The sequence below is a fragment of the Streptomyces sp. NPDC046122 genome, assembly GCF_056429965.1.
In genome coordinates this window covers 941951-1129199 of sequence record NZ_JBWKLQ010000001.1, presented here as the reverse complement: position 1 = coordinate 1129199, position 187249 = coordinate 941951, and the positions used below count along the sequence as shown (strand labels likewise).

The 187249-nt window shown below is 71.9% G+C and carries 150 protein-coding genes, 1 tRNA gene, 1 rRNA gene and 1 riboswitch (1 of these 153 only partly in view); of the genes, 106 read left to right on the top strand and 46 right to left on the bottom strand.

Annotation, left to right across the window (positions count from 1 at the left end; translation table 11 throughout):
• From rrf to AC07FK_RS04820, 3 genes are all read left to right on the top strand, one after another.
• A 5S ribosomal RNA gene (gene rrf / locus AC07FK_RS04830) occupies positions 1 to 88 on the top strand; the annotation flags it as partial.
• Positions 89 to 186: 98 nt separating this feature from the next.
• Positions 187 to 867 (top strand): DegT/DnrJ/EryC1/StrS family aminotransferase, encoded by a 681-nt coding sequence (locus AC07FK_RS04825; protein ID WP_479102511.1) that lies wholly within the window; start codon positions 187 to 189, stop codon positions 865 to 867.
• A gap of 121 nt (positions 868 to 988) precedes the next feature.
• Positions 989 to 1061, top strand: a tRNA-Thr gene (locus tag AC07FK_RS04820).
• Between the two features lie 57 nt (positions 1062 to 1118).
• Here AC07FK_RS04820 and AC07FK_RS04815 read toward each other — a convergent pair.
• Positions 1119 to 3785, bottom strand: a complete 2667-nt coding sequence (locus tag AC07FK_RS04815; protein WP_479102509.1) for a SpoIIE family protein phosphatase — start codon at positions 3783 to 3785, stop codon at positions 1119 to 1121.
• A gap of 265 nt (positions 3786 to 4050) precedes the next feature.
• On the opposite strand from AC07FK_RS04815, the gene AC07FK_RS04810 reads away from it, so the two are divergent.
• The 10 genes from AC07FK_RS04810 (at position 4051) to AC07FK_RS04765 (ending at position 19233) form a co-directional block, all read left to right on the top strand.
• Positions 4051 to 9603, top strand: coding sequence for a HAMP domain-containing protein (locus AC07FK_RS04810; RefSeq protein WP_479102508.1), 5553 nt, complete (start codon positions 4051 to 4053; stop codon positions 9601 to 9603).
• Between the two features lie 243 nt (positions 9604 to 9846).
• A complete protein-coding gene (locus AC07FK_RS04805) occupies positions 9847 to 10533 on the top strand; it encodes a response regulator (RefSeq protein ID WP_479102506.1) in 687 nt (228 codons plus the stop codon).
• A 235-nt stretch (positions 10534 to 10768) separates the two neighbouring features.
• Entirely contained in the window at positions 10769 to 13612 is a 2844-nt protein-coding gene (locus AC07FK_RS04800) for a DNA translocase FtsK (RefSeq protein WP_479102504.1), read from the top strand.
• 189 nt (positions 13613 to 13801) lie between these two features.
• On the top strand, positions 13802 to 14623 hold the full coding sequence (locus AC07FK_RS04795) for a helix-turn-helix domain-containing protein (protein ID WP_479102502.1): 822 nt from the start codon (positions 13802 to 13804) through the stop codon (positions 14621 to 14623).
• Positions 14624 to 14746: 123 nt separating this feature from the next.
• Positions 14747 to 16240, top strand: a complete 1494-nt coding sequence (gene rimO / locus AC07FK_RS04790) for a 30S ribosomal protein S12 methylthiotransferase RimO (RefSeq protein ID WP_479102500.1) — start codon at positions 14747 to 14749, stop codon at positions 16238 to 16240.
• Complete coding sequence (gene pgsA / locus AC07FK_RS04785) at positions 16237 to 16890, top strand: CDP-diacylglycerol--glycerol-3-phosphate 3-phosphatidyltransferase (RefSeq protein ID WP_479102499.1); 654 nt, start codon at positions 16237 to 16239, stop codon at positions 16888 to 16890. Before rimO ends, pgsA begins: the two co-directional genes overlap by 4 nt.
• Before the next feature lie 131 nt (positions 16891 to 17021).
• A complete protein-coding gene (locus AC07FK_RS04780; protein WP_479102497.1) occupies positions 17022 to 17531 on the top strand; it encodes a CinA family protein in 510 nt (169 codons plus the stop codon).
• 109 nt (positions 17532 to 17640) lie between these two features.
• The gene (locus AC07FK_RS04775; RefSeq protein ID WP_028814221.1) at positions 17641 to 18021 is read left to right on the top strand and encodes a helix-turn-helix domain-containing protein; all 381 of its coding nucleotides are present in this window, start codon (positions 17641 to 17643) and stop codon (positions 18019 to 18021) included.
• Between the two features lie 227 nt (positions 18022 to 18248).
• A complete protein-coding gene (locus AC07FK_RS04770; RefSeq protein WP_479102495.1) occupies positions 18249 to 18719 on the top strand; it encodes a Dps family protein in 471 nt (156 codons plus the stop codon).
• Between the two features lie 133 nt (positions 18720 to 18852).
• Positions 18853 to 19233: a hypothetical protein gene (locus AC07FK_RS04765; protein WP_479102493.1), complete on the top strand. Its 381-nt coding sequence runs from the start codon at positions 18853 to 18855 to the stop codon at positions 19231 to 19233.
• A gap of 197 nt (positions 19234 to 19430) precedes the next feature.
• Here the strand turns inward: AC07FK_RS04765 and AC07FK_RS04760 are convergent, their stop codons facing one another.
• The 3 genes from AC07FK_RS04760 to AC07FK_RS04750 form a co-directional block, all read right to left on the bottom strand.
• Positions 19431 to 20195, bottom strand: coding sequence for an SDR family NAD(P)-dependent oxidoreductase (locus tag AC07FK_RS04760; RefSeq protein ID WP_479102491.1), 765 nt, complete (start codon positions 20193 to 20195; stop codon positions 19431 to 19433).
• Between the two features lie 57 nt (positions 20196 to 20252).
• Entirely contained in the window at positions 20253 to 21050 is a 798-nt protein-coding gene (locus tag AC07FK_RS04755) for an Fpg/Nei family DNA glycosylase (protein ID WP_479102490.1), read from the bottom strand.
• Positions 21051 to 21127: 77 nt separating this feature from the next.
• The gene (locus AC07FK_RS04750) at positions 21128 to 25762 is read right to left on the bottom strand and encodes an ATP-dependent helicase (protein WP_479102488.1); all 4635 of its coding nucleotides are present in this window, start codon (positions 25760 to 25762) and stop codon (positions 21128 to 21130) included.
• 90 nt (positions 25763 to 25852) lie between these two features.
• On the opposite strand from AC07FK_RS04750, the gene AC07FK_RS04745 reads away from it, so the two are divergent.
• Genes AC07FK_RS04745 through AC07FK_RS04735 form a run of 3 tightly spaced genes read left to right on the top strand, consistent with a single transcriptional unit; the run spans position 25853 to position 27786 of the window.
• Positions 25853 to 26722, top strand: a complete 870-nt coding sequence (locus tag AC07FK_RS04745; protein WP_479102486.1) for an AraC family transcriptional regulator — start codon at positions 25853 to 25855, stop codon at positions 26720 to 26722.
• 9 nt (positions 26723 to 26731) lie between these two features.
• Positions 26732 to 27481, top strand: coding sequence for an AzlC family ABC transporter permease (locus tag AC07FK_RS04740; RefSeq protein WP_479102484.1), 750 nt, complete (start codon positions 26732 to 26734; stop codon positions 27479 to 27481).
• On the top strand, positions 27478 to 27786 hold the full coding sequence (locus tag AC07FK_RS04735; protein ID WP_479102482.1) for an AzlD domain-containing protein: 309 nt from the start codon (positions 27478 to 27480) through the stop codon (positions 27784 to 27786). Before AC07FK_RS04740 ends, AC07FK_RS04735 begins: the two co-directional genes overlap by 4 nt.
• Before the next feature lie 52 nt (positions 27787 to 27838).
• Here AC07FK_RS04735 and AC07FK_RS04730 read toward each other — a convergent pair whose 3' ends face one another.
• Positions 27839 to 28753, bottom strand: coding sequence for a hypothetical protein (locus AC07FK_RS04730; RefSeq protein ID WP_479102481.1), 915 nt, complete (start codon positions 28751 to 28753; stop codon positions 27839 to 27841).
• A 79-nt stretch (positions 28754 to 28832) separates the two neighbouring features.
• Between AC07FK_RS04730 and AC07FK_RS04725 the strand changes: the two genes are divergently transcribed.
• The 4 genes from AC07FK_RS04725 to recX all read left to right on the top strand — a co-directional run bounded on the left by AC07FK_RS04725 (position 28833) and on the right by recX (position 32303).
• Positions 28833 to 29027, top strand: a complete 195-nt coding sequence (locus AC07FK_RS04725; RefSeq protein ID WP_479102480.1) for a DUF3046 domain-containing protein — start codon at positions 28833 to 28835, stop codon at positions 29025 to 29027.
• Positions 29028 to 29085: 58 nt separating this feature from the next.
• Positions 29086 to 30378, top strand: coding sequence for an AI-2E family transporter (locus AC07FK_RS04720; protein WP_479102479.1), 1293 nt, complete (start codon positions 29086 to 29088; stop codon positions 30376 to 30378).
• A 182-nt stretch (positions 30379 to 30560) separates the two neighbouring features.
• The gene (gene recA, locus AC07FK_RS04715) at positions 30561 to 31697 is read left to right on the top strand and encodes a recombinase RecA (RefSeq protein ID WP_479102596.1); all 1137 of its coding nucleotides are present in this window, start codon (positions 30561 to 30563) and stop codon (positions 31695 to 31697) included.
• A 3-nt stretch (positions 31698 to 31700) separates the two neighbouring features.
• Positions 31701 to 32303 carry a recombination regulator RecX gene (gene recX / locus AC07FK_RS04710; protein ID WP_479102477.1) on the top strand — a complete coding sequence of 201 codons (603 nt, stop codon included), beginning with the start codon at positions 31701 to 31703 and terminating at the stop codon, positions 32301 to 32303.
• Between the two features lie 161 nt (positions 32304 to 32464).
• Here recX and AC07FK_RS04705 read toward each other — a convergent pair whose 3' ends face one another.
• The 8 genes from AC07FK_RS04705 to AC07FK_RS04670 all read right to left on the bottom strand — a co-directional run bounded on the left by AC07FK_RS04705 (position 32465) and on the right by AC07FK_RS04670 (position 38760).
• Entirely contained in the window at positions 32465 to 32854 is a 390-nt protein-coding gene (locus AC07FK_RS04705) for a rhodanese-like domain-containing protein (RefSeq protein WP_479102476.1), read from the bottom strand.
• Entirely contained in the window at positions 32851 to 33396 is a 546-nt protein-coding gene (locus AC07FK_RS04700) for a cupin domain-containing protein (protein WP_479102474.1), read from the bottom strand. Before AC07FK_RS04700 ends, AC07FK_RS04705 begins: the two co-directional genes overlap by 4 nt.
• A 79-nt stretch (positions 33397 to 33475) precedes the next feature.
• Positions 33476 to 33547, bottom strand: a complete 72-nt coding sequence (locus tag AC07FK_RS04695; RefSeq protein ID WP_309544753.1) for a putative leader peptide — start codon at positions 33545 to 33547, stop codon at positions 33476 to 33478.
• A 47-nt stretch (positions 33548 to 33594) separates the two neighbouring features.
• The gene (locus AC07FK_RS04690; protein ID WP_479102472.1) at positions 33595 to 35292 is read right to left on the bottom strand and encodes an FAD-dependent monooxygenase; all 1698 of its coding nucleotides are present in this window, start codon (positions 35290 to 35292) and stop codon (positions 33595 to 33597) included.
• Between the two features lie 143 nt (positions 35293 to 35435).
• A complete protein-coding gene (locus tag AC07FK_RS04685; RefSeq protein WP_479102470.1) occupies positions 35436 to 36344 on the bottom strand; it encodes an amino acid ABC transporter permease in 909 nt (302 codons plus the stop codon).
• On the bottom strand, positions 36341 to 37006 hold the full coding sequence (locus AC07FK_RS04680) for an amino acid ABC transporter permease (RefSeq protein WP_479102469.1): 666 nt from the start codon (positions 37004 to 37006) through the stop codon (positions 36341 to 36343). Before AC07FK_RS04680 ends, AC07FK_RS04685 begins: the two co-directional genes overlap by 4 nt.
• Before the next feature lie 75 nt (positions 37007 to 37081).
• Positions 37082 to 37918: a glutamate ABC transporter substrate-binding protein gene (locus tag AC07FK_RS04675; protein ID WP_479102467.1), complete on the bottom strand. Its 837-nt coding sequence runs from the start codon at positions 37916 to 37918 to the stop codon at positions 37082 to 37084.
• A 56-nt stretch (positions 37919 to 37974) separates the two neighbouring features.
• Complete coding sequence (locus AC07FK_RS04670) at positions 37975 to 38760, bottom strand: amino acid ABC transporter ATP-binding protein (protein WP_479102466.1); 786 nt, start codon at positions 38758 to 38760, stop codon at positions 37975 to 37977.
• 270 nt (positions 38761 to 39030) lie between these two features.
• Between AC07FK_RS04670 and AC07FK_RS04665 the strand changes: the two genes are divergently transcribed.
• Both AC07FK_RS04665 and AC07FK_RS04660 read left to right on the top strand, forming a co-directional pair.
• Positions 39031 to 39741, top strand: coding sequence for a response regulator transcription factor (locus AC07FK_RS04665; RefSeq protein ID WP_479102465.1), 711 nt, complete (start codon positions 39031 to 39033; stop codon positions 39739 to 39741).
• Between the two features lie 6 nt (positions 39742 to 39747).
• Complete coding sequence (locus AC07FK_RS04660) at positions 39748 to 41151, top strand: sensor histidine kinase (protein WP_479102463.1); 1404 nt, start codon at positions 39748 to 39750, stop codon at positions 41149 to 41151.
• On the opposite strand, the gene AC07FK_RS04655 is transcribed toward AC07FK_RS04660, so the two are convergent.
• Positions 41141 to 42136 carry a TAXI family TRAP transporter solute-binding subunit gene (locus AC07FK_RS04655; protein WP_479102461.1) on the bottom strand — a complete coding sequence of 332 codons (996 nt, stop codon included), beginning with the start codon at positions 42134 to 42136 and terminating at the stop codon, positions 41141 to 41143. The two genes, AC07FK_RS04660 and AC07FK_RS04655, sit on opposite strands and share 11 nt — an antisense overlap.
• A gap of 70 nt (positions 42137 to 42206) precedes the next feature.
• On the opposite strand from AC07FK_RS04655, the gene miaB reads away from it, so the two are divergent.
• Together miaB and AC07FK_RS04645 are read left to right on the top strand one after the other, a co-directional pair.
• Positions 42207 to 43691 carry a tRNA (N6-isopentenyl adenosine(37)-C2)-methylthiotransferase MiaB gene (gene miaB / locus AC07FK_RS04650; RefSeq protein WP_479102459.1) on the top strand — a complete coding sequence of 495 codons (1485 nt, stop codon included), beginning with the start codon at positions 42207 to 42209 and terminating at the stop codon, positions 43689 to 43691.
• A gap of 75 nt (positions 43692 to 43766) precedes the next feature.
• Positions 43767 to 44501 carry a class III extradiol dioxygenase subunit B-like domain-containing protein gene (locus AC07FK_RS04645; protein WP_479102458.1) on the top strand — a complete coding sequence of 245 codons (735 nt, stop codon included), beginning with the start codon at positions 43767 to 43769 and terminating at the stop codon, positions 44499 to 44501.
• A gap of 191 nt (positions 44502 to 44692) precedes the next feature.
• Here the strand turns inward: AC07FK_RS04645 and AC07FK_RS04640 are convergent, their stop codons facing one another.
• Together AC07FK_RS04640 and AC07FK_RS04635 are read right to left on the bottom strand one after the other, a co-directional pair.
• Positions 44693 to 44965 (bottom strand): antitoxin, encoded by a 273-nt coding sequence (locus AC07FK_RS04640; RefSeq protein ID WP_479102457.1) that lies wholly within the window; start codon positions 44963 to 44965, stop codon positions 44693 to 44695.
• A 27-nt stretch (positions 44966 to 44992) separates the two neighbouring features.
• Positions 44993 to 45238: a hypothetical protein gene (locus AC07FK_RS04635; protein ID WP_479102456.1), complete on the bottom strand. Its 246-nt coding sequence runs from the start codon at positions 45236 to 45238 to the stop codon at positions 44993 to 44995.
• A 183-nt stretch (positions 45239 to 45421) separates the two neighbouring features.
• Between AC07FK_RS04635 and miaA the strand changes: the two genes are divergently transcribed.
• The 6 genes from miaA to hflX all read left to right on the top strand — a co-directional run bounded on the left by miaA (position 45422) and on the right by hflX (position 53505).
• Positions 45422 to 46360, top strand: a complete 939-nt coding sequence (gene miaA, locus AC07FK_RS04630) for a tRNA (adenosine(37)-N6)-dimethylallyltransferase MiaA (protein WP_479102454.1) — start codon at positions 45422 to 45424, stop codon at positions 46358 to 46360.
• A gap of 106 nt (positions 46361 to 46466) precedes the next feature.
• Positions 46467 to 46904: a hypothetical protein gene (locus AC07FK_RS04625; protein WP_479102594.1), complete on the top strand. Its 438-nt coding sequence runs from the start codon at positions 46467 to 46469 to the stop codon at positions 46902 to 46904.
• A 34-nt stretch (positions 46905 to 46938) separates the two neighbouring features.
• Positions 46939 to 47826 carry a diaminopimelate epimerase gene (gene dapF / locus AC07FK_RS04620; RefSeq protein WP_479102452.1) on the top strand — a complete coding sequence of 296 codons (888 nt, stop codon included), beginning with the start codon at positions 46939 to 46941 and terminating at the stop codon, positions 47824 to 47826.
• A gap of 184 nt (positions 47827 to 48010) precedes the next feature.
• Positions 48011 to 50128 (top strand): RelA/SpoT family protein, encoded by a 2118-nt coding sequence (locus AC07FK_RS04615; protein ID WP_479102451.1) that lies wholly within the window; start codon positions 48011 to 48013, stop codon positions 50126 to 50128.
• A 154-nt stretch (positions 50129 to 50282) separates the two neighbouring features.
• On the top strand, positions 50283 to 51806 hold the full coding sequence (locus AC07FK_RS04610; RefSeq protein ID WP_479102450.1) for a M1 family metallopeptidase: 1524 nt from the start codon (positions 50283 to 50285) through the stop codon (positions 51804 to 51806).
• 199 nt (positions 51807 to 52005) lie between these two features.
• A complete protein-coding gene (hflX, locus tag AC07FK_RS04605; RefSeq protein ID WP_479102448.1) occupies positions 52006 to 53505 on the top strand; it encodes a GTPase HflX in 1500 nt (499 codons plus the stop codon).
• A 161-nt stretch (positions 53506 to 53666) separates the two neighbouring features.
• Here hflX and AC07FK_RS04600 read toward each other — a convergent pair whose 3' ends face one another.
• A complete protein-coding gene (locus AC07FK_RS04600) occupies positions 53667 to 54893 on the bottom strand; it encodes a trypsin-like serine peptidase (protein ID WP_479102447.1) in 1227 nt (408 codons plus the stop codon).
• A 313-nt stretch (positions 54894 to 55206) separates the two neighbouring features.
• On the opposite strand from AC07FK_RS04600, the gene AC07FK_RS04595 reads away from it, so the two are divergent.
• Genes AC07FK_RS04595 through AC07FK_RS04575 form a run of 5 tightly spaced genes read left to right on the top strand, consistent with a single transcriptional unit; the run spans position 55207 to position 63278 of the window.
• Entirely contained in the window at positions 55207 to 56622 is a 1416-nt protein-coding gene (locus tag AC07FK_RS04595) for a diaminobutyrate--2-oxoglutarate transaminase family protein (protein WP_479102445.1), read from the top strand.
• Between the two features lie 30 nt (positions 56623 to 56652).
• Positions 56653 to 58572, top strand: coding sequence for an IucA/IucC family protein (locus AC07FK_RS04590; RefSeq protein WP_479102443.1), 1920 nt, complete (start codon positions 56653 to 56655; stop codon positions 58570 to 58572).
• A 40-nt stretch (positions 58573 to 58612) separates the two neighbouring features.
• The gene (locus AC07FK_RS04585) at positions 58613 to 59338 is read left to right on the top strand and encodes a GNAT family N-acetyltransferase (protein WP_479102441.1); all 726 of its coding nucleotides are present in this window, start codon (positions 58613 to 58615) and stop codon (positions 59336 to 59338) included.
• A 60-nt stretch (positions 59339 to 59398) separates the two neighbouring features.
• Positions 59399 to 61252 carry an IucA/IucC family protein gene (locus AC07FK_RS04580; protein ID WP_479102439.1) on the top strand — a complete coding sequence of 618 codons (1854 nt, stop codon included), beginning with the start codon at positions 59399 to 59401 and terminating at the stop codon, positions 61250 to 61252.
• A gap of 55 nt (positions 61253 to 61307) precedes the next feature.
• Positions 61308 to 63278 (top strand): ATP-dependent DNA helicase, encoded by a 1971-nt coding sequence (locus tag AC07FK_RS04575; protein ID WP_479102438.1) that lies wholly within the window; start codon positions 61308 to 61310, stop codon positions 63276 to 63278.
• A 127-nt stretch (positions 63279 to 63405) separates the two neighbouring features.
• On the opposite strand, the gene lexA is transcribed toward AC07FK_RS04575, so the two are convergent.
• Positions 63406 to 64191: a transcriptional repressor LexA gene (gene lexA / locus AC07FK_RS04570; RefSeq protein WP_479102436.1), complete on the bottom strand. Its 786-nt coding sequence runs from the start codon at positions 64189 to 64191 to the stop codon at positions 63406 to 63408.
• Positions 64192 to 64648: 457 nt separating this feature from the next.
• Here lexA and nrdR point away from each other — a divergent pair, with 457 nt between their 5' ends.
• Both nrdR and AC07FK_RS04560 read left to right on the top strand, forming a co-directional pair.
• Complete coding sequence (nrdR, locus tag AC07FK_RS04565) at positions 64649 to 65167, top strand: transcriptional regulator NrdR (RefSeq protein WP_479102435.1); 519 nt, start codon at positions 64649 to 64651, stop codon at positions 65165 to 65167.
• Positions 65168 to 65291: 124 nt separating this feature from the next.
• Positions 65292 to 68195: a vitamin B12-dependent ribonucleotide reductase gene (locus tag AC07FK_RS04560; protein ID WP_479102433.1), complete on the top strand. Its 2904-nt coding sequence runs from the start codon at positions 65292 to 65294 to the stop codon at positions 68193 to 68195.
• Between the two features lie 129 nt (positions 68196 to 68324).
• Here the strand turns inward: AC07FK_RS04560 and AC07FK_RS04555 are convergent, their stop codons facing one another.
• The gene (locus AC07FK_RS04555) at positions 68325 to 68849 is read right to left on the bottom strand and encodes a TerD family protein (RefSeq protein WP_479102431.1); all 525 of its coding nucleotides are present in this window, start codon (positions 68847 to 68849) and stop codon (positions 68325 to 68327) included.
• A 188-nt stretch (positions 68850 to 69037) separates the two neighbouring features.
• Here AC07FK_RS04555 and AC07FK_RS04550 point away from each other — a divergent pair, with 188 nt between their 5' ends.
• From AC07FK_RS04550 to AC07FK_RS04540, 3 genes are all read left to right on the top strand, one after another.
• Entirely contained in the window at positions 69038 to 69643 is a 606-nt protein-coding gene (locus AC07FK_RS04550; protein WP_479102429.1) for a YdbC family protein, read from the top strand.
• A gap of 137 nt (positions 69644 to 69780) precedes the next feature.
• Positions 69781 to 70455, top strand: coding sequence for a histidine phosphatase family protein (locus tag AC07FK_RS04545; RefSeq protein ID WP_479102427.1), 675 nt, complete (start codon positions 69781 to 69783; stop codon positions 70453 to 70455).
• The gene (locus tag AC07FK_RS04540) at positions 70452 to 71360 is read left to right on the top strand and encodes an ADP-ribosylglycohydrolase family protein (RefSeq protein WP_479102425.1); all 909 of its coding nucleotides are present in this window, start codon (positions 70452 to 70454) and stop codon (positions 71358 to 71360) included. The genes AC07FK_RS04545 and AC07FK_RS04540 overlap by 4 nt, the downstream gene beginning before the upstream one ends.
• Before the next feature lie 209 nt (positions 71361 to 71569).
• On the opposite strand, the gene AC07FK_RS04535 is transcribed toward AC07FK_RS04540, so the two are convergent.
• Positions 71570 to 72043 carry a hypothetical protein gene (locus AC07FK_RS04535; protein ID WP_479102423.1) on the bottom strand — a complete coding sequence of 158 codons (474 nt, stop codon included), beginning with the start codon at positions 72041 to 72043 and terminating at the stop codon, positions 71570 to 71572.
• On the opposite strand from AC07FK_RS04535, the gene AC07FK_RS04530 reads away from it, so the two are divergent.
• Positions 71985 to 73460 carry a DUF4153 domain-containing protein gene (locus AC07FK_RS04530; protein WP_479102422.1) on the top strand — a complete coding sequence of 492 codons (1476 nt, stop codon included), beginning with the start codon at positions 71985 to 71987 and terminating at the stop codon, positions 73458 to 73460. The two genes, AC07FK_RS04535 and AC07FK_RS04530, sit on opposite strands and share 59 nt — an antisense overlap.
• Before the next feature lie 140 nt (positions 73461 to 73600).
• On the opposite strand, the gene AC07FK_RS04525 is transcribed toward AC07FK_RS04530, so the two are convergent.
• Positions 73601 to 75148: an MFS transporter gene (locus AC07FK_RS04525; RefSeq protein WP_479102420.1), complete on the bottom strand. Its 1548-nt coding sequence runs from the start codon at positions 75146 to 75148 to the stop codon at positions 73601 to 73603.
• A gap of 119 nt (positions 75149 to 75267) precedes the next feature.
• Here AC07FK_RS04525 and AC07FK_RS04520 point away from each other — a divergent pair, with 119 nt between their 5' ends.
• From AC07FK_RS04520 to AC07FK_RS04510, 3 genes are all read left to right on the top strand, one after another.
• Positions 75268 to 75897, top strand: a complete 630-nt coding sequence (locus tag AC07FK_RS04520) for a TetR/AcrR family transcriptional regulator (RefSeq protein ID WP_479102418.1) — start codon at positions 75268 to 75270, stop codon at positions 75895 to 75897.
• A gap of 61 nt (positions 75898 to 75958) precedes the next feature.
• On the top strand, positions 75959 to 76669 hold the full coding sequence (locus AC07FK_RS04515) for a ribonuclease HII (RefSeq protein WP_386716747.1): 711 nt from the start codon (positions 75959 to 75961) through the stop codon (positions 76667 to 76669).
• Positions 76670 to 76729: 60 nt separating this feature from the next.
• Entirely contained in the window at positions 76730 to 77359 is a 630-nt protein-coding gene (locus AC07FK_RS04510) for a hypothetical protein (RefSeq protein ID WP_479102417.1), read from the top strand.
• A gap of 124 nt (positions 77360 to 77483) precedes the next feature.
• Here AC07FK_RS04510 and AC07FK_RS04505 read toward each other — a convergent pair whose 3' ends face one another.
• Complete coding sequence (locus AC07FK_RS04505; protein ID WP_479102416.1) at positions 77484 to 78113, bottom strand: hypothetical protein; 630 nt, start codon at positions 78111 to 78113, stop codon at positions 77484 to 77486.
• Positions 78114 to 78438: 325 nt separating this feature from the next.
• On the bottom strand, positions 78439 to 80601 hold the full coding sequence (locus tag AC07FK_RS04500) for a RecQ family ATP-dependent DNA helicase (protein WP_479102414.1): 2163 nt from the start codon (positions 80599 to 80601) through the stop codon (positions 78439 to 78441).
• Positions 80602 to 80712: 111 nt separating this feature from the next.
• Between AC07FK_RS04500 and AC07FK_RS04495 the strand changes: the two genes are divergently transcribed.
• The 7 genes from AC07FK_RS04495 to AC07FK_RS04465 all read left to right on the top strand — a co-directional run bounded on the left by AC07FK_RS04495 (position 80713) and on the right by AC07FK_RS04465 (position 90858).
• Entirely contained in the window at positions 80713 to 82017 is a 1305-nt protein-coding gene (locus tag AC07FK_RS04495) for a DUF4192 domain-containing protein (RefSeq protein WP_479102412.1), read from the top strand.
• Between the two features lie 105 nt (positions 82018 to 82122).
• The gene (locus AC07FK_RS04490; RefSeq protein ID WP_479102411.1) at positions 82123 to 84129 is read left to right on the top strand and encodes a glycogen debranching N-terminal domain-containing protein; all 2007 of its coding nucleotides are present in this window, start codon (positions 82123 to 82125) and stop codon (positions 84127 to 84129) included.
• A gap of 94 nt (positions 84130 to 84223) precedes the next feature.
• Positions 84224 to 84988 carry an NUDIX hydrolase gene (locus AC07FK_RS04485; RefSeq protein ID WP_479102409.1) on the top strand — a complete coding sequence of 255 codons (765 nt, stop codon included), beginning with the start codon at positions 84224 to 84226 and terminating at the stop codon, positions 84986 to 84988.
• Between the two features lie 163 nt (positions 84989 to 85151).
• Positions 85152 to 86906, top strand: a complete 1755-nt coding sequence (locus AC07FK_RS04480; RefSeq protein WP_479102407.1) for an ATP-binding cassette domain-containing protein — start codon at positions 85152 to 85154, stop codon at positions 86904 to 86906.
• Between the two features lie 160 nt (positions 86907 to 87066).
• Positions 87067 to 87954, top strand: coding sequence for a FadR/GntR family transcriptional regulator (locus AC07FK_RS04475; protein WP_479102405.1), 888 nt, complete (start codon positions 87067 to 87069; stop codon positions 87952 to 87954).
• Between the two features lie 353 nt (positions 87955 to 88307).
• A complete protein-coding gene (locus AC07FK_RS04470; RefSeq protein WP_479102404.1) occupies positions 88308 to 89870 on the top strand; it encodes an RNA polymerase sigma factor in 1563 nt (520 codons plus the stop codon).
• Between the two features lie 157 nt (positions 89871 to 90027).
• Entirely contained in the window at positions 90028 to 90858 is an 831-nt protein-coding gene (locus AC07FK_RS04465) for a serine protease (RefSeq protein WP_479102402.1), read from the top strand.
• 116 nt (positions 90859 to 90974) lie between these two features.
• On the opposite strand, the gene AC07FK_RS04460 is transcribed toward AC07FK_RS04465, so the two are convergent.
• Positions 90975 to 91205, bottom strand: a complete 231-nt coding sequence (locus AC07FK_RS04460) for a DUF7455 domain-containing protein (RefSeq protein WP_028814168.1) — start codon at positions 91203 to 91205, stop codon at positions 90975 to 90977.
• A 432-nt stretch (positions 91206 to 91637) separates the two neighbouring features.
• Between AC07FK_RS04460 and AC07FK_RS04455 the strand changes: the two genes are divergently transcribed.
• From AC07FK_RS04455 to AC07FK_RS04445, 3 genes are all read left to right on the top strand, one after another.
• Entirely contained in the window at positions 91638 to 93758 is a 2121-nt protein-coding gene (locus AC07FK_RS04455) for a DNA gyrase/topoisomerase IV subunit B (protein ID WP_479102400.1), read from the top strand.
• 199 nt (positions 93759 to 93957) lie between these two features.
• Entirely contained in the window at positions 93958 to 94443 is a 486-nt protein-coding gene (locus tag AC07FK_RS04450; RefSeq protein ID WP_479102398.1) for a DUF485 domain-containing protein, read from the top strand.
• Positions 94440 to 96032, top strand: coding sequence for a solute symporter family protein (locus tag AC07FK_RS04445; RefSeq protein ID WP_479102397.1), 1593 nt, complete (start codon positions 94440 to 94442; stop codon positions 96030 to 96032). Before AC07FK_RS04450 ends, AC07FK_RS04445 begins: the two co-directional genes overlap by 4 nt.
• Before the next feature lie 79 nt (positions 96033 to 96111).
• On the opposite strand, the gene AC07FK_RS04440 is transcribed toward AC07FK_RS04445, so the two are convergent.
• Together AC07FK_RS04440 and AC07FK_RS04435 are read right to left on the bottom strand one after the other, a co-directional pair.
• Positions 96112 to 96792: a response regulator gene (locus tag AC07FK_RS04440; protein WP_479102395.1), complete on the bottom strand. Its 681-nt coding sequence runs from the start codon at positions 96790 to 96792 to the stop codon at positions 96112 to 96114.
• Entirely contained in the window at positions 96789 to 98516 is a 1728-nt protein-coding gene (locus AC07FK_RS04435; protein ID WP_479102393.1) for a sensor histidine kinase, read from the bottom strand. The genes AC07FK_RS04440 and AC07FK_RS04435 overlap by 4 nt, the downstream gene beginning before the upstream one ends.
• 119 nt (positions 98517 to 98635) lie before the next feature.
• On the opposite strand from AC07FK_RS04435, the gene AC07FK_RS04430 reads away from it, so the two are divergent.
• Entirely contained in the window at positions 98636 to 99757 is a 1122-nt protein-coding gene (locus AC07FK_RS04430; protein ID WP_479102392.1) for a CobW family GTP-binding protein, read from the top strand.
• Here the strand turns inward: AC07FK_RS04430 and AC07FK_RS04425 are convergent.
• A complete protein-coding gene (locus tag AC07FK_RS04425) occupies positions 99754 to 102207 on the bottom strand; it encodes a DNA gyrase/topoisomerase IV subunit A (RefSeq protein WP_479102390.1) in 2454 nt (817 codons plus the stop codon). The two genes, AC07FK_RS04430 and AC07FK_RS04425, sit on opposite strands and share 4 nt — an antisense overlap.
• Before the next feature lie 214 nt (positions 102208 to 102421).
• On the opposite strand from AC07FK_RS04425, the gene AC07FK_RS04420 reads away from it, so the two are divergent.
• From AC07FK_RS04420 to AC07FK_RS04405, 4 genes are all read left to right on the top strand, one after another.
• Positions 102422 to 103807: a M16 family metallopeptidase gene (locus AC07FK_RS04420; RefSeq protein WP_479102592.1), complete on the top strand. Its 1386-nt coding sequence runs from the start codon at positions 102422 to 102424 to the stop codon at positions 103805 to 103807.
• A gap of 20 nt (positions 103808 to 103827) precedes the next feature.
• Positions 103828 to 105195 carry a M16 family metallopeptidase gene (locus AC07FK_RS04415; protein WP_479102591.1) on the top strand — a complete coding sequence of 456 codons (1368 nt, stop codon included), beginning with the start codon at positions 103828 to 103830 and terminating at the stop codon, positions 105193 to 105195.
• 220 nt (positions 105196 to 105415) lie between these two features.
• A riboswitch (cyclic di-AMP (ydaO/yuaA leader) is annotated at positions 105416 to 105578 on the top strand.
• Positions 105579 to 105591: 13 nt separating this feature from the next.
• Positions 105592 to 106413, top strand: coding sequence for a M23 family metallopeptidase (locus AC07FK_RS04410; protein ID WP_479102388.1), 822 nt, complete (start codon positions 105592 to 105594; stop codon positions 106411 to 106413).
• Between the two features lie 178 nt (positions 106414 to 106591).
• Positions 106592 to 107287: a GntR family transcriptional regulator gene (locus tag AC07FK_RS04405; RefSeq protein WP_479102387.1), complete on the top strand. Its 696-nt coding sequence runs from the start codon at positions 106592 to 106594 to the stop codon at positions 107285 to 107287.
• 178 nt (positions 107288 to 107465) lie between these two features.
• Here the strand turns inward: AC07FK_RS04405 and AC07FK_RS04400 are convergent, their stop codons facing one another.
• Entirely contained in the window at positions 107466 to 107747 is a 282-nt protein-coding gene (locus AC07FK_RS04400; protein ID WP_069930388.1) for an HPr family phosphocarrier protein, read from the bottom strand.
• Positions 107748 to 107890: 143 nt separating this feature from the next.
• Between AC07FK_RS04400 and AC07FK_RS04395 the strand changes: the two genes are divergently transcribed.
• The 4 genes from AC07FK_RS04395 to AC07FK_RS04380 are packed head-to-tail and all read left to right on the top strand — an operon-like array spanning position 107891 to position 113449.
• On the top strand, positions 107891 to 110896 hold the full coding sequence (locus AC07FK_RS04395; protein ID WP_479102385.1) for a bifunctional acetate--CoA ligase family protein/GNAT family N-acetyltransferase: 3006 nt from the start codon (positions 107891 to 107893) through the stop codon (positions 110894 to 110896).
• A gap of 41 nt (positions 110897 to 110937) precedes the next feature.
• Entirely contained in the window at positions 110938 to 111525 is a 588-nt protein-coding gene (locus AC07FK_RS04390) for a DUF5998 family protein (RefSeq protein WP_069930387.1), read from the top strand.
• On the top strand, positions 111525 to 112712 hold the full coding sequence (locus AC07FK_RS04385) for an alkaline phosphatase family protein (RefSeq protein ID WP_479102383.1): 1188 nt from the start codon (positions 111525 to 111527) through the stop codon (positions 112710 to 112712). The genes AC07FK_RS04390 and AC07FK_RS04385 overlap by 1 nt, the downstream gene beginning before the upstream one ends.
• Before the next feature lie 44 nt (positions 112713 to 112756).
• The gene (locus tag AC07FK_RS04380; protein WP_479102381.1) at positions 112757 to 113449 is read left to right on the top strand and encodes a thymidine kinase; all 693 of its coding nucleotides are present in this window, start codon (positions 112757 to 112759) and stop codon (positions 113447 to 113449) included.
• On the opposite strand, the gene AC07FK_RS04375 is transcribed toward AC07FK_RS04380, so the two are convergent.
• Positions 113421 to 114200: a VOC family protein gene (locus AC07FK_RS04375; RefSeq protein WP_479102380.1), complete on the bottom strand. Its 780-nt coding sequence runs from the start codon at positions 114198 to 114200 to the stop codon at positions 113421 to 113423. The two genes, AC07FK_RS04380 and AC07FK_RS04375, sit on opposite strands and share 29 nt — an antisense overlap.
• 235 nt (positions 114201 to 114435) lie before the next feature.
• Between AC07FK_RS04375 and AC07FK_RS04370 the strand changes: the two genes are divergently transcribed.
• Positions 114436 to 115263: a sulfurtransferase gene (locus AC07FK_RS04370; RefSeq protein ID WP_479102379.1), complete on the top strand. Its 828-nt coding sequence runs from the start codon at positions 114436 to 114438 to the stop codon at positions 115261 to 115263.
• 92 nt (positions 115264 to 115355) lie between these two features.
• On the opposite strand, the gene sepH is transcribed toward AC07FK_RS04370, so the two are convergent.
• Positions 115356 to 116417: a septation protein SepH gene (gene sepH / locus AC07FK_RS04365; protein WP_479102378.1), complete on the bottom strand. Its 1062-nt coding sequence runs from the start codon at positions 116415 to 116417 to the stop codon at positions 115356 to 115358.
• Positions 116418 to 116914: 497 nt separating this feature from the next.
• Between sepH and AC07FK_RS04360 the strand changes: the two genes are divergently transcribed.
• Positions 116915 to 117466 carry a hypothetical protein gene (locus tag AC07FK_RS04360; protein WP_479102377.1) on the top strand — a complete coding sequence of 184 codons (552 nt, stop codon included), beginning with the start codon at positions 116915 to 116917 and terminating at the stop codon, positions 117464 to 117466.
• 13 nt (positions 117467 to 117479) lie between these two features.
• Here the strand turns inward: AC07FK_RS04360 and AC07FK_RS04355 are convergent, their stop codons facing one another.
• Both AC07FK_RS04355 and AC07FK_RS04350 read right to left on the bottom strand, forming a co-directional pair.
• Positions 117480 to 118817, bottom strand: coding sequence for a D-arabinono-1,4-lactone oxidase (locus AC07FK_RS04355; RefSeq protein ID WP_479102375.1), 1338 nt, complete (start codon positions 118815 to 118817; stop codon positions 117480 to 117482).
• Entirely contained in the window at positions 118768 to 120024 is a 1257-nt protein-coding gene (locus AC07FK_RS04350) for an MFS transporter (RefSeq protein ID WP_479102374.1), read from the bottom strand. Before AC07FK_RS04350 ends, AC07FK_RS04355 begins: the two co-directional genes overlap by 50 nt.
• A 108-nt stretch (positions 120025 to 120132) precedes the next feature.
• On the opposite strand from AC07FK_RS04350, the gene AC07FK_RS04345 reads away from it, so the two are divergent.
• Positions 120133 to 121263: a ferrochelatase gene (locus AC07FK_RS04345; protein ID WP_479102372.1), complete on the top strand. Its 1131-nt coding sequence runs from the start codon at positions 120133 to 120135 to the stop codon at positions 121261 to 121263.
• Between the two features lie 13 nt (positions 121264 to 121276).
• Positions 121277 to 122077 carry an inositol monophosphatase family protein gene (locus AC07FK_RS04340; RefSeq protein WP_479102371.1) on the top strand — a complete coding sequence of 267 codons (801 nt, stop codon included), beginning with the start codon at positions 121277 to 121279 and terminating at the stop codon, positions 122075 to 122077.
• A 97-nt stretch (positions 122078 to 122174) separates the two neighbouring features.
• Here the strand turns inward: AC07FK_RS04340 and AC07FK_RS04335 are convergent, their stop codons facing one another.
• Positions 122175 to 122348: a hypothetical protein gene (locus tag AC07FK_RS04335; protein ID WP_167518296.1), complete on the bottom strand. Its 174-nt coding sequence runs from the start codon at positions 122346 to 122348 to the stop codon at positions 122175 to 122177.
• Positions 122349 to 122650: 302 nt separating this feature from the next.
• Between AC07FK_RS04335 and AC07FK_RS04330 the strand changes: the two genes are divergently transcribed.
• The 4 genes from AC07FK_RS04330 (at position 122651) to AC07FK_RS04315 (ending at position 126119) form a co-directional block, all read left to right on the top strand.
• Positions 122651 to 123304: a response regulator transcription factor gene (locus tag AC07FK_RS04330; protein WP_479102368.1), complete on the top strand. Its 654-nt coding sequence runs from the start codon at positions 122651 to 122653 to the stop codon at positions 123302 to 123304.
• A gap of 6 nt (positions 123305 to 123310) precedes the next feature.
• Positions 123311 to 124552 carry a sensor histidine kinase gene (locus AC07FK_RS04325; RefSeq protein ID WP_479102366.1) on the top strand — a complete coding sequence of 414 codons (1242 nt, stop codon included), beginning with the start codon at positions 123311 to 123313 and terminating at the stop codon, positions 124550 to 124552.
• A 394-nt stretch (positions 124553 to 124946) separates the two neighbouring features.
• A complete protein-coding gene (locus tag AC07FK_RS04320; protein WP_028814145.1) occupies positions 124947 to 125243 on the top strand; it encodes a DUF4193 domain-containing protein in 297 nt (98 codons plus the stop codon).
• 12 nt (positions 125244 to 125255) lie between these two features.
• The gene (locus AC07FK_RS04315; protein ID WP_479102364.1) at positions 125256 to 126119 is read left to right on the top strand and encodes a hypothetical protein; all 864 of its coding nucleotides are present in this window, start codon (positions 125256 to 125258) and stop codon (positions 126117 to 126119) included.
• Here AC07FK_RS04315 and AC07FK_RS04310 read toward each other — a convergent pair.
• Positions 126116 to 126574, bottom strand: a complete 459-nt coding sequence (locus AC07FK_RS04310) for a DUF3093 domain-containing protein (RefSeq protein ID WP_479102362.1) — start codon at positions 126572 to 126574, stop codon at positions 126116 to 126118. The genes AC07FK_RS04315 and AC07FK_RS04310 overlap by 4 nt on opposite strands.
• A 124-nt stretch (positions 126575 to 126698) precedes the next feature.
• Here AC07FK_RS04310 and AC07FK_RS04305 point away from each other — a divergent pair, with 124 nt between their 5' ends.
• The 7 genes from AC07FK_RS04305 to AC07FK_RS04275 all read left to right on the top strand — a co-directional run bounded on the left by AC07FK_RS04305 (position 126699) and on the right by AC07FK_RS04275 (position 133493).
• Positions 126699 to 127241, top strand: a complete 543-nt coding sequence (locus AC07FK_RS04305) for a PaaI family thioesterase (RefSeq protein ID WP_479102589.1) — start codon at positions 126699 to 126701, stop codon at positions 127239 to 127241.
• The gene (dut, locus tag AC07FK_RS04300) at positions 127238 to 127753 is read left to right on the top strand and encodes a dUTP diphosphatase (protein ID WP_479102360.1); all 516 of its coding nucleotides are present in this window, start codon (positions 127238 to 127240) and stop codon (positions 127751 to 127753) included. The genes AC07FK_RS04305 and dut overlap by 4 nt, the downstream gene beginning before the upstream one ends.
• A 1-nt stretch (position 127754) precedes the next feature.
• Positions 127755 to 128531, top strand: a complete 777-nt coding sequence (locus AC07FK_RS04295; protein ID WP_479102359.1) for a DUF3710 domain-containing protein — start codon at positions 127755 to 127757, stop codon at positions 128529 to 128531.
• 429 nt (positions 128532 to 128960) lie between these two features.
• A complete protein-coding gene (locus AC07FK_RS04290; protein ID WP_479102357.1) occupies positions 128961 to 131504 on the top strand; it encodes an ATP-binding protein in 2544 nt (847 codons plus the stop codon).
• Between the two features lie 49 nt (positions 131505 to 131553).
• Entirely contained in the window at positions 131554 to 132240 is a 687-nt protein-coding gene (locus AC07FK_RS04285; protein ID WP_479102356.1) for a response regulator, read from the top strand.
• 71 nt (positions 132241 to 132311) lie between these two features.
• Positions 132312 to 132710: an OB-fold nucleic acid binding domain-containing protein gene (locus AC07FK_RS04280; protein WP_214972983.1), complete on the top strand. Its 399-nt coding sequence runs from the start codon at positions 132312 to 132314 to the stop codon at positions 132708 to 132710.
• A 3-nt stretch (positions 132711 to 132713) separates the two neighbouring features.
• Entirely contained in the window at positions 132714 to 133493 is a 780-nt protein-coding gene (locus tag AC07FK_RS04275; RefSeq protein ID WP_479102354.1) for a DUF3159 domain-containing protein, read from the top strand.
• A gap of 85 nt (positions 133494 to 133578) precedes the next feature.
• Here the strand turns inward: AC07FK_RS04275 and AC07FK_RS04270 are convergent, their stop codons facing one another.
• Positions 133579 to 134256 carry a potassium channel family protein gene (locus AC07FK_RS04270; protein ID WP_454373362.1) on the bottom strand — a complete coding sequence of 226 codons (678 nt, stop codon included), beginning with the start codon at positions 134254 to 134256 and terminating at the stop codon, positions 133579 to 133581.
• Positions 134253 to 134924, bottom strand: coding sequence for a potassium channel family protein (locus AC07FK_RS04265; protein WP_479102353.1), 672 nt, complete (start codon positions 134922 to 134924; stop codon positions 134253 to 134255). The genes AC07FK_RS04270 and AC07FK_RS04265 overlap by 4 nt, the downstream gene beginning before the upstream one ends.
• 308 nt (positions 134925 to 135232) lie before the next feature.
• On the opposite strand from AC07FK_RS04265, the gene AC07FK_RS04260 reads away from it, so the two are divergent.
• Positions 135233 to 137284 (top strand): APC family permease, encoded by a 2052-nt coding sequence (locus tag AC07FK_RS04260; RefSeq protein ID WP_479102352.1) that lies wholly within the window; start codon positions 135233 to 135235, stop codon positions 137282 to 137284.
• A 118-nt stretch (positions 137285 to 137402) separates the two neighbouring features.
• A complete protein-coding gene (locus AC07FK_RS04255) occupies positions 137403 to 138767 on the top strand; it encodes a class I SAM-dependent RNA methyltransferase (protein ID WP_479102350.1) in 1365 nt (454 codons plus the stop codon).
• A gap of 129 nt (positions 138768 to 138896) precedes the next feature.
• Here the strand turns inward: AC07FK_RS04255 and AC07FK_RS04250 are convergent, their stop codons facing one another.
• Entirely contained in the window at positions 138897 to 139865 is a 969-nt protein-coding gene (locus AC07FK_RS04250) for a hypothetical protein (RefSeq protein ID WP_479102348.1), read from the bottom strand.
• A 346-nt stretch (positions 139866 to 140211) separates the two neighbouring features.
• Entirely contained in the window at positions 140212 to 141558 is a 1347-nt protein-coding gene (locus tag AC07FK_RS04245; RefSeq protein ID WP_479102347.1) for a pyridoxal phosphate-dependent decarboxylase family protein, read from the bottom strand.
• Between the two features lie 274 nt (positions 141559 to 141832).
• Between AC07FK_RS04245 and cuyB the strand changes: the two genes are divergently transcribed.
• Together cuyB and AC07FK_RS04235 are read left to right on the top strand one after the other, a co-directional pair.
• Positions 141833 to 142576: a cysteate racemase gene (cuyB, locus tag AC07FK_RS04240; protein WP_479102346.1), complete on the top strand. Its 744-nt coding sequence runs from the start codon at positions 141833 to 141835 to the stop codon at positions 142574 to 142576.
• A 69-nt stretch (positions 142577 to 142645) separates the two neighbouring features.
• Complete coding sequence (locus AC07FK_RS04235; protein ID WP_479102345.1) at positions 142646 to 144328, top strand: PucR family transcriptional regulator; 1683 nt, start codon at positions 142646 to 142648, stop codon at positions 144326 to 144328.
• Between the two features lie 18 nt (positions 144329 to 144346).
• Here AC07FK_RS04235 and AC07FK_RS04230 read toward each other — a convergent pair whose 3' ends face one another.
• The gene (locus tag AC07FK_RS04230; protein ID WP_479102344.1) at positions 144347 to 144934 is read right to left on the bottom strand and encodes an isochorismatase family protein; all 588 of its coding nucleotides are present in this window, start codon (positions 144932 to 144934) and stop codon (positions 144347 to 144349) included.
• Between the two features lie 186 nt (positions 144935 to 145120).
• On the opposite strand from AC07FK_RS04230, the gene AC07FK_RS04225 reads away from it, so the two are divergent.
• The 11 genes from AC07FK_RS04225 (at position 145121) to menC (ending at position 158029) form a co-directional block, all read left to right on the top strand.
• Entirely contained in the window at positions 145121 to 146446 is a 1326-nt protein-coding gene (locus tag AC07FK_RS04225) for a serine hydrolase domain-containing protein (protein WP_479102342.1), read from the top strand.
• A gap of 27 nt (positions 146447 to 146473) precedes the next feature.
• Positions 146474 to 147421, top strand: coding sequence for a serine hydrolase (locus tag AC07FK_RS04220; RefSeq protein ID WP_479102340.1), 948 nt, complete (start codon positions 146474 to 146476; stop codon positions 147419 to 147421).
• Entirely contained in the window at positions 147418 to 148335 is a 918-nt protein-coding gene (locus AC07FK_RS04215) for a serine hydrolase (protein WP_479102338.1), read from the top strand. Before AC07FK_RS04220 ends, AC07FK_RS04215 begins: the two co-directional genes overlap by 4 nt.
• Before the next feature lie 211 nt (positions 148336 to 148546).
• The gene (locus tag AC07FK_RS04210) at positions 148547 to 150148 is read left to right on the top strand and encodes an ABC transporter substrate-binding protein (RefSeq protein WP_479102336.1); all 1602 of its coding nucleotides are present in this window, start codon (positions 148547 to 148549) and stop codon (positions 150146 to 150148) included.
• Entirely contained in the window at positions 150145 to 151188 is a 1044-nt protein-coding gene (locus tag AC07FK_RS04205) for an ABC transporter permease (protein ID WP_479102334.1), read from the top strand. The genes AC07FK_RS04210 and AC07FK_RS04205 overlap by 4 nt, the downstream gene beginning before the upstream one ends.
• Positions 151188 to 153005 carry a dipeptide/oligopeptide/nickel ABC transporter permease/ATP-binding protein gene (locus tag AC07FK_RS04200; RefSeq protein WP_479102332.1) on the top strand — a complete coding sequence of 606 codons (1818 nt, stop codon included), beginning with the start codon at positions 151188 to 151190 and terminating at the stop codon, positions 153003 to 153005. Before AC07FK_RS04205 ends, AC07FK_RS04200 begins: the two co-directional genes overlap by 1 nt.
• Entirely contained in the window at positions 153002 to 153694 is a 693-nt protein-coding gene (locus tag AC07FK_RS04195) for an ABC transporter ATP-binding protein (RefSeq protein ID WP_479102330.1), read from the top strand. Before AC07FK_RS04200 ends, AC07FK_RS04195 begins: the two co-directional genes overlap by 4 nt.
• Before the next feature lie 87 nt (positions 153695 to 153781).
• The gene (locus AC07FK_RS04190) at positions 153782 to 154804 is read left to right on the top strand and encodes a dipeptidase (protein WP_479102328.1); all 1023 of its coding nucleotides are present in this window, start codon (positions 153782 to 153784) and stop codon (positions 154802 to 154804) included.
• A gap of 237 nt (positions 154805 to 155041) precedes the next feature.
• Entirely contained in the window at positions 155042 to 156124 is a 1083-nt protein-coding gene (locus tag AC07FK_RS04185; protein WP_479102587.1) for a M20 family metallopeptidase, read from the top strand.
• Positions 156121 to 156891 (top strand): GNAT family N-acetyltransferase, encoded by a 771-nt coding sequence (locus AC07FK_RS04180; protein ID WP_479102326.1) that lies wholly within the window; start codon positions 156121 to 156123, stop codon positions 156889 to 156891. Before AC07FK_RS04185 ends, AC07FK_RS04180 begins: the two co-directional genes overlap by 4 nt.
• Positions 156892 to 156916: 25 nt before the next feature.
• Positions 156917 to 158029 carry an o-succinylbenzoate synthase gene (gene menC / locus AC07FK_RS04175; RefSeq protein ID WP_479102324.1) on the top strand — a complete coding sequence of 371 codons (1113 nt, stop codon included), beginning with the start codon at positions 156917 to 156919 and terminating at the stop codon, positions 158027 to 158029.
• A 579-nt stretch (positions 158030 to 158608) separates the two neighbouring features.
• On the opposite strand, the gene AC07FK_RS04170 is transcribed toward menC, so the two are convergent.
• The gene (locus AC07FK_RS04170; protein ID WP_479102322.1) at positions 158609 to 159007 is read right to left on the bottom strand and encodes a PIN domain-containing protein; all 399 of its coding nucleotides are present in this window, start codon (positions 159005 to 159007) and stop codon (positions 158609 to 158611) included.
• The gene (locus AC07FK_RS04165; RefSeq protein ID WP_479102320.1) at positions 159004 to 159288 is read right to left on the bottom strand and encodes a hypothetical protein; all 285 of its coding nucleotides are present in this window, start codon (positions 159286 to 159288) and stop codon (positions 159004 to 159006) included. Before AC07FK_RS04165 ends, AC07FK_RS04170 begins: the two co-directional genes overlap by 4 nt.
• Before the next feature lie 717 nt (positions 159289 to 160005).
• On the opposite strand from AC07FK_RS04165, the gene AC07FK_RS04160 reads away from it, so the two are divergent.
• A complete protein-coding gene (locus AC07FK_RS04160; protein WP_479102318.1) occupies positions 160006 to 161049 on the top strand; it encodes a beta family protein in 1044 nt (347 codons plus the stop codon).
• A gap of 35 nt (positions 161050 to 161084) precedes the next feature.
• On the opposite strand, the gene AC07FK_RS04155 is transcribed toward AC07FK_RS04160, so the two are convergent.
• The 4 genes from AC07FK_RS04155 to AC07FK_RS04140 form a co-directional block, all read right to left on the bottom strand.
• Positions 161085 to 162611: a DEAD/DEAH box helicase gene (locus tag AC07FK_RS04155; RefSeq protein WP_479102316.1), complete on the bottom strand. Its 1527-nt coding sequence runs from the start codon at positions 162609 to 162611 to the stop codon at positions 161085 to 161087.
• Positions 162612 to 162809: 198 nt separating this feature from the next.
• Positions 162810 to 164978 carry a caspase, EACC1-associated type gene (locus AC07FK_RS04150; protein WP_479102314.1) on the bottom strand — a complete coding sequence of 723 codons (2169 nt, stop codon included), beginning with the start codon at positions 164976 to 164978 and terminating at the stop codon, positions 162810 to 162812.
• Positions 164975 to 165400, bottom strand: coding sequence for an effector-associated constant component EACC1 (locus tag AC07FK_RS04145; protein ID WP_479102312.1), 426 nt, complete (start codon positions 165398 to 165400; stop codon positions 164975 to 164977). Before AC07FK_RS04145 ends, AC07FK_RS04150 begins: the two co-directional genes overlap by 4 nt.
• Before the next feature lie 189 nt (positions 165401 to 165589).
• The gene (locus AC07FK_RS04140) at positions 165590 to 167071 is read right to left on the bottom strand and encodes a UvrD-helicase domain-containing protein (protein WP_479102310.1); all 1482 of its coding nucleotides are present in this window, start codon (positions 167069 to 167071) and stop codon (positions 165590 to 165592) included.
• A 112-nt stretch (positions 167072 to 167183) separates the two neighbouring features.
• On the opposite strand from AC07FK_RS04140, the gene AC07FK_RS04135 reads away from it, so the two are divergent.
• The 3 genes from AC07FK_RS04135 (at position 167184) to AC07FK_RS04125 (ending at position 173760) form a co-directional block, all read left to right on the top strand.
• The gene (locus AC07FK_RS04135; RefSeq protein WP_479102308.1) at positions 167184 to 167546 is read left to right on the top strand and encodes a phospholipase D-like domain-containing protein; all 363 of its coding nucleotides are present in this window, start codon (positions 167184 to 167186) and stop codon (positions 167544 to 167546) included.
• A gap of 969 nt (positions 167547 to 168515) precedes the next feature.
• Positions 168516 to 169070: a DUF2087 domain-containing protein gene (locus AC07FK_RS04130; RefSeq protein ID WP_479102306.1), complete on the top strand. Its 555-nt coding sequence runs from the start codon at positions 168516 to 168518 to the stop codon at positions 169068 to 169070.
• Positions 169071 to 169353: 283 nt separating this feature from the next.
• On the top strand, positions 169354 to 173760 hold the full coding sequence (locus AC07FK_RS04125) for a non-ribosomal peptide synthetase (RefSeq protein ID WP_479102304.1): 4407 nt from the start codon (positions 169354 to 169356) through the stop codon (positions 173758 to 173760).
• A 99-nt stretch (positions 173761 to 173859) separates the two neighbouring features.
• Here AC07FK_RS04125 and AC07FK_RS04120 read toward each other — a convergent pair whose 3' ends face one another.
• Positions 173860 to 174795: a LuxR C-terminal-related transcriptional regulator gene (locus AC07FK_RS04120; protein WP_479102585.1), complete on the bottom strand. Its 936-nt coding sequence runs from the start codon at positions 174793 to 174795 to the stop codon at positions 173860 to 173862.
• A gap of 196 nt (positions 174796 to 174991) precedes the next feature.
• Between AC07FK_RS04120 and AC07FK_RS04115 the strand changes: the two genes are divergently transcribed.
• The 9 genes from AC07FK_RS04115 to AC07FK_RS04075 all read left to right on the top strand — a co-directional run.
• Positions 174992 to 175171, top strand: coding sequence for a hypothetical protein (locus AC07FK_RS04115; RefSeq protein ID WP_479102302.1), 180 nt, complete (start codon positions 174992 to 174994; stop codon positions 175169 to 175171).
• Between the two features lie 35 nt (positions 175172 to 175206).
• Positions 175207 to 176520: a zinc-binding metallopeptidase family protein gene (locus tag AC07FK_RS04110; RefSeq protein WP_479102301.1), complete on the top strand. Its 1314-nt coding sequence runs from the start codon at positions 175207 to 175209 to the stop codon at positions 176518 to 176520.
• A gap of 122 nt (positions 176521 to 176642) precedes the next feature.
• Positions 176643 to 178121 carry a helix-turn-helix domain-containing protein gene (locus AC07FK_RS04105; protein WP_479102299.1) on the top strand — a complete coding sequence of 493 codons (1479 nt, stop codon included), beginning with the start codon at positions 176643 to 176645 and terminating at the stop codon, positions 178119 to 178121.
• Complete coding sequence (locus AC07FK_RS04100; protein WP_479102298.1) at positions 178066 to 178854, top strand: thioesterase II family protein; 789 nt, start codon at positions 178066 to 178068, stop codon at positions 178852 to 178854. The genes AC07FK_RS04105 and AC07FK_RS04100 overlap by 56 nt, the downstream gene beginning before the upstream one ends.
• A gap of 114 nt (positions 178855 to 178968) precedes the next feature.
• Positions 178969 to 180609 carry an amino acid adenylation domain-containing protein gene (locus tag AC07FK_RS04095; protein WP_479102297.1) on the top strand — a complete coding sequence of 547 codons (1641 nt, stop codon included), beginning with the start codon at positions 178969 to 178971 and terminating at the stop codon, positions 180607 to 180609.
• A gap of 144 nt (positions 180610 to 180753) precedes the next feature.
• On the top strand, positions 180754 to 181743 hold the full coding sequence (gene sbnA, locus AC07FK_RS04090; RefSeq protein ID WP_479102296.1) for a 2,3-diaminopropionate biosynthesis protein SbnA: 990 nt from the start codon (positions 180754 to 180756) through the stop codon (positions 181741 to 181743).
• Positions 181744 to 181754: 11 nt separating this feature from the next.
• Complete coding sequence (gene sbnB / locus AC07FK_RS04085) at positions 181755 to 182756, top strand: 2,3-diaminopropionate biosynthesis protein SbnB (protein WP_479102295.1); 1002 nt, start codon at positions 181755 to 181757, stop codon at positions 182754 to 182756.
• A 106-nt stretch (positions 182757 to 182862) separates the two neighbouring features.
• Positions 182863 to 185325 (top strand): amino acid adenylation domain-containing protein, encoded by a 2463-nt coding sequence (locus AC07FK_RS04080; RefSeq protein ID WP_479102293.1) that lies wholly within the window; start codon positions 182863 to 182865, stop codon positions 185323 to 185325.
• Between the two features lie 178 nt (positions 185326 to 185503).
• Positions 185504 to 187249, top strand: partial view of a non-ribosomal peptide synthetase gene (locus tag AC07FK_RS04075; protein ID WP_479102292.1) — the 5' portion only. It continues 1479 nt past the right edge of the window; only the first 1746 of its 3225 coding nucleotides appear in the window; its start codon is at positions 185504 to 185506; its stop codon lies beyond the right edge, outside the window.

Genomic DNA, 187249 nt, shown 5'->3' with positions numbered 1-187249 from the left:
CGGTTACATTCCGAACCCGGAAGCTAAGCCTTTCAGCGCCGATGGTACTGCAGGGGGGACCCTGTGGGAGAGTAGGACGCCGCCGAACAATCATTCAACGCTGGTCCCCGAACTTCGGTTCGGGGACCAGCGTTTTTTTGTGCCGCGACACGTGGTGTTCACGTTGAAGGACCAGCATCCCGAGGCATGGGGACGATCGGAATACTGAAGTCCGTAGGGGTCGGCGTCGGTGACGAAGTCGTCGTGTCGGCCTACGGGAACGCCGAAGTGGCCGAGGCCGTACTGGCCGTGGGGGCTGTGCCCGTGTTCGCCGACATCGACGGAGCCACGTACTGCCTCGACGCGGCGGCCGTGGACGCGGCCGTCACGAGGCGCACGGCGGCCGTCGTCGTCGTGCCGCGCTTCGGGTACCTCGCCGGCGTGGGGCCGGTGCGGGAGCTCGGGCGGCGGCGGGGTCTCCTGGTGGTGGAACACCGGGAGGGCGAGGTGCCCGAGCCGAGTGTGCTTGCTCAACGGCAGGTGCACGCCGCGTATTTGGACAGGCGGCTCACCGGGGTGCGGGCCCCGGCGGCGTGCGCGGGGCACTCGTACGCGCAGTACGTCGTGCGGGTGCCCGGTAACGGGCGGCCCGATCGGGACGCGTTCGCGCGTGAAGTGCGGCGCAGGGGAGTGGACTGCCGGGTGCCGGTGAAGACGCCCGTGCACCGGCTGCCGGCGTTCCAGCGGGCGGTCTGCCTGCCGGAGACCGAGCGCGCCGCCGACGAGACCCTCGCGCTGCCCGTCGGTGGCCCGCTGTCCCGTCGTGACCTGCACCGTGTGGTGGCGGCCTGCAACGTGCTCGGCGGATTGCTGCAACCGGCCTTCTAGGACGTCCGTTTGAGGTGTGGTGCGGCGGAGGCGGTGTGTGCGGGCTGGTCGGGGAACAGCGGGTTCGGAGCACGGCTGATGTTCGGGTAGGATTCTGTCTCGTTGCCGCAGCGCAGCGCAGGCCCCAATAGCTCAGTCGGTAGAGCGTCTCCATGGTAAGGAGAAGGTCTACGGTTCGATTCCGTATTGGGGCTCAACACACGAAAGGCCCCCGCCGGTTGGCGGGGGCCTTTCGCGTACCCCTGTACGGGTCACATGGGGGCGTGCGGCATGGGCACGCGCATGGCGAGGATGGCCATGTCGTCGGAGGCCGGTTCGGCGGCGAAGCGTTCCACGGCGCGCAGGATGCGGGCGGCGACCGCGCCGGCCGTCAGGCCCGTGCAGGTGGCCAGGACGTCGGCCAGGCCGTCGTCGCCGAGCATGCGGGTGCCCTCGCGGCGTTCGGTGACGCCGTCGGTGACGCACAGCAGTACGTCGCCGGGGTCGAGGGTGACGGTCTGCTCGTACAGTTCCAGGTCCTCCATGACGCCGAGTAGCGGCTGCGGTTCGGCGGCCGGTTCGACGGTGCCGTCGGGGCGCAGGCGCAGCGGGAGCGGGTGGCCGGCGCAGACCACCTTCAGGATGGCGCTGCCGTCCTCCTGAGGCCACAGCTCGCCGTACAGCAGGGTCAGGAAGCGGCTGCGGGCGCCCTCGTCGAGGATCGCCGCGTTGAGGCGCTCCAGGACGGCGGGGCCGCCGAAGCCCTCGCGGGCGAGGAGGCGCAGGGCGTGGCGGGCGAGGCCGGTGACGGCGGCCGCTTCGGGGCCCGTGCCGCAGACGTCGCCGATCGCGAAGCCGTACGCGCCGTCGCGGATGGGGAACAGGTCGTAGAAGTCGCCGCCGACCTCGTTGCCCTCGCCCGCGGCCCGGTAGATGACCTCCACCTCGACGTTGGGCACGTGGGGGAGCTCCGGGGGGAGCAGGCTGCGCTGGAGGGACTGGCTGATGGCCATGCGCTCGGAGTACAGGCGCGAGTTGTCCAGGGCCAGCGCGGCGCGGCGGGAGAGGTCCTCGGCGAGTTCGAGGATCTCCTGGCGGAAGTGGTCGTCGGTGGGCTTGCCGAGGGTCAGCATGCCGATGACGCGGTTGCGGGCGACCAGCGGGAGGACGACGGTCTCGCCGCCGACGGCCGCGGCCGTGGCGAGGGTGGTGCCGATGCCCGATCCGATGTGCGGCGCGGAGCCGAGGCCGAGGCTGCGCATGGAGGTGCGGAGCGCCGCCTGGTGGGCGGCTTCGGTGGGGGCGTTCCAGACGCGTGCGCCGGGAGCCGGGACGGGCTCCGGGGGGTCGATCTTCGAGAGGAGGGCCTTGAGGCCGTCGATGCGCTCCTCGTCCTCGTGGAGGACGAAGGAGAGGTACGGCTCCGAGGACTGGTCGGCGATGGTGTAGACGGCGCACCAGGTGGCAAGCGTGGGGACCGTCATCTGTGCCATGAGGGCCAGGGTCTGGTCGCGGTCGAGCGTACCGGCGAGGAGGTCGGAGGCCTCGACGAGGAAGGACAGCGAGCCCCGGCGCAGGCGCTCCAGCTCGCCGAGGCGGGCGGACTCCACGGCGAGCGCGATGCGGTCGGCGGCGAACTGCAGGCGCAGGGCCTCTTCGTTCGAGTAGCGCCCGGGGGCTTCGGCGGCCACGCCGAGGGAGCCGGTCAGGCGGCCCTCGACCTTGAGGGGGACGGTGACGACGGAGCGCATGCCGGTGCCGTTGAGGAGCGGTACGGCTCCCGGGACGGCGGTGAGGTCTTCGTGGACGGCGGGCATGCGGGCGGAGCCGTAGCGGCCGGTGCCGGCCTCCACGGGGACGCGGGCGAAGCGCTGGCGGGCGGAGGGGAGGCCGGTGGTGGCCCGTACCTCCAGCTCGGTCTCGTCGTCGGTGGCGAGCAGGAGGAACGCCGAGTCGGCGTCCAGCATGTCGCGGGAGCGCTCGACGGTGCGCTGGAGGAGCCCGTCGAGGTCGTCGGGGGCGGGGGAGCCGATGAAGACCTCGAAGGGGTCCGTGGTCCGGCCCTCGGAGAGCGAGCCCTTGGCGGTGTCGCTGGGGGTGCGCTGGGGGGACTGGAGGACCGCGCGCTCGAAGTCGCGCACGAGGAGGCAGACGGTCGAGGGCTCGCCGGAGGTGTCCCGTACGCGCAGGTGGGAGGCGTACACGGGGACGGTGCGGCCGTCCGCGGCGCGGACGCCGTAGCTGCCCTCCCAGCGGGAGAGCTGGAGGGCGTCAGCGATGCCGGTGGCGATGCCGGGGGTGTGCGGCCAGGCGGCGAAGTCCGTGAGCTGCTTGCCGGTGACCTGGTCGGCGGCGTATCCGAAGAGTTCCTCCGCGTCCTCGTTCCAGGCGTTGATGGCGCCGGAGCGGTCGATCTGGACGACGGCGACGCGGATGCGGCCGTCGGCGACCGGGAGGTGCTCGACGGGCAGGACGGGGCCGGCCGAGCGGATGCCGACGGGGCGCTCGGGGAGGTCGAGCTGGAACCAGACGTGCTTGTGGGTGGGGGCGTAGTCGACGCCCCAGCGGGAGGCGAGGGCGGCGCACAGCAGCAGGCCGCGTCCGCCTTCGCGTTCCGGGCTGCCGAAGGACTGGGCCGTGCCCTGGAGCGGGACGTCCCGTTCGGGGTAGCGGTCGCCGACCTCGACGCGGACGCCCTCGTCCGTACGGAGGCAGAGCACGTCGGCGGTGGTGCCGGCGTGCACGACCGCGTTGGTGACGAGCTCGCTGGTGAGGACGACGGCGTCGTCCACGATGTCGGTGTAGCCCCAGCCCTGGAGTGTGTCCCTGACAAAGGCGCGGGCGGTCGCGACGGACCGTCCCACGGGGTCGAAGCTGGCAGCCGCCCGCGCGGTGATCACAGAACTCCTCGTACGCGTCTCGACGCCCGGCTCTGCCATGATCGGCCCGCCCCTCCGGTGCCCGGTGGTGGATCTCGCGTCACCGCCCCCGCCGGGCGGACCGGGGCGGCTGGACAGCCGGAAGCCAGGTTACTTACCTTCCATGTCCGAGCGGATGCCGGTCACCAGTGTTTCCGCCCCCGGAGTCCGGGGAGGGGTGTGCGAAGCTGCCGAACTGTTATGGCCTGGTTCGGCCATGGTGAAACACTGGGAAGGCTTCGGGCGAAGCCCGATGAGTACGGTCGACCCCTGCGGGAGGGACACGGTGGAGTCTGGCGCAGCCGCGCGGAGCACCAGCACGCGCGCAAAAGGCGGACGGTCCCGGAGCAATGGGACAACCGAAGTGGATACAGCGGCCCTGAACAGGCTGCTGCAGGCCCTTGTGACGATGCGGGACGGCAATTTCCGTAAACGCCTGACGGTGTCGGGCGACGGGGTGATGGCCGAGATCGCTGCTGTCTTCAACGAGGTGGCCGACCGGAATCTGCATCTGACCGGTGAGATCGCCCGGGTGCGGCGCATGGTCGGACGCGAGGGGAAACTGGCCGAGAGGCTGGAGACGGGGGCCTGCGAGGGCTCCTGGGCCACCGCGATCGACGCGTCGAACGCCCTGGTCGACGACCTGGTGCGGCCCGTCTCCGAGGTCGGGCGGGTGCTGTCCGCGGTGGCGGACGGTGACCTGGACCAGCGGATGGAGCTGCGGTCGCAGAGCGTCGAGGGCGCGGAGGCCGGGCATCCGCTGCGGGGTGAGTTCCTGAAGGTCGGGCGTACGGTCAACAACCTGGTCGACCAGTTGTCCGCGTTCACGGACGAGGTGACGCGGGTCGCCCTCGAAGTGGGTACCGAGGGAAAGCTGGGTGGTCAGGCCCAGGTCCGCGGTATGTCCGGTTCATGGAAGGACCTGACGGACTCGGTCAACACCATGGCGTACCGGCTCACCGCCCAGGTCCGTGACATTGCTCTCGTCACGACGGCGGTCGCCAAGGGCGACCTGTCACGCAAGGTCACCGTGCATGTCGCCGGTGAGATGCTCCAGCTGAAGAACACCGTCAACACGATGGTCGACCAGCTGTCGTCCTTCTCCTCCGAGGTGACCCGCGTCGCGCGCGAGGTCGGCACGGAGGGCGAGCTGGGCGGGCAGGCGCAGGTGCCGGGGGTGGCCGGCGTATGGAAGGACCTGACGGACTCCGTCAACCTGATGGCGGGGAACCTGACCGCCCAGGTGCGCGGCATCGCGGAGGTCACCACGGCGGTGGCCAACGGCGATCTCTCACGGAAGGTCACGGTGAGCGCGCGCGGCGAGGTGGCGCAGCTCGCCGAGACGATCAATCAGATGACCGAGACGCTGCGTACGTTCGCCGACGAGGTGACCCGCGTGGCGAGCGAGGTCGGCGGTGAGGGTCTGCTGGGCGGGCAGGCGCAGGTGCCGGGCGCGGCGGGCACGTGGAAGGACCTGACGGACTCCGTCAACACGGTCTTCCGCAATCTCACGACGCAGGTGCGCGACATCGCGCAGGTCACGACGGCGGTGGCCAACGGTGACATGACGCAGAAGGTCACCGTCGACGTCGCCGGCGAGATGCTGGAGCTGAAGAACACCGTCAACACGATGGTGGACCAGCTTCAGTCCTTCGGTTCCGAAGTGACGCGAGTGGCGCGAGAGGTCGGCGTCGAGGGTCTGCTGGGCGGGCAGGCGCAAGTGCCGGGCGCGGCGGGCACATGGAAGGACCTGACGGACTCCGTCAACACGGCGTTCCGGAACCTCACCGGCCAGGTGCGCAACATCGCGCAGGTCACCACGGCGGTCGCCAACGGCGATCTGTCGCAGAAGGTCACGGTGGACGTCTCCGGCGAGATGCTGGAGCTGAAGAACACCGTGAACACGATGGTGGACCAGCTGTCGTCGTTCGCCGACCAGGTCACGCGGATGGCGCGTGACGTGGGTACGGAGGGCCGCCTCGGCGGTCAGGCGCGCGTGGACGGCGTCAGCGGCACGTGGAAGGAACTCACCGACTCCGTCAACTTCATGGCGGGCAACCTCACCTCGCAGGTGCGCCAGATCGCCCAGGTGACGACGGCGGTGGCGCGCGGTGACCTGTCGCAGAAGATCGACGTGGACGCGCGCGGCGAGATCCTGGAGCTGAAGAACACCATCAACACGATGGTCGACCAGCTCTCCTCCTTCGCCGACCAGGTCACGCGGGTCGCCCGCGAGGTGGGTACGGACGGCCGGCTCGGCGGCCAGGCGCAGGTCCCCGGCGTGGCCGGCGTGTGGCGCGACCTGACCGACTCGGTGAACGGCATGGCCGGCAACCTCACCGCGCAGGTGCGCAACATCGCCCAGGTCGCGACGGCGGTGGCGCGCGGCGACCTGTCGCAGAAGATCGACGTGGACGCGCGCGGCGAGATCCTGGAGCTGAAGAACACCCTCAACACGATGGTCGACCAGCTGTCGAACTTCGCCGAGCAGGTGACCCGGGTGGCCCGCGAGGTGGGCACCGAGGGCATGCTGGGCGGCCAGGCCGAGGTGCAGGGCGTCAGCGGTACGTGGAAGGACCTCACCCAGTCCGTCAACTCCATGGCCAACAACCTGACGTCGCAGGTGCGCAACATCGCCGAAGTCACGACGGCGGTCGCCGAGGGCGACCTGTCGAAGAAGATCACGGTCGATGCCAAGGGCGAGATCCTGGCGCTGGTGACCACCGTGAACACGATGGTCGACCAGCTGTCGTCCTTCGCCGACGAGGTGACCAGGGTCGCCCGTGAGGTGGGTACGGAGGGCATCCTCGGCGGCCAGGCGCGCGTGCGCGGTGTCACCGGGATCTGGAAGGACCTCAGCGACAACGTCAACCTGATGGCCAACAACCTGACGTCGCAGGTGCGGAACATCTCGCAGGTCTCGGCGGCGGTAGCCAACGGCGACCTGACGAAGAAGGTGACGGTCGAGGCGCGCGGAGAGGTCGCGCAGCTCGCCGACACCGTCAACACCATGGTGACGACGCTGTCGTCGTTCGCCGACGAGGTCACACGCGTGGCCCGCGAGGTGGGTACCGAAGGCGAACTGGGCGGCCAGGCGCGCGTCCCCGGGGTCTCCGGCACGTGGAAGGACCTCACCGAGTCGGTGAACTCGATGGCGTCCAACCTGACCGGCCAGGTCCGTCAGATCGCGATGGTCACCACGGCCATCGCCAAGGGCGACCTGACCAAGAAGATCGACATCGACGCGCGCGGCGAGATCCTGGAGCTGAAGACCACCATCAACACGATGGTCGACCAGCTGTCGTCGTTCGCCGACCAGGTGACCCGCGTGGCCCGCGAGGTGGGCACCGAGGGCATCCTGGGCGGCCAGGCGCGCGTACGCGATGTGGACGGCACGTGGCGCGACCTCACGGAGTCCGTGAACGAGATGGCCGGGAACCTGACCCGGCAGGTGCGCGCGATCGCGGCCGTGGCCACCGCGGTGACCCGCGGAGACCTCAATCTCAAGATCGATGTCGATGCCGCGGGCGAGATCCAGGATCTGCAGGACAACATCAACACGATGATCGCGAACCTGCGCGACACCACCCTGGCCAACAAGGAGCAGGACTGGCTCAAGGGCAACCTGGCCCGTATCTCGGGTCTGATGCAGGGCCGCCGCGATCTCGACGACGTGGCCTCCCTGATCATGAGCGAGCTGACGCCGGTCGTCTCGGCGCAGCACGGCGCCTTCTTCCTGGCCCTGACGACGCGCGGCACCGCCGAGGTCGGCGCGGACGAGGACAGCCCGTACGAGCTGCGCATGCGCGGGAGCTACGGCTACTCGGCCGGATCCATGCCGACGTCGTTCAAGCCCGGTGAGACGCTCATCGGCACCGCGGCCGAGGAGAAGCGCACGATCCTGGTGGACAACGTGCCGCCGGGCTATCTCAAGATCTCCTCCGGTCTCGGCGAGGCTCCGCCCGCGCACGTGATCGTGCTGCCGGTGCTCTTCGAGGGGAAGGTCCTCGGGGTGATCGAGCTGGCGTCCTTCCAGCCCTTCACCCAGATCCAGAAGGACTTCCTCAACCAGATCGCCGAGATGATCGCGACGAGCGTCAACACCATCAGCGTCAACACCAAGACCGAGGTGCTGCTGGAGCAGTCGCAGGAACTGACCGAGCAGCTGCGGGTGCGGTCCGCGGAGCTGGAGAACCGGCAGAAGGCCCTCCAGGAGTCGAACGCCGAACTGGAGGAGAAGGCCGAGCTGCTGGCCCAGCAGAACCGCGACATCGAGGTGAAGAACACCGAGATCGAGGAGGCCCGGCAGGTCCTGGAGGAGCGCGCCGAGCAGCTCGCGGTCTCGATGCGCTACAAGTCGGAGTTCCTGGCGAACATGTCGCACGAGCTGCGTACGCCGCTCAACTCGCTGCTGATCCTGGCGAAACTGCTCGCCGACAACGCGGAGGGGAACCTCTCCCCGAAGCAGGTGGAGTTCGCGGAGACGATCCACGGGGCGGGTTCCGACCTGCTCCAGCTCATCAACGACATCCTCGACCTGTCCAAGGTCGAGGCGGGCAAGATGGACGTCAGCCCGACGCGGATCGCGCTGGTGCAGCTCGTCGACTACGTGGAGGCGACCTTCAGGCCGCTCACCGCGGAGAAGGGGCTGGACTTCTCCGTACGGGTCTCCCCGGAGCTGCCCGCGACGCTGCACACGGACGAGCAGCGGCTGCTCCAGGTCCTGCGCAACCTGCTGTCGAACGCGGTCAAGTTCACCGACAGCGGGGCGGTCGAGCTGGTCATCCGGCCGGCCAAGGCCGACGTACCGAACGCGATCCGTGAGCAGCTGCTCGAGGCCGGTTCACTGCGTGACGTGGACGCCGACCTGATCGCCTTCTCGGTGACCGACACCGGCATCGGGATCGCGGCCAGCAAGATGCGGGTGATCTTCGAGGCGTTCAAGCAGGCCGACGGTACGACCAGCAGGAAGTACGGAGGCACCGGCCTCGGCCTGTCCATCAGCCGGGAGATCGCCAGGCTGCTGGGCGGTGAGATCCACGCGGCGAGCGAGCCGGGCCGCGGGTCGACGTTCACGCTCTACCTGCCGCTGCACCCGAGCGAACTGCCGCCGCAGGGCTACCCGCAGCTCACACCGGGCGCCATGGATCCGCTGCGCGGGGGCGGGGGCGCTTCGGACGGCGACCGGGCGGCGGAGAACGCGCCGCAGGCCGACCACGGGCCGGCCCAGCTGCCGTCGGACCCGCAGAGCGGTCCGGCCGGGCTGTTCCGGCGGCGTCGCAGGGCGGTGAGCGGCGGTGATCAGCGGACGGCGCTGCCGGGGCAGGCGGCCGGTCAGCCGGCCGCGTCCGACCAGGCCGGCCAGTCCTCGGTCGTGCCGCCGGAGTCGCAGGGGGCCGCCGCCCCGTCGTGGGTCTCCGACGGACAGGAGGCGGCGCCGCAGTCGCGTCGCGGGATCATGTTCTCCCAGGAGAAGGTGCTGATCGTCGACGACGACATCCGCAACGTCTTCGCCCTCACCAGTGTGCTGGAGCAGCACGGCCTGTCCGTGCTGTACGCGGAGAACGGCCGGGAGGGGATCGAAGTGCTGGAGCAGCACGACGATGTGACGGTCGTACTGATGGACATCATGATGCCGGAGATGGACGGCTACGCGACGACGACGGCGATCCGCAGGATGCCGCAGTTCGCGGGGCTGCCGATCATCGCCCTGACGGCGAAGGCGATGAAGGGCGACCGGGAGAAGGCCATCGAGTCCGGGGCTTCCGACTACGTCACGAAGCCGGTCGATCCCGACCACCTGCTCTCCGTCATGGATCAGTGGATGCGGGGAGAGTGATCGTAGGCTGTACGAAACCGACGGGTCGCTGACTGACTGTGGCCGAAGGCGTGTGAGCGCGCGGCATGCGGGGAACCTTCTGGTCTCCCACCGCGTTTCTGCTACGTGCACAGTGACATCGCGGTGACAGGGTGTGGCGACAGGCGGGGTGCGGCTACCATGACCGGCACAAGGACGGGCGACGCAAGAGAGTCGTCCCCTGGGGCGGCGCCCGGTGCACTGCCGGGGCGAGGAGGGCGGGCCATGGTGCAGAAGGCCAAGATCCTCCTGGTCGATGACCGGCCGGAGAATCTGTTGGCGCTGGAGGCCATCCTCTCTGCGCTGGATCAGACACTGGTACGGGCATCGTCAGGGGAGGAAGCGCTCAAAGCGCTGCTGACGGACGATTTCGCAGTCATCCTGCTGGACGTCCAAATGCCGGGCATGGACGGTTTCGAGACCGCCGCGCACATCAAGCGGCGGGAGCGAACCCGGGACATTCCGATCATCTTTCTCACCGCGATCAACCACGGTCCGCACCACACCTTCCGGGGTTACGCGGCCGGCGCGGTGGACTACATCTCGAAGCCGTTCGACCCGTGGGTGCTGCGGGCGAAGGTCTCGGTCTTCGTCGAGCTGTACATGAAGAACTGCCAACTGCGGGAGCAGGCGGCGCTGCTGCGCCTCCAGCTGGAGGGCGGCGGCCAGGCGGGCGGTGTGGGCGAGACGAAGGAGCCCGCCGGACTGCTCGCCGAACTCTCCGCGCGGCTCGCCGCCGTGGAGGAGCAGGCCGAGGCGCTCTCCAAGCAGCTGGACGACGAGTCCGCGGACGCCGCGGCCGTGGCTACGGCCGCTCACCTGGAGCGCAAGCTCACCGGGCTGCGCCGGGCACTCGACGCGCTCGAACCGGGGACCAGTGGCGCGGCGCCCCCCTTCCCGTCGCAGCACTGAGCGACGTACCGCTGAACGGCACGGCACCGAACGACTCGGCGCTGGGCGTCGCGGCGTCCGGGCGTCGCGGTGACCGAGCGCGCGACGCGGAACGCGGACACCCGTCGGGCGCACCGGCCGGACTCCGGTGGCCCGGTGAGGCGGCGTCAGTTTCCCGCCGGGCGGGGCACGACACGAACGGGTGAAGCGGTGGGCACGCGTGTCCGTCGCGTCCCGCACCGGTAACCTCACCACCATGGCCTCACGTACGTCCGGCAAGGGTTCCCAGGGCACGGCGGGCGCCGCGAAGCCGCGCGCCGGGCGTACCACCGGCGCCTCGAAGAGAGCGGCGCCCGTCAAGAAGTCCGCCGTCGCGGCGAAGAAGGCCGCGTCGGCGAAACGGGCGCCGGTGAAGAAGGCGCCCGCCAAGAAGGCCGCGGCCAGGGCCGCCAAGGCGGCGCCGTCGCCCACCGGTGGTGTGTACCGGCTCGTGTGCGCCCTCTGGCTGGGCCTCGCGCACGGCGTGGGCGCGATGTTCCGCGGCATAGGGCGCGGCGCGAAGGGGCTCGACCCGGCCCACCGCAAGGACGGGGTCGCGCTGCTCCTGCTCGGTCTCGCGCTGATCGTCGCCGCCGGCACGTGGGCCCAGCTGCGCGGGCCGGTCGGCGACCTCGTCAAAATGCTGGTGACCGGCGCCTTCGGGCGGCTCGACCTGCTGGTGCCGATACTGCTGGGCGTCGTCGCCGTACGGCTCATCCTGCACCCGGAGAAGCCCGAGGCCAACGGCCGGATCGTCATCGGGCTCTCCGCGCTCGTCGTCGGCATCCTCGGGCAAGTCCACGTCGCCTGCGGAGCGCCCGCCCGCGGCGACGGCATCGAGGGCCTGCAGGACGCCGGCGGACTGATCGGGTGGGCAGCCGCCACGCCGCTGACCTTCACCATGGGCACCGTTCTCGCCGTCCCGCTCCTGCTGCTGCTCACCGTCTTCGGCCTGCTCGTCGTCACCGCCACGCCGGTCAACGCCGTCCCGGAGCGGCTGCGGCAGCTCGGCATCATGCTGGGCATCCTCGCCGCGCCGCCCGGGTACTACGACGAGTCCGAGGACGACGAGCGGTACGACGAGCAGTGGCGCGAGGCGCTGCCCGCCGGCGCGCGCCGCTCGCCCGCGCGCCGGGCGCCTGCGCCCGCCGAGTACGACGCGGAGCTCGCGGAGGAAGAGGCGCTCACGCGGCGCCGCCGTCCCCGCAGGGCCGCGCCCCAGTCCGCGTCCGCGCCGCGCGCCATGGACGCCGTCGACGTCGCCGCGGCGGCCGCCGCCGCGCTGGACGGCGCCGTACTGAACGGACTGCCGCCGTCGGCGCTCGTCGCCGATCTGACGCAGGGGGTCTCGACCGAGCGCCCGGCGGGTGTGCCGTCGGCACGCGAGGGCGTCGGGAAGGTGGAACGCACGCCCGTGCCCGCGCCGGCGTCCGGGTCGGGCTCCGGGTCCGGGCCGGGTCCCGCGGCCGGGTCGGGGCCGCGGTCCGGCTCCGCGTCCGGGTCGAAGGTGGCGGATCTGACCAAGGCGCAGCCCGAGGTCTCCCAGCCGCTGCCGCCCCGCGCCGAGCAGCTCCAGCTCGCCGGCGACATCACCTACGCCCTGCCGTCGCTCGACCTGCTGGAGCGCGGCGGTCCGGGCAAGACGCGCAGCGCCGCCAACGACGCCGTGGTCGCCTCGCTGACCACCGTGTTCACGGAGTTCAAGGTCGACGCGGCCGTCACCGGCTTCACCCGCGGGCCGACGGTCACGCGCTACGAGGTGGAGCTGGGACCGGCCGTCAAGGTCGAGCGGATCACGGCGCTCGCCAAGAACATCGCGTACGCCGTCGCCAGCCCCGACGTGCGCATCATCAGTCCGATCCCCGGCAAGTCCGCCGTCGGCATCGAGATCCCCAACACCGACCGCGAGATGGTCAACCTCGGCGATGTGCTGCGCCTCGCGGACGCGGCCGAGGACGACCATCCGATGCTCGTCGCGCTCGGCAAGGACGTCGAGGGCGGCTATGTGATGGCCAACCTCGCGAAGATGCCGCACGTCCTGGTCGCGGGCGCCACGGGGTCGGGCAAGTCGTCCTGCATCAACTGCCTCATCACCTCGGTCATGGTGCGGGCGACCCCCGAGGACGTACGGATGGTGCTGGTCGACCCGAAGCGCGTCGAGCTCACGGCGTACGAGGGCATCCCGCACCTGATCACGCCGATCATCACCAACCCCAAGCGGGCCGCCGAGGCGCTCCAGTGGGTCGTGCGCGAGATGGACCTGCGGTACGACGACCTCGCGGCGTACGGCTACCGGCACATCGACGACTTCAACCAGGCGGTGCGCACCGGCAAGGTGAAGTCGCCGGAGGGCAGCGAGCGCGAGCTCTCGCCATACCCGTACCTGCTGGTCATCGTCGACGAGCTGGCGGACCTCATGATGGTCGCGCCGCGGGACGTGGAGGACTCCATCGTCCGCATCACCCAGTTGGCCCGCGCCGCCGGCATTCATCTGGTGCTCGCCACCCAGCGGCCCTCCGTGGACGTCGTCACCGGTCTGATCAAGGCGAACGTGCCCTCGAGGCTCGCCTTCGCGACCTCCTCGCTCGCGGACAGCCGGGTCATCCTCGACCAGCCGGGCGCGGAGAAGCTGATCGGCAAGGGCGACGGCCTGTTCCTGCCGATGGGGGCGAACAAGCCGACCCGTATGCAGGGCGCGTTCGTCACCGAGGACGAGGTCACGGCGATCGTCCAGCACTGCAAGGACCAGATGGCGCCGGTCTTCCGCGACGACGTCGTGGCCGGGACGGCGAAGAAGAAGGAAATCGACGAGGATATCGGTGACGACCTGGACCTGCTGTGCCAGGCGGCCGAGCTCGTCGTGTCCACCCAGTTCGGCTCGACCTCGATGCTCCAGCGGAAACTGCGTGTCGGCTTCGCGAAGGCGGGCAGGCTGATGGATCTGATGGAGTCGCGGAACATCGTGGGGCCGAGTGAGGGATCGAAGGCGCGCGATGTACTCGTCAAACCGGACGAATTGGATGAAATGCTCGCTATGATCCGGGGAGATTCTCACCCGTAAGAGGTGGGTGGGCAACCGTTTCCCCGGTTCGTACGTCCAGTTGAGGGGAGGGGGAGGCAGATGGTGTCACCATCGGGCTGTCAGGAGATTCTGATGGCGTACAAACTCCGCCCTCCCAGTTGCCCGACGCTTTCGTACCCCCCCTAGACTGAACATCCAGCAGGTGGCTCACGCTCGAAAGGCGCCCCCGTGTCCATCGGCAACTCTCCCGAAGACGACCGGCCTTCCTTCGAAGACGACCGGCCCTCGATCGGACGCGCTCTCCAGCAGGCCCGTGTGGACGCGGGTCTGACGGTCGACGAGGTCAGCGGCTCGACCCGGGTGCGCATCCCCATCGTGCACGCGATCGAGCAGGACGACTACAGCCGCTGCGGCGGCGACGTGTACGCGCGCGGCCACATCCGTACGCTCGCCCGCGCCGTAGGCCTCGATCCGGACGTCCTCGTCGCGCAGTACGACGACGAGCACGGCGGACGTCCCGCGCCCACACCCGCGGCGCCGCTCTTCGAGGCGGAACGCATCCGTCCGGAGGCCCGCCGCCCCAACTGGACCGCGGCCATGGTCGCCGCGATCGTCGCCGTCGTCGGCTTCGTCGGCTTCACGCTGTTCAACGGCAACGACGGCAGCGGCGGCTCCCGGGACGTCGCGGGCTCGACGCCCGCCGCGACCAAGCCCGCCAAGCCCGCCCCGACCAAGCCCGCCGACCCCAAGCCCGACCCGTCGGACAGCGCCATCGCGGCCGTCCCGCAGGACCAGGTGACGGTCGCCCTCACCGCCAAGGACCGCAAGAGCTGGATCTCGGCGAAGGACCACAACGGCCGGCTGCTCTTCGACGGCCTGCTGCTCAAGGGCGAGTCCAAGACCTTCACCGACAAGGAGAAGATCGACCTCGTGCTCGGTGACGCCGGCGCGATGCAGCTGTTCGTGAACGGCAAGGAGGTCGGCGACGAGTTCCAGGCCGGACAGGTCCAGCGGCTGACGTACACCAAGGGCGACCCCGAGGCCGGCTGACCTCGTGCCTTCCGGCCCCGGGGCAGGGCCGGAAGGCGGCCGGGGCGGCCCGGACCCGGGGCGTCAGGCTCCGGGCAACCCTCGCGGCGGGGGCGCGCGCCGGGACAAAGTAGTCTTGAGTCCATGCCCGAACGCCGCACCGTCGCCCTTGTCACTCTTGGCTGCGCCCGTAATGAGGTGGACTCGGAGGAGCTGGCAGGCCGCTTGGCAGCGGACGGCTGGCAGCTCGTCGAGGACGCCTCGGACGCGGACGTCGCCGTCGTCAACACCTGCGGATTCGTCGAAGCCGCCAAGAAGGACTCCGTCGACGCCCTGCTCGAAGCCAACGATCTGAAGGATCACGGCAAGACCCAGGCCGTCGTCGCCGTGGGCTGCATGGCCGAGCGGTACGGCAAGGAACTCCAGGAAGCGCTGCCCGAGGCCGACGGCGTACTCGGATTCGACGACTACGCCGACATCTCCGACCGCCTCCAGACGATCCTCAACGGCGGCATCCACGCCTCCCACACCCCGCGCGACCGGCGCAAGCTGCTGCCCATCAGCCCTGCCGAGCGGCAGGACACCCCCGACGTGGCGCTCCCCGGACACGCTCAGGACACGCCCCCCGAGGACCTGCCCGAGGGCCTCGCGCCCGCGTCGGGCCCGCGTGCGCCGCTGCGCCAGCGCCTGGGAACCAGCCCCGTCGCCTCAGTGAAGCTCGCGTCCGGATGCGACCGCAGGTGCTCCTTCTGCGCCATCCCGTCGTTCCGCGGATCGTTCATCTCGCGGCGTCCGTCCGACGTACTGGGCGAGACGCGCTGGCTGGCCGAGCAGGGCGTGAAGGAGATCATGCTGGTCTCCGAGAACAACACGTCGTACGGCAAGGACCTCGGCGACATCCGGCTCCTCGAGACGCTGCTGCCCGAGCTGGCCGAGGTGGACGGCATCGAGCGCGTACGAGTCAGCTACCTGCAGCCCGCGGAGATGCGGCCGGGACTGATCGACGTGCTGACGTCCACGCCGAAGATCGCCCCGTACTTCGACCTGTCCTTCCAGCACTCGGCGGCCGGCGTGCTGCGCTCCATGCGGCGCTTCGGGGACACCGATCGCTTCCTGGAGCTGCTGGAGACGATCCGCGGGAAGGCGCCGCAGGCCGGTGTGCGGTCCAACTTCATCGTCGGCTTCCCCGGTGAGAGCGAGGCGGACCTCGGCGAGCTGGAGCGTTTCCTCACGAGTGCGAGACTGGATGCGATCGGCGTTTTCGGATACTCCGACGAGGAGGGAACCGAGGCCGTCACGTACGACAACAAGCTGGACGCCGAGGTCATCGCCGAGCGGCTGGAGCACATCTCGCGGCTCGCGGACGAACTGACCGCCCAGCGGGCCGAGGAGCGTCTCGGCGAGACGGTCGAGGTGCTGGTCGAGTCGGTGGACGGTGACGACGGCGCGGTGGGCCGTGCGGCGCACCAGGCGCCCGAGACGGACGGCCAGGTGCTGTTCACGTCGGCCGAGGGGCTGACCGTGGGCCGTATGGTCTCCGCGAAGGTGGTCGGGACCGAGGGTGTGGATCTGGTGGCCGAGCACAGCGAACTGCTGGGAGGCGACCCCCAGACCCCCGACGAGGAGGCAGGCAGATGACCGGAGTCCCGGCATCCGCTGCCGGTGGAACCGGCGCGAAGCCGGCGCCCGGCGGCAAGCTGGGCGCTGCGGCCGTCAATCAGGCCAGCCTGTGGAACATCGCCAACATCCTGACCATGATGCGGCTGGTCCTGGTGCCCGGCTTCGTGATGCTGATGCTCCAGGACGGCGGGTACGACCCCGCCTGGCGCGCCTGGGCGTGGGCCGCGTTCGCCGTCGCGATGATCACCGACATCTTCGACGGGCACCTGGCGCGTACGTACAACCTGGTCACCGACTTCGGGAAGATCGCCGACCCGATCGCCGACAAGGCGATCATGGGCGCCGCGCTGATCTGCCTCTCGGCGCTCGGGGACCTGCCGTGGTGGGTGACGGGCGTCATCCTCTTCCGGGAGCTCGGCATCACGGTGCTGCGCTTCTGGGTGATCAGGCACGGGGTCATTCCGGCCAGCCGAGGCGGCAAGATGAAGACGCTCATGCAGGGCGTGGCGGTCGGGATGTACGTGCTCGCACTGACCGGGCCTCTCGCGACGCTGCGGTTCTGGGTCATGGCGGCGGCGGTCGTGCTGACGGTCGCGACGGGGCTCGACTACGTGCGGCAGGCGGTCGTGCTGCGTCGGGCCGGGATCGCGGCGGAGGCGTCACGGTGACGGGCTGGGCTGTGGAGGCCGCGAGGGGCGCCGCTGAGGGGCTGGGCCCGGAACGGGGCGTGCGTGGTGCGGATGGGGTGCTGGAGGCGTCGGGGGGCGTGCGTGGGGCCGTCGAGGAGCCGTCGCGGGGTGTGAGTGGTGCGGCCGAGGTGCTGGAGCTGCTGGCCGGGCGGGGGGAGACGCTCGCCGTCGCCGAATCGCTCACCGGTGGTCTGGTGGCCGCGGAGCTGACCTCCGTACCCGGGGCGTCGAGGGTCTTCCGCGGGGGCGTCACTGCGTACGCGACGGAGATCAAGCGGGACGTCCTGGGGGTCGACGCGGCACTGCTGGAGCAGCGCGGGGCCGTGGATCCCGAGGTCGCGCGGCAGATGGCGGCAGGAGTGCGACGGGCGCTCGGAGCGGGCTGGGGCATCGCGACCACCGGTGTCGCGGGGCCGGACGCCCAGGACGGGCAGCCCGTCGGGACGGTCTTCGTGGCCGTCGCCGGGCCGGAGGGATCCGGGAAAGTGGCCCGGTTGAGGTTGAACGGGGGCCGGGCGGAAATCCGTATGGAGAGTGTGCGGAGCGTACTGACCCTGCTCTCCGGCGAACTGGACGAAAATGCGCGGGCACAGGATACGGAACAGAACGGGGGGAATTGATGTTTGCAGCCCTGAGTGAACACGACATCGCTCCCCGCACGGCCGCAGCGCGAGGCGGTACGGTGGGGCGTGAAGGATGCGGCTACGCGGTCCGAGGAGGGAGCCACCGATGATTCTGCTCCGTCGCCTGCTTGGTGACGTGCTGCGTCGGCAGCGCCAGCGCCAGGGCCGTACTCTGCGCGAAGTCTCCTCGTCCGCCCGAGTTTCACTCGGCTATCTTTCCGAGGTGGAGCGGGGGCAGAAGGAGGCTTCCTCCGAACTGCTCTCCGCTATCTGCGACGCGCTCGATGTACGGATGTCCGAGCTCATGCGCGAAGTGAGTGATGAGTTGTCGCTGGCTGAGCTGGCGGAGTCGGCTGCGAGCGAGCCGGTGCGTCCACCGGTACGCCCGATGCTCAATTCCGTTTCGGTGACGTCGGTGGCAGGTGTGCCACCGGAGCGGGTGACGATCAAGGCACCCGCGGAAGCGGTGGACGTGGTCGCCGCCTGACCGTGGTGACCTCTGTGGCCGCGGTGCACGCGGTCTGAGGCTTGTGCGAGAGCCCCGGTGGGTCCTGAGGGACCCCCGGGGCTCTTCCACGTTCTCGTGTGACCGTTTTGGGGCGTTTGTGCCATGGTGGTGAGACTGCGCCGGGTCCCTGAGACCGGATCGGGTCGCTCTCGCGCGCCGGTCTCGTGCTCGTACCGGTCGCCCCGGTTCTCTGAGGAGGAAAACGGATGTCTGTCGTGAAGAGCACCCTGCCCGAGGCGGATCTCAAGGTGGTGGGCGAGGCCCTGCAGGGCGCACTCGTGGACCTCGTGGACCTGTCGCTGGTGGCCAAGCAGGTCCACTGGAACGTGGTGGGGCCGCGCTTCCGGTCCGTACACCTGCAGCTCGACGAGGTGGTCGGCACGGCGAGGCTGCACTCCGACGCGGTCGCGGAGCGGGCCTCCGCGCTCGGCGTCAATCCGGACGGGCGATCGGCGAGCGTGGCGCGTGCGACGGCGATCCGGGAGGTGCCGTCGGGGTGGATCAAGGACGTGGACGCAGTACGGATCCTGGTCGACGCGCTCGGGGTCGTCGTCGGGCGGATGCGGGAACGGATCGAGGCCACGGCCGATCCGGATCCGGTGAGCCAGGACATCATCATCGGGCTGACGGCGGACCTCGAGAAGCATGCGTGGATGTTCAGGGCCGAGAGCGAGTAGGCGCGGAGAGCGGGGGCGTGGGGCGCGGGCGCGTGCGGTGTCCGGTGCGGGCGGGTGCGCCGGGGCGCGTGCTTCCGGTGCGCCCTCCCGTCGTGTGTGGGGGCCCGTCTAGCGTCGGTCGGAGGAGGCAGCCATGGCGTGGCGTGACTTCCGGGGACGCCGGGCGGTCCTGGTGCCCGCGCTGGTGCTCGGCGCGGTGTGGTGGTGCGCCGTGCTGCGACTGGTGCTGGCGCCGGAGCGGACGGGGGTGGTGGAGGGCGCGGTGGCGGCGGGCGGCTGGGGGCTGAGCCTGCTGCCGGTTCACGCGGTGTCGGCGGCCGCGGCGGGGGTGGACGCGAGGCGCCGGCGTGGGAACCGGCGTACGCCGGGGGTGGGGGCGCACACCGCCTCCCGGCTCGCGCGGGCGCTGGGACGTGGGGGCGTCCGGGCGCTGCGGCGGGGGGCCGCGGGGGCGGGGCGGGGGGGCGCCGGGGTGTGGCGGCGTGGTGGCCGGGGGAGGGGGCGCGACGGGTAGGGGTGCCGGTCGCGCTTCCCGGGGCGGGTGCGTTGGGGGCGGGCTCCGTCGGGGTGTGTGGGGGTGGCGCGGGGGGTGTGGGGGTGGCGTGCGGGGTTTCGAGGGCATTGCCGCGTCGCCGTGGGGGTGCGGCGCAGGGTTCCGGAAGCCGCCCGCCGCCGGCCGTTCGTGTGCCGTGGTCCCGGCGGCGGACCGGGCTACCAGGGCATCAGTACGCCGCCGTTCGGGCGGAGGATCTGGCCCGTCGTGAAGGCGGAGGCGTCGGATGCCAGGTGGAGTACGGCGTGTGCGATGTCCTCGGGCTCGCCCACGCGGCCCAGTGGAGACGCGCCGGCCATGGCGGCCTCGGCGCGGTGCTGGAGCGCGGCGTCGTGGCGGTCGGTCATGGGAGTCCGGATCCAGCCGGGCGCCACGGCGTTCACGCGGATGGAGTGCGGTCCCAGTTCGGTGGCGAGCGTCCTCGTGAGCTGCACGACGGCGGCCTTGGCGGCGCTGTAGCAGAGCAGGCCGGCGTGGGCCGCGTCCACCGCACCCGACGCCATGGTGACGATGCTGCCGGGGCGCCTGGCGGCGATCATGGCACGGGCCGCCTCCTGGCAGGCGTACAGCACACCCTTGAAGTTGATCGCCAGGACGCGGTCGAGGTCCTCGTCCAGGGTCTCCAGGACGGTGCTGTGGTGCATGACGCCGGCGACGGCCGCGAGGATGTCGACGCGGCCGGCTGTCGCGACCGCCTCCGCGAGGCGGGCCCTGTCGGTGACGTCCAGCCCGTGCGGGTGGGCCGCGCCGCCCGCCTCGGCGATCAGGGTGGTGGTCTCGTGAAGGCCGTTCTCGTCGCGGTCCGCGCAGTGCACGGTGGCGCCGGCTTCGGCCAGCAGGAGCGCGCTCGCCCGCCCGATGCCGCTCGCGGCTCCGGTGACGAGTGCGGTGCGGCCGGTGAGGTCGTACGCCGTAAGGGGCATGCGGGGACCGTACGACCGAAACTGACGGACCGTCAACTGCTCTGGGGGCGACCGCGGTCAGGGCGTCGGGCCCGACTGGCAGCGGGGGCACCAGTAGGTGGGGCGCAGGCGGCCGGCTTCGCCCTGCTCGGCGTGTCGGATGGTGGCGCCGCAGCGCAGGCAGGGGCGGCCGGCGCGGCCGTACACGTACACGAGGGGAGTGGGGGCGCGTTCGCGGAGTGTGGTGCGGCGGCGGGGGCGGTCGCGGTTGGCCTCCAGGATGCGTTTGGCGGCAGCGACCAGGCGCTCGGGGGCGGGAAGTTCACCGAGGGGCAGCCAGGGGGTGACGCGGGCGAAGAAGCACAGCTCGGACTTGTAGACGTTTCCGATGCCGGCGAGATTGCGCTGGTCGAGGAGGGCTTCGCCGAGGGGGCGGTCGGGGGCGGCCAGGAGCCGGCGGAGCGCTTCGTCGAGGTCCCAGTCCGGGCCGAGGAGGTCGGGGCCGAGGTGGCCGACGGCCTCGGCCTCGTCCTGGGTGCGCAGGAGTTCGAGCACGGGGAGGCGGTAGCCCACCGCGGTGCGCTCTTCGGTGCCGAGGACGGCGCGGATCTGGTGGTCGGGGCCGCCGCGCCATCGTTCCCCGGGGGCGTAGATCTTCCAGGCGCCGTCCATGCCGAGGTGGGAGTGGAGCGTGAGGCCGCCCTCGACGCGGGCGAGGAGGTGTTTGCCGCGGGGGGTGACCTCCAAAACGGTGCGGTCGGTCAGGTCGGACGTGGCGAAACGGGGCACGCGGAGGTCGGCGCGGGTGAGGCGGTGCCCGGCCAGGGCGGTGTGCAGGCGCTGGGCGGCCTGCCAGACGGTGTCTCCTTCGGGCATGGGTCCATGATGCGGTGGGTGGGGCGGGGCGCGGTACTTCGGCCGCCTCCCGCGTCGCGGGAGTGGGCGGGCCGGCGTCAGGGGCGGAGGCGGAGTCCTCGGGGCGTGGGGTGGAAGCCTGCCGCTTCCAGGGTCTTGCCCAGGGGTGACGTCAGGGCGGGAACGCCGTTGGTGCGCTCCACCGTGACCGTGCCCAGGGAGCCCTGCCGGGCGGCCGCGGCCAGGGCTTCGGCCGCCGCGGTGAGGCGGGGGTCGGACGCCGACGGGTCGTCCGGGCCGGTGGGCCAGCCCAGCAGCGTCTTGCCGCCACGCTCCATGTAGAGCGCCAGTTCGCCGTCGACGAGGACGACCAGGGCTCCGGCCTTGCGGCCGGGTTTGTGGCCCGCGCCGGACGGCGGATCCGGCCAGGGCAGAGCCGCGCCGTACGCGTTGGCCGGGTCGGCGGCCGCGAGGACCACCGCCCGGTGCGGGGAATCGCCCTCCGCGCGCTCGCGTGCGGTGGCCGCCGCGCGCAGGCGGTCGACCGCGCCGTCCATCGCGAACTGGGCGGCGCCCAGGCCCTCCACGACGTAACCCCGCCGCGCCTGGCCGCTGTCCTCGAACGCGGCGAGGATGCGGTACGTCGCCGAGAAACCGCCCTCGACCCCTTCGGCGGCGACCGCGCCGCGTGTCACCACGCCGTGCCGGTCGAGCAGGGTGCGGGCGAGCGCGTGGGCGCGGTGGGTGGGATCCGGTTCCTGGGCGGGAAGCAGGGACCAGCGGCCGGAGACCGTGGGCGGGCCGGTGCGGGAGGCGGTGCGGGCGGCCGCGCTGAGCGTGCCGTAACGGCCGCGCGGGACCGTGCGTTTCGCGCGGTGGGCGGTGGAGCCCGCCGTACGGCCCGAGCCCAGGAGGGAGCGCAGGGGAGCGAGGGTGTCGTTTGTCAGACGGCCGGACCAGGCCAGGTCCCACAGGGCGTCGGCCAGTTGGGGGTCGGTGCAGTCGGGGTGGGTCGTGGCGCGGACCTGGTCGGCGATCTGACGGAAGAAGAGGCCGTACCCGCCGGAGAGGGTGGTGAGGACCGACTCGTGCAGCGCGGTGAGTTCGAGCGGGTGCGGCGGCGGGAGCAGCAGGGGCGCCGCGTCGGCGAGGTACAGGGACACCCAGCCGTCCTTGCCCGGCAGGGCGCCCGACCCCGCCCAGAGGATCTCGCCCGTGGTGGTCAGCTCGTCGAGCATGGCGGGGGAGTACCCCGCGACGCGGGACGGGAGGACCAGCTTCTCCAGCGCGGACGCGGGGACGGACGCGCCCTGCAACTGCTCGACGGCGCGGACCAGTCCGTCGATGCCGCGCAGGCTGCTGCTGCCCAGGTGCTGCCACTGGGGGAGGAACGTGGCGAGCGCGGCGGGCGGGACAGGTTCCAGCTCCTGGCGCAGGGCCGCGAGGGACCGGCGACGCAGGCGGCGCAGCACCGTCGCGTCGCACCATTCCTGGCCGATGCCCGCGGGGTGGAACTCGCCCTGGACGACGCGGCCGCTCGCCGTGAGGCGTTGCAGCGCGCCGTCCGTGACCGCGGCCCCCAGACCGAACCGGGCGGCGGCCGCGGCCGACGTGAACGGCCCGTGCGTACGGGCGAAACGGGCCAGGATGTCCCCGAGCGGGTCCTTGACGGGCTCCGTGAACGCTTCCGGCACGCCCACCGGAAGCGCGGTGCCCAGTGCGTCGCGCAGCCGGCCCGCGTCCTCGACCGCCGCCCAGTGGTCGGCGCCCCCGATGCGGACCCGGATGGCCCGGCGGGCAGTCGACAGTGTCTCGGCCCACCCCGGCTCGGCGCCCCGCGCCGCCAGTTCGGCGTCGGTGAGCGGGCCCAGGACCCGCAGGAGATCGGCGACGCCCTCGCTGTCCTTGACCCGGCGGTCCTCGGTCAGCCACTGCAGTTCCTGCTCCAGCTCGGTCAGGACCTCGGCGTCGAGCAGCTCGCGCAGCTCCGCCTGACCGAGCAGCTCGGCCAGCAGTCGGGAGTCCAGGGAGAGCGCGGCGGCGCGCCGTTCGGCGAGGGGCGAGTCGCCCTCGTACAGGAACTGGGCGACGTAGCCGAAGAGGAGCGAGCGGGCGAACGGGGACGGCTCGGGCGTGGTCACCTCGACGAGCCGGACGCGCCGGGATTCGATGTCGCCCATGAGCTCGGTGAGGCCCGGTACGTCGAAGACGTCCTGGAGGCACTCCCGCACGGCTTCCAGCACGATGGGGAACGAGCCGAACTCGGAGGCGACCTGGAGCAGCTGGGACGCGCGCTGGCGCTGCTGCCACAACGGGGTGCGCTTGCCCGGGCTGCGGCGCGGCAGCAGGAGCGCACGGGCGGCGCACTCGCGGAACCGGGCGGCGAACAGCGCCGAGCCGCCGACCTGGTCGGTGACGATCTGATGGATCTCGCCCTTGTCGAACGCCACGTCGGCGGCGCCCAGCGGGGCCTGGTCGCTGTCGAACTCCGTGCTCTGCCGGACCGGCTCTTCGTCGAGGAGGTCCAGGCCCATGAGGTCGGCGTCGGGCAGACGCAGCACGATGCCGTCGTCGGCGTGCATGACCTGGGCGTCCATGCCGTACCGCTCCGTCAGGCGGGTGCCGAGCGCCAGCGCCCAGGGGGCGTGCACCTGGGCGCCGAACGGGGAATGGACGACGACCCGCCAGTCGCCCAGCTCGTCGCGGAACCGCTCCACGACGATGGTGCGGTCGTCCGGCACGTGACCGGCGGCGCGGCGCTGCTCGTCGAGGTACGACAGGACGTTCTCGGCGGCCCAGGCGTCCAGGCCGGCCGCGGTCAGCCGCAGCCGGGCGTCGTCGGGGGCGAGGGAGCCGACCTCGCGGACGAACGCTCCCAGGGCGCGGCCCAGTTCGAGGGGACGGCCGAGCTGGTCGCCCTTCCAGAAGGGCAGCCGTCCCGGCACGCCGGGGGCGGGAGAGACCAGCACCCGGTCGCGCGTGATGTCCTCGATGCGCCACGAGGTGGTGCCGAGGGTGAAGACGTCGCCCACCCGGGACTCGTAGACCATCTCCTCGTCGAGCTCGCCCACACGGCCGCCGCCCCGCTTCGGGTCGGCTCCGGCCAGGAAGACCCCGAAGAGCCCGCGGTCGGGGATGGTGCCGCCGGAGGTGACGGCGAGGCGCTGCGCCCCCGGCCGGCCCGTGACCGTACCGGCGATGCGGTCCCAGACGACGCGGGGACGCAGCTCGGCGAAGGCGTCGGACGGATAGCGGCCTGCCAGCATGTCGAGCACGGCGGTGAAGGCGGATTCGGGGAGCGAGGCGAAGGGGGCCGCCCGGCGGACCACGGCCAGCAGGTCGTCCGCCTGCCAGGTGTCGAGCGCGACCATGGCGACGAGCTGCTGCGCCAGTACGTCGAGCGGGTTCGCGGGAACGCGCAGGGCCTCGATGGAACCGCTGCGCATGCGCTCGGTGACGACGGCCGACTGGACCAGGTCGCCCCGGTACTTCGGGAAGACCACACCGGTCGAGACCGCGCCGACCTGGTGGCCCGCGCGCCCGACGCGCTGGAGGCCGGAGGCGACGGACGGCGGTGACTCGACCTGGACGACGAGATCCACCGCTCCCATGTCGATGCCGAGCTCCAGACTGGAGGTGGCGACGACGGCAGGCAGCCGGCCCGCCTTGAGGTCCTCCTCGACCTGCGCGCGCTGCTCCTTGGACACCGAACCGTGGTGCGCCCGGGCGAGCAGCGGCGGGGCTCCCCTGGCCGCACCCGCCTCCGCCATGATCTCGGCGGGGGAGTGGTCGTCCGGGAGGGGCTCGCCGGTGGCCCGTTCGTACGCGATCTCGTTGAGCCGGTTGCACAGGCGCTCGGCGAGACGGCGGGAGTTGACGAAGACGATCGTCGAGCGGTGGGCCTGCACGAGGTCGGCGATGCGCTCCTCCACGTGCGGCCAGATGGACGGCTTGTCGCCCGCGTCGTCTCCCTTGGCGGGGGCGCCGCCCAGTTCACCGAGATCCTCCACGGGGACGACCACCGACAGGTCGAACTCCTTGCCCGAGGGCGGCTGGACGATCACCGCCTGCCGCTGCGGCGACAGGAAGCGGGCGACCTCGTCCACCGGCCGGACCGTCGCCGAGAGACCGATCCGGCGGGCAGGCCGCGGCAGCAGCTCGTCGAGCCTCTCCAACGACACGGCGAGGTGAGCGCCGCGCTTGGTCCCGGCGACGGCGTGCACCTCGTCCAGGATCACCGTCTCGATCCCGGCCAGGGCGTCCCGGGCGGCGGACGTGAGCATCAGGAACAGCGACTCGGGCGTGGTGATGAGGATGTCCGGCGGCTTCGTCGCCAGAGACCGCCGCTCGGCGGCGGGAGTGTCGCCGGAACGGATGCCGACGCGCACGTCCGGCTCGGGAAGGCCCAGGCGTACGGCCTCCTGACGGATGCCGGTGAGCGGGCTGCGGAGGTTGCGCTCGACGTCGACCGCGAGGGCTTTGAGCGGCGACACGTACAGCACCCGGCACCGCTTCCTCGGGTCCGCGGGCGGCGGCTCGGACGCCAGGCCGTCGAGCGCGGCGAGAAAAGCGGCCAGAGTCTTGCCGGACCCGGTCGGGGCCACGACCAGCACGTCCGAACCCTCGGAGATGGCCTGCCAGGCGCCTTCCTGCGCGGCGGTGGGCGCGCTGAAGGCCCCGGCGAACCAGCCCCGGGTCGCGGGCGAGAACGAGTCGAGCGCAGTCCTGGACATGTCCCCCATCGTGCACCCGACCACTGACAACGGGTGTCCAGGACATGGACGCGCAGGTCAGCGGCGCGCGGACGGGCGCAGAATGGCTGTATGGCGACGACGGAGCCACGCGACGCGGACGAGTGGGCGCGCCACTGGCAGTACCCGGGAGTCCCCGGCCTCGACCTGCTGCGGGCCCGCTACGTGCGCCACTCCTTCGCCCGGCACAGCCACGAGGGATTCGTCCTCGGCGCGGTCTTCCGGGGCATCGAGGACGTGGTGATGCCGGAAGGAACGATCAGGGCCCGCCCCGGCACCGTCGTCATGATCAACCCGGAGGTGCCGCACTCCGCGCACGCCGGCGTGCCCGAGGGATGGTCGTACGCCACCCTCTACCCCTCGGCGGAGGTGGTCGCCGGCATCGCCGACGAGACGACGAGCCTGCGCGGCACGGCCGGCTTCGCCGAGACCATCGTCGAGGACGCCCACACCGCGCGGATCATCCGCGCCGTGCACAGAGCGGCCGAGGAGGGCAACGCCCTCGCCGCCGACAGCCTGCTGCGCATCGCCGTCGCCGGGCTGCTGCGCCGGCACGGCCGGACGCTTCCTGCGCGCACGCCGACCGCGGCCGGCGCCCGCACGGCGGCCCTGGCCAGGAACCTCCTGGAGGAGCGCATGGCACAGCCGCCCTCCCTGGAACAGCTCGCGAACGAACTCGGGACCGGACCGTTCGCCCTCCTGCGCGCGTTCAAGGCGGCGTACGGCATGCCGCCCCACACCTGGCTCACCAACGCGCGCGTGCGCAGCGCCCGGCGGCTCCTGGAGGACGGCACCGCCCCCGCCGACGCGGCCGCAGCCGTCGGCTTCAGCGACCAGCCGCATCTGAACCGGCACTTCACCCGCATCGTCGGGGTGCCGCCCGGCGCCTACCAGCGGGAACGCGCAAGAACGTACAAGACCGGCCGCCGCGGCCCGTCGTAGTGTCCCGGCGTGGCAGAACAGACATCACCCCCAGCGACACGCACACCGCCCCACACACCACCCGAGGGGAAGCCGGACAGCGCCGTCGTCCGTGACGCGCTCGGGGTGGGCGTCGCCGTCGGGCTGTCCGGTTTCGCCTTCGGCGTGACCTCGGCGGGATCGGGCCTCAGCCTGCTCCAGACCTGCGCGCTCAGCCTCCTCGTGTTCACCGGCGCCTCGCAGTTCGCCCTCGTGGGAGCACTCGCGGCGGGCGGCAATCCGTTCACCGCCGCCGCGGGCGCCTTCTTCCTCGGCGTACGCAACGCGTTCTACGGGCTGCGGCTGTCCCAGCTGCTCGCCCTGCCCCGCTTCGCACGTCCCTTCGCCGCGCACTGGGTGATCGACGAAACCACGGCCGTGACGCTCGCGCAGTCCTCGCGCCACAGCGCCCGGCTCGGCTTCACCGTCACGGGGCTGTCCCTGTACGTGCTGTGGAACCTCACCACCCTCGCCGGCGCACTGGGCGCCGAGGCCATCGGCGACACGGACGCGTGGGGCCTCGACGCGGCGAGCCCCGCCGTCTTCCTCGCGCTGCTCGCCCCCATGCTCCGTACCCGGACGGAACGCGCCGTCGCGGGCCTCGCGATGCTCCTGGCCCTCGGCTTCCTGCCCCTGCTCCCGGCGGGCGTACCGGTGCTCGTCGCCGCACTCGCCGCCCCGGCGCTGCTCTGCGTACAGGGCCACAGGGCCCGCCGCACCGCGAAGGAGAACGCCCGATGAGCGTCTGGATCGCGATCGCCGCCACCGCAGCCGGCTGCTACCTCGTCAAGCTGCTCGGGCTGCTGGTCCCCGCCGGCGCCCTGGAACGCCCGCTCGTGAAGCGCCTGGCCGCCCTGCTGCCGGTGGCCCTGCTGGCCGCGCTCACCGCCCAGCAGACCTTCAGCACCGGTCAGGAACTGGTACTCGACGCGCGGGGCGCGGGAGTCGCGGCGGCGGCGCTCGCGCTCGTCCTGCGCGCCCCCTTCCTCGTCGTGGTGGGCGCCGCCGTGGCCGTCACGGCGGGCGTACGGGCGATCGGCGGCTGAGGGCACGGCGCGCCCCCCGGCGCACTGGCGGGCGCCGACGCCCCGCCGGAGGTCAGCCGATGGCGCGCCCGTACGCCCGCAGCGTCAGGAGCGCGTCGATCGTCACGCCGGGACGCGCCTCCAGGGCCGTCCCCGGCGCCCACTCCCGCCAGCGGATCGGCCAGCCCCCGTCCTCCCGCTGCCCGGCGGCGAGGAAGTCCAGCGAGCGGCTCATCTCCTCGTCGGTGAACCAGCCACGGGCGAGCGACCCCGGCGTACGGGCGTAGTCGTACGCGAAGTGGTGCTCGCCCGGCGCGTACCCGTCGGCGACCGGCTGCTCCCCGGCCCGTTCCGGATCCAGGACCACGAGCCGCTGCTCGCGCACCAGCCGGCCGAGCCGGTCCGCGGCCGCCCGCGCACGCGTCCGGTCGGGCACGCCGTCCAGGAAGGCGAGCGCCGCCCGGATCTCGTACGGATGCGACTTCTCCAGCGCCTCGACCGCCGCCCAGCAGAAGTCGGTGGCTCTGAAGAGCCACGCGTGCCACACCTCGTTGCGGTGCAGGACCCCCACCACCGGGCCCGTCGCCAGGAGATCACTCGGAGGGTCGTCGACGACCGGGACGAACGGCGCGGCCGGATAACCGCGCAGCGAGGGGTGCACCGCGGGCAGCGCGCCCTCCTTCGTCGACACCTCGGACAGATAGCGGCACAGCCGCTCCACGCGCGGACCCTCGCAGCGACCGATCGAATCGAGGACGTGCAGCGCGTGAGCGACGTGCAGCGGCTGGCTCACGGGACCGCGCAGATCGGGCTCCAGGGCATAGCCGTAACCACCGTCCTCTCCCTGATAGGGGGCGAGGGCCGCTTCGACCGCGGCCGCCTCGCCGTCCATGAAGTGGTAGGCGAACCGCCGCTGTTCGAGGACACGGGCGGTCAGCCAGACGAAGTGCTCGGCGCGTGCGAGGGGGGATGCCCCAATTCCAGCCATGGAACGACCGTAGGGCGGAAAGCGCTGTCGGCAAGCTCCGCGGGCCGGGCTGCACTCTCAGGGGCGCGATACTGGAGTCATGCGGTTGACGATTTTCTGGGAGCGGATGGCGGAGCACTTCGGTGAGGCGTACGCCGACTCCTTCGCCCGCGACCATGTGATGGCCGAACTCGGCGGCCGTACGGTGCACCAGGCGCTGGACGCCGGCTGGGAGGCGAAGGCCGTGTGGCGGGCCGTCTGCGCCGCGATGGACGTCCCCGCGGACAAGCGCTGACGTGCGGGGCACACAGGGCGAGCGGCCGGATGTCCCGGGCATGGGACACACTGGCTCCGTGGCACCCACTGACCAGCCCGCCGGGCACGAAGACCCGCCGACCGCACCGCCGCCGGCGCCCCCTGGGCCGGCGGGGCCGAACAACGGCGGCCCGGCCCGCATGCCCCGGTGGCTGCCGCGTGCCATGGTGCTCGCGCTCGCGCTCTACGCGTGCTTCCAGCTGGGCAATTGGGCGTTCCACCAGCTCGTCGGCCTGCTGCTCAACATCCTGATCGCGTTCTTCCTCGCCCTCGCCATCGAACCGGCCGTCGGCCGGATGGCGGCCCGCGGCATGCGGCGCGGTCTCGCCACCTTCATCGTCTTCATCGGCGTCCTGGCCTTCGGCGTCGGCTTCGTCGTCCTGCTCGGGTCGATGCTGGCCGGCCAGATCATCGAGATGGTCGAGGACTTCCCCCAGTACCTCGACCAAGTGATCAACTGGATCAACCAGACGTTCCACACGGAACTCTCCCGCGTCGAGGTCCAGGACAGCGTCCTCAACTCCGACTGGCTGCGCAGGTACGTGCAGAACAGCGCGACCGGCGTGCTGGACGTCTCGGCGACCGTCCTCGGCGGGCTGTTCAAGCTCCTGACGATCTTCCTGTTCTCCTTCTACTTCGCTGCCGACGGGCCCCGGCTGCGGCGCGCCCTGTGCTCCGTACTGCCCCCTGCCCGCCAGGCGGAGGTGCTGCGCGCCTGGGAGATCGCGGTCGACAAGACCGGCGGCTACATCTACTCACGCGGCCTGATGGCGCTCATCTCCGGCGTCGCGCACTACATCCTGCTGCTGATCCTGGACGTGCCGTACGCGCCCGCCCTGGCGGTCTGGGTAGGGGTCATCTCGCAGTTCATCCCGACGATCGGCACCTACCTGGCCGGGGCGCTGCCGATGCTGATCGCCTTCACGGTCAACCCCTGGTACGCCCTGTGGGTACTCGGGTTCGTGGTGTTCTACCAGCAGTTCGAGAACTACGTGCTGCAACCCAAACTCACCTCGAAGACCGTCGACATCCACCCGGCGGTCGCCTTCGGCTCGGTCGTCGCGGGCACCGCGCTGATGGGAGCCGTCGGCGCGCTGATCGCGATCCCGGCCATCGCGACCCTGCAGGCCTTCCTCGGCGCGTACGTGAAGCGGTACGCCGTGACGGACGACCCGCGCGTCCACGGCAGGGGCCCGCGACGCCGGGGCACCCCGGCTCTGGTGCGCCTGCGCCGCGCGCTGCGGGAGGATCGCCGGCAGGGGGCGGACCCGGACCGGGCGTCGGGCCGGGCACCGGGCCGGGCGCCGTCCTCGGACGACGACGACGCCTGACCGGCGCAGCCCCCGTCGTCACGGGCGTGGCGCGCTTGACAGCAAAATCGAACATCCATTCTGATGGGGTTCTGGCCGTGGTGCTGCGGAGGGTTATCCACAGGTCAGAACGACGCCGGGGCGCGTTGTCAGTGGCAGGAGATAGCGTCTTTGACGTGAAGCGATCGACTCAAGCAAATCGGGTGGAACCCATGGCAGCAGGCACCGACCGCGAGAAGGCGCTCGACGCCGCGCTCGCGCAGATTGAACGGCAATTCGGCAAGGGCGCGGTCATGCGCCTCGGCGACCGGCCGAACGACCCCATCGAAGTCATCTCCACCGGGTCGACCGCCCTGGACATCGCCCTCGGCGTCGGCGGGCTGCCGCGTGGCCGCGTGGTGGAGGTGTACGGACCGGAGTCCTCCGGTAAGACGACGCTGACGCTGCACGCCGTGGCCAACGCGCAGAAGGCCGGCGGCACCGTCGCGTTCGTGGACGCGGAGCACGCGCTCGACCCCGAGTACGCCAAGGCGCTCGGCGTGGACACGGACAACCTGATCCTCTCCCAGCCGGACACCGGCGAGCAGGCGCTCGAGATCGTGGACATGCTGGTCCGCTCCGGCGCCATCGACCTCATCGTCATCGACTCCGTCGCGGCCCTCGTGCCGCGCGCGGAGATCGAGGGTGAGATGGGCGACTCGCACGTCGGTCTCCAGGCCCGGCTGATGAGCCAGGCGCTGCGCAAGATCACTGGTGCGCTGCACCAGTCCGGCACCACGGCGATCTTCATCAACCAGCTCCGCGAGAAGATCGGTGTGATGTTCGGCTCGCCGGAGACCACGACCGGTGGCCGCGCGCTGAAGTTCTACGCCTCGGTGCGGCTCGACATCCGGCGCATCGAGACGCTCAAGGACGGCACCGACGCGGTCGGCAACCGCACCCGCGTGAAGATCGTCAAGAACAAGGTCGCGCCCCCCTTCAAGCAGGCCGAGTTCGACATTCTTTACGGCCAGGGCATCAGCCGCGAGGGCGGTCTGATCGACATGGGCGTGGAGCACGGCTTCGTGCGCAAGGCAGGCGCCTGGTACACGTACGAGGGCGACCAGCTCGGCCAGGGCAAGGAGAACGCCCGCAACTTCCTGAAGGACAACCCCGATCTCGCCGACGAGATCGAGAAGAAGATCAAGGTGAAGCTGGGCGTCGGCGTCAGGCCGGCGGCTCCGGGCGCCGAGCCCGGCGCGGACGCGGCGGGCGGCGCTGCGGCTGCCGCCGACGCGAAGGCGGTCCCGGCTCCGGCGACCAAGGCCAAGACGGCCAAGCCCGCGGCAGCCAAGAGCTAGACCGTGACCCGGAGGACGGACTGGCCGGGAGACGCGAGCGAAGGCATGGACGCCGAGGACCGTGGCAGCCCCGTCCCGTCGAGGGCCGGGAAGGGGCTGCCGCCTCAGGACCCGGGTGAGCAGGCACGGGCGATCTGCCTGCGCCTGCTCACCGGGACCGCCCGCACCCGCAAGCAGCTGGCGGACGCCCTCCAGAAGCGGGGCATCCCCGATGACGTGTCGGACCAGGTGCTGTCCCGCTTCGAGGAGGTCGGGCTCATCGACGACGCGGCCTTCGCTGATGCCTGGGTGGAGTCCCGCCATCACGGGCGGGGCCTCGCCCGGCGGGCACTCGCCCGTGAGCTGCGCAACAAGGGCGTCGCACCCACTCTCATCGACGACGCCATGGGGCAGCTCGACTCCGACCAGGAGGAGGAGCGGGCCCGCGAGCTGGTGGACCGCAAGCTCCGCTCCACCCGCGGCCTGGAACGAGACCGCCGGCTGCGCCGCCTCGCCGGCATGCTGGCCCGCAAGGGGTACCCGGAGGGCATGGCCCTGCGGGTGGTCAGACGCGCCATCGAAGAAGAGGGCGAGAACACCGACGGCCTGGACTACGACCCGCTCTGAGCCGCGACGGCGCATCCCGTCCCGCGACAACGACGTGCATGCGGCAGCGAGGTGACTACTCCGCGGCATACGCGCGGGCGTGTGGGCGTGGGGGCATGGCGGCATGGGGCTCAGGACCCAGCAGCCGGGGCGCGCCGGACGCGCCCCGCACCGCGTGATCCTTACGGCTCCACCGGCAGCCCCGCCGCGCGCCACCCCTGGAAACCGCCGTCCAGGTCCGTCGCCCGGTGCAGCCCCAACTGCCGCAGCGAAGCGGCGGCGAGACTCGACGCGTACCCCTCGTTGCAGATCACCACGACCCGCAGGTCATGACTGGTGGCCTCGGCGGCCCGGTGGCTCCCCTGCGGATCGAGCCGCCACTCCAGCTCGTTGCGCTCCACCACGAGCGCCCCCGGAATCAGCCCGTCCCGCTCCCGCAGCGCGGCGTACCGGATGTCCACCAGCAGCGCCCCCGAGGCGGCGGCGTCGTACGCCTCCTGCGGCCCGACCCGGTCGAGCCCTTCGCGCACCCGCTCCAGCAGTTCGTCGATACCGATGCGTTCGCTGCTCACACCCACTCCCCGGGACGCTCGACGTGCTCCAGACGCAGCACCGCGCCCGTGCGGCTGTAGCGCCGCATCATCGGCAGCGGAGGGTAGTACGCGTGCACCGAGACGGCGTGCTCGTGCCGCGACTCGTTCAGCACCTGGTGCACATGGTGCGCGCCGAAGGCACGGCCCAGGCCGGCCGTCAGCTGCCGCTGCCGGTCGACCCCGTCGGCGAGTTCGAGGGTCTTCCAGCCCTCGGTGGGGATGCGCGCCGCGAGTGACTCCTCGCGCAGGGTGCCCGCCGCGGCGGCGAAGGCGCCGTGCGAGCCGCCGTGGTCGTGCCAGCCGGTGCCGGTGCCGGGCGGCCAGCCGATCAGCCACGCCTCGCTGCCGCCGGGCCCGTCCAGTCGTACCCAGGTACGGCCTTCCGGATCGAGCGGGAGGGAGGCCACCAGGGAGGCGTCGGCGGCGGTGCGGCGTACGAACGCGAGCAACTCCGCCGAAGAGGGGGCGGCGTCCCGGGGAGCGCTTTCGGGCGCGCCGGGGGAACGTACGGAAAGAGGCACAGGGACCGTCCTGAGGAAGTTCGCGAAAACGCGCGGCCGGAAGCACGGCACGGCACAGCGCGTGAGAAAGGAAGGCGAATCAGCAGGACGGGCGACACACGCAGCCCGCATAGCGGACGAGATCCATATGGACCCTCCGCCACAGGCGCACATCGGTGTCGGTCACGCTCCGGAGTACACCACGCACGCCCGCAGCGGTCAATTGATGTCCGCTGTACGGTCGCTGAGGCCGGCCCGAGCGGCCCCGTCGGGCTCGTCCGGTCCTTCGTCGGCGGCGGACTCCACCGGATCCTCCGCTTCCCCGGAGCGCTGCGGACCCGGCCCCGCCTGCGCCGACGCCGGCGGGCCTCCGCGCGCGGCATCGGCCGCCGCGTACAGCTCGGCCGGCCGCACGCCCTGGAACGCCGCGACCAGGTGCCCGTCGGGCCGCACCAGTAGCACGGTGTGCGCCGACGCCCCCGGGTAGCCCTCCGTGACCAGCAGCTCGGCCCGCACCGGCAGCGCCGTCACCGCCGCGGCCAGTCGCGGCATCACTCCCGCCGTCATCCAGTGCCGCCGGTCCCACACACCGGTCCCCGGCGCGACCAGCACCACCAGTTGCCGCCCCCGCCCCAGCCGCTCCCGCAGCCGCACCGCCGAACCGTCGGGCGCCGTCACCCGTACGTCGGCGACCGGCCCGCCCAGGGGCGTGCCGACCAGCGTCTGCGCCTCGCTCTCCGGGGGCGCGAGCGGAGAGTGCGCGTACGCGGGGCGCGCGCCCAGAGCTCCGCGCCCCAGGTGCGCGTCCGCGAGCAGGGTGTCGTGCCCCCGCGTCGTACCGGGCAGGTACGTCCGCAGCCCGTTGCCGCGCAGGATCGGCAGGGCCTGGTCGGCGGCGCGCAGACGTGCGGCCACGGCCGTGCGCCGCTCGGCCTGGTAACTGTCGAGCAACGTCTGCGACGCCCCCAGATGCCACGCCTGTGCCAGCTTCCAGGCCAGGTTGTCGACGTCCCGCAGCCCCTCGTCCAGACCCTGCGTCCCGAGGGCCCCGAGCAGGTGGGCGGCGTCCCCGGCGAGGAACGCCCGTCCCACCCGCCACTTGCGGGCCAGCCGGTGGTGCAGCGTGTAGACGCCGGTGTCGATCAGTTCGTACGGAGGCGTGTCGCCGCACCACCCGGCCAGCGTGTCCCGCACGCGCCCGACCAGTGCCTCCGGCGTGACGAGCTCACCGCGCGGCGGCAGCAGCCAGTCGAGCCGCCACACTCCGTCCCGCAGCGGGCGGGCGGTCACCTCCTGCCCGCCCGTGCGCCACGGCGGCATGCGGTGCAGCAGCGCCTCTCCGTCCCAGGGCAGTTCCGTGCGCAGCGCGGCGACGGCGTGCCTCTCGACCGCCGTACGTCCGGGGAAGCGGATGTCGAGGAGCTTGCGCACGGTCGACCTCGCCCCGTCGCACCCCACCAGGAAACTGCCCCGCCACCAGGTGGCGCCGGGCTCCCGGGTGTGCGCGGTGACGCCGCTGTCGTCCATCTCGACGGTGTCGAGGCGCCCGTGCGGCACGACGCGCACCAGCTCGTGCGCGGTGACGGCGTCCCGCAGACCGCGGGTCAGATCGTGCTGCGGCAGGTGCACGGGGGACGGCAGTTCGCCGTCGTCCCCGAAACGAATCTCCCTGACGTCCTGATTGCGCCGCATCGACCGCCAGCCGGTCCAGCGCGTGCCCTCGTCACGGACTGTCGTGCATCCGAGCCGCTCGACGAGTTCCGCCGTGTCCGCCCGCAGGAGCGCCGTCCGCGCCGTCCGCGGCTCGTCCTTGCCCGGCCCCTCGTCCAGTACGACGGCGGGCACACCGTGGCCGGCGAGCGCCAGCGAGAGGGCCAGCCCGACCGGACCCGCCCCAACGACGATCACCGGGTCCACGGCGCGTCCCCTCCAGCCCGTACGGACATGTGGGAAGTGGCAGATGGAACCCGGTGCACGATCACAGAACGTATGCAACCCACTGCGGGTGCTTGCGTCAAGTGACAGAGGCAGCGGCGCGGTGGCCGCTGCCTCACAATTCGTCAGTTCTGCTTGCCGCCTGGGCCGTCCGGCCCTGCGGACTCCCCGGGAGTGGAGAGTGCGGCACCCGCGTCCGCTGCGACCACGGCGCCGGTGGACTTCTTGCCACGCCGCAGGCGGGCTTCCAGCCGGCTGGCGAAAGTGGTCAGTGCGTAGTTGATGGCGATGTAGATCAGCGCGACGACGATGAAGGACGCGAAGATGTTCCCGTTGAAGCCACTCATCGTGCTGATGGTCGACATCAGTTCGGCGTAGGTCAGCACCGCGCCGCCCAGAGCGGTGTCCTTCACGATCACGACGAGCTGACTGACGATCGCCGGCAGCATCACGGTGACCGACTGCGGCAGCAGCACGGACCGCATGGTCTGGCCCTTGCGCAGACCGATGGCCATGGCGGCCTCGGACTGTCCCTTGGGGAGCGACAGGATGCCGGCCCGGACGATCTCGGCGAGCACCGAGGCGTTGTAGAGGACCAGGCCCGTGACCACGGCGTAGAGGGGCCGGTTGTCGGAGCTGATACCACTGAATCCGGCATACACCGCGTTGGCGAACAGCATCAGGATCAGCACGGGAATGGCGCGGAAGAACTCCACGATCGTGCCTGCCACGCCCCGGACCAGCTTGTGGTCGGAGAGCCGTGCGATGCCCAGGATCGCGCCGAGGGGCAGCGCGATGACCATGGCCAGCGCCGCGGCGAGGAGCGTGTTCTTGAGACCCGGCCAGATGTACGTCGTCCACGTACGCCCGTCGGTGAAGGGCTGCCACTTCTCCCAGTCGAGCTGGTCCTTCTCGGCCAGGCCGCCGATCATCCACCACAGCACCAGAGCGGTGACAGCGAGGAACAGTGCCGAGTACAGGAGGTTCCGTCGCTTGGCGCGCGGTCCCTGGGCGTCGTACAGAAGGGAGCTCATCGCTTCACCGCCACCTTCTTGCTCACCCAGCCGAGGAGCAGGCCGGTCGGGAGGGTGAGGCAGACGAATCCGAACGCGAAGACGGCGCCGATCAGAAGGGTCTGTGCCTCGTTCTCGATCATTTCCTTCATCAGGAAGGCCGCCTCCGCGACACCGATGGCCGCGGCCACGGTCGTGTTCTTCGTCAACGCGATCAATACGTTGGCGAGCGGCGCCACGACCGCGCGGAAGGCCTGCGGCAGGATGATCAGCGTCAGTACCTGCGTGAAGCGCAGGCCGAGCGCGCGCGCTGCCTCCGCCTGACCGACGGGCACCGTGTTGATACCGGACCGCAGCGCCTCACAGACGAAGGCGGACGTGTAGGCGACCAGTCCGAGAACGGCGAGGCGGAAGTTGATGCTGACGAACTCGTCGGCGCCGAGGGTGACGCCCATCGTCTGGTTGAGGCCCAGCGAGGTGAAGACGATGATGATGGTCAGGGGGATGTTCCGCACGAAGTTCACGTACGCGGAGCCGAAACCACGCATCAGGGGGATCGGGCCGACTCGCATTCCTGCGAGCACGGTTCCCCATATGAGGGAGCCGAGGGCCGAGAGGACGGTGAGTTGCACCGTCACCCAGAAGGCCCCCAAGAGGTCATAACCTTCAAGAAAGTCGAACACGATCTCCCGCGCTTCCGCGTGTGTGGAGGGCGCGGCGCGCCGCCCCGGAGGGCGGCGCGCCGATCAGTCCCTGCTTCACTTGACGATGTTGCCGATCTTCGGGGCGGGCTCGTTCTTGTAGCCGGCCGGGCCGAAGTTCTTCTCGACCGCCTTGTCCCAGGACTTGTCCTCGACCATCTTGGTCAGGGCGTCGTTGATCTTCTTCTTGAGGTCGGCGTCGCCCTTCTTGAGGCCGATGCCGTAGTTCTCGTTGGTCATCTTCAGACCGGCGAGCTTGAACTTGCCCTGGAAGTTCTTCTGCGCGGCGTAACCGGCGAGGATCGAGTCGTCGGTCGTCAGCGCGTCGATCGCCTTGCTCTGGAGGCCGTTGAGGCACTGCGAGTACGTGGTGTACTGCTGAAGCTGGGCCTTGGGAGCGAGCTTGTCCTTGACGTTCTGCGCCGACGTGGAGCCGGTCACCGAACACAGCTTCTTCTTGTTCAGGTCATCGGCGGACTTGATGGAGCTGTCGTCGGACCGGACAAGGATGTCCTGGTGCGCGAGCAGGTACGGACCGGCGAAGTCGACCTTCTTGGCACGCTCGTCGTTGATCGAGTAGGAGGCAGCGATGAACTTCACGTCACCGCGGGAGAGCATGAGCTCGCGGTCGGCGCTCTTCGCTTCCTTCCACTCGATGTCGCTCTCCTTGTAGCCGAGCTCCTTCGCGATGTACGTGGCGACGTCGACGTCGAAGCCGACGTACTTGCCGTCCGGCGTCTTCTGACCGATGCCCGGCTGGTCGAACTTGATGCCGATGGTGATCTTCTTGCCGCCGGCGCCCTTGTCGTCCTTGTCGCCGGAGCCACAGGCGGTCGCGGTGAGGGAGAGCGCGAGTACGACGGCGGCCGCCGCAGTGACCTTACGAACCTGCATGGTGAACATCCTTTGTGTCAGCAGAAGAGAGAACGACGCGTGGGAAGTACCGCGCGTCAGTGGTGAAGGATCTTCGACAGGAAGTCCTTGGCCCGGTCGCTGCGCGGGTTGCTGAAGAACTGGTCGGGCGTGGCCTCTTCGACGATCTTGCCGTCCGCCATGAAGACGACGCGGTTGGCGGCCGAGCGGGCGAAGCCCATCTCGTGGGTGACGACCACCATCGTCATCCCGTCGCGCGCCAGCTGCTGCATGGCCTCCAGCACCTCGTTGATCATCTCCGGGTCGAGCGCCGAAGTGGGCTCGTCGAACAGCATGACCTTGGGGTCCATCGCCAGCGCCCGTGCGATCGCGACGCGTTGCTGCTGACCGCCGGAGAGCTGCGCCGGGTACTTGTCCGCCTGCGAGCCGACGCCCACCCGGTCGAGCAGCTCCCGTGCCTTCTTCTCGGCCGCGGCCTTGTCGGCCTTGCGGACCTTGATTTGGCCCAGCGTGACGTTCTCCAGCACCGTCTTGTGTGCGAAGAGGTTGAACGACTGGAAGACCATGCCGACGTCGGCACGCAGCCGTGCGAGCTCCTTGCCCTCCTGGGGCAGCGGCTTGCCGTCGATCGTGATCGCACCGGAGTCGATCGTCTCCAGGCGGTTGATGGTGCGGCACAGCGTGGACTTTCCGGACCCGGAGGGTCCGATGACGACCACGACCTCGCCACGGGCGATGGTCAGGTCGATGTCCTGGAGCACATGCAGCGCGCCGAAGTGCTTGTTGACGTTGCTCAGCACGACCAGGTCGTCGGCTGCGGGGGCAGCGTCATCGGCGGCCTTGGTCACTGAAACTCCGCTCATCGGCTTCTTGCTCCGTCCTCCTCGGTTGGGGAGGACCCTAGTCAGCCGTTACGACCAGCGTCATCACATCTGAGCGGAAATTGAGCATAACGATCCGGCTTCAACCGGACACTCCGCGTGAACAGGACTCCGGGCGGGGATACCGGCTCCATAACGGAACAAGCCCGGAACGGGAAGACCCTTGACTGGACCGTGACCCATCGGCGTTTATGCCCTGAGGCGCATTGCGCGAGACCTGTTCACAGAGCGTTCACCGGAGGGGGAGGTGCCATGAGACTGCTGCTCGTCGAGGACGACGACCACGTCGCGGCTGCCCTCTCCGCCGTCCTCGTCCGCCACGGCTTCCAGGTCGTCCACGCCCGCAACGGCGAAGAGGCGATCCAGGCGCTCCTGCCGGCCGAGAAGGAGCCCTTCGGCGTCGTGCTGCTCGACCTCGGGCTGCCCGACCAAGACGGCTACGAGGTGTGCGGCAAGATCCGCAAGCGGAGTGACACCCCGGTCATCATGGTGACCGCCCGCGCCGACGTGCGCTCGCGCATCCACGGCCTGAACCTCGGCGCCGACGACTACGTCGTGAAGCCGTACGACACCGGTGAATTGCTCGCCCGTATCCACGCGGTGGCCCGGCGCAAGGCCACGGGCGACCCGTCGCCGGCGCCCGGCGACGACGCCGCCCTGCGGCTCGGCGGCGTACGCATCGAACTGCCCACCCGCCGCGTGAGCGTCGGCGGCAGCGAAGTCCAGCTCACCCGCAAGGAGTTCGACCTGCTCGCGCTCCTCGCGCAGCGGCCCGGCGTGGTCTTCCGCCGGGAGCAGATCATCAGCGAGGTCTGGCGTACGAGCTGGGAGGGTACCGGCCGCACCCTGGAGGTGCACGTCGCCTCCCTGCGCTCCAAGCTGCGGATGCCCGCTCTCATCGAGACCGTGCGCGGAGTCGGCTACCGGCTCGTCGCGCCGGCCGCGTCCGTACAGGGCCCGTAACCCCACGTGCGCACCCGTCTCCTCCCGCTGCTCATCGTCCTGCTCGCGGGCATCCTGCTCGCGCTGGGCTTCCCCCTCGCGGTGAGCTTCGCCGCGGCGGAGCAGCAGCGGGTCGTCGTCGACCGCATCGACGACACGGCGCGCTTCGCGGCGCTCGCCCAGTTCGTCACCGAACGCACCGAGAGCGGGCAGGACGAACGCCGCAGGACCCTGGAGACCGAACTCGCCAGCTACCACGCCGTGTACGGGATCAAGGCCGGCGTCTTCTACCGCGACAAGTGGGCGATGGCGAGCGCGCCCGAGGGCTGGGCCGTTCCCCGGAGCGGCGCGGGCCTTGACGCCTTCGAGGAAGCGCTCGGCAAGCGCCGCAGCCATGACCCGCCTCAGGTCTGGCCCTGGCAGGAGGGCCGGATCGTCGTCGCCTCGCCGGTCGTACGGGACGGCGACGTGGTCGCGGTCGTGGTGACCGATTCGCCGACCGGACAGATGCGTTCGCGGATCCTGCGGGGCTGGCTGCTGATCGCGGCGGGCGAGTCCGCGGCGATGCTGGTGGCGGTGGGCGCCGCGTTCCGCCTGACCGGCTGGGTGCTCCGGCCCGTACGCGTCCTGGACGCGGCCACCCACGACATCGCGACGGGGCTGATGAACTCGCGCGTCGCGGTGGCCGGGGGCCCGCCCGAACTCAGGCGTCTGGCGCGCTCGTTCAACGAGATGGCGGACAACGTCGAGGAAGTGCTCGAACAGCAGCGCGCCTTCGTCGCGGACGCCTCGCACCAGCTGCGCAACCCCCTCGCCGCCCTCCTCCTGCGCATCGAGCTCCTCGCCCTCGAACTCCCCGAGGGCAACGAGGAGATCGCCTCCGTACGGACCGAGGGCAAGCGCCTCGCCCAGGTCCTCGACAGCCTGCTGGGACTGGCGCTGGCCGAGCAGGCCAGCACGCACCCCCAGCTCATCGACATCGGAGAGCTGGTCACCGAGCGCGTCGCCGCCTGGCGCCCCCTGGCGGACGACAGGGGCGTACACCTCACCCGGGAGGGACCGGAGGCCGTCACCGCCTGGGGCGACGCCGTGGCGATCTCCAGCGCCCTGGACGCGGTGATCGACAACGCCCTGAAGTTCACCCCGGGCGGTGAGGACGTCACCGTCACGGTCGTGCCGAACGGCGAGTCCTGCACGATCACGGTCGCCGACGGCGGCCCCGGCCTGACCGACGACGAGCTGGAGCGCGTCGGGGACCGCTTCTGGCGGAGCACCCGCCACCAGAACGTCACCGGATCGGGCCTCGGCCTGTCGATCTCGCGGGCCCTGCTCCTCGCCGGCGGCGGCACCCTGTCGTACGCGCGCAACGAGCCCCACGGGCTGCGCGTGACCCTCGGGGTCCCGCGCACCGGGCCTACGACTAGGGCTTGACCGACTGGTAGTAGCGCCGCGCGCCCTCGTGCAGCTCCAGCGGAGCCGTGTAGATGGCGGTCCGCAAGTCCACGAGCTGCGCCGCGTGCACCGTCTTGCCGATGCTGTCCCGGCTCCCTATGACCGTACGGGTGAGCCCTTCGGTCAGCCGCGTGTCGGCGGCGTCGGTGGTCACCAGCAGGTTGGCGACCGCCACCGTCGGCACGGCCTCCCCGTCCTGGGCGTCCTCGTACGCGTCGGCGGGCATCACGGCGGACCGGTAGTGGCGGGACGGGCCCGGCTCCGCGTGCAGCTCGTCCACCAGGTCGCCCAGGGGCACGAGGCGGATGTCGAAACGCTTCGAGAGGTTCCTGACCGCGGCCGTCGGCAGGCCGCCGGACCAGAAGAAGGCGTCGATCGTGCCCTTCTCCAGACGTTCGGGCATGGTGTCGATGCCGATGGACACCGGAGTGATGTCCCGCTCGGGATCGAGGCCCGCCGCCTCCAGCAGCTGGTTCGACACCAGCCGTACGCCCGAGCCCTCCTGGCCGACCGCCACCCGCTTGTTCCGCAGACCGGCCGCGGAGCGCACCGGGGAACGCTTCGGCACGACGAGCTGCACGTAGTCGTCGTACAGCCGCGCGCAGCCGCGCAGCCGGTACCCGCCGGGCAGACCGTCCCGGTAGTACTGCGCCACGGCGTCGGCGGTGGCGATGGCGAAGTCGGCCTCACCGTTCACCAGCCGCGCGAGGTTCTGCCGCGATCCCTCACTGGCCCGCAGGTCCATGGCGACGCCGGGCAGGTCGCGGGCGACCTCCTCGTCCAGGAGCTCGCCGTAGCGCTGGTAGACGCCGGTGGTCACACCCGTGCTGAACGTGATCCGCCCGCGCGGCGAGGAATCGCCGATCGGCAGGAGCCACCACAGCAGCAGTCCGGTCACCACGAGCGCGGCGAGGGACCCCTGGACGGCGCGGCGGCGGCTGAAGCGGGGGAGGGCCTGGAGCATGCGGGCGATCCTGCCAGTTCACTCCCCTCGGAGACCAGGGGGTGCCCGGGCCCGTACCCTGGTGTACGAGATGAGCGAGAAGACATACGAGGTGCGCACTTACGGGTGCCAGATGAACGTCCACGACTCCGAGCGGCTCTCGGGCCTCCTGGAGGGCGCGGGATACGTGCGTGCGCCGGAGGGCGCCGACGGTGACGCCGACGTCGTCGTGTTCAACACCTGCGCGGTGCGGGAGAACGCCGACAACAAGCTGTACGGCAACCTCGGCAGGCTCGCCCCGATGAAGACCAAGCGGCCGGGGATGCAGATCGCCGTGGGCGGCTGCCTCGCGCAGAAGGACCGCGACACGATCGTCAAGAGGGCCCCCTGGGTCGACGTGGTCTTCGGCACGCACAACATCGGCAAGCTGCCCGTGCTGCTGGAGCGCGCCCGCGTCCAGGAAGAGGCGCAGGTCGAGATCGCGGAGTCGCTGGAGGCGTTCCCCTCCACGCTGCCGACGCGTCGCGAGAGCGCGTACGCCGCGTGGGTGTCCATCTCCGTCGGGTGCAACAACACCTGCACCTTCTGCATCGTCCCGGCGCTGCGCGGCAAGGAGAAGGACCGCAGGACGGGCGACATCCTGGCCGAGATCGAGGCCCTGGTCGCCGAGGGCGTCTCCGAGATCACCCTGCTCGGTCAGAACGTCAACGCGTACGGCTCCGACATCGGCGACCGCGAGGCGTTCTCCAAGCTGCTGCGGGCCTGCGGGAAGATCGAGGGCCTGGAGCGCGTGCGCTTCACCTCGCCGCACCCGCGCGACTTCACGGACGACGTGATCGCCGCCATGGCCGAGACGCCGAACGTCATGCCGCAGCTGCACATGCCGCTGCAGTCCGGCTCGGACACGGTGCTCAAGGCGATGCGCCGCTCGTACCGCCAGGAGCGCTTCCTCGGCATCATCGAGAAGGTGCGTGCCGCGATGCCGCACGCCGCCATCTCCACCGACATCATCGTGGGCTTCCCCGGCGAGACCGAGGAGGACTTCGAGCAGACCATGCACACCGTCCGCGAGGCGCGCTTCGCGCAGGCCTTCACCTTCCAGTACTCCAAGCGCCCCGGTACGCCGGCCGCCACCATGGAGGACCAGATCCCCAAGGAGGTCGTCCAGGAGCGCTACATGCGCCTGGTCGCCCTCCAGGAGGAGATCTCGTGGGAGGAGAACAAGAAGCAGGTCGGCCGCACCGTGGACGTCATGGTCGCCGAGGGCGAGGGTCGCAAGGACGGCGCCACGCACCGCCTCTCCGGACGCGCCCCCGACAACCGTCTCGTCCACTTCACGAAGCCGGACGAGGACGTTCGTCCCGGTGACGTGGTGACGGTCGAGATCACCTACGCCGCGCCGCACCACCTGCTGGCCGAGGGCCCCTCCAAGGCGGTACGCCGCACCCGCGCGGGCGACGCCTGGGAGAAGCGCAACGCGGAGCCGAAGCAGGGCGCCGGCGTCCTCCTGGGGCTGCCGAAGATCGGCGTACCGGAGCCGCTGCCGGCGGCCACGGGCGGCTGCTCCGTCCAGTGACGGGCGGGCCGCCGCCGGGCGACGACCCGGCAGCGGCCCAGCACTGCGATCGGGCCGGGTACTAGGCTTCCGCGCATGCTTGTCGCCGCCGCAGTGTGCCCCTGTCCGCCGCTCCTGGTCCCCGAGGTCGCCTCGGGGGCCGCACCGGAACTCGACGCCGCCCGGGACGCGTGCGCGGACGCCGTGGGCGTGCTCGCGGCCTCCCGCCCCGACCTGCTCGTCGTGGTCGGCGCCGCCGGACAGGACGGCACGGGAACGCACCCCCAGGGCGCCGCGGGCAGCTTCCGGGGGTTCGGCGTGGATTTCGAGACGTTCCTCGGAACAGCCGCCCCGCCGCGACCGGGCGGCTCCGCGAGCGCAGCGGACGGCGGACTTCCCCCGTCGCTCGCGGTGGGGGCCTGGCTGCTCTCGCGTGCGCGCTGGGCGGACGCCCGCGTGGAGGGCCTGCACGTCGGGGAAGAGCTGGCCGGTGAGCTCTGCGCGCGAGAGGGCAGGAAACTCGCCGCGCGGGCGGAGCGCGTCGCCCTTCTGGTGCTCGGCGACGGCAGCGCCTGCCGGACGCTCAAGGCGCCCGGCTACCTGGACGAAAGGGCCGAAGGCTTCGACGCGGCGGCGGCCCGCGCGCTGGGCGCGGCCGACACGGCCGGGCTGACGGCCCTGGACGCCCGTCTGGCGTACGAGGTCAAGGCGGCCGGGCGAGCGCCCTGGCAGGTCCTCGCGGGCGCGGCCGAAGGCGCCGGCCTCGGCGGGCAGCTGCTGTACGAGGGCGCCCCCTACGGCGTCGGATATTTCGTCGCCGTCTGGTCCTGACGGCGACGGACGAGCGCCGGCACGACGGGCACGGGCGAGGTCCGGGAACCTTCAGGACCCCGGGCGCGGGCAAGGTCCCCGCAAGCATGGGGACCCCGGCGAGGGCGAGGACCGGCCGCACGGGGACGGCCGTGGAGCGAGGAGCGCTCCACGGCCGTCCACTCTTGCTGCTGCCGATCAGAAGGCCGGCCTCAGACCGCCGGAGGGGGAGGCGGCGGCGCTGTGCCGGTGCCGCCGGTTCCGCCGGGCCCGTCGTCCTTGTGCGCGAGGCGGTCCAGAGCGTGCTTCGCCTTGCCCGTGCCCGACTCGATCCGACTGCTGTACTTGCCCTTGGTCTTGCTGTCGACCGCCCTGGCGGCCTTGCTCAGACCCTGCTCGATCTTGCCCTCGTGCTGCTGCGCGAGGTCCGAGACCTTGTCCTTCGCAGGAGCAAGCTTGGCCTTCAACGAATCCAGGAAGCCCATGGATCACCTTCGCTCTTCGGGGGACTACTACGAGCGGGCGCTCTCTCCGGCCCCGTTGTCCGCCGCTTCGTCCGCGGACTGCTGCTTCGGGATGTCCACGTTGTCCGCAGCGGCGGCGTCGGAAGCCTCGGCGGCCTTCTCGGCCCCGCCTTCCGGCTCCGCTGCCGCGGTCTCCTCCGGAGCGTCGGCCGTGGGAGTGGCGGCCTTCGCCTCCTCGGTTGACGCCTCAGCGGCCCCCTTGGACTTGCGGCTAAACCGTGCAAAAACGCCCATATCTGCTCCATACCTTACTCGTGTGGGCGAAATCCCGCGCCCGCCCGGAGCGCCTCATCGCACCGCCCGGGGGCGCCGGTCCGTAAACCGGCGGCCGGAACCTCGCAACAGGCAACGACCCCGGGCGCGTGCCGTCACGTAACTCGTTCGGGGAGAGGGTGCGGGGTTTGCGAGACTGTGCGAGTGAGAACAGCAGCTCCCGCACCGCGGGTCATCGCCGTTGTCGGCCCCACGGCAGCCGGAAAATCCGATCTGGGCGTCGCCCTCGCCCGGCATTTCGGCGGGGAGGTCGTCAACGCCGACTCCATGCAGCTCTACCGGGGGATGGACATCGGCACCGCCAAGCTGACGCCCGAGGAGCGCGGCGGCGTACCGCACCACCTCCTCGACATCTGGGACGTGACCGAGGCGGCGAGCGTCGCCGAGTACCAGAGGCTCGCCCGGGCCGAGATCGACCGGCTGCTCGCCGAGGGCCGTACGCCCGTCCTCGTCGGCGGCTCCGGCCTGTATGTACGGGGTGCCGTCGACGCCCTGGAGTTCCCCGGCACGGACCCGGCCGTACGGGCCCGCCTCGAGGAGGAACTGGAGCTGCGGGGCCCCGGCGCCCTGCACGCGCGGCTCGCCGCCGCCGACCCCGACGCGGGGCGCGCGATCCTGCCGAGCAACGGCCGGCGCATCGTCCGCGCCCTCGAGGTGATCGAAATCACCGGCAAGCCCTTCACGGCCAACCTGCCGGGCCCCGACTCCGTGTACGACACCGTTCAGATCGGGGTGGACGTGGCCCGCCCAGAGCTCGACGAGCGCATCGCCGTGCGGGTCGACCGGATGTGGGAGGCGGGCCTCGTGGACGAGGTGCGCGGCCTGGAGGCGCGAGGGCTCAGGGAGGGCCGTACGGCGGCCCGCGCCCTGGGCTACCAGCAGGTGCTGGCCGCGCTGGCGGGGGAGTGCACCGAGGAGGAGGCGCGCGCCGAGACCGTGCGCGCCACCAAACGCTTCGCGCGCCGCCAGGACTCGTGGTTCCGCCGCGACCCCCGGGTGCACTGGCTGAGCGGCGCGGCCGAGGACCGCGCGGAACTCCCGCATCGGGCTCTGGCGTTGGTCGAACGAGCGGTCACAGCCTGATCACGTGATGGCATCGGGACGCTCCGCCCGTCATTCCCCTGCCCGTGCCCGTGCCATCATCAAGCTTCGATCGACCAGTGAGTCCAAGTTGGGAGGGCGCGTGGCGATGGAAGCCGGCCCTCGTGACACGACGCAGGACGAACCGGAACGGTTGAGCCCCGACGGGCCCGACCAGCAGGACGGGACCTCCGAGGCCGCGACGGGCCCCGAGGTCGAGGTCGAGCTGCGCCCGCAGCGACGCCTGCGCATCTGGCAGCTCGCGCCGATCGTGGGACTCGCCGCGATGGGCTCGCTGATGTTCGCCTTCCCGCTGGCCTTCGAGTTCGGCGACGGCGGAGCGGTCGTCGCCATGCTGGGACTGCTGATCAGCTGCTGCGCCGCCGGCTGGGGCATGATGGCCGCCCGCCGTGTGGGCCACACCTGGCCGGGACTCCCCTCCAGGGAGTCCGGCAGGCGGCCCGACTGGCGGATGATCGCGTTGTACGTCGTCGTGGGCGCCGGACTCGTCGCCCTGGCCGTCTGGCGCGTGGCCCGCCTCCGCTGACCGGCTGTCGTACCCGGCCCGTACGATGGACGCCGTGAGCACTTCGCAGATCGCCTTCCTCAAGGGCCACGGCACCGAGAACGACTTCGTGATCGTCCCGGACCCGGACAACGCCGTCGACCTGCCCCCTTCGCTCGTCGCGCGGCTCTGCGACCGCAGGGCCGGCATCGGCGGCGACGGCGTTCTGCACGTCGTACGGTCCGCCGAGCACCCCGAGGCGCGGCCGATGGCCGACGAGGCCGAGTGGTTCATGGACTACCGCAACGGGGACGGCTCGATCGCGGAGATGTGCGGCAACGGCGTCCGCGTCTTCGCCCGCTACCTCCAGTACGCGGGCCTCGTGGGCGAGGGCGACCTGGCCGTCGCCACCCGCGGCGGCGTCAAGCAGGTGCACATCGCCAAGACGGGGCCCGGCGGCGACCTCGGCGACATCACCGTCTCCATGGGCCGGGCCGTTCTGCCCGAGGGCGACGTGACCGTCTCGGTGGGCGCCCGCGCGTGGCCCGCCCGCAACGTGAACATGGGCAACCCGCACGCCGTCGCCTTCGTCGACGACCTGGACCACGCCGGCCGTCTGTACGACGCCCCGCCGTTCAGCCCCGCCGCCGCGTACCCCGACGGCGTCAACGTCGAGTTCGTCGTCGACCGCGGTCCGCGCCACGTCGCGATGCGCGTCCACGAGCGCGGCTCGGGCGAGACCCGTTCCTGCGGCACGGGCGCGTGCGCCGTGGCCGTCGCCACCGCCCGCAGGGACGGCGCCGACCCCGCCGTGACCGGTGAGCCCGTGTCGTACGCCGTGGACCTCCCCGGGGGGCGCCTGGTGATCACCGAGCGCCCCGACGGGGCCGTCGAGATGACCGGCCCCGCCGTGATCGTCGCCGAGGGCGTCGTCGACCCGCACTGGCTCGCCGCGGCCCGGTAGCGCTGCGCGCACGTCCGTGCGAGCGACAGGAAACGGGCATCGTGCTCAGCTTCGCTCGAATGGGTGATCCGGTTCACGCTGAGCGAGAGCGGGACTGCGGGGCGTGGTGGGCTCGGTAGCATCAAGCACCGGCCCGGACGCGGGTCCACCCGTCCACCGCCGGTCGAAGCTGCCGGAGGTGCCCATGAGTGCAGAGGCCGCCAACCCAGGCGCCACCAGTCGCAGGCGTGGCCGCACCAGGCTCGATCTCCGCAGGATCGGCAGGGTCGCCCTCCTCGGTCCCACGTCGCGCGACCGGCTGCCCGACGCGATCGGCCACGTCGCGGACGCCCACCGGGCCCACCATCCCGACGCGGACCTGAGCATCCTGCACCGGGCGTACGTACGGGCCGAGTCGTCGCACCGCGGGCAGATGCGCAAGAGCGGCGAGCCCTACATCACGCACCCCCTCGCCGTGACGCTCATCCTCGCCGAACTCGGCGCCGAGACCACGACGTTGACCGCCGCGCTCCTGCACGACACCGTGGAGGACACGGACGTGACGCTCGAACAGGTGCGGGCGGAATTCGGCGACGAGGTGTGCTTCCTCGTCGACGGCGTGACGAAACTGGAGAAGGTCGACTACGGCGCGGCCGCCGAACCCGAGACGTTCCGCAAGATGCTCGTCGCCACCGGCAACGACGTGCGGGTCATGTCGATCAAACTCGCCGACCGGCTGCACAACATGCGCACCCTCACCGTGATGCGCCCCGAGAAGCAGGCCCGGATCGCCCGCGTCACCCGCGACGTGCTGATCCCGCTCGCCGAACGGCTCGGCGTACAGGCCCTCAAGACGGAACTGGAGGACCTGGTCTTCGCGATCCTCCACCCGGACGAGTACGAGCGCACCCGGGCCCTCATCGCGGCGGACGCCGGCGCGGGCGATCCCCTGAACGTCATCGCGGAGGACGTCCGGAAGGTGCTGCGCGAAGCGGGCCTGACCGCCGAAGTCCTCGTCCGGCCGCGCCACTTCGTCTCCGTCCACCGGGTCAGGCTGAAACGCGGAGAGCTGCGCGGGACGGACTTCGGACGGCTCCTGGTGCTCGTCGCGGAGGACGCCGACTGCTACGGAGTGCTGGGCGAACTGCACACCTGTTTCACGCCGGTGGTCTCGGAGTTCAAGGACTTCATCGCGGCGCCCAAGTTCAACCTCTACCAGTCGCTGCACACGGCCGTCGCGGGACCGGACGGCGAGGTGGCCGAAATCCTCATCCGCACACACCAGATGCACAAGGTGGCGGAGGCGGGCGTGGTGGCGCTGGGCAACCCGTACGCGCCGACCGACGACGCCGAGACGGCGGACGACGGAGAGCGCGCCGACCCCACCAGGCCCGGATGGCTCTCCCGGCTGCTGGCATGGCAGGAGTCCACGCCGGACCCCGACACCTTCTGGACGTCGCTGCGCGCGGACCTCGCCGAGGACCGCGAGATCACGGTGTTCCGCGCGGACGGCGGCACGCTGGGCCTGCCGGCCGGGGCGAGCTGTGTGGACGCCGCGTACGCGCAGCACGGCGAGGCGGCGCACCGCTGCATCGGCGCGCGCGTGAACGGCCGCCTGGCGACCCTCAGCACGGTGCTGAACGACGGCGACACCGTGCAGCCGCTCCTCGCCCACGACATCGGCTCCGGCCCCCTGCCCGAGTGGCTCGACCACACCCGCACACCCGCCGCGCGCATCGCCATCACCGGCTGGCTCTCCGCCCACCCGCAGACCGAGGCGCCCGCCCCGCCGGGGGCCGCCGGCAGGCCGCCGGAGCCCCGGACCGCAGGGGGCGCGGGGGGCCCTGACCACGGAGCCCCCGCGGGCCGCGTCGCCGGAAACGCCGTTGTGGACCTCCCGGACGCCCTCGTACGGCTCGCCGGCTGCTGTACGCCCGTACCGCCCGACGCCGTCACCGGCTTCGCCGTGCGCGGTGGCGTCGTCACCGTGCACCGCGAGGTCTGTCCCGCGGTGGGACGGATGCGGGCGCACGGGAGGGAGCCGGTGGGCGTGCGCTGGCTGGCGACGGGCGGCTGCCGGGTCACCCTGGTCGCCGAGTCGTTCGGCCGCCCGAGGCTCCTCGCCGACCTCACGGAGGTCATCGCCACCGCTGGCGCGGCGGTCGTCTCGGCCACCGTGGAACCCCCGAGCGAGCAGCGCGTGCGCCATACGTACACGCTCGAGCTCCCCGACGCCGCCGGGCTGCCCGCGCTGATGCGCGCGATGCGCCAGGTGCCCGGCGTGTACGACGTGAGCCGCGCCCAGCGCCCCGCGACGGCCTGAGGGGCCCACCGCCCCACGGACCGCGCCGGGGCCGGCCACCTGCGTCGCGGCCACCGGCTCCCTCGGCCCGCGCCTGATCGAACGCGCCGCTCTTTCGAGTGGGAACGTCGCGTGCCGTCACGGCGGCCGCGTCCGGCGCTGATAGCGGTAGGCCATGCTGATCACCTCCCGGCGCCTGCGTGCCGCCCTGCTGGCCGCCGCCTCGGCCACCCTCGTCGCCGCGACCGTGCCCGCCCCCGCACCACCGGTGGCGCTCGGCATCGGCGATCCGCTCTTCCCGCACCTGGGAAACCCCGGCTACGACGTGCGCGCGTACGACATCTCCTTCACGTACTCGGGCAGCAACAGCAAGCCCCTGGACGCCGTCACGAAGATCGACGCCGTGGCCACGGAGCGGCTCGACCGCGTCAACCTCGACTTCTCGCGCGGCACGGTCGCGTCGGTCGAGGTGAACGGAGAGCGCGCGGCGTACGAGACGGCGGGCGAGGACCTGATCGTCACGCCGGACACTCCGGTGCACCAGGGGTGGCCGCTGCGCGTCACCGTGAGGCACACCAGTGACCCTCATCCCAAGGAGGGCCCGGACGGCGGCTGGGTGCGCACGCGCGACGGTCTCGCCATGGCGAACCAGGCCGACGCCGCCCACCGGGTGTTCCCGTGCAACGACCACCCCGCCGACAAGGCGCTCTTCACGTTCCGCGTCACCGCGCCCGAGGGTCTGACGGCGGTCGCCAACGGGCTGCCGGTGGGACGGGCCGAGAAGGCGGCGGCCGGCACCACCTGGACGTACCGGACCAGGCATCCCATGGCGACCGAACTCGCCCAGGTCTCGGTCGGCCGGTCGGCCGTCGTGCACAGGAAGGGGCCGAACGGCCTTCCCGTGCGCGACGTCGTGCCCACCGCCGACCGGGCGCGGCTCGAACCGTGGCTGAAGAAGACGCCGGGGCAGCTCGAGTGGATGGAGCGGCAGATCGGCCGTTACCCGCTGGAGGCGTACGGGCTGCTGATCGCCGACGTGGAGACGGGCTTCGAGCTGGAGACCCAGACGCTGTCGCTGTTCGAGCGGTCGCTGTTCACCCGGTCCGACCTGCCCGCCTGGTACGTCGACTCGATCATGGTCCACGAGCTGGCCCACCAGTGGTTCGGCAACAGCGTCTCCCCGCGCTCCTGGTCCGACCTGTGGCTCAACGAGGGCCACGCCACCTGGTACGAGGCCCGGTACGCGGAGGATCACGCGAAGCGTCCGCTGGAGGCTCGGATGCGCGCGGCGTACGTGCAGTCCGACGCGATGCGGGCCCAGGGCGGGCCGCCCGCCGCTCCGCTCCGTCCCGCGCCGGGGAAGAAGATCAGCCTCTTCCGGCCGGTCGTCTACGACGGCAGCGCCCTGGTGCTGTACGCGCTGCGGCAGGAGATCGGCAAGGAGGCCTTCGGGGAGCTGCAGCGCCGCTGGGTCGCCGACCACCGCGACACCAGCGCGACGACCGGCGACTTCACGAACCTCGCTTCGGAGATCGCGGGCCGGGACCTGACCGGGTTCTTCAAGGAGTGGCTGTACGGGAAGAAGACACCGGCGATGCCGGGGCACCCGGACTGGCGCACCGAGGCGGCCACGACGCCGGCCAAGGCGGCGGGCCGGGCCGCCGGGGCGCCTGCCGGTGGCGGTCCCGCGCGGGGCTAGCGCGGAGACGGCCCCCGTGGAGGGTGAGAGGGTGCCGAAAGCGGGCACAAAACCGGAGTGACGGCCCGGCGCGCGGCGTGCCACTATCAACGGGCCGGCCGCGCTGCCGGGCCGGGGAGCTCCGCGCACATCGGGAATCTTCCGGCCACGTCACGCGTTGTGATCGGCGTACCCTGTTTTCTTTCGACGTAAGGATCCAATGACCTCCTCTTCTTCCGCTTCCAAGGACGCACAGAGCTTCACGGAGAACGTGACCGAGAGCCTTCGGGCCGATGCCCTGATGGAAGAGGACGTCGCCTGGAGCTACGAAGTCGACGGGGAGCGGGACGGCGACCAGTTCGAGCGCTCCGACCGCGCCGCGCTGCGACGCGTGGCCGGCCTCTCCACCGAGCTCGAAGACGTAACCGAGGTCGAGTACCGGCAGCTGCGCCTGGAGCGCGTGGTGCTGGTCGGTGTGTGGACCTCCGGCACCGTGCGCGACGCCGAGAACTCGCTGGCGGAGCTGGCGGCTCTCGCGGAGACCGCCGGCGCGCTGGTGCTCGACGGCGTCGTGCAGCGCCGCGACAAGCCCGACCCGGCCACGTACATCGGCTCGGGCAAGGCGATCGAGCTGCGCGACATCGTGATCGAGACCGGGGCCGACACCGTTGTCTGCGACGGTGAGCTCAGCCCGGGCCAGCTCATCCACCTCGAGGACGTCGTCAAGGTCAAGGTGGTCGACCGGACCGCGCTGATCCTCGACATCTTCGCCCAGCACGCCAAGTCCCGCGAGGGCAAGGCGCAGGTCGCGCTCGCGCAGATGCAGTACATGCTGCCCCGGCTGCGCGGCTGGGGTCAGTCCCTGTCCCGCCAGATGGGCGGCGCCGGCGCCGGCGGTGGCGGCGGTATGGCCACCCGTGGTCCCGGTGAGACCAAGATCGAGACCGACCGGCGACGGATCCGCGAGAAGATGGCGAAGATGCGCCGGGAGATCGCGGAGATGAAGACCGGCCGCGACATCAAGCGCCAGGAGCGCAAGCGCAACAAGGTGCCCTCGGTCGCCATCGCCGGGTACACGAACGCCGGAAAGTCCTCGCTGCTCAACCGCCTCACGGGCGCGGGCGTGCTGGTGGAGAACGCGCTGTTCGCCACCCTCGACCCGACCGTGCGCCGGGCCGAGACGCCGACCGGCCGGGTCTACACGCTCGCCGACACCGTCGGGTTCGTACGGCACCTGCCGCACCACCTGGTCGAGGCGTTCCGGTCCACGATGGAGGAGGTCGGCGACTCCGACCTGATCCTGCACGTGGTGGACGGTTCGCACCCGGCGCCGGAGGAGCAGCTGGCGGCAGTCCGCGAAGTGATCCGCGACGTCGGCGCGGTGGACGTGCCCGAGATCGTGGTGATCAACAAGGCGGACGCCGCCGACCCGGTCGTGCTGCAGCGGCTCCTGCGCATCGAGCGTCACGCGATCGCGGTGTCGGCCCGTACGGGCGCGGGCATGGCGGAGCTGCTGGCGCTGATCGACTCCGAGCTGCCCCGGCCCGAGGTCGAGATCGAGGCCCTCGTGCCGTACACGCACGGCGGTCTGATCTCCCGGGCGCACGCCGAGGGCGAGGTCATCTCCGAAGAGCACACCGGGGACGGCACGCTGATCAAGGTACGGGTGCACGAGGAGCTGGCGTCCGACCTGGCGCCGTACGTGCCGGCGACCCGCTGACCCGCGACCGCCGAGCCGCAGCGAGAACAGTGCGGGCCCGAAGGCCGCCCCCTCACGACGGGGGGCGGCCTTCGGGCTTTCCGCGGGCGGGCGGCGGCACAGCAGGGGCCCCCGGCGCGTACGCCGGGGGCCCCTGACCGGCAGTCACCTGCCGCGCTCCGCTACTTGTCGGCGAACTTCCCGCTGACCGTGTCGAAGATGTCCTTGGCTTCCTTGCCCAGGCGCGGACCGGCCAGCCAGCCGGCCGTCACCGGACCGATCGACGTGTTGGAGACCAGCGCGGGCTTGCCGTCCCGGCCGGTGGCCGCCCAGCCGCCGCCGGAGGAACCACCGGTCATGGTGCAGCCGATGCGGTACATCGTCGGGTCACCGGACTTGATGGACAGGCGTCCCGGCTTGTCCGCGCACTGGAACTGCTTCTGGCCGTCGAACGGCGGAGCGGCCGGGTAGCCGGTCGCCGTCATGCTCGCGATGCCGGGCGTGGCGGGTGCGTCGAACTCCACCGGAAGCGCCGAACCGACCGTCTCCTCCAGCGACTTGCCGTTGCCCTTCTCCGGAGTGACGTGCAGGACCGCGAAGTCGTACGGAGCGCCCTCGCCGCCGGTCGGGCCGCCCTCGGCGATCCACTGCGTCGACGTCTGCGCCCAGTCGCCCCACCACACGCCGTGCGGAGTGACCTCGTTCTTGGGCGCGCTGCCCAGTTCCGCCGTCGACCTGGCGGTGTCGTTGTACGACGGGACGAAGGCGATGTTGCGGTACCAGCCGCCCTTCTTGCCGGCGTGCACGCAGTGGCCGGCCGTCCACACCATGTTGGACTTGCCGGGGTGCGCCGGATCCTTGACGACGGTCGCGGAGCACACCATCGAACCCTCGGGCCCGTCGAAGAAGAGCTTGCCCGCCTCGGGCGTGCTCGCGGAGTACGGGGTCTTCACAGGCTGCGCCTGGACGGGCGCGGGCGTCGGGTCGGTGACGCCCTCGTCGCCGGAGATGTCGTTGTCCACCGGCCGGTCGGGCTCCTCGGCGTCCCGCATGCGGTCCGCGTCCCAGAGGTCCTCGATGATCGGGTTGATGTAGTCCTCGGCCTCGCGGAGCCAGTCGTCCCTGCTCCAGTCCTTCCAGGCGCCGCCCTTCCACTTGTCCAGGTCGACGCCGTGCTCCTTGAGACGGTCCTTCAGGTCCTCGGGAATGACGATCTTGCCGTCGCTGCCGCCGGTGACCTGGCCGGCGGGGGCGCTCGGCTCACCGCCCGCGTTGTCCTCGGTCGGCCCGCAGGCGGTGACGGTCAGGGCGAGGGCGGCGGTGAGGCCGACAGCCGCGAGCACGGGGGAGGTTCGGCGACGCGCGCTCCTCCCGCCACGTGCTGCGATGGTCGGGCGAATGGGTCGCATGTATGGATCCCCCTGGGACTTCGACATCTTCTTCAGCGAACTCTGTGAACTCTGCGAACTCTGCACGCATCGCGCATCCCGGCGGCGGAGTGCCGGGCCGGAGCGCGGTCCCCACTATGCCGGTGCCGATGGGGACGGCGCGCGGCAGGGGCACGGTTCCCCCGACGTAAGGATCTTCTTATTGCCCGTGATCCCCGGGCGCCACCGTCGTTGGTACGTACGGGGGACGCAGGGTCGGTGTTCCGCCCGGACGGGCACGGACATACAGACCAGTGCGCGCGACGCAGGCTTCACCGCGGGAGGACCAACAGACGTGGCCGTGACCGAACCAGCCGCTGCGGTGCTGACCGCTGCTCAGGACGGGATCCTGCGGCGCCAGTCGCTGCGCGAGTCCTCCGCCCGTACGTACGCGCGCTCGCTGCCGATCGTGCCCGTACGCGCGCGAGGACTCACGATCGAGGGGGCGGACGGGCGGCGCTATCTCGACTGCCTCTCGGGCGCCGGGACGCTGGCACTGGGTCACAACCACCCCGTGGTCCTGGAAGCGGTCAGGAAAGTGCTCGACTCGGGTGCGCCGCTCCACGTCCTGGACCTCGCGACCCCCGTCAAGGACGCGTTCATCACCGAGCTGTTCGAGACGCTGCCGCGCGGGCTCGCCGACAACGCGCGGGTGCAGTTCTGCGGCCCGGCGGGCACGGACGCGGTCGAGGCCGCGCTCAAGCTGGTGCGCACCGCCACCGGCCGCAGCGGACTGCTGTCCTTCACCGGCGCGTACCACGGCATGACGTCGGGAGCCCTCGAGGCATCCGGCGGCGCCCAGGACGTACGGGTGACGCGGCTGCCCTACCCGTACGACTACCGGTGCCCCTTCGGCGTGGGCGGCGAACGCGGCGCCGAACTCTCCGCCCGCTGGACCGAGAACCTCCTCGACGACCCCAAGAGCGGCGTGACCTCCCCGGCCGGGATGATCCTGGAACCGGTGCAGGGGGAGGGGGGCGTCATCCCCGCGCCGGACGAGTGGATGCGCCGGATGCGCCGCATCACGGCGGACCGCTCCATTCCGCTGATCGCCGACGAGGTGCAGACCGGCGTCGGCAGGACCGGCGCCTTCTGGGCGGTCGAGCACAGCGGCATCGTGCCCGACGTGATGGTCATGTCCAAGGCGATCGGCGGCAGTCTCCCGCTGGCCGTGGTGGTCTACCGGGCGGACCTCGACGCCTGGGAGCCGGGTGCGCACGCCGGTACGTTCCGCGGCAACCAGCTCGCCATGGCGGCGGGCGCCGCCACCCTGGCGTACGTACGGGAGAACGGCCTCGCGGAGCGGGCCGCCGTGCTCGGCGCCCGCATGACGGGCCGGCTGCAGGGGCTGGCCGCCGACCATCCCTGCATCGGGAACGTACGGGGCCGGGGACTGATGATCGGCGTCGAGCTCGTGGACCCCGAGGCCGGCCCCGACGCGGATCGTGCCGGGGACCCGTACGCCGGGGGCCGCACCTCCTCGGCCGTCCCCCCGGCGGCGCCCGCGCTGGCCGCCGCCGTCCAGCAGGAGTGCCTGGAGCGCGGACTCATCGTCGAGCTCGGCGGACGTCACTCCTCGGTCGTCCGTCTGCTGCCTCCCCTCACGCTCACCGACGAACAGGCCACGGCGGTCCTCGACCGCCTCGCCGACGCCCTGTCGGCCGCCGAACGCTCTCCGTACCACCGGCAACAGACCGGGCTTTCGAACTGACCCCGGACCTCGTCCCAAGGAAGACCCCCCGTGAACCCCACTCCCGCATCCGATGCGTCCGAGGCCGACGACCGTCCCACCGCGCACGACCGGACAGAGGGCGCCGCGCACGGCCGCCTCGTGGCCGACGAGGCCAAGGTGCCCCGGCAGAAGGGCAGCCCCCACGGGGAGCAGCTCGGGCCGGGACCGGGCGGACGCCCGCAGACAGCGGCCCCGGCCCCGGCCGTCGACGGGGACCTGCTCGACCACCCCGACCCGCACACGGCCGCTGAGGCGGCGGCCGTGGAGAACCTGCTGCGGTGCTGGATCAGGGAGAACGACCTCGACCGGCCCCTCGGACCGACCCTGCGCGTCCCGCTCGACGCCAGCGCCACCGCCCTGCTCGTCCCCGTCCGCTACTGGTCGGCCACCGGCTGGCACCGCTTCGGCATGCCGGTCCTGGAGGGCGGCCCGCAGGGTGCGCCGCCCGCCGACGCCGTCACGGTCGCGGCGCTCCTCGGCCGCGAGGCGGGGCAGCGCGAAGGAGCGGACCTGGTCGGCCGGGTCGCCGACTCCGTACGGCGCACCGCCCGGTTCATCACCGAGCGGCGCGCACACCCGGGCCCGGCCCCGGAGGCGGACCTGTTCCTCAGCGCGGAACAGTCGCTCCTCCTCGGGCACCCGCTGCACCCCACGCCCAAGAGCCGCGAGGGGCTCTCCGACGCGGAAGCCCAGCAGTACTCCCCGGAGCTGCACGGCTCCTTCCCGCTGCACTGGATGGCGGTCGACCGGTCCGTACTGGCCGGAGACTCCGCGTGGACCGAGCGCGGCCGCGCCGTACCCGCCGAGCAGCTCGTCGCCCGCCTCGCCGAAGGGCTCCGCCTCCCCGGCCGGACGGTCCCGCTGCCGCTCCACCCGTGGCAGGCCCGCGAGCTCCGGCACCGGCCCGCCGTCGCGGCGCTCCTGGAGCAGGGGCTGCTGCACGACCTCGGCCCGCACGGCGACCCGTGGCACCCCACCTCCTCCGTGCGTACCGTGCACCGCCCCGGTGCGCCCGTGATGCTCAAGCTCTCGCTCGGCGTACGCATCACCAACTCCCGCCGTGAGAACCTCCGCAAGGAACTCCACCGCGGCGTCGAGGTCCACCGGCTCCTGCGCGCCGGGCTCGCCGAGGAATGGCAGGCCGCCCACCCCGGCTTCGACATCGTGCGCGACCCGGCGTGGCTCGCCGTGGACACGGTGGACGGCGAACCGGTGCCCGGCCTCGACGCCCTCCTGCGGCACAACCCGTTCGGCCCCGGCGACGACGCGGTCTGCCTGGCCGGTCTCACCGCCCCGCGTCCCTGGCCCGGCCGCAGCGACATGCACTCCCGCCTCGCGGACGTCGTCGCCCGCCTCGCCGCCCGGACCGGCCGGCCCACCGGAGCCGTCGCCGCCGAGTGGTTCCTGCGCTACCTCGACCACGTCGTACGCCCGGTCCTCTGGCTCGACGGCACGGCAGGGGTCGCGCTGGAAGCCCACCAGCAGAACACCCTGGTCCTTCTCGACCCCGACGGCTGGCCCGCCGGCGGCCGCTACCGTGACAACCAGGGCTACTACTTCCGCGAGTCCCGGCGCGCCGGACTCGAACGCCGCCTCCCCGGCATCGGCGCCACCAGTGACACCTTCGTCCCCGACGCCGTCACGGACGAACGCTTCGCGTACTACCTCGGCATCAACAACGTCTTCGGCCTCATCGGAGCGTTCGGCGCCCAGCGGCTCGCCGACGAACGCGTCCTGATCGCCGCCTTCCGCCAGTTCCTGGGCAAGAGCGCCGCGCTCGGCTCGCCGCTGCCCGCACAGCTCCTGGAGAGCCCCGGCCTCCGCTGCAAGGCCAATCTGCTCACCCGTCTGCACGGCCTCGACGAGCTCGAAGGACCGGTCGACACCCAGTCCGTCTACGTGACCATCGCCAACCCCCTTCGCACCTGAAGGAACATGACCCACCCGAACTGCTGAGAGGAGCGTCGCCGTGCCTCCCACCGATGCGAGCACCGACGCAGGAACCCACCCCGGGCCCCGCGCCGGATCCAGCACCGAGGACACCCTCGACCTGCGGCTGACCGAAGAGCTGGTCGCGCTGTTCGGTGACGACGTGCCGGCGGCCGCACCCGGGCCCGCCGCCGGCGGCCTCCTCGACGCCCCCGCCGCATGGGGACCCGTCACCACCGACGCCGGTCCGTTCCAGCTCGTTCCCGTACGCCTGGAACGGGACGTGCCGCTCATCAGCCGGTGGATGAACGATCCAGCCGTCGCCGCCTTCTGGGAGCTGGCGGGGCCGGAAGAACTCACCGCCGCCCACCTGCGCCCCCAGCTCGAAGGCGACGGCCGCAGCGCACCCTGCCTCGGCGTACTGGCGGGTGTCCCCATGAGCTACTGGGAGATCTACCGCGCCGACCTCGACCCGCTGGCCCGCCACTATCCGGCGCGTCCGCACGACACCGGCGTCCATCTCCTCGTCGGCGGCGTGGCCGACCGTGGCCGCGGCCTCGGCACGACGCTCCTGAGGGCCGTCGCCGACCTCGTGTTCGACCACCGTCCCGCCTGCGCCCGTGTCGTCGCCGAACCCGATCTGCGCAACACCCCCTCCGTCTCCGCCTTCCTCGCGGCCGGGTTCCGCTTCTCCGCGGAACTCGACCTCCCCGACAAGCGAGCCGCGCTCATGGTCCGTGACCGCGCCCTGCGCAACCTGCTGTGAACCACCCGCTCCTTCTCATACACCGCTCGCCCCGAATGGGTTCCACCCCGAGGAGTCCCCGTGCCGAAGCCCGCCGTCGCCCATGACTTCGAGGGCTCGCGCCCGCTGCTCGCTCCGCCCGAACTGAAGCCGGGCGCCTGGGAGACGGCAGCCCGTCGCCTGCTCGCGAAGATGCTCGGCGAGTTCGCGTACGAGGAGATCGTCGAGCCGGTCCCGCACCCCGCCGGTGACCGTCACGCCCTCCTGCTCGACGACGGCGCGACTCTCACCTTCCGGGCGGCGCGCGGCGCCTACGACAGCTGGCGGGTCGACCCCGACTCCATCGAGATCCACGAGTCCGACCCCGAGGCCGCCGCGGACACCGGCGGGGCCGGCGCGGGCCGCCCCTTCGGCGACCCCCTGGCCTTCCTGCTCCGCGCCCGTCGCCTCCTCGGGCTCGACGGCGCCACCCTCGGCCACCTCATCCGCGAGCTGACCGCCACCCTCGCCGCCGACGCGCGCCTCGGCCACACCGCCGTGCCGGCCGCGCGCCTCGCCGACCTCGGGTACGCGGAGCTCGAAGGGCACCAGACCGGCCACCCCTGGCTCGTCCTCAACAAGGGCCGCCTCGGCTTCTCCGCCTCGGACGCCGCCTGCTGGGCCCCCGAAGCCCGCACACCGGCAGCGCTGCCCTGGATCGCCGTCAGCACGGAGCTGGCCGCATACCGCGGAGTCTCGTTACTCGGCACGCCCGAGCGGCTCTACGCCCGCGAACTCGACGCCGCCACCCGGGAGGCGTTCGCCACCGCCCTCCGTGCCCGTGGACTCGACCCCGCGCGGTACCTCTACCTGCCCGTCCACCCGTGGCAGTGGGACGAAGTGGTCCTGCCGCTCTTCGCGCCCGCCGTCGCCCAGGGCGCCATCGTGCCGCTGCCGACCGACGGCGACGTACGGCTGCCCCAGCAGTCCATCCGCACGTTCCTCAACGTGAGCCGGCCCGACCGGCACACGGTCAAGCTGCCCCTCGCCGTCCTGAACACGCTCGTCTGGCGCGGACTGCCCACCGAGCGCACGCTGGCGGCGCCGGCCGTCACCGCATGGGTGCACGGGCTGCAGGCCGGCGACCCCTTCCTGCGGGACGAGTGCGGAGTCATCCTCCTCGGCGAGGTCGCCTCCGTCACCGTCGAACACCCGCTGTACGACGGCCTTCCCGAAGTCCCGTACCAGTACAGGGAACTGCTCGGCGCGATCTGGCGCGAGCCGCTCACCGGCCGGCTGGCCCCCGGAGAGCGCGCCCGTACGCTGGCGTCCCTGCTCCACACGGACCCCGAGGGGCGCGCCTTCACCGCGGAGCTCGTCGCCCGCTCGGGACTCCCGCCGGCGGTCTGGCTCAAACGTCTCTTCAGCGCGATGCTGCCCCCGCTGCTGCACTTCCTGTACCGCTACGGCACGGTCTTCTCCCCGCACGGCGAGAACGCCATCGTGGTGTTCGACGACCTCGACGTCCCGGTGCGCCTCGCGATCAAGGACTTCGTCGACGACGTGAACGTGAGCGCGCAGCCGCTGCCCGAGCACGACTCCATGCCCGACGACGTGCGCGAGGTGCTGCTGACCGAGCCGCCCGCGTTCCTCACGCAGTTCATCCATTCCGGTCTGTTCATCGGTGTGTTCCGCTACCTGGCGCCCCTGTGCGAAGAACAACTGGGCGTTACGGAGAACGACTTCTGGTCACTCGTACGAGCTGAAATCCTGCGGCACCAGGTCCGCTTCCCCGAGCTCAAGGAGCGCTTCGAGATCTTCGACCTGCTCACCCCGCGGATCGAGCGGCTGTGCCTCAACCGCAATCGGCTGCACCTCGACGGCTACCGCGACCGCTCCGACCGCCCGCACGCCGCCGTGCACGGGACGGTCCCGAACCCTCTCCACCCGGCCTGACGCGGTGGCCGGTGCGACCGGGGTTGTCAGTGGTGCCCCGTAGGCTGGACGGGCTATGACGAAGCCCTCACTCCCCGAGCTCCTCCACGCCGCCGTCACCGCCGTCGGCGGCACGGAGCGGCCCGGCCAGGTCGCCATGACCGAAGCCGTGGCCGGAGCCATCGACGACAATGCCCACCTGCTCGTCCAGGCCGGCACCGGCACCGGAAAGTCCCTGGGCTACCTGGTGCCGGCCCTGGCCCACGGCGAGCGCGTCGTCGTGGCGACGGCGACCCTGGCCCTGCAGCGCCAGCTCGTGGAGCGTGATCTTCCGCGTACGGTCGAGGCGCTGCATCCGCTGCTGCGCCGGCGCCCTGAGTTCGCCATGCTCAAGGGGCGGTCGAACTACCTCTGCCTGCACCGGCTCCACGAGGGCGTGCCGCAGGAGGAGGAGGACGGCCTCTTCGACCAGTTCGAGGCCGCCGCGCCGACCAGCAAGCTCGGCCAGGACCTCCTGCGCATGCGGGACTGGGCCGACGAGACCGAGACGGGCGACCGCGACGACCTCACCCCCGGGGTGTCCGACCGCGCGTGGGGCCAGGTCTCCGTCTCGTCCCGCGAGTGCCTCGGCGCCTCGAAGTGCGCGTACGGAGCGGAATGCTTCGCCGAGGCGGCCCGCGAGCGCGCCAAGCTGGCCGATGTCGTGGTGACCAACCACGCCCTGCTCGCCATCGACGCCATCGAGGGAGCGCCGGTGCTCCCGCAGCACGAGGTGCTGATCGTCGACGAGGCGCACGAGCTGGTGTCCCGGGTGACCGGGGTGGCCACCGGCGAGCTCAGCCCCGGCCAGGTCAACCGGGCGGTCCGACGCGCGGCCAAGCTGGTGAACGAGAAGACAGCCGACGCCCTGCAGACGGCCGCGGAGTCCTTCGAGCGGCTCATGGAGCTCGCCCTGCCCGGGCGCCTGGAGGAGATCCCGGAGGATCTCGGGTACGCCCTCATGGTGCTGCGGGACGCCGCCCGCAACGTCATCTCCGCCATCGGGTCGACCCGCGACAAGTCCGTCCAGGACGAGGACGCGGTGCGCAAGCAGGCGCTCGCGGCCGTCGAGAGCGTCCACGGCGTCGCGGAGCGGATCGCGAACGGTTCCGAGTACGACGTCGTCTGGTTCGAGCGGCACGACCGCTACGGCGCCTCCCTGCGCGTCGCCCCGCTCTCGGTGTCGGGGCTGCTGCGCGAGAAGCTCTTCAGCGAGAGGTCGGTCGTCCTGACCTCCGCCACGCTCAAGCTCGGCGGCGACTTCAACGGGGTGGGGGCCTCGCTCGGTCTGTCGCCCGAGGGGACCGAGGGAGAGGACGTCCCGGTCTGGAAGGGTCTGGACGTCGGCTCGCCCTTCGACTACCCGAAGCAGGGCATCCTGTACGTCGCCCGCCACCTGGCCACTCCCGGCCGCGAGGGTTCGCGGGGCGACATGATGGACGAGCTGGCCGAGCTGGTCGAGGCGGCGGGCGGCCGGACGCTCGGGCTCTTCTCGTCCATGCGGGCGGCGAAGGCGGCGGCCGAGGAACTGCGCGGCAGGATCGACATGCCCATCCTGCTCCAGGGCGAGGAGACGCTCGGTGAGCTGATCAAGTCCTTCGCCGCGGACCCGAAGACGTGTCTGTTCGGCACGCTGTCGCTGTGGCAGGGAGTGGACGTGCCGGGGCCGAGCTGCCAGCTCGTCGTCATGGACCGGATTCCGTTTCCCCGGCCCGACGACCCGCTGATGAGCGCCCGGCAGAAGGCCGTCGAGGAGGCCGGCGGCAACGGCTTCATGGCCGTCGCGGCCACGCATGCGGCGCTGCTGATGGCCCAGGGCGCGGGACGGCTCGTACGGGCCTCGGGGGACCGCGGCGTCGTCGCCGTTCTGGACCCGAGGCTGGCGAACGCCCGGTACGGGAGCTACCTGCGGGCGTCGCTGCCGGACTTCTGGTACACCACGGACCGTAATCAGGTGCGCCGCTCACTGTCCGCGATCGACGCGGCGGCCGGGGCCGACGGGAAGTAGTCGGCGTACGGCGGGCTCCTTTGCGGGTCCGCCGTACGCCGGCCCGTCCGGCTGCACCGACCGAACAAAAGGGCCCCCGGAACCGGCGCAGTGGGTTCCAGGGGCCCGGTCCTTGACCGGCGGGGTGTCACACCCGTCGCAGCACTGCCACGACCTTGCCGAGGATCGTCGCCTCGTCGCCGGGGATCGGCTGGTAGGCGGCGTTGTGCGGGAGCAGCCACACATGCCCGTCCTCGCGCTTGAACCGCTTCACCGTGGCCTCGCCGTCCAGCATGGCGGCCACGATGTCGCCGTTCTCGGCGACCGGCTGGCGGCGTACCGTCACCCAGTCGCCGTCGCAGATCGCCGCTTCGATCATCGAGTCGCCGACGACCTTGAGGACGAAGAGCTCACCGTCGCCCACGAGCTGCCGGGGGAGCGGGAAGACGTCCTCCACCGACTCCTCGGCGAGGATCGGGCCACCGGCCGCGATCCGGCCGACGAGGGGGACGTACGACGCGGCGGGCTTGCCGGCCGTGTCGGTGGGCTGGGTGCTCGGCTGGTCCGAACCCCGCACCTCGTACGCCCGGGGGCGGTGCGGGTCGCGGCGCAGGAAGCCCTTGCGTTCGAGGGCCATCAGCTGATGGGCCACGGAAGAGGTGCTGGAGAGGCCCACCGCCTGACCGATCTCGCGCATGGACGGCGGGTATCCTCGCCGTTGCACCGAGTCCCTGATGACCTCGATGACCCGCCGTTGCCGATCAGTGAGGCCGGAACTGTCCGCCCGGATTCCTGGAGGTCGGCCGGGCAGCGAGCGTGAGGGCTTGGGGCCCTCCGGATGTGTGGCTGCTTCGTTCATGGCATGCACCGGCTCGAGTCGGCTCTGGGATCGGTCCTGGGCAGTGATGGTGGCACTGTCAGCGGTGGTGGTCACGTCGGCCCCTCTCGCGATGTTCTCTCTCCCTGGTTGGACAACGGTAGTTGCTTTCGAAAGGTTGCGCCAAACACACGTTCGAGTGAAAAAGCGCGGAATGCCTTTCTCGAACGCGCGACGGGGTGTATGAGGGGCCCATTCGGCCGAATGGCAATTCGGGCCATTACGGTAACCGTCGCGGCTGGGTCGAAGGCGGGTGGGGGGCCGTCAGCGTGTCGTCCGCGCGGCGGACGCCCGGCGCGAGCGGCCCTGGGCCTGGCGACACGCGCGAAGTGCGAAAAAAGGACCAGACCCTAGATCTAGTAGTCGCATGGCTACAGCTACCCACAAGTTGTGGTCCAAGTGGGTCCCCCGTGCTTCGGGAGCCCTCCCATCACCTATGCTGGTGACCGCTTCGAAGGGCCCCTGGTGGGGCCGGCGAGGCTATTCAGTCGTGCTGTGAGGGAGGGTTGGGATCATGCACTGCCCCTTCTGCAGGCACCCCGACAGTCGCGTCGTCGACAGTCGCACCACCGACGACGGAACGTCGATCCGCAGGCGCCGTCAGTGCCCCGACTGCTCCCGTCGTTTCACGACGGTCGAGACCGCCTCGCTGATGGTGATCAAGCGCAGCGGTGTCACCGAACCCTTCAGTCGCACCAAGGTCATCTCCGGCGTGCGCAAGGCGTGCCAGGGGCGGCCGGTCACCGAGGACGCGCTCGCCCAGCTCGGCCAGCGGGTCGAGGAAGCGGTGCGTGCCACCGGAAGCGCCGAGCTGACCACTCATGACGTGGGACTGGCCATACTCGGCCCACTGCGGGAACTCGATCTTGTCGCGTACCTGCGCTTCGCGTCCGTGTACCGGGCGTTCGACTCACTCGAGGACTTCGAGGCCGCCATCGCGGAACTCCGCGAAGAGCGGCCGCCTGTGAACGATTGCGATTGCGGGCCCGGCGCGACCCCCGAGGTCCCCGTGCCCGCCGCTGCCGCCGACTGACCGACCGGCGGCAGACCAGACCTGTTCCGGCGCTTCTTCGCCGCGTCCGGAACTTCAGACACAAGCGTGCCCCTGGGAAGAACTGGGCACGTCAGAGCGTTTTTGTACGTATATGGGAGGCGGCATGACAGAGACGGCGAGCGGCCCGGCGCGAGGTTCCCGTACGAAGGGATCCTCGAAAGTGACTGTGGCTCGACAGGGCTTGCGCATCGAGCGCATCCACACCACGCCCGGCGTGCATCCGTACGACGAGGTGGTCTGGGAGCGCCGTGACGTCGTCATGACCAATTGGCGCGACGGCTCGGTCAATTTCGAGCAGCGTGGCGTCGAGTTCCCCGACTTCTGGTCGGTGAACGCGGTCAACATCGTCACCAGCAAGTATTTCCGCGGGGCTGTCGGTACGCCTCAGCGCGAGACCGGTCTGCGGCAGCTGATCGACCGGATCGTGAAGACGTACCGGAAGGCCGGCGAGGACTACAACTACTTCGCCTCTCCCGCCGACGCCGAGATCTTCGAGCACGAGCTGGCGTACGCCCTCCTGCACCAGATCTTCAGCTTCAACTCGCCGGTCTGGTTCAACGTCGGCACGCCCCAGCCGCAGCAGGTCTCGGCCTGCTTCATCCTGGCCGTCGACGACTCCATGGAGTCGATCCTCGACTGGTACAAGGAAGAGGGGATGATCTTCAAGGGCGGCTCCGGCGCCGGCCTGAACCTCTCCCGCATCCGCTCCTCCAAGGAGCTGCTCTCCTCCGGCGGCAACGCCTCCGGTCCGGTCTCCTTCATGCGGGGCGCCGACGCGTCCGCCGGAACGATCAAGTCGGGCGGCGCCACCCGCCGGGCGGCCAAGATGGTCGTGCTCGACGTCGACCACCCCGACATCGAGGACTTCATCGAGACCAAGGTCAAGGAGGAGGAGAAGATCCGCGCCCTGCGTGACGCGGGCTTCGACATGGACCTGGGCGGCGACGACATCACGTCCGTCCAGTACCAGAACGCCAACAACTCGGTCCGCGTGAACGACGAGTTCATGAACGCGGTCGAGACCGGCGGCACGTTCGGCCTCCGCGCCCGCATGACGGGCGAGGTCATCGAGGAGGTCGACGCCAAGTCGCTCTTCCGCAAGATGGCCGAGGCCGCCTGGGCCTGCGCCGACCCCGGCATCCAGTACGACGACACCATCAACAACTGGCACACCTGCCCCGAGTCCGGCCGGATCACCGCGTCGAACCCGTGCAGCGAGTACATGCACCTGGACAACACCTCGTGCAACCTGGCCTCGCTGAACCTGATGAAGTTCCTCAAGGACGACGGCAAGGGCAACCAGTCCTTCGAGTCGGAGCGCTTCGCCAAGGTCGTCGAGCTGGTCATCACCGCGATGGACATCTCCATCTGCTTCGCGGACTTCCCGACGCAGAAGATCGGTGAGAACACCCGCGCCTTCCGTCAGCTGGGCATCGGTTACGCCAACCTCGGCGCCCTGCTCATGGCGACCGGCCACGCGTACGACAGCGACGGCGGCCGTTCGCTCGCCGGCGCCATCACCTCGCTGATGACGGGCACGTCGTACCGGCGCTCCGCCGAGCTGGCCGCGGTCGTCGGCCCGTACGACGGCTACGCCCGCAACGCCGAGCCCCACAAGCGCGTCATGAAGCAGCACTCCGACGCCAACGCCACCGCCCCGCGCGTGGACGACCTGGACTCGCCGATCTGGGCCGCCGCCACGGAGGCCTGGCAGGACGTGCTCCGCCTCGGTGAGAAGAACGGCTTCCGCAACGCGCAGGCCTCGGTCATCGCGCCCACCGGCACCATCGGTCTCGCGATGTCCTGCGACACCACCGGTCTTGAGCCCGACCTCGCGCTGGTCAAGTTCAAGAAGCTGGTCGGCGGCGGCTCGATGCAGATCGTCAACGGCACCGTGCCGCAGGCGCTGCGTCGCATGGGCTACCAGGAGGAGCAGATCGAGGCGATCGTCGCCCACATCGCCGAGCACGGCAATGTGATCGACGCGCCCGGCCTGAAGACCGAGCACTACGAGGTCTTCGACTGCGCGATGGGCGAGCGTTCCATCTCCGCGATGGGCCACGTCCGCATGATGGCGGCCATCCAGCCGTGGATCTCCGGCGCGCTGTCCAAGACGGTGAACCTGCCGGAGACGGCCACCGTCGAGGACGTCGAAGAGGTCTACTTCGAGGCGTGGAAGATGGGCGTCAAGGCGCTCGCGATCTACCGCGACAACTGCAAGGTCGGCCAGCCCCTCTCCGCCAAGACCAAGGACGTCAAGGCCGAGGTCACGGAGAAGGCCGAGGAGACGATCCGCGCCGCGGTCGAGAAGGTCGTCGAGTACCGCCCGGTGCGCAAGCGCCTGCCCAAGGGCCGCCCGGGGATCACCACCTCCTTCACCGTGGGTGGGGCCGAGGGGTACATGACCGCCAACTCCTACCCGGACGACGGTCTCGGTGAGGTCTTCCTCAAGATGTCCAAGCAGGGTTCGACCCTCGCGGGCATGATGGACGCCTTCTCGATCGCCGTCTCGGTCGGTCTGCAGTACGGCGTCCCGCTGGAGACGTACGTCTCGAAGTTCACGAACATGCGCTTCGAGCCGGCCGGCATGACGGACGACCCGGACGTGCGGATGGCGCAGTCGATCGTCGACTACATCTTCCGCCGCCTGGCGCTGGACTTCCTGCCCTTCGAGACCCGCTCGGCGCTCGGCATCCACTCCGCCGAAGAGCGTCAGCGTCACCTGGAGACCGGTTCGTACGAGCCGTCCATGGACGACGACGTCGACGTCGAGGGTCTGGCCCAGTCCGCCCCGCGCCAGACGGAGACGCTGAAGCCGGTCGCCGCCGCCCCCAAGCCGGAGGCCGTGCCCGAGCAGAAGCAGGCGCACACCTCGGCGGAACTCGTCGAGATGCAGCTCGGCATCAGCGCGGACGCGCCGCTGTGCTTCTCCTGCGGTACGAAGATGCAGCGTGCGGGCAGTTGCTACATCTGCGAGGGCTGCGGCTCGACCAGCGGTTGCAGCTGATCCGAGGCCGGTAGGCACAGCGTGTGGAGGAACTGAGGGGCGGCGGTCCTGCGGGCTCGCCGCCCCCCGGCGTTTCCCGGGGCGCTCGACCGGCCGTCGGGTCAGGCCGCCCCCATGGTGGCGACGAAGTCAGACTGCCCCCATGGTGGCGACGAAGGAATCCGGATCGGTGTCGAATCCGCGCACGCCGGAACGGAATTCCCAGCCCCCCGAGGTGTTCCGCGTGAATTCCGCGATGGTCGCGGAGGTCGATGCGGACACGTCGGCGAAGCCGTCCTCCGCGAGCACGGTGTACCCCTCGCGAATGCGAAAGCCCGCATTCCCTATGGCTCCGAAAGCCGTCCTGCCGCCGCCCTGTTGGATCGCGACGCCCACCACCACCCGGGCGTACGCGGGTGCCAGCCGGCCGAGCTCCAGCGTCATGGCCTCGTCGAAGCCGAAGCCCTGGCCGTCCCGGCTGTCCCTGGTGAGGGTGATGGTGCCGTCCGGCGAACGGCTGTCGAAGTGCACGGTGTACGCGGGGCTGCCGTACGGGTCCTCGACGGTGTACGTCGCGGCGATGAGGTCGAGGTCGTGCGCCGGTTCCCCCATGGGACTGGGGTCCCACCTCAGCGTCACTTCGACCTTGCCGACCCCTTTGTTGAGACTGCCCACCGGTCTTCCCTCCCTCGGAGCCCCGCCGGCTCCCCCGGCGACGGCCGCGCGACTGCGCACCTGGCACCAGGCTAGCCCCGGGCACCGACAACTCGCCTCGCGCCGAGGCCCGTTCGACGCGGATCGGCCGGGGGTGCAGTGCCGCGCGGACGTGACGGAGCGCGCGTTCCTGGCCGTACGATGGCGCGGTGCTGGTCAAGTGGATTCGCTGCACAGTGATCGACCGTCGGGGCTTTGAGCGGGGGCAGCGGAAGTGGGCGGGGCTGCTGGGGGAACCGGGATTCCGGGGGCAGGGCGGCGGCTGGAGCCGTGAGCGGCCGGGGGTGGCGCACATCTTCTCGTTCTGGGAGAGCCGTGCGTTCTACGACTCGTTCATGGCGCGCTCGCACGACCGGCTCGCCGCCGCCCAGTCGGGTACGTACAAGAACATCCAGGTCGGACTCTTCGACTACCGGTTCGACATCAAGACGGGTTTCGAACCGAGGTTCACGGACGCCGACGTGGTGCGGGTCGCGCACTGCACGGTGCGCGAGGGCCGGGTGGAGCACTTCTCGCTGATGCAGGAGAAGGTCTGGAACCCCGCGATGGCGGGGTCGCCCGGGATGCTGCGGGGCCTGTTCGGCGAGGCGCCCGGCAACGAGTTCCTGGTGCTGTCCATGTGGCAGTCCGCCGCCGAGCACGGGAAGTACCGCGCCGAGCGGGTGGAGCGGCTGTCGCTGCGGGCGCAGACCGACGCCGACGTGGCGGGGCTCTCGGGCGCCGTCGTACAGCTGGAGCCGGCCTGGACGGTGTGAGCAGGGGTGCGCGCAGGGCGCAGCAAGCGAGCGTCGCCCGCTTGCTGCGCCGACGTCCCGACGGGCGGATACGCTGGAGGAAGGCGGGGCGGCCGCCCGGCTGAGCCGCATCCGATCGCACGCTCTAGGGTTTCGGCATGGCACGACCGCGGCGCATCGTCCTCGTCCGGCACGGGGAGTCGGAGGGCAATGCCGACGACTCGGTGTACGAGCGTGAGCCCGACCACGCGCTGAGGCTCACCGCGACCGGCCTGCGCCAGGCGCGGGAGACCGGCGATCGGCTGCGCGAGCTCTTCGGCGAGGAGCGGATCAGCGCCTACGTCTCGCCGTACCGCCGCACGCACGAGACCTTCGCCGCCTTCGGACTCGACCCGGACCGGGTGCGGGTGCGGGAGGAGCCGCGGCTGCGCGAGCAGGACTGGGGAAACTGGCAGGACCGGGACGACGTACGGCTGCAGAAGGCGTACCGGGACGCGTACGGGCACTTCTTCTACCGCTTCGCCCAGGGCGAGTCCGGCGCCGACGTGTACGACCGCGTCGGGGCGTTCCTGGAGAGCCTGTTCCGCAGCTTCGAGGCGCCCGACCACCCGCCGAACGTGCTGATCGTCACCCATGGCCTGACCATGCGGCTGTTCTGCATGCGGTGGTTCCACTGGACGGTGGCGGATTTCGAGTCGCTGCGCAATCCGCGCAACGGCGAAACCCGGTCACTGGTGCTGGGAGAGGACGGTCGTTACGCCCTTGACCGGCCGTTCGAGCGCTGGAGGGCTCCCGAGCCGTGCGGCTGTCCGGATAGAGTGGCGGAGCGATGACCGCTGACTCCTCCACCGTCCGGCGCTTCGAACGCGCCGTGGCCAGCCTGCGTGGGCTGTGCCTGGGAGACGCCCTGGGCTCCCAGTTCTTCGTTCCCGTGAACTACCCGCTGCTCAAGAGCCGCGAGCTGCCGCCCGCTCCGTGGCAGTGGACCGACGACACCGAGATGGCGTGCTCGGTCCTGGCCGTGCTCGCCGAACACGGCCGTATCGACCAGGACGCGCTCGCCCGCTCCTTCGCCGAGCACCACGACTTCGACCGCGGCTACGGCCCCGCCGTCAACCGGATGCTCCGGCTGATCAGGGAGGGCGGCGACTGGCGCGAACTCGCGGCCGCGCTCTTCAAGGGGCAGGGCTCCTGGGGCAACGGCGCGGCGATGCGCATCGCGCCGCTCGGTGCCTGGTACGCGGACGATCCCGAGCAGGCCACTCATCAGGCCGAGATCTCGGCGTACGTCACGCATCAGCACCGTGAGGCGGTCGTGGGCGCCATGGCCGTCGCCGCCGCCGCCGCGCTGGCGGCTGCTCCCGGCGGGCCGCCGACGCCTGCCGACCTGCTGGACGGCGTGATCGCTCTGGTGCCCCGCAGCGCCGTGGGCGCCGGCCTCCGCCGCGCCCGGGACATGCTCGACTACGGCGACGCGGGGACCGTGGCCGCGGTGCTGGGTTGCGGACGGCGTACGACCGCGCACGACACCGTGCCGTTCGCGCTCTGGTCCGCCGCCCGGTCGCTGGGCGACTACGAGCAGGGCTTCTGGGTCACCGCGCAGGTGGGCGGCGACGTGGACACGACCTGCGCCATCTTCGGCGGTGTCGTCGCTGCGGGGAAGGCCGGAGCGCCGCCGGCGGCCTGGCTGGAGCGGACCGAGGAGCTGCCGGGATGGGTTCCGGCGCAGGCGCTCTGACTCCGGTGCGCGGGCGGCGCGCGTGACGGTGGGTGCTGCTGGGTGACGTGGTGGGCGCCGGATGCGCCCGTGGCACCGGGCATTCGCCGGATTCGCCGGTTCCGTGACTGTCACGGTCCTGCCACAGCCCAGTCCTCGCAGCGCCGGAACCGGACTCCGGGGCTAGTCTGACGGGCCACGCCGCCCTGTTGATCATGTCGGGCGTGCGCTCACACGACACCGGGCTCCGGCCGCGGCACCCTGCCGTCCCCTGCCCGGTCGGGAGGGGGTCCCGTGTCCGATACGCCGTCCGATACGCCGTCCGCGCCGTCCGCCTCGTCGTCGCCGCCGGCGTCGCCCGAGCCGTCCGACCCGTCGACGTTGTCCGAGCCGTCCGAGTCGTCGATGTCGTCCCAGCCGCCTGCGTCGCCCGAGCCGTCGTATCCCCCACCGCCCGCGCCGTCCCAGCAGGCCGGTGCGGGCAGCGCCCCGGAACCCGCGCCGAAAGGGCCGGCTCCGGCGCCGCCCGCCATGTCGTACCGGGAGCAGCACAGCAGGGCGACGCAGCCCCAGCGGTACCAGCCCTGGCCGCCGCCCCCGCCCGCGCCGCGACAGCCGCCCGCTCCGCCGAAGTGGGTGACCGACGTGCGGCCCGAGTCTCCGGCCCCGATCCGCCCGGCCGCGTTCGCGGCCGCCCTGGCCACCGCCCTGCTGAGCGCCCTGCTGCTCGGCGAGGGCCTGGGGCCGAACCTGCTGGTCGTGGCCGTCCCGGCCGCGACCGCCGCGTACTTCGCCGCCCGGGCGGCGGGCCGCCGCCTCCGGCCCTGGACGCTCGTATGGGCGCTCGGGGGTCTGGCCCTGCTGGTCGTTCCGGCGCTGCGCGACGCGGGCTGGCCGACGTTCCTCGCGGTCAGTTCCGCCCTGGCACTCGGATCACTCGCCCTGCACGGCAGCCGCACCTGGGCCGGTGTCCTCGCCGGCTCGCTGGGGATCTTCGGATCTGTCGGCTCCGGTCCGGCGTGGGCCTGGCGCGGGCTGCGGGAGCGGGCGGAGGTGTCCCGCGGCCGCTGGGCGCCCGTGGTGCGTACGTCCCTCGTCGCCGTCGTACTCCTGATCGTCTTCGGCGCGCTCTTCGCCTCCGCGGACGCCGCGTTCGCCGATCTGCTCGGCGGCCTGACGCCCGACGTCTCCGTGGCCGACGGACCCTGGCGCGTGTTCCTCTTCGCGCTCGGCCTCGTGGGGGCCCTCGCCGCCGCCCGTACCGCCGCCGCGCCGATGCGCTGGGACCGGCTCGAGATACGTCCGGGACGTGCGCGTGGCCGGACGGAGTGGGCGCTTCCGCTGGTCGTGCTCAATCTCCTGTTCGCCGCCTTCATCGCGGTCCAGCTCGCCGTCCTGTTCGGCGGCTACGACAAGGTGCTCAGCGCGACCGGACTGACGTATGCCGAGTACGCGCGGCAGGGCTTCTGGCAGTTGCTCTGGGCCACCCTGCTGGTCCTCCTGGTCATCGCCCTCGCTCTGCGCTGGGCTCCGCGCGGTCAGGCCCGCGACCGCACCCTGGTGCGGTCGGTGCTCGGCACGCTGTGCGTCCTGACGCTGGTCGTCGTCGCCTCCGCACTGCGCCGGATGGACCTGTACGTCGACGCGTACGGCCTGACCCGGCTGCGCGTCTCCGTGGCGGCGGTCGAGCTGTGGCTGGGCCTGGTGATCGTACTGATCATGGCGGCCGGGGTGCTGGGGTCCCGCTGGCTGCCGCGCGCGGTCGCGGCGAGCGCGGCGGCGGCCGTGCTGGCGTTCGGCCTGCTGTCGCCGGACGGGCTGGTCGCGGAGCGCAACGTGGCGCGCTACGGCACCAGCGAGAAGCTCGACGTGCACTACTTCCAGGATTTGTCGGCGGACGCGGTCCCGGCCCTGGACACGTTGCCGGAGCCGCAGCGCTCCTGTGCGCTGGTGGGCATCGCGGAGCGCCTGGACGGGGAGAACGAGCCCTGGTACGCGACGAGCCTCGGTGTGGCGCGGGCGCGCGAGATTCTCGCGGCGCGCCCCCTGGAGGTCGACGAGGCCGAGTGCCGCAGGCTCGGCACGTACGGCAGCGAGCGCGGCCTGTACGACGAGTACTGACCGGCCGGGGCCGGCCGGCGGGCACGTGTCCGCCGACCGGTGGGGCGGGCCGACGGACAAGGGGGCGGAGCCGGACTGCGGCTCCGCCCCCTGCCGTTCCGTACGCGCCCTTCCTCGGTTTCCGTACGCGCCGGCTGTTCTCAGACCGCCCCGGGTCCCGCCGTCCCGCTCAGGGCCTCCAGGTCGCTCTTGCGCACCCGGATGACGAACAGCGCGACGACCACGGCGAGCGCCACCAGGCCGACGCCCGCCCAGAAGGCCGTCGATATGCCCTCGGCCAGGACATGGTGGCCCCACGGGGCCGGCAGTTCGTGCGTCCTGGCGAAAGCTTCATGCTGGGCCGGTGTCGCCTCCTTCAGGAACGACGGCATCTGCCGCTCGGCCTCGTCGCGGCCGGCGGTGCCGAAGACCGTCATGAGAATCGACAGTCCGAGGGAACCACCCACCATCTGTGTGGCGTTGAGCAGACTGGAGGCGGCTCCCGACTCCTGCTGCGCCACACCCGACACCGCTGTGAGGGTCGCCGTGACGAAGACCAGCCCCATGCCGAAACCGAAGAGCAGCATCGGCCCGAGCACGCCGCCCAGGTACGAACTATCCGGATCGATGGCGGTCAGCCAGGCCATGCCCGATCCGGTGAACACCGCGCCCGCGACCAGGAACGGCTTCGGCCCGAGCACCGGGAGCAGCTTGGAGGAGAGACCGGCCGCGGTCACGATCATGACCGTCACCGGCAGGAACGCCAGACCTGCGGAGATCGGGCTGTACCCCAGTACGTTCTGCACGAACAGCACGATGAAGAAGAACATGCCGAACATCGCCGCGGCGAGGCTCATCATGATCGCGTACGTGCCCGAGCGGTTGCGGTCGGCGAACATCCGCAGCGGCGTGATCGGTTCGGGCGCCCGCCGTTCGTTGAACACGAAGGCGATCAGCAGGACGACGGCCACGCCGAACGAGCCCAGCGTGACCCCGTCCCGCCATCCGTCGTCGGCGGCACGGATGAACCCGTACACCAACGACGCCATGCCCACGGTCGAGGTGAGCGCGCCCGTGATGTCGAAGCGGCCGGAGTGCCGCTCCGACTCGTTGATGAACACCGGGGACAGGACCGCGATGAGCACGCCGATCGGCAGGTTGACGTAGAAGACCCAGCGCCAGTCGAGCCACTCGGTGAGCATGCCGCCCGCCAGCAGCCCGATCGCGGCGCCGCTGGCCGAGACGGCGGCGAAGATGCCGAACGCCCGGTTGCGCTCGGGCCCTTCGCGGAACGTCGTGGTGATCAGGGCGAGCGCGGTCGGCGAGGCGATGGCGCCGCCGACGCCCTGGAGCGCCCGCGCGGCGAGCATCTGCCACGGCTCCTGTGCGATGCCGCACAACAGCGAGGCGAAGGTGAAGAGCAGGACGCCGAAGACGAAGACGCGCCTGCGGCCGAGGATGTCGCCCGCCCGTCCGCCCAGCAGCAGCAGTCCGCCGAACGTCAGGGTGTAGGCGTTGACCACCCAGGACAGGTCGGTCGTGCTGAACGAGAGAGCGGTCTGGATGTCCGGCAGCGCGATGTTCACAATCGTGCTGTCGAGTACCACCATGAGCTGGAGAGCCGCTATGACGGTGAGGGCGATCCCCGGACGCCCTTGACGGCGGGCGGCGCCCGGCCGGTGTGGTGCAGCCAACTGAGAGGTGGTCACTGTGTCCCCCCACAAGTGAATTAGTGAACGGGTGCGTTCACTGTCATGCCACGGTAGGGATTCCCCCTCAGTGAACGCAAGCGTTCACTGAGCCCTTTGTCCTCAACGGAGAGAAAAACATGGCCACTTCGCGCTGGACCGCCGCCGCTGCCAAGGTGCAGCCGGTCGCACTGCGCCGCCGCGGACCCGTGCTGGAGCGGGCGATCCTGGACTCCGCCCTGGAGCAGTTGAGCACGGTCGGCTGGAACGCGCTCACCATGGAAGGCGTCGCGGCGGGCGCGCAGACCGGCAAGGCCGCGATCTACCGGCGCTGGCCATCGAAGGAGGACCTCGTCGCGGACGCCCTGCGGGCCGCGCTGCCGGTCCTCGACGAGGCTCCGGACCGGGGCAGCATCCGCGACGATCTCTACCAGCTCTGTCGGCAGGTGCGCGGGGCGATGTTCTCCAAGCCGGGCTCCGCGCTGCGCTCGGTGATTCACGAATGCGACAGCGAGCTCGCGGAGCGGTTCCACGGAGTGATCGTCCGGCAAGTGATCGAACCGTCGAACAGGCTCTTCCGCGAGGCCGTACGTCGGGGTGTGCAGCGGGGGGACGTCCGCCCCGACGCCACGAGCGACCTGCTCTTCGATGTCGTCCCGGGGCTGATGATGTACCGCTCGAAGGTGTGCGGGAGCGAATGGCCGGACGAGGAGATCGCCGAGATGATCGACCGGATCATGGTGCCGCTGCTGCGCCCGACGGGCGGCTGAGCACCGGGGGCGGGCCCGGGGTGTCGCGGGCGGGCCCCGGCGGCGTAACCTGGCAGGCGCCATGCCGTACGAACCACCCACTCACACCGTCGAGCGCTCACTGCGCGCCACCACCGGGGCCAAGATCATCGCTGGTGTCGACGAAGTCGGGCGCGGAGCATGGGCCGGACCCGTCACCGTGTGCGCGGCCGTCACCGGCCTGCGCCGCCCGCCCGACGGGCTCACCGACTCCAAATTGATCAGCCCGAAGCGCCGTACCGAGCTGGCCGCGGTCCTGGAGAAGTGGGTCACCGCGCACGCGGTCGGGCATTCCTCGCCCGAGGAGATCGACGCGCTCGGCATGACCGCCGCGCTGCGGCTCGCCGCCGTACGCGCGCTCGAGGCGCTGCCGGTGCGGCCGGACGCGGTGATCCTCGACGGGAAGCACGACTATCTCGGGCAGCCCTGGAAGGTCCGCACGGTGATCAAGGGCGACCAGTCCTGCATCGCGGTGGCCGCCGCCTCCGTGATCGCCAAGGTGCGGCGGGACGCGATGATGGCCGAACTGGAGCACGGGTCCGAGGAGTTGGCCGCCTATGCCTTCTCGGCCAACGCGGGCTATCCCTCGCCCGTGCACAAGGCGGCGCTGGCGGAGCGGGGGCCCTCCCCGTACCACCGGCTTTCCTGGATCTACCTCGACGCGCTGCCCCAGTGGGCGCACCTCAAGAAGACCCGGATCTCGGCGGAGGCCGCCGCTCTGGAAAGCGGGGGCCAACTCGGCTTCGATTTCTGATCGCACGCATGTACCCACCCGCTGCTGCGTTCAGCGGTGACATTTGATAGACATCCACTCATGCCTCTCTCCCCCGAGGAGCCTCAGATTCACGAGAGCGCCCAGGGTCCCCGCGTCACTCCGGCCACCGGCCGTCCCGCGACGACCCCTCGTCCCGTACCCGGTCCGCGCACCGCTGCCATGCCGCGTCCCGGACGTCCCGTACCCGGTCCCGGCCCGGTCAGGCCCGCGCCCGCGGCGCAGCGGTCGCACACGCCCGGTGGCCGGTCCCCGTCCCCGCGGCAGGAGAACCGTCCCGCGCCGCAGGTCCAGCTGATCCCCGCTCCGGCGGGCGGTGCGCTCGACGCCGCCGACGAGGCGGTCGACGTACTGCTCGACGCGGGCCGTGCGCCGGGCGACATCCTGGTGCTCACCACGGGTGTGCAGCACCCGTGGGCCGCCCACGAGCTGTCCTTCGGTGAAGCGTCCTACTGGGCGCAGCACGATGCCCGTGACGACGTCTTCTACGCGAACGCCGCCGCTGTGGACCGGGCTGCCGCCCGGCCCGTGGTCGTCGTCGCGGTGAACGGCGAGGCCGGCGACGACGCCGTGAACCGCGCGCTGCCGCTGGCCAAGGCGCGCGCGGGCGCGCTGCTGATCGTGTGCGGCGACCCGCAGCGGGTCAACTCCGCGCTCGGCGCGGGCGTCTGAGCCGTACGCCTCGGCGCGACGTCGTACGGCGTTGTGCGACCGCGTAGCGGGCGCTCGTTCGGTGCGCCCGCCCTCGCGTGGCGCGTGAGGTACGGACGGGAGGCGCGGGCCCGGCGCGGCGCCGTCAGCGCGCCGCCACCCGCCGGAGTGCTTCCGCCGCCCCGCCGCCCGAGCGCGGCGGGGGCGGCCCGGCCTCGGCGGCGGCCTCCGCCAGGCCGGACGGACGTGAATCGGTGCTCGGGCGACGGCCGCCACGGCCTTCGCCCAGCACCTGCCACCCGCCGCGCGTCAGTGTGATGTACGCGCCGCAGCGCAGGCCGTGCAGGGTGCAGGCGTCCCGCAGGCCCCACATCCACGCCCCGTCCTCCTCCGTCCACCGCTCGTCGCCGTCGCGGCAGTAGAGCAGCACCGCGGTCCGCACGGGCGTGCGGCGGCGCAGGTCGTGCGGGATGACGCGGCGCAGATGCGCGAGCAGGGCGTTGCGGAACTCCCATCCGTCGGCCGGGACGGAGCGCCGGGCGAACGAGGCGCTGGCGGTGAGCCGTTCCTCGGAGTCGAGGACGGCGACGACCGCCGTGGCCGGCTGCGGGTGATGCCGTGCGTGCAGTCCGCTGACGACTTCGCGCGGATTGCGCAGCAGCGGGATACCGGCGGCAGCCCACTCGGACGGTTCGAGCGTCCGGCCGAGACGGCTGGCTGCGTCGGCCGACGCCGGGTGCAACGAGCCGGTGGACGGAGCGAATCCGAAGGTCACGGTTCTCCCTTCGCATACGCGCCCACAATGCGGGCAGGGGTGATTGGGCGCACCGCGGCACAGCCCATCCGGTCCGCGGGCGCGCCATGCGGGGAGCGTTCCAATTCTCGCTGCCCCGCGGGGTGTGCGGCAACGAGCAATTGGAGCCGCCGACTGAAATCCACTGGTATGACGTGGATATCCCTGCCCAGTCCGGCCCCTTGCGATGCCTGGCGTCCCGTCCGAACGGCGCGGACCAGGGGAAACACCGCTCTTCGCTCCGACCGGTGCACTGGCGGCGGCGCGTCCGCGGAACGAGTCGTCGGCTCCCGGGGCGGCTGCCGGGTCAGCTCTGCACGGCCAGCACGAGGGGCAGCACCCCCTGCGCACCCGCGCGTCGCAGAAGGCGCGCGGCCACCGCCAACGTCCAGCCCGTTTCCGTGAAGTCGTCCACCACGAGCACCGGGCCGGCGGTTTCGGCCAGTGCCGAAGCCAGATGCGGCGGGACGGTGAAGGCGCCCTCCAGAGCGCGCAGGCGCTGCGCGCTGTTGCTGCGGTGCGGGGAGACGGCCTCGGCCTCCGCCGTGTACTCCAGCGAGCCCAGCAGCGGCATCCTGCCGACTTCGGCGATGCGGGCGCCCAGCGTGCCGATCAGCTCCGGCCTGGTACGCGAGGCCACGGTGACCACCCCCACCGGGCGGGCGGGAGCCTCCGGATCGCCCGAGGCCCAACCACCCGGCCCCCTGGCCCAGTCGGCCAGTACGCCCACGACCGCCTGAGCCACCGCTTCCGGCACGGGACCGTCCGGGGCGCCAGGAGACAGCATCGGACGCAGCCGGTTGCCCCAGCCGATGTCCGACAGCCTGCCCAGCGCCCGCCCGGGCAAGGCCAGTTCGCCCGCGGGGATACGGCCCTTGCGGTCGATGCCGACCGCGCCGAGCCCGGTCGGCCACATCCGGCGCGGTTCCACCTCGACGCCCGCGCGGCTCAGTTCACCGCGCGCGGTGTCCAGCGCCTGCGGAGACAGCTCGGCGGTGAACCGCGGCTTCGTGCAGTTGTCGCAGCGGCCGCAGGGCGCGGCGCCCTCGTCGTCCAACTGGCGTTGCAGGAACTCCATCCGGCAGCCGGCCGTCGTGGCGTAGTCCCGCATGGCCTGCTGTTCGGCCTCCCGCTGCCGCGCCACCCAGGCGTACCGTTCGGCGTCGTACGTCCAGGGCCGGCCCGTGGCGGTCCAGCCGCCCTTGACCCGCCTGACCGCCCCGTCCACGTCGAGGACCTTCAGCATCATCTCCAGGCGGGAGCGGCGCAGTTCCACCAGGGGTTCCAGCGCCGGCAGCGACAGCGGCCTCTCCGCGCGGGCGAGCACGTCGAGGGTGCGCCGGACCAGATCCTCGGGCGGGAAGGCGACGGAGGCGAAGTACTGCCAGATCGCCTCGTCCTCCTTGCCCGGCAGCAATAGCACCTCGGCGTGGTCGACGGCGCGGCCGGCGCGGCCCACCTGCTGGTAGTAGGCGATGGGGGAGGAGGGGGAGCCGAGGTGGACGACGAATCCGAGGTCCGGCTTGTCGAAGCCCATGCCGAGGGCGGAGGTGGCGACGAGGGCCTTGACCCGGTTGGCGAGCAGGTCCTCCTCCGCCTGCTGCCGTTCGGCGTTCTCGGTCTTGCCCGTGTACGAGGCGACGGTGTGCCCGCGCTGGCGCAGGAAGGCGGTGACCTCCTCGGCAGCGGCCACGGTCAGGGTGTAGATGATCCCGGAGCCGGGCAGCTCGCCGAGGTGGTCGGCGAGCCAGGCCAGCCGGTGAGCGGCGTCGGGCAGGCGCAGGACGCCGAGGCTGAGGCTGTCCCGGTTGAGCGGCCCGCGCAGCACCAGGGCGTCCGAGCCGCCTCCCGTGCCCAGCTGCTCCGCCACATCGGCGGTGACGCGCGCGTTGGCCGTGGCCGTGGTCGCGAGAACCGGCACGTCGGGCGGCAGGTCGGCGAGCATGGTGCGCAGTCGGCGGTAGTCGGGACGGAAGTCGTGCCCCCAGTCCGAGATGCAGTGGGCCTCGTCCACCACCAGCAGTCCGGTGGCGGCGGACAGTTTGGGCAGCACCTCGTCGCGGAAGTCGGGGTTGTTCAGCCGCTCGGGGCTCACCAGCAGCACGTCGACCTCACCCGCGGCGACCTCGGCCTGGACCGTCTCCCACTCCTCGGTGTTGGAGGAGTTGATGGTCCGGGCGCGGATGCCGGCGCGGGCCGCGGCCTCGACCTGGTTGCGCATGAGCGCGAGAAGCGGCGAGACGATCACCGTGGGCCCCGCTCCGCGCTGCCGCAGCAGCGCGGTCGCGACGAAGTAGACCGCGGACTTGCCCCAGCCCGTCCGCTGGACGACCAGGGCTCTGCGCTTGTCCGCGACGAGAGCTTCAATGGCCAGCCACTGGTCCTCGCGCAGCCGGGCGCCGCCGGTGGGGTCGCCGACGAGGCGGGCGAGTACGGAATCGGCCGAGGACCTGAGGTCTGCGTTGGTCATGCCCCCATGCAACCCGATGCCTCGGACATTGCGCGAATGCGGCTTCCGGCCTGTGGATAAAGTTATCCACAGGGTTGGCGGAGTCGGCGGTGTCTGCGGGACCGTCGAGCCATGAACAAGCACCACGAACCCACAGGCCCTTCGGACGGCGACCAGATCACCCTCCGGGGCCCCGCAGAACTCGCCGACGCCCTGCCGTACCTCATGGGCTTCCATCCGACCGACAGCGTCGTGATGGTCGCGCTGCACGGAAACCGGGGCCGGTTCGGCGGGCGGCTCAGGCTGGGCATCCCCCGGTCCCCGAGGGAATGGCCGTTCGTCTCCGACCAGCTCGCCGACTGTCTGATCAGCGGCAGCGAGCGCCGCAGCGGCCGCCCCGACGGCATCGTCGTCTTCCTCTGCATGGACCCCACCGGTGAGGAGTCCGGACGCCAGGTCATGGAGCGGCTGCGCCCCTTCGCGCAGCGGCTGCGCACGGCGTGCGGCGCGCTCGACGTACCCGTGTTCGAGGCGCTGTGCATTTCGGACGGGAGGTACTGGTCCTACTGCTGCCCCGACGAGCGCTGCTGCCCGCCCGAGGGCAACGTACTGGCTCTGCCCGGCACCTCGGTGATGGCCGCCGCCGCGACCTACGCGGGGATCCACGTACGCGGATCGCTGCGGGAGATGGAGGCCAGGCTCACGCCGCGCGCGCCGGCCGACCGCGAGCAGGTACGGGCGCTGGACGCGGCAGGACTCGCTCTGGTGCCCCGCATCCTCGGCGGGGCCGAGCGCACACAGGTCGGCGCGGAGACGCTCGGGCTGGCCAGGCGGCTCATGAAGCGCCTCGACGAGAACCGGCCGGCGTCGGCGAACCGGCCTGACGCGGACGCCGGGGACGACGCCCTCATCTCCCACGACGAGGCCGCCGCCGTCATCCTCGGCCTTCAGGACCGGGAGACCAGGGACCGGGCCGCGGAGTGGATGGAGGGTCCCGACGCCGCGGCCGCACTGCGGCTCTGGCGGGCGCTCGCCCGGCGGTGCGCCGGAGCGTACGAAAGCCACGCCGCCGCCCCGCTCACACTCGCGGGGTGGGTGGCCTGGTCGACCGGTGACGAACCCGAGGCCAGGGTCGCCCTCGGCCGCGCCCTGCGGACCGACCCGGAGTACACCTTCGCTCAGCTCCTCCATCAGGCGTGCAACGAGGGCATGGACCCCGAAGCGCTGCGGCGCTGCCTGCGTGCGGAGCGCGCCGAGCGCGAACAACCCCGCCAACTCCGCCCCCGCGTGATGCGCACGCGCAAGACCACGCGTTCCGTACGTCCCCGGGCAGCCGCCGAACAGAGCGCACCGCCCGCCAGGCCGCGCCCCGGGACGGCCGCGGCGCGGGGGCGCACGCGCCGGCAGGACGAACAGCGGGGGAGGAGCGAACGATGACGGCCGTGACCCGCGTGCCGACGCGAACGTTCACACGTGTGGCGGTACCGCGAACGCCTCGCGCCCTTTCCGGTGCGACCGTCACGAGCGCAGAGGAGGCACCGTATGACCCTCACCGCCCCGTCCCCGGCCGCAGCGGGAAGAACGCTCGCCCGAGGCGGTGGGCTCCCCGGTGAGCTGCCCTCGGTCCACGCCCTGCTGATCTGCGCGGACCTGCCGGGGCTCGTGCTCTCCGCCGAGAGCGGTCAGCTCACCGGCAGCGGACTGGAGGGCTTCTACCAGTCGGGGCGCCGACTGCTCTCCCGCTGCCACCTGCGGGTCGCCGGACGCGAACCGGTCGCCGTCCAGGGCCGGCTGCTCTCGGCCGCCCGCGCCCGTTTCGTCGGCGTCGTGCGGACGCCGGGCGGCGCGGGACCGGACCCCGAGGTCCTCGTGGAGCGGCTGCGGGACGCCGACGGCACGGAGCGGATCGTCCTGCGCAGCTCGGCATCCCGCCCTGTGCGGGTGCGGGTGGAGATCGGACTCGGCACCGATCTGGCCGACCTCGGCGCCGTCGCGGCCGGCCGGCCGGGGCGCGAGCTGCCCGCCAGTGTCCACGCGTCGGGGCTGCGCTGGTCGGCGGCGGGAGCCGAGTCGGTCGTCACCGCCGATCCGCCGCCCCAGGACGCGATCGCCTCCGCCGGCCTGCTGCGCTGGGAGATCGAGCTGCAGCCCGGCGCCTCGCGCACCCTCACTCTGCGGATCCGTGCCGACCGGCGTGCCCGGCCGCCGGCGCGGACCGGGACGGATCCGTTCTCCGATGCGACGGCGGAAGGAGACGATCCGCGGGTGCGGGAGCTGCTGCGCACCAGCCTCGACGATCTGCGGGCCCTGCTGATGCGCGACTCCCGCAACCCGGCGGACACGTATCTGGCGGCGGGAGTGCCCTGGCGGTGCGGGCTCGCGCCGGCCGAGGCGCTGTGGGCGGCGCGCATGGCACTGCCGCTCGGCACCCGGCTCGCCGCGTCGACGCTGCGTACTCTCGCCCGCACGCAGATGACGGGCCCTGGGCCCGAACAGGGCAGGCTCCCCGGCCCCCTCAGGGACGCCGGACCGCATCTCCCGCCCAGCTGCACGGGCGTGGAGGCGACGCTGGCCTTCCCCGTCGTGCTCGCGGAGGCGCGGCGGTGGGGGCTGGCGGAGCAGGACCTGGACGAGCTGCTTCCGGCCGCCGAACGCTGTCTGCTCTGGCTGCGCAGAGCCGCGGACGACGACGGCTGCCTGCCGGAACCGTGGCCCGGCGGGCCACGGTGTGGTGAGACCCAGGCGCACGCCCACCGCGCGGCCGTGCTCGGCGCCGACCTGCTGGCCGAGTGCGGCAGGCCGGGCGCCGAGGGGTGGCGCGAGTGGGCGGCCACGGTGCGCCGTACGTTCCGGGAGCGCTTCTGGATCGACGACCGCGCGGGCGGTCGGCCGGCGGCGGCCCGCACCGCCGATGGCCGGCTCGTCCCGCACCTCGGCGGCGCGACCGCGCACCTCCTGGACACCGGTCTGCTCGGCGGGGGCAGACAGGCCCCGGGCCTGCTGGACAAGGTGCAGACCGAGCAGGTGGCGAGGCTGCTCGGCGGCCCGGCCATGGACTCGGGCTGGGGACTGCGCAGTCTCGGCTCCAGGGAGCTCGGCCACAACCCCTTCGGCCACCGCGGCGGAGCGGTGCGCGTCCACGAAACGGCTGTCGCCGTCGCGGGACTGGCGGCGGCCGGGTACGAACGCGAGGCGACCGCGCTGCTGCGCGGGCTGCTCGACGCGGCCGGAGCGTTCGGCAACCGGCTGCCGGAGATGTACGCCGGCGAGCAGCGCACCGCCGGCAGCCTTCCCGTGCCGCACCCGGCCGCCTGCCGGCCGGCGGCCGTGGCCGCCGCGGCCGGGGTGCACCTGCTCACCGCCCTCGCGGGCATCCGTCCCGACGCCCCGGCGGGCACGGTCGCGCTCTTCCCGATGCGCGGCGCACCGATCGGCGCCGTGCAGTTCTCGGGCCTGCGGGTGGCGGGGGAGCCCTTCGGCGTACGGATCAGCAGGCTCGGCCTCGGCATGATCGAGGAAGCCGCCGACGCCCTCCAGTTGGGGGGCTGAGGCGTGGGCGGCGACGAGGGCCGAAGCTGCCGTTCCGCGGAGCGGCTCCACGAAGAGGACTGTTTATCGTCAGGAAGACGACTATGATCACGGCATGTCGCCCTACGACCCATCGGCCTTTCCTCCCTTCGCCGTCACCGTGGATCTGGTCGTACTCACCGTGCGCCGGCACGCGCTCTGCGCGCTGGTCGTACGTCGCGGCGAGCAGCCCTACCAGGGCCGCTGGGCGCTGCCCGGGGGGTTCGTGCGGTCGGAGGAGGATCTCGGGGCGGCCGCGGCACGCGAACTCGCCGAGGAGACGGGTCTGTGCGCCCACGACCCGGGCTCCCCGTCGATCGGCAACGGGGCCCATCTCGAACAGCTCGCCACGTACGGAGACCCGAAACGGGACCCGCGCATGCGCGTGGTGAGCGTGGCCTACCTGGTGCTCGCGCCGGACCTTCCCGCCCCGCGGGCGGGCGGCGACGCGCACAGCGCGCGCTGGGCGCCGGTGGAGGCACTGCTCGGCCAGGAGGACGAGTACACCCGCGACGAAGAGCCTCCGGCTCCGCTCGCCTTCGACCATGCCCAGATCCTCGCGGACGGAGTGGAGCGCGCCCGCTCCAAGATCGAGTACTCGTCGCTCGCGACCGCTTTCTGCCCCCCGGAGTTCACTGTCGGTGAGCTGCGACGGGTGTACGAAGCCGTCTGGGGCGTCGCTCTCGACCCTCGCAACTTCCACCGCAAAGTCACCGGCACCCCGGGGTTCCTCGTCCCGTCGGGCGGAACCACCACCCGGCAGGGCGGCAGGCCGGCGCAATTGTTCCGGGCGGGCGGGGCGACGCTCCTCAACCCCCCGATGCTGCGCCCCGAGGTGTGACGCCGCAGGGCCGAACGGGGGTCGGCGCGGACCGGGGAGCCGGCCCCGCCTGAGACCTCTCACGCCAACGCGCCCCGCGTTGCACAAAAAGTCCGATATGTCGAGTTATCGTGCTGGGGTACCGCCCAGCCGCCGAGCGGTCTCCCCTTCCGCGAGAGAAGCGATGCTCCAGGCCATCGGACTCACCAGTGCCCCCCGCCGTGAACTCCCGCCCGCCGTCGACGACCTGACGTTCGAGGCGCGGCCGGGACGCGTCACGGCCCTCCTCGGCGCCGCCGGGTCCGGCAAGACCACGGCGCTCAGGCTGATGCTCGACCTGACCCCCGGTCGCGGCGTCACGTACTTCCGCGGCCGTCCCCTGTACCGGATCGCCCACCCCGTCCGCGAGGTCGGCGTCCTCCTGGGCGATGTTCCGGGCCACCCGGCCCGTACTGTCCGAGGCCAGCTCCGCATGCTCTGCGCCGCGGCCGGCGTGCCCGCCTCCCGCGCGAACGACATGCTCGACCTCGTCGGCCTGGCCGCCCTCGCCGACGAGCGCCTGAGCATGCTCTCGCTCGGCATGGACCGCCGACTCGGCCTCGCCTCCGCCTTGTTGGGAGACCCGCACACACTCCTCCTCGACCAGCCCGCCGCGGGCCTGTCGCCGCGCGAGCACAGCTGGCTGTTCGGACTGCTGCGCGGCCACGCCGCCCAGGGCGGAACGGTGCTGTACACGACGAGCGACCCCCGGGAGGCCGCCCGTACCGCCGACCGGGTCGTCACCATCGACAGCGGCCGGCTCGTCGCGGACCAGGACGCCGCCGAGTTCGCCAGAACCAGGCTGCGCCCGCGCGTCGTGGTCAGCACGCCGCACGCCGCCCGTCTCGGCGCCCTCGTCACCCGCGAGGCCCGCGCCGCCCGTCGTTCCGTCGAAGTCGTCACCGAGGGCGGCACCCGCCTGTCCGTGTACGGCAGCGACTGCGCCCGGATCGGGGAGACCGCCTTCCGGCACGGCATCCCGGTCCACCGGCTCGCCGACGAGACCCGCGACACCGGACCGCCGCCCGCCGCGGAGCGGCAACCCGCCCCCGCCGGCCCCCGGAGCACGGGAGGCGCCGCCACCGGGGCGCGCGCGACGGCCCCGCCGCTCCTGCCCTCGCGCCCGGCCCGCAGTCCGCTGCGCCCGCTGCGCTACGAGCTGCACCGCCTCTTCGGCACCCGGACGAGCCTCCTGGTCGTCGCCGCCGCCCTGGCCGCCTCCGTGACGGTCTCCGTACTGCTGGCCCGCGTCGGCAGCGCCCCGCTGTCCGCCCTGCTCGCCGCCTGGCCGGACATCCTGCCCCTGCCGCCCGCCGCGCTGGGCGCGGGCCTGCTCGGCGCCATGGCCTTCGGCGAGGAGTTCCGCTATCCCGCCCTGGCCGCCGCGCGGGGCACGGTTCCCCGCCGCGTCGGACTGCTCCTCGCGAAACTGACCGTCTCCGCCGCCATGGCACTGCTGCTCGCGCTGCTCGCCGTCGTGGCCGACGCACAGGCCCTGCGGCTGGTGTACGGCGAAGACTTGCTGCGCGTACCGGACAAATGGGCCGCCATGGCCGTCAGTTGGTCCGGCCTGACCGTCGGCTGCGCGTGGGCCGGGCTGCTGGGTGCGGCCGTCTTCCGGGCCACGGCCGCCGGAGTGGCCGCGGTGCTCGCCGTACCGGTCCTGGTGGCGCCGGTCGCCCAGCGGATGGTCGTGGGGCCGTCCCTGCGTTCGGTGGCCGGACTGCCGGGCAGGCTGCGGGAGGTGGCCTGGCTGCGCTGGCCGTACGAGCTCGACGGGTGGGCGGTGGCCGCGATGAAGGCTGCGGCACAACCGGTGGGAGTGGCCCTCACGTTGTCGCTGTGCGCCCTGCTTTGCGCGTATCTGTTCACTGGCTTTCGCCGCAGAACCCATTGGTGACCGACTCGCGCGGTCAAGTCTGACGCTCGGTCACAACTTCCCTGGGTACGTCCGTTTCTTTCCGATAAGTCGTCAATTGCGGGGCGGGCGGCGATCACCCTTTCGTGTGCTTTTCACCAAAGACCTCAAGGGTCGTGGAAGTCCCGCCGACAAAGGATCCGTGAGTACCCTTGCGCACACCATGATGACCGCCTCCCGCTCCGCCGATTCCGGCCTCGCCGGGCCGGGTGAACTCGATCGCTACCCCTACGCGGAGGTGCCGGGCGCCGACCGCGTCGGCGTGCCCTCCTGGGAAGGGGCCGACACGGACCTGGGCCGGATGGGCCGCCGCTCGGCGGGCAGCCGGGGCCGCGGGCTCCACGGCCAACTCGTCCAGCAGCTCGGGCAGATGATCGTCTCCGGCGATCTCGGCGCCGACCGTCCGCTCGTCCCCGAGGAGATCGGCCAGCGCTTCGAGGTCTCCCGCACCGTCGTCCGCGAATCCCTGCGGGTGCTCGAGGCCAAGGGCCTCGTCAGTGCCCGCCCCAACGTCGGCACCCGGGTCCGTCCGGTCAGTGACTGGAACCTGCTGGACCCCGACATCATCGAGTGGCGGGCGTTCGGTCCGCAGCGCGACGACCAGCGTCGCGAACTGGGTGAACTGCGGTGGATGATCGAGCCGCTCGCCGCCCGGCTCGCGGCCGGCCACGGACGCGAGGACCTCCAGCAGCGGCTCGGCGACATGGTCGAGATCATGGGCCACGCCCTCACGCAGGGCGATTCCCTGACGTTCTCCCGCGCCGACGCCGAGTTCCACTCCCTGCTCATCCAGCTCGCCGGCAACCGCATGCTGGAGCACCTCTCCGGTATCGTCTCCGCCGCCCTCCAGGTGTCCGGCGGCCCCGTCACCGGCTGTGACCGCCCCACCGAGGCCGCGCTCGTCCATCACTCCCGCACCGTAGACGCGCTCGCCGCGGGCGACGCTCCGGCGGCCGAGGCCGCCATGCGCCAACTGCTCACCGTCCACCCGGAAGTGGAGCGTGTGGTGCCGGCGCCGCGCGAGCACTGACCGCGGACCACGGCCAGGGTGTGCGCCATGCGGCCCGGCTGCGCTGACGAACCTCGTGTCGCCGGATCCCCTGGGGTCCGGCGACACGATTGTGGGCCCATGTCCCTTCTGTTCTTCCGATTTCGTACGGGGTGTGACTCGGGCCACGAAGATTGGGCGTAACACTCCGCGGAACTGTGCGATGACCTAAGAGGTGACAGCCGAAGAGGGAATACAGCCGTCGAAACCGGCGCTGTAACCAGTCCGAGGTTCAACCTGCGCCGTCGGTACATCCCCAGCCGATGTCGTCGGCCGTGGCCCGCACTCAGGGCGAGGCGGCCGGAAGCCGTTCCCATCGTTCCGAGAGGTTGTTCGTGTCGGCCAGCACATCCCGTACGCTCCCGCCGGAGATCGCCGAGTCCGAGTCTGTGATGGCGCTCATCGAGCGGGGGAAGGCTGATGGGCAGATCGCGGGCGATGACGTGCGCCAGGCATTCTTGGCCGACCAGATTCCGGCGGCCCAGTGGAAGAACGTTCTGCGCAGCCTGAACCAGATCCTCGAGGAAGAGGGTGTGACGCTGATGGTCACCGCCGCGGAGTCGCCCAAGCGCCCCCGCAAGAGCGTCGCGGCGAAGAGCCCGGCCAAGCGCACCGCGACCAAGTCCGTCGCGGCCGCCTCGGCCCAGCCGGCCCCCGCCCAGACCGTCGCGGCGGCCTCCGCTCCGGCGGCGGAGACCGTGGACGCCGTGGCCGACGACGACGATGCCGCGCCGGAGCCGGTGAAGAAGGCCGCCGCGAAGAAGACGGCTGCCAAGAAGACCGTCGCGAAGAAGACCGCGGCCAAGAAGACGGCCGCCAAGAAGACCTCCGCCAAGAAGGACGCCGGCGAGGCCGACGGCGAGGACTCCGCCGAGGAGACCCCGCTCAAGGCGGGAGCCGACGAGGAGGAAGAGGGCGGGGAGAAGGGGTTCGTTCTCTCCGACGAGGACGAGGACGACGCGCCCGCGCAGCAGGTCGCCGTCGCCGGCGCCACCGCAGACCCGGTCAAGGACTACCTCAAGCAGATCGGCAAGGTCCCCCTCCTCAACGCCGAGCAGGAGGTGGAGCTCGCCAAGCGCATCGAGGCCGGCCTCTTCGCCGAGGACAAGCTGGCCAACAGCGACAAGCTCGCGCCGAAGCTCAAGCGCGAGCTGGAGATCATCGCCGAGGACGGCCGCCGCGCCAAGAACCACCTGCTGGAGGCCAACCTCCGCCTGGTCGTCTCGCTGGCCAAGCGCTACACCGGCCGCGGCATGCTCTTCCTGGACCTGATCCAGGAGGGCAACCTGGGTCTGATCCGCGCGGTCGAGAAGTTCGACTACACCAAGGGCTACAAGTTCTCGACGTACGCCACCTGGTGGATCCGTCAGGCGATCACCCGCGCGATGGCCGACCAGGCCCGCACCATCCGTATCCCGGTGCACATGGTCGAGGTCATCAACAAGCTGGCCCGCGTCCAGCGCCAGATGCTCCAGGACCTGGGCCGCGAGCCCACCCCGGAGGAGCTGGCCAAGGAACTCGACATGACCCCCGAGAAGGTCATCGAGGTCCAGAAGTACGGCCGCGAGCCCATCTCCCTGCACACCCCGCTCGGCGAGGACGGCGACAGCGAGTTCGGCGACCTCATCGAGGACTCCGAGGCGGTCGTCCCGGCCGACGCCGTCTCCTTCACCCTGCTCCAGGAGCAGCTGCACTCGGTCCTCGACACCCTCTCCGAGCGCGAGGCCGGTGTCGTGTCCATGCGGTTCGGGCTCACCGACGGCCAGCCGAAGACGCTGGACGAGATCGGCAAGGTCTACGGCGTGACGCGTGAGCGCATCCGTCAGATCGAGTCGAAGACGATGTCCAAGCTGCGTCACCCGTCGCGCTCCCAGGTGCTGCGCGACTACCTCGACTAGACCGTTTCCCGATCGGGGCATACCTGGTCGTGCACCGCTCGGGCCGGGGCCCGGGGTCCCTCGCACGGGGCCCCGGGCCCCGGCTTTTCGCGGGTGCGGCGCGCAGGCGTCCGGCCGAGGCTGGTGGTGCCATAGCTCCACCGAGCCAGGAGGCCGTATGCGTCGCTCTTTCGCCGGATCACTGACAGGGGCGCTGGCCCTGACGGCCATGGCCGTCGCGGCGCCACAGGCATCGGGAGGCGCCGCCGCCCCGGACGGTGTGGTGATCGGGGGCCAGCCGGTACAGATCTCGCAGTCGCCCTGGGTGGTGGCCCTGTCCAGCCGTGACCGGTTCGGAGGTACGCGAGCGGGGCAATTCTGCGGGGGAGTGGTGGTGGCGCCCGCCCAAGTACTGACGGCGGCACACTGCGTGAGCGCGGACGTCCTGGGCGTACCGCTCGGCCAGGTGCGGGATCTGCGGGTGATCGCGGGCCGTACCACGCTCAAGGGCACGGGCGGCCGGGAGATCGCGGTGAGCGGCGTCCAGCTGAACCCGGCGTACGACGCCAAGACGAACGCGGGCGACTTCGCCCTGCTCACGCTCCTGGACCCGCTGCCCGCCTCGGACGTCATCAGGGCCGCAGGGCGGGGCAGCGCGGCGTACACGGCCGGCACGCGCGCCATGGTCTACGGCTGGGGGGACACATCGGGCAGTGGGGCGTACGCCGACGAGCTGCGGGCGGCTCCGGTCAAGGTGATGGACGACAGCGCCTGCGAGCGGGCCTATCCCGGCCGCGCGGAGGGGACGTACCGCCCGGACACCATGCTGTGCGCCGGAGACGAGAACGGGGGGCACGACGCCTGCCAGGGGGACAGCGGCGGGCCGCTGGTGGCCGACGGCCGGCTGATCGGGCTCGTCTCCTGGGGGAGCGGCTGCGGCCGGGCGGAGAGCCCCGGGGTGTACGCGCGCCTGTCGGCTGCCCCTGAAACCTGGGCGGCAAGGGACTGATTACGCTTGCAGCGTACAAGTACGGGCGGCCTTCCCTGATCACTCAGGGGAGGCCGCCCGTCGGCCGGTCCGGGGACCGGCCCTCGGCTCGTCGTGGTGGCGAGGTGCCTGCGTTCTCAGCGTTCCTCGTCTTCCGGGGACGGCGGCACGGGGGTCAGCCGGTCGGTCTCGTCCTGTATTTCAGCGGCGATCTTCTTGAGTTCCGGCTCGAACTTGCGACCGTGGTGGGCGCAGAAGAGCAGTTCGCCGCCGCTGGCCAGGACGACGCGCAGGTAGGCCTGGGCGCCGCATCGGTCGCATCGGTCAGCGGCCGTCAGGGGGCTCGCGGGGGTCAGAACAGTAGTCACGTCGCCTCTTCTCTAGCTCGACGAGCTGTCGTACCAGGGTCAACATCCAACCAGGCCGAAAACGTTCCCGCTCGTGGCTTTTCCTTGAAAATTCTTCCGAGGTGGCTGTCTGTTGCCGGTTAGCGGCGAAGGAGCCGTATTGCGTCGCTCTACGGTTTCGCGTCGATTAATGGGGTCTGCCCTCCCGGCTGGCTTGCCGGGTTGTTCATGAGGACGTGCCCGGAGCCTAAATGGTTCATGCCTCGAAGGGAACGTGATGTCCACGTCACTCGATCGAGGGATCGAACGTGCATGCGACTCTGGACTAGCATGAGTTTTCCCCAGGGTGGCGTTACATCGGCTCTACCAGGCCTCGGTACCCTCTGACCGGCGACCCACGCCGGGCCCGTACCCCATCGGGACACATTTGAAATTCAGCGAGGAGCGAACCGCGTGACCGCCGAAACGTCCGTGCCGTCCACTGCGCTTCTGACCGGTGCAGACCGTGACGGTTCCAACTACACCGCGCGGCACCTTCTCGTACTCGAGGGGCTGGAGGCCGTCCGCAAGCGACCCGGCATGTACATCGGGTCCACGGACAGCCGTGGCCTCATGCACTGCCTGTGGGAGATCATCGACAACTCCGTCGACGAGGCCCTCGGCGGGTACTGCGACCACATCGAGGTGGTCCTCCACGAGGACGGCTCCGTCGAGGTCCGGGACAACGGCCGCGGCATCCCGGTCGACGTGGAGCCCAAGACGGGTCTGTCCGGCGTCGAGGTCGTGATGACCAAGCTGCACGCCGGCGGAAAGTTCGGCGGCGGCTCGTACGCGGCCTCCGGCGGCCTGCACGGCGTCGGCGCGTCCGTCGTGAACGCCCTCTCCGCCCGCCTCGACGTCGAGGTCGACCGCAACAGCGCGACGCACGCCATCAGCTTCCGGCGCGGCGTGCCCGGCATGTTCACCGAGTCCGGCCCCGACGCCCCCTTCGACCCGGCCAACGGGCTGCGCAAGGGCAAGCGGGTGCCCAAGACGCGCACCGGCACGCGCGTGCGTTACTGGGCCGACCACCAGATCTTCCTCAAGGACGCCAAGCTCAGCCTGGAGACGCTGTACCAGCGCGCTCGCCAGACGGCCTTCCTGGTGCCCGGTCTGACCATCATCGTCCGTGACGAGCGCGCCACGGACGGTGAGGGCAAGACCGAGGAGGTCTTCCGCTTCGACGGCGGCATCAGTGAGTTCTGCGAGTACCTCGCGCAGGACAAGGCCATCTGCGACGTCCTGCGGCTGAGCGGACAGGGCACCTTCAAGGAGACCGTGCCGGTCCTCGACGACCGCGGTCACATGACGGCCACCGAGGTCACCCGTGAGCTGGGCGTGGACATCGCGCTGCGCTGGGGCACCGGGTACGACACCACCGTCAGGTCCTTCGTCAACATCATCGCCACCCCCAAGGGCGGCACCCACATCTCCGGTTTCGAGCGCTCCCTCACCAGGACCGTCAACGAGGCCCTGCGCTCGGCCAAGCTGCTGCGTGTCGCCGAGGACGACGTCGTCAAGGACGACGCGATGGAGGGCCTCACGGCGGTGGTCACGGTGCGGCTGGCGGAGCCGCAGTTCGAGGGCCAGACGAAGGAGGTGCTCGGCACGTCGGCGGCCGCGCGGATCGTCGGCAACGTCGTCGCCAAGGAGCTGAAGACCTTCCTGACCTCCACCAAGCGCGACGCGAAGCAGCAGGCGCGCTCGGTGATGGAGAAGGTCGTCGCCGCCGCCCGGACGCGTATCGCGGCCCGCCAGCACAAGGAGGCGCAGCGCCGCAAGACCGCGCTGGAGTCCTCCTCGCTGCCGGCGAAGCTCGCCGACTGCCGCAGCGACGACGTGGAGCGCAGCGAGCTCTTCATCGTCGAGGGAGACTCCGCGCTGGGTACGGCGAAGCTCGCCCGGAACTCCGAGTTCCAGGCGCTGCTGCCCATTCGCGGCAAGATCCTCAACGTGCAGAAGTCGTCCGTCTCGGACATGCTCAAGAACGCCGAGTGCGGCGCCATCATCCAGGTCATAGGAGCGGGATCCGGGCGGACCTTCGACCTCGACGCGGCGCGCTACGGCAAGATCGTGCTCCTCGTCGACGCCGACGTCGACGGCGCGCACATCCGCTGCCTGCTGCTGACGCTCTTCCAGCGCTACATGCGGCCGATGGTGGAGGCGGGACGCGTCTTCGCCGCCGTGCCGCCGCTGCACCGGATCGAGCTGATCCAGCCCAAGAAGGGCCAGGACAAGTACGTCTACACGTACTCGGACAACGAACTGCGGCAGACGCTGCTGGAGTACCAGCGCAAGAACGTGCGCTACAAGGACTCCATCCAGCGCTACAAGGGCCTCGGCGAGATGGACGCCGATCAGCTGGCGGAGACGACGATGGACCCCCGCCACCGCACGCTGCGCCGTATCAACATCGGTGACCTGGAGTCCTCCGAGCAGGTCTTCGACCTCCTGATGGGCAACGAGGTCGCGCCCCGCAAGGAGTTCATCACCAGTTCGGCGGCCACCCTGGACCGCTCCCGCATCGACGCCTGAGCCCGACCGCCGCACAGCACCGCTCCACGCTCCGCGCGGTTCACCCCCACGGGTGGACCGCGCGGAGTTTTTTCGCCTCCACCGTCACTTCGCCTTCACCTGAAGGGGTGAAGTGCGCGGATGAAGAGTCCGGGATCTTCCTGATCTGTCCATCCTTGGGCACGCGGACGACGCGTTCGCGGAGAAGGAGAGTTGACCGGTGGAGAAGCAGGAAGGGCGTGAGGCCGCCGCCGTGCGGTTCGACGATCCCTGGTACGACGCGCTCGCCTCCGGCTGGGGCGAGCTCGACGGTACGGGCGCACCCGCGCCGGTCCCGCCGCCCGCGGGCCCCGGTCCCGGCCCCGGCCCCAGTGCCGCGGAGATCTACCTGGAGGTCCAGCGCAGCGCCGCCTTCCAGGAAGTACGCGGCCGCTACCGGCGGTTCGTCGTCCCCGCCACCCTCGCCTTCTTCACCTGGTACGTCGTCTACGTCGTCGCGGCCACCACCGCCCACGACCTGATGGCCCGCCCCGTCGCGGGCGCGGTGAACGTGGCGATGGTCGCCGGGCTCGGGCAGTTCCTCACCACCTTCCTGCTGACCTGGGCGTACGCGCGTCACGCCCGGTTGCGCAGGGACCGGGCGGCGCTCGATCTGCGCTGGGACACGCAGGAACTGACCCGGGGGATCAAGGGGGCCGGCCGGTGACCCGTGACCACCAGACACTCGCGCTGCTGTTGTTCTGCGCGTTCGTCGCGGCGACGCTGGCCATCACGACGTGGGTGAGCCGCAACCGGCGTGGTTCCGCGGAGGAGTTCTACGCGGGAGGACGGCTGTTCTCACCGATGGAGAACGGTTTCGCCATCGCGGGCGACTACATGTCCGCGGCCTCCTTCCTCGGAATCTCCGGCCTGATCGCTCTCTTCGGCTACGACGGCATGCTCTACTCCGTCGGCTTCCTCGTCGCCTGGCTCGTCGTCCTGCTGCTCGTCGCCGAACTCGTCCGCAACTGCGGACGGTTCACCCTCGCCGACGTCGTCGCCGCGCGGATGCGGGAGCGGCCCGTGCGCATCGCGGCGGGAACTTCCTCGGTCACCGTGTCCGTTCTCTACCTGGTGGCGCAGATGGTGGGCGCGGGCAGCCTGGTCGCGCTGCTGCTGGGCGGGAGCAGCGAGGCGGCGCGCACCTGGACGGTCATCGGCGTGGGCGCGCTGATGGTGATCTACGTGTCGCTGGGAGGGATGCGGGCCACCACCTGGATCCAGATCGTCAAGGCAGTGCTGCTGATGGCGGGTACGGTGGCGCTCACCGTGCTCGTACTGGTGCGCTTCCACGGCGACTTCAACCAGTTGCTGCTCTCCGCCGCCGAGCGCAGCGGCCACGGGAAGGACTTCCTGTCGCCCGGCCTGCGGTACGGCGGGGACTGGACCGCGCGCTTCGACTTCATCAGCCTCGGGCTCGCGCTCGTCCTCGGCACGGCCGGTCTGCCGCACATCCTCACCCGCTTCTACACCGTGCCGACCGCCCGCGCCGCCCGCCGCTCGGTCGTCTGGTCGATCGGCCTCATCGGCAGTTTCTACCTGATGACGATCGTGCTCGGCTTCGGCGCGGCGGCGGTGGTCGGCACCGACGAGGTGCGCGCGTCCAACGCGGCGGGCAACACGGCGGTTCCGCTGCTCGCGCTCGACCTGGGCGGCGGCGCGGGTTCCACGGGAGGAACGGTTCTCTTCGCCATCGTCGCGGCCGTGGCGTTCGCCACCATCCTCGCGGTCGTCGCCGGCATCACCCTGGCGTCCTCCGCCTCCGTCGCCCACGACCTGTACGCCTCGCTCAGGCGGCGCCACGCCAAGCAGTACAGCGAGGTCGCGGTGGCCCGCCTCGCTGCGGCCGGGATCGGGGCGGCGGCCATCGCCCTGGGCCTGCTCGCCCGCGACCTGAACGTCGCGTTCCTCGTCGGCCTGGCGTTCGCGGTCGCCGCCTCCGCCAATCTCCCGGTGCTGCTGTACTCGCTGTTCTGGCGGAACTTCACCACGCGCGGCGCGGTCTGGTCGGTGTACGGCGGCCTGGTCCCGGCCGTCCTGCTCGTCCTGCTCTCGCCCGTCGTCTCGGGCAGCCCCGAAGCGCTGTTCCCCGGCGTCGACTTCCAGCTCTTCCCCCTGCAGAATCCGGGCCTGGTCTCCATCCCGCTGGGCTTCCTCGCCGGCTGGGCCGGTACGGTGCTGTCGCCCGAACCGCCGGACGAGGCCGGGCACGCCGAAACGGAGGTGCGCTCCCTCACCGGCGCGGGCGCGGTCTGACCGGCGCGGGAGGGCGTGGTCCAACAGCCCCCGCTCGCGGCCGCGCGCCTCTGGAGCCCGCTGGGCCGCGCGGGCCGTCTCAGCCGCCGCTCGCCGTCCATGCGTAGCGGTGCTCCGGGCGGCCCGTCTCGCCGTACTTGAGGCTCAGGCGTACCCGCCCCGACCGCTCCAGCAGCTTCAGGTAGCGGTGCGCGGTCTGCCGGCTGATGCCCGCGCGTTCCGCGATCTCCTGGGCGGACAGCGGCCCTCCCGCGGCCAGCAGCACCTGCCGGACCAGCTCGGCGGTGGTCGGTGAATGCCCCTTCGGCAGGTCGGGCGAGCCGGGCACGGAGAGGGCGCCGAAGATGCGGTCCACCTCGGCCTGTTCCGCCTCGCCGCCCCCGTCGAGGGTCCGGCGCAGCGCGGCGTACGCGTCGAGCTTCGTGCGCAGCCCCGCGAAGTTGAAGGGTTTCACGAGGTACTGGAGGGCTCCCTGGCGCATCGCGGCCTGCACGGTCCCGATGTCGCGCGCCGCCGTCACCATGATCACGTCGGTCTGGAGGCCGAGCGCCCGCAGCTCCTGGACGAGCGCCAGCCCGTTCCCGTCCGGCAGGTAGTGGTCCAGGAGCACCAGGTCGACGTGGTGCGCGCGCAGCTGGGCCAGCGCCTCGGCGGCGGAGTGCGCGCGGCCGACGACCCGGAAGCCCTCGACCTTGGCCACGTACGCGGCGTTGATCTCCGCGACGCGCACGTCGTCGTCCACCACGAGTACGTCGATCATCTCGCCTCTCCCGCCGCGTCCGGCCCCGCGCCCACCGGGGCTACCGGTCCCGCACCGCCGCGGTCCGCCCCACCGCCCTCGACACCGTCCGGGCCGGACTCCGTCACCGGGTCCGTCAGCGCCTCCGGCAGTACGACGGTGAACTCGGCGCCGCCCTGCGCACCCGCGCCGGCGCGGGCGCTGCCGCCCTGCCGCTCCGCGAGCCTGCGCACCATCGCGAGGCCCAGACCCCGCTTGCCGTGGGCCGGCAGCTCCTTGGTCGACCACCCCTCCGTGAAGATCAGCTCGCGCTGCTCCGCCGGAACACCGGGCCCGCTGTCGGTCACCGTGAGGACCGCCGTGCGCCCCCGCGCCCGCAGCCCGACCTCGATCACGGCGTCCGGGGAGCCGGCCGACGCGTCCAGCGCGTTGTCCACCAGGTTGCCGACGACGGTGACCAGGCCGCGCGGGTCCACCAGCCGGTCGGGCAGCAGCGTCTCTCCGGAGAGCCGGAGGGAGACCCCCCGTTCGGCGGCGACCGTGGCCTTGCCGACCAGCAGCGCCGCCAGCATCGGGTCGTGGATCTTCTCGGTGATCTGCTCTGCGGTGGCGCGGTGCACCCCCGCGACCTCCGTCACGAACCACACCGCCTCCTCGTGCATGCCCAGCTCCAGCAGCCCCAGGAGCGTGTGCATCCGGTTGGCGTGTTCGTGGTCCTGGGCGCGCAGGGCGTCGATCAGACCGCGCGTCGAGTCGAGTTCGCGGCCGAGCCGCTCCAGCTCGGTGCGGTCGCGCAGGGTCGCCACCGCGCCGCCGTCGTCCGTCGGCATCCGGTTGGTGACGAGGACGCGGTGCCCGCGCACGGTCAGCAGGTCGTCGCCGGTCACCCGCCCCGCCAGCACGTCCGCCGTACGCCCCTCGCCCAGCACCTCGTCGAGCGGCCGCCCGGTGGCCTCCGGCCCCAGCCCGAGCAGCCGCTGGGCCTCGTCGTTCATCAGCCGGATCCTGCCCCGGGCGTCCAGGGCGACCACGCCCTCCCGGATGCCGTGCAGCATCGCCTCGCGTTCCGCCAGCAGCGCGGAGATGTCGGAGAAGGCCAGGTCGTGGGTCTGCCGCTGAAGTCTCCGGGAGATGAGGTACGCCGCGACCGCGCCGACGGCCAGAGCCCCGCCCGCGTACGCCAGCAGCCCCGGGATGGCCGCGAGCAGCCGGGCGCGGACGCTGTCGTACTCGATGCCGACCGACACCGCGCCGACGATGGCGCCGTCCGCGTCGCGCAGCGGGACCTTGCCGCGGGCGGAGCGGCCGAGCGTACCCTCGTCGATCTCCATCACCTCGCGGCCCGCCAGGGCCTCGCTCGGGTCGGTGGAGACGATCCTGCCGATCTGGCGGGGGTCGGTGTGGGACCAGCGGACGCCTCGGTGGTCCATGATCACGACGTACTCGGCGCCCGTGGAGCGCCGGACGCGCTCCGCTTCGGCCTGCGCAGGCCCCGCGGCGGCCGGCCGTGAGCCGGTCACCGCGTCGGCGAGCTGCGGCTGGGCGGCGGTGGTCTGCGCGATGGCGAGGGCCCGCCGCATCGCCTCCTGGTCGAGCTGAGCGCTGAGCGGGGCCAGGAAGAGGCCGGTGGCGAGCACGGTGACGCCGGTGGCGATGGCCAGCTGCATCAGGAGGACCTGAGAGAAGACGCGCTGGGGCCAGCCCAGACGCAGGCGTCTGCCGGAGGTGGTCGGTGCGGCGCTCATGTCTACGAACGGTAGAGCGCCGGGCGGGGCTTTCCGAAATCCCCCGCTCCGCCCGGCGGCGCTCCCGGGGCCGCCCCTATCCTGGGCAGCCCGTCGCCGCACCGTGAGAAAGGCCCTCGGTGAGCAAGAAGCAGATCCCGGTCATCGTCCTCGCGGGCTTCCTGGGTTCGGGCAAGACCACCTTGCTCAACCACCTGCTCGCCCGCAGCCGGGGCACCAGGATCGGTGCGATCGTCAACGATTTCGGGGCCATCGAGATCGACGCCATGGCGGTCGCCGGGCAGCTCGGGGACTCCACCGTCTCGCTCGGGAACGGCTGCCTGTGCTGCGCCGTCGACGCGAACGAGCTGGACGAGTACCTGGAGCGGCTGACCCGGCCGGCTGCCCGCCTGGACGTCATCGTCATCGAGGCGAGCGGGCTCGCCGAGCCGCAGGAACTGGTGCGGATGATCCTCGCCGGCGAGAACGAGCGGATCGTGTACGGCGGGCTCGCCGAGGTCGTCGACGCGTTCGAGTTCGACGCGACGCGCAGGCGCCACCCCGAGCTGGACCGCCATCTCGCCGTCGCCGACCTCGTCGTGCTCAACAAGACGGACCGGGTGGGGGAGGAGCGGCTGGGAGCCGTCCTCGACACCGTACGGAACCTCAGCGGGGGCACGCCCGTCGTCAGGGCGTCGTACGGGCGGATCGATCCGCAGCTGCTCTTCGACCCGGCGGCGCGGCCGGACGCCGAGGAGAAGGCGCGGCAGCTCTCCTTCGACGACCTGCGCGGCGACGAGGACGCGCACGACGACCACGAGGATCATCTCCACGCGGCGTACGAGAGCGTCTCCTTCGCCTCCGACGTGCCCATGGACCCGCGCCGGCTGATGGAGTTCCTCGACACGAGACCCGAGGGGCTCTACCGCATCAAGGGGTACGTCGACTTCGGCCCGGCCGACCCCCGCAACCGGTACGGCGTGCACGCGGTGGGCCGGTTCCTGCGCTTCTACCCCGAGCCGTGGGGGCGGGACGAACCGAGGACGACGCAGCTCGTGCTCATCGGGTCCGGGACCGACACGGAGGCGCTCGGCAAGGAGCTCGCGGCCTGCCGGGCGGAGGGCGCGCGGGCGGAAACGCGGGAGGCGCCGCTGGAAGGTCCGCTTCCGCAGGAGGCGCTCGACGTACCGCAGGACGCCCTCTCCGCCGCCTGCGAGCGGAGCATGTGGGGCGTCCTGCGGTACGTGCGGGGCGAGGGCTAGACCGGGCCCGCCAGAGCCGCCACCGGCGTCGCCAGCGGGGTGCCCGAGCCGTCGCGGCGCGGGTCGGGCTCCGGCAGCTCCACCGGGGCCCCGTTCTTCGTCGCGGCCCGTGCCGGGGCCGTGCCCGCCCAGGCGAGGAGCAGCGCGTCCTCGCCCTTGAGGAACCGCTGACAGCGCACGCCGCCCGTGGCCCGGCCCTTGCGCGGGTACTGGTCGAACGGCGTCAGCTTCGCGGACGTCTCCGTGTCGCCGAGCAGCGTCCCCGCCGTACCGGCCACCGTGAAGACCACGGCGTCCGCCGCCGGGTCGACCGCGGTGAAGGAGATGACCTTGGCGCCGTCGGCGAGCTTGATGCCCGCCATGCCGCCCGCGGCCCGGCCCTGCGGGCGGACCTGCCCCGCCGGATAGCGCAGCAGCTGAGCGTCGTCCGTGATGAAGACCAGGTCCTCCTCGCCGGTGCGCAGCTCGGCCCCGCCGACGATCCGGTCGCCCTCCTTCAGGGAGATGACCTCCAGTTCGTCCTTGTTGCCGGGGTAGTCCGGCACCACCCGCTTGACGACGCCCTGCTCGGTACCGAGCGCCAGCCCGGGCGAGGACTCGTCGAGCGTGGTGAGGCAGATCAGCGTCTCGTCCGGCCCCAGGGTCAGGAACTCCGTGACCGGTGCTCCGCCCGACAGATTGGGCGCGGAGGCCGTGTCGGGGAGCTGGGGCAGGTCGATCACCGAAAGCCGCAGCAGGCGGCCGAACGAGGTCACCGCGCCCACGTCGCCGCGCGCCGTCGCGGGCACGGCCGAGACGATCACGTCGTGCTTGGTGCGCCGGGCGTCGTCCATGGCGAGGGGCTCGCCGTTGGCCGTACGGGCCAGCAGGCCGGTCGAGGACAGGAGAACGCGGCACGGGTCGTCCGCGACCTCCAGCGGCACCGCGGCGACCGGCGAACTCCCCGACTCCAGCAGCACGGTGCGCCGGTCGGTGCCGAACTTCTTCGCCACCGCCGCCAGTTCCGCCGAGACCAGCTTGCGCAGCTCGGTGTCCGACTCCAGGATCGCGGTCAGCTCGTCGATCTCGGCGGTCAGCCGGTCGCGCTCGGCCTCCAGCTCGATCTTGTCGAACCTGGTGAGCCGGCGCAGCGGCGTGTCCAGGATGTACTGCGTCTGGATGTCGCTCAGCGAGAACCGCTCGATCAGCCGCTCCTTGGCCTGGGCCGAGTTGTCGCTGGAGCGGATGAGACGGATGACCTCGTCGATGTCGAGCAGCGCGACGAGCAGGCCGAGGACCAGGTGCAGCCGGTCGCGGCGCTTGGTGCGGCGGAACTCGCTGCGGCGGCGCACGACCTCGAAGCGGTGGTCGAGGTAGACCTCGAGCAGCTCCTTGAGGCCCAGCGTCAGGGGCTGCCCGTCGACCAGCGCCACGTTGTTGATGCCGAAGGTCTCCTCCATCGGCGTCAGCTTGTAGAGCTGCTCCAGGACGGCCTCCGGGACGAAGCCGTTCTTGATCTCGATGACCAGGCGCAGCCCGTGCGCACGGTCGGTGAGGTCCTTGACGTCCGCGATGCCCTGGAGCTTCTTCGCCGAGACCAGGTCCTTGATCTTGGCGATCACCTTCTCCGGCCCGACGGTGAAGGGCAGTTCCGTGACGACCAGGCCCTTGCGGCGCGCCGTCACGTTCTCCACGGTGGCCGTCGAGCGGATCTTGAACGTGCCGCGCCCGTTCTCGTACGCGTCCTTGATCCCGCCGAGGCCGACGATGCGGCCGCCGGTCGGCAGGTCGGGACCGGGCACGAAGCGCATCAGCGTCTCGAGATCGGCGCCGGGGTGCCTGATCAGGTGCCGGGCCGCGGCGACGACCTCGCCCAGGTTGTGCGGCGGCATGTTCGTCGCCATGCCGACGGCGATGCCCGACGCGCCGTTGACCAGCAGGTTCGGATAGGCGGCGGGAAGCGCGACCGGCTCCCGCTCCTGCCCGTCGTAGTTCGGGCTGAAGTCGACCGTGTCCTCGTCGATCGACTCGGTCATCAGCGACGTGGCGTCGGCCATCCGGCATTCCGTGTACCGCATGGCGGCCGGCGGGTCGTCGTTGCCCAGCGAGCCGAAGTTGCCGTGGCCGTCGACGAGCGGCAGGCGCATCGAGAAGGGCTGCGCCATCCGCACGAGCGCGTCGTAGATCGACGCGTCGCCGTGGGGGTGCAGCTTGCCCATCACCTCGCCGACGACGCGGGCGCACTTCACATAGCCGCGGTCGGGCCGCAGCCCCATCTCGTTCATCTGGTAGACGATGCGGCGGTGCACCGGCTTCATGCCGTCGCGGGCGTCGGGCAGGGCTCGCGAGTAGATCACCGAGTACGCGTACTCGAGGAAGGAGCCCTGCATCTCGTCGACGACGTCGACATCGAGGATCTTCTCCTCGAACGCATCGTCCGGCGGCGGGGTCTTCGTGCTGCGGCGGGCCATCGCGGCTGCGGCTCCTTCGCGGTTCTGTGGGGCGAGTTCTTGCGTGTGATGCCGACCATTGTGGACCGCCGCACTGACAACGCCGACCTCGACCCGTCCGTAGCGCCTCGCCGGGCGTTCCCTGAGGGCGTACACCGGCCGGGAACTTCGCCAGGTGTCCGCGAGCTTGCATACAGTGGCAGGACTTCTCCATATCGCGATCGAAGGGACGTACATGCCCATGGGTCACACGGCCACAGCGCAGGCCGGTTCCGGCGGCCTGACAGCGACCGAGCACCGGCTGGCCAACGGTCTGCGCGTGGTGCTCTCCGAGGACCACCTGACCCCGGTCGCCGCGGTCTGCCTCTGGTACGACGTCGGTTCGCGCCACGAGGTCAAGGGCCGTACCGGTCTTGCTCACCTTTTCGAGCACCTGATGTTCCAGGGCTCGGCGCAGGTCAAGGGCAACGGCCACTTCGAGCTGGTGCAGGGTGCGGGCGGTTCGCTCAACGGCACGACCAGCTTCGAGCGCACGAACTACTTCGAGACGATGCCCGCCCACCAGCTGGAACTGGCCCTGTGGCTCGAAGCCGACCGGATGGGCTCGCTGCTCACCGCGCTCGACGAGGAGTCGATGGAGAACCAGCGCGACGTCGTCAAGAACGAGCGCCGGCAGCGGTACGACAACGTTCCGTACGGCACCGCGTTCGAGCGGCTGACCGCGCTCTCGTACCCCGAGGGCCACCCGTACCACCACACGCCGATCGGCTCGATGGCCGACCTGGACGCGGCGACCCTGGAGGACGCGCGCGCCTTCTTCCGTACGTACTACGCGCCCAACAACGCGGTGATCTCGGTCGTCGGCGACATCGACCCGGAGCAGACGCTCGCCTGGATCGAGAAGTACTTCGGCTCCATCCCGTCCCACGACGGCAAGCAGCCGCCGCGCGACGGATCGCTGCCCGACATCATCGGCGAGGAGCTGCGCGAGGAGATCCACGAGGAGGTCCCGGCGCGCGCCCTGATGGCCGCCTACCGGCTGCCGCACGACGGCACCCGCGAGGCGGACGCCGCCGACCTGGCGCTCACCGTCCTCGGCGGCGGCGAGTCCTCCCGGCTGCACAACCGTCTGGTGCGCCGCGACCGCACGGCCGTCGCGGCCGGCTTCGGGCTGCTGCGCCTGTCCGGCGCGCCCTCGCTCGGCTGGCTCGACGTCAAGACGTCCGCCGGAGTCGAGGTGCCCGACATCGAGCGCGCCGTCGACGAGGAGCTGGCCCGGTTCGCCGCCGAGGGCCCCACGCCCGAGGAGATGGAGCGCGCGCAGGCCCAGTTGGAGCGCGAGTGGCTCGACCGGCTGGGCACGGTCGCGGGCCGCGCCGACGAACTGTGCCGGTACGCCGTCCTGTTCGGCGACCCGCAGCTCGCGCTGACCGCCGTCCAGCGCGTCCTGGACATCACCGCGGAGGAGGTCCAGGCGGCCGCCGCGGCCCGCCTGCGCCCGGACAACCGCGCGGTCCTGGTGTACGAGCCGACGCACGCAGGGGACACGGCGGACGCCGGGGCCGACGACACCGCAGACGCCGCCGGTGCGACCGGTGCGCAGGAAGGGGCGGACAAGTGACCGACGCCGCAGCCGTGAGCATGGAGTTCCACCCGCAGCCGCAGGCCGGCACCCCCACCCCGTGGGCCTTCCCCGCCCCCGAGCGCGGCAGCCTGCCCAACGGCCTGACCGTGCTGCGCTGCCACCGCCCCGGCCAGCAGGTCGTGGCCGTCGAGATCTTCCTCGCCGCCCCGCTGGAGGCCGAGCCGGAAGGGCTCGACGGCGTCGCGACGATCATGGCGCGTGCCCTGTCGGAGGGCACCGACAAGCACTCCGCCGAGGAGTTCGCCGCCGAGCTGGAGCGCTGCGGAGCCACGCTCGACGCGTTCGCCGACCACCCGGGCGTCCGGGTCTCCCTGGAGGTCCCCGTCTCCCGGCTGCCCAAGGCGCTCGGCCTGCTCGCCGACGCGCTGCGCGCCCCCGCCTTCGCGGACGGCGAGGTCGAGCGCCTGGTGGCCAACCGGCTCGACGAGATCCCGCACGAGACGGCCAACCCGTCCCGCCGCGCCGCCAAGCAGCTCTCCAAGGAGCTCTTCCCGGCGACCTCGCGCATGTCGCGGCCGCGCCAGGGCACCGAGGAGACGGTGGGGCGCATCGACGCCGCCGCCGTGAAGGGCTTCTACGCCGCGCACGTGCGCCCCGCGACCGCCACCGCCGTGATCGTCGGCGACCTGGAGGGCACCGACCTGGACGCGATCCTGGCGGACACCCTGGGCGCGTGGAAGGGCGACAACTCCGAGCCGCGTCCCGTGCCGCCGGTGGTCGCCGACGACACCGGCCGGGTGGTCGTCGTGGACCGCCCCGGCGCGGTCCAGACGCAGCTGCTGATCGGCCGGATCGGCCCCGACCGGCACGACCGCGTGTGGCCGGCGCAGGTCCTCGGCACGTACTGCCTGGGCGGCACGCTCACCTCCCGCCTGGACCGCGTCCTGCGCGAGGAGAAGGGCTACACGTACGGCGTGCGCGCCTTCGGGCAGGTGCTGCGCTCCGCGCCGGACGGGTCGGGCGCCTCGATGCTGGCGATCAGCGGCTCGGTGGACACGGAGTCCACCGGCCCGGCGCTCGAAGACCTCTGGAAGGTGCTGCGCACCCTCGCGGCCGAGGGCCTCACCGACGCCGAGCGGGACGTCGCCGTACAGAACCTCGTCGGGGTCGCGCCGCTCAAGTACGAGACGGCGGCGGCCGTCGCGGGCACGCTCGCGGACCAGGTCGAGCAGCACCTGCCGGACGACTTCCAGGCCCAGCTGTACACCCGTCTCGCGGAGACGGGCACCGTGGAGGCGACCGCTGCGGTCGTCAGCGCCTTCCCGCAGGACCGCCTGGTCACGGTCCTCGTGGGTGACGCCTCGCGGATCGAGGAGCCCGTCAGGGCGCTCGGCATCGGTGAGGTGAAGGTGGTCAGCGGCTGAGCCCGAACCGCCTGCTCGATCCGCCCTGAAGAGGGGCAAAGTGGGACCCCGGTATTCGAGAGGCCGCCGGGGTCCTTCTCTTATGTCCGTTTTGTTGCGGAGGTTGCCTGTCTGGCCTGTGGGGTGCGTTACAAAACGCCGTGTCTGTTTGGTGATTAAAAGATGACCCGTTTAGCGTCTGTCCGGCTGTCCGTCAGCAGTGAGCCGCATCCGCGGCACCGGACAGTCATCGCCGAGTCCCCGTCAGGCGCGAGCCTGGGGAGCCGGGGACCCACGCAGTCCCTGGGGTGAATCGGACGTCCTTCGCAGGTGCGGAGGGGTCCGTAGGAGACCTTCCTGCTCCGAACCCGTCAGCTAACCCGGTAGGCGAGAAGGAAGGAAAGGACCAGCCACTCCATGGCGTTCACCCGTGCCACCGGGAAGCACCGTCGTCCGAGCCGCCTGACGCGCAAGAGCGCGAACATGGCCGGCGTCGCCGCACTCGCGACCACCGGCGTCATCGGAGGTCTGACCTCTCCGGCCCTCGCCGCCGACGGCGACGCGGCCCAGGCCGTCCAGGACACCGGCCTGACCCAGGCCATCGTCATCGGCGACTCCCTCGCGGACCAGATAGCGGCCCAGGCCGACCAGCAGAAGCGTGCCGCCGTCAAGGCGGAGGCCGCGCGCAAGGCCGAGGCCGAGCGCAAGGCCGAGGCGAAGCGCAAGGCGGAGGCGAGAGCCAAGGCGGAGGCCGAGGCGCGGGCCAAGAAGGAGCGCGAGGAGCGCGCGGCCAAGGAGCGCGCCGCCCGTGAGGCGGAGCGCAAGCGCCTGAACGCCTACACCCTCCCGATCGCCGGCTCCGTCGTCACCACCGGCTACAAGACCGGCGGCAACCTCTGGTCCTCCGGCAGTCACTCCGGCGTCGACTTCCGTGCCGCGTCCGGCAGTTCCGTCGTCGCCGTCGGTGCGGGCACCGTCGTCGAGGCCGGCTGGGGCGGGGCGTACGGCAACAACATCGTGATCCGGATGAACGACGGCACGTACACGCAGTACGGCCACCTCTCCTCCCTCGGCGTCTCCGTCGGCCAAGCCGTCACCTCCGGCCAGCAGATCGGCCTCTCGGGCTCGACCGGCAACTCGACGGGCCCCCACCTGCACTTCGAGGCCCGTACGTCCCCCGAGTACGGCTCCGACATGGACCCGGTCGCGTACCTGCGCGCCCACGGCGTGAGCGTCTGACGCGTCCGGTCCGTCCGCTCGTACGCAAGGCCCCGGCTTCCCCGCCGGGGCCTTGCGCGTGTCCAAAAGCCGTCCCTGAATTACGGCGCCCGTCGGAAAATGCGGAATGCTGCAATAGAGTCACCGAAAAGGCGTCGGTCGACCGCGTTGTGCGGGGATCAAAGGCGGAGGTTCGGTCATGCGCATTCCCGCGCAATCGGTATGCACGGCAATCCGTGACGACATCGTTTCCGGTGTGTTCCCGCGCGGCGCCAGGCTCACCGAAGAGCTCCTCGCGCGCCGTTACGGCGTCTCGCGCGTCCCGGTGCGCGAGGCGCTGCGCACGCTGGAGTCCGAAGGGTTCGTCACCACCCGCCGGCACGCCGGCGCCTGCGTGGCCGAGCCCACCGAGCAGGAGGCCGCCGACCTCCTGGAGGTGCGCACGCTCCTCGAACCGCTGGGCGCGGCCCGTGCCGCCCAGCGGCGTACCGAGGCCCACCTCAAGGTGCTGCGCGGCCTGGTCAGACTCGGGCAGGAGCGGGCGCGCCGGGGAGAGGGCGAGGATCTGCGGGCGCTGGGCGGCTGGTTCCACGAGACGCTCGCCCAGGCGTCGGGCAGCCCCGGCCTCACGGCCCTGCTCACCCAGCTCAGACACAAGATCGCCTGGATGTACGCCGTCGAGCAGCCCGCGCGTCCCGCGGAGGCGTGGGCGGAGCACGGGGCCATCGTCGACGCCGTGGCGCGCGGCGACGCGGAACGGGCCCGCGCGCTGACGGCCCTGCACGCCGAACGCGCGGTGGCCTCGCACCGGCTGCGTCGCACCGGGCGCGAACGCGGGCGCGCAGGCGTGAGGACTTCGCAACATGACGTAAACACGGTGAGTGGCCGCCTTTAACAGCCGCGCCGTATATAAAAAGAGGGCGAATTCGCGGGGCTTTTTCTGCTGTCCGAATTCACTGGAATACCGCGGCGTGCGGATGTGTGTGGCCGTCCGCGTGCAAAACAGAAAGAAGCCGCGGTCCCCGAATTCCGGGTGCCGCGGCTCCTTCGTGAGAATGCGCCCGTCCGAGTGGTCAGACGGTCTCGGGCAGCTCGTCCAGGCCCTCGGAGACCAGCTTCGCCAGGCGGTCGAGAGCGGCATCGGAGCCGTCGGCCTCGGACGCCAGCACGATCTCCTCGCCACCCTGCGCGCCGAGGCCCAGCACCGCGAGCATGGAGGCGGCGTTGACCGGGTTGCCGTCGGCCTTGGCGATCGTCACGGGGACGCCCGAGGCGGTCGCCGCGCGGACGAAGATGGAGGCGGGCCGGGCGTGCAGGCCCTCGGCCCAGCCGACGGTGACACGGCGCTCAACCATGGTGTTGCCCTTCATGTTCTAACGGTTGTCTAGACCAGTCTCTCACGTCGTGCGGAGCGGCCGTGCCCCCGCCCCGGGCCGGCCCGCGCCGCGGCCTCAGCCTGCCTTGCCCCGCGCTGCCCCGCGACCCGTAGGCTTTCGTCATGCAGCCCTCGCCGGAGCAGGCCTCGCAGGACCACGACGGACACCACGCGTACCCGGCCCACTGGGAAGCCGACGTGGTGCTGCGTGACGGAGGCACGGCGCGGATCCGCCCCATCACCGCCGACGACGCGCAGCGCCTGGTCAGCTTCTACGAGCAGGTGTCGGACGAGTCGAAGTACTACCGCTTCTTCGCCCCGTACCCCCGCCTCTCCGCCAAGGACGTCCACCGCTTCACCCACCACGACTACGTGGACCGGGTGGGACTGGCCGCCACGGTCGGCGGCGAGTTCATCGCCACCGTCCGCTACGACCGGATCAACGCGCAGGGGCGGCCCTCCTCCGGCCCCGACGCCGACCTGGCCGAGGTCGCCTTCCTCGTCCAGGACGCGCACCAGGGGCGCGGGGTCGCCTCCGCCCTCCTGGAGCACGTCGGCGCGGTCGCGCGCGAGCGCGGCATCCGGCGCTTCGTCGCGGAGGTGCTGCCCGCCAACACCAAGATGATCAAAGTCTTCACCGACGCGGGCTACACCCAGAAGCGCAGCTTCGAGGACGGCGTCGTCCACCTCGAGTTCGACCTGGAGCCGACCGACCGCTCCGTCGCCGTCCAGCGCGCCCGCGAGCACCGCGCGGAGTCCCGCTCCGTGCAGCGGCTGCTCGGCCCCGGCTCGGTCGCCGTCGTCGGCGCGGGCCGCGCGCCGGGCGGAGTGGGGCGCACGGTCCTGCGCAATCTCCTCGCCGCCGGGTTCACCGGGCGTACGTACGCCGTGAACCGGGCCTTCCCCGAGGACCTCACCGAGCTCGACGGCGTGCCCGCGCACCGCTCCGTCGCCGGGATCGGCGAGGCCGTCGACCTCGCGGTCGTCGCCGTACCGGCCGAACGGGTGCCGGAGGTGGTCGCCGACTGCGGTGAGAGCGGCGTCCAGGGCCTCGTCGTCCTCTCCGCCGGGTACGCCGAGAGCGGGGCCCGGGGGCGGGAGCGCCAGCGTGAACTCGTACGGCAGGCGCGTTCGTACGGCATGCGCATCATCGGCCCGAACGCCTTCGGGATCATCAACACGTCGGACGCCGTACGCCTCAACGCCTCCCTCGCGCCACAGCCGCCCGCGCGCGGACGCATCGGCCTCTTCACCCAGTCCGGGGCGATCGGCATCGCGCTGCTGTCGGGGCTGTACCGGCGCGGCGCCGGGCTGTCCTCGTTCATCTCGTCAGGCAACCGGGCCGACGTGTCGGGCAACGACTTCCTCCAGTACTGGTACGACGATCCCGACACCGACGTCGTCCTCCTCTACCTGGAGTCGATCGGCAACCCGCGCAAGTTCACCCGCCTGGCCCGGCGCACGGCGGCGGAGAAACCGGTCGTCGTGGTGAAGGGCGCGCGCCACAGCGGAAGCACGCCGCCGGGGCACGCGGTGCCCGCCACGCGCATCCCCGACGCGACGGTGTCCGCCCTGCTGCGGCAGGCCGGCGTCATCCGCGTCGACACCGTCACCGAGCTCGTCGACGCGGGGCTGCTCCTGGCCGGCCAGCCGCTTCCGGCGGGGCCGAGGGTCGCGATCCTCGGCAACTCGGAGTCCCTCGGCCTCCTGACGTACGACGCCTGCCTGGCGGAGGGCCTGCGCCCGCTTCCACCGCTCGATCTGACGACGGCCGCGACTCCGGCGGACTTCCGCGCGGCGCTGGCCGGAGCGCTGGCGGACGGGACGTGTGACGCGGTGGTGGTCACGGCGATTCCGTGGGTCGGCGAGAACGGGGCGACCGAGTCCGGCGACGGAGAGGTGCTGGCGGCGGCGCTGCGCGAGGGGGCGGCGACCGGGCCCGCGAAGCCGGTGGCGGTCGTGCACGTGGAGATGGGAGACCTGGCCGACGCCCTCGCCGCGGCGGCCGGTACGGCCCGCCCCGCGCCCGCGGCCCCGGCGGCAGACCCGGACCGGGGCGCCGCGGCGAACGGCTCGTCCCCGGACCGTGCCCCGGCCACGGCCCGGGGAAGCGCCACCCCCGGCCGGCCGCAGGCGGCCCCTCCGGCGCCCGGGGACGAAGGGCGCCCGGGGGCAGGGGGACCCGCCACGGCTTCCGGCAACGAGCGGGCAGGGGAACCCACCGGGGCCCAGCCGTCACACCCGTCGCCCCACGACACCCGCCGCATCCCCGCCTACCCCGCCGCCGAGCGAGCCGTGCGCGCGCTGGCGGAGGCGGTGAAGTACGCGCAGTGGCGCCGGCACGCCGCCGAACCCGGGCGGGTGCCCGAGTACGACGACATCGACGAGGCCGGGGCCGCCGCCCAGATCGGCGCGCTGCTGGACGAGAGCGCCGACCCGCGCGGCATGCCGCTGGCCGGTGACGCCGCCGGCGAGCTCCTCGGGCGGTACGGCATCGACGTACGGCCGACCCTGCCCGCGCCCCACCCCGACGCCGCCGTGGCCGCCGCCGCCCGGCTCGGTTACCCCGTCGCGCTCAAGACCACCGCCCCGCACCTGCGCCACCGCCCCGACCTCGGCGCCGTACGCCTCGACCTGGCCGACGAGACGGAACTGCGGAGGTCCTACCACGAGTTGACCGACGCCCTGGGCAAGTCCGAGGAGCTCCAGCTCGTCGTCCAGGCCATGGCGCCCCGGGGCGTCGACACCGTCGTCAGGGCGTCCATCGACGCCGCCGCCGGCGCGGTCCTCTCCTTCGGGCTCGCCGGAGCCGCCTCCGAGCTGCTCGGCGACGTCGCCCACCGGCTGGTTCCGGCCACCGACCGGGACGCCGCCGAACTCATCAGGTCGGTGCGGACCGCACCGCTCCTCTTCGGCTGGCGCGGCTCGGACCCGGTCGACACCGCGGCGCTCGAAGAGCTCCTGCTGCGCGTGTCACGCCTCGTCGACGATCACCCGGAAGTGGTCGGGATCGCGCTGGAACCCGTGGTCGTCGCCCCGCGCGGCCTGTCCGTCCTCGGCGCGACTGTGCGCCTCGCGCCCCCGCCCGCCCGCGACGACCTCGGCCCCCGCCGCCTGCCCAGCTACTGACCCCGGCATCGCGGCCCCCGGCGCCCCGTAGGATGGAGGACATGGCGAAGACCGGTACGACGACCCAGGGGCTGCGCGCGGCGATCGAGCGCAGCGGCTACTACCCGGCCCTCGTGGCCGAAGCGGTGGAGGCCGCTGTAGGCGGCGAGCCGGTCGCCTCCTACCTCGTGCACCAGGAGACGACGTTCGACTCCAACGAGGTCCGCCGGCACGTCACGGTCCTCGTCCTCACGGGCAACCGCTTCATCGTCAGCCACACCGACGAGCAGGCTGCCGACACCACCTCCCCGGCGCCGTACGCCACCACCTCCACGGAGTCGGTCAAGCTCGACCGGATCTCCTCCGTCGTGGTCAGCCGCGTCGTCGCCAACCCGGAGAAGTACGTTCCGGGCACCCTGCCCCGCGAGGTCGTCCTGACCATCGGCTGGGGCGCCGTGTCCCGCATCGACCTGGAGCCCGCCGCCTGCGGCGACCCCAACTGCGAGGCCGACCACGGCTACACCGGCAACACCACCGCCGACGACCTGAGCCTGCGCGTCAGCGAGGCCGGCGACGGTCCGGACACCGTGCGCCAGACGCTCGCGTTCGCCCAGGCGCTCTCCGAAGCGACCGCCGCGGCCGACCGCTGATGGCGCAGCCCGCCTGGTCCGACCCGGTTCCGCTCGCTCTGGACACCGCGCCCGTCCCCGAGTACGGCGCCGGATCGCTCGCCGACCTCCTGCCGACCCTGGCGGCAGGCATGGGCGTACCCGGCACGACCGCCGCGATCCCCGAGCTGACGCCCGCCGACCGGAACTGCGTGTTCCTGATCGACGGCCTCGGCTGGGAGCAGATCAAGGCTCACCCGGACGAGGCCCCGTTCCTCCACTCCCTCCTGGGCAGCTCGCGCGGCGGCACGGGCCGCCCGCTCACGGCCGGCTTCCCCGCCACCACCGCGACCTCCCTCGCCTCGGTCGGCACCGGCCTGCCGCCCGGCGCGCACGGCCTGCCCGGCTACACCGTCCGCGACCCCGCCACCGGCGCGCTGATGAACCAGCTGCGCTGGAAGCCGTGGACCGACCCGCACGCATGGCAGCCGTACCCCACGGTCTTCCAGCTCGCGGACGCCGCGGGCGTGCACACCGCGCAGGTGTCCTCGCCCGACTTCCAGCACACCCCGCTGACCAAGATCGCGCTGAGCGGCGGCACGTTCCGCGGCAGGCTGACCGGCGAGGACCGGATGGACCTGGCCGCCGGCGAACTGGCCGCCGGGGACCGCTCGCTCGTCTACACGTACTACAGCGAGGTCGACGGCAAGGGCCACCGCTTCGGCATCGACTCCGACGCCTGGCGCGGCCAGCTGATGTACGTCGACCGGCTCGCCCAGCGCCTCGCCGAGCAGCTCCCGCCCCGCTCGGCGCTCTACGTCACAGCCGACCACGGCATGATCGACATCCCCTTCGACGAGCAGTCGCGCATCGACTTCGACGAGGACTGGGAGCTGGGCGCCGGCGTCGCCCTGCTGGGCGGCGAGGGCCGGGCCCGCCACGTGTACGCCGTCCCGGGCGCCGAGAACGACGTGCTCACCGTCTGGCGCGAGGTGCTCGGCGAGCAGTTCTGGGTGGCGAGCCGGGACGAGGCCGTCGCGGCCGGCTGGTTCGGCCCGGTGGTCGACGAGCGGGTGCGGGGGCGCATCGGCGACGTCGTCGCCGCGGCCCGCGACGACGTCGTGGTCGTCGCGTCGCGCCGGGAGCCGCACGAGTCCGCGATGGTGGGCATGCACGGCTCCATGACGGCCGCCGAGCAGCTCGTCCCGCTCATCGAAGTCCGCCCGTAACTCCCGACTCCCCCCGCACAGACCCGAAAGGTCCTCAACCCCTCATGCCCGAGCTGGTGTTCTTCTCCGGAACGATGGACTGCGGAAAGAGCACCCTCGCTCTTCAGATCGAGCACAACCGGTCGACCCGCGGCCTCCAGGGCATGATCTTCACGCGCGACGACCGCGCGGGCGCGGGCAAGCTCTCCTCCCGCCTGGGCCTGGTCACCGACGCCGTGGAGGCCGCCGACGGCTTCGACTTCTACGCGTACCTCGTCGCCCACCTCTCCCAGGGCAACCGGGCCGACTACGTGATCGTCGACGAGGCGCAGTTCCTGGCCGGCGAGCAGATCGACCAGCTCGCCCGCGTCGTGGACGACCTGGAACTCGACGTGTTCGCGTTCGGCATCACCACCGACTTCCGCTCCAAGCTCTTCCCCGGCTCGCAGCGCCTGGTCGAACTCGCCGACCGGGTCGAGGTCCTCCAGGTCGAGGCGCTGTGCTGGTGCGGCGCGCGGGCCACGCACAACGCCCGCACCATAGGGGGCGAAATGGTCGTCGAGGGCGCCCAGGTCGTCGTCGGCGACGTCAACCAGGCGCCGGACGAGATCGGTTACGAGGTGCTGTGCCGCCGCCACCACCGGCGGCGGATGACGGCCGCCGCCGCGCACGCCGGGGCACTGTCGCCCGACGTGCTGCCCGTCGACCCGTCCTCCCTCACCGAGTCCGTCAGCCGGTCGCCGTCGTCACGATCGTGAACACCGCGCCCTCCGGGTCCGCGACGCACGCCACCCGCCCGGCGGCGGCGTCATGGGGCGGCCGCAGCACATGCCCGCCCAGCTCCGCCAGCATGCGGGCGGACCCGTCGGTGTCCGCGACCTCGAAGTACGTCATCCAGTGCGCGCCGCGGTCGCGCGGCAGCGCCTGGCCCACGCCCTGCACGGAGGCGACGGGCCGGCCGGCGAGACGCAGCGTCAGCTGGTCGAAGTCGGCCGAGGCCCCGGCCTCCACCTCATGCCCGAACACGGCCGCGTAGAACTTGCCGACCATCGACGCCTCACGGGTCATCAGCTCGTTCCAGACCGGCGTGCCGTGGGCGCCGGCGATCGCCGTGCCGAGATGGGCCGCTGCCTGCCAGACGCCGAAGACCGCGCCCGCCGGGTCGGAGGCGATCGCCATCCGGCCGGCGTCCCCCGCGTCGAGCGGCCCGACCCCGACCGTGCCGCCGTGGCTCCGGATCGACTCGGCCGTGACACCGGCGTCGTCGCTGGCGAAGTACGGCGTCCAGGCGATGGGCAGATGCCGGTCGGGCGGCAGCTGCCCGATGCCCGCGATCTCCTGTCCGTCGAGCATCGCCCGTACGTACGGGCCGAGCTGCTGCGGTCCCGGCCGGAACTCCCAGCCGAACAGGGCTCCGTAGAATTCCTGCGTGGTGGCCAGGCCGTGCACCATCAGACTCACCCAGCAGGGCGCACCGGGCGTCCGCCGCCGGGTCGCTGCCTCGGTCATCGTCACTCTCTCCTCGGACCATCGTGGTGGTCGTGCGGGAACGGGCGCCCATGCCGAAGCCGTGAACGGGCGCGCCCGTGCAGATGCTTGCACCACCTGTCGTGCGGCGCGTCCCGGCCGCGCCGCTTTCTCTGGGTTCCCGTGGAAGAATGCCCGTTTTGGCATCTCCCATCCCGTTTCGACTCCCTGGCTGTACGGTGTCGGTCGCATCGAGGGCTGCGCAAGGATGGCACCTATGAATGCCATCATCACCGCAGCCGAACTCACCGGCGCGCTGACCGGAGACCGGCCGCCGGTACTCCTCGACGTCCGCTACCAGATGGGCGGACCGCACGGCCGCGCCGCGTACGAGGAGGGGCACCTCCCCGGAGCCGTCTTCGTCGACCTCGAAGCGGAACTTGCCGATCCGCCCGGCGCCCGGGGCCGCCACCCGCTCCCCGGCACGGAGGAGTTCGGCGCGGTCATGCGCCGCGCGGGCGTCCGTCACGACACCCCCGTCGTCGTGTACGACGGGGGGCAGGGCTGGGCGGCGGCGCGGGCCTGGTGGATGCTGCGCTGGACCGGCCACCCCGACGTACGCGTCCTGGACGGCGGCCTCGCGGTCTGGACGGGCCCGGTCGAGACCGAGGTCCCGACCCCGGCGACCGGCGATTTCAAGCCAGTCCCCGGAGCCGTGCCGCTCCTTGACGCCGACGGCGCCGCCGAACTGGCCCGCACCGGACTGCTGCTCGACGCGCGGGCGGGTGAGCGGTACCGGGGCGAGGTGGAGCCGATCGACCGCGTAGCCGGCCACATCCCGGGCGCGGTCTCCGCCCCGACCATGGAGAACGTCGGCCCCGACGGCCGCCTGCTGCCGGCCTCCGAACTGGCCGCCCGTTTCACGTCTCTCGGCGCCGGAGGGGACCGCCCGCTCGGCGTCTACTGCGGATCCGGTGTATCGGCCGCCCAGCAGGTCCTGGCCCTGGAGGTCGCGGGCATCCCGGCGGCGCTGTACGTGGGGTCGTGGTCGGAATGGTCCGCCGACGCGTCCCGCCCGGTGGCCACCGGAGCCGAACCCCGGTAGGGCCGGCGGATCCGGTAAAGCCGGTAATCGGGGTAACTCCGCATGCCGAAGGGCCCGTACGCCATCCGTACGGGCCCCTTCGCTCAAGGCGTCTAGTCCTGCTTCTTGCGACGTGTGCCGAACACGATCTCGTCCCAGCTCGGTACGGCCGCCCGCCGTCCGGGACGCACGCCGTCGGCTTCTGCCTGGCGGTCCGTCGTACCGGTGAGCCGGTCGCGGTGGCCGGCGACGGCGCGCGGCATGAGCACATCGGCGTACGCGGCGCCCGCCCCCGAGGCCGCGGAGGCCGCGGGCTCCTCCGCCTCCGGCTCCTCCGCCGCGTCGGGCTCGGTCGTCGGCGGCTCGGAGGCCGGGGCCGGCCGCTCGGGCACCACCATGTCGCCGCGGAAGCTCGGCACCGCCTCCAGCAGGCTGGTCAGCGAGTCCCGTTCGCCCGGGCCGCCCTCGTCCGCGTCGGACGCGGGCGAAGCGGGCCGTTCCAGCTGACGGTCGAGCGAGCGGTCGAGCGGCCGGTCCCTGGGCAGCCGGGCGATCCGCGGCACGAACGGGAAGCTCGGCTCGGGCGCGGCGGCCGTGTCGTCCGTCTCACCGATCAGCGCGCGCGCCTCGTCGTCCACGGCCTGCACGAGCCGCCGGGGCGGGTCGTACGTCCAGCTCGCGGAATGGGGCTCGCCCGCCACGCGGTAGACCAACAGGACTTCCCAGGTGCCGTCGTCGCGCCGCCAGGAGTCCCACAGGACCGTTTCCTTGTCGGCTCCGCGCAGCAGAAGCCGCTCCTGCACCGCCTCGCCGAGCTGCGGCCCGGTCCCGGTGTTCTCCCCGGGGCGGCGTACGGGAGTCTTGCGCGCGCGCTCGGCCATGAAGGCGCGCTCGGCGAGCACCGGACCTTCGAACCGGCGGACGCGGTCGACGGGGATGCCGGCGTGCTGGGCGACCTCCTCCGCGGAGGCGCCGGCTCGTATACGCGCCTGGATGTCCCGAGGCCGGAGGTGGCTCTCCACCTCGATCTCGATCTGGCCGAGGCGGGCGCGGTCGTTGCGCACCGCGGCACGCAGCCGCTCATCGATCGGAAGCGTGTACTCCGTGCTGTCAGCAGCCTTCAGCACCAGTCGTGTGCCGTCATTGGAGACGGCCACGACACGCAGTTCGGGCATGGGAACCTCCCGGGTGGTGCCTGCCGACGTCACGTGCGTCGCTGCTTCCGCTAGTCGAGTGTGGCCTGCCCGGGTGCAGCCTGCCACAACCTTGCCCCGTAGCCCGGCGTGTCGGGCATCAGCCCGAGATCGCCGTTATGGCACGGTTACCGTTTCGCCACTTACGGTGACCGCTTCGTCACCGTGAGCAGCGGGCGCCCGCGATGGAGGCCGGACCCAGGGCTCGCCACAGTACTCCATTCGGGCCATGGGGGTGGACCGGCGCGCCACCGAACTTCTCATGCGGTACGGGAGTTGAAGTGCCCGCTCTGCCGCCACAACCCCTCTCAAGTGGCCTCCTTCACAGAATTCCCCGAAGCGGAACTATCCACTTCGCCCACATGTCCCTTTCTGTTGCGAGGTGGAACAGATGGGCCAGATGGGTGAGATGGGTATTCGGAGGCTGAGCACGGACGGGAAGCCCGGAGCCGACGGGGAGGAGCCGACTCGACCTGAGTGTGGCTCGGATCGCGGGCAGCGCGGTCGCCGCGGTCGTGGCGGCCGTGCTGGGGTCCGAACTGGGCGTGTACGGGACGATCATCGGCGCGGGAGTGGTCAGCGTCGTCGCGGCCAGTGGCGGCACGCTCTTCCAGCACCTGTTCCGGCGCACCGGGGAACAGATCCGCGGGGTCACGGTCCACGCGAAGCCGAAGGGCCGTCAGGCGCCGGCGGGCGGCCCGGCCGGCGAGGAGGGGCGGACGGGGGTGCCGCACACCGCCGCGGGGCCGGCGGGCCTGACGGACGGACAGTTCACCGACCCCACCACGCACGGCACGCGGGTCCGGGGCCAGCGGCGGTCCCTGGTCGCGGCCCTGGTCGTCTTCGTCGTGGCGACGGGGGGCGTCACGGCGTACGAGCTGGTCTCGGGCGGCGACCTCAGCGGCGGCGGGGGCAGCACGGTCGGCAACGTCCTGCGCGGCGGCGAGCAGCACCGCGAGAAGACCACGCCGTCGCGGTCGCCGTCCGGGCGGCCGCCCGGCGTCTCGCCGGAGGGCACGCCGTCCCCGTGACGAGGCGGCCGGGCTAGTCGCCCAGGACCCGGCGCAGGTAGTCGTTGGCGAAGAGGCGCTGCGGGTCCAGGCGGTCGCGCAGCGCCGTGAACTCGGCGAAGCGCGGGTACGCCCCGGCCAGGTACTCCGCGTCGCGCGTGTGCACCTTGCCCCAGTGCGGCCGCCCGCCGTGCGCCGTCATGATGCGCTCGACCGCGGTGAAGTACGCCTGGTACGGGGTCCCCCGGTAGAGGTGCACGGCGATGTACGCCGTGTCCCGGCCGGACGCGGTGGAGAGCGTGATGTCGTCCGCCGGGGCGGTGCGTACCTCCACCGGGAAGCTGACGCGCAGCGGCGAGCGCTCGATCAGCGCCTTCACCTCGCGCAGCGCCGCGACGGCCGCCTCGCGCGGAACGGCGTACTCCATCTCCATGAAGCGCACCCGGCGCGGGCTGGTGAACACCTTGTAGGGGATGTCCGTGTAGGTACGGGCGGAGAGCGCGCGGCTGGAGACCCTGGCGATCGCGGGCACCGCCGCGGGGAAGGCGCGGCCCACCGAACAGGCCACCTGAAAGACGCCGTTGGAGAGCAGCTCGTCCTCCACCCAGGCGCTGACGCGGCCGGGCGGGGCGGCCGGGCCCGCGCTGCGGTTGTTGCGCTTGGTGTTGCAGTTGCCCGTGTGCGGGAACCAGTAGAACTCGAAGTGCTCGTTCTCGGCGTGCAGCGCGTCGAAGTCGGCCGTGACCCGGTCGAACGTCATCGGCTCCTCGCGCGCCGTCAGCAGGAAGAGGGGCTCCACGGCGAAGGTGATCGCCGTGACGACGCCCAGCGCGCCGAGCCCCACCCTGGCCGCCGCGAAGACCTCTCGCTCTTCGGCGGTCCCGTTCGGCGAACAGGTGAGCAGCGACCCGTCCGCCAGGACCAGTTCCATCGCGCGGATCTGCGCGGCCGTCGCGGCGGAGTCGCGCCCCGTGCCGTGCGTCCCCGTGCTGGTCGCGCCGGCGACCGTCTGCTCCATGATGTCGCCCATGTTCGTGAGCGACAGGCCCTCCCTGGCGAGCGCCACGTTCAGGCGCTTGAGCGGAGTACCCGCCTCCACGGTCACGGTCCCGGCCTCCCGGTCGATCGCCCGGATGCCGGTCAGCAGGTCGGGGCGTATCAGCACGCCGTCGGTCGCGGCGACCGCGGTGAAGGAGTGGCCCGTGCCGGCCGGCTTGACCTTCAGGCCGTCCTCAGCCGCCCTGCGCACGGCCTCGGCGAGCTCCTCGGCAGAGGCGGGGGTCACCTCCCGCGCGGGGCGGGCGGTGACGTTCCCCGCCCAGTTACGCCACGTGCTCGCTGTCCTGGACGCCGTCCTCGATGTGCCGGCCATCAGTCCCGTGCCCTCCCCGCGTCGGTGCCGGCGTGCGAAGCCGGCGATACCCAAGGAACGCCACGAGGGCCGCGAGAACTCCCGACGCGACGGGCACCGCGTACCCCGCGTCCGCCCCCGCCGCGTCGACCACCCAGCCTGCGGCCGAGGAACCGAGAGCGACGCCGACGGCGAGCCCGGTCCCGGTCCAGGTCATGCCCTCGGTCAGTTTGGCGCGCGGTACGTGCTGCTCGATGAGAGCCATGGTGGTCACCATCGTGGGTGCGATGGAAAGGCCCGCGACAAAGAGCGCCACGGCCAGCAACGGCAAGTTCCCGGCCAGTAGGAGGGGGATCATACTCACGGCCATGGCGCAGACGCCCACCAGCCACCTCGTGGACGCCCGCCCCTTGAGATGGAGCAGGCCGAAGACCGCTCCCGCGAGGCACGAGCCGAGCGCGTACACGGCGAGGACCAGGCTGGCCGCCGCCTTGTGGCCCTGCTCCTCGGCGAACGCGACCGTCACCACGTCGATCGACCCGAAGATCGCGCCGACGGCCACGAAGGTGGCCACCAGCACCTGGAGGCCGCCCGAGCGCAGCGCGGAGCCCCCGGTGTGCTCGTCGCGCGGATGCGGGACGGGCTCGGTGGCGCGCTGGGCGGTCAGCCAGAAGACGCCGACCGTGAGGAAGACGGCGGCCAGCAGCGGGCCGGCCTCCGGGAACCACGCGGTCGACAGTCCGATGGAGATGATCGGGCCGAAGATGAAGCAGACCTCGTCGGCGATCGACTCCCAGGAGTACGCCGTGTGCAGCTCGCGCGGGGAGCCCCGGTAGATCTCGGCCCAGCGGGCCCGGACCATCGAGCCGACGCTCGGGACGCACCCGGCGCCCGCCGCGAAGACGAACAGCGTCCAGTCGGGCGCGCCCTGCTGGGCGCAGATCAGCAGCCCCGTGACGGCCGCCACCGCCACCAGCGTGGCCGGGCGCAGGACACGGCGCTGCCCGTACCGGTCGACGTAGCGCGATATCTGCGGCCCCATGACCGCGGCCGCCATGGCGAGCGTGGCCGAGAGGGCTCCCGCCAGCCCGTACCGGCCGGTGAGCTCGGAGATCATGGTGACGATGCCGATGCCCATCATGGAGATCGGTATCCGGCCGAAGAAACCGGCGACGGAGAACGCCTTGGTGCCTGGGACGGCGAAGATCGCGCGGTACGGACTGGGCAAGGGACGCTCCGGTAAGGCGTATAGGTGGAACTTGCATCTTACGGTCGCCCCGCGGCGTGCCGCACGGCGGTTTCACCGCCGCCGCGCGCGGGTGGCAGGATCGTTCCCATGCCCGATCAGCGCGATCCAGCCCCTTACGACGCCCTGCTGCTTCTCTCCTTCGGCGGCCCCGAAGGCCCGGACGACGTGGTCCCGTTCCTCGAGAACGTCACCCGCGGCCGCGGCATCCCCAGGGAGCGGCTCAAGGAGGTGGGGCAGCACTACTTCCTCTTCGGCGGCGTCAGCCCGATCAACGAGCAGAACCGCGCCCTCCTCGACGCCCTGCGCAAGGACTTCGCCGAGCACGGTCTGGACGGCCTGCCGGTCTACTGGGGCAACCGGAACTGGGCGCCGTACCTCGTCGACACCCTGCGCGAGATCGCCGCCGACGGCCGCCGCCGTGTCGCCGTGCTCGCGACGAGCGCGTACGCCTCGTACTCCGGCTGCCGCCAGTACCGCGAGAACCTCGCCGAGGCGCTCGCGACGCTGGAGACCGAGGGAATCGAGCCGCTGCGCGTCGACAAGCTGCGGCACTACTTCAACCACCCGGGTTTCGTACGTCCCGTGGTCGACGGGGTGCTCAAGTCACTGGCCGAGCTGGACGAGAGCGTACGGGCCGGGGCGCACCTCGCCTTCACGACCCATTCCATCCCCACGGCCGCCGCGGACGCCTCGGGTCCGGTGGAGGAGCACGGGGACGGCGGGGCGTACGTCGCCGAGCACCTGGACGTCGCCCGGCTGGTCGCGGAGGCGGTACGGCAGGAGACCGGCGTCGCGCACCCCTGGCAGCTCGTCTACCAGTCGCGCAGCGGGGCCCCGCACACCCCGTGGCTGGAACCGGACATCTGCGACCACCTGGAGGAGCGGCACGCCGCGGGCGTGCCCGCCGTCGTGATGGTCCCGATCGGCTTCGTGTCGGACCACATGGAGGTCCTGTACGACCTGGACACCGAGGCCACCGCCAAGGCCGCGGAACTCGGCCTGCCGGTGAGGCGGTCCGCGACCGTGGGCGCCGACCCGCGCTTCGCCGCCGCCGTGCGCGAGCTGCTTCTGGAGCGGGCCGCCGCCGAGCGGGGGTTCGTGGTGGAGCGGTGCGCGCTGGGGGCGCTCGGCGCGAGCCACGACCTGTGCCCGGTCGGGTGCTGCCCGGCCAGGTCGCCCAAGCCCGCGGCCGCGGGCGCCGACAGTCCGTACGCCTGAACCGAGGAGAGCCGTGACCGACCCCCTCTCGACCGAGCTGCTCGACATCGCCCTGGAGGCCGCGCGGCGGGCCGGAGCGCTGCTGCGGGACGGGCGGCCGGCCGATCTCGGCGTGGCCGCCACCAAGTCCAGCCCCATCGACGTCGTCACCGAGATGGACCTCGCGGCCGAGAAGCTGATCACCGGCTTCCTCGCCGAGCACCGGCCCGACGACGGGTTCCTCGGCGAGGAGGGCGCGAGCAGTGAGGGCACCAGTGGCGTCCGGTGGGTGATCGACCCGCTCGACGGCACGGTGAACTACCTCTACGGCCTGCCGACTTGGGCCGTGTCCATCGCGGCCGAGCTGAACGGTGAGACCGTGGTGGGGGTCGTGGCGGCGCCGATGCGCGGCGAGACGTACCAGGCGGTACGGGGCGGCGGCGCGTACGCCGGCGCCGCGCCGCTGCGAGTGCGGCCCGCGCCGCCGCTCGACCAGGCGCTGGTCTCCACCGGCTTCAACTACGTCACGACGGTGCGCAGCCACCAGGCGGACGTCGCGCGGCGGATGATCCCGCTGCTTCGGGACATCCGGCGCAGCGGGTCGGCGGCGATCGACCTGTGCGACGTGGCCGCCGGGCGTCTTGACGGGTACTACGAGCGCGGGCTCAGCCCCTGGGACTTCGCCGCGGGCGACCTGATCGCCCGGGAGGCGGGCGCGGTGACCGGTGGGCGACCCGGTGAGCGGCCGTCGGGTGAGCTGACGGTCGCGGCGTCACCCGGCGTCTTCGACCCGCTCCAGGCCCTCCTGGAGGACTTCGGCGCCTGGCACGACTAGACCCCGCCCCGGCGCAGCGCGAGGGCCCCGGCGCCTGCCCGGCGCCGGGGCCCTCGTGACGTGCTTCAACGTGCTCCGAACGGTCGGGCGGGGCAGGTCACGCGCTCGCGGCGGTCACCTGTACGCCGTGCTCCGCGGCGAGGCGGTGCAGGTCCTCCAGCTCCGCCTGCTCCACCTCCGCCAGGAAGTCGTCGCCCGTCTCTCGAGCCATCGTGAGGTCGGATTCCGTGGCCTTTATGCGCTGCAGCAGGCCTGCGGTGAAAGCGTCCATGGGTTGCGCCCCCTCGTCATGGGTCGGCGGCACGGGGGTGTGCCGGGGGTGGGGTGGGGTCGATCACGTGGCGTGCCGAACACAGGGCGTGATCGTGGGGTGTGCAGTCGTCCTCCCCACAGCCCGCCTCAGGAAAACCTCAACTCGCCCGGGAATCATGGAAATCCCCCCTCACGGCCGTCCGCCGGGTCTTTCCGGCCCTACCGCCTTACCGCCGGTTTATGGCCGAAAGGGGCAGGATGGCAGCACACATCGATCGATCACACCTGCCCGCGTGGGCAGTCGGCGGAAGGATTTGCGACGTGCGCGTACTCGTCGTCGAGGACGAGCAGCTGCTCGCCGATGCGGTGGCCACCGGACTGCGCCGGGAGGCCATGGCCGTCGACGTCGTGTACGACGGAGCGGCCGCCCTGGAGCGCATCGGGGTGAACGACTACGACGTCGTCGTGCTCGACCGGGACCTCCCGCTGGTGCACGGGGACGACGTCTGCCGCAAGATCGTCGAGCTGGGCATGCCCACCCGCGTCCTGATGCTCACCGCCTCCGGCGACGTCAGCGACCGCGTGGAGGGCCTGGAGATCGGCGCCGACGACTACCTGCCGAAGCCGTTCGCCTTCAGCGAGCTGACCGCGCGGGTACGGGCCCTCGGGCGCCGTACGACGGTCGCGCTGCCGCCCGTCCTGGAGCGCTCCGGCATCAAGCTCGACCCGAACCGCCGTGAGGTCTTCCGCGACGGCCAGGAGCTCCAGCTGGCGCCGAAGGAGTTCGCGGTGCTGGAGGTGCTGATGCGCAGCGAGGGAGCCGTCGTGTCGGCCGAGCAGCTGCTGGAGAAGGCCTGGGACGAGAACACCGACCCGTTCACCAACGTCGTGCGGGTCACCGTCATGACGCTGCGCCGCAAGCTCGGGGAACCGCCGGTCATCGTCACCGTGCCCGGTTCCGGCTACCGGATCTGACGCGCCGTGGCCTCGACCCCGGCGCCCCCCGCCGCGCCGCCGAAACCGACCTGGGACCCGAGGGAGCAGGAACCCTCGTTCCCCTGGCTCCGCCCGACCATCCGGATACGGCTCACCCTGCTGTACGGCGGGATGTTCCTGATCGCCGGCATCCTGCTGCTCTCGATCATCTACCTGCTCGCCGCCCAGGCGCTCGCCGTCGGCAGCGACCTGCCGTTCAAGATCGTGAGCGGCAGGGTCGAGAGCACCGTGTGCGACCTGCGCGACCTGCCCAGCCAGCCCTCGCCCGAGCAGTTCAACGCGGCGATGAACGCCTGCGTCAACCACCAGCGGCAGCAGGCGCTCGACGAGCTGCTCAGCCGCTCGCTGCTCGCCCTGCTCGGCCTCAGCGTCATCGCCTTCGCCTTCGGCTACGCGATGGCCGGACGGGTCCTGTCGCCGCTCGGCAGGATCACGCGTACGGCCCGCCGGGTGGCGGGCACCGACCTGACCCGGCGGATCGAGCTGGACGGGCCGGACGACGAGCTCAAGGAGCTCGCCGACACCTTCGACGAGATGCTGGACCGGCTGGAGCGGGCGTTCACCGCCCAGCAGCGGTTCGTCGGCAACGCGTCGCACGAGCTGCGGACGCCGCTGGCGATCAACCGGACGCTGCTGGAGGTCCACCTCTCGGACCCGGGGGCGCCGCCCGAGCTCCAGCAGCTCGGCAAGACGCTGCTGGCCACCAACGAGCGCAGCGAGCAGCTCGTGGAGGGTCTGCTGCTGCTCGCCAGCAGCGAGAACCAGATCGTCGAGCGCAAGCCGGTGGACCTGGCCGAGGTCGCCTCGCGCGCCATCGACCAGGCGCACGGCGAGGCGGCGGCGAAGGGCGTGGAGATCCGGGGCGAGCGCGCGCCCGCCGTCGTGCAGGGCAACGGCGTCCTGCTGGAGCGGATCGCTCTCAACCTGGTGCAGAATGCCGTGCGCTACAACGTGCCGGAGGACGGCTGGGTCGAGGTCACCACCGAGGTCGCCCACGGACAGGCGCTTCTGGTCGTCTCGAACACGGGTCCCGTGGTTCCCGCGTACGAGGTCGACAACCTCTTCGAGCCGTTCAGGCGGCTGAGGACCGAGCGCACGGGCAGTGACAAGGGCGTGGGTCTCGGCCTCTCGATCGCGCGCAGCGTCGCGAGGGCCCACGGAGGCCGTATCATCGCGGAGCCCCGCGAGGGCGGTGGCCTCGTGATGCGCGTAACGCTTCCGGTCTGAGGTGTTTCGTGCAGCCAACGCGGCTGTTCGCTTTAAGCGGAATTTTCGGGACCCTGCCCGGGTCTGCCTGTGTGTGTTCGATCACAGGTGCCGATAACTCGTCATCCACTCTCCGTGATCGCGAACTTCCCTGGAAAACCGGGAAAAGTCCGGGTTTCCAGGGGGTGAGATAACGGGAAGTACACGAGGTGGCGCTCGCGAAGCAGGGCATGAGGACCGTGTACGGTCCCGATCGCCATCCAAACCGACCGCCCCCCGGGGGATCGGTTGGGTGTCGATTGAGTAACAGACCTTGATGTGAGGCAAAATCTCCGCCTCAGGTCGGGCACAAGTCCGGCCTCTCACGCGTTACGTGCGCTGAGACACCGCAACTACCCAGAGGGGGAGAGCGACAGTGGCAACGGATTACGACACCCCACGCAAGACCGATGACGACGTCGATTCGGACAGCCTTGAAGAGCTCAAGGCCCGTCGGAGCGACAAGACGGCATCGGCCGTTGACGTGGACGAATTCGAGGCGGCGGAAGGGCTCGAACTGCCCGGCGCCGACCTGTCCAACGAAGAGCTCGCCGTACGTGTCCTGCCGAAGCAGGCCGACGAGTTCACCTGCATGAGCTGCTTCCTGGTGCACCACCGCAGCCAGCTGGCCAGGGAGAAGAACGGCCAGCCGATCTGCCGCGACTGCGACTAGGGACGGCCGGCCGTGGCAGGCGCGACACCGTCCTGGAAGAAGCGCTTCCGGCGCAAGGATTCGCCGGAGGCGCCGCACGACGTGAGCGCGGCCGTCGGCGCACGTGACGACGAGCGGGGCCTGCCGGCCTCGCTCGAAACGGCGGAAGGGCCCACTGCGCGGGCCCGGCGCCTGGCGGCTGTCAGGCAGGGCGTACGGAAGGGCGGCCAGGGCGCGAAGGCCGGCATCGGCTATCTCGCCGACCGGGTCGTCGAGATCGCGCCGCGCGTTCCCGTACGTGACCTGCCGACCCTGCGCAGGCACTTCCCGGGCCTCGGCCCGGAGCAGATCGCGGACAAACTGGTGGCGGGCGCGGCCAACGCGACCTCCACCGTGGGGGCGGGCGTCGGCGCCGCGGCCATGCTGCCCGTACCCCCCGCGATGCCGGCCGAGCTGGCTGCCGAGGTCACCGGCGTGGCCGCGATCGAGCTGAAGCTCATCGCGGAACTGCACGAGGTCTACGGCCTGCGGCCGCCCGGCGGGCGGGCCCAGCGCAGCACCGCCTACCTCACCTCCTGGACCCAGGAGCGGGGCATCGACGTGTCCAAACCGGCCACGTACAACACGGCGCTCGGCACGCAGATGAAGCGCCAGCTCCGGCAGCAGATCATGAAGCGCATGGTCCGCAACCTGCCGAACCTCATGCCGTTCATGGTCGGCGCCGCCGTCGGCGCCGTGATGAACCGCCGCGACACCAGGAACCTCGCCGAACGCATCCGCAGAGATCTGCGCGCCGCGCAGATCCCCTGGGACGCGCTGCCCGAGCTGCCTCCGTTGGAGAAGCCGGAGCAGCCCCAGATCGAGCTGGACCCCGGCCCCGGGGAGCCGGCGAGCTAGCCCGCCCGTACGGCCGCCAGAGCGGCCGCCAGGCCCTCGGGGTCCCGCGTCGAGAGGTACAGGTACGGCGTCGGATCGGCCGGGTCGGTGACCTCGACGCGCAGCGCCCGGGGGATGTAGCTGCGCAGCAGCATGTGGGCGCGGGTGTCGGCCTTGTGCGACCGCCAGGCGCGGGCCTCCTCGGCGTCCAGCACCTCGGCCTCGCCCAGGGCGGAGACCGGGATACGGGCGTCCCCGGCGATCAGCGCGTCCCCGACCACCCGGATCCGCTGCGAGCCGTACGTGCTGACGCCGGCCGCGGCGAGCGCCCCGGCGCCGACGAGCCCGCCCAGCATCGGCAGGAGACCCAGGGGCAGCAGCATCAGTCCGCCCGCGACGCCGGCGAGGCCGGCGATGATCCACCAGGAGCGGGGGGCGGTCAGGCGTTCTGCGTACTGCGGGGCGGAAGGCTGCATGAAACCAAGCTTGGCACGGCGCGACCTGCGCGTACGCGCGCGGGTAAGGTCTGCGCCTGTGAGTACTGAGAACTCCCGGGAGACGGCCCCCGGGTCCGCGGCCCTCAAGCCCCCGGCCGACGCCATAGCCCCGGTCCGGCACCCGGACGCACCGCCGCCCGGTGAGCTGCTCGGAGCGCACTACGCGCACTGCTTCGGCTGCGGCGGGGAACAGCCTCACGGGCTGCACCTCCAGGCCCGCGCGGGCGAAGGCGTGCGCGTCTCGGCCGAGTTCACCGTCAGGCCCGCCCACCAGGGCGCTCCCGGCCTCGCACACGGCGGCGTACTGGCCACGGCGCTCGACGAGACGCTCGGCTCGCTGAACTGGCTCCTGCGGGTGATCGCGGTGACCGGCCGGCTGGAGACCGATTTCGTCCGTCCGGTGCCGGTGGACACCGTGCTGCACCTCGACGCCGAGGTGACCGCGGTCCACGGCCGCAAGATCTACTCCACGGCGACCGGACGCATCGGAGGCCCTGACGGGCCCGTGGCGGTCCGCGCCGACGCCCTCTTCATCGAAGTCAAGGTCGACCACTTCATCGAGAACGGACGCCCGGAGGAGATCCGGGCGGCCATGGCCGACCCCGATCAGGCCAGGCGCGCCCGCGCCTTCGAGGTGAACCCGTGACCCGTAGTCCCGTAGACGTGCTGATCCGCCGGGTCGACCCGGACGTGCCCCTTCCTTCGTACGGGCATCCGGGTGACGCGGGAGCCGATCTGGTGACCACCGAGGCCGCCGAGCTCGCCCCCGGCGAGCGCGCGGTGCTGCCCACCGGGGTGTCTGTCGCGTTGCCGGACGGGTACGCGGCCTTCGTGCACCCGCGATCCGGTCTCGCTGCCCGCTGTGGAGTCGCCCTCGTGAATGCCCCGGGGACGGTGGATGCCGGGTACCGTGGGGAAATCAAGGTGATCGTGGTCAATCTCGACCCGCGCGAAAACGTGCGGTTCGAGCGCTTCGACCGGATTGCCCAACTGGTCGTCCAGCAGGTCGAGAAGGTGCGCTTCCACGAGGTCGCGGAGCTTCCCGGCTCGGCGCGGGCCGAGGGGGGCTTCGGTTCCACCGGCGGTCATGCGGCCGTGGACGGCCGGGCGGGTGGGAATCGATACGCATCGGTCGTATCCGACCGGGAAGGACAGTGACGTGTTCGGACGTCGCAAGAAGAGCGAGCCCGCCAACACAGCGGATGTGGCGGGCGAGGCCGAGCAGGTCGTCGACGACGTCGAGCCTGACGAGGCCGCGGACGGCGACGGGTCGGTACGCAGGGTGAACCTGCCGCCGGCACCCCGCCCGGACGGTCCGTGGGACGTGTCCGAGGTGATGGAGCCCGGCGAGGGCCGGGTCGACCTGGGCGGATTGTTCGTGCCCGGGGTCGAGGGCATGGAGCTGCGGGTCGAGGTCGCGGGCGACGCGATCGTGGCGGCGACGGTCGTACTGCGCGACAGCGCCGTACAGCTCCAGGCCTTCGCGGCTCCCAAGAAGGAAGGCATCTGGGGCGAGGTCCGCGAGGAGATCGCCTCCGGCATCACGCAGCAGGGCGGCATCATCGACGAGGTCGAGGGCCCGCTGGGCTGGGAGCTGCGCGCGCAGGTTCCCGTGCAGCTGCCCGACGGCACGGGCGGCGTCCAGATGGTGCGCTTCGTCGGCGTCGACGGACCGCGCTGGTTCCTGCGCGGAGTGATCTCCGGTCAGGGCGCGGTGCAGCCGCAGGCCGCGGGCGTACTGGAGCACGTCTTCAAGGACACCGTGGTCGTGCGGGGCGAGGGGCCGATGGCCCCGCGCGACCCGATCGTCCTCAAGCTCCCGAACGACGCCCAGATGGTGCCCGAGGGCGTGCAGCAGGAGGAGCAGGACGGCTCGCGCTTCTCCGGCGGCATGGGGCAGCTCCAGCGCGGCCCCGAGATCACCGAGGTGCGCTGACCCGAGCCCGGCGCGACCGGTGGGCCGTACTCCCCGTGACGGGGGGTGCGGCCCACCGGCGTTCCCGGCCGCTGCCGCAGTCCCGGCGCCGGGGAGGCCGTGCGCAGCGTGACCGTTCCGGACGACCGCACGGGGGAGCGGGGTCACGAGGGAACGGCCGGACGCGGTCGTGCGGAGCGAAGGCGGAGCCGCGCCCGTCACCCCGCACGACGCCCAGCCCCTGGACCTTGCCGACCGGATGCCCGAACTGAGGGGCGGCCGGTCTTGTCGGACACCGCTGACGGCGTCCGCTGTCGGCTTCGGGCGCACGCGGGCGCGTAAGCGTCTCGCCCGTACGCGTCCGCACGCCCCGTTTCGCCGCCTCTCCGGCTGTAGCGTCACCAGGGCCGCCCCGTCGGGGCGCGGCACGCTTCTGGAGACAATGAGGCCATGGGACGCGGCAAGCTGAGGATGTACCTGGGTGCGGCGCCCGGTGTCGGCAAGACGTACGCCATGCTCTCCGAGGCCCACCGGCGCGTCGAGCGCGGCACCGACTGCGTCGTCGCCGTGGTCGAGCACCACGACCGGCCCCGCACCGAAGCGCTGCTGCACGGGCTCGAACAGATCCCGCGCCGCGCGTTCGAACACCGCTCCGCCGTCCTCACCGAGATGGACGTCGACGCGGTCCTCGAACGCCGCCCCGCCGTCGCCCTCGTCGACGAACTCGCCCATGCCAACGTCCCCGGCTCCCGCAACGCCAAGCGCTGGCAGGACGTCGAAGAGCTGCTCCAGGCCGGCATCGACGTCATCTCCACCGTCAACATCCAGCACCTGGAGTCCCTCGGCGACGTCGCCGAGTCGATAACCGGCGTACGGCAGCGGGAGACCGTGCCCGACGAGGTCGTGCGCCGGGCCGACCAGATCGAGCTGGTCGACATGTCGCCCCAGGCCCTGCGCCGCCGCATGGCTCACGGCAACATATACAAGCCGGACAGACTCGACGCCGCGCTCTCCCACTACTTCCGCCCCGGCAACCTCACCGCGCTGCGCGAGCTGGCGCTCCTGTGGGTCGCCGACCGGGTCGACGAGTACCTCCAGCAGTACCGGGGCGAGCACAACATCCGCTCCACCTGGCAGGCGCGCGAGCGCATCGTCGTCGGCCTCACCGGCGGACCCGAGGGCCGTACGCTCATCCGCCGGGCCTCCCGCATGGCGGCCAAGGGCTCCGGCAGCGAGATCCTCGCCGTCTACATCGCCCGCAGCGACGCCCTCACGTCGGCGTCGCCCAGGGAACTCGCCGTGCAGCGCACCCTCGTCGAGGATCTCGGCGGCACCTTCCACCACGTCATAGGCGACGACGTGCCCTCCGCTCTGCTGGAGTTCGCGCGCGGGGTGAACGCCACCCAGATCGTGCTCGGCTCCAGCCGGCGCAAGACCTGGCAGTACGTCTTCGGACCGGGCGTCGGCGCCACCGTGGCCCGCGACTCCGGGCCCGACCTCGACGTCCACATCGTCACCCACGACCACGTCGCCAGGGGGCGCGGTCTGCCCGTCGCGCGCGGCGCCCGCCTCGGCCGGGCCCGGATCGTCTCCGGCCGGCTGGTCGGCGTGTTCGGCCCCGTCCTGCTGTCGCTGCTGCTGACCAGGGTGGAGAACGGCCCCGGGCTCGCCAACGACGTCCTGCTCTTCCTATTCCTCACCGTGATCGCGGCCCTGATCGGCGGGCTGCTGCCCGCGCTCGCCTCGGCCGCCGTGGGCTCGCTGCTGCTGAACTACTACTTCACGCCGCCCACCCGCACCCTGACGATCGACGACCCGGAGAACCTCGTCGCCATCGTGATCTTCTTCGCGGTGGCCGTGTCGGTCGCCTCGGTGGTGGACCTGGCGGCCCGCCGCACCCAGCAGGCGGCCCGGCTGCGCGCCGAGTCGGAGATCCTCTCCTTCCTCGCCGGCAGCGTGCTGCGCGGCGAGACGGCGCTCGACGCCCTGCTGGAACGGGTCCGGGAGACGTTCGCCATGGAATCCGTGGCGCTCCTGGAACGGACGAGCGACGTCGACCCGTGGACCTGCGCGGGCAGCGCCGGCCCCCGGCCGGTGGCCCGCCCCGAGGACGCCGACGTGGACATGCCCGTCGGCGACCACATGTCCCTGGCGCTCAGCGGCCGCGTCCTGCCCGCCGAGGACCGCCGGGTGCTCGGCGCGTTCGCCGCGCAGGCCGCCGTCGTACTGGACCGGCAGCGCCTGGTCGGGGAGGCGGAGGGGGCCCGCAAACTCGCCGAGGGCAACCGCATCCGCACCGCCCTGCTCGCTGCCGTCAGCCACGACCTGCGGACCCCGCTGGCCGCCATCAAGGCCGCCGTGTCGTCCCTGCGCTCCGACGACGTGGCCTGGTCGGACGCCGACGAGGCCGAACTGCTCGCGGGCATCGAGGACGGTGCGGACCGCCTCGGCCACCTCGTCGGCAACCTGCTCGACATGTCCCGGCTCCAGACCGGCACGGTCACCCCGCTGATCCGCGAGACCGGCCTCGACGAGGTCGTCCCGATGGCGCTCGTCGGCGTACCCGCCGAAAGCGTCGGCCTCGACATCCCTGAGACCCTGCCGATGGTGGCGGTCGATCGCGGCCTCCTGGAGCGCGCCGTCGCCAACATCGTCGAGAACGCCGTCAAGTACAGCCCCGGCGGCGCTCCCGTCCAGGTCGCCGCCAGCGCGCTCGGCGACCGCGTCGAACTGCGCGTCGCGGACCGCGGGCCCGGGGTTCCCGACGGCGAGAAGGACCGGATATTCGAACCGTTCCAGCGCTACGGCGACGCTCCGCGCGGTGCCGGGGTGGGCCTGGGCCTCGCCGTCGCCCGAGGCTTCGCCGAGTCCATGGGCGGCACGCTCACCGCCGAGGACACCCCCGGGGGCGGCATGACCATGATCCTGACCCTCAAGGCGGCCACCGGGCCCGCACCTCCGGGCCCGCACCTCCCCGCCCGGATCACCGCGTGACCCGGCCCCGCGCGCAGTCCCGTACCTCCCGCAGAAAGGCAGGCACTCCATGACCCGGGTGCTCGTGGTCGACGACGAGCCACAGATCGTGCGCGCCCTCGTGATCAACCTGAAGGCGCGCCACTACGAGGTGGAGTCCGCCGCCGACGGCGCCACCGCGCTGCGGCTCGCCGCCGCCCGCCACCCCGACGTGGTCGTCCTCGACCTCGGCCTGCCCGACATGGACGGCGTGGAGGTCATCAAGGGGCTGCGCGGCTGGACCCGGGTGCCGATCCTGGTGCTCTCCGCCCGTCACACGTCCGACGAGAAGGTGGAGGCGCTGGACGCCGGGGCCGACGACTACGTCACCAAGCCCTTCGGCATGGACGAACTGCTCGCCAGGCTCCGTGCCGCGGTCCGCAGGGCCGAGCCGGCCGCCGCCGCCGAGGACGACGTGATCGTCGACGCGGGCGACTTCACCGTCGACCTGGCCGCCAAGAAGGTCCACCGCGACGGCAGGGACGTACGGCTGACCCCCACCGAGTGGCACCTGCTGGAGGTGCTCGTACGGAACACCGGCCGCCTCGTCGGCCAGAAACAGCTCCTCCAGGAGGTCTGGGGCCCTTCGTACGGCACCGAGACGAACTACCTGCGGGTCTACATGGCGCAGCTGCGCCGCAAGCTGGAGGCCGACCCCTCGCACCCCCGGCACTTCGTCACCGAGCCCGGCATGGGCTACCGGTTCGAGCGGGGGTGACGCGAGGGCGACGGGACAGCGGGGCGACGCGGGGTGATCCGGGCGGGCCCGCTCCCCGGTACGCTTCGTGTATGAGTGCCGTACCACGTTCGGAGAAGCCCGCCGGCCGGTTCCGCCGGATGCTCGACCGGCTGTCCACCTCGCAGGAGGACCTGCACTCCGCGGAGCTCCAGGAGGACGCCCAGGCCGCGGGGTGCTCACGCATCTGCGACTGCGACGACCGCCAGGTGGTGAAGGTGACTGGTACCTTGCGGACGGTCACCCTGCGTCCGCGGGCCGGTGTCCCCGCCCTGGAGGCGGAACTGTTCGACGGCACCGCGCCCCTGGACGTCGTGTGGCTTGGCCGCCGTTCCATCGTGGGCATAGAACCGGGCCGCAGGCTCATCGCCTCGGGCCGTATCTCCATGAGCCACGGCCGCCGGGTGCTATTCAATCCCAAATACGAGCTCCGACCGCTCGGACAGGAGTAGCCGGTGACGTCTCTCGACAAGCCGACCGCGACGGATCACGACAGCGCGCGAAACCAGGCCGCCGACGCGCAGGCCGCTGAGGCCCAGGACTCCAGGGCCGTGACGGAGGCCGCGCTGTTCGAGGCGTTCGGCGGCCTGCGGGGCATGGTGGAGACGGTGCTCCCCGGCCTGCTGTTCGTGACGATCTACACGGTCAACAAGAACCTGCACGTCTCGGCCGTCGCAGCGCTCGCGGTGTCCTTGCTGCTCGTCGCCGTACGGCTGATCCGACGGGACACGGTCAAGCACGCCTTCAGCGGTGTCTTCGGGGTCGCCTTCGGCGTCGTCTTCGCGATGATGACCGGCAACGCCAAGGACTTCTACCTGCCGGGCATGATCTACACCCTGGGCCTCGCCCTCGCGTACATCGTGACCACGCTCGCGGGCGTCCCGCTGATCGGCCTGATCCTCGGTCCGATCTTCAAGGAGAACCTCTCCTGGCGGACGCGCAACCCGGGACGCAAGAAGGCGTACGCGAAGGCCAGCTGGGCCTGGGGCCTGATCCTGCTCGCCAAGTGCGCGATCCTCTTCCCGCTGTACTGGTGGGCCGACACCACCCAGCTCGGCTGGGTGCTGGTCGCGCTCAAGATCCCGCCGTTCCTGCTCGCGGTCTACCTGACGTGGGTCTTCCTGGCGAAGGCCCCGCCGCCCATCGACGTGTTCGCGGAGATGGAGGCGCAGGAGAAGGCCGAGAAGGAGCGCAAGGCGGCCGCCGCCGCTGCCTCCGCGCAGCGCGAGGCCTGACCTGCCCGTACGTACGTACGTACGCGAGCGGGGCCCGGAACCGTCGTGGTTCCGGGCCCCGCTCACGTCGTGCGTGCGGACGCGGTCAGCTCGCCGCGTCCTCCTTGCGGACCGACAGCAGGTCCTCCAGCTGCTCCTCACGGGCCTGGGCGGCCACGAAGAGCAGCTCGTCGCCGGCCTCCAGGGTCTCCTCCTGGCTCGGCGTGAGCACCCGCGTACCGCGGATGATCGTCACCAGCGAGGTGTCCTCGGGCCAGTCGACGTCCCCGACCTGCGTGCCCGCCAGCGCCGACTCGGGCGGCAGCGTCAGCTCGACGAGGTTGGCGTCGCCGTGGCTGAAGCGCAGCAGCCGTACGAGATCGCCCACGCTCACCGCCTCCTCGACCAGCGCCGACATCAGGCGCGGGGTGGAGACCGCCACGTCGACGCCCCAGGCCTCGGTGAACAGCCACTCGTTCTTGGGGTTGTTGACGCGGGCCACCACGCGCGGCACGCCGTACTCGGTCTTCGCGAGGAGCGAGACGACCAGGTTGACCTTGTCGTCACCGGTCGCCGCGATCACCACGTTGCAGCGCTGGAGCGCCGCCTCGTCGAGCGAGGTGATCTCGCAGGCGTCGGCCAGCAGCCACTCGGCGAGCGGCACGCGCTCCACCGAGATGGCGGTCGGCGCCTTGTCGATGAGCAGGATCTCGTGCCCGTTCTCCAGCAGCTCGCCCGCGATGGAACGTCCCACCGCGCCGGCCCCCGCAATGGCGACCCTCATGCCTGACCGCCTTCCTCGGGGCCGTGCGAACAGGCCGCCTCGACCTTCGCGATCTCGTCCGTACGCATCATCACGTGCACCAGGTCGCCTTCCTGGAGCACCGTCTGGGAGGTCGGCAGCACCGCTTCGCCCAGGCGGGTGAGGAAAGCGACGCGCACGCCCGTCTCCTCCTGGAGCCGGCTGATCTTGTGGCCGATCCAGGCGGGGGAGGTGTGCACCTCCGCGAGCTGCACGCCGCCGCTCGGGTCGCGCCACAACGGCTCGGCGCCCGAGGGCAGCAGCCGGCGCATCATCTGGTCGGCGGTCCAGCGGACCGTGGCGACCGTCGGAATGCCCAGGCGCTGGTAGACCTCGGCGCGCCGCGGGTCGTAGATACGGGCCGCGACGTTCTCGATGGCGAACATCTCGCGGGCCACCCGGGCCGCGATGATGTTGGAGTTGTCACCGCTGCTGACCGCCGCGAACGCGCCCGCGTCCTCGATGCCCGCCTCGCGGAGGGTGTCCTGGTCGAAGCCGACCCCGGTGACCCTGCGGCCGCCGAAACCGGAACCCAGGCGGCGGAAGGCCGTGGGGTCCCGGTCGATCACTGCGACCGTGTGCCCCTGCTGTTCAAGGTTCTGCGCGAGAGCGGCTCCCACTCGCCCGCAGCCCATGATGACGACGTGCATCGTCCCGTTACCCCGCACTCCTGGTCGCCCCGCTGACCTGCACAAACACCCTGCTCACATCGTCCTTCCCGGCTCACCGGGGGAAGCGTGGGCACTCGTGCCCGCCGCTGCCTCACCCCTGTCTTCGTCCACCGTAGCGGCAACGCCGAACGCGTCATCGATCACGTAGGACGTCCCGCGGGCCGTTCCGGGTTGCTCCGGGCCGCCGGAGTGTGGCGAAGGCGGGGAGACGGCCGCACCCAACGGAGATTCCGTGGTGGGGGGTGGTGGGTGGGCGATGCCCATTTCGAACGCTTACGATCCTCTGCGTGTCCAAACTGACCGACGTGCCCAAACGGATCCTGATCGGCCGGGCCCTGCGCAGTGACAAGCTGGGGGAGACCCTTCTCCCCAAGCGCATCGCGCTCCCCGTCTTCGCTTCCGACCCGCTCTCCTCCGTGGCGTACGCACCGGGCGAAGTCCTCCTGGTGCTCTCCATCGCGGGTGTGTCGGCGTACCACTTCAGCCCGTGGATCGCGGTCGCCGTCGTGGTGCTGATGTTCACCGTGGTGGCCTCGTACCGCCAGAACGTGCGCGCGTACCCGAGCGGCGGCGGCGACTACGAGGTCGCCAACACCAACCTCGGCCCCAGGGCCGGCCTCACCGTCGCCAGCGCCCTGCTCGTCGACTACGTCCTCACGGTCGCCGTGTCGATCTCGTCGGGCGTGGAGAACCTCGGTTCGGCCATCCACTTCGTCGTCGAGCACAAGGTGCTGTGCGCGATCGGCATCATCGTGCTGCTGACGCTCATGAACCTGCGCGGGGTCAAGGAGTCCGGCAAGCTCTTCGCTATCCCCACGTACGTCTTCGTGGCGGGCGTCTTCCTCATGATCGCGTGGGGCGCCTACCGCGGCATGGTCATGGACGACACCATGCACGCCCCCACCTCCGACTTCGAGATCAAGCCCGAACACCAGGGCCTGGCCGGCTTCGCGCTCGTCTTCCTGCTGCTGCGCGCCTTCTCCTCCGGCTGTGCGGCGCTCACGGGCGTCGAGGCGATCAGCAACGGCGTCCCGGCCTTCCGCAAGCCCAAGAGCCGCAACGCCGCCACGACGCTGGCGCTGATGGGCGGCCTGGCCGTCACGATGTTCTGCGGCATCATCGGTCTCGCGATGGCCACCGACGTCAAGATGGCCGAGAACCCCGCGAAGGACCTGCTCCACAACGGCGTCGCCGTCGGACCGGACTACGTACAGGACCCCGTGATCTCCCAGGTCGCGGCGGCCGTCTTCGGTGACGGGACCTTCTTCTTCGTCCTCCTCGCGGCGGCCACCGCGCTGGTGCTCTTCCTGGCCGCCAACACGGCGTACAACGGCTTCCCGCTGCTCGGCTCGATCCTCGCGCAGGACCGGTACCTGCCGCGCCAGCTGCACACCCGCGGCGACCGCCTCGCCTTCTCGAACGGCATCGTGCTGCTCGCCGGGGCGGCCATCCTGCTGGTCTGGATCTACGGCGCCGACTCGACGAAGCTGATCCAGCTCTACATCGTCGGCGTCTTCGTCTCCTTCACGCTCAGCCAGATCGGCATGGTCCGGCACTGGAACCGCCACCTGCGCACCGAGAAGGACCAGGCCACGCGCCGCCGCATGATCCGCTCGCGGGCGATCAACACGTTCGGCGCGTTCTTCACGGGCCTCGTGCTCGTCGTCGTTCTGGCCACGAAGTTCACGCACGGCGCGTGGGTCGCGCTGCTCGGCATGGTGATCTTCTACGGGACGATGAGTGCGATCCGTAAGCACTACGACCGGGTCGCGGAGGAGATCGCCGCCGACGAGGGCCCCTCCGACGACAGCGTGCGCCCCTCGCGCGTCCACTCCATCGTCCTGGTGTCCAAGGTCCACAAGCCCACGCTGCGGGCCCTGGCCTTCGCCAAGCTGACGCGCTCCGACAAGCTGGAGGCGCTCAGCATCAGCGTCGACCCGGCCGAGACGAAGGCGCTGAAGGAGGAGTGGGAGCGGCGCGGGATCAACGTGCCGCTGAAGATCCTGGACTCGCCGTACCGCGAGATCACTCGGCCGATCATCGACTACGTGAAGGGCCTGCGGCGGGAGAGTCCGCGGGACGCGATCAGCGTCTACATCCCGGAGTACGTGGTCGGCCACTGGTACGAGCACCTGCTGCACAACCAGAGCGCGCTGCGGCTGAAGGGCCGGCTGCTGTTCACCCCGGGCGTCATGGTGACGTCGGTGCCGTACCAGCTGCAGTCCTCGGAGCTCGCCAAGGAGCGGGCGAAGAGGCGCCAGGAGTGGAACGCGCCCGGTGCGGTGCGGCGCGGTCCGGTGGACCGCCGCCCGAAGGAGAACAGCGGCGGCAAGCGCTGACCTCCTTCCCGGCTTCGCTCCTTCCCGGCTTCGCTGTGGTGAACGGCCGGACGACACCCACGTAGACTGGTGGGCTGAAGTCCGGCCGTACCCCTTTGATCCCTGGAGTCACCCCGTCATGCAGTCAGTACCCAAGGACTCGAAGGAAGCCGCGCAGCCGGCCGAGCCGGCCGACTCCCTCGTCGGGACCGAGTACGAGGTCGAGGTGGGCCCGGTCGCCCACGGCGGCCACTGCATCGCGCGCACGGACGAGGGCCGGGTGCTGTTCGTACGGCACGCGCTGCCCGGCGAGAAGGTCCGCGCCCGCGTGACGGACGGCGACGAGTCCTCCCGCTACCTGCGCGCCGACGCGGTCGAGGTCCTCGAGGCGTCGAAGGACCGCATCGAGGCCCCGTGTCCGTACGCCGGACCGGGCAAATGCGGCGGCTGCGACTGGCAGCACGCCAAGCCCGGCGCGCAGCGCAGGCTCAAGGGCGAGGTGATCGCGGAGCAGCTCATGCGCCTCGCGGGCCTCACGCCCGAGGAGGCGGGCTGGGACGGCACCGTCATGCCGGCGCCCGGCGACAAGCTCCCGCAGGGCGAGGTCCCCGCCTGGCGCACGCGCGTGCAGTACGCCGTGGACGCCGACGGCCGCGTCGGCCTGCGCAAGCACCGCTCGCACGAGGTGCAGCCGATCGACCACTGCATGATCGCGGCGCCGGGCGTCAGTGAGCTGGGCATCGAGCAGCAGGACTGGCCCCAGATGGCGTCGGTCGAGGCGATCGCGGCCACAGGCTCGAACGACCGCCAGGTCGTGCTGACCCCGCGCCCGGGCGGCCGCCTCCCGCTTGTCGAGCTCGACAAGCCGGTCTCGGTCCTGCGCGTGGAGGAGAAGGACGGCGGAGTGCACCGGGTGCACGGCCGCGCCTTCGTACGGGAGCGGGCGGACGGGCGTACGTACCGCGTCGGCATGGGCGGGTTCTGGCAGGTGCACCCGCAGGCCGCGGACACCCTGATGCGCGCCGTCATGCAGGGCCTGCTGCCCCGCAAGGGCGACTCGGCCCTCGACCTCTACTGCGGCGTCGGCCTCTTCGCGGGCGCGATCGCCGACCGGGTGGGCGACCAGGGCGCGGTGCTCGGCATCGAGACCAGCAAGCGCGCGGTGGAGGACGCCCGCCACAACCTGCAGAGCTTCGAGCGCGTCCGCATCGAGCAGGGCAAGGTCGAACAGGTCCTGCCGCGCACCGGCATCACGAACGTCGACCTGATCGTCCTGGACCCGCCCCGCGCGGGAGCCGGCAAGCAGACGGTCAAGCACCTGTCCACCCTGGGCGCCCGCCGCATCGCCTACGTGGCGTGCGACCCGGCGGCACTGGCCCGCGACCTGGCGTACTTCGCGGCCAACGGCTACAAGGTGCGGACGCTGCGGGCGTTCGACCTGTTCCCGATGACGCATCACGTGGAGTGCGTCGCCATCCTCGAACCGGCCGCAAAGGGCTCCTGACCTGCGGTTTTAAGCGTGCGCATTATGTGCGCTGCGGGCGTTACGGGCGATATCTTGACGCTGAAATGACGCTCGTGACGCTCAAATGGCGCTCGTTCTGACGAGGCGTCACCTGCCTGATCGTGCAGGTCACGTCGGCTGGGAGGCGCGCTCCCGAGGGCTGGTTTTGCGGAACCTGAAGAAAATTTCGCCGGGTTCGGGCGCCGCTGATTGCGGTGGCAGGCGCGCTGCCGCCGTACTTCGGCGGGCCGGAGTTGTGGCGGAGCGGGCGTCAGTAGGTGGGGCCGTAGGGCTCCAGTGCCCGAGGAAGGGCTTCAGGTCGTCGGGGCGTGGCTCGGGAATGTCGGGCAGCCGGGGCGGCGTGTTCAGTGGGTCGAGACGCTCCACGCGGGCTGCTGCCCAGTCGATCCAGGCTTCGGCTTTGGTCCTGGTCTGGCCTGGGGGCATGGCCTCGACCCGGGTGCGTACGGCGCTCACGTACTCCGTCAGTCGAGCGGCGTGGCGCCATGTTGCTTCCTGCGCCTCGAAGTGGCTGACGCGGTACGCCTCGGCATACCGGATTCGGGCTTCTTCCATGGCGGCTTCCCAGCGGATGCGCTTCTGGCGTGCCGCTTCGATTTCGTCCAGGCGTCTGCGTTCGGCGGCTTCGCCGCGGAGGGTGTTTTCTTGGGCGATCTCGGCGAGCTGGTCTTCGAGGGGGCGGCCGGGGGTGTCGGACCATTCGCTCGCCCGGTGCGGTTGGCCGCCGCTGAGGACGAAGCGGAGCCGTTCGGACGGGGTGTAGTCGAAGCGGGGGATCCTGGCCCAGGAGTCCTTCTTGGCCGCGGCGAGTTCCTTCTCGGTGGCGACGTGTTCGGTCCGGTCTTGCTCCTGGAGGACAAGGAACCCCACGGTCTGGCCCTGTGCGGTGATGGCGAAGTGGGGAGATGCCCTGCGGCGGCGATGAGACGGGGGCGCGAAGCCGGTCTGTCCTGCTGAACTGGAATGTCCATCGGCCTCGGCAGCGGTGATCAGCGCCTGGACGAGCCGGAGGGCACGTCCTTGGACGGGCTTCGTGAGGCCCAGTGGCTGTTGTTCGTTCTGCATGGCCCGGACCACGGTGTGCGGCCGTGTGAGCCGGGAGCGAACGGGGACGGGTTCGAGGACGGCGAGGCGCCAGGCGGGGATGCCGACGAGGTTGATCTCGTACCCGCCCGGGCACCAACGCCTGGCAGGTGGTCTTGTAGGAGCTGGTCTCCCATGCATCGGCAGGGCACCCGGCTTCTACCCACTTCAGCACGGCGAGTTGCCGCTCATTGACCTGCCGCTCCAATGGCTCGCCCCTCCCGTGATTGGCATTTACGGGGCAGATGCTGTCAGCCCTGGTGGTAATCGGTGGGTGCTTCCCGGGGATTCCTTCGAAGGAGCGGCCGATGTGGGCTTCCCGTTGTGGTGTCACAGGAACTCAGGCCATGGTCCCCACGATTTCGTCGACGATTTCCAGGGTGGTATCCGGGTGCAGGAAGGCGAATCGGGCGACGGTCTCGCCTTCCCAGCCGGTGGGTGCGACGAACGCGGTCTGGCCGGCGAGGAGGCGGGCTGACCATTCCGTGTAGTCCTCGGTGGTCCAGCCGATACGGCGGAAGAGGACGGCGGAGAGCTCGGGTTCGCGGATGAGTTCGAGGTACGGGGTGCTTCGGATGAGTGCGGCCGTGTCGCGGGCCAGGGTGAGGGCTTTCTCGATGGCCTCGCTGTAGGCATGGGTGCCGTGGACGGCGAGGGAGAACCACAGCGGGAGGCCGCGGGCGCGGCGGCTGAGGTGGTGGGCGTAGTCGCTGGGGTTCCACTGGGTGTCGTCGTCGGTGTGCAGTGCGTCGAGGTAGGAGGCGTCCTGGGTGTGGGCCGCTCCGGCCAGGCGCGGGTCACGGTAGAGGAGGGTGGCGCAGTCGAAGGGGGCGAAGAGCCACTTGTGGGGGTCGATGACGAAGGAGTCGGCGTGCTCGATGCCCCGGTAGCGGTCCCGGACGCTCGGGGCGAGGAGGCCGGCGCCGCCGTACGCGCCGTCGACGTGGAGCCACAGGTCGACGTCCCGGGCCACGGAGGCGATTCCCGCCAGGTCGTCGACGATGCCCGCGTTGGTCGTGCCCGCGGTGGCCGCCACCCCGATGACATCGGACGGGTCGGCATCGGCGAGAAGCGCGGCGCGCAGGGCGGGGCCGGTCAGGCGGTGGTCCACGGTCGGCACCACGAAGGGTGCGACGCCGATGATGCGCAGGGCGTTGCCGATGGACGAGTGGGCCTGGTCCGACACGGCGAACCGGACGCGGTCGTACGGTCCGAGGCCCCGGAGGCGACGGGCCGTGTCGCGGGCGGTGACCAGGGCGGAGAGGTTCCCGGCCGAGCCGCCGGAGACGAAGCAGCCGCCGGCGTCGGCCGGCATCCCTGCGAGGTCTGCGAGCAGGCGCAGTACCTGGTTCTCGGCGGCGACGGGGCCGGAGGCGAGCAGCCACGAGACGCCCTGGATCGACGAGCACGAGACGAGCATGTCGAAGAGGACGGCGGCCTGGGTGGGGGCGGCGGGGACGAACGACAGGAAGCGGGGGCTGTCGACCGCGATCACGGTGGGCGCCAGCTGCTCGGTCCACAGCCGCAGGACCTCCCCCGGATCGTTGCCCTCGGCTCCGATGAGCCCTGCCAGGACCCGGTCGAGCTTGTCCGCCTCGCCCGGCTGGTTGAGGGCGGGCCGGTTCAGGAGGCGGTCGCGCAGTGAGGCGACGACGAGGTCGGTGAGGGCAGGGTCGTACGTGTGCATGGTGGACCTTCGCGTTGACGATCAGCGGCCCAAGACGGGGCCGGTGGTCAGTGAAACCCGGGGCCCGTGTCGAGGAGTTCGGCCTCCGCCACAGCTCTGACCTGCCCACTTCGTCCGCGCGGCCGAATCCTTCGCCAGGCGAGGAGCCGTCCGGTTCCCCGTACCAAGACGGACGGAAGTTTGTGGAGCCGACGACGACACCCGGAGCATCCGGGCGGACCACGATCACGGGAGGCCCCGGCGGACGACGGCGGGAACAGCGAAAGGCCCCCCCATGCGTCACGTCACCCGCCCGACCCTCGGCATCCTCGGCGGGATGGGGCCGCTCGCCACGGCCGACTTCTACCGCCGGGTCGTCGAACGCACCCCGGCCGGCTCCGACCAGACGCATCTGCCCGTCGTCATGTGGGCCGATCCCGCCGTCCCGGACCGGACCGCGGCGTTGCTCGGGGACGGGCCGTCCCCCGTCCCCGCCCTCGTGGAGGGCGCCCGCTGGCTCCAGCGCGCGGGGGTCACCTGTATCGCCGTCCCCTGCAACACCGCGCACGCCTACGTCGAGCAGCTGTCCAAGGCGACCGGCGTCGAGGTCCTCGACATGATCCGGGCCGCCCTGGAGACGGCGGCCCGTCGCACGCCCGGGCTCGAGCGGGTGGGAGTCCTCGCGACCCGCGGGACGCGAGTGAGCGGGCTGTACGAGCGGGCCGGCGCCCGGCTCGGGCTCGACGTGGTCCAGGTCCCCGCCCCCGTGCAGGAGGCGTACGTGGACGCGGCGATCCGTGCGGTCAAGGGCGGTACGGACTCCGCCGAGCCCGAGCACTGGATCGCCGCGGCGGCCGAGAGCCTCAAGGACCAGGGTGCCCAGGCGGCGATCGCCGCCTGTACGGAGATCCCGCTGATCAGCGAGGCGGCGGCCCGCATGCTCCCGCTGGTGGACTCGACCGACGCCCTCGCCGAAGCCGCCGTCGCCCGCCTGTGGGACGCCGGCAAGGCCGTTCGTACCGGGGTACGAACGGGCTGACGTACCCTCGTTCTGACGTACCACATCGCAGGGCTGCGCACGTCCTAACCTGCGGAGATGATCAGGCACATGTCGACGCACCCTGCCCGGAGCCTCAGCCGGGTGCTGGAGGACTTCGGCCACACCCTCCTGGATCTGCTGTATGGCGACCCCGACGCGGCCGGGGAGATCGGCGGCGTCGGCATCCACGATCCGTACGACGAGCAGCACTATCCGGAGCACGCCATCGTCCTCGGCGTCGGTGTGCACGGCACGGACGAGATCGGTCGGCTGCTGCGGTACCTCGCCGCGCTCGGGGCCACTGCCCTGGTCGTCCGCGGCCCCGTCGACGACGCCGACGAGCTGGAACCGGTCGTGAACCAGACCGGTGTCGCGTTGCTCGCCCTGACCCGCGGCGCGTCCTGGTCGCAGCTGGCGGCGATGCTGCGCACCCAGCTCGCCGAAGGCGACGTCGGCGACGCTCGCGAGGGCGAGGAGCAGACTCTCGGCGGCGTGCCGTCCGGGGACCTCTTCGCCCTGGCCAACGCCATCGCCACCCTGCTCGACGCCCCCATCACCATCGAGGACCGCCGCTCCCGCATCCTCGCGTTCTCCGGCCGGCAGGACGAGGCGGACGCCCCCCGCGTGGAGAGCATCCTGGCCCGCCAGGTGCCCGAACGCTATCTGCGCCACCACGAGGAGCACGGCGTCTTCAAGGAGTTGTACCGCAGCGAGGGCCTGGTGCACGTTCCCCCGCCGACTCTCGGCGAGGAGGTGGCGCTGCCGCGGGTGGCGGTGGCGGTCCGGGCCGGGGACGAGTTCCTCGGATCGGTGTGGGCGGCGCTGCGCAAGCCCCTCACTCCGGAGCGGGAGCAGGCGTTCCTGGAGGCGGCGAAGCTCGTGGCCCTCCACATGCTCCGCTTCCGGGCGGGCACGGACGCCGAGAACCGGCTGCGCGCCGACCTCGTCACGACCACGCTGGAAGGCGGGGCCGGAGCGGTCGAGGCACTCGGCCGGCTCGGGCTCGTCGACGAACCGACCCTGGTCATGGCCATGGGCCTCGCTCCCGAGCGGGGCGAGGACCACGCCCACGTCACGGCCGAGCGCCAGCGCCTCGCCTCGGCCCTGGCCGTCCACCTCACCGCCGTACAGCCGCGTTCCGCCGTGGCCCTGCTCGGCGACGTGGCGTACGCGCTCTTCCCCGTGCCCGGCGACACCGCCCACGCCCGCGAGCGTGCCCTGCAGGTGGCCTCGAACTTCCTGGCCCGCACCGGAGAGCGGACCGGCGCCGTCATCGGGATCGGCTCGGTCGCCGAGGAGCCCGCCGCGCTCCCGCGCTCCCGCGCCAACGCCGACCGGGCACTGCGCGTGCTGTTCACCGGCCGGACCGGGAAGCGCGCCGCCTCCATCGCCGATGTGTACGTCGACGCCCTGCTCATCGAGATGCGAGACCTGGCCGTCGCCAACCGCGACGAGCTCTCAGGGCCCCTCGCCCGCCTCATGTCGTACGACGCCAAGCACAACGCCCACCTGGTCGAGACCCTGCGGGCGTGGCTGGACGCATTCGGCGACGTGATCACCGCCTCCGCGAGCGTGTTCGTCCACCCCAACACCTTCCGCTACCGGATCCGCAGGGTGTCCGAGGTGGGCGAGATCGACCTTCAGGATCCGGCGGCGAGGTTCGCCGCGATGCTGCAGCTGCGCCTGTTGGGCCCGGGGCAGACGCAGAACGGCGGCGAGACCGAAACGGGTCCCGCCGCCCGGCTCGACTGAGAGCCGCCCCGTTCGGAGTCAGAGACGGACGCCCGGCGGGACCGTCAGGTCCTTGTGGGTGTCGTGGAAGGCGTCCGCGTCCTGGATGGTGCGCACCCAGTCGTAGAACAGCTCCTTCGTCGACAGCGTCTCGATGCCTCGGGACGCAAGGCGCCGCAGGCCGCGCTCGTGGGCCTGGCCGGGGGAGTAGGCGGCGTCGTCCACGACCACGACGCGCTTGCCGGCGTGGTGCAGCTGGATCGCCGAGTGCGCCACGCAGATGTCGGTCTCGATGCCGACGAGGATCATGGTCGTACGGCCGGTGGCCTCGATCGCGGCGGCGATGTCCGGGTTGTCCCACACGGCGAAGGTGTTCTTCGGCAGGGTGACCGCCTTGGCCGGCAGCACCTCGCGGATCTCCGGCACGGTGTGGCCGCTGGTGTCGGGATCCTCCTCGGTCACCACGACCGGGATGCCCAGGCGGTCGGCCACGGACGTGATCCAGGCGATGCGCCGCACCATGTCGTGGAACCGCTGCCGGTCCACGTCCAGCCGCTTGGGCGGATAGAAATCGGTCTGCACATCGATGATCACCAGTGCGCAGTCGTCGCGCTCGATCAGCGGCATCGTCGTCTCGTCTCCTCGTACGTCGGGTGCTCGCCACCCTAGGAAGGCCCACCGCCCCCGGAGTCGTCCGCAGGACCAAGCTCCGACCTGCATCTTCGTATCCGAGGACGAACCGTTCGGGGGTGCTCCGCACGTACGATTCCCGCCAAGTTCAAGGAGCCGCATCGAGCCACCCGGAGGACGTGCGTGAAGGTCGACATCGAGCACTGGGCGCGTCGCCTGGCGGCGCTGGCCGCCGACTCCGAGGTCCCCGGCGCGAGCGTCGCGTTCTGGTACGACGGTGAGGTGCACGAGTGCGCCACCGGTGTCCTCAACACCGCCGCCGGGGCGCCCGTACGCACCGACTCGCTGTTCCAGATCGGTTCGGTCACCAAGGCGTGGACCGCGACCCAGCTGATGCTCCTGGTCGAAGACGGCCGCGTCACCCTGGACACCCCCGTCGCGGAGATCCTGCCGGAATTCCGAGTACTGGACCGGGAAGCAACGGCCGCCATCACCCTGCGCCACCTGCTCACCCACACCTCGGGCATCGACGGCGACCTGTTCCTGGACACCGGACGCGGCGACGACTGCCTGCGGCGCTACGTCGAGGCGTGCGCCGACCTGGAGCAGACCTTCCCCGTCGGGGACTCCCACTCGTACTGCAACTCCGGATTCGTCATCGCCGGCCGGGTCGTCGAGCGGCTCACTGGCACGGTCTGGGACCAGGCCCTGCGGGAGCAGATCTGCGAGCCGCTGGGACTGACCCACACCTGGACGCTGCCCGAGGATGTCCTGCGCTTCGGCGCAGCCGTCGGCCACGACGAGCAGGGCGCCGTGGTGCCGCAGTGGGGGCTGCCCCGGTCCGTCGGTCCCGCGGGCCTCATCTGCGCGCGTGCCGCCGACGTGGTCTCCTTCGGCCGTGCCCACCTCACTCCGGGCGCGCTCCTCGCGGACCCGGCCGCACTGCGCCGGGCGCAGGTCGACCTGCCCAATCCGCATGCCGGGGGACGGCAGTGGGGCATCGGCTGGAGCCTGGACGAGTGGGACGGTCACGAGGTCGTCTCCCACACCGGCGACACCATCGGCCAGCACGCCGCCCTCTGGGTGCTGCCCGAACTCGGGACCGTCGTCGCCGCGCTGATCAACGGTGGCCGGAGCGTCGAGTTCCAGCATCGGCTGGCCACAGAGCTGCTCCGGGAGCTCCACGCGATCGACGTCCCCGCCCCCATCGCCCCGCCCGAGCAGCCCGTCCACGTTGACGTCGCCCCCTTCACCGGCGTGTACGAGCGCGCCGGCAGCAGGACCCACGTTACGGCGGACGAGGGCCGACTGAGCCTGCGCACCGAGCCGACCGGCATCCTCGTGGGCCTCGCCCGCTCCCGCACCCTGGACCTCGTCGCCGTCGACGCGACGACCTTCGTCGGCCGCGACGAAGGGGACTCGATCTGGGACGCGGTGGTGTTCGAGCAGCGCCCCGACGGCCCCTCGTACCTCCACTACAGCGGCCGTGCCACCCCGAAGACCGGCTGACCCCATCCACGCATGATTGGAACCCCCATGGCACCACCGTCCGCCGCTGACGAGGTGACCTCTCGCCTCCAGGTGATCTTCGACGAAGCCGGAGTCGAGGGCTTCGTCCACGCCCGCGACATCGACGGTGACGGTGACGCTCGCGAGGTCGCCCTCCGTGCCGACGCTCCCGTCATCGTCGCTTCAATCCGCAAGATCGCCGTCGCAGTCGCGTACGCCCGCCAGGTGGCGGCCGGAGCCCTCGACCGGGCCGCCCGCCACACCATCACCGCCGCCAACCGCGAAGGCGGCGGCATCGGCACCGACAGCTGCCAGCACGACGTCACCATGAGCACCCGCGACCTCGCCTTCTTCATGCTCTCCATGAGCGACAACGCGGCCACCGACAAGCTCATGGAGATCCTCGGCACGGACCGGGTACGCGCCGTGGCCGCCGAACTGGGCTGCCCGAACCTGCCGGTCGGGCGCTACCGCGATCTGTGGGACCCGGTCTGGGCGGAACTCGGCCTCGACCCGGACGGCGACATCGACGCCCAGCTGGACCGGGTGAGCGAGGACCGGATCAGGGGCCTGGCCATGCTCGACCCCACCCGATCCGCGTCCAGCACACCGCGGGGGATCACCTCCCTGCTCACGGCGGTCTGGCGCGACCGGGCCGGCCCCGCCGAAGCCTGCGCCGAGGTCCGCGAGCTGATGAGCCATCAGCTGTCCACCCATCGCCTCATCGCCGGCTTCGAGCCCGACGTGCGCGTCGCGGCCAAGAACGGCTCTCTATGGGGCGTTCTCAACGAAGCCGCCGTCGTCGAGTACCCCGACGGCGGCCGCTACGCCGTCGCGGTCTTCCTGCGCACCCCCGACCTCGGCGGCCGCAACCCGGCCGCCGACGCCGCGATCGGCCGCGCCGCACGGACCGCCGTCGACCACCTGCGCCGGGCACCAGCCGCCGCCACCACCCGTCAGGAGAAGACGACATGACCACAGCCGCAGCGCGGTCGGCCGGGGCCGATCGGCCCCGCACCCTGCTCGCGTCCGCCTTCACCCAGGCCGGTGTCGAAGGGTACGTCCACGCCCGGGACCTCGACACGGGTGCCGAGCTCGGCCACGGCGCCGACACCCAGGTCGTGCTCGCCTCCGTCTTCAAGATCCCCATCGCGCTCGAGTACGCCCGCCAGGTGGCGGCCGGAGAGCTCGACCCGGCCCGGCGCCACACGGTCACGGCCGCCTACCGGGCCGGCGGCAGCGGTACGGACGGCTGCGCGTACGACGTCGAGATGAGCGCCCGCGACCTCGCCTTCATGATGATGACGATCAGCGACAACGCCGCGACCGACCTGCTCCTGGACGTCGTCGGCCCCGACCGGGTCCGCGCCACCCTGGACGATCTGGGCTTCAAGGGCTTCGGCTTCTCTTCCTCCGCCGCCCTGGACGACGACATCCGCCAGGAACTCGGCCTCGCGCCGGACCGCTCCATCGACGACCAGCTGACCGGCATCCCCGACGAACGGCTCCTCGCCCTCCGCGCCTGCGCCCCCGGCACCAGCCCTTCGAGCACGCCCCGCGAGGTGACCGCGCTCCTCGCCGCCATCTGGCGCGACGAAGCCGGTCCGGCGGCAGCCTGCGCCGAAGTCCGCGACATCATGAGCCAACAGGTGTGGCAGCACCGCCTGGTCTCCGGCTTCCCCGAAGCGGGTGTGCGGCTCGCAGGCAAGACCGGCACCGACTTCGCCGTACGCAACGAAGCCGGCGTCATCGAGTACCCCGACGGCAAGCGGTACGCCGTGGGCGTCTTCCTGCGGACCTCGACGGCGGCCACCCGGCAGCCCCTCGCGGACCGTGCGATCGGCCGCGCCGCCAGGATCGCCGTCGACCACCTCCGTAGCCGGACGTGAACGAGCCACCCGTGCCTGTCACCCCTCCGTACGGACCTGCCATGCCCCGGACCGCTTCTCCCGCGGTCCGGGGCCGTCGTGTCTTCGCGGTCGCCGCCCGACTTGGGATCCCCCACCCAACAGGCCCAGCGGCTTTCGTCGCCCCGACTGAATCAATTCCGGCCACCAGCCGCGACTGTAGGGCAACTCTCCCGCCCCAAGGAGTCCCCCTATGAAGCCCCCGATGCCCTCGATGAAGAGAGCCAAGGCGCTGTCCGCCTGTCTGGCGGTGTCCCTGCTGGCGGCCGGCTGTGGCAGCGTCGTCCAGGCCGGATCGTCCGGCGGTGATGCCTTCAGCTTCGCGATCAAGAGCGACCCCGGACTGCTCGACCCCGCCCAGGTCCAGAACACCACCACGTACACCGCGCTGTCGCTCGCGTACGACACCCTGGTGCACGCCGGGCCCGACGGCCGGATCGTCTCCGGGCTCGCCGAGAAGTGGGAGGTCAAGCCCGCCTCCGTCACCTTCACCCTGCGCCGTGACGTCACCTGCGCCGACGGCAGCCCCGTGACCGCGAGCACCGTCGCCGCGAACGTTGCCCACATCACCGATCCGGCCACCAAGTCGCCCGCGTACGGCGTCGTGGTCCCCGAGGGCCTCACCGCGAAGGCGGACGACAGCGCCCGCACGGTGACGCTCTCCACGTCGGAGCCGTTCGCCTTCACCCTGCAGAGCACCCGCTACCTGTTCATCGTCTGCGGAGCCGGTCTGAAGGACCGCGGTCTGCTCCAGACCGGCACTTCCGGGTCGGGCCCCTTCCGGCTCACCTCCGCCGAGCCGAACCAGAGCTACACCTTCGCCAAGCGCGACGACTACGCCTGGGGACCGGGCGGGGCGACCACCGCCGACGCCGCCATGCCCGGTTCCGTCGTGCTCAAGGTCGTCGGCAGCGAGGCGACGACCGCCAACCTGCTGCTCTCCCACCAGCTGAACGGTGCACAGCTCGCCGGCCCCGACCGCGCCCGCATCACGAACATCCCCGGGGTGACCACCACCGACCAGGCCAACGGCACACAGGAGTTCTTCTTCCACCAGGGCAAGGGCCACCCGGGAAGCGACCCGGCAGTCCGCAAGGCCCTGCTCCAGGCCGTCGACTTCGAATCGCTCGGAGCAATCGCCACCGGCGGGACCGGCCGCACCCCCACCGGGCTGGTCATGGAACCGAAGCCTTGCCCTGGCGACACCATCGCCGGCCACCTGCCCACCTTCGACCCGTACGCGGCCGGATCGGCGCTCCACGCCGCAGGGTGGCGCCGCGGCCCCGACGGATTCCGCATGAAGGAAGGGAAGCGGCTCACCCTGCGCATGATCTATGGCACGTCGTCGGGCGAGACGATGGCCGCCGCGGCCGAGTACCTGGCCGAGTCGTGGAAGAACGTCGGCGTCGACGTCCGGCTGCGGGCTCTGTCCGACGCCGCGTACGGCGAGGTGGAAGCGGTCACCCAGGACTGGGACGTGAACTGGGCGCCGCTGGGCGTCACGCTGCCCACCCAGCTGCTCGGCGCGCTGTCGGGCCCCTTCACCCCCGACGGCGGCAACTTCGCCCACCTCACCAACAAGACCTACGAGCGGCTCACCGCCGAGGCGAGCAGGCTCCCCGGCGCCGCCGGCTGCGCCCTGTGGGAGAGGTCGGAACACGCGCTCCTCGACAGCGCGGACATTGTCCCCGTCGTCGACAAGACCGTCACGATCGCCGCCCACAACGCCACCTTCCGCATCACGTCGGGCCTCTTCGACCCGACGTCGATCCGGATGACGGGAGGACAGAAGTGACCACCCCATCCGACGTGCTCACCCCGCACGAAGCGCCCACCGCCACTGCCGCGTCGCCGCGCCGCCCCCGGCGACTGACCCCGCGCTTCTTCGCCCGGCATCTGCTCCGACTCGCCGGTTCCCTCGCCGTGCTCGTCGTCGCCTCGTTCGCGATGATCCACCTCATCCCCGGCGACCCGCTGCGCCAGATGCTCGGCCCGACCGCGCCGAAGGAACTCGTCGACCAGCGCAGGAGCGAACTCGGGCTCGACGAGCCGCTCGTCACCCAGTTCACGGACTATGTGCGGCAGCTGCTCTCCGGCGATCTCGGCACCTCCTTCTTCAGCTCCCAGCCGGTGACCGACATCATCGGCCAGGGCCTCCCCAACACCCTGGCCCTCGCCTTCCTGGCGACCCTCACCGCTCTGGCCGTGGCCGTGCCGCTGGGCCTGTGGGCCGCCGTCCGCACCCACAACGGACGTCGGAGGGGCACCGAGAGCGCGTTCACCACCCTCACCGGTGCCGCCGTCGCCATCCCCGAGTACCTGTACGGTCTGGCGTTGCTGCTCGTCCTCGCTCTCGGGCTCGGCCTGTTCCCGCCGGCCGGTCTCACCGGGCCCGCCTCCTTCGTGCTGCCGGTGACGGCTCTCGCCATCGCCCCGGCGGCGATGATCGCCCGCCTGGCGCGCGTCGAGACCCTGCGCGAACTCGACACCGACTACATGCGCCTGGCCCACGCCAAGCGGCTGCCCGCCTGGCGGCTGTACGCCGTCCACCTGCTGCCCAACACCCTGACCGCGACCCTGACCATGGGCGGCCTACTGCTCAGCGGGCTGATCACCGGCAGCGTGCTAGTCGAGAACGTGTTCGCCTGGCCCGGACTCGGCCTGCGCACCGTCGAGGCCATCACCCAGAAGGACTACCCCGTGGCGCAGGCGATGATCCTCGTCTACGGCGCGCTCGTCCTCGTCGTCAACTTCTTCGTCGACATCCTGCTCGGGATCCTCGACCCCAAGTCGACTCTGTCCACTCCGTCTGCCTCCACCCGCAGGGAGGGCTGATGAGCCGTCTGCTGAGAAACCCCGCCGGTCTGCTGGGCGCCGTGATCGTCGCCCTCATGGTTCTCCTCGCCATCGTCGGCCCGCCGATCTGGGAGGACGCCGCCACCCGGATGAACCCGAAGGAGATCAGCCAGGGAGCCTCCGCCTCGCACCTGCTCGGCACCGACGCCCTCGGCCGTGACCTGCTCGCCCGGACCCTGGTCGCCACCCGGCTGACCCTGGGCCTCGCCTTCCTGGCCACCCTGATCGGCACCGTCACCGGCATCCTGCTCGGCACCCTGCCGCAGATCCTGCCCCGGCGCGCGGGCCGAGCGGTGATCGCCACGGTCGACCTGCTCGTGGCCTTCCCCGCCCTGCTGCTCGCCATGTTCACCGCCGTCGCCGCCGGCCTCGGCGCCCAGGGCGCCGTCCTCGGCATCGGCGTCGCCCTCGCACCGACGTTCGCCCGGCTCACCCACACCATGACCGCGTCCGTCGCCGGATCCGACTACATCGCGGCGGCCCGCATGCTGCGCGTGCCCCGCCACCGCATCCTCACCCGCCACATCCTGCCCAACATCGCCGAACCGCTCATCCTCAACACCGCTCAGGCCATGGGCGGCGCCCTGCTCGGCCTGTCCGCGATGTCCTTCCTCGGCATGGGCGTCCAGGCACCCTCGTACGACTGGGGCCGGCTGCTCAACGAAGCCTTCGGGCACGTCTACGTCACCCCGTCCGTCGTCGTCGCCCCCGCGCTCGCCGTCAGCCTCTCCGGCCTTGGCTTCATGCTGCTCGGCGACACCTTCGCCAAGGCGGCCGCCCACACCCGCGAAACGGTCGGCAAGCCCCTCGCCCCCGTGGTGGTCCCCCGGCGGGACGAGCCCGCTCCGGACGCTGTCCTGGAGGTACGGAACCTGACCGTCGCCTTCCCCGGCGGCATCACCCCCGTACGGCAGGTGTCGCTGACCGTCCGCGCGGGAGAGATCGTCGGCCTCGTCGGCGAGTCGGGCAGCGGCAAGAGCATGACGGCCGCCGCCATCGGGCAGATCGTGCCCTACCCCGGCCTCGCCGGCAGCGCTCGCATGCGGCTCGGCGGGGTCGACCTCGACGGCCTGACCGACTCCGAGCGCCGCAAGCTGCTCGGGTCGTCGCTCGCGATGGTCTTCCAGGACCCCACCAGCTCCCTCAACCCCGCCCTGCGCGTCGGCGGCCAGCTCGCCGAAGTGGCCACCCTGCACGACGGCGCCACCCGCACCGAGGCTCGGGCCCGCGCCGTCGAACGGCTCGACCGGGTCCGCATCAAGGACCCCGCCGACGTCGCCAAGCGCTACCCGCACGAGCTGTCCGGCGGCATGCGCCAGCGCGCCGTCATCGCCATGGGCCTGATGAACACGCCCCGCCTGATCATCGCGGACGAGCCCACCACCGCCCTCGACGTCACCGTCCAGCGCGAGGTCCTGCGGGTCCTGCGCGAAGCGGTCGACGAGACGCAGGCCGGCACCCTGTTCATCTCCCACGACATCGCCGTCGTCAGCGAACTGTGCGACCGGATCGCCGTCATGTACGCCGGCCGCATCGTCGAGGAACTCCCCGCCGACGCCCTCCACTACGCCCGCCACCCCTACACCCGCGCCCTCGTCGGCTCGCTCCCCGACATGGACACCGACCGCTCGGGCCCCCTCACCACCATCCCCGGCCGCCAGCCCGCGCCCGGCGACGTGGGCGACGGCTGCGCCTTCGCCGACCGGTGCGCCTTCGCCACCGCCCGCTGCGCCATCCGCCCCAAGCTGCTCGCCCGTACGGAAACCCACTCCGTGGCCTGCTGGGAGGTCCTGTGAACATCCGCGAACTCACCGTCCGCTTCGGCTCCTTCACCGCCGTCGATCGTGTCAGCCTGGAGGTGCCGAAGGGATCCGCCACCGGCCTCGTGGGGGAGTCCGGCTCCGGGAAGTCCACCCTCGCCCGCGCCGTGGCCGGCCTGACCCCGTACAGCGGAACCGTCTCCGGGGTCGCACGCGGCCGCGTACAGATGGTGTTCCAGGACCCGTACTCCTCGCTCAACCCGCGCATGAGCATCGGCGACGCCATCGCCGAGGGCACCCGCGTCCCCCGCGCCCAGCGGTCGGCGGAAGTCGGACGGCTCCTCGAACTGGTCTCCCTCCCCGCCACGTACGCGAGCAAGTACCCCCGGGAACTCTCCGGCGGCCAGCGCCAGCGCGTCGCCATCGCCCGCGCCCTCGCCGCCGAGCCGGAACTCCTCATCGCGGACGAGATCACCTCCGCCCTCGACGTCTCCGTCCAAGGCGCCGTCCTCAACCTCTTGCGCGAACTGCGCGGCGAACTCGGCCTGACCATGCTCTTCATCTCGCACAACCTCGCCGTCGTCCGGTACGTATGCGACGCCGTCGCCGTCATGCACCACGGCCGGCTCGTGGAATCCGGCCCCGTCGAGGACGTGATCGGCGCGCCTCGCCACGAGTACACCCGCACCCTGCTCGACGCGGTCCCGCGCCTGGCCCGCGCCTGAGCCACTCGCTCCTCCTCCCGAGCGTCCGGTGGCCCCACACCCCTTCCAGGGCCGCCGGACGCCTCTTCACCGCCCGAAAGGCCCGCCGTGTCCCACGACCTCCACCACCGTGCCGTCGTCGCCGACGCGCACAACGACCTCCTCATGGCCGTCGCCGCACGCCCCCCGAAGCGCTGGGGCTCCTTCTTCCGCGAACGCTGGCTGCCGCAACTGCGCGAGGGCGGCATCGACATCCAGGTCCTGCCCGTGTTCATCGACGACCAGTACCGGCCCGAGGGCGCGCTCCGGCAGACCCTCCGCATGATCGAGTGCGCCCACGTCCTCGCCGAGGCCAACGCCGACCAGGTCGCACTGTGCCTGAACGGCGCAGATATCGACGCTGCCCTCGCCGAGGGGAAGATCGCCCTCGTCCTCGCCCTGGAGAGTGCTCCCGGCATCGACGCCTCCGTCGAACTCTTTCCCACCCTCTTCCGGCTGGGCGTACGGATGGCCTCGATCGCCCACTGGGGACGCACCCCGCTCGCCGACGGCAGCCGAGAGGACGCCACCGGCAGCCGGCTGACCGCACCCGGCGTCGAAGCGCTCCACGAGATGGAACGCCTCGGGATGCTCTTCGACATCTCTCACCTGGGGGCGAGCGGTGTCGCACACGTCCTGGAACTGGCTACCCGGCCGCTCATCGCCACCCACTCGTGCGCCCGAGCCCTGCGCGACCACCACCGCAACCTCACCGACGACCAGATCCGCGGCGTGGCGGCCACGGGTGGTGTGGTGTGCGTGAACTTCGTACCGGACTTCCTCACCGACGACCAGGCGAAGGTGAGCACCGACCGGATCGTCGACCACATCGAGCACATCGTCTCGGTCGCCGGGATCGACCACGTCGGCCTCGGCTCCGACTTCGTACGCGAGGTCATGCACGACGTCACGCCACCCTGCTGCGAGAGCCTCGACGAGGAGGACCCCATGTTCGACTTCCCTGGGCTCGAGGGTCCCGCGGGCATGCCCCTGGTGACCGAGGCGCTGCTCCACAGAGGTCTGCCGGAAGCCCACATCCTCAAGATCCTCGGCGGGAACATGCGGCAGCTCATGGCCAAGCACATGGGCTGACCTGGGTTTAACCCTTAAAACGGTGACCGGCCGGTCGTGTGACCCGCCGGGCACCAGCCGTTCCGGCGGGCGTTGGGTCCGCAGTACGAACCGGACGTCCAGCTTGTCACCACGGCACCAACCGGGCCGTGTCCAGCCTGCCTAGCGTGGCGGTCATCCCAATCTGGAGGACCCACCGTGCCGGTTGACCAAGAACCCCGTCCACTGCGAGCGGACGGCGCGTTCGACCTCGACGCCATGCTCGCCGACCTCGAAGAACTCGTGACCTGCGAGTCGTACTCCGCGGACCACGCCGCCGTCGCCCGCAGCGCACAGGTGGTCGCCGACCAGGGAAGCCGACTGCTCGGCGCCCGCCCGCAGACGCTGGTCGTCGACGGCGTCACCCACGTCCAGTGGACCTTCGGTGCCCCGCGCATCCTGCTCCTGGGGCACCACGACACCGTCTGGCCGATCGGCTCGCTCACGACCCACCCCTGGTCGGTGGATCAGGGCATCGCACGCGGCCCGGGCGTCTTCGACATGAAGGCCGGCCTGGTCCAGATGTTCCACGCCCTGGCCTCCCTGCCCTCCCTCGACGGAGTGTGCGTCCTGATCACGGGCGACGAGGAGGTCGGCTCGGACACCTCCCGCCCCCTCATCGAGGACCTGGCACGGCAGTGCGCGGCCACCCTCGTCCTGGAGCCGTCCGCCCCCGGGGGTGCGCTCAAGACCGGTCGCAAGGGCATGTCCCTGTACGACATCACCGTTCACGGCCGCGCCGCCCATTCCGGGCTGGAACCCGAGAAGGGCGTCAACGCGGCGACCGAACTCGCCCACCAGATCCTCGCCCTGAGCCGGATCGCCGACACGGTGACCGCGGAGACCGGGCCCGGGACGACCGTCACTCCCACCGTGATGTCGGCGGGCACCACGAACAACACCGTGCCCGCCCGCGCCGACCTCAGCGTGGACGTACGCGTCCCCACGGCAGTGGCGCAGGAAGCCGTCGACCAGCTCATCAGGACCCTGCAGCCGCATGATCCCGAGGCGCGCCTGCGGATCGCCGGCGGCCCCAACCGCCCGCCCCTGGACCCGGACGCCTCCCACAAGCTCTTCGCCTTGGCCGACGACATCGCCCCACGACTCGGCCTAGGCCCCCTGCGGCAGGCCGCTGTCGGCGGCGCCTCCGACGGCAACTACACCGCCGGAGTCGGCTGCCCCACCCTCGACGGCCTCGGCGCCGTCGGCGACGGCGCCCACGCCGACCACGAACACGTCGTCACCACCGCCATGCCGGACCGCGCCCGGCTCCTGGCCGAACTCGTCGGAGCGATGCAGTGAACGCACTCGACCTCAGGGAACTCCACACCATGGAGGACCTCGACACCGTCAGCCGCCTCTACGCCCACATCTGGGGCACCGACGCCGACAGCCCGCCCGTCTCCGCGGAAATCATGCGCGCCCTGTCGCACGCGGGTAACTACGTCGCCGGCGCCTACGAGCAGGGCCGACTGGTCGGCGCGTCCGTCGCCTTCTTCGGCGACCCCATCGGCACCACCCTGCACTCCCACATCACCGGCACTGCCATGGGACGCGGCATCGGCCTCGCCCTCAAACTGCACCAGCGCCAGTGGGCCCTCGCCCGCGGAATCAAGCGCATCACCTGGACCTATGACCCGCTGATCCGCCGCAACGCCTACTTCAACCTCGTCAAACTCGGGGCCCGACCCGAGGAGTACCTGACGTCGTTCTACGGCGCCATGGACGACGCCATCAACGGCGGCGACGAGTCCGACCGCGTCCTGACCGCCTGGGACCTGACCGCGCCCGCAGGGCCGTACGTCTTCGAGCTGCCCGCCGACGTGGCCCACGGCGTCCGCGAGCACGACGGCCACCCCGTGATCGGACACACCGACGCCGCCACCGTCCTCATTGACCTCCCCGACGACATCGAGTCCCTCCGCCGTACGGACCCGGACGCCGCCCGCGACTGGCGTCTGGCTGTCCGGCACACCCTGGGCGGCCTGCTCGCCGAGGGAGCCCGCGTTGCCGGATTCCACGACCGGCGCAGCTACGTCATCCACCGCACCGCCGGCCCCGCCGCCTGAACCACTCACCAGGAGTCACCCGCACATGAAGACCACGATCTCCGGCGTCGAACTGCGCCGGATCGCGATGCCGCTCGTCGCCCCGTTCCGCACCTCCTTCGGCGTCGAGACCAGCCGCGACGTCCTGCTCGTCCGCGTCGTCACCTCCGACGGCACGGAAGGCTGGGCCGAGTGCGCGGCCATGTCGGAGCCCCGCTACTGCTCCGAGTTCGTCGACGGCGCCCAGGACGTCCTGCGCCGCTTCCTCGTCCCGGCCCTGCCGAAGGACGGCGTGGACGCGGCCACCGTCGGCCGCGCCCTGGAACCCTTCACCGGCCACCACATGGCGAAGTCGGTCTTGGAGACCGCCGTCCTCGACGCCCAACTCCGCACGTCGGGCGAGACCTTCGGCGCCTACCTGGGCGCGTCCCGCGACCGCGTGCCGTGCGGCGTCTCCGTCGGCATCATGGACTCAATACCGGAGCTCCTGGACGCCGTCGAAGGTTACGTCTCCGAGGGCTACGTCCGGATCAAGCTGAAGATCGAGCCCGGCTGGGACGTCGAACCCGTCCGCGCCGTCCGCGAGCGCTTCGGCGACGACCTCCTCCTCCAGGTCGACGCCAACGCCGCGTACACCCTCGTCGACGCCCAGCAACTCGCCAAGCTCGACGACTTCGGCCTCCTGCTGATCGAACAGCCCCTCGCCAACGACGACATGGTCCAGCACGCCCAGCTCGCCAAGCTGCTGCGCACCCCGATCTGCCTGGACGAGTCCATCGAATCCGCCGCCGACGCAGCAGCCGCCATCTCCCTCGGCGCCTGCTCGATCATCAACATCAAGCCGGCGCGCGTCGGCGGCTACCTGGAAGCCCGCCGCATCCACGACATCGCCCGCTCCCACGGCATCCCCGTCTGGTGCGGCGGCATGCTGGAAACCGGCATCGGCCGCGCCGCCAATGTCGCCCTCGCCGCCCTCCCCGGCTTCACCCTCCCCGGTGACACCTCCGGCTCCCACCGCTACTTCGCCACCGACATCACGGAGCCGTTCCTCCTCGCGGACGGTCACCTCGACGTCCCGACGGGTCCGGGACTCGGCATCGAGCCGCTCCCCGACGTCCTGAAGGAGGTCACCACCTCCACCGAGTGGATCGCGCTCTAGTCCTCCGTACAAGACAACCGACCTCCCGAAGGCTCCCTGGGCGCCACCGCGCCCAGGGAGCCTTCGCCGCACCTCGTCTCCTGCGACGGAATGGCCCGACCGGATTCAGCGCAGGACACGAACGTAAGGGGCCACCGCTCCCGCATAGTGGCACCACCGCACCGCGTGACGATAGGAGCGCTTACACCCACGAGCATCCACGCCGCCACGCCGCCCGCCCGCCCTGCCGACAAACCATCCTCCTCGGCGCGAAGGTGGGTGGGCACCCGGACTACGGCGGCAGGAGCCTTACCACCCAGCGGCGCGGATTCGCCCCAGGGCCGCGAAACGGCTGTCGTGTACGCGAAGCCGTCCAGTAAGGCCGCCGCCTACAAGCAGTCGCGCCTCCCAAGGTCCTGTGCCCCGGCGACCGGCTGTAAACCGAAGCCCGCCTGGCCGACGGCGGCGTGCACGAGCTCTGGTCCGTGGATCGTCAGCGTCCTTGACCTCCGCGTGCTGTGGCGCGCCGCCGCGTCCCACAACGCCTCACCCCCGCTGTCGGCACCCCGACGTTGCGCGGGCCCTGCGCGATGTCACGAATCAGATCTTCTCGGCGGTCACGCGCGGGTGGTCGGCGGTGAGCATGGTGACGTCCTCGACGTCGGAGGTCAGGATGGTCACGCGGCCCGGCTGGGCGAGGGCGGTGGCGCAGAGCATCGCGTCGATGGCGTACTTGTGACCGTGCAGCCCGGCCGCGCGCAGCAGGGTGGCGGCGGACTGGGCGAGGGCCTGAGTGACGGGCTCGACCCGCAGCCGGGACAGCGTCCACTTCAGCGCGGCGTCGTTGATCCGGGGGTGGATCACCTCGACGCGGACCGCGGCCGAGGTGATCACCGGAGGATCGGCGTCACGCGCGGCGGTGAAAGACTCGTGGACCTCGCGGTCGCGTTGTACGGCCTTGGCCAGCCCCTCGCTGTCCAGGATGAGCGCGCCGCTCACGCGGCCGCCCCGGCGTCGGCGGCGGTGCTGCCGGTGAGCTTGGCCCGCTTGGCGGCCATGCCTTCCGGATCGGCGGGGCCGTTGGCCTTGTCCAAGTCGGCGATCAGCTCGTCCAGGTTGTCGCGCTCGATCTGCCGTTTCGCGGCCTTCTCCAGGTACGCGGACACACCCCGCTTGCCGACCCGCTCACGGATCGCTTGCAGGGTGCCGGCGGTGCGGGATACGGAGATGCCGCTGGTGGGGCCGTCGCCGGGAGGGAAGTCGGTGTCGTCGTCAGCCATGACACGAGGGTGGCATTTCGAATGCCATACGGCGAGATCCTTGTCTGTGGGGAGCCGGGGTCGCTCTCCGGCGTGCGTCAGAGGCCGCACGTAGCGCACATAGTGCGCGCAATGCACATTGATCTTGTGTCCGCTTTGCGTCTCCTGCGTCGCTGACCTGCGGTTTTCTTTAACCTGTTTTTTTGGCTCTACATGTTTTCGATGACGCACCACGTGGAGTGCGTGGCGATTCTGGAGCCGGTCCGCGAGGACAGCTGACCTGGGGTTTTGTGGTGCTCTTCCCTCGCTCGACCTGTTTCTCCCAGCCCAACAGGTGAAGCGCGGGGCGTGTCTGCGATACCCGGCTGACCTGCAGATTCAGGCGTGCCGCGGCGACCACTGAGCATGCCGTCTCCGCGTGCCCGTCAGGTCGCCGAGCTCGTATGACGCTCGTTCTGAAGACCCATCACATCAGGCTGGGTCGCGTTCGACGTATTGGTCAGACTGCCGCGCAGCTGGGCGGCAGTCTGGCGTGATCGGCTTCCCGACGTCCCCCTTTCTTGCCGATGCCCTGACGATCAGCACCACCGCATGGCGGGCACGGCCGACCACCGGGGCTGATCTGCCCGACGGTTTTTCGGTCAATCGGGCTGGAAACGCGCTGTTCCGGGGTGTCCGGAAACAGGAGAACCTGGGGGCGAGGGAAGAGGGCACGGGCAGAGCCGAGGGGGAGCCGCCATGTCCAGTCCGCTGTACGTTCCCGTCCTGCCGGCCAAGCCGCACGCCCTGGCTGCCTATCAGCACCTGGACCCGGCGGTGCAGTCGGCCGTCGTACCACTCTGGAACCTGCCTCCGCGACCGGGCCTTCCCCCGGACGCCCTCCGCGCGGAGATCCGGCGTGACGCCCACGCCGTGAGCAGGAGGCAGCGCCACCATCCTGCATGGCTCGACGCCCCGTTTGCCGACGCGGCACAACTGACGGCACTCGCGGCCGTGCTGGCGGAACTGGGCGAACTGGGCCCGCTGCGACCGGTCACCGGCCCCGATCGCCCCGCCTCACACCAGGCTGCTTCCCTGGCGCAGGCCCGGACCACCGGGAAGGGCCTCGGCATACGGGTCGCGGTGCCCGGCGAGTGGGACGGCGCCGCCGCCCTCGCTGTACGCGATCTCCTGGCACGCGCGGATCCGGCCGTCGAGACGGACCTCCTGCTCGACCTCGGCACCGTCCTGGCCGATCGGGCCGAGGCCGCGAAGGAGGCCCTGCGCGCCCTCGACGCCCTGATGCCGCTGACCCCGTGGCGCATCGCCGCCGTGCTCAGCGGTGCGTTCCCGGTGGTGACCGCCGACATGCTGGAACACGGCCTGCACGCCGAACCTCGGATGGATTGGCACACCTGGCGCGAGCTGTCGGACAGCGGCCGAGGCTACGTACGGTGGCTCAGCCACGGCGACTACGGGATCCAGTCCGTCCGGGCCCTCGCGCGCGCGACGTCCCAGGGCGGCGGCCCGCCCTGGGGAACGCTCCGCTACACCACTGAGGAGTCGTTCCTCCTCGCCAAGGTCCTCACCCGCGGCGAGGAGCGCAACACCGTCAATCGGGCGGCAGCCCGGCAGCTCGTCGAGCTGCCCGATTTCCGGGGCGCGGCGGCCGGTGCGGGGGAGAGCTGGCTGCGGGACTGCGCGCACGGGCGGGGGCCGTCCGCGACGGGCAACGCGACGGTCTGGCTCCGCGTGGGGAACGTCCAGCACATGTCGTACGTCGTCCGGAGCCTGCGCATGTGACCTGGGCCCGCAAGCCCCGTCCCGTGCGGGACCGGTCAGGCGAAGACGGGATCCAGCATCGTCTCCCCGGCCAGCACCCGCCAAGCCGGCAGCCGCACCGTCCGGGCCACCGGCGCGGGCTTCGCCCCCCGGCCGCCGGACGGCAGCCCGATCAGCAGGTCACCGCGCGCGTGGATGAGCCGCAGATGGCGGGCGGGATCCTGCCCCGGCAGGGGGCCCGTGTCGATGAGCACCGCCGTGTTCTCCCCGTCCACCGTGAGCAGCAGGTCCACCGTGTGCCCGCCGACCACCGCCGCGCGTTCCAGGTCGGTGATGCCACGGGTACCGAGATACTCCTGGAGCCGGTCGGCGAGCTCCTCGCGGAATCCGGGCGACGCCGGGGGACCGGGGACTGCGTCCTGGTGTGCGGAGGCTCCCGCGCGCAGCACCGTCGAGCGCTCCGCGAGCAGGGCCGGCAGCCCCGCCTGCCCCTGCCAGAAGCGATGGCTCCCCACCGTGATCAGCTGCGACTTCGCCCGGGTGACCGCGACGTTCCAGAGGTTGACCTGGCTGGCCACCCAGTGCGTCGTCTTCGGCGGGGTGTTGTCCGTGGCCACCGGGCTCAGGACCATGACGTCGCGCTGACCGCCCTGGAAGGCGTGCACCGTACCGACCCGGACCCGGTCGTCACCGGCCCACACCCGGGCCAGCGCCTCCTTCTGCGCGCGGAAGGGTGTCACCACCCCGACCGTGGCGTCCTGGGGCAGCCGTGCCAGCAGATCGTCCACCGTCCGCCGCACCTGGTCCGCCTCGGCCTGGTTGCGCCAGGACCGGCCGCCGCTGCCGGCCGCGGACTCGCCGTACGGCACGTCCACCCAGCCGAGCACCGGAGCCGGATCGGCCGCCCCCGCCGGATCGACGGGCGGAACCTGCCTGCGGACATCGGTGAGGACCTGCAACTGGCCCGCGTAGCAGTAGCCGTTGACCACGTCCGCGATCTGCGGATGGCACCGGTAGTGCTCGTCGAGCAGCAGCGCAGCATCCCCGTGCTGCGCCGCCGCATGGTACGAGGCGTACACGTGGTAGGCCAGCCGATGGTCCTCCAGCTGCGCGGCGGTCAGGCCCGCCCGCACCCGGGCCTGCCGCTCCTGCTCCGGACTGATCCCGGGAATGTGCCCGAGCTGCATCGGGTCGCCGATGATCAACGCCCGCTTCGCCCGGAACAGCAGCGGCAGCACCGACGGGATCGAGCACTGGCTCGCCTCGTCGATCACCACGAGGTCGAAGAGCTTCGGGGCGAGTTCGAGCTGGCGCACCGAGTGCGTACTGATGGCCCATGCCTTCAGGTGCGCCATCAGATTGCGCTGGCTCTTCTGGAAACCCGAGCGCCGGCGCAACGCCTGGAGCCGCTGGTTCATCAGCGACCGGCCCCGCACCATGCCCTCGGCGGCCACGGCCTGCGCCAGTTCCCCCGACACCGCGGAGGACGCGGCGGCGCTCTTCATCCGTGCCTGCTTCAGCGCCTCCTCGTCCCAGGCCAGTTGTGACGGTACGAGCTCGCGGAGGCCCCGCTCCACCGCCATGGCCTCCGCGAGGTCGAGTAGCAGTTCGGGTGGGGCAGGGCGCTCCGCTACCCAGTCCGGCCACGAAGTCTCGGATCCGCCGCCGGACGAACCTGCGAGGGCTGTGAGGGCCCGCCCGCGGCGCCACCTGCCGAAGGTCAGCCATCCGGCTCCGGCTGCCCGCCGGGCGCGCTCCTCCCAGCGGGCGAGCGCAGCCGGCTACGCCGCCGTCCAGGCGCCCTCCAGCAGTCGTACGGGCAGAGCGAGCCCGTCCGCCCGCCGGGCCCGCTGACGGACCAGCTCCGACAGGCGCGCCTCCTCGCCGATCCGCCCTGCCGCCTCCGCCCGGAGCGCAGCCGTACGAGCGTGACGGTTGCGCAGATCACCGGCCACGGTCGCGGCACCCCGCGCCGGGGCCGCTGCCGGCTCGGCCAGCAGTCCAGCCAGCTTCTCGGCCTCCCGTTCCCGGGCTTCCACGTTTCCGGTCCGCATGAGCAGGCCGGGCGAGATCTCGTCGCACCGCTCGGCCACCACGTTGACGGCCTCGTTGTTCGTGGACGCGACCAGTACGGACTGGCCGGCGGCGACGGCGGTCGCGACCACGGCAGTCACCACCTCGCTCTTGCCGGTACCGGGCGGGCCGGTCGCGACGGTGAGCCGGCGGGTCATCGCCGAGGAGATCACCCGCTCCTGGCTCTCGTTGCACGGGCCGGGGGAGACCACCGTCACGGCCGCCTCGTCGCGACCCGTCCCGTCACCGCAGTCGCCCTCGCCGGTCAGGAAGGCGTCCAGCGCGGTACCCGCGATCTGACCGGCACGCGTGGACATCTGGAGCAGGTTGTCAACCAGGCCCTCGGTCGCGACCCGCTCCATGCCGGAGGGCGTGAGCAGCACGGCGGCGTTGTGGGCACCGGGCCGCAGCGAGTCCATCACGGACCGCTCGCTGAGCGAGGACAGGTCGAGGGGCTCCAGCTCCGGAACGCCGAGCTGGGTCAGGAGCTCGCGTACCGCCTTGACCATCTGGGTGCCGTTGCCCTCCTGCCAGCTCGGCTGCCAGCGGGCCAGCAGCTCGGCGGCCTCGTCGTCGGACAGCAGCTCGGTGATCACACCGGTGTGCAGGGAGGGGACCCCGCTCGGACGCAGCAGGTCGCGGCCGTTCTCGTCCGGGGTCAGCTCCATCGGCTGGACCAGCAGCGGCGCGATCTGTACCGCCGCCCGCCGACGGCCGTCCCCGCCGCGTTCGGGAAGGGTGATCGCGGGATACCCGTACCAGTACTCCTGGAGCCCGGCCCCGTCGGCCTGCGCACCCGTGCTCTTCGGCTTGGGCAGCTGCCCGGGGGCGGGGAAGGAGTGCCCGAGCCCGGACTGGATCGACTCCGGGCCCTGGCCCAGCAGGAAGTACGCGGAGCCGCGGCCGCTGTCGCGGTCGGGCAGCATGCCCGCCGCCGCCTGGGCGCCGAGGCAGTGCGCGTAGTACCGCAGCAGCCGCTGCGGGTCGACGCCCTCCCCGGTGTCCTGGGCGACCAGCTGCCGCGCCTTCAGCAGGGCGGGGGAGCCCCCCGACCGAGCGGCGGCCTGAGCCGCGTCGCGCGGCGCGTCGGGAAGACGGACCGGACGGGCGACCGAGCGGGCGAAGGGCAGTGAACGGGTGGCCCGGATCGTGGACTTGGTCGGCCGCTGTTCTTCGGGGACGCCCTTGATCACCATTTGCGCGGTCAGGTACTCGAAGAGATCGTCCGGGGTGATCCAGCCGCCTTCCTTGATCCGCCCGCTCCGCAGGCCTTCCACAATCTCCCCGGTGAACCGGGAAGTACCGAGAGAAGACCCCTCCGGTGCCATCGCGGACGCAGTCTGGAGGGCGTCGGAGGCGGTGATGAAGTACACGCCGGTCGGGCGCAGCAGCGTACTGGGCGCGGGCCGATCACCGGTGTCCGTTTCCGTGCCGCCCTTGGCCGTCCACCCCTGGACGACGGACCCGCTGGAGCAGCAGTCCAGCAGCACCAGCTTGGACGCGGCACGGCAGGACTGGAGCATCCGCTCCAGGAACTCGGCGGGGACCGCCGTGCCCGGCAGGTCGTCCGGGTCGGCGTCCCGGGTCAGAAAGTACAGCTGCCCGTCCGCCTCGCAGAACTGGCCGTGCCCGCTGAAGTAGAGCAGTGCCGTCTCGCTGGGCTGCCGCTCCTTCAGGAACTGCTCGACGGCGTACAGCATTTCGCCGCGGGTCGGCTCGGCGACCATCGCGCAGTCGTTGTACATGCCGATCTCGGTGCTCTCCAGCACCGCCCGCATGTAATGCAGATCGGCCCGGACCGGCGGCAGGTCGTGATAGCGGTCGCTGTCGTATGTGGATACGCCGATGAGCATGGCGTACCGGTCGTTGTCGCTCACTGCGCGCCCGGCCCCGCCTCGCCGCCGTCCTCGTCCTCGTCACGGGTGTCGGACGCACCGTCGGCGAGGAACCTGTCGATCAGCTCGCTGTCGGCCCGGGCCTCCTTGCCGGACACGCTCAGCGTCGCCCCGTCCGCCCGGGTGATGACGATGGTCCGCTGGGGTACGCGGGCCAGCCAGACCTGGATGCTCGCCGCGACGAGGGAGCCTCCGCTGAAGATCAGCCCGACCAGGTCGGTGACCGGGCCACCCTTGTCGGATTCATCCTCGGGCCGAGGGCGCGGGGTATCGAGCGCGGCCCGCGGATCGGCCTCGGCGAGGACGGCGAGCAGCTCGCGCGCTTCGCGCCGGGCGCGCAGCGGGTCCTCGTCGACGATGGCGATGCGATGGCCGGCGGCGGCCGGGCCAGTGGTGGTACTCACGTTCTTCGTCCCCCTACGTCTTCCCCGTGCGGCCGACACACGGACGGGCGAGCGTACCGAAGACCCCTGGCAACGAACTCGCCAGTTTCCGGAAAATGGCTGGTCATTGGCCTGAAACCGCCAGCTCCGCCCATCCGGTCCCACCGGGGTACCCCGACGTGCGGTGTCGCCGCCCGGCCAGATTCCGTGTCAGGTCGCGAGGAACCGACTCGGTGCCCCGTGCCAGGAGACACGCAGTTCTTCGCGGGCGCGGGTGCAGGCGACGAAGAGGAGGTTCAACTCTCCCAGCACGTCGTCCCGGTGTTGCTGGGCGTCCACGTCTGCCCGTGTCAGGGCCGCCGTCAGGGGGACCACGCCCTCACTGACGCCCACGACCGCGACACACCGGAACTCCAACCCTTTCATCCGGTGCATCGTGCCGATACGTACGCCGTCCCCGGGTTCCCTGGAGGTGCCCAGCAGGTGCGTGGGGATGCCTGCTTGTACGAGGCTCTGCGCCACTTCCTTGCCGAGCTGGAGGTGGCGCACGGCCACCCCGATCTCGCCGGGCTCCAGGCCGTCGTTCACCCACTGCGTGATCCAGCCGACGAGGCCTGCGATCTCTTCCGTCCTGCTGCCCGCTCCCTCCAGTTCCGGCAGGCTGCCGCGCAGCACGGACCGGAAGCCCGTGAGGGACTCGACGCCTCCGTCCATGTCGTCCGGGCTCTCACTGCTGAGCAGCGCCGTGGACCACTGCAGGATCTCGTGCGTGGTGCGGTAGTTGACGCGCAGCCGGTGGGACCTCCCGCTGACGTTGATGCCCAGGCCGCGGAGGGACACCTTGTTCCCGTAGATGCGCTGATGCGTGTCGCCGGCGATGAAGAGGTCGTCGGGTCCGGGTGCGACCAGTGCTCTGAGCATGCGCCACTGCACGGGGTGCAGATCCTGTGCCTCATCCACCACCACATGGCGGAAGGGGCGGTCGGTACGTGGTTCCAGCAGACGAGCCGCCTCCGCACACACCTGGAGGAATGTCCACTCGCCGGCCTGCCGGAGCTCACGGGTGAATGCTTCCATGGCACGCCAGACCCGCGCGCGCCGCAGCGGGCTCAGCGCGGCGCCCCGGCCCGCGCGGGAGGCCTTGAGGTACGCCTCGGGTGAGCGCAGATCCTGCGCGAGGACGACCTGCCGCCACTCCTGGTCGAGGAAGACGTCGCTGAACTCGATGCCGAGGTGCTGGGCGATCCGGTTCCAGCGCGAGTGGACGTCCTTCTGGCTGGTCAGAATGGTGAGTTGACTACCGCGGTCTTCGCGTACGAGCTGATTGGCCAGCGCGTCGATGTTCACGACACGGATCTTCCCCGCCAGCGATTCGTCGGGCACGAGCAGTTCGAGACCGCGTCGCAGGTCGGCGGCGAGGTCCCTGGTGTAGGTCGTGAGGAGAATCGCGCCGTCGGGTGCTTCGGGAGGCAACCGCCGAGCCAGGTGGAGGGCTCGGTGCAGAGCCACCACGGTCTTCCCCGTGCCGGGCCCGCCCGTCACTCGGGCCGGTCCGTTGTACGAGGGACGGTAGGCGATGCGCCGTTGACTGGGGTGCAGGAAGACCCGCCACGCGTCGAACGGCCTGGACAGCATGTCCAGCAGTTCATCGGGCCCGGACAACAGGGCGATACGTCCGTGCGAACGTGCCATGGCAGCAGCGAGCTCGTCCTCTTGACCGTGCTGCTCGTCGGCCGCGGCCTGCTCTGCGTGTACTCGGCGCGCCGCTACGAGCCGTTGGTGACGGCACTACAGAAAGCCGTTGGTGACGGCACTACAGAAAGCCGTTGCCCGGGGTGTCCAGGTGGATGTCGTCGTCGAGACCCTCCAGGGTGCAGGTAGCGCCCTGTCGGATATTGAGCCGGCATCCGCCTTTACAGACGTTGTCGGGGCGAGGGTCTGGCACTGGCCCTCGTGCAAGAGGAAGGACCCCGGGGCAAAGACCCATGCGAAGCTGGCAGTGGCCGATCGACGCATGCTGCTGACAACCAGCGCCAACTTCACCCAGGCAGGCGGGGACCGGAACATCGAGGCCGGGATACTGATCGAGGGCGGGCCTGCTCCGGTCCGTGCCGTGGAACATGTGCGGGAACTCCAGCGATCCGGGGTCCTCCAGCGCCTCTGGTGAGCGCCGCCTGTCATGACGCTCGTTTGACGCCCGTCGCCGCCTGCAGCGCCTCCGGATCTCTGGCACGCGCCCATGACCTGGGCTTTCTACGGCAGTTTCTCTCCGGGCACCTTTCCGATGACGCATCATGTCGAGTGTGTCGCGATCCTTGAGCCTGTTGAAAAGGGTCGCTGACCTGCTGATTTTCTGATTCCCCAGGTTGCGAGCGGGTCGTGCCGACATGTTTTCGTAGGTCCACCGCGCGGAGCATGCCTGCAGGTTCCCGCCACGTGCGCACCTGCGGTTTCGCAGCGGGGCGAGTGCCGACAGCAGCAGCGTGCCGATGATCCGGTTGTCACCGGTGAACTGCTTGATCCGGGTGCGCAGTCCGGGTCCGCGATGCTGTCGGGCCGGTGGGCGTACTGCTCGATGTCCTCCTCCGACACGTTGTGCGTGAGGAGGAGGTACGGGCCGCAGCTTCGTCCGGTACAGCTTGTCGGCAGCCTTGAAGACCACCTTGAGGCTGTCGGTGAACGGTTTGTCGCCGCCCGGCGTGATCAGTGGGTAGAGGTCGCCGACCGGGATCAGGACGCCCAGCCGCAGCTCGGCCCGGTGGTCGGCGAGCAGCTGCCCCGTCAGCTTCATGCCGGTCCGGTTGCGCTGGAGCGCGGACGACACGTGCACGAGGGTGTCCGTGAACGCCGGCGAGAAGGGGTATGACAGCCGGAAACTCTCCTCGTCCGCGCCCACGCCGTCCGCGCCGCGGTCGGAGCCCAGGAGCGTGTCCCACACCTCCTGCCGGATCCTGCGGTCTTCTCGAACTCCGCAATGGGTGTCGTCGGCTGAGGCGGTGACGGGCCGCCCCGCCCCCGGCAGCTAACCGGCAGTTTGGGGCAACTCGGTTGACGGCGGCCCGGGGCGCTCGGAGCATCGGAGTGCGGTCTTGCGCACGCACCCGCGTTCCCGTACGAGAGAAGAGTGGACCACCCGATGAGGCCAGAAGCAGTTGTAGCGTTGCTCGCCGAGCCCAGCCGGCTGCGGGTGTTCTCCGCGGTCGTCCTCGGAGCGTCCTCGCTGCCTGCCGCGGCCGAGGCGGCCGGGGTCTCCGCCAAGGAGGCCGCCGGAGCGCTGCGTCGGTTGCGTGCCGGCGGCCTGGTGTCCGAGACCGAGAACCTGCTCACCGCGCACACCGACCACTTCAAGGCCATCGTGCGCGACAACCGCACCCCAGAGGCGCCCGAGCGCCACGGGTACGCCGACGAGCAGGTCGAGTCCCTGCTGCGCACCTTCGTACGCGACGGCCGGCTGGTCCGGCTCCCCTCCCAGTGGGGCCGCCGCCGCATCGTGCTCCAGCACCTCACCCACCGTACGTTCGCCACCGACACCACGTACGACGAGCGCACCGTCAACGAGAAGCTGAAGACCTGGTGCGAGGGGGCCGGCACCGATCACGTGACGGTTCGGCGCTACCTCGTGGACCTCTGCCTGCTCGGCCGCGAGGCCGGCCGCTACTGGCTCCGCACCGACATCCAGCCCGCCCTCTGACCCGGTCGACCGGCACCGCGGCGCCGCCCGCGCAGGCTTCGAAGGGCCCGCTCCTCGCGGGCCCTTCGGCGTGTCCGGCAGCCTCTGGCGTACGCCGCCCCGGCCGCCCCAAGTGCCGCACGAATGCCTGCCCGGCTGCCTGAACCCTCCCTCGCCGGCTGCCTAACCTGGCACCGCGTGCGTGCCGGACCCGCCCTGCGCGGCCCCTCACCGCCGCGCCCGGCCCCCGCGTCCTCGCGGCTCGCGTGCGCCCGGCCGGCACCGTGACCAGAGGAGATCAGTAGTGTTCCCGTTGTCCTATGCGCAGCAGCGGCTGTGGTTCCTCAACCGGCTGGAAGGACCGAACTCCACCTTCAACGCCCCGCTGACCCTCCGGCTCACCGGCCGGCTCGACACCGCCGCGCTGAGCGCCGCCTGGTGCGACGTCCTGGAGCGCCACGAGAGTCTGCGCACCTCCTTCGCCGAGCACGACGGCGAGCCCCGGCAGTTTGTCCTTCCCGCCGACGACCGGCGCCTGGCCGTGGTCATGTCCGACTGCGCACCCGACGGCCTGGCCGCCGCCCTCAGCGCCCTCCAGTCGGCCCCCTTCGACCTGGCCGCCGAACTCCCGGTACGTGCCCGGCTGCTGGCCGTCGGACCCGAGGAGCACGTCCTCACCCTGGTCATGCACCACATCGTCAGCGACGGCTGGTCGATGGCACCCCTCCTGCGCGACCTGGCCACGGCCTACACCGCCCGTACCGGCGCCGGAACCGGCCCGGGGACCGCTCCCGACTGGGAGCCGCTGCCGGTCCAGTACTCCGACTACGCCCTCTGGCAGCGGGAACTGCTCGGCGCGGCCGAAGACCCCGCCAGCCTGCTCAACCGGCAACTGGACTTCTGGCGCGACACCCTGGTCGGCCTGCCCGAGGAGCTGGACCTGCCCGCCGACCGCCCGCGCCCGCCGGTCGCCACCCACCGCGGCGGCCAGGTCGGCTTCGATCTCGGCCCGGAGCTCACCGAGCGGCTCCGCGAGAGGGCCCGGGCCACCGGCACCACGCTGTTCATGGTGCTCCAGGCCGGCGTCGCCGCCCTGCTCACCCGCCTCGGCAGCGGCACCGACATCCCCCTCGGCACGGTCGTCGCCGGCCGTTCCGACGAGGCCCTCGACGACCTCGTCGGCTTCTTCGTCAACACCCTCGTGTTGCGCACCGACACCTCCGGCGACCCCACCTTCGAGGAACTGCTGTCCCGCGTCCGGACCACCGACCTGTCCGCCTACGGGCACCAGGACATCCCCTTCGAGCGCTTGGTCGAGGAGCTCAACCCGGCCCGCTCCCGCTCCCGCCACCCCCTGGTGCAGGTCTCGGTCGAACTGCATTCGGCCGGCGGCGCCCCGGTCCCGTGGCCGGGCCTGGAGTGCGCCGAACTCCCCGCCGATCTCGGCGGCATCGCCAAACTCGACCTCACCTGGGACTTCTTCGAGACCGCCGACACCGTCACCGGGGAACTCGCCTACGACCGCGACCTGTTCGACGACGAGACCGGGGCCCAATTGGCCGGTCTGCTCGACCGGCTGCTCACGGCCGCCGCCGACGCCCCGGCCGTCCCCCTGTCCCGGCTCGCGCTGCTCACCGAGGAGGACCGCCGGGACCTCCTCGTCGACCGGCACCGCACCCAGCACGCCGACCTGACCCACGGCGTTGTGGCCAGGATCCGCTCCCACGCGGCGGCCCGGCCCGGCGCCCCGGCCGTCACCGACGCCGACGGGACCACCCTCGACTACGCCGCTCTCGCCGGCCGCGCCAGTGCTGTCAGCCGCCGGCTGCGTCCCACGCCCGAAGCCCCGTGCGGGTTCGCGGCCGTCCTCGCCGACCGTGGTTCCGGCGCCGTCACCGCCCTGCTGGGCATCCTGGGCGCCGGATGCGCGTACTTCCCGCTCGACACCCGGGCCCCGCTCGCCCGCAACGCCGCCCGGCTGGCCGACACCCGCGCCGCCCACCTCATCACCGATGCCCGGCACGCCGACCGCGCCCGGGAGATCGCCGAGGCCGCCGGCCACCCGGTCGAAGTCGTCGTCCTGGACACGACCACGGATCCGCTGGACGCACTCGCCCCCGTCGCGCACGGCCCCGACGACCTGGCGTACGCGATCTTCACCTCCGGGTCCACCGGCAGGCCCAAGGGCGCGATGGTCGCGCACCGCGGCCTGGTCAACAACCTGCTCGGCGAGGCCGAGGCCATCGGTATCACCGACGCCCGCCACGTCGTCGCCTCCAGCGCCCCGCTGACGTTCGACATCTCCGTATGGCAGATGCTCACCGCGCTGATCTTCGGCGGACGGGTCCAGGCCGTCGACGAGGCCACCGCCCGCGACCCACGCGCCCTGTTCGCCCTCGCGGTCGACTCCCGTACGACCGTCCTCCAGGTCGTGCCCAGCCTGCTGCAGGCCGCCCTCGACGACTGGGACGCCCGGGGCGGCGCTCCCGCGCGGCTCCCGCTCACCGCGCTCGCCGTCACCGGCGAGGCCCTGCCCGGCGACGCCGCCCGTCGCTGGCTGGCCCGCTACCCGGACATCCCCCTGGTCAACTGCTACGGCCCCACCGAGTGCTCCGACGACGTCACCCAGGCCGTCATCACCGCCGGCCATGCCCCCGACGGGGCCCGCAGCCCCATCGGCGTCGCCACCCGCGGCATGACGCTGTACGTCCTGGACGAGCACCTGGGCCTGGTCCCCGCCGGAGTCCCGGGCGAGCTGTACATCGGCGGCGTCGGAGTCGGGCTCGGCTACCTCGACGACCCGGGACGCACCGCCACCGTGTTCGTCCCCGACCCGTTCCGCACGGAACCCGGCAGCCGCATGTACCGCACCGGCGACGTGGTGCGCTACCGGCGCGACGGCCAGCTGGAGTTCCTCGGCCGCCAGGACCACCAGATCAAGATCCGGGGCCAGCGCATCGAGCTGGGAGAGGTCGAGTTCGCCCTGCGCAAGGTCCCCGGCGTGCGCGACGCGGCCGCCTCGGTGGTCACCGGCCCGGCCGGTCAGCGCATGCTCGTCGGCCACTACATCGGCAGCCCCGCCCCGGCCGAGGTGCGGGCCGAACTGGCCGCCGTACTGTCCGACGCGATGGTGCCGTCCGTCCTCAACCCGATGGACGCCTTCCCGCTCACCCCCAACGGCAAGCTGGACCGCAAGGCGCTGCCCACCCCCGATCCGGGCGGCGGTCCGGCCGGGCGCGCCCCGCGTACCGCCGAGGAGAAGGAGCTGTGCCAGGTCTTCGAAGAGGTGCTGGGAGTGACCCGGGTCGGCGCCGACGACGGCTTCTTCGACCTCGGCGGCCACTCGCTGCTGGCGATCCGCCTGATGACGGCGCTCAACCAGCGGCTCGGCGCCGACCTTCCGCTCAGCGCCGTCTTCGAGCGGCAGACGCCGGCCGGCCTGGCCGAACTGCTCGGCGGCCCCGCCCCCGCGCCCACCGGTCCGGCCGGCGCAGACCTGGCCGCGGACGTGTGGCTCGACGAGGAGATCCGCGCCACCGGGCCGCTCGCCCACGACGCCGCCGGTGCGCACGGTCCCCGGCACGTACTGCTCACCGGGGCGACGGGATTCCTCGGCTCCTTCGTACTCCGCGACGCCCTGGCGCACAGCGAGGCCACGGTGCACTGCCTGGTCAGGGCGGCCGACGACGACGAGGCCATGCGGCGCATCGAGCGCTCCCTGAGCGGCTACGGGCTGTGGGACGAGACCCTGCGCGAACGGATCGTCCCGGTCGCCGGCGACCTCGGCCGGCCACTGCTGGGCCTGTCCGAGGAGCGTTTCGACGCCCTGGCCCGGGAGGTCGAGCTGATCCTCCACAACGGCTCCCGGGTCAACCTGATGGAGTCCTACACCCGGCTCAAGGCGGCCAACGTGGACGGCGTCCGTGAGATCCTCCGGCTCGCCGTCCGCCACCGCACCAAGGCGGTCCACTACGTCTCCACCATCAGCACGGTGGTGGCCGGCCCCGACGACCCCGAGGTTCTGCCCGAGTCCTGGGTGAGCGACCCCGCGCTCATCGACCCGTACGGATACGTGCGCAGCAAGTGGGTGGCCGAGGGCATCCTCCGGATCGCCCAGGAACGCGGGGTGCCCACCGCCGTCCACCGTCCGTCCCGCATCGCGGGCGACTCCGTGACGGGCGCGGTCGGCGGGGACGACGCCTTCTGGCACTACGTCAGGGCCTGCGTCGAGCTCGGCGCCCGCCCCGCCGCCGGCCCCGAGGGGGACACCTTGCGCGAGAACATGGTGCCGGTGGACTTCGTCTCCCGCGCCCTCGTGCACCTGGCCCTGACCGGGCCCGCCGACGGCCGGGTCCACAGCCTGGTCGCCCCCGAGCAGGTCGCGTTGTCCGCCGTGCTCGACCACGCGCGGGCCGCGGGGCATCCGGTGGAGGAGGTTCCGTTCGAGGAGTGGCTGGAGCGGCTCAACGAGCGCGCCGCCGCGCAGCCGTCCGGTCTGCCGGGAGCCACTGGCAGCTCCCTGCCGGCCGTCGCTCTGCTGGCCAGTACGAACGGGGAGACGCCCGGTCGTTATCCGGACGTCTTCGACCGCCGCAACCTGGAGCGCGGACTGGCCGGGAGCGGGCTGGAGTGCCCGCGGGTCGACGCGGGGCTGCTGGGCCGCTGGTTCGACTGGTTCGCGCGTACCGGGTTCCTGCCGGCACGCGGCTGAGCGGTCCGCCCGGTCCGGGGAGCCCTGCCCCCGGGCCGGGCGGACGGCAGCCGGCGTACGGGCAGCCGGGGTACGGCAGCCGGCGTACGGCGCCCCGGATCAGCCGAGGTGGCCGGGGTCCGGGTCGCCCGGGTCGCGCAGCATCCCGGAGGTGGCCAGCAGATAGCCCAACTGCGCCCGGCTGTTGCTCTCCAGCTGCGCGGAGACCTTCCGCAGGTGCTCGGCGACGCTGCGCCGGCTCATGCCCAGCCGGCGGGCGATCGAGTCGTCCGTCTCGCCGGCGACCACCGCGAGCAGGATGGCCCGCCGTACGTCCGTGGTCGCGGCGGTCGACCGGACCGGCGCGGTCTCGGGGGACACAGGCACCGACCTGGACCAGGCGTTGTCGAAGAAGCGGGCCAGCAGCCGCACCAGCGCGGGGTGCCGGACCTGCAGCGCCGCGACCCCGCGCTGGTCCGACACCGGGACGAAGGCCGTCTCCCGGTCGCAGATGATCATTCGCTCGAACACCTCCGCCAGCGTGCGGACTTCGGCGCCGGCCCCGGTGATCTGCTCGATGTAGGCGATCGTCGCCGGGTGCGACCGCACCGTGTGCTGGTAGATGGTCCGCTGCGACACTCCGCGCGCCAGCAGCCGCAGATCCCTCGGCAGCGCCTCGGCCAGCAGGTCGGGGGAGCGGCCCCCGCCCGGTTGGGCCGTCAGCAGCTCCTCCCGGCAATTGTCCACCGCGGCCTCCAGCGTCCTGCTGATCAGCTCGCCGCCCGACAGCAGGGTCAGCTGGGGCTGTTCGTCCCGGCGCGCCTCGGCGTAGGCGTCGGTGAACCGGGAGAAGAGGGCGTTGGTGGTCCGCAGCCGTTCCTCCCCCTCGGCGACCACAGCGTGCAGGGGAGCGAGGACCGAGTACGCCGCGGTCGCCGGCGGGACGATCATCGCCTGGCCGGGATCGTCCGGCGCCCGCGCCGCCAGCCGCAGCTCCCACAGGCACGCGGGCACCTGCTCGGTCGGCAGTGGCCCGGTGGACAGCGCGCGGTACACCTCCAACGCGGCACCGCAGACGCCTTCTGGGCTTGAAATGTCGCAATTACACGGCAGGTGGGTGGATTGCGCGTGGTTCACAACTGTGCAGATTACACTTGCGCACTTCGCAAACTCTGGGAGGTGGCCGAGGGCTGTTCGAAGATCTCCTCAGACCGAAAACCGCCTTCGGTCACTCCGAGAGATTGAAGACATCATGCGCGACAACGCCTCCCTCAGACTTCGTTCCGCCTTCCGCGCCCTCGCCGCCTCCGCCTTCCTGGCACTCACCCTCGCGGCCGGGACCACCGCCCTGACCAGCGCCCCGCAGGACCGGCCCGCACAGGCCGACTCGGCGTGGGGCAACGGCCCCAAGCCCGCCCCCCACGGCAAGTAGCCGGGCCGTCGGCCGCCCCCGCAGAGAGCCGCGACATGCTGCCGGACTCCCGCGCCCACCGAGATGACCTGATCGCGTTCATCGCCGCGAGCCCCTCTCCGTACCACGCGGTGACCGAGTCGGCCCTCCGGCTGGAGAAGGCCGGATTCCGCGAGTTGTTCGAACGGGACGACTGGGCGGACACGACCGGTGGGTGCTACGTCGTACGCGACGGCGCCCTCGTCGCCTGGTACGCGCACCCGGACACAGCCCCCGACGCCCCCCTCGTCCTGGTCGCGTCCCGCACCGACTCCCCGAACCTGCGGATCAACCCCGCACCCGACACCGCCGACGCCGGCTGGCGCCGGATCGCCGTCACTCCGTACGCCGACTGCCCGCCGGAACCCTGGTACGAACGTGACCTCGGTGTCTCCGGACGGCTCCTGCTGCGCGACGGCACCACCCGGCTGGCCTGTCTCGACGAACCACTGCTCCGCCTGGCCGGCCCCGTGCCGGACCCGGACCCGGACCCGGGCCGCGCCCGCCGTCTCGCCGCGCTGTGGGGGCTGGGCGGCATCGACCCCGGCGCCCTGATGGCTCGGGTCGCCGAGCAGAGTGGCACCGACTCCTACGAGGTGCTGGGGTGGGACCTCATGCTCCACGACGTGCAGATGCCCGGACTGCTGGGTGGGCGGGGGGAGTTCCTCGTCGGGTCCCGCCTGGACAACCTGCTCGCCCTGCACGCCGGACTCGCGGCGCTGACCGCCGCGGCGCACCCCGCCCCGGCCGGCCCGACGAGGACGGCGGCGGGACCGGTGACCGTACTGGTCGCCACCGACGACACGGGCTGCGGCGGTACGGGCACCACCGCACCCGCGGTCTTCGCCGCGCACACCCTGCGCCGTGCGGCCGAGGCCAGGGGCGCGGGCCGGTCGCACTGGTACAGGTCCCTCGCGGGCGGCTACCGGGTGCACGCCGGGCTGACCCCCGCCGTGCACCCGGACCGCCCCGACCACCACGACCTCGCGCACCGGCCGCTGCCCAACGGCGGTCCGGTCGTCACCCTGGACGGGCACCGCCCGCACAGTACGGGCGGACGCGGCTTCGCCGCCTTCGTCGCGGCCTGCGAACGCGCGGGTGTGCCGTGGCAGACGTACGTGCGCGGCACGAGTGAACGCCGCGCCTGCGGCGGCGCCGGGGCCGCCCCCGGCGACGGCGCCGGGCCGACCGACCTGCTCGCTCTGACGACCGTCGAGGCGGGCGTGGCCGCTCTGTCGGCGCACACGCCGCGGGAGCTGTGCGGGGCGGACGACCCCTGGCTGCTCGCCCGCACGTTCACCGCCCTGGCCTCGGCCGCCGCCGCTGCCTGACCGGGAGCCGGCACGGCCCGAACCGGACCGCACCAGTGGTCCGGCGGGTGTCGTGGCGGCTCGCGCAGGACGGCACCGCCGCCACCGCCGGCGGGGTCACACCACACAGAAACGGGGATGGGATGCAGACTATCGGGGAACCGACCCGCTTCGGCGAGTTGCTTCAGCAGTACCGCAAGAGGATCGGCTACACGCAGACGGAGCTCTCGGGCTTCTCCACCGTCAGCGTGCGGGCCATCCGCAACCTGGAACTGGGGAAGGCCAGAAGCCCCCGCCGGGAAACCGTCCGGCTCCTCGCCGACACCCTCCGGCTCGGCGGCGCGCAGCGGGCCACCCTGCTGCTCGCCGCCGGCCACGAGGCCGACGACGCGTCCTTCGACGCCCTTCCCGCTCTCCCGGCCGCTGCCTCCCGGCCCCTGCACGGCCGCGCGGCCGAGGTCGGCCGACTGACCGAGCGCCTGCGCGCCGAACCCGGCGCCCACGCGTTCGTCACCGGCCTCGGCGGAGTCGGCAAGACCCGCGTCGCCCTGGCCGTGGCGAAAGTCCTCCGCACCGAGGACCGGATGCCTGTCCTGTGGGTCCCCCTGGGCGTCGGCGAGCGGGCCGACGGCATCGGCCCCGGCGCGGGCGGACACCTTCCCGCCGCCGTGCGGTCGGGTCTGCTCGCCGGACCCTCGGGCGCCCCCGAAGTGGTCCGGCTGATCGGCGACCGGCCTGTGCTGCTCGTCCTCGACGGCGACGACACCGGCCGGGTCCCACCGGGGGCCGTCGACGCGCTCCTGGACAGCTGCCGCAACCTGCGCGTACTGGAGACCAGCCGCCGTCCGCGCGGCGGTCCCCGCGACCTCTGTCTGCCTCTGCCGCCGCTGCCACTGCCCGGACCCACCCGCTCGGACCTCGGCCCCGATGCCGCCGCCGCTGCGGTGAACCCGGCCCTGGCCGTCCTGCTCGACCGGGCCGCGGAACTGCGCGCCGACCTCGGATCCGGTCCCGAGACCGTCGCCCACCTGCTGGAGATCTGCACCCGCCTCGACGGCGTGCCGCGCGCTCTGGAATCGGCCGCCCACTGGCTGCAGCTGTCCACCCCCGCCGAACTCGTCCGCACCGCCCGCGCCGAACCCCACGTCCTGGCCGCGCCCCCGACAGCCGGCGACACGGCCGCCCACTGGGTCCACGAGGCCACCCGGCACGCCGCCGACGCACTGTCACCCGCCCACCGGGCCCTGCTCCGACGCCTCGCCGCCCGCGACCGGCCCTGGACCATGGAGGAACTCGCCACCGGAACCGGTGCCGGGCTCGGAGAGACCGCCGCGGCCGTGCACGCGCTGCTGCACAGCGGCCTGGTCCTGCGCAGCGCCTCCCCTCGCGCCGTTGCCTTCGGCGTCCTGAACCTCGTACGGGGCTGCCTGGCCGCATCCGAGGCGCCTCTGTCGACCGGCGCTCCGCAGCCCGGCGCCCCCGATGCCGGCGCGCCGCGGCCCGACGCGCTCGCCGCCGCGGCCGACCCCCGCCGCACCCACCCGCCCCTCGACCAGGAGCAGCAGCATGCCCGCCCCGAACCCGCCCACGGTCAGCCCCGCCGCACCCGCCACGCGGCCTGAGCCGCCCCGCTGGACGGTCCGGCTCCGCACGGCCCGCCACGCCCCCCTCGCCCGGGTCGTCGCCTTCGCCCACTCCGGCTCCGGCCCCAACGCCCTGCTGCCCCTGCTGCGCCGGCTGCACCCCGACGCCGAAGTGCTGGGGGTCACCCTGCCCGGGCGGGAACGCCGCTTCACCGAGAGCTGCGCCGGCCTGCCCGGCGACATCGACGGCGTCCTGTCCGGCGTCCTGGCCGAACTCGCCGCCGAACCACCGCTTCCCACGGTCTACTTCGGGCACAGCATGGGCGCCGCGTTCGCGGCGGCGCTCGCCCTCGCCGAACCCCGCCTCTGCCAGAAGCTGGTCCTCAGCGGGCACCCCTCCCTGGAGTCGCGGGCCGGCCGCGCGGAGGACTGGACGCAGGACGACCTCCTCGACGTCGTCCGGCTCGGCGGCGGAACACCCGAGGAGTTCCTCGCCGACCCGTTCGTCCGCGACCACCTGCTGGAACTGCTGCGCTGCGACCTGACCCTCGGCCGCCGGCTGGCCGAACGCAACGCCGACCGCCCGCTTCCCGTCCCGCCCACCGTGCTGGGAGGGATCGACGACGCTCTGGTGCCGCCCGCCGAACTCGACAGCTGGGCCGAGCGCGGCCCGCTGCGCCGCCGCCTCTACCCCGGCGGCCACTTCTACCTGCTCGACGAGGTCAACGTGGACGCGGTCGCCGCCGAGATCACCACCGGGCTCCTCACGTAGATGCCCCTTCCGCCCGGCCGACCGGTTCGCGCACCGCCACCGGGCCGCACCGGAAACCGCCTACTGCACGCACCCGCGCACGCGCGCACCAATGAGAATGGGCTGCTCCACCCCATGAACCGTTCCACCCTGACCGCCGCCTTCGCGGCCGCCGCCGCATCCCGGTCCGGCGCGGCCGCTGTCGAGACCGCCGACGGCAGCTGCTCGTACGCGCTGCTCGACACCTGGTCCGACGCCGTCGGCTCTCGCCTGCGCGCCGCCGGGGTACGCCGCGGCGACCGCGTCGCCCTGCGCACCGCACCCGGCGCCGGCGCGCTCGCGGCGATGCTGGGCATCCTCAAGGCGGGCGCCGCCTACGTCCCCCTCGACGTGCGCAACCCGCCCTCCCGCAACGCCTTCGTCCTCACCGACAGCGGGGCCCGCGCCTTCGTCGGCGACCCGGAGGGCTGCCCCGTCGCCGGGCTGCACGTCCTCGGCGACGCCGAACTCGCCGCCCTCGCCGGGACGCACCCCACCGGCGCCCCGTCCACGGACGAAGCACCCCGGCCGGCGGACACCGCGTACGTGATCTACACCTCCGGCACCACCGGCCGGCCCAAGGGCGTACCCGTCAGACACGAGAGTGTGGCCGCCCTCCTCGACGCCGCCGCCGGACTCTTCACCTTCACGGCCGACGACCGCTGGCTGCTGTTCCACTCCCTCGGCTTCGACTTCTCCGTCTGGGAGATCTGGGGCGCCCTCACCACGGGCGCCACGGTGGTGGTGATGCCGCCCGGCGCCGCGCGCTCCCCGTACGCCACCCTGCGTGTGGTCGCCGAACGGGGTGTCACCGTCCTCAACCAGACCCCCACGGCCTTCGCCGGCTTCGCCGGCGCGGCCCTGGAGAAGGGCACCCCGCTGCCCGCCCTGCGCCACATCGTGTTCGGCGGCGAGAAGCTCAACCCCCGTACGCTGCGCGCCTGGGCGGACCGGTACGGCACGACCGGCCCCCGCCTGGTCAACATGTACGGCATCACCGAGACCACCGTGCACGCCACCTTCCACGTCCTCACCGAGGCCGACCTCGCGGGCGCCGAGTCCCCCATAGGCCGGCCGCTGCCCTCCTTCACCACCGCCGTGGTCACCGACGACGGCAGGGACGCCCCCGACGGGCAGGAGGGCGAACTGTGGCTGGCCGGCCCGCAGGTCACCGCCGGCTATCTGGACCGCCCGGAACTCGACGCCGAACGGTTCGCCCTGCGCCCCGCCCCCGGATCGGCCCCCGGCGGCCCCCTCCTGCGGCACTACCGCTCCGGCGACCTCGTGGTACGACGCCCGGACGGTGTCCTCATCTACCGGGGCCGGGCCGACCTCCAGGTGAAACTGCGCGGCCATCGCGTCGAGCTGGGCGACATCGAGTCCGCCGTCCGCTCCCATCCGGCCGTCCGTGACGCCGTCGTATGGCCCCGCGCCTACCGCCCCGGTGACGAACGGCTCGTCTGCGCCTGGACCACCGACCGCGCCCACCAGCCCCCGACGGCCGCACAGCTGCGCGAGCACGTCGCCGACCGGCTCCCCTCGTACATGCATCCCGCCGCGTACCGACCACTGCACGAACTGCCGCTCACCGTCAACGGCAAGACCGACCGGGCAGCCGTCGCCGCGGCCTGGGAGAGTGCCCCGCGAGTCACCGGCCCCGTTACGCCCGTCCCCGTGGCACCGGCGCGGGACGGGGCTGCCCCGGTGACGGTCCTCCAGCAGGGCTGGTTCGGCTGAGCCGGCGGCGGACGGCCGGGCCCGAAACACCGGGCGGGGCAACTGCCGCCGTTGTGCCCGCCATTGTGCCCGCGCCGTCCGCACGCCCGCTCGTAGCGTGAACACGGCGGGCAATACGCCGCACCGCGCACCCCTGGAGGGGCATTGATAGCCACGCGAACGTACGACCTGATAGCCGGCGACCGCTTCCTGGAACTCGACGGATTTGAAACGGACTTCTCGACCAGTGTGAAACTGGAAGGCCTCAACCCGGCCGGGTCGATCAAATTGAAGGCCGCCCGAGAAATGATCGAGCGGGCCGAGGAACAGGGCCTTGTCGGCGGTCGCCGCCTCATCGAATCCACGTCCGGAAACCTCGGGGTGGCGCTCGCGTCGATCTGCGCGGCCAAGGGCTATCCCATCACCCTGGTCACCGACCCCAACGCCAACGCCCGGACCGTACGGTTCATCCGGGCGCTCGGCGCCCAGGTCGTGACCGTCACCAATCGCGACAGCGCGGGCGGATACCTGCGCACCCGCATCGCCTACATCCAGCGGCGGCTCGCGGCCGACCCCGGGCTGGTCTGGCTCAACCAGTACGCCAACCCGGCCAACGCCGCCGCGCACAGCCGCCACACCGTCACCGAGATCCTCGACGGATTCGGCGTTCCGGACTGGCTGTTCGTCGGCACCGGAACCTCCGGAACGCTGATGGGCTGCGTCCGCAGGCTCCGCGAACTGGGGTTGCCCACCCAGGTCGTGGCCGTGGACGCGGTGGGCTCGGTCACCTTCGGAGACCTGCCGGGACCGCGCTGGATCCCGGGCATCGGCGCCAGCCGGGTGCCGGAGATCTTCCACGACGACGGCAGCTTCCAGAAGGTGCTGGTGGACGAGGTGGACACCGTCCGGATGTGCCGCCGCATCGCACGCGAGCACGGCCTGCTGCTCGGCGGCTCCTCGGGCAGCGCCCTGGCCGCCGTCCACGCACTGCGGGACCGGATCCCCTCCGGCGCCCGGGTCCTGACCCTCTCCCCGGACATGGGCGAGGGCTACCTCGACACCGTCTACAGCGACGAATGGGTGACCGGCCGGTTCGGCCCGGGGGCCCTCGACACACCGTCCGAAGCGGTCGCCGACCAACTGCTGCCCCTCTGAGAGGAAACACTGTGCCACTCGAATTCTCCGTACTCGGAGGCCGGGACATCGTCAGTCTGCTCGAAGGCAGCGAGAAGGACGTCGTCGAAAGGGTGCGCGAGGCGTACTTGACACACGAGTCCGGTGCCACCGTCAACCCGGACAGCTATTTCCTCCGCTTCCCCGACAAGCCCGATTCCCGCATCATCGCCCTGCCCGCATATCTCGGCGGAGACGACGACGTCGCCGGCATCAAGTGGATCGCCAGCTTTCCGCAGAACACCGCGGCCGGAATCCCGCGTGCCTCCGCCGTGCTGGTCCTCAACGACTACGCCACCGGATACCCCTTCGCGCTGCTGGAAGCGGCCGGGATTAGCGCCGCCCGCACCGCGGCCTCGGCGGCCCTGGCGGCCACCGTGCTGGCGACCCGCCCGCCGGCCACCGTCGGCGTCCTCGGCGGTGGCGTCATCGCCCGCACGATCTGCCGCTACCTCCACCGCACCGGCACCCCGCTCACCGAGGTCCGCTGCCACGACCTGGACGACTCGTCCGCGTCCGCCCTGAGCGGCCACCTCGCGGACTCCTACGGCGCCGAGGCCCGGCCCGCCACCGCCGCCGAGGCCCTGGACTGCGACCTCGTCGTCCTCGCCACCACCGCGCTGCGCCCGCACGTCGCCGCCGACCGGACGTTCCGCCCCGACCAGCTGATCCTCAACGTCTCCCTGCGCGACCTCGCCCCCGAGATCCTGCTCGGCGCGAACAACGTCTTCGACGACGTCGAGCACTGCATGAAGGCGGACACCTCGCCCCACCTGGCCGAACAGCTCACGGGAGGGCGGGAGTTCGTGACCGGGACCCTCGCGCAGGTGATCGACGGCCGGGTGCGCCCCGCAGCGGACCGCCCCACGGTCTTCTCCCCGTTCGGCCTGGGCGTCCTCGACCTGGCCGTCGGCCACTACCTCTACCAGCGGGCCCGCGCGGAGGGGCGGCTGCTGTCCGTCCCGGACTTCTTCGGCGAGACCCGCCGCTGGTGAGCGGCGCCAACTACCGGTGAAGTGCCCGGCCTTGTGCCGCTCCCGCCCCGCACCCCCGACCTAACGTCGGAACCACACCCACAGGAATCGATCGGGACTGATGACCATGGCTGCTGCAGATGTGACGCCGTCCGGAGCGGACGGCACGCCGTCCGGGTTCCCCGTCGCCGGCTCGTGTCCACTGACCGGGGACTGCTCGACGGTACGCCGCTCCCTGCCCCTGCCGGCCGCCCTCTCCGAGGCCGTGGCCGGCCGGACCGCCGAGCACCTGCTCGCCGCCGCCCTGCTGCTGGGCCGCAAGTACGCCGACGCCACCGGTTTCCGGGCCGGCATCCGCCGCGCGGGCCGGCCGGACCGCGTCGCCGCGCTGGAGATGCCCTCCGGCCGCACCGCCGGCGAGCACCTGGCCGAAGTCGTCGGGTACCTCGCGGACGAGGCGGGCACCGGCGGGACGCCCCCGGCCGCCGAGCCGGACGAGGTCCGGCCGATGCTGGTCTGCGCCCTCGACGACGGCGGGGCCGACGCGGGGGAGCGGCCGGGCGGGCCGGACGCCCTCACGGTGTCCGCCGAGCACACCGCCGACGGTGTCGTCCTGCACGCCGCGACCCACGGCCACCTGCTCGACGGCCGGGCCGCCGAGGCGGCCCTCGGCCACCTCGCGCAGCTCTTGGAGGGGCTGACCCGTACGCCTGCGGCGTCGATCGGCTCCCTGCCGCTCGTCACCCCGGCCGAGCGGGCCCGGCTGCACGCCCTGCGGGGCGTGCGCACCGATTACCCGCGCGAGTCCTCCGTGTACGAGCTGTTCGCGGCCCAGGCCGCCGAACGCCCCGACCACCCGGCTGTCGTCCACGACGGCGGAACCACCCTCACCTACCGAGAGCTGTCCGAGCGCGCCGAGGCGCTCGCGGCCGTCCTGCACGCCCGCGGCGCCGGCCGCGGCAGCCGCGTCGCGCTCCTGCTGGAGAAGACGGACCGGCTGATGGTCGCCGTCCTCGCGTGCGTGCGCGTCGGCGCCGCCTACGTTCCGCTCACCCCCGGCCTGCCCGACAACCGGCGCGACTTCCTCCTTGCCGACAGCGGCGCCTGCCTGCTGCTGACGGAGGAGCCGCAGATCACCGCCGTCGTCCCGGTCCTGGACCTCACGCGCCCCCAGGAGGCGGCCGTCGGGCTGCCCGAGTCCCCGGCCGGCCCGCTCGACACCGCTTACGTCATGTACACCTCCGGCACCACCGGCACGCCGAAGGGCGTCCTGGTCAACCACCGGGCCGTTGTCCGGCTCGTCACCGGTACCGACTACGCCGACCTGAATGCCGACACCGTGGTCCTGCAGACCGGGGCCGTCGCCTTCGACGCCACCACCTTCGAGTTCTGGGGCGCCCTGCTCAACGGCGGCACCCTGGTCCTCGTACCGTCCTGGACGGTGCTGGAGGCCGCCGAACTCCGTGCCGCCGTCGACCGCCACGGCGTCAACACCCTCTGGCTCACGGCCGCGCTATTCAACCAGCTCGTCGACCAGGACGCGGGCCTGCTCGCCGGCTGCCAGGTGCTCGTCGGCGGCGAGGCGCTGTCGCCGCGGCACATCGCCGCCGCCCTGGCCGCCGCCCCCACCGCCACGTACATCAACGGCTACGGGCCGACCGAGAACACCACCTTCTCCCTCACCCACCGCATCACGCGCCCCTACCCCGACCGGATCCCCATCGGCACCCCCCTCGCGAACTCCACCGCCTACGTGCTGGACCGCGACGGCAATCCGCAGCCCATCGGCGTCGCCGGGGAACTGCACGTGGGCGGCGACGGCCTCAGCGACGGCTACCTCGGCCGGCCCGAACTCGACGCCCGGGCCTTCACCACGGGCGGCACCGGCGCCCCCGAGCGGCTCTACCGCACCGGCGACATCGCCCGCTGGACGGAGGACGGGGTGATCGAGTACCTGGGACGGGCCGACAACCAGGTGAAGATCCGCGGTTACCGGGTCGAACTCGGCGAGATCGAGAGCCGGCTCACCGCCCTCCCCGGCGTCCGTGAGGCCGTCGTCCTGCTGCGGCCGCGCCCCGAGGGCGCACCCGTCCTGTGCACCTACGTCACCGCTGACTCCCGGCTCGACCTCGGGGCCCTGCACGCGGCCCTGTCCCGCGAGCTGCCCGAGCACATGGTCCCGAGCGGGTTCTGGCAGGTGGACGCGATCCCGCTGACCCGCAACCACAAGGCGGACCGCGCAGCACTGGCCGCCCTGCAGCCCGCCGAGGGCGGCCCGGCCCACCCGACCGCCGGGGCCGCTCCCGCGACCGGGTACGCCGACCCGTTCGAAGCGGCGGTCGCGGGCGTCTTCGCCGAGGTCCTGGACGTCCCCGAGGTCGCCCCGCAGGACGACTTCTACGCCCTCGGAGGCCACTCGCTGCTCGCCATCCGGGTGTGGAGTCGTATCCGCGCCGACCTGGGTGTGGACTTCGAACTCCGGCAGGTGCTCGACACCCCGACCGTCGCCGGGCTCGCCGCGAGCCTGCGCCGCGCGGCCTCGTCCGAACCGGCGGCGGCGCGCCCCCGCCTGATCCGCCGCTCCGCCTGACCGGCGCCCCGGCCGCCGGCCCCCGGTGGGAGGCGCGCGACCCGTACCACCGGCACCCCCTTGAACGACCGGTACCACCCGAACGACCCGTACCCAGCGACTGCAGCGCACGCAGCGCACCGCGCACGTCAGCACGCCGAGCCTTTCGGCGGCTCAGAGGATTCCGAGGTTCCCGGCAATGAGCAATGATCTTCTTTCCACAGGGGTGAGTGTGTTCCCGCTGTCGTTCGCCCAGCAGCGGCTGTGGTTCTTCAACCGGCTGGAGGGCCCCAGCGCCACGTACAACGTGCCGATCGTCGCCCGGATCGGCGGAGACCTGGACGTTCGCGCACTCCGCGCCGCCCTCGTCGACGTCGTCGAGCGCCACGAGGTCCTGCGCACCGTGTTCGTCGAACGGGACGGCGAACCGTTCCAGCGGGTCCTGCCCACCGCCGAGGTGCCGCTGCCCCTCGAGGTCACCGAGACGGCCGCCGACCGCCTGGACGCCGCCCTGCGCCGCGAGGCCGAGCTGCCCTTCGATCTGGACGCGGGCCCCAGCATCCGTGCCACCCTCTTCCGTACCGCCCCCGACCAGCACGTACTCGCCCTCGTCCTGCACCACGTCGTCTGCGACGGCTGGTCGGTCGACCCGCTGCTGCGCGACCTCGGCACTGCCTACGACGCCCGCGCCGAAGGCCGCGCGCCGGCCTGGGAGCCGCTGCCGGTCCAGTACACCGACTACACCCTCTGGCAGCGCGAACTCCTCGGCGCCGCCGCCGACCCCGACAGCCTGGCCGGCCGCCAGCTCGCCTACTGGCGCGAGACCCTGGCCGACCTGCCGGAGGAACTCGCTCTCCCGTTCGACCGTCCTCGTCCGCAGGTGGGCACCTTCCGCGGCCGGAAGACGGACTTCAGCCTCTCTCCCCAGGTGCACGCCGCCCTTCTGGAGACCGCCCGGCAGACCCGCACCACTCTCTTCATGGTCGTCCAGGCCGCCGTCGCCGCCCTGTTGACCCGCCTCGGCGCCGGCACCGACATTCCTCTCGGCGTCTCCATCGCCGGCCGCACCGACCAGGCGCTCGACGACCTCGTCGGCCTCTTCATCAACACCCAGGTGCTGCGTACCGACACGTCAGGCGACCCCTCTTTCCGCGAGCTCGTCGAGCGGGTCCGCGAGACCAGCCTCGACGCCTACTCCCGCCAGGATCTGCCGTTCGACCGTCTCGTGGAGGAGCTCAACCCGGTGCGCCACCGGGCCCGCCACCCGCTGTTCCAGGTCGGCCTCGAACTGCACAGCGGGGGACGCGAGATGCGGCTGGGCGACCTGGTCACCAGCGTCGAGTTCATGAAGATGTCGGTGGCCAAGTTCGACCTCTCCGTCGTCCTGCGCGACCGCACCGCCGCGGATGGGACCCCGCTCGGTATCGACGGCACCCTGGAGTACGCCGCCGACCTCTTCGACGCCGACACCGCGGCCGCCCTCACCGAGCGCCTGGTGCGGTTCCTGGAGGCCGCCGTCGCCCGACCGGACGCCCCGATCGGCGCCGCCGACATCGTCACCCCCGCCGAGCGGGTGCGGCTCGCCGAGTGGAACTCCACCGCCCGTGAACTCCCCGCGGGCACCATCGGCGACCTGTTCGCCCGGCGCGCCGCGCTCACCCCGGACGCGACGGCTCTCGTGGCCGGCGCCACCGAGCTCTCGTACGCCGAACTCAACGCCCGCGTCAACCGCCTCGCCCACCACCTCATCGACCTGGGCGTCGCCGCCGACTCGGTCGTCGCCGTCGCCATGCCGCGCACCGCGGACGCGGTCGTCGCCTGGCTGGCGGTCGCCAAGTCCGGCGGCGTCTACACCCCGATCGACCCGCAGAACCCGGCCGAGCGGATCCGCCAAGTGCTCACCGACGCCCGCCCGGCCGTCCTCGTCACCACCGAGGGGATCGCC

Excerpts from the sequence above, each read along its gene's own strand:
- AC07FK_RS04235 (WP_479102345.1), top strand. The coding sequence starts at position 142,646 with ATGTCGACGCACCCTGCCCGGAGCCTCAGCCGGGTGCTGGAGGACTTC.
- miaB (WP_479102459.1), top strand. The coding sequence starts at position 42,207 with ATGAGCGAGAAGACATACGAGGTGCGCACTTACGGGTGCCAGATGAAC.
- AC07FK_RS04750 (WP_479102488.1), bottom strand. The coding sequence starts at position 25,762 with ATGTCCAGGACTGCGCTCGACTCGTTCTCGCCCGCGACCCGGGGCTGG.
- AC07FK_RS04495 (WP_479102412.1), top strand. The coding sequence starts at position 80,713 with ATGAACAAGCACCACGAACCCACAGGCCCTTCGGACGGCGACCAGATC.
- AC07FK_RS04390 (WP_069930387.1), top strand. The coding sequence starts at position 110,938 with ATGGCGAAGACCGGTACGACGACCCAGGGGCTGCGCGCGGCGATCGAG.
- rimO (WP_479102500.1), top strand. The coding sequence starts at position 14,747 with ATGCCCGAACGCCGCACCGTCGCCCTTGTCACTCTTGGCTGCGCCCGT.
- AC07FK_RS04685 (WP_479102470.1), bottom strand. The coding sequence starts at position 36,344 with ATGAGCTCCCTTCTGTACGACGCCCAGGGACCGCGCGCCAAGCGACGG.
- AC07FK_RS04420 (WP_479102592.1), top strand. The coding sequence starts at position 102,422 with ATGCCCATGGGTCACACGGCCACAGCGCAGGCCGGTTCCGGCGGCCTG.
- AC07FK_RS04165 (WP_479102320.1), bottom strand. The coding sequence starts at position 159,288 with ATGGCTGACGACGACACCGACTTCCCTCCCGGCGACGGCCCCACCAGC.
- AC07FK_RS04520 (WP_479102418.1), top strand. The coding sequence starts at position 75,268 with ATGGCCACTTCGCGCTGGACCGCCGCCGCTGCCAAGGTGCAGCCGGTC.
- AC07FK_RS04245 (WP_479102347.1), bottom strand. The coding sequence starts at position 141,558 with ATGCACACGTACGACCCTGCCCTCACCGACCTCGTCGTCGCCTCACTG.
- AC07FK_RS04095 (WP_479102297.1), top strand. The coding sequence starts at position 178,969 with ATGAACCGTTCCACCCTGACCGCCGCCTTCGCGGCCGCCGCCGCATCC.
- AC07FK_RS04410 (WP_479102388.1), top strand. The coding sequence starts at position 105,592 with ATGGCGTTCACCCGTGCCACCGGGAAGCACCGTCGTCCGAGCCGCCTG.
- cuyB (WP_479102346.1), top strand. The coding sequence starts at position 141,833 with ATGCGTCACGTCACCCGCCCGACCCTCGGCATCCTCGGCGGGATGGGG.
- menC (WP_479102324.1), top strand. The coding sequence starts at position 156,917 with ATGAAGACCACGATCTCCGGCGTCGAACTGCGCCGGATCGCGATGCCG.
- AC07FK_RS04610 (WP_479102450.1), top strand. The coding sequence starts at position 50,283 with ATGCTGATCACCTCCCGGCGCCTGCGTGCCGCCCTGCTGGCCGCCGCC.
- AC07FK_RS04805 (WP_479102506.1), top strand. The coding sequence starts at position 9,847 with ATGGTGCAGAAGGCCAAGATCCTCCTGGTCGATGACCGGCCGGAGAAT.
- AC07FK_RS04465 (WP_479102402.1), top strand. The coding sequence starts at position 90,028 with ATGCGTCGCTCTTTCGCCGGATCACTGACAGGGGCGCTGGCCCTGACG.
- AC07FK_RS04395 (WP_479102385.1), top strand. The coding sequence starts at position 107,891 with ATGCAGCCCTCGCCGGAGCAGGCCTCGCAGGACCACGACGGACACCAC.
- AC07FK_RS04670 (WP_479102466.1), bottom strand. The coding sequence starts at position 38,760 with ATGAGCGGAGTTTCAGTGACCAAGGCCGCCGATGACGCTGCCCCCGCA.
- AC07FK_RS04080 (WP_479102293.1), top strand. The coding sequence starts at position 182,863 with ATGGCTGCTGCAGATGTGACGCCGTCCGGAGCGGACGGCACGCCGTCC.
- AC07FK_RS04500 (WP_479102414.1), bottom strand. The coding sequence starts at position 80,601 with ATGACCAACGCAGACCTCAGGTCCTCGGCCGATTCCGTACTCGCCCGC.
- AC07FK_RS04310 (WP_479102362.1), bottom strand. The coding sequence starts at position 126,574 with ATGCAGCCTTCCGCCCCGCAGTACGCAGAACGCCTGACCGCCCCCCGC.
- AC07FK_RS04625 (WP_479102594.1), top strand. The coding sequence starts at position 46,467 with ATGGAAGCCGGCCCTCGTGACACGACGCAGGACGAACCGGAACGGTTG.
- AC07FK_RS04800 (WP_479102504.1), top strand. The coding sequence starts at position 10,769 with ATGGCCTCACGTACGTCCGGCAAGGGTTCCCAGGGCACGGCGGGCGCC.
- AC07FK_RS04200 (WP_479102332.1), top strand. The coding sequence starts at position 151,188 with ATGAGCCGTCTGCTGAGAAACCCCGCCGGTCTGCTGGGCGCCGTGATC.
- AC07FK_RS04380 (WP_479102381.1), top strand. The coding sequence starts at position 112,757 with ATGCCCGAGCTGGTGTTCTTCTCCGGAACGATGGACTGCGGAAAGAGC.
- AC07FK_RS04140 (WP_479102310.1), bottom strand. The coding sequence starts at position 167,071 with ATGGCACGTTCGCACGGACGTATCGCCCTGTTGTCCGGGCCCGATGAA.
- AC07FK_RS04755 (WP_479102490.1), bottom strand. The coding sequence starts at position 21,050 with ATGCCCGAAGGAGACACCGTCTGGCAGGCCGCCCAGCGCCTGCACACC.
- AC07FK_RS04335 (WP_167518296.1), bottom strand. The coding sequence starts at position 122,348 with ATGGACGCTTTCACCGCAGGCCTGCTGCAGCGCATAAAGGCCACGGAA.
- AC07FK_RS04640 (WP_479102457.1), bottom strand. The coding sequence starts at position 44,965 with ATGGGCTTCCTGGATTCGTTGAAGGCCAAGCTTGCTCCTGCGAAGGAC.
- AC07FK_RS04400 (WP_069930388.1), bottom strand. The coding sequence starts at position 107,747 with ATGGTTGAGCGCCGTGTCACCGTCGGCTGGGCCGAGGGCCTGCACGCC.
- AC07FK_RS04160 (WP_479102318.1), top strand. The coding sequence starts at position 160,006 with ATGTCCAGTCCGCTGTACGTTCCCGTCCTGCCGGCCAAGCCGCACGCC.
- AC07FK_RS04375 (WP_479102380.1), bottom strand. The coding sequence starts at position 114,200 with ATGACCGAGGCAGCGACCCGGCGGCGGACGCCCGGTGCGCCCTGCTGG.
- AC07FK_RS04215 (WP_479102338.1), top strand. The coding sequence starts at position 147,418 with ATGACCACAGCCGCAGCGCGGTCGGCCGGGGCCGATCGGCCCCGCACC.
- AC07FK_RS04155 (WP_479102316.1), bottom strand. The coding sequence starts at position 162,611 with ATGGCGGTGGAGCGGGGCCTCCGCGAGCTCGTACCGTCACAACTGGCC.
- AC07FK_RS04515 (WP_386716747.1), top strand. The coding sequence starts at position 75,959 with ATGCCGTACGAACCACCCACTCACACCGTCGAGCGCTCACTGCGCGCC.
- AC07FK_RS04655 (WP_479102461.1), bottom strand. The coding sequence starts at position 42,136 with ATGCTCCAGGCCCTCCCCCGCTTCAGCCGCCGCCGCGCCGTCCAGGGG.
- AC07FK_RS04185 (WP_479102587.1), top strand. The coding sequence starts at position 155,042 with ATGCTCGCCGACCTCGAAGAACTCGTGACCTGCGAGTCGTACTCCGCG.
- AC07FK_RS04105 (WP_479102299.1), top strand. The coding sequence starts at position 176,643 with ATGCAGACTATCGGGGAACCGACCCGCTTCGGCGAGTTGCTTCAGCAG.
- nrdR (WP_479102435.1), top strand. The coding sequence starts at position 64,649 with ATGCACTGCCCCTTCTGCAGGCACCCCGACAGTCGCGTCGTCGACAGT.
- AC07FK_RS04540 (WP_479102425.1), top strand. The coding sequence starts at position 70,452 with ATGACCGCTGACTCCTCCACCGTCCGGCGCTTCGAACGCGCCGTGGCC.
- AC07FK_RS04280 (WP_214972983.1), top strand. The coding sequence starts at position 132,312 with ATGAGTGCCGTACCACGTTCGGAGAAGCCCGCCGGCCGGTTCCGCCGG.
- AC07FK_RS04545 (WP_479102427.1), top strand. The coding sequence starts at position 69,781 with ATGGCACGACCGCGGCGCATCGTCCTCGTCCGGCACGGGGAGTCGGAG.
- AC07FK_RS04435 (WP_479102393.1), bottom strand. The coding sequence starts at position 98,516 with ATGAGCGCCGCACCGACCACCTCCGGCAGACGCCTGCGTCTGGGCTGG.
- AC07FK_RS04735 (WP_479102482.1), top strand. The coding sequence starts at position 27,478 with ATGAGCGTCTGGATCGCGATCGCCGCCACCGCAGCCGGCTGCTACCTC.
- AC07FK_RS04775 (WP_028814221.1), top strand. The coding sequence starts at position 17,641 with ATGATTCTGCTCCGTCGCCTGCTTGGTGACGTGCTGCGTCGGCAGCGC.
- AC07FK_RS04405 (WP_479102387.1), top strand. The coding sequence starts at position 106,592 with ATGCGCATTCCCGCGCAATCGGTATGCACGGCAATCCGTGACGACATC.
- AC07FK_RS04220 (WP_479102340.1), top strand. The coding sequence starts at position 146,474 with ATGGCACCACCGTCCGCCGCTGACGAGGTGACCTCTCGCCTCCAGGTG.
- AC07FK_RS04575 (WP_479102438.1), top strand. The coding sequence starts at position 61,308 with ATGACGAAGCCCTCACTCCCCGAGCTCCTCCACGCCGCCGTCACCGCC.
- AC07FK_RS04480 (WP_479102407.1), top strand. The coding sequence starts at position 85,152 with ATGCTCCAGGCCATCGGACTCACCAGTGCCCCCCGCCGTGAACTCCCG.
- AC07FK_RS04745 (WP_479102486.1), top strand. The coding sequence starts at position 25,853 with ATGGCGACGACGGAGCCACGCGACGCGGACGAGTGGGCGCGCCACTGG.
- AC07FK_RS04615 (WP_479102451.1), top strand. The coding sequence starts at position 48,011 with ATGAGTGCAGAGGCCGCCAACCCAGGCGCCACCAGTCGCAGGCGTGGC.
- AC07FK_RS04490 (WP_479102411.1), top strand. The coding sequence starts at position 82,123 with ATGACCCTCACCGCCCCGTCCCCGGCCGCAGCGGGAAGAACGCTCGCC.
- hflX (WP_479102448.1), top strand. The coding sequence starts at position 52,006 with ATGACCTCCTCTTCTTCCGCTTCCAAGGACGCACAGAGCTTCACGGAG.
- AC07FK_RS04110 (WP_479102301.1), top strand. The coding sequence starts at position 175,207 with ATGCTGCCGGACTCCCGCGCCCACCGAGATGACCTGATCGCGTTCATC.
- AC07FK_RS04560 (WP_479102433.1), top strand. The coding sequence starts at position 65,292 with ATGACAGAGACGGCGAGCGGCCCGGCGCGAGGTTCCCGTACGAAGGGA.
- AC07FK_RS04815 (WP_479102509.1), bottom strand. The coding sequence starts at position 3,785 with ATGGCAGAGCCGGGCGTCGAGACGCGTACGAGGAGTTCTGTGATCACC.
- AC07FK_RS04255 (WP_479102350.1), top strand. The coding sequence starts at position 137,403 with ATGCAGTCAGTACCCAAGGACTCGAAGGAAGCCGCGCAGCCGGCCGAG.
- AC07FK_RS04265 (WP_479102353.1), bottom strand. The coding sequence starts at position 134,924 with ATGCACGTCGTCATCATGGGCTGCGGGCGAGTGGGAGCCGCTCTCGCG.
- AC07FK_RS04730 (WP_479102481.1), bottom strand. The coding sequence starts at position 28,753 with ATGGCTGGAATTGGGGCATCCCCCCTCGCACGCGCCGAGCACTTCGTC.
- AC07FK_RS04770 (WP_479102495.1), top strand. The coding sequence starts at position 18,249 with ATGTCTGTCGTGAAGAGCACCCTGCCCGAGGCGGATCTCAAGGTGGTG.
- AC07FK_RS04440 (WP_479102395.1), bottom strand. The coding sequence starts at position 96,792 with ATGATCGACGTACTCGTGGTGGACGACGACGTGCGCGTCGCGGAGATC.
- AC07FK_RS04115 (WP_479102302.1), top strand. The coding sequence starts at position 174,992 with ATGCGCGACAACGCCTCCCTCAGACTTCGTTCCGCCTTCCGCGCCCTC.
- AC07FK_RS04130 (WP_479102306.1), top strand. The coding sequence starts at position 168,516 with ATGAGGCCAGAAGCAGTTGTAGCGTTGCTCGCCGAGCCCAGCCGGCTG.
- AC07FK_RS04285 (WP_479102356.1), top strand. The coding sequence starts at position 131,554 with ATGACCCGGGTGCTCGTGGTCGACGACGAGCCACAGATCGTGCGCGCC.
- AC07FK_RS04825 (WP_479102511.1), top strand. The coding sequence starts at position 187 with ATGGGGACGATCGGAATACTGAAGTCCGTAGGGGTCGGCGTCGGTGAC.
- AC07FK_RS04725 (WP_479102480.1), top strand. The coding sequence starts at position 28,833 with ATGCGGTTGACGATTTTCTGGGAGCGGATGGCGGAGCACTTCGGTGAG.
- AC07FK_RS04100 (WP_479102298.1), top strand. The coding sequence starts at position 178,066 with ATGCCCGCCCCGAACCCGCCCACGGTCAGCCCCGCCGCACCCGCCACG.
- AC07FK_RS04385 (WP_479102383.1), top strand. The coding sequence starts at position 111,525 with ATGGCGCAGCCCGCCTGGTCCGACCCGGTTCCGCTCGCTCTGGACACC.
- AC07FK_RS04635 (WP_479102456.1), bottom strand. The coding sequence starts at position 45,238 with ATGGGCGTTTTTGCACGGTTTAGCCGCAAGTCCAAGGGGGCCGCTGAG.
- AC07FK_RS04675 (WP_479102467.1), bottom strand. The coding sequence starts at position 37,918 with ATGCAGGTTCGTAAGGTCACTGCGGCGGCCGCCGTCGTACTCGCGCTC.
- AC07FK_RS04290 (WP_479102357.1), top strand. The coding sequence starts at position 128,961 with ATGGGACGCGGCAAGCTGAGGATGTACCTGGGTGCGGCGCCCGGTGTC.
- sepH (WP_479102378.1), bottom strand. The coding sequence starts at position 116,417 with ATGCCCGAACTGCGTGTCGTGGCCGTCTCCAATGACGGCACACGACTG.
- AC07FK_RS04600 (WP_479102447.1), bottom strand. The coding sequence starts at position 54,893 with ATGCGACCCATTCGCCCGACCATCGCAGCACGTGGCGGGAGGAGCGCG.
- AC07FK_RS04415 (WP_479102591.1), top strand. The coding sequence starts at position 103,828 with ATGGAGTTCCACCCGCAGCCGCAGGCCGGCACCCCCACCCCGTGGGCC.
- AC07FK_RS04270 (WP_454373362.1), bottom strand. The coding sequence starts at position 134,256 with ATGAGGGTCGCCATTGCGGGGGCCGGCGCGGTGGGACGTTCCATCGCG.
- AC07FK_RS04485 (WP_479102409.1), top strand. The coding sequence starts at position 84,224 with ATGTCGCCCTACGACCCATCGGCCTTTCCTCCCTTCGCCGTCACCGTG.
- AC07FK_RS04230 (WP_479102344.1), bottom strand. The coding sequence starts at position 144,934 with ATGCCGCTGATCGAGCGCGACGACTGCGCACTGGTGATCATCGATGTG.
- AC07FK_RS04645 (WP_479102458.1), top strand. The coding sequence starts at position 43,767 with ATGCTTGTCGCCGCCGCAGTGTGCCCCTGTCCGCCGCTCCTGGTCCCC.
- AC07FK_RS04510 (WP_479102417.1), top strand. The coding sequence starts at position 76,730 with ATGCCTCTCTCCCCCGAGGAGCCTCAGATTCACGAGAGCGCCCAGGGT.
- AC07FK_RS04355 (WP_479102375.1), bottom strand. The coding sequence starts at position 118,817 with ATGGCCGGCACATCGAGGACGGCGTCCAGGACAGCGAGCACGTGGCGT.
- pgsA (WP_479102499.1), top strand. The coding sequence starts at position 16,237 with ATGACCGGAGTCCCGGCATCCGCTGCCGGTGGAACCGGCGCGAAGCCG.
- AC07FK_RS04665 (WP_479102465.1), top strand. The coding sequence starts at position 39,031 with ATGAGACTGCTGCTCGTCGAGGACGACGACCACGTCGCGGCTGCCCTC.
- AC07FK_RS04210 (WP_479102336.1), top strand. The coding sequence starts at position 148,547 with ATGAAGCCCCCGATGCCCTCGATGAAGAGAGCCAAGGCGCTGTCCGCC.
- AC07FK_RS04345 (WP_479102372.1), top strand. The coding sequence starts at position 120,133 with ATGCCCGATCAGCGCGATCCAGCCCCTTACGACGCCCTGCTGCTTCTC.
- AC07FK_RS04425 (WP_479102390.1), bottom strand. The coding sequence starts at position 102,207 with ATGGCCCGCCGCAGCACGAAGACCCCGCCGCCGGACGATGCGTTCGAG.
- AC07FK_RS04765 (WP_479102493.1), top strand. The coding sequence starts at position 18,853 with ATGGCGTGGCGTGACTTCCGGGGACGCCGGGCGGTCCTGGTGCCCGCG.
- AC07FK_RS04370 (WP_479102379.1), top strand. The coding sequence starts at position 114,436 with ATGAATGCCATCATCACCGCAGCCGAACTCACCGGCGCGCTGACCGGA.
- AC07FK_RS04760 (WP_479102491.1), bottom strand. The coding sequence starts at position 20,195 with ATGCCCCTTACGGCGTACGACCTCACCGGCCGCACCGCACTCGTCACC.